Origin of the sequence: Actinomadura macrotermitis (genome assembly GCF_009604375.1) — a bacterium.
Taxonomy (GTDB): Bacteria; Actinomycetota; Actinomycetes; order Streptosporangiales; family Streptosporangiaceae; genus Spirillospora; species Spirillospora macrotermitis.
In genome coordinates, this window is sequence record NZ_WEGH01000001.1 from 1,798,762 (window position 1) to 2,022,699 (window position 223,938).

Annotated in this window: 220 protein-coding genes (2 of these 220 cut by a window edge); 108 read left to right on the forward strand and 112 right to left on the reverse strand. The window is 73.2% G+C overall.

Going from position 1 to position 223,938, the window contains the following annotated elements; translation table 11 throughout:
* A protein-coding gene (locus tag ACRB68_RS08195; RefSeq protein ID WP_153531488.1) for a tetratricopeptide repeat protein crosses the window boundary here: on the reverse strand, positions 1-167 show its start. It extends 1,276 nt beyond the left edge of the window; only the first 167 of its 1,443 coding nucleotides appear in the window; it begins with the start codon at positions 165-167; the stop codon falls past the left edge of the window.
* Positions 168-284: 117 nt separating this feature from the next.
* On the opposite strand from ACRB68_RS08195, the gene ACRB68_RS08200 reads away from it, so the two are divergent.
* Entirely contained in the window at positions 285-686 is a 402-nt protein-coding gene (locus tag ACRB68_RS08200) for an Imm10 family immunity protein (RefSeq protein WP_207709601.1), read from the forward strand.
* A gap of 100 nt (positions 687-786) precedes the next feature.
* Entirely contained in the window at positions 787-1,692 is a 906-nt protein-coding gene (locus ACRB68_RS08205) for an oxygenase MpaB family protein (RefSeq protein WP_153531489.1), read from the forward strand.
* Here ACRB68_RS08205 and ACRB68_RS08210 read toward each other — a convergent pair.
* From ACRB68_RS08210 to ACRB68_RS08230, 5 genes are read right to left on the reverse strand one after another with little or no spacing between them, the layout of a single operon-like run.
* On the reverse strand, positions 1,689-2,558 hold the full coding sequence (locus ACRB68_RS08210) for a RecB family exonuclease (RefSeq protein WP_328593921.1): 870 nt from the start codon (positions 2,556-2,558) through the stop codon (positions 1,689-1,691). The genes ACRB68_RS08205 and ACRB68_RS08210 overlap by 4 nt on opposite strands.
* A gap of 7 nt (positions 2,559-2,565) precedes the next feature.
* Complete coding sequence (locus ACRB68_RS08215; protein WP_328593922.1) at positions 2,566-3,279, reverse strand: MBL fold metallo-hydrolase; 714 nt, start codon at positions 3,277-3,279, stop codon at positions 2,566-2,568.
* A gap of 47 nt (positions 3,280-3,326) precedes the next feature.
* Positions 3,327-4,670 (reverse strand): serine/threonine-protein kinase, encoded by a 1,344-nt coding sequence (locus ACRB68_RS08220; protein WP_153531490.1) that lies wholly within the window; start codon positions 4,668-4,670, stop codon positions 3,327-3,329.
* A 38-nt stretch (positions 4,671-4,708) separates the two neighbouring features.
* Positions 4,709-5,563 carry a PHP domain-containing protein gene (locus tag ACRB68_RS08225; RefSeq protein ID WP_153531491.1) on the reverse strand — a complete coding sequence of 285 codons (855 nt, stop codon included), beginning with the start codon at positions 5,561-5,563 and terminating at the stop codon, positions 4,709-4,711.
* 10 nt (positions 5,564-5,573) lie between these two features.
* Positions 5,574-6,221 carry a DUF6758 family protein gene (locus ACRB68_RS08230; RefSeq protein WP_153531492.1) on the reverse strand — a complete coding sequence of 216 codons (648 nt, stop codon included), beginning with the start codon at positions 6,219-6,221 and terminating at the stop codon, positions 5,574-5,576.
* Positions 6,222-6,293: 72 nt separating this feature from the next.
* Here ACRB68_RS08230 and ACRB68_RS08235 point away from each other — a divergent pair, with 72 nt between their 5' ends.
* Positions 6,294-6,686, forward strand: coding sequence for an NUDIX hydrolase (locus tag ACRB68_RS08235; protein WP_153531493.1), 393 nt, complete (start codon positions 6,294-6,296; stop codon positions 6,684-6,686).
* Here the strand turns inward: ACRB68_RS08235 and ACRB68_RS08240 are convergent.
* Positions 6,637-7,683 (reverse strand): CPBP family intramembrane glutamic endopeptidase, encoded by a 1,047-nt coding sequence (locus ACRB68_RS08240; protein ID WP_153531494.1) that lies wholly within the window; start codon positions 7,681-7,683, stop codon positions 6,637-6,639. The genes ACRB68_RS08235 and ACRB68_RS08240 overlap by 50 nt on opposite strands.
* A 48-nt stretch (positions 7,684-7,731) precedes the next feature.
* Positions 7,732-8,673, reverse strand: a complete 942-nt coding sequence (locus ACRB68_RS08245) for an HpcH/HpaI aldolase/citrate lyase family protein (protein ID WP_153531495.1) — start codon at positions 8,671-8,673, stop codon at positions 7,732-7,734.
* A gap of 39 nt (positions 8,674-8,712) precedes the next feature.
* Here ACRB68_RS08245 and ACRB68_RS08250 point away from each other — a divergent pair, with 39 nt between their 5' ends.
* Positions 8,713-9,228, forward strand: a complete 516-nt coding sequence (locus ACRB68_RS08250) for a hypothetical protein (RefSeq protein WP_153531496.1) — start codon at positions 8,713-8,715, stop codon at positions 9,226-9,228.
* Here ACRB68_RS08250 and ACRB68_RS08255 read toward each other — a convergent pair.
* Positions 9,225-10,112 (reverse strand): RNA polymerase sigma-70 factor, encoded by an 888-nt coding sequence (locus ACRB68_RS08255; RefSeq protein WP_153531497.1) that lies wholly within the window; start codon positions 10,110-10,112, stop codon positions 9,225-9,227. The two genes, ACRB68_RS08250 and ACRB68_RS08255, sit on opposite strands and share 4 nt — an antisense overlap.
* Before the next feature lie 12 nt (positions 10,113-10,124).
* Positions 10,125-10,679 (reverse strand): carboxymuconolactone decarboxylase family protein, encoded by a 555-nt coding sequence (locus tag ACRB68_RS08260; RefSeq protein WP_153531498.1) that lies wholly within the window; start codon positions 10,677-10,679, stop codon positions 10,125-10,127.
* A 130-nt stretch (positions 10,680-10,809) separates the two neighbouring features.
* Here ACRB68_RS08260 and ACRB68_RS08265 point away from each other — a divergent pair, with 130 nt between their 5' ends.
* Together ACRB68_RS08265 and ACRB68_RS08270 are read left to right on the forward strand one after the other, a co-directional pair.
* Positions 10,810-12,087, forward strand: a complete 1,278-nt coding sequence (locus ACRB68_RS08265) for a magnesium transporter MgtE N-terminal domain-containing protein (RefSeq protein ID WP_153531499.1) — start codon at positions 10,810-10,812, stop codon at positions 12,085-12,087.
* Positions 12,084-12,572 carry a DUF1003 domain-containing protein gene (locus ACRB68_RS08270; RefSeq protein WP_328593923.1) on the forward strand — a complete coding sequence of 163 codons (489 nt, stop codon included), beginning with the start codon at positions 12,084-12,086 and terminating at the stop codon, positions 12,570-12,572. Before ACRB68_RS08265 ends, ACRB68_RS08270 begins: the two co-directional genes overlap by 4 nt.
* Here ACRB68_RS08270 and ACRB68_RS08275 read toward each other — a convergent pair.
* Positions 12,569-13,021 (reverse strand): MarR family winged helix-turn-helix transcriptional regulator, encoded by a 453-nt coding sequence (locus ACRB68_RS08275; RefSeq protein WP_328593924.1) that lies wholly within the window; start codon positions 13,019-13,021, stop codon positions 12,569-12,571. The two genes, ACRB68_RS08270 and ACRB68_RS08275, sit on opposite strands and share 4 nt — an antisense overlap.
* Before the next feature lie 93 nt (positions 13,022-13,114).
* Here ACRB68_RS08275 and ACRB68_RS08280 point away from each other — a divergent pair, with 93 nt between their 5' ends.
* Complete coding sequence (locus ACRB68_RS08280; protein ID WP_207709602.1) at positions 13,115-14,257, forward strand: Mrp/NBP35 family ATP-binding protein; 1,143 nt, start codon at positions 13,115-13,117, stop codon at positions 14,255-14,257.
* 61 nt (positions 14,258-14,318) lie between these two features.
* Here the strand turns inward: ACRB68_RS08280 and ACRB68_RS08285 are convergent, their stop codons facing one another.
* The 4 genes from ACRB68_RS08285 to sigE all read right to left on the reverse strand — a co-directional run bounded on the left by ACRB68_RS08285 (position 14,319) and on the right by sigE (position 17,882).
* On the reverse strand, positions 14,319-14,672 hold the full coding sequence (locus ACRB68_RS08285; protein ID WP_153531502.1) for a sec-independent translocase: 354 nt from the start codon (positions 14,670-14,672) through the stop codon (positions 14,319-14,321).
* A 91-nt stretch (positions 14,673-14,763) separates the two neighbouring features.
* Entirely contained in the window at positions 14,764-16,434 is a 1,671-nt protein-coding gene (locus ACRB68_RS08290) for a S1C family serine protease (RefSeq protein ID WP_153531503.1), read from the reverse strand.
* Positions 16,435-16,599: 165 nt separating this feature from the next.
* Positions 16,600-17,199 carry an anti-sigma factor family protein gene (locus ACRB68_RS40470; RefSeq protein ID WP_207709603.1) on the reverse strand — a complete coding sequence of 200 codons (600 nt, stop codon included), beginning with the start codon at positions 17,197-17,199 and terminating at the stop codon, positions 16,600-16,602.
* Positions 17,200-17,270: 71 nt separating this feature from the next.
* Positions 17,271-17,882, reverse strand: coding sequence for an RNA polymerase sigma factor SigE (gene sigE, locus ACRB68_RS08300; protein WP_153531504.1), 612 nt, complete (start codon positions 17,880-17,882; stop codon positions 17,271-17,273).
* 232 nt (positions 17,883-18,114) lie between these two features.
* On the opposite strand from sigE, the gene ACRB68_RS08305 reads away from it, so the two are divergent.
* Complete coding sequence (locus ACRB68_RS08305) at positions 18,115-18,720, forward strand: O-methyltransferase (protein WP_328593925.1); 606 nt, start codon at positions 18,115-18,117, stop codon at positions 18,718-18,720.
* Entirely contained in the window at positions 18,717-19,346 is a 630-nt protein-coding gene (locus ACRB68_RS08310; protein ID WP_328593926.1) for a hypothetical protein, read from the forward strand. Before ACRB68_RS08305 ends, ACRB68_RS08310 begins: the two co-directional genes overlap by 4 nt.
* A gap of 7 nt (positions 19,347-19,353) precedes the next feature.
* Here ACRB68_RS08310 and ACRB68_RS08315 read toward each other — a convergent pair whose 3' ends face one another.
* The 6 genes from ACRB68_RS08315 to ACRB68_RS08340 all read right to left on the reverse strand — a co-directional run bounded on the left by ACRB68_RS08315 (position 19,354) and on the right by ACRB68_RS08340 (position 24,736).
* Entirely contained in the window at positions 19,354-20,073 is a 720-nt protein-coding gene (locus ACRB68_RS08315) for an anti-sigma factor (RefSeq protein WP_328593927.1), read from the reverse strand.
* Positions 20,070-20,603, reverse strand: a complete 534-nt coding sequence (locus ACRB68_RS08320) for a sigma-70 family RNA polymerase sigma factor (RefSeq protein WP_235959190.1) — start codon at positions 20,601-20,603, stop codon at positions 20,070-20,072. Before ACRB68_RS08320 ends, ACRB68_RS08315 begins: the two co-directional genes overlap by 4 nt.
* A 124-nt stretch (positions 20,604-20,727) precedes the next feature.
* Complete coding sequence (locus ACRB68_RS08325; RefSeq protein WP_153531507.1) at positions 20,728-21,348, reverse strand: fasciclin domain-containing protein; 621 nt, start codon at positions 21,346-21,348, stop codon at positions 20,728-20,730.
* Positions 21,349-21,377: 29 nt separating this feature from the next.
* Positions 21,378-22,913, reverse strand: coding sequence for a molybdopterin-dependent oxidoreductase (locus ACRB68_RS08330; protein WP_153531508.1), 1,536 nt, complete (start codon positions 22,911-22,913; stop codon positions 21,378-21,380).
* Between the two features lie 87 nt (positions 22,914-23,000).
* Positions 23,001-24,473, reverse strand: a complete 1,473-nt coding sequence (locus ACRB68_RS08335; RefSeq protein WP_153531509.1) for a leucyl aminopeptidase — start codon at positions 24,471-24,473, stop codon at positions 23,001-23,003.
* A 95-nt stretch (positions 24,474-24,568) separates the two neighbouring features.
* On the reverse strand, positions 24,569-24,736 hold the full coding sequence (locus ACRB68_RS08340) for a DUF3117 domain-containing protein (RefSeq protein ID WP_153531510.1): 168 nt from the start codon (positions 24,734-24,736) through the stop codon (positions 24,569-24,571).
* Positions 24,737-25,009: 273 nt separating this feature from the next.
* Here ACRB68_RS08340 and ACRB68_RS08345 point away from each other — a divergent pair, with 273 nt between their 5' ends.
* Positions 25,010-25,795 carry an enoyl-CoA hydratase-related protein gene (locus ACRB68_RS08345; protein WP_328593928.1) on the forward strand — a complete coding sequence of 262 codons (786 nt, stop codon included), beginning with the start codon at positions 25,010-25,012 and terminating at the stop codon, positions 25,793-25,795.
* On the opposite strand, the gene ACRB68_RS08350 is transcribed toward ACRB68_RS08345, so the two are convergent.
* The 3 genes from ACRB68_RS08350 to ACRB68_RS08360 all read right to left on the reverse strand — a co-directional run bounded on the left by ACRB68_RS08350 (position 25,792) and on the right by ACRB68_RS08360 (position 28,288).
* Positions 25,792-26,754 carry a YbgA family protein gene (locus tag ACRB68_RS08350; RefSeq protein ID WP_153531511.1) on the reverse strand — a complete coding sequence of 321 codons (963 nt, stop codon included), beginning with the start codon at positions 26,752-26,754 and terminating at the stop codon, positions 25,792-25,794. The genes ACRB68_RS08345 and ACRB68_RS08350 overlap by 4 nt on opposite strands.
* A gap of 25 nt (positions 26,755-26,779) precedes the next feature.
* On the reverse strand, positions 26,780-27,310 hold the full coding sequence (locus ACRB68_RS08355; protein WP_153531512.1) for an RNA polymerase sigma factor: 531 nt from the start codon (positions 27,308-27,310) through the stop codon (positions 26,780-26,782).
* Between the two features lie 90 nt (positions 27,311-27,400).
* Positions 27,401-28,288 carry a MerR family transcriptional regulator gene (locus tag ACRB68_RS08360; RefSeq protein ID WP_153532447.1) on the reverse strand — a complete coding sequence of 296 codons (888 nt, stop codon included), beginning with the start codon at positions 28,286-28,288 and terminating at the stop codon, positions 27,401-27,403.
* Between the two features lie 113 nt (positions 28,289-28,401).
* Here ACRB68_RS08360 and ACRB68_RS08365 point away from each other — a divergent pair, with 113 nt between their 5' ends.
* Positions 28,402-29,724, forward strand: coding sequence for a cryptochrome/photolyase family protein (locus ACRB68_RS08365; RefSeq protein ID WP_153531513.1), 1,323 nt, complete (start codon positions 28,402-28,404; stop codon positions 29,722-29,724).
* Positions 29,725-29,732: 8 nt separating this feature from the next.
* Here ACRB68_RS08365 and ACRB68_RS08370 read toward each other — a convergent pair whose 3' ends face one another.
* The 8 genes from ACRB68_RS08370 to ACRB68_RS08405 form a co-directional block, all read right to left on the reverse strand.
* Entirely contained in the window at positions 29,733-30,308 is a 576-nt protein-coding gene (locus ACRB68_RS08370; RefSeq protein ID WP_328593929.1) for a DNA-3-methyladenine glycosylase I, read from the reverse strand.
* Between the two features lie 9 nt (positions 30,309-30,317).
* Complete coding sequence (locus tag ACRB68_RS08375) at positions 30,318-30,767, reverse strand: SRPBCC family protein (RefSeq protein ID WP_153531514.1); 450 nt, start codon at positions 30,765-30,767, stop codon at positions 30,318-30,320.
* A complete protein-coding gene (locus ACRB68_RS08380; RefSeq protein ID WP_153531515.1) occupies positions 30,764-31,135 on the reverse strand; it encodes a hypothetical protein in 372 nt (123 codons plus the stop codon). The genes ACRB68_RS08375 and ACRB68_RS08380 overlap by 4 nt, the downstream gene beginning before the upstream one ends.
* A 150-nt stretch (positions 31,136-31,285) precedes the next feature.
* Positions 31,286-32,602 carry an alkaline phosphatase PhoX gene (locus tag ACRB68_RS08385; protein ID WP_153531516.1) on the reverse strand — a complete coding sequence of 439 codons (1,317 nt, stop codon included), beginning with the start codon at positions 32,600-32,602 and terminating at the stop codon, positions 31,286-31,288.
* 127 nt (positions 32,603-32,729) lie between these two features.
* Positions 32,730-33,320: an LOG family protein gene (locus tag ACRB68_RS08390; protein WP_153531517.1), complete on the reverse strand. Its 591-nt coding sequence runs from the start codon at positions 33,318-33,320 to the stop codon at positions 32,730-32,732.
* A gap of 39 nt (positions 33,321-33,359) precedes the next feature.
* Positions 33,360-34,898, reverse strand: coding sequence for an FAD-dependent oxidoreductase (locus tag ACRB68_RS08395; RefSeq protein ID WP_153531518.1), 1,539 nt, complete (start codon positions 34,896-34,898; stop codon positions 33,360-33,362).
* 46 nt (positions 34,899-34,944) lie between these two features.
* A complete protein-coding gene (locus ACRB68_RS08400) occupies positions 34,945-35,934 on the reverse strand; it encodes an AurF N-oxygenase family protein (protein ID WP_153531519.1) in 990 nt (329 codons plus the stop codon).
* Between the two features lie 130 nt (positions 35,935-36,064).
* Positions 36,065-36,694: a TetR/AcrR family transcriptional regulator gene (locus ACRB68_RS08405; RefSeq protein WP_153531520.1), complete on the reverse strand. Its 630-nt coding sequence runs from the start codon at positions 36,692-36,694 to the stop codon at positions 36,065-36,067.
* 108 nt (positions 36,695-36,802) lie between these two features.
* Here ACRB68_RS08405 and ACRB68_RS08410 point away from each other — a divergent pair, with 108 nt between their 5' ends.
* The 8 genes from ACRB68_RS08410 to ACRB68_RS08445 all read left to right on the forward strand — a co-directional run bounded on the left by ACRB68_RS08410 (position 36,803) and on the right by ACRB68_RS08445 (position 45,144).
* Positions 36,803-38,773: a hypothetical protein gene (locus ACRB68_RS08410; RefSeq protein ID WP_153531521.1), complete on the forward strand. Its 1,971-nt coding sequence runs from the start codon at positions 36,803-36,805 to the stop codon at positions 38,771-38,773.
* A gap of 121 nt (positions 38,774-38,894) precedes the next feature.
* The gene (locus ACRB68_RS08415; RefSeq protein ID WP_153531522.1) at positions 38,895-40,073 is read left to right on the forward strand and encodes a GDSL-type esterase/lipase family protein; all 1,179 of its coding nucleotides are present in this window, start codon (positions 38,895-38,897) and stop codon (positions 40,071-40,073) included.
* 394 nt (positions 40,074-40,467) lie between these two features.
* Entirely contained in the window at positions 40,468-41,415 is a 948-nt protein-coding gene (locus ACRB68_RS08420) for a phenylalanine 4-monooxygenase (protein WP_153531523.1), read from the forward strand.
* Positions 41,416-41,498: 83 nt separating this feature from the next.
* On the forward strand, positions 41,499-41,966 hold the full coding sequence (locus ACRB68_RS08425) for a nitroreductase family deazaflavin-dependent oxidoreductase (protein ID WP_207709604.1): 468 nt from the start codon (positions 41,499-41,501) through the stop codon (positions 41,964-41,966).
* 151 nt (positions 41,967-42,117) lie between these two features.
* Positions 42,118-42,561, forward strand: coding sequence for a MarR family winged helix-turn-helix transcriptional regulator (locus ACRB68_RS08430; protein ID WP_328593930.1), 444 nt, complete (start codon positions 42,118-42,120; stop codon positions 42,559-42,561).
* Positions 42,561-43,019, forward strand: coding sequence for a hypothetical protein (locus ACRB68_RS08435; protein WP_153531525.1), 459 nt, complete (start codon positions 42,561-42,563; stop codon positions 43,017-43,019). The genes ACRB68_RS08430 and ACRB68_RS08435 overlap by 1 nt, the downstream gene beginning before the upstream one ends.
* A gap of 156 nt (positions 43,020-43,175) precedes the next feature.
* Positions 43,176-44,033, forward strand: coding sequence for a hypothetical protein (locus ACRB68_RS08440; RefSeq protein WP_153531526.1), 858 nt, complete (start codon positions 43,176-43,178; stop codon positions 44,031-44,033).
* A gap of 175 nt (positions 44,034-44,208) precedes the next feature.
* Positions 44,209-45,144, forward strand: coding sequence for an esterase/lipase family protein (locus ACRB68_RS08445; protein WP_153531527.1), 936 nt, complete (start codon positions 44,209-44,211; stop codon positions 45,142-45,144).
* Here ACRB68_RS08445 and ACRB68_RS08450 read toward each other — a convergent pair whose 3' ends face one another.
* From ACRB68_RS08450 to ACRB68_RS08475, 6 genes are all read right to left on the reverse strand, one after another.
* The gene (locus ACRB68_RS08450; RefSeq protein ID WP_153531528.1) at positions 45,145-46,341 is read right to left on the reverse strand and encodes an ABC transporter permease; all 1,197 of its coding nucleotides are present in this window, start codon (positions 46,339-46,341) and stop codon (positions 45,145-45,147) included.
* Complete coding sequence (locus ACRB68_RS08455) at positions 46,338-47,009, reverse strand: ABC transporter ATP-binding protein (RefSeq protein WP_153531529.1); 672 nt, start codon at positions 47,007-47,009, stop codon at positions 46,338-46,340. The genes ACRB68_RS08450 and ACRB68_RS08455 overlap by 4 nt, the downstream gene beginning before the upstream one ends.
* Positions 47,006-48,070: a peptidoglycan-binding protein gene (locus ACRB68_RS41070; protein ID WP_207709605.1), complete on the reverse strand. Its 1,065-nt coding sequence runs from the start codon at positions 48,068-48,070 to the stop codon at positions 47,006-47,008. The genes ACRB68_RS08455 and ACRB68_RS41070 overlap by 4 nt, the downstream gene beginning before the upstream one ends.
* On the reverse strand, positions 48,067-48,573 hold the full coding sequence (locus ACRB68_RS08465; protein WP_153531530.1) for a hypothetical protein: 507 nt from the start codon (positions 48,571-48,573) through the stop codon (positions 48,067-48,069). Before ACRB68_RS08465 ends, ACRB68_RS41070 begins: the two co-directional genes overlap by 4 nt.
* A 74-nt stretch (positions 48,574-48,647) precedes the next feature.
* Complete coding sequence (locus ACRB68_RS42400) at positions 48,648-50,066, reverse strand: sensor histidine kinase (protein WP_207709606.1); 1,419 nt, start codon at positions 50,064-50,066, stop codon at positions 48,648-48,650.
* Entirely contained in the window at positions 50,063-50,749 is a 687-nt protein-coding gene (locus ACRB68_RS08475) for a response regulator transcription factor (protein ID WP_153531531.1), read from the reverse strand. Before ACRB68_RS08475 ends, ACRB68_RS42400 begins: the two co-directional genes overlap by 4 nt.
* Before the next feature lie 105 nt (positions 50,750-50,854).
* Here ACRB68_RS08475 and ACRB68_RS08480 point away from each other — a divergent pair, with 105 nt between their 5' ends.
* Genes ACRB68_RS08480 through ACRB68_RS08490 form a run of 3 tightly spaced genes read left to right on the forward strand, consistent with a single transcriptional unit; the run spans position 50,855 to position 54,863 of the window.
* Complete coding sequence (locus ACRB68_RS08480) at positions 50,855-51,670, forward strand: SGNH/GDSL hydrolase family protein (RefSeq protein WP_153531532.1); 816 nt, start codon at positions 50,855-50,857, stop codon at positions 51,668-51,670.
* 10 nt (positions 51,671-51,680) lie between these two features.
* A complete protein-coding gene (locus tag ACRB68_RS08485) occupies positions 51,681-53,255 on the forward strand; it encodes a PA domain protein (protein WP_153531533.1) in 1,575 nt (524 codons plus the stop codon).
* Between the two features lie 33 nt (positions 53,256-53,288).
* A complete protein-coding gene (locus tag ACRB68_RS08490; RefSeq protein WP_153531534.1) occupies positions 53,289-54,863 on the forward strand; it encodes an ankyrin repeat domain-containing protein in 1,575 nt (524 codons plus the stop codon).
* On the opposite strand, the gene ACRB68_RS08495 is transcribed toward ACRB68_RS08490, so the two are convergent.
* Positions 54,815-56,089, reverse strand: coding sequence for a YibE/F family protein (locus ACRB68_RS08495; protein ID WP_153531535.1), 1,275 nt, complete (start codon positions 56,087-56,089; stop codon positions 54,815-54,817). The two genes, ACRB68_RS08490 and ACRB68_RS08495, sit on opposite strands and share 49 nt — an antisense overlap.
* A 117-nt stretch (positions 56,090-56,206) precedes the next feature.
* Here ACRB68_RS08495 and ACRB68_RS08500 point away from each other — a divergent pair, with 117 nt between their 5' ends.
* Together ACRB68_RS08500 and ACRB68_RS08505 are read left to right on the forward strand one after the other, a co-directional pair.
* Positions 56,207-56,761: a M15 family metallopeptidase gene (locus tag ACRB68_RS08500; protein ID WP_153531537.1), complete on the forward strand. Its 555-nt coding sequence runs from the start codon at positions 56,207-56,209 to the stop codon at positions 56,759-56,761.
* 72 nt (positions 56,762-56,833) lie between these two features.
* Positions 56,834-57,253, forward strand: coding sequence for a DUF4230 domain-containing protein (locus ACRB68_RS08505; RefSeq protein WP_153531538.1), 420 nt, complete (start codon positions 56,834-56,836; stop codon positions 57,251-57,253).
* A 37-nt stretch (positions 57,254-57,290) separates the two neighbouring features.
* On the opposite strand, the gene ACRB68_RS08510 is transcribed toward ACRB68_RS08505, so the two are convergent.
* From ACRB68_RS08510 to ACRB68_RS08520, 3 genes are all read right to left on the reverse strand, one after another.
* A complete protein-coding gene (locus tag ACRB68_RS08510) occupies positions 57,291-58,103 on the reverse strand; it encodes an LOG family protein (RefSeq protein ID WP_153531539.1) in 813 nt (270 codons plus the stop codon).
* Between the two features lie 108 nt (positions 58,104-58,211).
* On the reverse strand, positions 58,212-59,267 hold the full coding sequence (gene dapE, locus ACRB68_RS08515; RefSeq protein ID WP_153531540.1) for a succinyl-diaminopimelate desuccinylase: 1,056 nt from the start codon (positions 59,265-59,267) through the stop codon (positions 58,212-58,214).
* 49 nt (positions 59,268-59,316) lie between these two features.
* On the reverse strand, positions 59,317-60,153 hold the full coding sequence (locus ACRB68_RS08520; protein ID WP_153531542.1) for a 2,3,4,5-tetrahydropyridine-2,6-dicarboxylate N-succinyltransferase: 837 nt from the start codon (positions 60,151-60,153) through the stop codon (positions 59,317-59,319).
* Positions 60,154-60,197: 44 nt separating this feature from the next.
* Between ACRB68_RS08520 and ACRB68_RS08525 the strand changes: the two genes are divergently transcribed.
* The gene (locus tag ACRB68_RS08525) at positions 60,198-61,088 is read left to right on the forward strand and encodes a hypothetical protein (RefSeq protein ID WP_328593931.1); all 891 of its coding nucleotides are present in this window, start codon (positions 60,198-60,200) and stop codon (positions 61,086-61,088) included.
* Between the two features lie 70 nt (positions 61,089-61,158).
* On the opposite strand, the gene ACRB68_RS08530 is transcribed toward ACRB68_RS08525, so the two are convergent.
* Positions 61,159-61,530: a hypothetical protein gene (locus tag ACRB68_RS08530; RefSeq protein ID WP_153531543.1), complete on the reverse strand. Its 372-nt coding sequence runs from the start codon at positions 61,528-61,530 to the stop codon at positions 61,159-61,161.
* A 313-nt stretch (positions 61,531-61,843) separates the two neighbouring features.
* Complete coding sequence (locus ACRB68_RS08535) at positions 61,844-62,566, reverse strand: hypothetical protein (protein ID WP_153531545.1); 723 nt, start codon at positions 62,564-62,566, stop codon at positions 61,844-61,846.
* Positions 62,567-62,873: 307 nt separating this feature from the next.
* Between ACRB68_RS08535 and ACRB68_RS08540 the strand changes: the two genes are divergently transcribed.
* From ACRB68_RS08540 to ACRB68_RS08550, 3 genes are all read left to right on the forward strand, one after another.
* Positions 62,874-63,137, forward strand: coding sequence for a hypothetical protein (locus tag ACRB68_RS08540; protein WP_153531546.1), 264 nt, complete (start codon positions 62,874-62,876; stop codon positions 63,135-63,137).
* Between the two features lie 134 nt (positions 63,138-63,271).
* The gene (locus tag ACRB68_RS08545; protein WP_153531547.1) at positions 63,272-63,523 is read left to right on the forward strand and encodes a hypothetical protein; all 252 of its coding nucleotides are present in this window, start codon (positions 63,272-63,274) and stop codon (positions 63,521-63,523) included.
* A gap of 90 nt (positions 63,524-63,613) precedes the next feature.
* Positions 63,614-64,672, forward strand: coding sequence for a hypothetical protein (locus tag ACRB68_RS08550; RefSeq protein ID WP_153531548.1), 1,059 nt, complete (start codon positions 63,614-63,616; stop codon positions 64,670-64,672).
* 72 nt (positions 64,673-64,744) lie between these two features.
* On the opposite strand, the gene ACRB68_RS08555 is transcribed toward ACRB68_RS08550, so the two are convergent.
* From ACRB68_RS08555 to ACRB68_RS08565, 3 genes are all read right to left on the reverse strand, one after another.
* Positions 64,745-66,043 carry a DUF11 domain-containing protein gene (locus ACRB68_RS08555; RefSeq protein WP_194293212.1) on the reverse strand — a complete coding sequence of 433 codons (1,299 nt, stop codon included), beginning with the start codon at positions 66,041-66,043 and terminating at the stop codon, positions 64,745-64,747.
* Positions 66,044-67,991: 1,948 nt separating this feature from the next.
* Positions 67,992-68,912 (reverse strand): chaplin, encoded by a 921-nt coding sequence (locus ACRB68_RS08560; protein WP_153531550.1) that lies wholly within the window; start codon positions 68,910-68,912, stop codon positions 67,992-67,994.
* 284 nt (positions 68,913-69,196) lie between these two features.
* Complete coding sequence (locus tag ACRB68_RS08565; protein WP_153531552.1) at positions 69,197-70,138, reverse strand: hypothetical protein; 942 nt, start codon at positions 70,136-70,138, stop codon at positions 69,197-69,199.
* A 559-nt stretch (positions 70,139-70,697) separates the two neighbouring features.
* On the opposite strand from ACRB68_RS08565, the gene ACRB68_RS08570 reads away from it, so the two are divergent.
* Positions 70,698-70,961, forward strand: a complete 264-nt coding sequence (locus ACRB68_RS08570) for a hypothetical protein (protein ID WP_153531553.1) — start codon at positions 70,698-70,700, stop codon at positions 70,959-70,961.
* A 161-nt stretch (positions 70,962-71,122) separates the two neighbouring features.
* Here the strand turns inward: ACRB68_RS08570 and ACRB68_RS08575 are convergent, their stop codons facing one another.
* Both ACRB68_RS08575 and ACRB68_RS08580 read right to left on the reverse strand, forming a co-directional pair.
* Entirely contained in the window at positions 71,123-72,355 is a 1,233-nt protein-coding gene (locus tag ACRB68_RS08575) for an FAD-dependent oxidoreductase (protein ID WP_153531554.1), read from the reverse strand.
* The gene (locus tag ACRB68_RS08580) at positions 72,355-73,473 is read right to left on the reverse strand and encodes a carboxylate--amine ligase (protein WP_328593932.1); all 1,119 of its coding nucleotides are present in this window, start codon (positions 73,471-73,473) and stop codon (positions 72,355-72,357) included. Before ACRB68_RS08580 ends, ACRB68_RS08575 begins: the two co-directional genes overlap by 1 nt.
* A gap of 417 nt (positions 73,474-73,890) precedes the next feature.
* On the opposite strand from ACRB68_RS08580, the gene ACRB68_RS08585 reads away from it, so the two are divergent.
* Positions 73,891-75,222: a glycoside hydrolase family 26 protein gene (locus ACRB68_RS08585; protein ID WP_207709607.1), complete on the forward strand. Its 1,332-nt coding sequence runs from the start codon at positions 73,891-73,893 to the stop codon at positions 75,220-75,222.
* Between the two features lie 41 nt (positions 75,223-75,263).
* Here ACRB68_RS08585 and ACRB68_RS08590 read toward each other — a convergent pair whose 3' ends face one another.
* From ACRB68_RS08590 to ACRB68_RS08620, 7 genes are read right to left on the reverse strand one after another with little or no spacing between them, the layout of a single operon-like run.
* Entirely contained in the window at positions 75,264-76,424 is a 1,161-nt protein-coding gene (locus ACRB68_RS08590) for a glycosyltransferase (protein ID WP_153531556.1), read from the reverse strand.
* 25 nt (positions 76,425-76,449) lie between these two features.
* Complete coding sequence (locus ACRB68_RS08595; protein WP_153531558.1) at positions 76,450-77,127, reverse strand: Wzz/FepE/Etk N-terminal domain-containing protein; 678 nt, start codon at positions 77,125-77,127, stop codon at positions 76,450-76,452.
* A complete protein-coding gene (locus ACRB68_RS08600; protein WP_328593933.1) occupies positions 77,124-78,326 on the reverse strand; it encodes a glycosyltransferase in 1,203 nt (400 codons plus the stop codon). Before ACRB68_RS08600 ends, ACRB68_RS08595 begins: the two co-directional genes overlap by 4 nt.
* Complete coding sequence (locus ACRB68_RS08605) at positions 78,323-79,039, reverse strand: polysaccharide deacetylase family protein (protein ID WP_328593934.1); 717 nt, start codon at positions 79,037-79,039, stop codon at positions 78,323-78,325. Before ACRB68_RS08605 ends, ACRB68_RS08600 begins: the two co-directional genes overlap by 4 nt.
* Entirely contained in the window at positions 79,036-80,652 is a 1,617-nt protein-coding gene (locus ACRB68_RS08610; RefSeq protein ID WP_153531559.1) for a lipid II flippase MurJ, read from the reverse strand. Before ACRB68_RS08610 ends, ACRB68_RS08605 begins: the two co-directional genes overlap by 4 nt.
* On the reverse strand, positions 80,646-82,022 hold the full coding sequence (locus ACRB68_RS42405) for an O-antigen ligase family protein (RefSeq protein WP_207709608.1): 1,377 nt from the start codon (positions 82,020-82,022) through the stop codon (positions 80,646-80,648). The genes ACRB68_RS08610 and ACRB68_RS42405 overlap by 7 nt, the downstream gene beginning before the upstream one ends.
* The gene (locus tag ACRB68_RS08620) at positions 82,019-83,530 is read right to left on the reverse strand and encodes an exopolysaccharide biosynthesis polyprenyl glycosylphosphotransferase (RefSeq protein WP_328593935.1); all 1,512 of its coding nucleotides are present in this window, start codon (positions 83,528-83,530) and stop codon (positions 82,019-82,021) included. The genes ACRB68_RS42405 and ACRB68_RS08620 overlap by 4 nt, the downstream gene beginning before the upstream one ends.
* Positions 83,531-84,064: 534 nt before the next feature.
* Here ACRB68_RS08620 and ACRB68_RS08625 point away from each other — a divergent pair.
* Both ACRB68_RS08625 and ACRB68_RS08630 read left to right on the forward strand, forming a co-directional pair.
* Positions 84,065-84,649 carry a class E sortase gene (locus ACRB68_RS08625; protein WP_194293213.1) on the forward strand — a complete coding sequence of 195 codons (585 nt, stop codon included), beginning with the start codon at positions 84,065-84,067 and terminating at the stop codon, positions 84,647-84,649.
* A gap of 11 nt (positions 84,650-84,660) precedes the next feature.
* Positions 84,661-85,506 (forward strand): LamG domain-containing protein, encoded by an 846-nt coding sequence (locus ACRB68_RS08630; protein ID WP_328593936.1) that lies wholly within the window; start codon positions 84,661-84,663, stop codon positions 85,504-85,506.
* Between the two features lie 24 nt (positions 85,507-85,530).
* Here ACRB68_RS08630 and ACRB68_RS08635 read toward each other — a convergent pair whose 3' ends face one another.
* On the reverse strand, positions 85,531-86,127 hold the full coding sequence (locus tag ACRB68_RS08635) for a TetR/AcrR family transcriptional regulator (RefSeq protein WP_328593937.1): 597 nt from the start codon (positions 86,125-86,127) through the stop codon (positions 85,531-85,533).
* A gap of 169 nt (positions 86,128-86,296) precedes the next feature.
* Between ACRB68_RS08635 and ACRB68_RS08640 the strand changes: the two genes are divergently transcribed.
* Positions 86,297-88,219: a WD40 repeat domain-containing serine/threonine protein kinase gene (locus ACRB68_RS08640; protein WP_153531564.1), complete on the forward strand. Its 1,923-nt coding sequence runs from the start codon at positions 86,297-86,299 to the stop codon at positions 88,217-88,219.
* On the opposite strand, the gene ACRB68_RS08645 is transcribed toward ACRB68_RS08640, so the two are convergent.
* From ACRB68_RS08645 to ACRB68_RS08655, 3 genes are all read right to left on the reverse strand, one after another.
* A complete protein-coding gene (locus ACRB68_RS08645; protein ID WP_153531565.1) occupies positions 88,216-88,800 on the reverse strand; it encodes a TetR/AcrR family transcriptional regulator in 585 nt (194 codons plus the stop codon). The genes ACRB68_RS08640 and ACRB68_RS08645 overlap by 4 nt on opposite strands.
* 56 nt (positions 88,801-88,856) lie before the next feature.
* Positions 88,857-90,077, reverse strand: coding sequence for an ATP-binding protein (locus tag ACRB68_RS08650; protein WP_153532460.1), 1,221 nt, complete (start codon positions 90,075-90,077; stop codon positions 88,857-88,859).
* Positions 90,078-90,274: 197 nt separating this feature from the next.
* Positions 90,275-91,213: an AraC family transcriptional regulator gene (locus tag ACRB68_RS08655; protein ID WP_153531566.1), complete on the reverse strand. Its 939-nt coding sequence runs from the start codon at positions 91,211-91,213 to the stop codon at positions 90,275-90,277.
* Positions 91,214-91,351: 138 nt separating this feature from the next.
* Here ACRB68_RS08655 and ACRB68_RS08660 point away from each other — a divergent pair, with 138 nt between their 5' ends.
* Positions 91,352-92,065, forward strand: a complete 714-nt coding sequence (locus tag ACRB68_RS08660; RefSeq protein ID WP_153531568.1) for an SDR family NAD(P)-dependent oxidoreductase — start codon at positions 91,352-91,354, stop codon at positions 92,063-92,065.
* A gap of 13 nt (positions 92,066-92,078) precedes the next feature.
* On the opposite strand, the gene ACRB68_RS08665 is transcribed toward ACRB68_RS08660, so the two are convergent.
* From ACRB68_RS08665 to ACRB68_RS08685, 5 genes are all read right to left on the reverse strand, one after another.
* A complete protein-coding gene (locus ACRB68_RS08665; RefSeq protein WP_235958795.1) occupies positions 92,079-95,198 on the reverse strand; it encodes a helicase HerA domain-containing protein in 3,120 nt (1,039 codons plus the stop codon).
* On the reverse strand, positions 95,195-95,833 hold the full coding sequence (locus tag ACRB68_RS08670; RefSeq protein ID WP_153531569.1) for a hypothetical protein: 639 nt from the start codon (positions 95,831-95,833) through the stop codon (positions 95,195-95,197). Before ACRB68_RS08670 ends, ACRB68_RS08665 begins: the two co-directional genes overlap by 4 nt.
* Before the next feature lie 2 nt (positions 95,834-95,835).
* Entirely contained in the window at positions 95,836-96,918 is a 1,083-nt protein-coding gene (locus ACRB68_RS08675; RefSeq protein WP_328593939.1) for a hypothetical protein, read from the reverse strand.
* A complete protein-coding gene (locus ACRB68_RS08680) occupies positions 96,915-97,415 on the reverse strand; it encodes a DUF4365 domain-containing protein (protein WP_328593940.1) in 501 nt (166 codons plus the stop codon). The genes ACRB68_RS08675 and ACRB68_RS08680 overlap by 4 nt, the downstream gene beginning before the upstream one ends.
* Before the next feature lie 205 nt (positions 97,416-97,620).
* On the reverse strand, positions 97,621-98,763 hold the full coding sequence (locus tag ACRB68_RS08685; protein WP_153531573.1) for an acyl-CoA dehydrogenase family protein: 1,143 nt from the start codon (positions 98,761-98,763) through the stop codon (positions 97,621-97,623).
* Between the two features lie 89 nt (positions 98,764-98,852).
* On the opposite strand from ACRB68_RS08685, the gene ACRB68_RS08690 reads away from it, so the two are divergent.
* The gene (locus tag ACRB68_RS08690) at positions 98,853-99,557 is read left to right on the forward strand and encodes a MerR family transcriptional regulator (protein ID WP_153531574.1); all 705 of its coding nucleotides are present in this window, start codon (positions 98,853-98,855) and stop codon (positions 99,555-99,557) included.
* On the opposite strand, the gene dapC is transcribed toward ACRB68_RS08690, so the two are convergent.
* Together dapC and fdxA are read right to left on the reverse strand one after the other, a co-directional pair.
* On the reverse strand, positions 99,554-100,639 hold the full coding sequence (gene dapC / locus ACRB68_RS08695; RefSeq protein ID WP_328593941.1) for a succinyldiaminopimelate transaminase: 1,086 nt from the start codon (positions 100,637-100,639) through the stop codon (positions 99,554-99,556). The genes ACRB68_RS08690 and dapC overlap by 4 nt on opposite strands.
* 85 nt (positions 100,640-100,724) lie before the next feature.
* Positions 100,725-101,048: a ferredoxin gene (gene fdxA, locus ACRB68_RS08700; protein ID WP_328593942.1), complete on the reverse strand. Its 324-nt coding sequence runs from the start codon at positions 101,046-101,048 to the stop codon at positions 100,725-100,727.
* Positions 101,049-101,136: 88 nt separating this feature from the next.
* On the opposite strand from fdxA, the gene ACRB68_RS42945 reads away from it, so the two are divergent.
* Positions 101,137-101,385, forward strand: coding sequence for a putative acetyltransferase (locus ACRB68_RS42945; protein WP_153531576.1), 249 nt, complete (start codon positions 101,137-101,139; stop codon positions 101,383-101,385).
* A gap of 45 nt (positions 101,386-101,430) precedes the next feature.
* Here ACRB68_RS42945 and ACRB68_RS08710 read toward each other — a convergent pair whose 3' ends face one another.
* The 3 genes from ACRB68_RS08710 to ACRB68_RS08720 form a co-directional block, all read right to left on the reverse strand.
* Positions 101,431-102,207 carry a polysaccharide deacetylase family protein gene (locus ACRB68_RS08710; protein WP_328593943.1) on the reverse strand — a complete coding sequence of 259 codons (777 nt, stop codon included), beginning with the start codon at positions 102,205-102,207 and terminating at the stop codon, positions 101,431-101,433.
* 169 nt (positions 102,208-102,376) lie between these two features.
* Positions 102,377-103,249, reverse strand: a complete 873-nt coding sequence (locus ACRB68_RS08715; RefSeq protein ID WP_153531578.1) for a crotonase/enoyl-CoA hydratase family protein — start codon at positions 103,247-103,249, stop codon at positions 102,377-102,379.
* Positions 103,250-103,260: 11 nt separating this feature from the next.
* Positions 103,261-103,617 (reverse strand): hypothetical protein, encoded by a 357-nt coding sequence (locus tag ACRB68_RS08720; RefSeq protein WP_153531580.1) that lies wholly within the window; start codon positions 103,615-103,617, stop codon positions 103,261-103,263.
* Between the two features lie 149 nt (positions 103,618-103,766).
* Between ACRB68_RS08720 and ACRB68_RS08725 the strand changes: the two genes are divergently transcribed.
* The 6 genes from ACRB68_RS08725 (at position 103,767) to ACRB68_RS08750 (ending at position 109,492) form a co-directional block, all read left to right on the forward strand.
* Complete coding sequence (locus ACRB68_RS08725; RefSeq protein ID WP_328593944.1) at positions 103,767-104,546, forward strand: class I SAM-dependent methyltransferase; 780 nt, start codon at positions 103,767-103,769, stop codon at positions 104,544-104,546.
* 10 nt (positions 104,547-104,556) lie between these two features.
* A complete protein-coding gene (locus ACRB68_RS08730) occupies positions 104,557-105,276 on the forward strand; it encodes a hypothetical protein (RefSeq protein ID WP_153531581.1) in 720 nt (239 codons plus the stop codon).
* A 122-nt stretch (positions 105,277-105,398) separates the two neighbouring features.
* Positions 105,399-105,950 carry a hypothetical protein gene (locus ACRB68_RS08735; RefSeq protein WP_153531582.1) on the forward strand — a complete coding sequence of 184 codons (552 nt, stop codon included), beginning with the start codon at positions 105,399-105,401 and terminating at the stop codon, positions 105,948-105,950.
* Positions 105,944-106,630, forward strand: coding sequence for a hypothetical protein (locus ACRB68_RS08740; protein WP_153531584.1), 687 nt, complete (start codon positions 105,944-105,946; stop codon positions 106,628-106,630). The genes ACRB68_RS08735 and ACRB68_RS08740 overlap by 7 nt, the downstream gene beginning before the upstream one ends.
* Positions 106,631-106,821: 191 nt before the next feature.
* Positions 106,822-107,895, forward strand: a complete 1,074-nt coding sequence (locus ACRB68_RS08745; RefSeq protein WP_153531586.1) for a trypsin-like serine peptidase — start codon at positions 106,822-106,824, stop codon at positions 107,893-107,895.
* 112 nt (positions 107,896-108,007) lie between these two features.
* Positions 108,008-109,492, forward strand: coding sequence for an alpha/beta hydrolase (locus ACRB68_RS08750; protein ID WP_235959205.1), 1,485 nt, complete (start codon positions 108,008-108,010; stop codon positions 109,490-109,492).
* Here ACRB68_RS08750 and ACRB68_RS08755 read toward each other — a convergent pair.
* Complete coding sequence (locus ACRB68_RS08755) at positions 109,489-111,372, reverse strand: TNT domain-containing protein (protein WP_328593945.1); 1,884 nt, start codon at positions 111,370-111,372, stop codon at positions 109,489-109,491. The genes ACRB68_RS08750 and ACRB68_RS08755 overlap by 4 nt on opposite strands.
* A 92-nt stretch (positions 111,373-111,464) precedes the next feature.
* On the opposite strand from ACRB68_RS08755, the gene ACRB68_RS42410 reads away from it, so the two are divergent.
* The gene (locus ACRB68_RS42410) at positions 111,465-112,565 is read left to right on the forward strand and encodes an alpha/beta hydrolase family protein (protein ID WP_153531590.1); all 1,101 of its coding nucleotides are present in this window, start codon (positions 111,465-111,467) and stop codon (positions 112,563-112,565) included.
* 1 nt (position 112,566) lies between these two features.
* On the opposite strand, the gene ACRB68_RS08765 is transcribed toward ACRB68_RS42410, so the two are convergent.
* Entirely contained in the window at positions 112,567-113,622 is a 1,056-nt protein-coding gene (locus ACRB68_RS08765; protein WP_328593946.1) for an alpha/beta hydrolase, read from the reverse strand.
* Positions 113,623-113,891: 269 nt separating this feature from the next.
* Between ACRB68_RS08765 and ACRB68_RS08770 the strand changes: the two genes are divergently transcribed.
* The 4 genes from ACRB68_RS08770 to ACRB68_RS08785 are packed head-to-tail and all read left to right on the forward strand — an operon-like array spanning position 113,892 to position 117,508.
* Positions 113,892-114,731, forward strand: a complete 840-nt coding sequence (locus tag ACRB68_RS08770; protein WP_194293214.1) for an SDR family oxidoreductase — start codon at positions 113,892-113,894, stop codon at positions 114,729-114,731.
* Between the two features lie 8 nt (positions 114,732-114,739).
* On the forward strand, positions 114,740-115,825 hold the full coding sequence (locus ACRB68_RS08775; protein ID WP_153531591.1) for a class I mannose-6-phosphate isomerase: 1,086 nt from the start codon (positions 114,740-114,742) through the stop codon (positions 115,823-115,825).
* A 4-nt stretch (positions 115,826-115,829) separates the two neighbouring features.
* Positions 115,830-116,654, forward strand: coding sequence for an alpha/beta fold hydrolase (locus ACRB68_RS08780; protein WP_153531593.1), 825 nt, complete (start codon positions 115,830-115,832; stop codon positions 116,652-116,654).
* Positions 116,651-117,508 (forward strand): sugar phosphate isomerase/epimerase family protein, encoded by an 858-nt coding sequence (locus tag ACRB68_RS08785; protein ID WP_153531595.1) that lies wholly within the window; start codon positions 116,651-116,653, stop codon positions 117,506-117,508. Before ACRB68_RS08780 ends, ACRB68_RS08785 begins: the two co-directional genes overlap by 4 nt.
* A 2-nt stretch (positions 117,509-117,510) precedes the next feature.
* On the opposite strand, the gene ACRB68_RS08790 is transcribed toward ACRB68_RS08785, so the two are convergent.
* Both ACRB68_RS08790 and ACRB68_RS08795 read right to left on the reverse strand, forming a co-directional pair.
* Positions 117,511-118,443, reverse strand: coding sequence for a zinc-binding dehydrogenase (locus ACRB68_RS08790; protein ID WP_328593947.1), 933 nt, complete (start codon positions 118,441-118,443; stop codon positions 117,511-117,513).
* A gap of 72 nt (positions 118,444-118,515) precedes the next feature.
* Complete coding sequence (locus tag ACRB68_RS08795; protein WP_153531598.1) at positions 118,516-119,712, reverse strand: TetR/AcrR family transcriptional regulator; 1,197 nt, start codon at positions 119,710-119,712, stop codon at positions 118,516-118,518.
* Positions 119,713-119,818: 106 nt separating this feature from the next.
* Here ACRB68_RS08795 and ACRB68_RS08800 point away from each other — a divergent pair, with 106 nt between their 5' ends.
* The 22 genes from ACRB68_RS08800 to ACRB68_RS08905 all read left to right on the forward strand — a co-directional run bounded on the left by ACRB68_RS08800 (position 119,819) and on the right by ACRB68_RS08905 (position 143,095).
* Positions 119,819-120,955: an FAD-dependent oxidoreductase gene (locus tag ACRB68_RS08800; RefSeq protein ID WP_153531600.1), complete on the forward strand. Its 1,137-nt coding sequence runs from the start codon at positions 119,819-119,821 to the stop codon at positions 120,953-120,955.
* A 17-nt stretch (positions 120,956-120,972) separates the two neighbouring features.
* Positions 120,973-121,590 (forward strand): NADPH-dependent FMN reductase, encoded by a 618-nt coding sequence (locus tag ACRB68_RS08805; protein WP_153531602.1) that lies wholly within the window; start codon positions 120,973-120,975, stop codon positions 121,588-121,590.
* 776 nt (positions 121,591-122,366) lie between these two features.
* Positions 122,367-123,050, forward strand: a complete 684-nt coding sequence (locus ACRB68_RS08810; RefSeq protein ID WP_153531603.1) for a TenA family transcriptional regulator — start codon at positions 122,367-122,369, stop codon at positions 123,048-123,050.
* On the forward strand, positions 123,050-124,312 hold the full coding sequence (locus ACRB68_RS08815) for a 3-isopropylmalate dehydratase large subunit (RefSeq protein WP_153531605.1): 1,263 nt from the start codon (positions 123,050-123,052) through the stop codon (positions 124,310-124,312). The genes ACRB68_RS08810 and ACRB68_RS08815 overlap by 1 nt, the downstream gene beginning before the upstream one ends.
* Positions 124,309-124,815 carry a LeuD/DmdB family oxidoreductase small subunit gene (locus ACRB68_RS08820; RefSeq protein ID WP_153531607.1) on the forward strand — a complete coding sequence of 169 codons (507 nt, stop codon included), beginning with the start codon at positions 124,309-124,311 and terminating at the stop codon, positions 124,813-124,815. Before ACRB68_RS08815 ends, ACRB68_RS08820 begins: the two co-directional genes overlap by 4 nt.
* 72 nt (positions 124,816-124,887) lie before the next feature.
* Positions 124,888-126,132, forward strand: coding sequence for a cytochrome P450 (locus tag ACRB68_RS08825; RefSeq protein ID WP_153531608.1), 1,245 nt, complete (start codon positions 124,888-124,890; stop codon positions 126,130-126,132).
* 11 nt (positions 126,133-126,143) lie between these two features.
* Positions 126,144-127,907: an AMP-binding protein gene (locus ACRB68_RS08830; RefSeq protein WP_194293215.1), complete on the forward strand. Its 1,764-nt coding sequence runs from the start codon at positions 126,144-126,146 to the stop codon at positions 127,905-127,907.
* Positions 127,904-128,953, forward strand: coding sequence for a UbiA family prenyltransferase (locus tag ACRB68_RS08835; protein WP_153531612.1), 1,050 nt, complete (start codon positions 127,904-127,906; stop codon positions 128,951-128,953). The genes ACRB68_RS08830 and ACRB68_RS08835 overlap by 4 nt, the downstream gene beginning before the upstream one ends.
* A complete protein-coding gene (locus ACRB68_RS08840; RefSeq protein ID WP_153531614.1) occupies positions 128,950-130,197 on the forward strand; it encodes an acyl-CoA dehydrogenase family protein in 1,248 nt (415 codons plus the stop codon). The genes ACRB68_RS08835 and ACRB68_RS08840 overlap by 4 nt, the downstream gene beginning before the upstream one ends.
* The gene (locus tag ACRB68_RS08845) at positions 130,194-131,291 is read left to right on the forward strand and encodes an SDR family oxidoreductase (RefSeq protein WP_153531616.1); all 1,098 of its coding nucleotides are present in this window, start codon (positions 130,194-130,196) and stop codon (positions 131,289-131,291) included. Before ACRB68_RS08840 ends, ACRB68_RS08845 begins: the two co-directional genes overlap by 4 nt.
* A gap of 8 nt (positions 131,292-131,299) precedes the next feature.
* Positions 131,300-132,322 (forward strand): SDR family oxidoreductase, encoded by a 1,023-nt coding sequence (locus ACRB68_RS08850; RefSeq protein ID WP_194293216.1) that lies wholly within the window; start codon positions 131,300-131,302, stop codon positions 132,320-132,322.
* Positions 132,319-133,812 (forward strand): PEP-utilizing enzyme, encoded by a 1,494-nt coding sequence (locus ACRB68_RS08855; RefSeq protein ID WP_153531620.1) that lies wholly within the window; start codon positions 132,319-132,321, stop codon positions 133,810-133,812. Before ACRB68_RS08850 ends, ACRB68_RS08855 begins: the two co-directional genes overlap by 4 nt.
* Positions 133,799-134,068, forward strand: a complete 270-nt coding sequence (locus ACRB68_RS08860) for an acyl carrier protein (protein ID WP_153531622.1) — start codon at positions 133,799-133,801, stop codon at positions 134,066-134,068. Before ACRB68_RS08855 ends, ACRB68_RS08860 begins: the two co-directional genes overlap by 14 nt.
* A 5-nt stretch (positions 134,069-134,073) precedes the next feature.
* Entirely contained in the window at positions 134,074-135,102 is a 1,029-nt protein-coding gene (locus tag ACRB68_RS08865; protein ID WP_153531624.1) for an aldo/keto reductase, read from the forward strand.
* Positions 135,099-136,571, forward strand: coding sequence for a pyruvate, phosphate dikinase (locus ACRB68_RS08870; RefSeq protein ID WP_153531625.1), 1,473 nt, complete (start codon positions 135,099-135,101; stop codon positions 136,569-136,571). The genes ACRB68_RS08865 and ACRB68_RS08870 overlap by 4 nt, the downstream gene beginning before the upstream one ends.
* Positions 136,568-137,323: a maleylpyruvate isomerase family mycothiol-dependent enzyme gene (locus tag ACRB68_RS08875; protein WP_153531627.1), complete on the forward strand. Its 756-nt coding sequence runs from the start codon at positions 136,568-136,570 to the stop codon at positions 137,321-137,323. The genes ACRB68_RS08870 and ACRB68_RS08875 overlap by 4 nt, the downstream gene beginning before the upstream one ends.
* A 57-nt stretch (positions 137,324-137,380) precedes the next feature.
* Positions 137,381-137,998, forward strand: coding sequence for a MarR family transcriptional regulator (locus tag ACRB68_RS08880; RefSeq protein ID WP_153531629.1), 618 nt, complete (start codon positions 137,381-137,383; stop codon positions 137,996-137,998).
* A 12-nt stretch (positions 137,999-138,010) separates the two neighbouring features.
* Positions 138,011-139,120, forward strand: a complete 1,110-nt coding sequence (locus ACRB68_RS08885) for a DUF2332 domain-containing protein (RefSeq protein ID WP_153531631.1) — start codon at positions 138,011-138,013, stop codon at positions 139,118-139,120.
* A gap of 70 nt (positions 139,121-139,190) precedes the next feature.
* Positions 139,191-140,156 (forward strand): ABC transporter ATP-binding protein, encoded by a 966-nt coding sequence (locus ACRB68_RS08890; RefSeq protein ID WP_153531633.1) that lies wholly within the window; start codon positions 139,191-139,193, stop codon positions 140,154-140,156.
* Positions 140,153-141,250 (forward strand): ABC transporter permease, encoded by a 1,098-nt coding sequence (locus tag ACRB68_RS08895; RefSeq protein WP_153531635.1) that lies wholly within the window; start codon positions 140,153-140,155, stop codon positions 141,248-141,250. The genes ACRB68_RS08890 and ACRB68_RS08895 overlap by 4 nt, the downstream gene beginning before the upstream one ends.
* A 43-nt stretch (positions 141,251-141,293) precedes the next feature.
* A complete protein-coding gene (locus ACRB68_RS08900) occupies positions 141,294-141,854 on the forward strand; it encodes a carboxymuconolactone decarboxylase family protein (protein ID WP_153531637.1) in 561 nt (186 codons plus the stop codon).
* A gap of 35 nt (positions 141,855-141,889) precedes the next feature.
* Positions 141,890-143,095 carry a cytochrome P450 gene (locus ACRB68_RS08905; RefSeq protein WP_153531639.1) on the forward strand — a complete coding sequence of 402 codons (1,206 nt, stop codon included), beginning with the start codon at positions 141,890-141,892 and terminating at the stop codon, positions 143,093-143,095.
* Positions 143,096-143,188: 93 nt separating this feature from the next.
* Here the strand turns inward: ACRB68_RS08905 and ACRB68_RS08910 are convergent, their stop codons facing one another.
* Positions 143,189-144,091 (reverse strand): DUF6924 domain-containing protein, encoded by a 903-nt coding sequence (locus ACRB68_RS08910; RefSeq protein ID WP_153531641.1) that lies wholly within the window; start codon positions 144,089-144,091, stop codon positions 143,189-143,191.
* Positions 144,092-144,351: 260 nt separating this feature from the next.
* On the opposite strand from ACRB68_RS08910, the gene ACRB68_RS08915 reads away from it, so the two are divergent.
* Together ACRB68_RS08915 and ACRB68_RS08920 are read left to right on the forward strand one after the other, a co-directional pair.
* Complete coding sequence (locus ACRB68_RS08915) at positions 144,352-144,963, forward strand: hypothetical protein (protein WP_194293217.1); 612 nt, start codon at positions 144,352-144,354, stop codon at positions 144,961-144,963.
* Between the two features lie 504 nt (positions 144,964-145,467).
* Positions 145,468-145,935 carry a hypothetical protein gene (locus ACRB68_RS08920; protein ID WP_153531642.1) on the forward strand — a complete coding sequence of 156 codons (468 nt, stop codon included), beginning with the start codon at positions 145,468-145,470 and terminating at the stop codon, positions 145,933-145,935.
* Between the two features lie 262 nt (positions 145,936-146,197).
* On the opposite strand, the gene ACRB68_RS08925 is transcribed toward ACRB68_RS08920, so the two are convergent.
* Positions 146,198-146,722: a hypothetical protein gene (locus tag ACRB68_RS08925; RefSeq protein ID WP_153531644.1), complete on the reverse strand. Its 525-nt coding sequence runs from the start codon at positions 146,720-146,722 to the stop codon at positions 146,198-146,200.
* A gap of 6 nt (positions 146,723-146,728) precedes the next feature.
* Positions 146,729-147,316: an RNA polymerase sigma factor gene (locus ACRB68_RS08930; RefSeq protein WP_207709609.1), complete on the reverse strand. Its 588-nt coding sequence runs from the start codon at positions 147,314-147,316 to the stop codon at positions 146,729-146,731.
* Between the two features lie 460 nt (positions 147,317-147,776).
* Here ACRB68_RS08930 and ACRB68_RS08935 point away from each other — a divergent pair, with 460 nt between their 5' ends.
* The 5 genes from ACRB68_RS08935 to ACRB68_RS08955 all read left to right on the forward strand — a co-directional run bounded on the left by ACRB68_RS08935 (position 147,777) and on the right by ACRB68_RS08955 (position 153,898).
* Positions 147,777-148,604 carry an alpha/beta fold hydrolase gene (locus ACRB68_RS08935; protein WP_235958798.1) on the forward strand — a complete coding sequence of 276 codons (828 nt, stop codon included), beginning with the start codon at positions 147,777-147,779 and terminating at the stop codon, positions 148,602-148,604.
* Between the two features lie 228 nt (positions 148,605-148,832).
* Positions 148,833-149,165: a YnfA family protein gene (locus ACRB68_RS08940; RefSeq protein WP_153531646.1), complete on the forward strand. Its 333-nt coding sequence runs from the start codon at positions 148,833-148,835 to the stop codon at positions 149,163-149,165.
* Between the two features lie 155 nt (positions 149,166-149,320).
* Positions 149,321-149,950 carry a hypothetical protein gene (locus ACRB68_RS08945; RefSeq protein WP_153531647.1) on the forward strand — a complete coding sequence of 210 codons (630 nt, stop codon included), beginning with the start codon at positions 149,321-149,323 and terminating at the stop codon, positions 149,948-149,950.
* 1,330 nt (positions 149,951-151,280) lie between these two features.
* Complete coding sequence (locus ACRB68_RS08950) at positions 151,281-152,144, forward strand: hypothetical protein (protein WP_153531648.1); 864 nt, start codon at positions 151,281-151,283, stop codon at positions 152,142-152,144.
* Positions 152,141-153,898: a serine/threonine-protein kinase gene (locus tag ACRB68_RS08955; protein WP_207709610.1), complete on the forward strand. Its 1,758-nt coding sequence runs from the start codon at positions 152,141-152,143 to the stop codon at positions 153,896-153,898. The genes ACRB68_RS08950 and ACRB68_RS08955 overlap by 4 nt, the downstream gene beginning before the upstream one ends.
* 35 nt (positions 153,899-153,933) lie before the next feature.
* Here ACRB68_RS08955 and ACRB68_RS08960 read toward each other — a convergent pair whose 3' ends face one another.
* From ACRB68_RS08960 to ACRB68_RS08970, 3 genes are all read right to left on the reverse strand, one after another.
* On the reverse strand, positions 153,934-154,146 hold the full coding sequence (locus tag ACRB68_RS08960; protein WP_153531649.1) for a DUF397 domain-containing protein: 213 nt from the start codon (positions 154,144-154,146) through the stop codon (positions 153,934-153,936).
* Position 154,147: 1 nt separating this feature from the next.
* Positions 154,148-154,972, reverse strand: a complete 825-nt coding sequence (locus tag ACRB68_RS08965) for a helix-turn-helix domain-containing protein (RefSeq protein WP_194293218.1) — start codon at positions 154,970-154,972, stop codon at positions 154,148-154,150.
* A 493-nt stretch (positions 154,973-155,465) separates the two neighbouring features.
* Positions 155,466-156,029 (reverse strand): SMI1/KNR4 family protein, encoded by a 564-nt coding sequence (locus ACRB68_RS08970; protein ID WP_207709611.1) that lies wholly within the window; start codon positions 156,027-156,029, stop codon positions 155,466-155,468.
* Between the two features lie 475 nt (positions 156,030-156,504).
* Here ACRB68_RS08970 and ACRB68_RS08975 point away from each other — a divergent pair, with 475 nt between their 5' ends.
* The gene (locus ACRB68_RS08975; RefSeq protein ID WP_235958799.1) at positions 156,505-157,221 is read left to right on the forward strand and encodes a hypothetical protein; all 717 of its coding nucleotides are present in this window, start codon (positions 156,505-156,507) and stop codon (positions 157,219-157,221) included.
* 457 nt (positions 157,222-157,678) lie between these two features.
* Here ACRB68_RS08975 and ACRB68_RS08980 read toward each other — a convergent pair whose 3' ends face one another.
* The gene (locus ACRB68_RS08980; RefSeq protein WP_153531651.1) at positions 157,679-157,996 is read right to left on the reverse strand and encodes a thioredoxin domain-containing protein; all 318 of its coding nucleotides are present in this window, start codon (positions 157,994-157,996) and stop codon (positions 157,679-157,681) included.
* A 187-nt stretch (positions 157,997-158,183) separates the two neighbouring features.
* Between ACRB68_RS08980 and ACRB68_RS08985 the strand changes: the two genes are divergently transcribed.
* The gene (locus ACRB68_RS08985; protein ID WP_153531652.1) at positions 158,184-158,714 is read left to right on the forward strand and encodes a hypothetical protein; all 531 of its coding nucleotides are present in this window, start codon (positions 158,184-158,186) and stop codon (positions 158,712-158,714) included.
* 106 nt (positions 158,715-158,820) lie between these two features.
* Positions 158,821-159,165, forward strand: a complete 345-nt coding sequence (locus ACRB68_RS08990) for a hypothetical protein (protein ID WP_153531653.1) — start codon at positions 158,821-158,823, stop codon at positions 159,163-159,165.
* Positions 159,166-159,319: 154 nt separating this feature from the next.
* Here ACRB68_RS08990 and ACRB68_RS08995 read toward each other — a convergent pair whose 3' ends face one another.
* Positions 159,320-160,288, reverse strand: a complete 969-nt coding sequence (locus tag ACRB68_RS08995; RefSeq protein ID WP_153531654.1) for a helix-turn-helix transcriptional regulator — start codon at positions 160,286-160,288, stop codon at positions 159,320-159,322.
* Positions 160,289-160,377: 89 nt separating this feature from the next.
* Between ACRB68_RS08995 and ACRB68_RS09000 the strand changes: the two genes are divergently transcribed.
* A complete protein-coding gene (locus ACRB68_RS09000; RefSeq protein WP_153531655.1) occupies positions 160,378-160,776 on the forward strand; it encodes a VOC family protein in 399 nt (132 codons plus the stop codon).
* Between the two features lie 187 nt (positions 160,777-160,963).
* Here the strand turns inward: ACRB68_RS09000 and ACRB68_RS09005 are convergent, their stop codons facing one another.
* From ACRB68_RS09005 to ACRB68_RS09020, 4 genes are all read right to left on the reverse strand, one after another.
* Complete coding sequence (locus tag ACRB68_RS09005; protein WP_328593948.1) at positions 160,964-162,202, reverse strand: RNA polymerase sigma factor; 1,239 nt, start codon at positions 162,200-162,202, stop codon at positions 160,964-160,966.
* Positions 162,199-162,522, reverse strand: coding sequence for a YciI family protein (locus ACRB68_RS09010; protein WP_153531656.1), 324 nt, complete (start codon positions 162,520-162,522; stop codon positions 162,199-162,201). Before ACRB68_RS09010 ends, ACRB68_RS09005 begins: the two co-directional genes overlap by 4 nt.
* Before the next feature lie 18 nt (positions 162,523-162,540).
* On the reverse strand, positions 162,541-163,164 hold the full coding sequence (locus ACRB68_RS09015) for a dihydrofolate reductase family protein (protein ID WP_153531657.1): 624 nt from the start codon (positions 163,162-163,164) through the stop codon (positions 162,541-162,543).
* A 119-nt stretch (positions 163,165-163,283) separates the two neighbouring features.
* Positions 163,284-163,727 (reverse strand): winged helix-turn-helix transcriptional regulator, encoded by a 444-nt coding sequence (locus ACRB68_RS09020; protein ID WP_153531658.1) that lies wholly within the window; start codon positions 163,725-163,727, stop codon positions 163,284-163,286.
* An 86-nt stretch (positions 163,728-163,813) separates the two neighbouring features.
* Between ACRB68_RS09020 and ACRB68_RS09025 the strand changes: the two genes are divergently transcribed.
* The gene (locus ACRB68_RS09025; RefSeq protein WP_328593949.1) at positions 163,814-164,983 is read left to right on the forward strand and encodes an MFS transporter; all 1,170 of its coding nucleotides are present in this window, start codon (positions 163,814-163,816) and stop codon (positions 164,981-164,983) included.
* Here ACRB68_RS09025 and ACRB68_RS09030 read toward each other — a convergent pair.
* Together ACRB68_RS09030 and ACRB68_RS09035 are read right to left on the reverse strand one after the other, a co-directional pair.
* The gene (locus tag ACRB68_RS09030) at positions 164,944-166,872 is read right to left on the reverse strand and encodes a WD40 repeat domain-containing serine/threonine protein kinase (protein WP_153531659.1); all 1,929 of its coding nucleotides are present in this window, start codon (positions 166,870-166,872) and stop codon (positions 164,944-164,946) included. The genes ACRB68_RS09025 and ACRB68_RS09030 overlap by 40 nt on opposite strands.
* A gap of 5 nt (positions 166,873-166,877) precedes the next feature.
* Positions 166,878-168,884: a WD40 repeat domain-containing serine/threonine protein kinase gene (locus ACRB68_RS09035; protein ID WP_153531660.1), complete on the reverse strand. Its 2,007-nt coding sequence runs from the start codon at positions 168,882-168,884 to the stop codon at positions 166,878-166,880.
* Positions 168,885-169,022: 138 nt separating this feature from the next.
* Between ACRB68_RS09035 and ACRB68_RS09040 the strand changes: the two genes are divergently transcribed.
* The gene (locus ACRB68_RS09040) at positions 169,023-169,415 is read left to right on the forward strand and encodes a helix-turn-helix transcriptional regulator (protein ID WP_328593950.1); all 393 of its coding nucleotides are present in this window, start codon (positions 169,023-169,025) and stop codon (positions 169,413-169,415) included.
* A 10-nt stretch (positions 169,416-169,425) separates the two neighbouring features.
* Entirely contained in the window at positions 169,426-169,842 is a 417-nt protein-coding gene (locus ACRB68_RS09045) for a VOC family protein (RefSeq protein WP_153531661.1), read from the forward strand.
* A gap of 69 nt (positions 169,843-169,911) precedes the next feature.
* On the opposite strand, the gene ACRB68_RS09050 is transcribed toward ACRB68_RS09045, so the two are convergent.
* Both ACRB68_RS09050 and ACRB68_RS09055 read right to left on the reverse strand, forming a co-directional pair.
* Positions 169,912-170,382, reverse strand: coding sequence for a hypothetical protein (locus ACRB68_RS09050; RefSeq protein WP_153531662.1), 471 nt, complete (start codon positions 170,380-170,382; stop codon positions 169,912-169,914).
* Between the two features lie 41 nt (positions 170,383-170,423).
* Entirely contained in the window at positions 170,424-170,585 is a 162-nt protein-coding gene (locus ACRB68_RS09055; RefSeq protein WP_153531663.1) for a hypothetical protein, read from the reverse strand.
* A 108-nt stretch (positions 170,586-170,693) separates the two neighbouring features.
* On the opposite strand from ACRB68_RS09055, the gene ACRB68_RS09060 reads away from it, so the two are divergent.
* Positions 170,694-172,499, forward strand: coding sequence for a class I SAM-dependent methyltransferase (locus tag ACRB68_RS09060; RefSeq protein ID WP_153531664.1), 1,806 nt, complete (start codon positions 170,694-170,696; stop codon positions 172,497-172,499).
* 34 nt (positions 172,500-172,533) lie between these two features.
* Here the strand turns inward: ACRB68_RS09060 and ACRB68_RS09065 are convergent, their stop codons facing one another.
* Together ACRB68_RS09065 and ACRB68_RS40475 are read right to left on the reverse strand one after the other, a co-directional pair.
* Positions 172,534-172,857: a hypothetical protein gene (locus ACRB68_RS09065; protein ID WP_153531665.1), complete on the reverse strand. Its 324-nt coding sequence runs from the start codon at positions 172,855-172,857 to the stop codon at positions 172,534-172,536.
* A 45-nt stretch (positions 172,858-172,902) separates the two neighbouring features.
* A complete protein-coding gene (locus ACRB68_RS40475; RefSeq protein ID WP_207709613.1) occupies positions 172,903-173,406 on the reverse strand; it encodes a hypothetical protein in 504 nt (167 codons plus the stop codon).
* Positions 173,407-173,608: 202 nt separating this feature from the next.
* Here ACRB68_RS40475 and ACRB68_RS09075 point away from each other — a divergent pair, with 202 nt between their 5' ends.
* Together ACRB68_RS09075 and ACRB68_RS09080 are read left to right on the forward strand one after the other, a co-directional pair.
* On the forward strand, positions 173,609-174,106 hold the full coding sequence (locus tag ACRB68_RS09075; RefSeq protein WP_207709614.1) for a sigma-70 family RNA polymerase sigma factor: 498 nt from the start codon (positions 173,609-173,611) through the stop codon (positions 174,104-174,106).
* Positions 174,085-174,849, forward strand: a complete 765-nt coding sequence (locus ACRB68_RS09080) for a hypothetical protein (RefSeq protein WP_153531667.1) — start codon at positions 174,085-174,087, stop codon at positions 174,847-174,849. Before ACRB68_RS09075 ends, ACRB68_RS09080 begins: the two co-directional genes overlap by 22 nt.
* Before the next feature lie 86 nt (positions 174,850-174,935).
* Here the strand turns inward: ACRB68_RS09080 and ACRB68_RS09085 are convergent, their stop codons facing one another.
* Both ACRB68_RS09085 and ACRB68_RS09090 read right to left on the reverse strand, forming a co-directional pair.
* Positions 174,936-175,544 (reverse strand): TetR/AcrR family transcriptional regulator, encoded by a 609-nt coding sequence (locus tag ACRB68_RS09085; protein WP_328593951.1) that lies wholly within the window; start codon positions 175,542-175,544, stop codon positions 174,936-174,938.
* A gap of 37 nt (positions 175,545-175,581) precedes the next feature.
* Positions 175,582-176,277 (reverse strand): helix-turn-helix transcriptional regulator, encoded by a 696-nt coding sequence (locus tag ACRB68_RS09090; protein ID WP_207709615.1) that lies wholly within the window; start codon positions 176,275-176,277, stop codon positions 175,582-175,584.
* Between the two features lie 118 nt (positions 176,278-176,395).
* Here ACRB68_RS09090 and ACRB68_RS09095 point away from each other — a divergent pair, with 118 nt between their 5' ends.
* The 3 genes from ACRB68_RS09095 to ACRB68_RS09105 are packed head-to-tail and all read left to right on the forward strand — an operon-like array spanning position 176,396 to position 177,699.
* Positions 176,396-176,914, forward strand: coding sequence for a DUF2231 domain-containing protein (locus ACRB68_RS09095; protein ID WP_153531668.1), 519 nt, complete (start codon positions 176,396-176,398; stop codon positions 176,912-176,914).
* Between the two features lie 2 nt (positions 176,915-176,916).
* Positions 176,917-177,339: a hypothetical protein gene (locus tag ACRB68_RS09100; RefSeq protein WP_153531669.1), complete on the forward strand. Its 423-nt coding sequence runs from the start codon at positions 176,917-176,919 to the stop codon at positions 177,337-177,339.
* A gap of 9 nt (positions 177,340-177,348) precedes the next feature.
* Positions 177,349-177,699: an arsenate reductase family protein gene (locus ACRB68_RS09105; RefSeq protein WP_153531670.1), complete on the forward strand. Its 351-nt coding sequence runs from the start codon at positions 177,349-177,351 to the stop codon at positions 177,697-177,699.
* Positions 177,700-177,705: 6 nt separating this feature from the next.
* On the opposite strand, the gene ACRB68_RS09110 is transcribed toward ACRB68_RS09105, so the two are convergent.
* Positions 177,706-178,566, reverse strand: coding sequence for a LysR family transcriptional regulator (locus tag ACRB68_RS09110; RefSeq protein ID WP_153531671.1), 861 nt, complete (start codon positions 178,564-178,566; stop codon positions 177,706-177,708).
* A gap of 107 nt (positions 178,567-178,673) precedes the next feature.
* Between ACRB68_RS09110 and ACRB68_RS09115 the strand changes: the two genes are divergently transcribed.
* Complete coding sequence (locus ACRB68_RS09115; RefSeq protein ID WP_153531672.1) at positions 178,674-180,041, forward strand: dienelactone hydrolase family protein; 1,368 nt, start codon at positions 178,674-178,676, stop codon at positions 180,039-180,041.
* On the opposite strand, the gene ACRB68_RS09120 is transcribed toward ACRB68_RS09115, so the two are convergent.
* Positions 180,028-180,912 (reverse strand): hypothetical protein, encoded by an 885-nt coding sequence (locus tag ACRB68_RS09120; RefSeq protein ID WP_153531673.1) that lies wholly within the window; start codon positions 180,910-180,912, stop codon positions 180,028-180,030. The two genes, ACRB68_RS09115 and ACRB68_RS09120, sit on opposite strands and share 14 nt — an antisense overlap.
* An 84-nt stretch (positions 180,913-180,996) precedes the next feature.
* Here ACRB68_RS09120 and ACRB68_RS09125 point away from each other — a divergent pair, with 84 nt between their 5' ends.
* Positions 180,997-182,832 carry an endonuclease/exonuclease/phosphatase family protein gene (locus ACRB68_RS09125; protein WP_194293219.1) on the forward strand — a complete coding sequence of 612 codons (1,836 nt, stop codon included), beginning with the start codon at positions 180,997-180,999 and terminating at the stop codon, positions 182,830-182,832.
* Here ACRB68_RS09125 and ACRB68_RS09130 read toward each other — a convergent pair.
* Entirely contained in the window at positions 182,829-183,167 is a 339-nt protein-coding gene (locus ACRB68_RS09130; protein WP_328593952.1) for an MmcQ/YjbR family DNA-binding protein, read from the reverse strand. The two genes, ACRB68_RS09125 and ACRB68_RS09130, sit on opposite strands and share 4 nt — an antisense overlap.
* A gap of 63 nt (positions 183,168-183,230) precedes the next feature.
* Here ACRB68_RS09130 and ACRB68_RS09135 point away from each other — a divergent pair, with 63 nt between their 5' ends.
* The 5 genes from ACRB68_RS09135 (at position 183,231) to ACRB68_RS09155 (ending at position 191,927) form a co-directional block, all read left to right on the forward strand.
* The gene (locus ACRB68_RS09135) at positions 183,231-183,575 is read left to right on the forward strand and encodes a CU044_2847 family protein (protein WP_153531674.1); all 345 of its coding nucleotides are present in this window, start codon (positions 183,231-183,233) and stop codon (positions 183,573-183,575) included.
* A 6-nt stretch (positions 183,576-183,581) separates the two neighbouring features.
* Positions 183,582-185,201: a VMAP-C domain-containing protein gene (locus ACRB68_RS09140; protein WP_153531675.1), complete on the forward strand. Its 1,620-nt coding sequence runs from the start codon at positions 183,582-183,584 to the stop codon at positions 185,199-185,201.
* 1 nt (position 185,202) lies between these two features.
* Positions 185,203-186,171 carry an AAA family ATPase gene (locus ACRB68_RS09145; RefSeq protein ID WP_153531676.1) on the forward strand — a complete coding sequence of 323 codons (969 nt, stop codon included), beginning with the start codon at positions 185,203-185,205 and terminating at the stop codon, positions 186,169-186,171.
* Entirely contained in the window at positions 186,161-191,410 is a 5,250-nt protein-coding gene (locus ACRB68_RS09150) for an SAV_2336 N-terminal domain-related protein (protein WP_268890278.1), read from the forward strand. Before ACRB68_RS09145 ends, ACRB68_RS09150 begins: the two co-directional genes overlap by 11 nt.
* 100 nt (positions 191,411-191,510) lie before the next feature.
* A complete protein-coding gene (locus tag ACRB68_RS09155) occupies positions 191,511-191,927 on the forward strand; it encodes a nuclear transport factor 2 family protein (protein WP_153531678.1) in 417 nt (138 codons plus the stop codon).
* A 25-nt stretch (positions 191,928-191,952) separates the two neighbouring features.
* Here ACRB68_RS09155 and ACRB68_RS09160 read toward each other — a convergent pair whose 3' ends face one another.
* From ACRB68_RS09160 to ACRB68_RS09170, 3 genes are all read right to left on the reverse strand, one after another.
* Entirely contained in the window at positions 191,953-192,135 is a 183-nt protein-coding gene (locus ACRB68_RS09160) for an SMI1/KNR4 family protein (RefSeq protein ID WP_207709616.1), read from the reverse strand.
* Positions 192,136-192,254: 119 nt separating this feature from the next.
* Positions 192,255-192,941, reverse strand: a complete 687-nt coding sequence (locus ACRB68_RS09165; protein ID WP_153531679.1) for a TetR/AcrR family transcriptional regulator — start codon at positions 192,939-192,941, stop codon at positions 192,255-192,257.
* A gap of 7 nt (positions 192,942-192,948) precedes the next feature.
* Complete coding sequence (locus ACRB68_RS09170) at positions 192,949-194,391, reverse strand: FAD-dependent oxidoreductase (protein WP_153531680.1); 1,443 nt, start codon at positions 194,389-194,391, stop codon at positions 192,949-192,951.
* A 351-nt stretch (positions 194,392-194,742) separates the two neighbouring features.
* On the opposite strand from ACRB68_RS09170, the gene ACRB68_RS09175 reads away from it, so the two are divergent.
* Entirely contained in the window at positions 194,743-195,486 is a 744-nt protein-coding gene (locus tag ACRB68_RS09175) for an SDR family NAD(P)-dependent oxidoreductase (protein WP_153531681.1), read from the forward strand.
* A gap of 211 nt (positions 195,487-195,697) precedes the next feature.
* On the opposite strand, the gene ACRB68_RS09180 is transcribed toward ACRB68_RS09175, so the two are convergent.
* Both ACRB68_RS09180 and abc-f read right to left on the reverse strand, forming a co-directional pair.
* On the reverse strand, positions 195,698-196,939 hold the full coding sequence (locus tag ACRB68_RS09180) for an MFS transporter (protein ID WP_153531682.1): 1,242 nt from the start codon (positions 196,937-196,939) through the stop codon (positions 195,698-195,700).
* Positions 196,940-197,013: 74 nt separating this feature from the next.
* The gene (gene abc-f / locus ACRB68_RS09185) at positions 197,014-198,639 is read right to left on the reverse strand and encodes a ribosomal protection-like ABC-F family protein (protein WP_153531683.1); all 1,626 of its coding nucleotides are present in this window, start codon (positions 198,637-198,639) and stop codon (positions 197,014-197,016) included.
* Between the two features lie 275 nt (positions 198,640-198,914).
* Between abc-f and ACRB68_RS09190 the strand changes: the two genes are divergently transcribed.
* Positions 198,915-199,487, forward strand: a complete 573-nt coding sequence (locus ACRB68_RS09190) for a TetR/AcrR family transcriptional regulator (protein WP_153531684.1) — start codon at positions 198,915-198,917, stop codon at positions 199,485-199,487.
* A 76-nt stretch (positions 199,488-199,563) separates the two neighbouring features.
* Positions 199,564-200,745: a Cmx/CmrA family chloramphenicol efflux MFS transporter gene (locus tag ACRB68_RS09195; protein ID WP_153531685.1), complete on the forward strand. Its 1,182-nt coding sequence runs from the start codon at positions 199,564-199,566 to the stop codon at positions 200,743-200,745.
* A gap of 44 nt (positions 200,746-200,789) precedes the next feature.
* On the opposite strand, the gene ACRB68_RS09200 is transcribed toward ACRB68_RS09195, so the two are convergent.
* Positions 200,790-202,832, reverse strand: a complete 2,043-nt coding sequence (locus tag ACRB68_RS09200) for a M6 family metalloprotease domain-containing protein (RefSeq protein ID WP_328593953.1) — start codon at positions 202,830-202,832, stop codon at positions 200,790-200,792.
* A 137-nt stretch (positions 202,833-202,969) separates the two neighbouring features.
* Entirely contained in the window at positions 202,970-203,452 is a 483-nt protein-coding gene (rraA, locus tag ACRB68_RS09205) for a ribonuclease E activity regulator RraA (protein WP_153531687.1), read from the reverse strand.
* A 96-nt stretch (positions 203,453-203,548) separates the two neighbouring features.
* On the opposite strand from rraA, the gene ACRB68_RS41965 reads away from it, so the two are divergent.
* Positions 203,549-205,198, forward strand: a complete 1,650-nt coding sequence (locus tag ACRB68_RS41965; RefSeq protein WP_153531688.1) for a serine/threonine-protein kinase — start codon at positions 203,549-203,551, stop codon at positions 205,196-205,198.
* Here ACRB68_RS41965 and ACRB68_RS09215 read toward each other — a convergent pair whose 3' ends face one another.
* Complete coding sequence (locus ACRB68_RS09215; protein WP_153531689.1) at positions 205,199-205,681, reverse strand: Lrp/AsnC family transcriptional regulator; 483 nt, start codon at positions 205,679-205,681, stop codon at positions 205,199-205,201.
* 178 nt (positions 205,682-205,859) lie between these two features.
* Here ACRB68_RS09215 and rocD point away from each other — a divergent pair, with 178 nt between their 5' ends.
* The 4 genes from rocD (at position 205,860) to ACRB68_RS09235 (ending at position 210,583) form a co-directional block, all read left to right on the forward strand.
* Positions 205,860-207,053, forward strand: coding sequence for an ornithine--oxo-acid transaminase (rocD, locus tag ACRB68_RS09220; RefSeq protein WP_328593954.1), 1,194 nt, complete (start codon positions 205,860-205,862; stop codon positions 207,051-207,053).
* 238 nt (positions 207,054-207,291) lie between these two features.
* Positions 207,292-208,254: a glycosyltransferase family 2 protein gene (locus ACRB68_RS09225; protein ID WP_153531690.1), complete on the forward strand. Its 963-nt coding sequence runs from the start codon at positions 207,292-207,294 to the stop codon at positions 208,252-208,254.
* Between the two features lie 110 nt (positions 208,255-208,364).
* Entirely contained in the window at positions 208,365-208,973 is a 609-nt protein-coding gene (locus ACRB68_RS09230) for a PadR family transcriptional regulator (RefSeq protein ID WP_194293221.1), read from the forward strand.
* A complete protein-coding gene (locus tag ACRB68_RS09235) occupies positions 208,970-210,583 on the forward strand; it encodes an MFS transporter (RefSeq protein ID WP_328593955.1) in 1,614 nt (537 codons plus the stop codon). The genes ACRB68_RS09230 and ACRB68_RS09235 overlap by 4 nt, the downstream gene beginning before the upstream one ends.
* Here the strand turns inward: ACRB68_RS09235 and ACRB68_RS09240 are convergent.
* The 5 genes from ACRB68_RS09240 to ACRB68_RS09260 form a co-directional block, all read right to left on the reverse strand.
* The gene (locus ACRB68_RS09240; RefSeq protein WP_328593956.1) at positions 210,580-211,095 is read right to left on the reverse strand and encodes a flavin reductase family protein; all 516 of its coding nucleotides are present in this window, start codon (positions 211,093-211,095) and stop codon (positions 210,580-210,582) included. The two genes, ACRB68_RS09235 and ACRB68_RS09240, sit on opposite strands and share 4 nt — an antisense overlap.
* A 12-nt stretch (positions 211,096-211,107) precedes the next feature.
* Positions 211,108-211,608 (reverse strand): DUF6113 family protein, encoded by a 501-nt coding sequence (locus tag ACRB68_RS09245; RefSeq protein WP_153531692.1) that lies wholly within the window; start codon positions 211,606-211,608, stop codon positions 211,108-211,110.
* A 5-nt stretch (positions 211,609-211,613) separates the two neighbouring features.
* On the reverse strand, positions 211,614-212,498 hold the full coding sequence (gene mshB, locus ACRB68_RS09250; RefSeq protein WP_153531693.1) for an N-acetyl-1-D-myo-inositol-2-amino-2-deoxy-alpha-D-glucopyranoside deacetylase: 885 nt from the start codon (positions 212,496-212,498) through the stop codon (positions 211,614-211,616).
* 49 nt (positions 212,499-212,547) lie between these two features.
* Entirely contained in the window at positions 212,548-214,002 is a 1,455-nt protein-coding gene (locus ACRB68_RS09255; protein ID WP_153531694.1) for a serine/threonine-protein kinase, read from the reverse strand.
* A gap of 112 nt (positions 214,003-214,114) precedes the next feature.
* Complete coding sequence (locus ACRB68_RS09260; RefSeq protein ID WP_153531695.1) at positions 214,115-215,215, reverse strand: hypothetical protein; 1,101 nt, start codon at positions 215,213-215,215, stop codon at positions 214,115-214,117.
* A gap of 159 nt (positions 215,216-215,374) precedes the next feature.
* On the opposite strand from ACRB68_RS09260, the gene ACRB68_RS09265 reads away from it, so the two are divergent.
* Entirely contained in the window at positions 215,375-217,450 is a 2,076-nt protein-coding gene (locus tag ACRB68_RS09265) for a S9 family peptidase (RefSeq protein ID WP_153531696.1), read from the forward strand.
* Positions 217,451-217,471: 21 nt separating this feature from the next.
* Here ACRB68_RS09265 and ACRB68_RS09270 read toward each other — a convergent pair whose 3' ends face one another.
* Together ACRB68_RS09270 and ACRB68_RS09275 are read right to left on the reverse strand one after the other, a co-directional pair.
* Positions 217,472-219,208, reverse strand: a complete 1,737-nt coding sequence (locus ACRB68_RS09270) for an ABC transporter ATP-binding protein (RefSeq protein WP_153531697.1) — start codon at positions 219,206-219,208, stop codon at positions 217,472-217,474.
* Positions 219,209-219,308: 100 nt separating this feature from the next.
* Positions 219,309-220,985 carry an ABC transporter ATP-binding protein gene (locus tag ACRB68_RS09275; protein ID WP_328593957.1) on the reverse strand — a complete coding sequence of 559 codons (1,677 nt, stop codon included), beginning with the start codon at positions 220,983-220,985 and terminating at the stop codon, positions 219,309-219,311.
* A gap of 300 nt (positions 220,986-221,285) precedes the next feature.
* Here ACRB68_RS09275 and ACRB68_RS09280 point away from each other — a divergent pair, with 300 nt between their 5' ends.
* The 3 genes from ACRB68_RS09280 to ACRB68_RS09290 all read left to right on the forward strand — a co-directional run.
* Positions 221,286-222,500, forward strand: coding sequence for a PP2C family protein-serine/threonine phosphatase (locus ACRB68_RS09280; RefSeq protein WP_328593958.1), 1,215 nt, complete (start codon positions 221,286-221,288; stop codon positions 222,498-222,500).
* A 161-nt stretch (positions 222,501-222,661) separates the two neighbouring features.
* Complete coding sequence (locus ACRB68_RS09285; RefSeq protein ID WP_328593959.1) at positions 222,662-223,351, forward strand: succinate dehydrogenase cytochrome b subunit; 690 nt, start codon at positions 222,662-222,664, stop codon at positions 223,349-223,351.
* A gap of 2 nt (positions 223,352-223,353) precedes the next feature.
* Positions 223,354-223,938, forward strand: the 5' portion of a protein-coding gene (locus ACRB68_RS09290) for a fumarate reductase/succinate dehydrogenase flavoprotein subunit (protein ID WP_153532486.1). It continues 1,353 nt past the right edge of the window; 585 of the gene's 1,938 nt are visible here — the first part of the coding sequence; it begins with the start codon at positions 223,354-223,356; its stop codon lies beyond the right edge, outside the window.

Sequence of the window (223,938 nt, forward strand, 5' to 3'; positions counted from 1 at the left end):
ACCGAAGCGTTCATCACGCGTTTGGCGAGGCCGTCGAGCTCGTGGGCCTCCTCGACCAGCGGAGCCGCGTTCCGGTCGAGCCGCCGCCTGACGATCATCCTCTCGAGCGACGCCAGGGCACCACCCGCCCGGGACTGGGCGAGCACGGCGACCAACGTATCGACCATCACCTTTGTATGGTGCCACCGGACATTCGTCGGGGTCAACCATACAGATCCGTCAGGCGTAACCTAACGCCCGCGACCGCGCAGGGCCTGTCGGACCACATCGTTAGGCTCTCGCAGGTGACCATGACCTTCAAGGCGAGCGAAGTCGGCGTCGACGATGACGGCGAGGTCCTCACCGCCGGCGTCGCCGAGGACCAGGACGGCGGAGCCGTGCTCATGTTCATGTGCATGCTCGACGAGCCCGACGAACAGGACGTCCACACCGGCATGGACTCCTACTGCGTCGTCACCGCGGACCAGGGGACGGCGTACGGAGCGGTGACCGAGATCGGCATCCAGGCCGGCGTCCTCCGGGTGGTCTTCGCCCCCGAGGCACTCCCGGCCCTCGGACTGCCCGACCCGGAGGTCGAGGTCACCCTCGACGCCGACGCCGACGCCATCGCGGAGTTCACCGAGGCGCTCAAGCGGATCCTGGCCTACGGACGCCCCGAAGCGAGGCCTGCCCTCACCCGCCTCTGAGCAGCACGGTCCTTCAGCGTGCGCACCCCCCTTGCGCGAGCGATGCCATGTAATGACACACTTACTGGAGTTTGTCTCATCGCTACCCCCGGAGGCGCGCATGCCCGCGACCGTCCAGCCCCCCGAGAGCGTCACCTGGCGTGTGCACATCGACCGGTCCATGTGGGTCGGCGGTGTCCGCAGCCTCATGCTCCAGGCCCTGCACCCGATGGCCATGTGGGGCGTGTGGCAGAACTCCAACTTCCAGGAGGACCCCCTCGGCCGCCTCCAGCGCACCGCCGACTTCGTCGGCGTCGCGACCTTCGGCTCCCCCGCCGAGATCGACGCCCTCGCCGCCAAGGTCCGCGGCATCCACCGCAGCCTGCGCATCCTCAACCACGACACCGGCAAGAAGGAGCGCCTCGACCAGCCCGAGCTGCTCCGCTGGGTGCACTGCGCCGAGGTCTACTCCTATCTGGAGGTCGCGCGCCGGGCCGGGCTCCCCCTCACCGGCAAGATGGCCGACCGGTACCTGGACGAGCAGCGGCACACCGCCACCTATGTCGGGCTGCACGCCGAGGACGTCCCCGGCAGCGTCGCCGAGATGGAGGCGTACATGAACGACATGCGGCCGCAGCTGCGGGTCACCGAGGAGGCCGCCGCGACCGTCAGGTTCCTGCTGTGGCCGGCGCTGCCGGAGAACCTGCGGTTCCTCAGCGCGGGCAAGCCGGGCTACTTCCCCTTCGGGGCGCTCTGCTACTACTCGCTGCCCGACTGGGCCCGCAAGATGTACCGGACGCTGCCGGAGGTGCCCCAGCCCGCCGTCACCGCCGCGCTCCGCTCCTTCCGGACGGCGATGAACACCATCCCGGAGAAGGTGCACGACTACGCCTTCGCCAAGCCGACCCGCGACATGCTGGAGCGCGCCCGGCAGTCCCTGGCCGCCGAGGGCTACGACACCGGCCGCGGCCTGTACGGCCTGCGCGACCCCCGCCGCTGGCCCCAGCGCACCCTGCAACCGGCCTAGTCGGCGGGCATCGCCGCCCAGGGCTCCTTCTGCGGGGCCGCCTCCTGGCCTTCCGGGCAGTGGCGGCGGTGGTCGCACCAGCCGCACAGGCTGCCGGTGCGCGGCGGGAACACCCCGTCGAACGGCCGGTGGTCGATCTGGTCGGGGCGGTAGGCGGGCTTCAGGCGGGTCTTGTACGCCTCGTCGGCCGCCGCCGCCTCGGCGGCGATCTGCTCGGCGCGGCCCAGGTGCCGGGCGAGGGACTCGTCGGTGTGCTCCCACACCGCGATCTCGCCGGACGGCAGGTGGTGCAGTTCGACGCGGTGGCAGGGGCGGCGCAGCACCCGCGCCGCCGCCAGCGCGTAGAGCGCCATGGCCAGCGAGCCGCGCGCGTCGTCGGCGGTCAGGACGTGCCGGCCGGTCTTGTAGTCGACGACGACGAGTTCGGGGCCGCGTTCGTCGAGCCGGTCGATCCGGCCCGACACCGCGATCCGGTCGGTGCGGGTGGCTACGGTGCGCTCCACCCCGACCGGCTCGTCGGCCGGGTCGAGCCGCGCGGCGTACCGCTCGATCATCTCCCGGGCGCGCTCGCGCTGCGCCGCGGACTGCGCGGCGTCGCGGTAGCCCTCGGTGAGCCAGCCGCGTTCCAGCAGCCGGCCGGCCGTCTCCGGGGTCCGTTCCTCCAGCGGCAGCCGCCACCAGCCGGCCAGCGCGTTGTGGACGCTGGCACCGAAGCTGTTGTGCGCCCACGGCGGGCCCTTCGGCGGCGCCGGACGGTCCAGATAGGTCATCCGGTACCGCCGGGGGCAGTCCAGCCAGGTGTTCAGCCGTGACGGCGTGCACGGGTACAGCCGTTGCGGCATCCCGTCGAAGCCGAGCTGCTCCACCGGGCCGCTACTCGTCGTCGTCGCCCTCGCGGGCCAGCGCGCCCCAGCTCTCCCAGCGGGCGTCCTCTTCGCCGACGGTGGTCTCCTCGCCCTGGCCCGGCAGCACCCGCAGGTCCTTGGGCAGCGGGGTGATGAGCGCGCCGATCGAGTTGAGCTGCTTGCGCAGGTCCTCGTAGGCGCCGCCGATCGAGCCGGGACGGCCGCGGTGCAGGGTGTCGCCGGAGAACAGCGCGCCGAGCTGCTCGCTGATCACGCACACGCTGCCGGGGGTGTGGCCCGGGGTGTGCACGATCTCCAGCTGGGCGCCGCCGATCTCGAAGACGCCGCCGTCCTCCAGCCAGATGTCGGGCTCCAGCGAACGCAGCGCCTTGGCGTCGTCCTCGTCGGACTCCTCCTTGGCGAGCCGGCCGAAGTAGTCGCGCCACAGCAGCCGGTCGGCGCGGTGCAGGGCGACGGGCGCCCAGTCCTCCTCGTCCTCCTCGCCGGCGGCGGCGACCTCGAGCGCCTCGGCGAGGTGGTGCTCGTTGCCGTCGGTGAGGATGACGGCCATCACCTCGCGCTCGCCCACCTGCTTGAGAACGGCCTCGGCGCTGAACGCCGGGTCGATCACGATGACCTCGTCGTCGTCACCGACGATGTAGGCGTTGTTCTCGACGTCGTACTCGGTGTCGTCCAGGGTGAGCTTCCCCGACGTCACGACCTGTTCGATGCGCGCGTTCACGCCCGCACCCTACCGCGCCCCGCGCCCGCCGTGGGAGCCCGCGCGGATCATCCGCCGTTCAGCGACACCTGCTGCTCGGGCGTGCCCTCCGCCTTGAAGGAGACGAAGGCGATCCCGCTGAGCGCGGTCAGCGTGATCTGGACCGGCTGCCCGGGCCGGACGGTGCCGTAGGTCCGGCTCATCGTGACGTTCGTCTGGTTCGAGGTCCAGTCGACCGGGCCGCCCTCGGCGGTCAGCGTCACGACCGCCTGCTTCTTGGCGTCGACGGCGACCCTCCCGGCCGGCGAGACCACCAGCTGGGGCGTGGCGGGTTTGTCCGATGCCGTGGGCTGGGCGGACGTGCCCGTCCGAGGGGTGTTGCGGGCCTGGGGCTTGCCCGGGTCCTTGGTGAGCGCCCAGATGACGGCCCCGGCGGCGATCAGCAGCGCGACCACCGACACCGCGATCGGCGCGAGCCAGCGGTTCCCCTGCTTCACCGGCGGGGGCGGCGGCTGAACCGGCGGCGGCGGCATGACGCGCGTCTGCGGCGGGGCGTCCCAGCGGGTGGCGGCCAGGGTGCGCCCCTCGGCCAGGATCTCGGCGTCCCCGCCGCCGTGGCCGATCAGCCGCATCAGCAGCTCGGCCGCGGCCGGCCGCGCGGCGGGGTCCTTGGCCAGCGCGGCCCGCACGAGCGGCCGCAGCGGCTCGGGCACCGCGCTCAGGTCCGGCTCGGAGTGCAGGATGCGGCCCATGACCGCCGGGATGGTGTCGGCGCCGAACACCGGCCGCGCGGCCGAGGCGAACGCGATCGTCACGCCCCACGCCCACACGTCGGCGGGCGGCCCGACCGGCGCCGCGCCGACCTGCTCGGGCGCCATGTAGGAGGGGGTGCCGACCACGGCGCTGGAGCCGGTGGAGCCGGGGTCCAGGGCCTTGGCGACGCCGAAGTCGATGACGCGCGGGCCGTCCTCGCCGAGCAGCACGTTGCCGGGCTTGAAATCGCGGTGCACGATGCCGGCCTGGTGGATGGCGGCGAGCGCGGTGGCGGTGCCGATGGCCAGGCGCTCCAGCTGGGCGGGCGGCAGCGGCCCCCGCTCGGCGACGACCCGGGCGAGCGAGGGGCCCGGCACGTACTCGCTGACGATGTAGGGGCGGTCGCCGTCCACGTCGGCGTCCAGCACCTGGGCGGTGCAGAAGCGGGCCACCCGGCGGGCGACGGCGAGCTCGCGCACGAACCGCGCCCGGTCCTCCTCGCCGATCGAGGTGCGCAGCACCTTCACCGCGACCTGGACCCCGTCCGGGCCGGTGCCGAGGTAGACGATGCCCTGCCCGCCCGCGCCGAGCCGCCCCTGGAGCGCGAACGCCCCGACCCGGCGGGGATCATCAGGCCTGAGCGGTGCGATGTCCGGCATGGAAGACCCCTCGTCGACGACGCCGGAATCGTACTGGCTCAGCCCCCCGCCGCGACGAGGGCCTGATAGGCCTCCGGGGCCGTCGTCTCGCAGCCGATGCGGTCGCCGGTGAGGGCGCCGTGGTCGTCGCTGGAGCCGGTGGCGGCCAGGCCGAGGGAGGCGGCGAGGGCGCGCAGGGCGGCGCGGTCGGCCGGGTCGTGGTCGGGGTGGTCGACCTCGACGCCGGCGAGCCCGGCGGCGGCCAGTTCCTCGATCACCTCGTCGCCGAAGACGTAGCCGCGGCGGCGCGCGCGGGGGTGGGCGAGCACGCTGACGCCGCCCGCCGCCGTCACCAGCCGGACGGCGCGGACCGGGTCCAGCGCGTAGCGGTCGACGTGGGCGCGGCCGCCCGGCGCGATCCAGCGCGGGGTGAACGCCTCGTCGATGGTCGCCACGGCGCCGGCGGCGAGGAGCGCGCGGGCGATGTGCGGGCGGCCGACGGCATCGCCCTGGGCGAGCGCCCGGACGCCCTCCCAGGTGACGTCCGCGCCGAGGTCCTGGAGGCGCTCCACCATCAGCTTCGCGCGGATCACCCGGTCGTCGCGGATGCGGGCCAGCTCGGCGGCGAGATCGGGATGGGCTGGGTCGAACAGGTAGCCGAGCAGGTGCAGGCTGTCGCCGTCCTTCTGGCAGGACAGCTCGATGCCGGGGACGAGCGTCATCCCGTCGGGCAGCGCGGCGGCGGCCTCGTCCCAGCCGGCGGTGGTGTCGTGGTCGGTGAGGGCGAGCACGCCGACGCCGTTCGCGTGCGCCCGCCGGACGACCTCGGCGGGCGGCCGGGTGCCGTCGGACACGGCACTGTGGCAGTGCAGGTCAATACGGGGCAGGTCGATACGGGGCAGGTCGATGCGCATGCGCTCTTGTCTACTCGTCCAGGCGGCCGCAGTGCGCCCCGTAGGGCAGATGGGGCTCCATGCCCGGTTCGCGGAGGTCGAGCAGGGTCTGCGGTTCCAGCATCAGCACCCCGGCGGTGGCGGGCCACAGCACCGCCCACAGCCAGTTGCCCATCGCCTCGCCGACGTAGACGGCGCGGTCGGGCGCGGCCTGCACCGACCACATCGACACGGTGCCGCCCGGGGTGGCGCGCGGGCCGCTGATGTCGACCTTGACCTGGGGCGGGACGCTGTCGAAGCCGGCGCCGGGGTCGGGCCCGTCCAGGCCGGCGTGGTGTGCGCCGAGGCCGACGCCGGGCTCCTCGGCGATCAGCAGCATGTCGGCGGGCCCGCCCAAAAGGTTCGGCCCGGACAGGGCGACCGCGCAGCCGCGCACGCCGGTGCGCTCGTCGCCGGCGGTGCCGAAGCCGGTGATCAGCCAGCCGTGCGGCAGCGGCCACGGCGTCCAGACCGGGACGCGGGTGTCGCTCAGCACGGCCGCCAGGCTCTCGGCGCCGGGCCGTTTGGACGGCTGGCGCGGCAGCACCGCCCCGTGCACCGGGCACGTCCAGTCGCTCGACCAGACGCTGGGCGCGCGCAGCGGGCCGACGCATCGTGGACACGTGGGCTCGGCCCTCATGATTACCAAGGGTGCGTCGCGGACCCCGCTACGTCAAGGTTCACCTGCGGAAAGGCGCGGCAAAATGGGGTCATGCGAGTGCGCTGCGTCGGCGGGATCGTGCGTGACGGCGAGGGCCGGCTGCTGATGGTCCGGCGGGGCCGGCCGCCGGGCGCGGGCCTGTGGTCGATCCCCGGCGGGCGGGTCGAGCCGGGCGAGGACGACGCCGCCGCGGTCGTCCGCGAGCTGTTCGAGGAGACGGGCCTGCGGGTCGCCGCCGGGCCGCTCGTCGGGTCGGTGGAGCGGCCCGGCCCGGACGGCGCGGTCTACGAGATCCACGACTACGCCGCGACGGTGACCGGCGGCACGCTGCGGGCCGGGGACGACGCCGCCGACGCCCGCTGGGTCGGCGGCGCCGAGCTCGCCGCGCTGCCCGTCACCCCAGGGCTGCTGGAGGCGCTGCGGTCGTGGGGTGTTCTGGCGTGACGGCCGCGATCCGCCGCCGCCGCGCCAGCCAGGTGATCACGGCGGCGTAGAGCAGGATCGAGAGCACGTCGGCGACGACGTAGGGCCAGGGGATGTCGCCCTGCTCGATGTCCAATTGGCCGGCCGCCGCCATCGGCAGGAACGCCACCAGGTTGTTGAACACGTGCAGGGCGATGGACGCCTCCAGCCCGCCGGTGCGCACCGCCAGCCACGCCGCGATCGCGCCGAACGCGAAGATGTCGAGCAGCCCCCAGCCGCGATAGCCGTGCGCGAACATGAACAGGATGGAACCCGTCACGATCCCGGGCCACGGCGTGCGGAACACCTTGCTGAGCGCGCGGCCGAGGGGCCTGGTGCTGTCCTGCAGGGTGCAGGAGCCGACCGCCTGCAGGATCCAGCCGCGGAACACGAACTCCTCGGCCGCCGACTGGAACGGGACGAGCAGCACGATCACCAGCGCCGGGGCCAGAAAGGCGCTCCAGCCGACCCAGTGCCCGTACTCGGGAGGGTCCCCGGCGATCTCCCCCGCCAGGATCGAGCCGGCGTAGGACAGGGCCATGACCGGCAGCGTCACCCCGCAGCAGACCAGCAGCCAGCGGACGCGCAGCCGCCCGGTCACCGACGCCAGCGTGCCGGGGCGGCGCCGCTCCACACCCCAGGCGACCAGCAGCGCCACCGGCAGCAGCAGCGCCAGCATGAGCAGGTTGATGGCCATGTCCGCGGTCGGGTTCGCGAAGGTCTTGCCGCCCTCGCCGTGCGGCACCTTGCCGGTGGCGATCACGGTGATGATCATCGAGATGATCGTCAGCGTGATCGCCACCACCAGCCCGCCGCCGACCAGCGCCAGGGCGGCCAGCACCGGCCGCCACCAGCGGTGCGCGGCGGTCCGCGCCACCTGGTGGAAGGGGACGCCCGGCCGCGGCGGGACCGCCCACACCCGCGGCTGCGGCGGCGGCGCGTACCGGACCCAGCCGCCCACATCCGTCGGTTCCGTCATCCGTCCGCCTCCCGTATGCCGCCTGCCTGGGAGGAATCGTAGGGCCGGTCAGCCCTCCGGCGGCTCGAACGCCTTGGTGCGGGTCAGCCCGGCGGCCCGGCCCTTGGCCGCGATCACCAGTGCCATCTTGCGGGACGCCTCGTCGATCATCTCGTCGCCGAGCATCGCCGCGCCGCGCCCCTGCACGGCGGTGGCGTGCTCGTAGGCGTCCAGGATCAGCTCGGCGTGGTCGTAGTCGTCCTGCGCCGGGGAGAACACCTCGTTGCCCGCCTCGACCTGCGCGGGGTGCAGCACCCACTTGCCGTCGAAGCCGAGCGCCGCCGACCGCTGCGCGACGCGGCGGAAGGCGTCCACGTCCCGCACGTTGAAGTAGGGGCCGTCGATCGCCTGCAGGTCGTGTGCGCGCGCCGCCATCAGGATCCGCATGAGGATGTAGTGGTAGGCGTCGCCCTCGGTGTAGCCGGGCGGCTGCTCCCCCACCACGAGCGTCCTCATGTTGATGGACGCCATGAAGTCGCCGGGCCCGAACACCAGCGTCTCCAGCCGGGGCGACGACGCCGCGATCGCGTCGATGTTCACCATGCCGCGGGCGTCCTCGATCTGCGCCTCGATGCCGATCCGGCCGGCCTCGTAGCCCATGGCGCGCTCGATCTGGGTGAGCAGCCGGTCCAGCCACTGCACGTGCGAGGGGTCCTGCACCTTCGGCAGCATGACGCAGTCCAGGTTGGCGCCGGCGCCCTCCACGACCTCGATCACGTCGCGGTAGGCGTAGGGGGTCTCCAGGTCGTTGACCCGCACCACCCGCACCTTGCCGGTCCAGTCGCCCTCGTTCAGCGCCCGCACGACGGCGCCGCGCGCCTGCTCCTTGGCGGACGGCGCGACGGCGTCCTCCAGGTCCAGGAAGATCTCGTCCGCGGGCAGGCCCTGCGCCTTCTCGATGAAGCGCGGGTTGCTGCCCGGCACCGCCAGGGTCGTCCGTCGCGATCGCATGCGCCGGATGTTAGCCGGGTGATGTGAGACGCTGGCGGCATGGGTGAGCTGAACGCGGCACTGGTGGAGGAGGCGGCCAAGAAGTCCGGGCTGCTCTGGCTGGACCTGCCCGGCCTGCCGCAACCGCGCGCCGCCTGGCACGTGTGGCACGACGGGTCGGCGTACGTGCTGACCGGCGGCGACGGCGAGCAGCCGCTGCCGGGCCTGCCCGAGGCCGAGCGGGTGACGGTGATCGTGCGCAGCAAGGACAAGGGCGGCCGGCTGATCACGTTCGTGGCGGCCTGCGAGCGCGTCGAGCCCGGCACCGAGCGGTGGGACGAGGTGCTGCCCGCCCTCGCCAAGGAGCGGCTGAACGCCCCTACCCACGAGGGCCAGATCGAGCGCTGGGCCACCGAGTCCTACGTGGTGCGCCTCACCCCGACCGACGAGATCACCGAGTCGCCCGGCGCCTACACCGGCGGCTACGCCTCGGTGCGGCCGGTGCCGAGCCCCGCGACGACCGCGGCGCCGCCGCCGAAGATGTTCGGCGGCAAGCGCCGCAAGGTCGACCGCTAGACCGGCAGCACCCGGCCGGTGCGGACCGCGCGCAGCTTGTCGGGGTTGGAGACCAGGTGGATCGCGGCGATGCGGCCCGCGTCGTCCACGTCGACCGAGACGGTGATGATGGGGCCGTCCGGGCCGTCGACGACCAGGGCCGGCTCGCCGTTGACGACGGCGCGCCGGTAGCGCATGTCGGCAGGCTCGACCCCGGCGTAGGGCACCCCGGTGACGGCCGCGAGGAAGCGCCCGACCTTGTCCGCGCCGTGCACGGTGCGCAGCGCCGCCCGCACCTTGCCGCCGCCGTCGGTCCACAGCGTGACGTCGGGCGCCAGCACCTCCATCAGGCCGTTGATGTCGCCGCCGAGCGCCGCCTCCAGGAACCGCTCGGAGGCGGCCCGCCGCTCCGCCCGCCCGGTCTCGTACCGGGGGCGGCGTGCCTGCACGTGCTTGCGGGCGCGGGCGCCGAGCTGGCGGACCGACGCCTCCGACCGGTCCAGCGCCGCGGCGATCTCGGCGTGGGGGAAGCCGAAGACCTCCTTCAGCACGAACACCGCGCGCTCCAGCGGGCTGAGCGTCTCCAGCACCACCAGCAGCGCCATCGACACCGACTCGGCCAGCTCGGCGTCCTCGGCGACGTCGGGCGCGGTCAGGATCGGCTCGGGCAGCCACGGGCCCACGTAGGTCTCGCGGCGCACCTGCGCCGACCGCAGCCGGTCCAGCGCCAGGTTCGTGGCGATCCGCACCAGGTAGGCCTTCGGCTCGGCGACGTCCGCGCGGGCCGCCGCCGCCCAGCGCAGCCAGGTGTCCTGGACGACGTCCTCGGCGTCGGCCGCGGTGCCGAGGATGCGGTAGGCCACCGCGAACAGCAGCCCGCGGTGCTCCTCGAACGCCTCGCTCATGCCCGGAGCCTTTCACGCCCTGGCGGGGATCTCGCACCGCTCCTTGAAGCCCTGCCCGGTCAGCCCGGCGGCGGCGTTGAACCGCGACCGCAGGTTCTCGACGGCGACCATCATGGTCAGCTCGACGAGCTGCCTCTCGCTGAGGAACCCGCGCAGCCCCTCGGCCATCTCGTCGGTGACCTGCGGCGGGTCGGCGGTCATCGCCTCGGCGTACTCCATCACCAGCCGCTCCCGCTCGGTGAACAGCTCGCTGTCGCGCCAGTGCGGCACCGCTTCGAGCTTGGCCAGCGGGATGCCGTGGGTGGTCGCCTCCCAGGTGCCGAAGTCCACGCACCACGAGCACCCGATCTTGACGGAGGCGACCATCACCGCCAGGTCCTTCAGCCCGTCCGGGAGCGCCTTCCACCGCTTGACCTGCATCTCGAAGACGCTGTCGGCGGTGGCGACGCCCAGGTGGTGGCCCATCGCCCGCAGCGGGTCCACCTCCGTGCCGAACATGCGGCGGCTGACCAGCGCGTACAGGCGGTAGCGCAGGGTGCGGGGCGGGTCCAGGGAGATGCGGGCCATGCCGGCTCCTTCGTCTGGTCGGTTCGGCTGTCGACCGTGCAGACGAGACGGCGCCCGCGAATGTGACATCCCTGGCAAACGACCGGTCTCCCCCCGGATGACCTCCATGATCACGGGTACGCTCTGGCCCATGAGCGCATCTGCGACACGGGTGTTCATCGCCCGGCTCGCCGGGATCGCGGTGTTCGACCCGGCCGGCGACCAGGTCGGCCGGGTGCGCGACGTCGTGGTGGCGCTGCGGCTCGGCGGCCGGCCGCCGCGCGTGCTCGGGCTGGTGGTGGAGGTCGGGCCGCGCCGGCCGGTGTTCCTGCCCGTCACCCGGGTCACCGTGATCGAGTCCGACGCGGTGATCTTCGACGGCCGGCTGAACATGCGCCGGTTCCAGCAGCGCGAGTCCGAGACGCTCGTCATCGCCGAGATGCTCGACCGCACCGTCCGGCTCTGCGAGTCCGGCGACCCGGTCTCGGTGGTGGACGTGGCGATGGAGCCGACCCGCACCCGCGACTGGCTCATCGGCAAGGTCGCGGTGCGCCGGCACACCGGCCGCGGGCTGCGCCGCCGCGGCGGCGAGAGCATGATCGTCGACTGGAACGCGGTGGAGGGCTTCTCCGCCGTCGAGCACGGCCAGGGCGCCGCCGGGCTGATCGCCGCGTTCGAGCGGATGAAGCCCGCCGACCTGGCCGGCATCGTGCACGAGCTGCCCGCCAAGCGCCGCACCGAGGTCGCCGCCGCGCTCGACGACGAGCGCCTCGCCGACGTCCTGGAGGAGCTGCCCGAGGACGACCAGATCGAGATCCTCGGCAAGCTGGAGGCCGACCGCGCCGCCGACGTGCTGGAGGCGATGGGCCCCGACGACGCCGCCGACCTGCTCGGCGAGCTGCCCACCGAGCAGCGCGAGCGGCTGCTCACGCTGATGGAGCCGCACGAGGCCGCGCCGCTGCGCCGGCTGCTCACCTACGACGACGAGTCCGCCGGCGGCCTGATGACCACCGAGCCGGTCGTGGTGCCGCCCGACGCCACCGTCGCCGAGGCCCTGGCCCGCATCCGCACCCCCGACCTCAACCCCGCGCTCGCCGCGCAGGTGTACGTGTGCCGGGCGCCGACCGCGACCCCGACCGGCCGCTACCTCGGCACCGTGCACTTCCAGCGGCTGCTGCGCGAGCCGCCGCCGACGCTGGTCGCCGGGATCGTCGACACCGAGCTGGACCCGCTGCGCCCGACGATGACGCTGGAGGCCGTCGCGACGTTCCTGGCCACCTACAACCTGGTCGCGGGCGCGGTCGTCGACGAGAACGGGCACCTGCTCGGCGCCGTCACCATCGACGACGTGCTGGACCACCTGCTGCCCGAGGACTGGCGCGAGACGGTCATGGAGGCCACCGCCGACGAGGCCGGGGGGACGCGGTGAGCGACCGCCTGGACCAGCCGCGCGAGCTGCGCCGCACCCTGCTGCCCCGCCCGCACTACGACCCCGAGTCGTTCGGGCGGCTGTCGGAGCGCATCGCCCGCTTCCTCGGCACCGCCCGCTTCCTGGTCTACATGACCGTGTTCGTGGCGCTGTGGATCCTGTGGAACCTGGTGGCGCCCGCGCCGCTGCGCTTCGACCCCTACCCGTTCATCTTCCTGACGCTGATGCTGTCGCTGCAGGCGTCCTACGCCGCCCCGCTGATTCTGCTCGCGCAGAACCGGCAGGACGACCGCGACCGCGTCCAGTACGAGCAGGACCGGGCCCGCAACGAGCGCAGCATCGCCGACACCGAGTACCTGACCCGCGAGATCGCGGCCCTGCGCCTGGCGCTCAGCGAGGTCGCCACCCGCGACTTCCTGCGCTCGGAGCTCCAGCAGATGGCCAAGGAGCTGGACGGCAAGGACCAGCTCCGCGAGCAGATCTAGGGCACGCAGGCCGGCTCGTCGGCCAGCTTGTCCAAAATCACACCGAACTGCTCCAGGTCGTCCTGGTCCAGCCGGCTCAGCAGGTACTCGCGCACCGCCTGCTGGTAGGTGGGGGTCGCCGCGTCCAGCCGGGCCCGCCCCGCGGGCGTCAGCACCGCGAACAGACCGCGCGCGTCGCTGGCGCACGACGCCCGCGCCACCAGGCCCTCGCGCTGCATCCGGTCGACCAGGCGGGTGAGACCGCTGCGCGACAGCAGCACCCGGTCTGCCAGGTCGTTCATGCGCAGCTTGCCGTTCGGGGACTCGCCGAGATGCCGCAGCACCTCGTAGGAGCCGAGCGCGAGATCGTGCTCGGCCAGCAGCAGGGCCTGCAGACGGCGGGAGATCAGCACCTGGGCGCGCAGCAGGGTGCGCCAGACGGCCGGCTCGGCACTGGACGGCGTTGTCACGTCCCGATGGTACGCCCGCGCGCGCCCCTGCCCGGGCCGGGTTTGCGCTCCCCGGGTCACGGGTACTCCCCGGGAGTTCATACCATGGGGGGCATGGCCCACCAGTTGACGATCGAGCAGGTGTCCGCGGCGCTCGCCACGGTCAACGACCCTGAGATCCGCAAGCCCATCACCGAGCTCGACATGGTGAAGAACGTCGAGATCGCGCCGGACGGCGCGGTGCAGGTCGGCATCTACCTCACGGTGGCCGGCTGCCCGATGAAGGACACCCTGACCAGGAACGTCACCGAGGCCGTGCAGCGGCTGGAGGGCGTCACCTCCGTCCACGTCGAGCTCGACGTGATGAACGAGGAGCAGCGCAAGGCGCTGCAGACCAAGCTGCGCGGCGGCGAGGCCGTCAAGGAGATCCCCTTCGCCCGCCCCAACTCCCTCACCAAGGTCTACGCGGTGGCCAGCGGCAAGGGCGGCGTCGGCAAGTCCTCGGTCACGGTGAACCTGGCCGCCGCCCTGGCCGCCCAGGGCCGCAAGGTCGGCGTCGTGGACGCCGACATCTACGGCCACTCGGTGCCGCGCATGCTCGGCGTGGAGCACCCGCCCACCAAGGTCGAGGACATGATCTTGCCGCCGACCGCGCACGACGTGAAGGTCATCTCGGTCGGCATGTTCACCGCCGGGAACCAGCCGGTGGTGTGGCGCGGCCCGATGCTGCACCGCGCGCTGCAGCAGTTCCTCGCCGACGTCTACTGGGGCGACCTGGACATCCTGCTGATGGACCTGCCCCCGGGCACCGGCGACATCGCGATCTCGGTGGCGCAGCTGCTGCCGTCCGCGGAGATCCTGGTCGTCACCACCCCGCAGCAGGCCGCCGCCGAGGTCGCCGAGCGGGCCGGCGCCATCGCCGCCCAGACGCACCAGCAGGTCGTCGGCGTGATCGAGAACATGTCCTACCTGACCTGCGAGCACTGCGGCGAGCGCCAGGACATCTTCGGCGCGGGCGGCGGCCAGACCGTCGCCGACGCCCTCACCCAGACCCTCGGCACCCGCGTCCCGCTGCTCGGCCAGGTCCCGATCGACCCGCGCCTGCGCGAGGGCGGCGACAACGGCAGGCCCCTCGTCCTCGCCGACCCCGACGCCGAGGCCGCCAAGGAGCTCCGCACCATCGCCGACAAGATCGGCGGGCGTTCCCGCGGCCTGGCGGGCATGTCGCTGGGCATCGCCCCCAAGGCGAAGTTCTAAGCGGCCGGGCAAGCAGAAGGCCCCGCCGGACCGTGGTCCGGCGGGGCCTTCGGCGTTCGGCTCAGGTCGCCTCGTTGTCGAAGGGCGGGCGTTCGCCGTAGTCCAGGCCCGCCCCCGCCGTGGCGTAGGGCTCGTCGTCGAAGATCGCGGCGCCGTTGGCGGTGTGGCCCGGCTCGTCGGGGTCCTCGAACAGGTGCTTGCGGACGAAGGTCTTGGGGTTGAGGTCCGCGACGTCGAAGTCCTTGAACTCCGGGCCGAGGCCCTCCTGCAGGTCGGCCTTGGCGCTGTTGGCCATCTGGCGCAGCTGGCGCAGCGCGCGGCCGGCCTGGCCGGCGGCCTGCGGCAGCTTGTCACCGAAGATCACCAGGGCCAGCACGACGAGCACGGCCATCTCGCCGATTCCGACGTCGAACAACGCGTCCTCCACAAGACCTGCCGGGGGACCGGCCCCGTCACGGGTCCGGTCCCCCCAGCGTATCCCCAGGCCGGACGGGTCCGGCCCGGGCCTAGTTGGCGGCGCCGAGTGTGAGCTCGACCGTCGTCTCCTTGCCACCGCGCTGATAGGTGAGCTTCACCTTGTCGCCCGGTGCGTGGCTGCGCACCTGCGCGAGCAGGTCCGGGGACGACTCGATCGGCTGGTCGCCCATCTTGACGATGACGTCGCCGGGCTTCAGGCCCGCCTTGTCGGCCGGGCCGCCCTTGACGATCGGCGGGACGTTGCCGGTCGGCCGGTCGGTGATGCGCACGCCGGGGCCGGGGAAGCCGGTGTCGATGCCGATGCCCAGCTGCGCGCGGCGCGCCGAGCCGTGGTTGATGATCTCCTCGGCGACCCGCTTGGCCTGGTTGATCGGGATGGCGAAGCCGAGGCCGATGCTGCCGCTCTGCTGCTCGCCGCCGAGCTGCTGGCCGCCGAGCGTGGCGATCGCGGTGTTGACGCCGATGACCTGGCCCTTGGCGTCCACCAGCGGGCCGCCGGAGTTGCCGGGGTTGATCGCGGCGTCGGTCTGGATGGCGTTCAGCACCGAGCCGTCGCCGCCCTCGCCGCGGGTGGGCACCGCGCGGTTCATCGAGGAGATGATGCCGGTGGTGACCGAGCCCTGCAGGCCGAGCGGCGAGCCGATCGCGATGACCGGGTCGCCGACCGCCAGGGCGTCGGAGTCGCCGACGGCCAGGGCGGGCAGCGAGTGCTGGCCGGACGGCTTCAGCACCGCGATGTCCGAGCCGGGGTCGCGGCCCTTGATCGTGGCGGGCAGCGTCTTCTTGTCGTTGAACACCACCTGGATCTCGCCGCCCTGCTCGGCGCCGGACACCACGTGGTTGTTGGTGATGATGTAGCCGCCGTTGACGATGAACCCGGTGCCGGTGCCCTCGCCCTGACCGGACCGCACCCGGATCATGACGACGCTCGGCAGCACCTTCTGCGCCACGCCGGCGACCGAGTCCGGCGGCCGGTTCTTGGCGGCGGGGCCGGCGCCGGTGCTGCCGCCGAGGCTGACGGTGCGGCCGTTGTCGTCGCCGGAGGCCATGACGCCGATGCCGGCGCCGACGCCGCCCGCGACCAGCGCCACGATCAGCGCCATGACGGCGAGCACGCCGAGGCCGGGACCGCCCCGCGAGGACGAGGGCGGCGGCGGCACCGGCGACCAGTTCGGGCCGCCCGGCGGCTGCCCGTAGCCGGACGCCGGCCAGGGCCCGCGGTCGTAGGGCATGCCGCCGGGGCCCGGCGGCGCGGGCGGCGGCTGCTGGTGCCCCTGCGGCGGGCCGCCCCACCCGTAGGGGGCGCCGCCCTGCCGGGGCTGCTGCTGGTCGTGCGGGACGAATCCGGGCCGGGGGCGCGCGTCCGGAGGCGGCGGCTGCTGCGAGTACGCCTGCGACTGCGGCGGAAGCGGCTTGTCCAGCATCACCGGCGGCGGGTCGTCCTGCGGGGCCGGGGTCCGCTCGCGCTCGTCCGGGGCGTCCGGCGGCGCGAACCCGGCGACCAGCCGGTCGCCCTTGCCGGGCGGCTCGGGGGCCTCCTCGGGCAGGACGATCTCCTGGTCGACCACCGTCGGCTGGGGACCCTCCGCCTTGGGCTCGCCGGGCGACTTCTCCTCGTGCGGCTCCTCAGGCCCGAACCCGGGGACGAGGTCGTCGTCCTCCGACGACGCCTTGACCGGCCCGCGGTTCTGTTCCGTCATCCCCATCTCTCCTACCGAGCATGGATCCTCAACCGTCTGCCCCCATGCTGCCCAAACCGGCATGTGGCGAACGTAAGCCTCATCTGAGCCTAGCCTGAGGACCTGATCAACGATCGCGTGCGGGCGCCACCCGGCCCTTGACCGGGTGGCGCGGGACGAGTCCGGTTACGGCTGCGGCGCCGTGGTCTGCAGGTCGGTCAGCGGGTCCGTCACCGGGGTCTCGTCGGCGATGAGGGCGTGCTCGACGGCGAACCGGTCGAAGGCCGGGCTGACGGGGTGCTCGTCGTGGCGGCCGCCGGCCGCGTAGGAGGCCCCGCCGAGCCCGATGAACAAGGTGGCGGCGCCGACGGCCAGGGCGCGGCGGCGGTGCGGGCGGACCGGCGCGGCGGCGCGGGCGCCGGCGCGGGCGAGCGGCCGGGTGTCGCGCGGCCGGGTCGCGGCCGGGCGCGGCGGGCGGGTGTGGCGGGGCACCGGCGGGATCGCCATGCCGGCGGGCAGGCCGCCGGGCACGGCGTCGGGCCTGGTGGCGCCCGGGTCGCCCAGGGCGCGCAGCCGGGCCGTCAGGTCCCCTGACGGCAGGTCCCCCGCGGGGTCGTGCAGCGGCGCGCCCGCCAGGCCGCGCAGCCGGCTCTTCAGCGCGCGCTGCGCGTCGACCTCGGCCTTGCAGTCGGCGCAGCGGGTGAGGTGGGCGAGCACGCGGTCGCGCTCGTCATGATCCAGCTCACCGTCGACCAGAGCGGTCAGACGCTCCCCCAGACAACTCACGCGGCTCCCTCATCGGTCAGATCGTCACGCGTTGGGCGCGCGGCGGCGCCCCTTGCTCGTGCGGCCGGCGCTCAGACGGCCTCGGTGGCCCCGCGCCGTTGCGGCGCGCGGTGCGCCAGTGCGGCGCGCAGCTGCGCCCGCCCGCGGTGGATGCGGCTGCGCACGGTTCCCAGTTTGACACCGAGGGTCGCCGAGATCTCCTCGTAGGACAGGCCCTCGATGTCGCACAGGACGACGGCGGCCCGGTACTCGGGCGCGAGCGCGTCGAGCGCGGCCTGCACGTCGGCGTCGAAGTTGCGGTCGTCGAACGCCTGCGCCGGGGTCGGCTCGCGGCCCTGCAGCCGCTCGGCGGCGTCGTCGGCCAGCCCCTCGAAGCGGATGCGCTGCTTGCGGCGCGCGCCGTCCAGGAACAGGTTGGTGGTGATGCGGTGCAGCCAGCCCTCGAACGTGCCGGGCGTGTAGTTCGACAGCGAGCGGAACACCCGGACGAAGACCTCCTGGGTGAGGTCCTCGGCGTCGTGCTGGTTGCCGGTCAGCCGGTAGGCGAGCCGGTACACCCGGGCCGAGTGCTGCTCGACGACCTGCTCCCACGACGGCGGGGCCCATTCCGCCTCGGGAACGTTCTCACGTGCGGCCGCGCGGGCTCCCACAGCGCCCTTGAATGTCAGTGCTGCCACTCCCATGGTGCCGGGTTGTTCCTCTCTGATGACCATTGCTGTCGCTATGGAACGACACGGTCGCGCCTGGGCTGGGGCGTTGCCGTCCGTCCCTGGCAGGAGCGGACGCCATCGCTGGTTTGAACGCGCTGAACCGCCGGTTGGTTCCCGGTCAGCGATAGGGTCTTGTCCAGCATGAGCCAGGCGGGGGTCCCGCGAGGAGGCAACCATCGACGCCATTCAGGCCACCCGGGCCTACGTGGAGGAATTCCTCCCCGAAGACGAACCGCTCCTCACCGCGAGGCGCTGGGGCGAGGACGTCGGCGCGACGCCGATCGGCGCGGCCGGCGGTGCCGCGCTGCGGTTCCTGGCGACCATGCTGAACGCCCGCACGGTCGTGGAGATCGGCTCGGGGTGCGGGGTGTCGGGCATCTGGCTGCTGCGCGGCATGGCCCGGGACGCGGTGCTGACCAGCGTCGACGTCGACCACGAGAACCAGCGGCTGGCCAAGATGGCCTACCGCGAGGCCGGTCTCAGCGCGTCCCGCACCCGGATGATCGTCGGCCGGGCGCTGGAGGTGCTGCCGCGGCTCACCGACGGCGCCTACGACATGGTGTTCTGCGACGCGGCCAAGCACGAGTACCCCGAGTACCTGACGGCGGCGCTGCGGCTGCTGCGGCCGGGCGGCGTGGTGGCGTTCGACAACGCGCTGTTCGGCGACCGGGTCGCCGACCCCGGGCACCGCGACCCCGAGACCGAGGCGATCCGCGAGGTCGGCCGGATGATCCGCGACGACGAGCGGCTGGTGCCGATGCTGCTGCCGGTCGGCGACGGGCTGCTCTGCGCCGTCAAGCGCGACCGGTGAACCAGGCGCCGCCCGTCCAGGAGTTCGAGGTGCGGACGCGGCCGACGTGGCGCGCCGCCGGGCAGGTGCTGGCCTGCGCGATCCTGGCGCTGGCGTCGGCGGGGTTCGTCTCGGGCGGGGTGCTGCGCGGCTTCGGCCTCGGCAGCGCCGCGTTCGTGCTGCTCGGCGTGGTCGGGGTGGCGCTGTTCGGGACGGCGGCGCTGGTGTCGCTCGGCGGGATGGCGGCGCGCCGCCCGGTGCTGGTGCTGGACGCCGGCGGGGTGCGGCGCCCGGCGCGCTGGCCGCTGCCGCGCCGCGCCGACCGCGTCCTGCCGTGGGACGAGGTTGCGTCGCTGGCGGCGCTGCGGCGCGGCGTGCCGGGGCGGCGCAAGGGCGGCGAGCAGGACTACCTGGTGTTCCTGCGGTCGGACGAGCTGACCGAGCTGGCCCGCACCGCGGACCGGCCGCTGCTGATCGCGCTGACGCTGAGCGACGTGCCGCCGACGGCCGCACTGCCCGAGGGCGCGGCGCAGGCGTCGCGGTGGTGCTTCGCGGTGCGGCCCGGCTGGGACGTCACGCTGCCCGAGCTGGTCAAGCAGATCCGGCAGCGGCGCCCCGTCCCCGTCGTGGACCGCCGCAGCAAGTAATCCCAGGTCAAGCGGGCAACTCGACCGCGAAGACCGGTGCGCCGGTCGGCGCCGCCGACCCGCCCGCAGGCTCCACGGTGATCCCGATCTGGGTGGCCCGGCCGACGCGCTGGATCACCACCGGCGCGGACGCGGTCGTCATCGTCCCGGCCGGCTTCGGCTCGCCCTCCCCCATCAGCCACAGCTCGTAGGTCCGCGCGGACGGCGCCCGGGCGAGGCCCGCCATCACCACCACGGCCCTGTCGCGCTGCCGCGACACCACGACGGTGCCGCGCCCGCCCGTGCTGACGGGCCCGGTGGCGGCGCGGGCGTCGGGCGCGGCGAGCACCGAGTACACCTCGTCGCGCTGCGCCTGGACCCGGTCGGCGCGCTGGTCGGCGCGGTAGGCGGCCACGCCGAGCGCCAGCATGATCACCAGGCAGGCGGCCGCGGCGAGGCCGAGCAGCGCCGGGCCGGGGCGGCGGGCGGCGGGCCGCGCCTCCAGGCGGGGCGGCGCCTGGCGGGTGCGGGCGGCCTCGGCGAGCACCTTCGCGCGCAGGCCGTCGGGCGCCCGGCCCGCCGCGGCGGCGCCGAGCCGCGCCGTGGTCTCGCGCAGTTCCCGGACCTCCTGCGCGCAGGTGTCGCATTCGGCGAGATGCGCCTCGAACTCGCGGCGCTCCTCCGGGTCGAGCGCGTTCAGGGCATAGGTGCCCGAAAGGGTGTGCACGGTGTGCGAAGGCTGCGTCACCGGTTCACCCCCAGGCAGTCGCGCATCCGGATCAGCCCGTCGCGCATCCTCGTCTTCACGGTGCCCAGCGAGGCGCCGAGCAGTTCGGCCACCTCACGGTAGGTGTAACCACCGTAGTAGGCCAGCGTCACCGATTCCCGCTGCAGTTCCGTGAGGCCGCCGAGGCAGCGGCGGACCCGCTCGGCCTCCATCCGCGCCTCGGCCTGCTCGGTGACCTCGTCGAACGCCGGGACGTCCGCGCGGTAGGCGCGCTCCTCCCGGTCCGAGGCGGCCTGCGCCGAGCGGACCCGGTCCACCGCGCGGCGGTGCGCCATGGTCATCGTCCAGGCCAGCGCGCCGCCCCGGCCGGGGTCGAACCGCGACGCGGTGCGCCACACCTCGACCAGCACCTCCTGGGCGACCTCCTCGGCCTGCGCCGGGTCGCGCAGGACCCGCAGGACGAGCCCGTAGACCGGCCCCGAGACGTGCTCGTACAGTTCGGCGAAGGCGCTCTCGTCGCCCCGGGCGACCCGGCCGACGAGCCCGGCCAGATCGTCCTCGGGGCCGGTCCCGCGGCCGGGGCCGCGGAACCGGGTGTCGCGCGCGTGCGGTAGGTCCACAGGAGCCATTCGTAGCCGGGTGCCTGCACGGATTGGTGGCGAACCGCTCATCGGGTCACTTCGGCATCAGGACCGAGTCGATGATGTAGACGGTCGCGTTGCGCGTCGGCACGTTCCCGCAGACCACGTTGGCGGTGTCGTTGACCTTGTAGGACTCGCCGGAACCGGAGGTCATGACCTGCCCGCCCTGCAATGACTTGAAGTCGCCGTTGGCCAGGGCGCTCGGGGCCTGCTTCCCGGGCACCACGTGGTAGGTGAGGATGCTCGTCAGCTTCTTCTTGTCGGCGAGCACCGCGTCCAGGTCCTTCTTGGGGATCTTGGCGAACGCGTCGTTGGTCGGCGCGAACACGGTGATGCCGGCCGCCGAGTTCAGCGTGTCGGCCAGGCCCGCCTTCTTGACGGCGGTGACGAGCGTGGACAGCGCCGGGTTGTTGGACGCGGCGGTCGCCACCGGGTCCTGCGCCATGCCGGCGAAGCTGCCCTTGCCCGAGGCCGGCACCGAGGAGCAGGCCGGGCCGAACGGGCCGGTCGCCGCCGGGCCGCTCGCGGGCGCCGCCGCGGACGACGAGGCCGGCGGCGCCGCGGAATCGGACTTGTCGTCGCCGCCGCCGCAGGCGGCCAGGCCGAGGGCGAGGCCGGTGGCGAGGAGGCCGGAGCCGAGCGTGCGCATCTTCATGATCGTTTCCTTTGTTCCGTAGTGCCGGGTCACGTGATCGTGACCACGGTGGAGTGCCGGCCCGAGGCCCCGGAGGGGAAGGGCTCGGCACGTTGAGAGGTCTGGACCGCGCCGGTGCCGTCGATGGCACGCGCCTCGATCCGGTGGTTGCCGGGGGCGGCGTCCCATTCCAGGAACCACTGCCGCCAGGTGTCGGTATTGGGGACCGGTGCGAGCCGGGCGCGCCGCCAGGGGCCGTCGTCCACCCGCACCTCGACCGCGTCGATGCCCCGGTGCTGCGCCCAGGCGACCCCGGCGATCGGGACCCGGCCCGCCTTGATGTTCGCGAACGCCTTCGGCAGGTCGATCCGGGCCATCGTCTTGATCGGGGCGTGGTCGGCCCAGTCCCGCCGGGTCCAGTACGCCCGGTCGTCGGCGAAGCGGGAGACCTTGAGGTCGACGACCCACTTGGTCGCCGACACGTAGCCGTACAGGCCGGGCACGACGAGCCGGGCCGGGAAGCCGTGCGCGACGGGCAGCGGCTCGCCGTTCATGCCGACCGCGAGCAGCGCGTCCCGGCCGTCCAGGACGGCCGGCAGCGGGGTGCTGACGGTGAACCCGTCGGCGGACCGGCTGAAGACCTGGTCGGCGCCCGCGCGCACCCCCGCCTCGCGCAGCAGCCCGGCGAGCGGCACCCCCAGCCAGCGGGCCTGCCCGGCGTAGGGGCCGCCGACCTCGTTGGACACGCAGGTCAGCGTGATGTCGTGCTCCTCCAGCGGGCGCCGCAGCAACTCGGCGAAGGAGATCTCGAACGGCCGGTCGACCAGGCCGTGCACGCGCAGCGTCCACTGCTCCGGATCGACCTGCGGCAGCACCAGGTTGGTGTCGACGCGGTAGAAGTCCTTGTTCGGGGTGACGAACGGGGTGAGGCCCGGGACGCGCAGGTCGGCGCCCGCCGGCAGCGGCGGCGCGGGCTTGGCGGCGGCCGGCAGCCTGACGGCGCGGCGGGCGGCGGCGACGTCGCGCCGGGAGGTCAGCACCCGCCCGAGCGTCCCGGCCGACGCCGCCACCGCCGCCGCCCCGCCCGCGGCGGCCAGGAACACGCGACGGCCCGCGTCACTGTCCACGCCGCGTACCCCGGCCGCCGGGGCGAGGGAGAGCAGCAGGAACAGGGCCGCGATCCCGGCGATCATGCCGAGCAGCACCGGGACCGTGTCCGCCGGCCCGGCGACCGGCCTGGTCAGCGCCGCGACGGCGCCGAGCAGCCCGAAGGCGGCGAACCCCGCGGCGCCCGCGGCACGGCGGAACCGTCCCGCCACGCCGAACAGCGCCGCGAAGACGGCCGCGCCCGCGGCCAGGCCGCCGAGCAGCACCTGCTTGTCGTGGGTGCCGAAGGCGCGGATGGCGAAGTGCTTCAGCCACTCGGGCGTCAGGTCGATCCCGGCGCCGCCCACCGCGATGAGCGGCGCGGCCTGCGGCCGGACGAAGGCGGCGGCCAATTCGGCGACACCGAGCGCGACCGCGCCGGCGAGCACGCCGGCCAGCGCCGCGATCAGCAGGCCGGGCCGCTCTCCCTCGTTCCTCATGACCGCTATTCGGAGCGGCCGCCGGCGCGGATTGGTCGGGGAACGAAAAAAGCCCCCGCGATGGCGCGGGGGCCGTTTCCAGGCAGGTCAGGCGGTGCCGCTCAGCCAGTCCAGCAGGAGGCGGGCGCCGAAGCCGGTGGCGCCCTTGGTGATCTCGGCGTCGTCGCCGGTGGCGCGGCCGGGGCCGGCGATGTCCAGGTGCGCCCAGGCGCGATCGCCGACGAACTCGCGCAGGAACAGCGCGGCGGTGATCGCGCCACCGCCGTAGCCGCCGCGGCCGATGTTGTTGATGTCGGCCACGTCGGAGTCGATCGCGGCGCGGTAGTCCTCCACCAGCGGCAGCCGCCAGAGCGGCTCGCCCGCGGCGCGGCCGGCCTCGGTGAGCGCGTCGGCGAGGGCGTCGTCGTTGGCGAACAGCGCGCCGTGCCGCAGACCGAGCGCGACCTTGGCGGCGCCGGTCAGCGTCGCCACATCCACGATCACGTCGGGGTCCAGCTCGGCGTCGGCGTAGGCGAGCGCGTCGCCCAGCACCAGCCGGCCCTCGGCGTCGGTGTTGAGGACCTCGGAGGTGGTGCCGCCGAAGTGCGTGATCACGTCGCCGGGCCGCATCGACGAGCCCGACGGCATGTTCTCCGCCGCCGCGACCAGCCCGGTGACCTTCGCCCGGACGCCGAGGTCGCGCAACGCACCCATGACCGCGATGACGACGCCGCCGCCCGCCATGTCGGTCTTCATGAGCTTCATGTTGTCGTTGGGCTTCAGGGACAGGCCGCCGCTGTCGAAGGTGATGCCCTTGCCGACGAGCACGACGTGCCGGTCGGCGTCGCCCGGGTCATAGGAGATCTCGATCAGCCGGGGCGGGCGGGGCGAGCCGGCGCCGACCGCCAGCAGGCCGCCGAAGCCGCCCTCGGCGAGCTCCTTCTCGTCGCGCACCCGGACCGTCAGCCCGGCGCCGCCGGCGAGCCGCGAAGCCCGCTCGGCCAGCCAGGACGGGTCCTTCTCGCCCGACGGGGTGTTGGCGAGGTCGCGGGCCAGGGCGGTGGCGCCGGCGCGGGCGACGCCGCGCGCGAGGGCCTGCTCACCGGCGGCGGGGCCGGCCTCGGTCAGCACGATCAGCTCACCGAGCGGGCCCTTGTCGGGCGGAGAACCGCCAGCTCCGTGCCGGGAAGACACTGTGAAGGTGTAGGAGGCGAGCAACGCGCCTTCGACGAAGGCGGCCAGGTCGCCGTCCGGCACCCCGGCCGCGAGGGAGGCGCGGCCCTTGCCGCGCCTGGCGACCGCCGCGCCCGCCTTGCGCAGGTCCGCGGGTCCGGCGTCGCCGACGCCGTACAGCAGCAGCTCGCGGATCTCCCCGCCGACCCGGACGGGGGTGGAGACGATCTCGCCGGGCTCGCCCTTGGCCTTGTGCAGGCCGAGCAGCTCGTCCAGGGTGAACGGCAGCTCCGCGGCGATCTCGGCGGCGGGGGCCGCCGGGCCGGAGCGGACCGGTACCGCGTAGACCTCCGCGGGCACCTGCGAGAGGCGTCCGTCGGCGGCGCGCACCCGCGTCTCGATCGGCATGGTCGGTGGTCCCCCCGGTGGTGTTGCGGTTCAGCGTGGGCGGCGCGGGTCCCGGGCTCGCCGGGACCTGCACCGCGTCCTAGGGCACGAGGCCGTCAGCCCACGACCTGCTTGAGGGCGTCGCCGAGGTCCTTGGCCTCATCAGGGGTCAGCTCGACCACCAGACGGCCGCCGCCCTCCAGCGGGACCCGCATGACGATGCCGCGCCCCTCCTTGGTCACTTCGAGCGGACCGTCTCCCGTCCGCGGCTTCATCGCCGCCATGCGTGCATCCCCTTCCTGCCTAGGGCCGCGTGGGGCCTCCGGGCACCGTTGGCCGCGTGGCCGCCTGTCGCATCCGCGTCATCAGTAGTGGTCCATTATCTCGTGTTCCGGGCGCGAAGTGGTAACGATCAGCATCCAGATCGGGCGAACAGGGCCTGCACCGGCCTCCTGCCACGCCGTTCCCGGACGCGCGGGGGGTGCGGCACTTGCCCGGCGCACCCCGTTTCGCCGATCGTTGCCGGGGAGCGTCCCGAACAGATTGCGAGGACAACGGTGTCTGAGAGCGTGCGGTACGACCTGGCCGGCGATGTGGCGATCATCACATTGAACCGGCCGGAGGCGATGAACTCGCTGACCGACGAGATGAAGGTCGCGCTGCGGGCGGCGGTGGAGCGGGCGGCGGCCGACCAGGGCGCCCGCGCGGTGCTGCTGACCGGGGAGGGACGGGCGTTCTGCGCGGGCCAGGACCTGCGCACCCACGCCGACCACCTCGCGGCGGGCCGGGGCCTGAACGGCACGGTGCGCGAGCACTACAACCCGATCGTGGAGACCATCGCCACGATGGCCAAGCCGGTGGTGGCGGGCGTGAACGGCGTCGCGGCCGGGGCCGGGATGTCGCTGGCGCTCGCCTGCGACCTCGTGGTGGCCTCGGAGAAGGCCTCGTTCGCCACCGCCTTCACCAGGATCGGCCTGGCGCCCGACAGCGGCCTGTCGTGGACGCTGCAGCGCCTGGCCGGCCGCGCCAAGGCCGCCGAGCTGCTGCTGCTCGCCGAGCCCGTCAAGGCGCCGCGGGCGCTGGAGCTCGGGCTGATCACCGAGGTCGTGCCGGCGGACGAGCTGCCCGCGGCGGCGCTGCGGCTCGCCCAGCGGCTCGCGGCGGGCCCGACCGCCTCCTACGCCGCCGTCAAAGCCGCCCTGAACCACGCCGCGACGAGCGACCTGCCCGCCGCGCTGGAGCAGGAGGCCGTGCTGCAGGACGAGCTGGCCCGCACCGCCGACCACCGCAACGCCACCGAGGCGTTCCTGAAGAAGGAGCAGCCGGTCTTCGAGGGCCGCTAGCGGGGCGCGAGGGCCGCCGGGAAGGGCTCGAAGTAGGTCTGGGCGTCCAGGTAGGCGATGTCCTCGCCCCGGGCGTGGTGCCGCAGCAGGGCCATCGGGACCTCCAGCGGCACCTCGCCCCGCCCGTACGCCTCGATGACGCCGGTGATGTCGTGGCGGCGGGCGTCGTCCAGCACCCGGCTCATCGGGCTGTAGACGTGCATCAGCGCGTTCACGTGCCGGCCGCGCGGGGGCCGGTGCGCGAACGCGGCGGCGAAGACCTCGGTGTAGTCGGCCGCCAGCTCGGCCCGGGGCCGGTCGCCCGCCCGCGCCACGATCCGCCCCGCCGCCCGGTAGCCCTCCGGGTCGTGCGCCAGCATCTGCAGCTTGTGCGCGGAGTGGAAGGCGACCAGGTCGCGCGGCGCCCAGTCCCCCTCGAACAGCGCGCGCAGCCGGGCGTGGGCGAAGATCCGGGTGAGGAAGTGGGTGCGCAGCACCGGGTCGTTCAGCCGCCCGTCCTCCTCGATCGGCAGGGCCGGGCGCAGCTCGGCCAGGCGGGCCGCGAAGATCCCGGCGCCGCGCCGGTCGACCGGCATGTCCTTGCGGTAGCGCGACACCCCGCGCGGGCCGCAGCTCGGCGAGCGGGACTTCAGCACCCAGCCGTCCAGGTCCGGCAGCGCCGCCGCGCGCCGCTCGGCCAGCTCCGTCATGGCGGCGGTGTGGTCGTGCGCCCGGTCCTTGGTGGTGAGGCGGGGCTCGCCGGTGTCGGTGGTCAGCCGCAGCGTGGGCCGGGGCGCGCCGAGCCCGATCTCCATCTCCGGGCAGACCTGGACCCAGTCGACGTACCCGGCCAGTTCGTCGGTGAGGAAGCGGTGGCGGCTGTGGCCGCCGTTGTAGCGGACCGGTTCGCCGAGCAGGCAGCTGGACACCGCCACCTTCGGCCGCGGCACGGCCTGCCGCGGGATCGGCTGGATGAGCATGGTCTCCCCCTGTCGTGAAGGCGGCTCAGGCCCCGAGCAGGACGCCGAGGCGGCGCAGGCCGCGCGCCGTGCGCGCCTTGACGGTGCCGAGCGGGGCGCCGAGCCGCCGCGCGATCTCCCGCTGGCCGAGGTCCCCGTAGTAGGCGAGCACGAGCGCCTCGCGCTGCGCCGCGGGCAGCGCGGCGAGCGCCCGCCGCACGTCCTGGCGGCGGGCGATCCGGTCGGCGGCGTCCGGCGCGGGGCGCTCGGTCGCCGCGGTGAGCGGCAGCGCCGGCGGCGGCAGCGCGCGCAGGTGGTCGACGGCGCGGCGGCGGGCGATGGTGAGCGCCCACGCCTCCAGGCCGCGGTCCGGGTCGAACCGGTCCCGGCAGCGCCACAGTTCCAGCAGCACCGACTGGATCACGTCGTCGACCAGGTCGGGCGGCACCCGGTGGCGCAGGAAGCGGCGCAGCGCCGGGCCGAGCGCGGCCTGGCACTCGGCGAGCGCGTCCTCCTCGCCGCGCGCGAGCCGCCGCGCCGCGCCCGCTGTGGCCGTCGTGGCCGCCCGCCGCTCCATCGCGTTCCCCCCGCCGAAAACCTCTTCAAAACTTGTTCATAGTCCGGTTCGCGGGCGCGCGCAACCCACGCGGGGCAATGAGCAGGGAGATCAGTCCAGGCCGAGGGCGGCGCGGGCCGCGGCGACGGCGCCGGCGTAGGTGCGCACCCGGCGCGTCCCGGCGGGCAGGGCGCCGTCCGCCCAGCCGGGCCCGCCGACGATCAGCCGCAGCGCCGGGCGGGTGCCCGGCAGGTCCGCCAGCGGCCGGGGATCGCCGGTCTCCGCCGTCGACGACCAGACGAACACCGCCGCCGGGCCGGTGCGGCGGATCGCGCCCGCGAGCGCCGGATAGGGCACCCGGGCGCCGAGCACCCGCACCTCCAGGCCCTCCTGCGCGAGCCCGGCGCCGAGCGCCTGCACCGGCAGGCTGTGCTGCTCCTCGGGGGCGCAGGCGAGCAGCACCGGCCGGGTCGTCACCGGCGGCCCCGCCGCCGCGGCCACCGCGGCGAGCGCGCCCAGCACGCAGTCCGACAGCAGGTGCTCCACCTCGACCGGGACTCCGCCCGCGGCCTGCCGCGCGCCGATCTCGATCAGCGCCGGGGCGAGCAGCCCCGGCCAGGCGCCCGCGACGCCGTCGCGGTCCAGCGCGTCCCGGACGAGCCGCCGCATCGCGGCGGCGTCCATCGCCGCCGCGGCCCGCACCAGCGCCCGGACCGCGGGCGCCTCCCCCGCCGGGACGGCCGCGGCCGGCGGCGCGGGCGGCGCGGCCAGCTCGCCGGGTCCGGCGGCGCGCGCCGCGCGGGCGGCCTCCTCCGGCGGGACGCCGCCGAGGATGAGCCGCTGCATCAGCTCCAGGCGGGCCACGTCGGTCTCGTCGTAGCGGCGGTGGCCGCCGGCGGTGTGCCGGCTCGGCGCGATCCGGTAGCGGCGCTCCCAGGTGCGCAGCGTCGAGGGCGCGACGCCGAGCCGGCGCGCGACCGCGCCGACCCCGAGCCCCATACCGGTCACCGTGCCACCTCCCCGCCGGGCAAACCCTAGGCCCCTCAGGGAAATCGCGGGCGGATCGCGTGCCGGTTGCAACCGGAGGCGGGTCCGGCCGCGAATACCGGCCGATGGACACCTCGGTCATGCTGTTCACCCGCGACCTGCGGGTGCGCGACAACCCCGCCCTCGCCGCCGCGTGCCGCGCGCGCCGCGTCGTCCCGCTGTTCGTGTTCGACGACGCCCTGCTGGCCCGCTCGCCCAACCGCGCCCGCTTCCTGGTGGACGCGCTGGCCGACCTGCGCGCGACGCTGCGCGGCCTCGGCGGCGGGCTGCTGCTGCGGCACGGCGACCCGGCCGAGGAGGCGGTGCGCGCGGCCCGGGAGGCCGGCGCCGAGAAGATCTTCCTGGCCGGCGACGTCAGCCGGTACGCCGCCCGCCGCCTCGCCCGGCTGGAGCGGCTGGCGGCCGGGGAGCGCGTCGGGGTCGAGACGCATCCGGGCGTCACGGTCGTGCCGCCCGGCGCGGTCACCCCGGCGGGCGGCGACCACTACCGGGTGTTCTCGCCGTACTGGAAGGCGTGGAGCGCTGCCCCGTGGCGCTCCCCGGCCCCGGCGCCGCGCCGCCTCCAGCCGGTCGACCTGTCCGACGGCGCCGCGCTGGAGGCGATCGCGGAGCGGTTCGCCGCGGGCGCCTCCCCCGAACCGCCCGAGGGCGGCGAGACGGCGGGCCGCCGGCGGCTGCGCGCCTGGCTGCGCGACGGCCTGGCCCATTACGGCGACGACGACCTGGCGGCGGACCGCACCTCGCGGCTCGGCCCCTACCTGCGCTTCGGCTGCGTTTCGCCGCTGGAGGTGGCGGCGGCCGCGCGCCGCGACGACGGCGAGCCGTTCGCCCGCCAGCTCGCCTGGCGCGACTTCTTCTACCAGGCCACCGCCGCCTTCCCCGGCCTCGGGCACACCGACTACCGGCCGCGCCGCGCCCCCTGGCACGACGACGCCGACGCCCTGGCCGCCTGGCGCGAGGGCCGCACCGGCTTCCCGATCGTGGACGCCGGGATGCGCCGGCTCCTGCGCGAGGGCCGGATGCACAACCGGGCCCGGATGATCACCGCGTCGTTCCTGACCCGGAACCTGCTGATCGACTGGCGGGCCGGGCTGGCGCACTTCGACGCGCTGCTGGTGGACGGCGACCTGCCGAACGACGCGGGCAACTGGCAGTGGGTCGCCGGCACCGGGCACGACACCCGCCCGAACCGGGTGCTGAACCCGCTGCGGCAGGCCGCCCGGTTCGACCCGGACGGCGCCTACGTCCGCGCCTGCATCCCGGAGCTGGCGGGCGTGGCGGCCCCGCTCGTGCACCGCCCCTGGGAGCTGCCCGCCGAGAGGCGGCGCGGCTACCCCGCCCCCATCCTGGACGTCCGGGACGGCAAGGTGGTGAGCCCGGCGCCCTAGGGCGCCCCTCAGCGGCAGGCGCCGCGCCGGTGGCAGCCGGTGAGGTGGTCGTCGACCAGCCCGCACGCCTGCATCAGCGCGTAGGCGGTGGTCGGGCCGACGAACCGGAAACCGTGCCCCTTCAGCTCCTTGGCCAGCGCCGTGGAGGCGGGCGTGGACGCCGGGACGTCGGCCAGGCTCTCCGGCGCGGGCGCGCCGGGGTCGGCGTACTTCCAGATCGTCGCGGCGAGCCCGCCCGGCAGCTCCAGCGCCGCGCGGGCGTTGCCGATCGCCGCGGCGATCTTGGCGCGGTTGCGGACGATCGCGGCGTCGTCCATCAGCCGGGCCACGTCGTCAGGGCCGAACGCGGCGACCTTCGCCATGTCGAACCCGGCGAACGCGGCGCGGAACCCCTCGCGTTTGCGCAGGATCGTCAGCCACGACAGGCCCGACTGGAACGCCTCCAGGCAGAGCCGCTCGTACAGGCCCTGGTCGTCGCGGACCGGGCAGCCCCACTCCTCGTCGTGATAGGCCACGTATTCGGGGGCCGACAGCCCCCACGGGCAGCGGCCCAGCCCGTCCTCGCCGACGATCGCGATGCTCACCCGCCGTTCCTACCGCACGCCACCGACAGAACGCGCCGCGAGGCGGCTGAGGCGCCGCAGCCCGAGCCCCATGAAAGCCCGCACGACCGGCCCGGCGACCAGCCAGCCGGCCCGTCCGAGCGGCCCGAGCGGCAGCTCGACCAGCTCGGCCCACACGATGCGGCTGCCGCCGTCCGGCAGCGGCTCGACCCGGAACCACGCCTCGCCGCGCACCACGCGCCCGGTGTGGCGGACCGCGACCCGGCGGCCCGGCCGCCAGTCGGTGATGACCATGGTGTCGAGGAACCCCAGCGGGCCGACGCCGGTCCACCCCCGCACCTCCGCGCCGTGCCCCCGGCCGCCCTCGGCGCGGGTGAACGGCATCCACTCGTCGTGCCGGGGCCAGTCGGTCAGCACCGCGAACACCCGCTCGGCGGACGCCGGGCCGCTCGCCTCGGCGTGCACGGCCACCCGGCTCATTCGTCCTCCTCGCGTTCCACCTTGGTCAGCTCGACCGGCTCGTCCCACGGCAGCGGCGGCGGTTCCTCCCGCCCGCCGGCGCGCAGCTCGGCGAGCTGCCGCTCCAGCGCGGTCACCTGCGCGTCGCGCTCGGCGAGGGAGTACGCCATGCGCCGCATCGCCTCGTCGGTGAAGGCCGGGTTGTAGCCCCACAGCGAGTGCGGCGGCCGCAGCTCCGCCGCCTCCGCGCCGGTCAGCGGCCGCCCGCTGAACGGCGGCAGCGGCACGTGGTCGGGCTGGATGCCGGCCAGCTCGCCGCCCTTGCCCATGGCGAGGGCCACGACGGCGCCCAGCACGGCCAGCCCCGCCAGGACGAAGACCACGACCACGATCGGCTCCTTCTGCCTGCGTCTCCACCTGTATGCGTCTCCGCAAGACGATCGTGCCACGGCCAAGGTCATGAAGCCGCATCCGACCGGCCGCCCGGACGCGAACGAGCCCGTCCCCCGCGCCGGGGACGGGCTCGCGGGCGCCTCCGGTCAGCCGCGCAGGCGGTGCCAGGGGCCGGTGATCGCGAAGGTCACGCCGGGCCCCTCCTGCCGGTTGGCGAACAGGACGCGGCCGTCGGGCGAGAACGTCACGCCGGTGAACTCGCTGTCGTTGAAGGCGTTGCGCGCCATCGCGAACGGCTTGTTGGCCCGGGTGGTGCCGATCAGGTGCTGCTCGCCGTCGCCGTCCTCGGCCAGCATCACGCCGCCGCCGTAGGGCGAGACGGTGATGTTGTCGGGGCCGTCGAAGCGGCCGCCCGGCTTGAAGATCAGCTCCAGCTCGATGGTCTCGTGGCGCGGGTCGTACACCCAGACCTGGCCGGCGTGGTCGGCGGCGGCGCCGCTGGCGGTCTTGGAGAAGCTGGCGACGAAGTAGGCCTTGCCGTGGCCCCACCAGGCGCCCTCGAGCTTCTGGCTCCGGGTGATCTTGTCGAACTGCTTGCGGGTGGAGGTGGCGGCGGCCGACGGGTCGGGGACCGGCAGCCACTTCACCTTGAGCCGGGTGCCGGGCTCCTGGACCGTCGACAGGTCCGGGACGTCCGGGATGTACATGGCGTCGAGCTGGCCGCCCGCCTGGTAGGAGTGGTACTCGCCGCGGTGCGCGCGCGGGCGGAACCGGTAGAACAGCCCGAACGGCTTGGCGGCGTCCTCGGTCAGGTACGCGATGTGGGTGTGCGGGTCGATCGCGACGGCCTCGTGCGCGAACCGGCCGAGCGCCGTCAGCGGCTCGGGCCTGGTGCGGCGGCCCTTGGGGTCGACCTCGAAGACCCAGCCGTGCGACTTGGTCTGGCCGGTGAAGCCCTCGGTCTCCTCGCAGGTCAGCCAGGTCCCCCACGGGGTGCGGCCGCCGGCGCAGTTGACGGCGGTGCCCGCGAGGCTGACGTACTGCGACAGCAGCCGGCCCTCGTGGTCGACCTCCAGCGTCGTCGTCCCGCCGTTGGCGGCCGGGTCGTAGGTCAGCTCGGGGCCGGCGACGGCGCGGGTGCCGTTGTTGCTCTGCTCGTGGTTGCGCACCAGGCGGGTGCGGAACGGGCGGCTGCCGGGGAAGGTGGCGGTGCCGTCGTGGTGGCCCGGCACGACGACGCCGTTGCCGATCGGGTCCCCCTCCTTGGACAGCTCCCGGTAGGAGAAGCCCTTCGGCAGGTCCAGCACGCCCTTGGGGTCGGCGACGAGCGGCCCGTATCCGTAGGCCTCACCGACGTCGGCGCCGGCGGACGTCTGGAAGATCGAGTCGAGGCTGCCGGCCAGCGCGATCGACAGGGCGCCGGCGGCGCCGCCCTTCATCACTCCGCGTCGGGAGACGGACATGGGGGTACTCCTTCAAGGTCGGATCACGCCGGAGCCTGGTCCGTCTCCTTGAACCCCGTGTGAACGACCCCCGTCCCGCCGAAAAACCCCCAGGACACACTCGCTTTTTCCGGGAGGAATCGCCGATTTACGGCTTGGCTTCGGCGTAGTCCTCGGCCGTCGGCTCCAGCGGCGGCCGGGGGCGCTCCAGCAGATCGAACGCCTCGGGGACCGACGCCGTCCAGCCGATCGCATCGAAGATCTTCGCGCGGGCCAGGCCCTGCTCGACCAGGCCCGTCATCAGCTCGCGCAGCGGGTCGTACACCCCGGTCGGGTCCAAGACGACCAGCGGCTTGTCGTGCATGCCGAGCACCCGGGCCGTCCAGATCTCGAACAGCTCCTCCAGCGTGCCGATGCCGCCGGGCAGCACCAGGAAGGCGTCGCTGCGCCGGTCCATCTCGCCCTTGCGGCTGCGCATGTCGGGGGTGACGACCAGCTCGTCGCTGGCCTCGTCGGAGATCTCCACGCTGACCAGCGCCTGCGGGATCACCCCGACGGTGCGCGCGCCGCCCTCGCGCGCGGCCCGCGCGACCGCGCCCATGCACGACACCTGCGCGCCGCCGCTGACCAGGCTGTGCCCGCGCCGCGCCAGCTCGGCGCCGGCCTGCGCGGCCAGCTCCACGTGCGCCGGGTCGACCCGGCTGCTGGACGCGCAGAACACGCAGATGGCGATCCCCATGGGCGTTCCTCCCCCGTCGCGGTCGGTCCCCCGTTCCTATCAGACGGGTGCGGCGGCCGTGCGGCGGGAACCGACGAGCCGGGCCAGCTCCGCCGGGTCGGGCAGGGCGCGGCGGCCCTCCTTCAGGTCCTGCACCAGCAGCCGGACGGTCTCCTGCGCGCACGTCTTGTTCGTGCCGAGGAAGCCGGTCGGCCCGCGTTTGATCCAGCCGGTGGCGTAGACGCCGGGCAGCGGCGCGCCGCCGGGCGCGTCCAGGACGCGGCCGTCCCGGTTGGGGACGATCCCGGCGGACTCGTCGAACGGCACGCCCGGCACCGGGACGCCCCGGTAGCCGATCGACGACAGCACCAGGCCGGTCTCCAGCACCTCGGACTCGCCGGTGACCCGCACGCGCGTCTCGTCCCCGGGCACGGGCTCGGTGCGGGCCAGCTCGACGCCGCTCGCCCGCTCCTCGCCGGCGACGCCGACGGGCGCGGCGAAGTAGCGCAGCACGATCCGCTTGCGGCCGGGCGCGGGCGCGGGCCGCCCGGCGACCTCGCGCAGCAGCCGCAGCTTGTGCGCGGTGGCGTGGTCGTCCGGCTCGGGCCCGGCGGCGGCCAGGTCGGCGGGGTCGACGACCAGGTCGGCGTGCGGGTTGCCGATCAGGCCGATCAGCTCGGGCAGGGTGAACGCCGACTGCGCCGGGCCGCGCCGCGCCGCGATCACGACCTCCTCCACGCCGCCGGCGCGCAGCGCCTCCAGCGCGGGGCGGGCGATGTCGGTGCCGTCCAGCGCGTCGGGGTCGGTGGTGAGGACGCGCGCGACGTCCAGCGCCACGTTCCCGTTGCCGATGACCACCACGCGCGGGCCGGACAGGTCGAACCGGGCGCCGGCCTGGCCGGGGTGCCCGTTGTACCAGGCGACGAACTCGGTCGCGGTGGCGACGCCGGGCAGGTCGTGGCCGGGCACGGCGAGCCGCCGGTCCGACGACGCGCCGACCGCGTAGACCACCGCGTGGTGGTGGGCGAGCAGGTCCTCGTGCGTCAGGTCGCTGCCGACCTCGACGCCGGTGAACAGCCGGAAGCCGACCTGCTGGCGCATCCGGTCGAACAGCCCGGTCACCTGGCGGGTACGCCGGTGGTCGGGCGCGACGCCCGCCCACGCCAGCCCGTAGGGCACCGGCAGCCGCTCGAACATGTTGACCTGCGCGCCGGGGACGGTGAGCAGCTCGTCGGCGGCGTACATCGCGGCCGGGCCGGAGCCGACGATCGCGACCCGCAGCGGCTCGCGGCCGGCGGGCGCGGGCAGCGGCGGGGTGACCGGCGCGAGCAGCGGGCGCTCGCCGCGGTCCTTGTAGAAGTCGGCGTTGATCTGCACGAAGGGCAGCTCCGACGGGGCCAGCTTGGTGTGCGGGGTGATCGCCTCGACCGGGCACGCGGAGACGCAGGCGCCGCAGTCGACGCACGCCGCCGGATCGATGTAGAGCATGTCGGACGTGTGGAAGTCCGGCTCGTCCGGGGTGGGGTGGATGCAGTTGACCGGGCAGGCGTAGACGCAGGAGGCGTCACCGCAGCACGACTGCGTGACCACGTGAGGCATGGCGAGGGGGTGTCCTTGCGTTGCGGGAGAAGAGGGGAACCGAACCTTATGCGGCGGCGTGGACGCGCCGGTCGGGCTCGCCCCGGTACCGGGACGCCTCGCCGTCGATGCCGAAGGCGCGCCACACGGCCTTGGCGACCGGGTTCATCAGGTCCAGCTCCTCGGCGAGCATCCGCACGTCGCCGAAGAAGCCGCGCCTGATCTGCTTGGAGCGGGGGTTCTTCCAGAACGCCTCGCGCATCACCTTGCGCGGGATGCCCGTCTCCTTGGCCAGCCGGCGCGGCGGCGTCATGATCTCGTCGGCCAGCCAGCGCATGACGATCGGGAACACGATCGAGGTGGCGCCGCGGGCGATGGGCCCCTGCCGGGAGATGCGCTTCTGCAGGTACATGTGCGCGAAGGAGATGTGCCGCGCCTCCTCGGCGATGTGGATCTGCATGGTGCGCAGCACCGCGGTCGGGATGTTCGCGCCCTCGCGGATGAGGGACTTCTGGGTGTGGTCGATCGGCTCCTCACCGGCCAGGATGCCGATGAACAGCACCGTCGGCACGAGGCCGCCGAGGACGCCGAGCCACGGCGCGACCAGCCGGAGGCTGAACCGCATCCCGGGGGCGTCCACGCCGATCCGGTTGACCAGCTCCTGGAACATCTGGATGTGGTTGCACTCCTCGGCCATCTCGTGGAGGCAGTACCGGAACTCCTTGGAGCCGTTCGGCATCGTCATGGCGACGTGCATCATGCCGCGGATCAGGATGCTCTCGAAGGCGAGGCCGACCTTGCAGACGTTGGCCTGGCGCCACATGCCGATCTCCAGCTGCTTCTCCAGCGGCTGGCTCTGGTACCAGGGGTGCGCGCCGAGGGGGTCGCTCGTCTCCGACAGCTTCCACCTCGGGTCGGCGGGGTCGATGGCGAACTCGGGGCTGTCCCAGTCGATGTCCAGGTACGGGTCGAACCGCCGGGTGACCGAGCCCTCGGACAGCGTGCTCAGCTGCTCGGCGTACTCGCCGGCTCCCACCTTCTGCTTGGACTGCACCATGGACGCCTCCCAACGGTTTGTCGCGTCCGGCCTACCCGGCCATCGCGGCGTTACACTTGATGCAGTAACCGTAAACTTGCACTGACCGCCCGGTCAATGCCGGGAGCGCCCGATTCGCCCGTGTCAGTCATCACATGCTTACCGGGGCCTCGGCCGGCCGCCACCGCAGGAACTCGGCGAACCGCACGCCCTCGCGCACGTAGGAGGCCAGCGCCTCCTCGTCGTCCAGGTCCACCTCGGTCGTGGCGATGATCAGCGACACCACGATCCGGCACAGCAGGTCCAGGCAGACCCGGGTGTCCAGCGGCGGCAGCAGGCCGCGCTCGACCCGGTCGGCGACGACCGGCTCCAGCAGTTCCACGGCCCGCCCGACGGTCAGCTGCGCCCGCGTGGTGAACAGCGGCAGCACCTGCTCGGGGATGTCGCGAATGGCCGCTTCCAGCAGCGGATGCCGCCGCGCGTACCCCACCACGAACGTCAGCACCTCGGTGAACCACTCCGGCGTCCACCGCATCCGGTCGACCATCGGCAGGAGCAGCTCCACCAGCCGCGACACCTCCCGCTGGATCAGCGCGTCGCGCACCGCGTCGAACCCGTCGTAGTACCGGTACAGCGTCGGCCGCGACATCCCCGCCTGCCGCGCGATCGCCGACATCAGCCGCCCCGACCCGAACCCGCCCTCGACCAGGCACACCGCCGCAGCGTCCAGGATCTGCCCGCGGACCTGCTCCTCCCGGCTCACACTCACCGCCTCCGTCATGCCCGGATTCTCCCACGCCCGCCCGTTCAGGCGTCGTCACCGCTCCAGCCCGAACGCGGCCCGCCCGGAAAGGCGGTCCGGGCCGGGACGGTGGCCGAGGATGGGGCCGTGGCCAAGATCGATGTGGTGGATCTGGATCTGTGGGAGGGGGTGCGGCGCTATGCGGTGCCGCACCATGTGATCGAACGCGCCGCCCGGCGCCGGGCGGCCGGGGACTGGCGGGGCGCGTGCGAGGCGGCCGGGTTCACGGTGGACGTCGACCTGGCCAGAATGAAGGACGTCAACGGCCAGGAGGTCGCCGATGCGGTGGAGGAGGACCTGCGCCGGCTGGCGCCCGATCTGCTGCTCTGGCATGCCCCCAGGGACGAAACCGGCCGCCTCGTCCCTGGGGAGCGGCTGGTCCTGGCGGGGTACGGAGAGCGCTGGTTCGAGCGCGGCGGGATGGAGTACACACCGGCCCTGTGCGTGGAGCTCCCAGGTCGTTGGAACCGCTGGCGGTTGATCCTGGAGGCCGGGCCCGACGGCCGGTTCGATCAGGACTGGACCGGGCTGCGCTGTCTGTGGGACGCCGATCGTGCCGCGGAACTGCCGGCGCTGGAAGGCGCGGACAGGCGCCTGCCGTTCTTCGAGCCCGACGGCCGTGTCCGGGACCCCGGCCTGCTGCCCCGGCGGCATCCGGGCCCCGCCGCCCCTGTGGAACGGGCCGAGTGGATCACCCTGCTTCAGGAGAGCGACCGGTCAGCGGAGGCGTTCGCCGCCGCCGGGTACGGGTTGTTGAGCCTGCACGCGGCCGCTGGCCACTGGACAGGTCGGTGGTGGTGGGACTCCTGCGCGGTGCACAAGCTTCCCGGCTTGGTCCGGCTGCTCCAGGAACGGCCGCCCGGCCACCGCCGTCTCCGGCTGGGCGACTACGGCCCGGTGGTCACGCTCGCTGAGGACGGCACCTTGCGGGGCGAGATACGCGACCTCGGCGACAGCGCGCAGCGAGTGGCCGATCCTTGGTGGCGGCCGTCGCCCGACCTGGCGCTGGTGCGCGCCGGACGGCTGACGCCCGGCGAACTACATCCGCTGGTGGGCGCGGCCCTGTTCCCTGGCCAGGCCGGAGGACCGAGACCACCACGCGCGCCTATCCCCGCGACGGTGCGCTGCCAGGGCGAGGAGCACCAGGTGTGGTTCGAGAACGGAGAACTGCGCACCTGCCACACGGCGGCGGAGCGGCAGCGCGAGGAGGCGCTGGCGGCCATCGGCGGCCCGCGCGCCGGCTGTTTCGCCGTCCCGCGCACGTGGGGCGATCTGCAGCGCGGCCCGATGCCGCCGGAACTGGCCGATCAGCGCGACGAGTTGTTCGGCCGGATGGCGCATGGCGACGCCGAGGGCGTCCTGCGGATGCTGGAACTCGGCCACGACCCCAGCACGCGTGACCGGGAAGGGCGGTTCCTGGCCGATCTGCTCCCCGCCCGGCGGTCCCAGGCGGACCCTCGACTGGCTGCGCTCCTGGATGTCCCCGCTCCCTGGCATCGTGCGCCGCGTGCGGGCCTGCGCAGGATCTCCGGGCCACCCGCGGCCGATCCGTGGCCGCTGTTGCAGCAACTGGGCCAGGTCCGCTGGTCCAGGCTCTCCCAGAAGCTCAACGAGCAGAACCTGCCCGAGGTGCTGCGCGACACGCCGCGCATCGACCTGCTCATCCGCGTCGTGGACGGCTCCCGCCACTTCGACGCCGCCTACGCCCGCGCGTTCTGGGACCGGATCGGCGTGCGGCTGCGCGCCGCGCTGGGCACCGACCCGCAGGTCTGGTTCCTGGCCGCCGAACGGCTGCCGGTCCATCGCGGACGCCTCGACGACCTGCCCGGCCGTCTCTGGCGGCCGGCCCCGCGCATCGGTCCGGTCTACCCCGACATGCGGGTCCTGGCCCAGGCCCCGCCCGAGGTCCTCACCGAACTGGGCGCCCGTCTCGGCGTCGACGACTTCGAACGCGCCCTCGACCACACGCCGCACCGGGGCAGGCGGTACCCGAAGCCCTGGACCGAGCCGGCGGTCGACGACCTGAGGCGACGGGCCGGCCTCCCGCCGAAGCGCTGACCGCCCGGCCCATTTGCCTAAAGCATTTAGGAAAGTGCATATTGGCTATAAGAAGACCGGGTGAGCGTCCCGTCGAGCCGCGCGTGCTCACACCGGGACCACCGAACGACAGGCGGGGGAAATGAACGCCGAGCACCGCTGGACCACCACGCCCGTCACCGACGGCATCCTGCGCGGCCACCTGGACGCCGAGCCCACCGCACGCGGCCTGCTGCCGCACCGGCTGCCCGCGTGGGCGCGGCGGCAGATCCCCGACGACCAGCTGGCCGTGGCGGAGGCGCAGCCGTCCGGCGTGCGGCTGGCCTTCCGCACCCGGGCCACCGCGATCGAGCTGGACACCCTGCCCACCAAGCGCGCCTACCGGGGCTTCCCTCCCCCGCCGGACGGCGTGTACGACCTGCTGGTCGACGGCCGTCTCACCGCTCAGACCACGGTGCCCGGCGGCAACGTGCGCATGGTCACCGACATGGTGACCCAGGCCGCCGAGCTGCTGGAGGGGCCCGCCGGCACCGCCCGGTTCACCGGTCTGCCCGCGGGCGACAAGGACGTGCAGATCTGGCTCCCGCACAACGAGATCACCGAGCTGGTCGCCCTGCGCACCAATGCCCCCGTCGAGCCGGCGCCGGGCGACGGGCGCCCGGTGTGGCTGCACCACGGCAGCTCCATCAGCCACGGCTCGAACGCCGCCCATCCGACCGCGACCTGGCCCGCCATCGCCGCCCTCCAGAGCGGAGCGGAGCTGGTCAACCTGGGGTTCAGCGGCAGCGCGGTGCTGGACCCCTTCACCGCCCGGACGATGCGGGACACCCCGGCCGACCTGATCAGCCTCAAGATCGGCATCAACGTCGTCAACACCGACGCGATGCGCCTGCGCGCCTTCGGCCCCGCGGTCCACGGCTTCCTGGACACCGTCCGCGACGGGCACCCGGCCACGCCGCTGCTGGTCGTGTCGTCCATCCTGTGCCCTGCCCAAGAGGACACCCCCGGCCCGCTCATGCCCGACTTCACCGGTGGTGCGCTGCGCTTCAAGGCGACCGGCGACCCGGCCGAACGCGCCTCCGGGCGCCTGACGCTCAACGTCATCCGCGCCGAGCTCGCCCGGATCGTCGAGCAGCGGGCGGCCGACGACCCGAACCTGCACTACCTCGACGGGCGCGCCCTGTACGGCGAGAAGGACCACGCCGAGTTCCCGCTGCCCGACGCGGTCCACCCCGATCCCGCGGGTCACCGCCGCATCGGCGAGAACTTCGCCAGGCTCGCGTTCGGCCCCGGCGGCCCCCTGGCCACCAAGAGGGGCTGACCCCTGCATTCAGGCACCCGGCCGTGAGGTTTGCCCGACTATGCACACGCGGCAGGTCCGGTCCGTCAAACGCAAGGCGCGCAGATGGGCCCGGATCACCCGGCAGGGGTACACCTTGCCCGCGCGCACCCGTTGGGGCCGGGTACGCGGATGCCCACCGCCGATGCGGGTGACCGGATCCCGGCCATGACCGCCTCGGAACAGGCCCTAGGCGGAGCCGAGTGGGGCTGCTCGCTGGCGGCAGTACCCGAAAGCCTCTGTGGCTGTACTTCCATGGTTCTGGCCTGCGGTGTGTCTGGTATCGGCAAGCGTACGGCCACGCGTCTCCCGTCCAGTCCAGAGATCAAATCACTACCCTCGGGCATCGTTTGCTCGCGATGGGTAAGTGACGGACATGAGAGCCACACCGATCACATCTGATGGTCGGCTAGGACTGGCCGACCATCATCCCGGCATGAGCGATCCTCGTTACCTGCGGCGACGACGCGCCTTCGCGGCCCTCGCTCGTGGGCATCAAGTCGGGGAGGCCTCTCCCATCGTTCAGTACACCGAGGACGAGCACGCCACTTGGCGGAAGGTTCACAGCATCCTGGCTCAGGCACATCGTCGCCACGCGTGCCGTGAGGTTCTCGAAGCCCGCGAGCATGCCCCGATTCCCCTCGACCGGATTCCTCAGCATGAAGAGGTGGGAGCGGAACTCAAGCGACGGACGGGGTTCACCTTCACCTTGGCGGGTGGGGTGGTACCCAACAAGCGGTTCCTTGGGTCAATGGCACGGGGCTACTTCCACGCGGTGCAGTTCGTCCGGCACCCGGCCGTCCCTCTGTACACGCCTGAGCCGGACGTCATCCACGACATATTCGGCCACGGTATTCACCTGACGTCTCCCGCCATCGCGGATATCTACCGGTTGAGCGGCCAGGCCGCCGCACGGGTGAACAGCCCGGAAGCGCTGGAGGTGATCAGCCACGTGTACTGGTTCACCCTGGAATGCGGCCTGGTGGCCGAGCACGGCGTTCCGAAGGCGTTCGGTGCAGCGCTGCTCTCCTCGTATGGCGAGATCGGCCGGTCCGTGCGTCAGATCCGCGAGCTGGATGTCTCCGACGTGATGCGCACGGGATACGAGATCTCGGAGTATCAGCCCGTCCTCTTCTGCGCGCACTCGCTGGGCCACATGACCGACACGCTCGGCGGCTTTCTCGAAACTCTCGATGACGATGCGGTACCGCGTCCATGCCGGGAAGCCGGCCAGGCTTCCTCCGGGAATTCGGCAGGTCCGGGATGGCGCAGCAGGCGGTTCACCTACCCGCCACCCATCAAAGAAACACTTCCGTCTGCTTGACGGCCGGACCGATCGCCACGAAGATCGGCGTGAAGGGGCCACAGGCGGACGCCCCCTGCCGGCACCGCATCCCCGAAGGACCGATGGAGGCCGTTCAGGTGATGAAACGACTCGCCGTCGCGGTCGCGAGCGCGGCCGCCCGGATCACCTCACTGCTGGGCCCTGACGCGATGCGCACTATCGCGCGGTTCAACAAGTACGTCACCAACCCCGTCCAGCGGCTCTGGGCTCCCCACCTGCCCTATTACGCGGTCATCGAGCACACGGGCCGCAAGTCCGGCAAGGGCTATCGGACGCCGGTCATGGCCTTCATCGAAGACGGCGGGATCGCCGTCATGCTCAACTACGGCACCGAGTCGGACTGGGTCCGCAACGTCCAGGCCGCGGGCACGGCGACGGTGGTCCACCGAGGACGGCGCTATCACCTGACCGGCCCTCGGATCGTCAGTGCCGACTCCCCGGACCTCCCCTCGGCCGCGAGGACCGCGGGAACCGGAGCGCGAAGCGCCCTGCACGGAACCCTCTCCACGGCCCCGCCCGCAGAAAGCTGAGGCCGCGCCGGGTGACCGGCGCCGGTCACCTGCACCAACTCGGCGAACATCCTGGCCGACCTGCGCACCCATGACGCCGCCGACCCGTGACGGCGGGAATTCGTATGGCTTGCCATGTATATTACATGGCAAGCCATACGAAGGAGGGGCCGTGGACCGTCATCAGTCACTGGGCTACCAGGTCAACCATCTCGCCCGGCTGCTCGCGCAGGCGCTGCGCCTGCGCATCGCCCCGCTCGGCGTCGTGCCCGGCCAGTTCGCCCAGCTGCTGGCCCTCTACGACCGGGAAGGCGTCACCCAGAACCAGCTGTGCGAGGAGGTGCGGATCGACCAGTCGACGATGGCCCACACGCTGAAGCGGATGGAGCGCGACGGGCTCATCGAGCGCGCCGCGGACCCGGCGGACCGGCGGCGGGCGCTCATCAACCTCACCGACCGCGCCCGCGAGCTGCAGGGCCCGCTGCAGCGGGCCGCCGCCGAGGTGAACGACGTCGCGACCCGCGGTCTCAGCGAGCAGGAGGCCGCCGCCTGCATGCGGCTGGTCGGCCACCTGATCGCCAACCTGGAGGCCGATCTCGCCGGCGAGGAGACCTGATGCGCACCCGTGTCCACGCGATCGCCGCCGTGATCGCCTTCGCGACCATCGCCACGTTCTGGGTCTCGACCGTCCTGACCGAACTGCTGGGGTCCGAAGAGACCGTCGCGACGGTGAAGTCGGCCATCCCGTGGGGCTTCCTCCTGCTGGTCCCGGCCCTGGCCGCCACCGGCGCCACGGGCTTCGCCCTGGCCCGGGGTTCCCGCAGCGCCGTGATCAGGGCCAAACGCCGCCGGATGCCCTTCATCATCGGCAACGGGCTCCTCGTGCTCGTCCCCGCGGCGCTCTACCTGGACCAACTGGCCGCGCACGGGCGGTTCGGCCCGCGCTTCTACGGGATCCAGGCCCTGGAGCTGCTCGCCGGGGCCGCGAACCTCGCCCTGCTGGCCCTCAACGCCCGCGACGGACTGCGCCTCACCGGGCGTCTGAAAAAGCGACGCCGCGTCCCGCAGACATGATCGCCACCCGGTGAGACACCGGCCTTCCGGGTTCGCGCAATCAAAAGAACGTAAATGTCTGTATGGGATATGCCATACGCGCCGGGCCTGGACCGGGCCACGGCCGTCCGGTGGACTGGGCCTGTTGATCTTCCTCTAGAGCGACAGGGATCACGCATGCGCAAACGTCTGTGCGGGCTCGTCCTGAGCATCGCGGCCACCGCCACCGCGACCACCGGCATCGGCACCGCCCACGCCGAGGAGACCAAGCGGGTCTTCAACGGAATGCAGATCCTGTTCAACAAGGACTACCCCGACGTCTTCTGCACCATCGGCGCGGTCGGCAACGACGACTACGGCCGCAAGATCGCCATCTCGGCCGGCCACTGCATCACTCCCGGCGGCGGCTACGACGACCGCGAGATCCCCGAGGACATCGCCCCGATCTACGACCGCAACGACGTCGCCGCCGGCGTGATCGGCCACGTCCGCTACTTCAAGAACCCCGACGGCTCGCAGACGGGGCACGTGACCAAGGACTACATGGTCATCGAGCTGACCCCGAACACGAAGCTCTCCTCACAGGGCCCCTACCTGAAGCAGACCGGCGAGCTGGAGGTCCCCGGCGGGACGCCCAGCCCCAACGCCACGACCTCGCCCGTGCTCGACAAGGAGCGGCTGCTCGGCGTCGCCTGGAACGACAGCAACCACATCGTCACGTCGGGCCAGTTCGGCGTGTTCTACGGCCGCGTCACCGACAACAAGAACGGGATCTACCGGGCGTGGACCGGGCACTGGAGGGGCGACTCCGGCGGCCCGGTGATCTGGCACGTCCCCGACACCGCCTTCCCGTCGCAGGAGAACGGCTTCCAGGCCGCGGGCCCCTGGGCCGGCATCGTCAAGGGCGCCGACCTGTCGATCCCCCCGGCCATCTACACCAGCTCGGCGAACATCCTGGCCGACCTGCGCGCCCGTGACGCCGCCGACCCGCGCGACGTCTACGGCGCCGGCTTCGAGGTGACCGCCAACCCCTGACCCCGTCACCGGTGTGCGCGGAGGGGCGTCCGCGCACACCGGCGGCGGCCTTACCGCCGGGTTCGTCGTTGGGGACGAAAGCGGGGCCGGCCCGCTGTCACCGGGCGCCGTAGCGGGGCGGACTCTTAAATAGATACGTTCGTCTATAAGAGATGCCGACCCCCGGGAGCCACCGATGCCCCTCGTCCCCCTCCGCCGCGGGCTCGCCGCGGCGGCCCTGGCGGCCTGCGCGGCCGTGGCCGTGAACCCCGCGCCGGCGGCGGCGCAGACCACCTATCCGGTGGGCGACCTGGGCACCTCGGTGTGGAACTTCTTTTTCAGCCCGGACGCGGTCCCCGGGGCCAACGTCTGGTCCTGCAAGCCGTCCGCCGAGCACCCGAACCCGGTGGTGATCGTGCACGGCACGACGTCCAACTTCGGCGCGGGCGGCGCCATGATCGCGCCGACCCTCGCCAACGCCGGGTACTGCGTCTACGGCTTCAACTACGGCGAGACCCGCTCCACCCTCGGCCACATCTACGGGCTCGGCGACATCGCGCGGTCGGCGCGCACGATGAGCGCGTTCGTCGACAGGGTGCTGGCCGCCACCGGGGCCGCGAAGGTCGACGTGGTCGGCGGCTCCCAGGGCGGGATGATGCCGAACTACTACATCAAGCGGCTCGGCGGCGCGGCCAAGGTCCGCACGATGATCGGCCTCGGGCCGACCAACCACGGCACCACCCTGGGCGGGCTGGTCAGCCTCGGCCGGACGCTGAACGTGCTCGGGTTCGTCAACGGCGTCTACGAGTTCCTCGGGTCGCCCGCGCACGTCCAGCAGGAGGAGGGCTCGGACTTCCAGAACGCGCTGTTCGCCGACGGCGACACCGTGCCCGGCGTCCGCTACCTGACGATCGTCACCTCGCACGACACCACGGTCACCCCGCTGAGCAACGCCTACCTGCACGGCGGCGACTCCACCAACGTCCTGCTGCAGGACCTGTGCCCCGACGACCCGGTGAGCCATTCGGGGATGTCGTTCGACGGCCCGATCATGCAGCTCGTCCTGAACGAGATCGGCCCGAAGGTGCCCGGCTTCAAGCCCCGCTGCACCGGCTACGGGCCGAACGCCTGATCACGGCGACGCGGCCAGCGCCTCGGTCGGGGCCAGGCCGGCGGCGCGGACGGCCGGGTAGAGCCCCGCGACGCCGCCGATGAGCAGGGTGGAGGCCAGGCCCGCGCCCATGGCCCACGGGGGGACCACGGCGGGCCAGCCCTGCGTCGCGGCGTATCCGATGGTCACCGCCGCCCCGGCCAGGAGCCCGAAGGCGCCGCCGAGCAGCGACAGCAGCTGGGACTCCACGAGGAACTGCAGCCGGATCTGGCCCCGGGTCGCGCCGAGGGAGCGGCGCAGGCCGATCTCGGCGCGGCGCTCCAGCACCGAGATGACCATGGTGTTGGCCACGCCGATCCCGCCGACCAGCAGCGAGACCGCGCCGAGGCCGAGCAGCAGGGAGCCCAGGGTGTCGTCGGCGGCCTGCTTGGCGGCCAGCGCGTCGGACGGGCGGGAGACGTCCACCTCGCTCGGGTGCTCGGGGTCGGCCGTCGCGCCGAGCACGGCCTGGACGTCCTTGACGGCTCGCTCGTCGGCCCTGGCGTAGATGGTCGTGGGGTGGCCGTCGAAGTCCAGGTTCCGGCGCGCCTCCTCCCAGCCGACCAGCGCCGCGGTGTCCAGTTCCGGTGCCAGGGCGTTGGCGGCCGTGATGCCGGTGACGGTGAACCAGTGCCCGCCGAGCCAGATCTGGGCGCCGGGTTCGTGGACGCCGAGGAGCGCGGCGGCCGCCGGCCCGAGCACGGCCGCGGGGTAGCGGGCGTCGGCGCCGTTCAGCCACCGCCCCTCGACGACCCGGGTCCCGACGGTCGCCGGCAGGTCGGCGCGCGCCGCGTAGACGCCGATGCCGCCGGACCTCTCGGCGGGGACGCGGTCGTTGCGGTAGACGCGGGCGCCGGTCCGGCCGATCGCCGACACCGACTCGACGGGCCCGATCGCGCGGATCATGGCGATGGCCTCGGTGGGCAGGCGCGCCTCGTCCGCGCTGAACGACTGGCCGGTCCGCGCCGTCAGCAGGTTGGTGCCGAGGGCGTCCAGCCGCCGGTCCAGGCCGGCCCGGCTGGAGGTGGAGACGCCGACGACGCAGATCATCGCGGCGATGCCGATGGCGATGCCGAGCGCGGACAGCAGCACCCGCGCGGGCCGGGCGCGCAGGCCCGCCAGGCCGACGCGGAGCACGTCGGCGGCCGGGAGGCGGGGCGGGCGGGGGCGGGGCCTCATGACGCCACCAGGGTGTCGTGGGCGATCCGCCCGTCTTTGAGGTGCACCTCGCGCGGCACCGACGCGGCGATGCCGTGGTCATGGGTGATGATCACGACGGTGGTGCCGGCGGCGTTGAGCTCGCGCAGCACCCGCATGACGTTGGCGCCGGAACGCGAGTCGAGCGCGCCGGTGGGCTCGTCGGCCAGCAGCAGCGGCGGGTCGCCGAGCACCGCGCGGGCGATCGCGACGCGCTGCTTCTCGCCGCCCGACAGCTCGTGCGGCCGGTGGTGCAGCCGGTGGCCGAGGCCGACGCGCTCCATGGCCGCGCCGGCCAGGCGCAGCCGCTCGGCCCGCGGCCGGCCGCGGTAGAGCAGGCCGTCGGCGACGTTCTCCACGGCGGTGGTCCCGGCGGCGAGGTGGAAGTGCTGGAAGACGAAGCCGATCGTGCCGCCGCGCAGCGCCGACAGCTCGTCGTCGTCCAGTTCGGCGACGTCCCAGCCGTCGATGCGGACGGTGCCCGCGGTGGCCCGCGCCAGCGTCCCGATGACGTTGAGCAGCGTGGACTTGCCGGAGCCGGACGGCCCGGCGACCGCGACCAGCTCGCCGCGGCGGACGCGCAGGTCGGCGTCGCGGAGCGCGGTGACGTCGCCGAAGGACTTGGCGACGCCGGCCAGTTCTATGATCATTTCGGTACCCCCACGGTCAGGCCCGCGGCGAGGCCCGGCCCGCGCACCTCGACCAGGCCGCCGGCGAACATGCCGGTCTCGACCTTGACGTAGCCGGTGCCGGCGACCTCGACGGCGTAGCCGCCCTCGCGGAGCGCGGTCAGCGCGGTGATCGGGACGGCCAGCACGTCCTTGCGGCTCTCGGCCGCGAGGACGACGTCCACGGGCGCGGACTGGTAGCGGCCGAGCCGCTTCTGGTCCCTGATCTCCAGTTCGACGGGGAGGGTGGCCTCCGCGGTCTTGCCGCCGGAGGCGGGGGCCTTGGCCGCGGTGCCGACGGAGGCGACGACGGCGCCGACCCTGGTGCCGTCGGGCAGCTCCACGGTCGCCCGGGCGCCCTTGGCGGCGAGGTCGGCCTGCCCGGCCTTGAGGTCGGCGGTGACCTTGCGGCCGGTGCCGGTCCAGGTGAGGACGGCGCCCTGGGCCGGGTCGCCGACACCGCCCTTGACCTCGCCGATCCTGATCGCCCCGGGCGCGACGAGCACGTCGCCCTTGGCGACCGTGCCGGTCTCGGCGCGGCCGAGGTCGTCCTGCCATTCGGCGACGGCGGCGGCGGTGCCGGAGGTGTACTCGTCGTCGGCGGTGAAGCCGTCGTAGCCGAGGGCCCGCAGGTTGCGCTCCAGCATCGCCACGTCCTTGCCCGTGACGCCCTCCGCCAGCGTCCGGTAGACCGGGGTCGTGCCGTAGAGCAGCGGGATCTTCGCGCCGTCCACGCCGTACACCGGCTTCCCGCGCCCGATGGTGTCGCCGTCGGCGGGCAGCCAGGTGAGGGTGCCGGGGCGGCCGGCCAGCGTCCGCACGTCGCCGAACCCGAGCTCGCCGGGCACGGTCTCGGTGCGGGTGAGCGTGCGCTTCTCGACCTTCGCGGTGGCCGGCGGGGCGGTGGGCGCGGCCGGCTCCCCGCCGCCGTCGCCGCCGCCCGCCCCGATCGCGGCCCAGGCGACGGTCCCGGCGGCGGCCACCGCGCCGCCCGCCGCCAGCGCCACCCGCACGGGGCGGCGCTCCCTCCTGATCGCGGTCACTGCGCCCCGCTCCCCGCGAAGGGGTGCTTCTTCTGGCAGGTCTCGGCCGCCTTGGCGAAGGCGGGGTCGCCGCGGTCGAACTTGCTGAAGTCGAAGCCGCCGGGGCCCGGATCGGCGAAGTCCAGTCCCTGGTCGCGCATGCACTGCGCGAACCCGCGCATCAGCTCGAGCGTCTTGGCGTCGGGGTTCTTCAGCCGGTCGGTGATCGACCGGGGCATCTTGTCGCGGCACGCCTCCATCGCCTTGCGGATCACGGCCTCGTCGGCGTCGCGCAGCGAGTCGCGGTTCAGCCGGCCCGTCCGCGGGTCGGGGTCCTCGATCTTGAGGCCGTGGTCGCGCAGGCACTGCGTGAACACCTTCTTCTGCTGGACGTCGTTCTGCGACGCGGTGGCGCTCGGGGCGCCGGTGGTGAGCGAGGCGACCTTCTTCGCGTCACCCTCGCCGCAGGCGGACAGCAGGCCCAGGGTCAGCAGGCCCGCGCCCGCCAAGCCGGTCAACTTCATCGCGGTTCCCTTCGCTCGTGTTCCGGATGCGAGCGATCCTGGGCCGCCCGGCTCGGCGGACCCTCGGGCGAAGGTCAGCGCCGCCTGGGAATCGTCATCGTGAACGTGGCGCCGCCGCCGGGGGTCTCCGTCAGGACGAGCCGGCCGCCGTGCGCCTCGGTGATCGCCCGCGCGATGGCGAGGCCCAGCCCGGACCCGTCCGACGTCCGCGACCGGTCGGCGCGGTAGAGGCGGTCGAAGACGTGCGGGACGTCCGGCGCGGCGATCCCCGGCCCGGTGTCGGCGACCGCCACGACCGCGGCGCCGCCGTCCGAGCCGACGCGCACGGTGACCCTCGTGCCCTCGGGGGTGTGCCGGACGGCGTTGTCCAGCAGGTTGCGGACCACCTGGCGCAGCCGCAGCGCGTCCCCGGCGACGACGACCGGCTCGAACAGCTCCTCCCCCGGGTCCAGGCCGGTGAGCGTGACGCGGCGCCCCGGATGCCGCAGATGGACGTCGCGGACCAGGTCGGCCGCCAGCTCCAGCAGGTCGACCGGGGCCTGCCCGGCCGGGCGCTGCTCGTCCAGGCGGGCCAGCAGGAGCAGGTCGTCGACGAGGACGCCCATCCTGGCGGCCTCGTCCTCGATGCGCCGCAGGGCGTCTCCGGGCGAGCCGCCCCGGCGGGCCAGCTCGGCGAACCCGCGGATCGAGGTGAGCGGGGTGCGCAGCTCGTGGGAGGCGTCGGCCAGGAACCGCCGCATCCGCGCCTCGGACGCCTTGCGCGCGTTGATCTCGCGCTCGACCGTGCCGAGCATCGTGTTGACCGCCCGCCCGAGCCGCCCCGGCTCGGTGTGCGGGTCGGCGCCCGCGACCCGGCGCGTGTAGTCCCCCGCGGCGATCTCGCCCGCGGTGACCGCCATTCGCGACAGCGGGCGCAGCCCCACCCCGGCCAGGAACCGCGCGAGCAGGCTCAGCGTGGCCAGGACCACGGCCATGACGACGGCGTCGATCACCAGCAGGCCCTGGAAGGTGTCGTCCACCAGGGCCAGCGACGAGGCGGCGGCCACCAGCGCGCCCGCGTCGCCGCGCACGACCTGGACCCGCCAGCGGGCGCTGCCGCCCTTGCCCGGCACGGTGAAGGCGCCGCCGCCGGCGCGGCGGTCCAGGGCGGCCCGGCCCGGCAGGTCCGGGCCGGGGAGGTCCGCGCCCTCGGGGACCACCGGATCGGCGCGCCCGCCCTCCACGAGGTAGATGCGCAGGTTCTCCCCGTCCAGCCCCGGCACCTGCCTGGGAGCGGCGTTCCGCAAGACGCCCCGCAGCAGCCGGAGCCGGTCGACGTTCTGGCTCAGCGGCCCCTCGGTCATCTGGGACAGCCGCCGGTCGACCTGACCGACCAGGTAGTGCCGCAGCAGGAGCAGACCGGCGGTGTTGGCCGCCAGCAGGCCGGCCGCCGACAGCAGCGTGGCCATCAGGGCGAGGCGGGAGCGCAGCGACCAGTGGGCGGGCCGCCTCACCGCGCCGTCCTCAGGCTGTAGCCGACGCCGCGCAGCGTGTGGATGAGCGGCGGGCCCTGCGCGTCGATCTTCTTGCGCAGGTAGTAGACGTAGGTCTCCACGATCCGGCCGTCCCCGGCGAAGTCGTAGTTCCAGACCCGGTCGAGGATCTGGGCCTTGCTGACGACGCGGCCGGCGTTCTCCATCAGGTACCGCAGCAGCCTGAACTCGGTCGGCGCCAGCTCGATGCGCCGGCCGGCCCGCCTGACCTCGTGCGCGTCCTCGTCCAGCTCCAGGTCGGCGTAGCGCAGGCGGGCGGCGGGCCGCTCGCCGCCGGTCCGGCGCAGCACGGCCCGGATGCGCAGGACGACCTCCTCCAGGCTGAAGGGCTTGGCCACGTAGTCGTCGCCGCCTGCGGTCAGCCCCGCGATCCGGTCCTCGACGGCGTCGCGCGCGGTCAGGAACACGATCGGCATGTCCCGGCCGGCCGCGCGCAGCCGCCGCGCCACCTCGAACCCGTCGAGGTCGGGCAGCATCACGTCGAGGACGACCAGCGCGGGCGCCGTCTCGCGCGCGGCCGCCACGGCCGCGCCGCCCGACGCCGCCGTGGCCACCTCGTACCCGACCAGGCGCAGCGTCTGCGCCAGCAGGTCCCGGATGTTCGGTTCGTCGTCGACCACCAGGATCCGCGCCGTCTCGCCCATCCCACCAGGGATATCCCACGAACCTCGGAATCGGCTCAGAGCCGGCCCGGTTCGTTGTCACCGGGCGCGTAGAAGGCCGAACAGTAAATAGATACCTTTGTTTGTATGAGACGTGCCGCCGCCCTTCTCGCCCTGGCCACATCCCTCTTCGCGGCGCCCGCCGCCGTCGCCGAGCCGCCGCCCACCTACTACCTGGCGCTCGGCGACTCGGGCGCGGTCGGCGCCCAGGCCGGCCGCGGGCCCACCGACGAGGGCTACACCGACGTCCTGCACGCCGCGCTGAAGAAGCGCCACCCCGGGCTTCGACTGGTGAAACTCGGCTGCCCCGGCGAGACGACCGGCACGATGCTGCGCGGCGGCATCTGCCACTACACCGCCGGCTCCCAGATGAACGCCGCGCTCGCCTTCATCAAGGAGCATCCGGGCCAGGTCCGGTACGTCACCCTGAGCATCGGGGTCAACAACACCAACTGCTTCCTGAAGGGCGACGTCGTCTGCGGCCTGCTCGGCGCCGGCACTCTGCTCACCGAACTGCCGCAGATCACCGGCGGGCTGCGGAAGGCAGGCGGCGAGACCCCGCAGTACGCGTCGATGACCTACTACGACCCCGGCCTGGCCTCCTGGGCGACCGGCGGCGACGTCGGCAAGGCCGTCGCCGTCGCCTCGGTGCCGGTGGTGGACGCGTTCAACGCCGTGCAGCAGACCGCCGCCCTGGCCAACGGGTTCAAGGTCGCCGACGTCAACGCCGCCTTCGCCACGCACGACTTCTCGACCCAGGTGTCGGTGGCGCCCTACGGCACCGTCCCGCTGAACGTCGCGCGGATCTGCACCTGGACCTCCCAGTGCTCCCTCGGCGACGGCCACGCCAACACCGCCGGATACCGGCAGATGGCCGGCGCCTTCCGGCGCGTCCTGTCCTAGGAGGGACCCGATGCCTGCCCCGCTCACCCGCCGCACCGTCCTGGCCGGCGGAGCCGCCCTGGCCGCCGGGGCCCGGCTCACGCCGCCGGCCGCGGCGTCCGGCCCGGCCTGGCCGGACGCCGTGCTGACCGGCGACGCGACCGTCCGCGTCGACCCGGCCCGGTTCATGCCCTGGGAGCAGATCCACGCCTGGCAGGAGGCCGCCGACGACATCGGCCTGCGCGCCACCGCCACCCGGGCGCACCACGCCTACGTCGACGGTCTGGCCGAGCGCATGGAACGCGTCGGCATCCGCGGCGTCCAGGCCGACCAGGTCCCGCTGGCCCGCTGGGAGCCCTCCGAGTGGGGGCTCGACGTCGTCGGCGGGCCGGACGCGGGTCCCGCCGAGGTCGCCTGGTACGTGCCCTACTCCGGCGGCACCGGCCCCGGCGGCGTCACCGCCGCGCTGTCGGCCGAGCCCCGCAGCGGCACGATCGGCCTGGTCACCGTCAGGCCGCCGCAGATCCCCTACCTGCTGATGGACCTCATCGACTGGGACGCGCCCTGGCAGCCCCGGCACGCCGACGGCTACGACCCCACCGACGTCTACGACCGGCCCTGGTTCGGCGGCATCGCGGCCAAGAACGCCCTGGACGAGCACAAGAAGGCCGGCGCGCTCGGCCTGGTCATCGTCCTGGACCTGCCCCGCGAGGTGGCCCGCGGCCAGTACCTGCCCTACGACGGGATCGTCCACGGCATCCCCGCCGTGATCGTCGACCGCGCCACCGGGGCGCGGCTGGCGAAGGTCGCCGCGGCCGGCGGCCAGGTCCGGCTGCGGCTCCAGGCGGCGGTCCGGCAGGTGACGACGCCGAACCTGTACGGGATCATCCCCGGCGCGTCCGACGAGCTGGTGCTGCTGCACTCGCACACCGACGGCACCAACGGGCTGGAGGAGAACGGCCCCGAGGCCGTCCTGGCGATGGCGCAGTACCTGGCCAGGATCCCCGCGCGGCAGCTGCCGCGCTCGGTCCTGGTCGTGCTGGCCACCGGGCACATGGCCGGGACGATCGGCACCGACACGTTCCTGCGCCGGCACGCCGGCGACCTGGTCGCCCGCACCGCCGCCGCGGTCAGCCTGGAGCACCTGGGCGCCCGCCCCTGGCTGCCCGGCCCCGACGGCGACCACCGCATCGGCCCCGGCTACGAGACGGGCATCTGCTTCGCCTCCCCGCACCCCGCCATGATCGCCGCCGCGCGGCGGGCCCGGCTGCGCTCGCGGACCGGGGACGCCCGGGTCATGCGGCCCTTCATGCCCGACATCCGCGGCGAGTCCCCCAGCGGGTTCTGGTGGCCGGGCGACGGCGAGGGCCTGTGGCGGATCGCCGGGCTGCCCTCGGTCCAGTTCATCAGCGGCCCCGCCTACCTGCTGAACGCCGGGATGCCGGCGATGCGGTTCATCGACACCCACGCCGTGCGCCGCCAGGCCATCGCCTTCACCGACGCCGTCCTCGAACTGGCCCGCACCCCGACGATCGGGCTCCGCAGGCGCCGCCTCGACGATCCCTCGACCGTCCTGGACGTGCTGCGCCGCTTCGGCCTCCCCTAGCGCCGCTATTTTGTCCGGGTGCAGGGGACAGGGATGAACACGGCGGACCTGGACATGTGGGAGCGGGTCCGCCGGTACGCGGTGCCCCGCTCGATGATCGAGCGCGCCGCCGAGCGGCGCGCGGCCGGGGACTGGCGCGGCGCGTGCGAGGCGGCCGGGATCAGGGTGCACCTCCGGCTGGGCCGCATACGGCGGAACCACGGCCGGGAGATCGCGGAGGCGGTGGAGGAGGACCTGCTCCACCTGGTGCCCGACCTCGTGCGCTGGCACCTGCCCCGCCGGCGGACGGCGGGCAGGTACGGCGGGCGCGGCCTGGTCGACCCCTACCATCAGCTCGCCCTGGCGGCGTACCCGCAGGACGGGGCCAGGAAGAGTCTCTGGCTGAGCGCCCCCCGGCCGCCGCGGGAGTCCTGGCGGCTGACCCTCGCCTTCGGCGGCGGGGTCACGAACCGGGACTGGTCGGGCCTGCGCTGCCTGTGGGACGACCGCCGCACCGCCGGCCTGCTCGCCCTCGAAGGCGGCCGCGACCGCGCCCCGTTCTTCGAGCCCGACGGCCGCGTCCGGGACGCGGGCCTGCTGCCCCGCGGCGACCCGGGCCCGGCCGACCCGGCGGCGCGGGCCGAGTGGATCACCCTGCTCCAGGAGCAGGGCCGGCTGGACGAGGCCGCCACCGCCGTGGCCGGCCTGGCCGGCATCCTCGCGGCCGACGTCGCGACCGCGAAGGGCTGGTTCCGCGCGGTCCCCTGGGCGGCGCACAAGCTCGGCCCCGCCCTGGTCCGGCTGCTGGAGGCGGAGCCGTCCGGCCGGCTCAGGCTGGGTTACTCCACGGACCATCACGGCCCCACGGTCTCCCTCGCCGAGGACGGCGGCCTGCGGTTCGCCGAGTACGACCGGCGCACGCCGGAGGTGGCCACCGCCTGGTGGCACGCCTCGCCCGACCTCGCGCTCGTCCGGGCCGGCCGGCTCACCCCCGAGGACCTGCACCCCCTGGTGAGCCGGACCCTGTTCCCCGCGCGGGCCGTGCCCGAAGGCCCGACCGGGCCGCGCCCGCCGCGTCCGCCCGTCCCCGCCAAGATCCGCTGCCGGGGCGAAACGCACGAGGTCTGGTTCGAGAACGGCGAGCTGCGCACTCCCGGCCACACGGCGCAGGAGCGCCAGCGCGAGGACGCGCTGGCGGCCTTCGGCGGCACCGTCACCGGGTGCTTCGCCGTCCCGCGCGTCTGGGACGACGTGCGCAACCCCGTCCCGCGCGAGCTGCAGGAGCAGTGCGAGGAGCTGTTCTCCCGCATGGAGCACGGCGACGCCGAGGGCGTCCTGCGCATGCTGGAACTCGGCCACGACCCGGCCGCCCGCTACGCCCCGCCCCACGTCCCGCACGGTGAGGCCCCGTCCGGGATGTACCCCCGTCGGGCCAATCCCTTCCTGCCCGCTCCGGTCCCCTACCGCCACCTCGCCTTGGCCGACCTGCTCCCCATGCACCTCGCCCTGCACAAGTGGCCGCCGTCCTTCCGGCCGCTGGCCGCGGCCCTGGGCGTCCGGCCGCCCCTGGTCAGGGGGCCTCAGGGCGCGGGGGTGCGCGGCCAGGACGGCGGCGGCAGCTCCGGTTGAGGCGCGGGGCGCCGGGGCTCGCCCGGCTCGGCGTCCTCGTCGCGGCCGCGGCTGCGGGCCAGCGCGGCCAGCGCGGTGGTGATCGGCACCGCGGCGATCAGGCCGAGGGTGCCGACGGCGCTGCGGACGATCTCGGTGGCGACCGCCGGGCCGGTCAGCACCTCCCCGAGCGGCTGCCGGCCGATGCTGAGCAGGAGCAGCAGCGGCAGCGACGCGCCCGCGTACGCCAGGATCACCGTGTTGATCACCGAGGCGATGTGCGCCCGGCCGACCCGGGCCGCGGCCTTGTACAGGCGGCCGAACCCGTAGGCGGGGTTGGCGTTCGCCAGCTCGGTGACGGTGGCGGCCTGGGTGACGGTGACGTCGTCCAGCACGCCGAGCGCGCCGATGATGACGCTGGCCATCAGCAGGCCCTGGCCGTTGATGCCGCGGCTGAGGTCCAGGTTCAGCGACGCCTCGTCGGTGATGCCCGACAGGTGCGTCAGCCTGATCGCCAGCACCGCCAGCACCCCGGTCAGGGTGAGGCTGGCGACCGTCCCGATGACCGCGATCGACGTCGGCAGCGTGAACCCGTGCGTCAGGTACAGCACCGTCAGCATGATCGCCGACGCGCAGACGATCGCGACCGGCAGCGGCGGCTCCCCGGCCAGGATCGCCGGGATCAGGAACTTCAGCAGCAGCGCGAACGTGACCGCCAGCCCGAGCAGCGCGGTCAGCCCGCGCAGCCGCCCGAACGCCACGACCGCCAGCGCGAACGCCGCCGCGACCAGCCACAGCGGGTTCGACCGGTCGTGGTCGGACAGCTGGTAGGGACTGCCGCCCTCGAACGCCTGGTCGGTGTGCAGCATCACCACCTTCTCGCCGGCCTTGAACACCGCCGTGCCCGGCCCGCTCGGCAGCGGGGACGTCACCACCTGCCCGGCCATGCTCCCCGAGGTCAGCCGCACCCGGGCCGTGCCGCAGCGGCGCGGATCCGTGGGCCCGGCCTCGGCGGCACCGGGCACCTCCACCGGCTTGGGGCACGGCTTGAGGTCGACGCCGGCGATCGTGCCGGTCACCTTCGTATAGGGCGCCTGCGTCTCCGGCACGTCGGGCGCGTCCGGCCACAGCCACAGCACCGCCGCCAGCGTGGCCACCGCGACGGGGACGATGACCGCCAGCACCGCGCCCCGCACCCCCCGCGGCGCCCGCCCGCCCGCCGTGCCGTGCGCATGACCTGCACCCATGCCCTGCCTCTCTGCCCGCCTGCCGGTCCACCAGTGTCCCAGCCGCCGGCGGGGCTATCGAAAACGTACACAGAACGCGATACGCCCTCGGAACACCCATTTCGCTGCAGTGGAGGGATGGCACTCCACCGGACCATCGCACTGACCATCGCCGCACTGGGCCTGTCCGCCTGCGCCGCCGCACCGGACGCGGCCGCGCCCTCCCAGGCCGCCGCCGCCGTCCCGCCCCGCCCGCCGGCGCCCGAGGCCGACGGCCGCGTCCACGGGAAGATCACTCCGGCCGACGTCCACCCGGCGATCACGAACCTGGACCCACGCCTGCGCAAGGCCCTCCGCCAGGCAGCCGCCGCAGCCTCCGCGGACGGCGTCGAAATCCACGTGACTTCGGGTTGGCGCAGCGCGGCCTACCAGCGCCGCCTGCTGCAAGAGGCCGCAACGAAATACGGCAGCCTCGAAGAGGCACGGCGCTTCGTGCTCCCCCCGGAGAAGTCAGCGCACGTGAAGGGCCGCGCCGTCGACATCGGCCCGCCCGCCGCCGCCGACTGGCTCGGCCGCCACGGCGCGACCTTCGGCCTCTGCCAGATCTACGCCAACGAGAAATGGCACTTCGAGCGGGCAACGACGCCCGGCGGCCACTGCCCAGAGAAGCTCCCCGACGCCACCGCCGGCTAGACCGGGCCCGCCCGCGACCTCAGGAGCGCACGGGTATGCAGCCGCATCGCAAAGGGCTGAGAGACTCCCCGCATGAAGCGTCTGCTGGTGGCCACGGGCGCGCTCGCCTTGGTGGTGCTCGCCGTCCTCGGGTATCGCGCCATGACGCGTCCGGTGCACGAGTACCAGCCGCCCGGCCGCCTGGTGACCTACACGGTCGGCGGGATCGACCATCGCAGCATCGACGTCGACCGGGACGGCACGGTTCACAACGGCGCGGTGACGTTGCGCCTGCCCCCGCCGGAGCTGGCCGCCCTGCGCCACGACCTGGACCGGATCGGCACCTGGTGCCGCCCACCGGCCGAACCGTCACATCCGGACGAGATGTACTACTCCCTGACCTATCGCGGAAAGCTGGGCAGCTGCCGGTCCGTGCCCGGCGACTGGAAACCGGCGGTGGACCGCCTTGACCGGCTGATGCGCCGGTCCGCCGAGATCAAGCCGCGCTCCTGAGGCCGGGTCCGGAACGTTCCGGACCCGGCCTCGGGGGTCAGGAGCCGTCCGAGCCGGCGGCGCGGGCGGTGGCGTCGACGGCCTGCTGCTCCTCGGCCAGGCGGCGCGCCGCCTCCTCGTGGGCCTCGACGACCACGCGGACGGCCTCGTCGGGGTCGTCGGTGAGGTGGAACAGGTCCAGGTCCTCCGGGGAGATCTTGCCCGAGGTCAGCATCTGGTCCTTGACCCAGTCGACCAGGCCGCCCCAGAACTGCGTGCCGACCAGCACGATCGGGAAGCGGGTGATCTTCTTGGTCTGGACGAGGGTGATCGCCTCGAACAGCTCGTCCAGCGTGCCGAAGCCGCCCGGCAGCACGATGAACGCCTGCGAGTACTTCACGAACATCGTCTTGCGGACGAAGAAGTAGCGGAACTCAAGTCCGATATCGAGGAAGTCGTTCAGCTTCTGCTCGAACGGCAGCTCGATGCCGAGGCCGACCGACAGGCCGCCCGCCTCGTCGGCGCCCTTGTTGGCCGCCTCCATGATCCCCGGGCCGCCGCCGGTGATGACCGCGTAGCCCGCCTCGTGCAGCCTGGCGCCGATCTCCACGGCCAGCTTGTACTCGGCCGAGTCGGGCTTGGTGCGGGCGCTGCCGAACACGCTGACCGCCCGCGGCAGCTCCGCCAGCAGGCCGAAGCCCTCCACGAACTCGGCCTGGATGCGCAGCACCCGCCACGGATCGGCGTGCACCCAGTCCGCGGGGCCCCGGTCGTCCAGCAGCCGCTGGTCCGTCGTGGTCTGGGGCAGGGCGCGGCCGCGCAGCGTCGCGGGGCCCTGGCGGTGCGTCCGGGTGTCCTGATCGTCTGTCATCCCCTCACCGTAGCCCGGCGGCAGGGTACCGATCGGCTGATTTCGGCCAAGGCCGGAGACGTGTCACCAGGTGTTCAGCGGGGTCGATCGTCCCCGCTACGGCGCGCGTCAGGAGAGCCAGGCGAGCATGCGGCGTTCGCAGTCGGTGATCAGGGGGGTCTCGACGTACTCGTCCTTGGTGTGGGCCAGGGTCGGCTCGCCCGGGCCGTAGTTGACCGCCGGGACGCCGAGGACCGCGAAGCGCGCCACGTCGGTCCAGCCGAGCTTGGCGCGCACCTGCGCGCCGGTGGCGGCGACGAACGCGGCGGCGGCCGGGTGGTCCAGGCCCGGGCGGGCGGCCGGGGCGCTGTCGATGACGGTGACCGCGTGGCCGGGGAACAGCGAGCGCAGGTACGCCTCGGCCTCGGCCTCGGACTTGTCGGGCGCGAACCGGTAGTTGATCGTCACGACGCACTCGTCGGGGATGACGTTGCCCGCGACGCCGCCGCGGATGAACACCGCGTTGAGGCCCTCGTGGTACTCCAGGCCGTCCACGACGGGCTTGGACGGCTCGTAGGAGCGCAGGACGTCCAGGATGTCGCCGGCCGAGTGGATGGCGTTGGAGCCCATCCACGCGCGCGCGCTGTGCGCCCGCGCACCCGTGGCGGTGACCTCGATCCGCATGGTGCCCTGGCAGCCGCCCTCGATCAGCGCGCCGGTCGGCTCCATCAGTACCGCGAAGTCGCCCTCCAGCAGTTCGGGGCGGGTCTCGGCCAGGCGCTTCAGGCCGTTGCGCTCGGCCTCGACCTCTTCGCAGTCGTAGAAGACATAGGTGACGTCGCGGCTCGGCGCGGCCAGCTCGGCCGCCAGCCGCAGCTGCACCGCGACGCCGCTCTTCATGTCGGACGTGCCGCACCCGTAGAGGCGGTCGCCCTCGGCGTGGGAGGGCAGGTTGCCGTTCAGCGGGACGGTGTCCAGGTGCCCGGCGAGGATGACGCGCTCGGGCCGGCCGAGGTCGGTGCGGGCCACGATCGAGTGCCCCTCCCGGACGACCGTCAGGTGCGGCAGCGCGCGCAGCGCCTCCTCGACGGCGTCGGCGAGGGCCTGCTCGTCGCCGCTCACCGACTCGATGTCGACGATCGCCGCCGTCAGGGCCACCACGTCCGAGGAAAGGTCGAGTCGCATGCCGCAAACCCTAACGCGGGGCCCGCGCGCGGGCGGGCCCCGGCGGGCGTCAGGTGTTGATGCCGTGGTCGCGCAGGATGTCGTTCAGCTCGGCCTTGTTGTGCCGCTGGCCCTCTTCCAGGCGCTTGAGGATCAGCACCGCCGGCATGCCGAACGAGCCGCCCTTGAACTCCTTGATCCGGGTGCCGCCGACCGCGACGCACCAGTCGGGGATGCGGCCCCGGCTGATCTCCTCGCCGGTCTCCACGTCGATGACCGGCATGGACGCCGACAGGTTGGTGCCCGAGCCGACCACCGCGCCCTTGCCGACCCGCGCGCCCTCGACGATCATCGAGCGGCTGCCGATCATGGCCTCGTCCTCGACGATCACCGGGACGGCGTTCGGCGGCTCCAGCACGCCGCCGATGCCGACGCCGCCCGACAGGTGCACGTTCTTGCCGATCTGCGCGCACGAGCCGACGGTCGCCCAGGTGTCGACCATCGTGCCGGAATCGACATAGGCGCCGATGTTGGTGAACGAGGGCATCAGCACCACGCCGGGCGCCAGGTAGGAGCCCCAGCGGGCGATGGCGCCGGGCACGACGCGCACGCCGTCCAGCCGGCTCTTCAGCGGGATGCGGTCGTGGTACTGGAAGTCGCCGACCTGCGAGCGCACCATCCCGAGCACCTTGAAGCTCATCAGGATGGCGCGCTTGGCGCGCTCGTCCACGATGACCCGGTCGGTCGCCGGGTCGATGAGGGCGACGCGGGCCTGGCCCGCGTCGATCTGGTCGACGGCGGCGACGATCGCGGCGCGCGCGTCGGTGTCGTCGGGCGTGAGGTCGGCCCGCCGCTCCCACAGCTCGTCGATGACGCCGGAGATCGGGCTGGTGAACGTTTCGGTCATGGCCCTTGAGCTTACTGGTGGCCGTCTGCCGGTACGGTCATCGCGTGGCTGCATGGGCGGAACCGGACGAGGATCCGGCGGAGGGGACCAGGGAGGGCGGGCGCCGCCGGTGGCGCTGGCCCGCCGTCGCGCTGGTCATCGTGCTCGCGCTCGGCGCGGGCGGCTACGCGCTGTTCCAGAAGGTGCGGCCCTACCTGCACGGATCGGGCTGCGAGGTGCGCGCCGCCCGCGACAAGATGCCGCTGGACCTGGAGCAGGGCGCCAACGCCGCGACGATCGCCGCGGTCGCCTTCCGCAAGCAGCTCCCCGAGCGCGCCGCGGTGATCGCCTACGCGACCGCGATCCAGGAGTCGCACATCCGCAACCTGCCCGGCGGCGACCGCGACTCGGTCGGCATGTTCCAGCAGCGCCCCTCGCAGGGCTGGGGCACCCCCGACAAGCTGCGCGACCCCGTCCAGTCCACCAGCAAGTTCTTCGACGCGCTGGTCAAGGTCAAGGACTACCTGGACCGCGACCTGCACGACGCCGCGCAGCGGGTGCAGCGCAGCGCCGACGGCCGCGCCTACGCCCAGCACGAGTCCGACGGCCGGCTGCTCGCCCGCGGCTTCACCGGCCGCGACCCGGCGGCGGTGCGCTGCTGGTACCCGCCGGACAAGAAGACCGCGCCGCGCCGCGCCGAGGCGATCCGCGAGCTGCGCCGGGCGTTCGGCAGCCGGCTGCGGGTGGACCCGCCGCAGGGCCAGGCGGCGTCCGAGAGCGTCCGGGTGACGTCGGGCCGCGCGGGCTGGGCGGTGGCGTCCTGGGCCGTCACGCACGCCCAGGTCTACGGGCTCGCCGAGGTCCGCTACGGCGGGCGCCGCTGGAACGCCGACGAGGGCCACGACGGCTGGGCCAAGGACTCCGGGGCCCCTGCCGACCGCGTCATCATCCGCTGAGCGCGCCTGCCGGGAACAGCTGTGGGGACATCACCGGTGTGACGTCCCCACGTGGTGCGCGCCGGTTCCGCTAGCAGGCGTCCGTCGCCGGCGTGACGGCCCGGCAGGCGCCGTGGTGGTGGTGATGGTGCTTGTGCCTCTTGCGCTTCGGGCAGTCGCCCTGGGACTTGACGCTCCCGTCGAGCCCGTCGATGTAGTCACGGCGGCCGTGCTTCCAGCGCGCGGGGTTGTTGCGGTGCGCCAGGTGGCCGCGGAAGTCCGCGGAGTGGCGGTCGACCACGATGAAGACGTAGGGGTGCCTGTCGCTGGCCGTCCGGTGACAGACGCCGATCTTCTCCTTCACCTGCGGCTTCACGTCGGCGGACGCGGCCGGCGCGGCCAGGAGCCCGAACGCGAGCACTCCGGCCCCGCAGGCCTTCAGCACGCCGTTGACAACGTTCACATGCCCTCCTGAAATGCGAAGAGTGATGATCACATCACTCATGGTCATTTCCCCGTGGAGGTGGTGCCGACACGCGTTCGCCGCGGCCGTCGATCACCGGGGCCGCGGCCGGCCGCGCTGCAGGCGCCGGCCCGACCGGTACCAGTGCCAGCGCGCCAGCGCCGTCCAGCCCCACATGGCGGCACGCCTCCGCATGATCCGGCTCCGCTCTTTCATCCGCCCACCGTAGGACCCCCGCGCACCGCCGCGCGGCAGGTGGCGACATCTGCCCGGCGGCGGGCGGACGGCGTGGGCTTTGAACGGCGGGCGCCGCCTACGGGGCCGACGTCACCGTCCCGGCGGCGCCCGTCCGCTTGTTGGAGTAGGGCCTGGTCTGGCAGGCGTCGTGGCGCGGCGCGGCCTCCGTCCCGAAGACGTCGTACCCGGCGAAGGACGCCGGGTCGGCGTAGCCGGTGGGACAGGCGAGCCTGGCGCCGCCGATGGTCAGGAGCGTGCCCTTGCCCGGGATGAGGTGCTGGACGGCGATCACCTCGGGCGCGAACAGCGCCGCGCCCTCGGGCGCGGCCTTCCCGGCCTGGCCTTCCTGGCCCTCGGGGCGGCCCGTGACGGCGAGCGACGCCCCCTCCCCCATGATCATTGTTGACTTGTCCGGCGGCCCGGCCAGCCGGAGGTTCTCCAGCTCCAGCTGCACCTTCGGGCCGACCTCCATGAGCGCCTTGATCTCCTCCTTGCCGGCCCAGGAGATGGTCGAGTTGTGCCCGTGCACGGTGGTGTTCTTGGTGATCTTGGGCAGGGCGGTGTTCTCGCCGGCCTTGGTGGTGAACCGGTAGTCGCAGGCCTTGCCCAGGTGCATCTCCCCGCCCTCGCCGAGGGCGCGGGCGAGGTCGGCGACGTCCCCCTTGCCGCCGGTGCACTTCACCGTGGGGACCTCGGCGAGGGCGGCGGCCGAGACGGCCGGGACGGCGGCGCCCGACAGGCACGCGACCAGCGCGGCCCGGGCGAACACGCCGGAAATAGAGGAATTGATGATGATCATGTCGACTCCCGAGTGACGACGTATCTGGCGGCCCCGAGGTTAAGCATCATGATCACTGAAAACGGCCTTTCCAGCCCTTTCCTTTCCCGTGCTGGAGCGCAACGTGCACCCCGTGCCCTCTTTTTTCCAGCCATGCCCACGGCACCTTAAATTCACTATTACCTAGGGGGCGTGTTAGCCGTCGTCGCCCGGGTATCTTGCTCCAGTAAGTTCGCGACGGGCCTGCAAGAGCAGGCGCACGGGCACCGAGCGCATGCCGGTAATGCGCAAAGTCGCCGTACGTATCCAGGAAAGGAAAAACACGCAGATGAACATGCTGCAGCGCGCCACCGTTCTCGGCTTCTCCATGGGCGCCCTCGCCATCGCGGCCCCGGCCGCCATGGCCGACACCCACCACGAGCAGCACAAGAGCATCTCCAGCCCCTGGGGCGCGGCCAAGGCCGACCTGATCGCGCACACCAAGGACGGCAAGGACGGCAAGCACGGCGACGGTGTGTTCTACGGCAAGTTCTTCAAGGCCGCCGGTCCGAAGGGCGCCGTGTCCGCCAGCCTGATCAGCGCGGCCGACTAGCGGCAGGCAGCTCCAGAAAGGCGATGGTCCCACCCGTCTTTCGCGAGCGGGACCATCGCTCTTCCGTGCCCCTGGGCCGGCGCCGGTGCGCCGGCCCAGGGGCACGACCCGCCCGTAACCCCAGGGGAGAGAAAATGAGCAACCTGCTGCGCCGTTCCGCCGTCACCGCCGCTGTCGGCATCGGATTCCTGGGCCTGGCTCCCGCCATGGCCCACGCCGACACCTCCTACCGCCACGTGTGGTCCTCTTCCGGCCCGGACGGGGCCAAGCTGCACATCCGCGTCGCCGGTACCGACGACCGCGGGCACGTGTACTACAAGGACCTCTACTACACGGCCGGCCCGAACGGGGCGACCGTGCGCAAGACCGTCACCGAGGCGAGTTAACGCCATTCCACAAAAGCACGAAAGGCGATGCGGGCGTCCCGGGGAAACGGACGCCCGCATAGCCGTGCATTCACCTTGACAGGGGACACCGTGTCCAAGCATCCAGGGATTACCGCCGGGCGGTTCCGGCACCGGGCCGCACCCGCGGCCGTCGTCGCCGGCCTGATCCTGGCCGCCGCCGCGGCACCCGAGGCGGCGGCCGCCGCCTCCCGGGCGCCCTGGTGCGGGACCGGCCCCGTCCTGCAGGCGGACGCGATGCCGCGGCGGGTCACCCCCGCGCAGTGCCGGCTGGCCGGGCGGACGCTGCGCTCGGCCGCCGGGGCCTCGGCCGTGGCGCCGACCGACGGCACCACGGTCACCGCGCACCTGCTGCGCCCCGACGGCGCCGCCGAACTGCGGATCTCCCCCGATCCCGAGACCGGCGGCTACACCGTCAGCCACGACTTCGCCGGCCTCACCCCGCCCACCGGCGACCGGGCCGCCCCCCTCGATCCCTGCACCGACACCGAGCACAAGGTCTCCCCCACCGCCTGGCCGAAGGGCGCGACGATCAAGTGGCGCTACTACGCCGGCACCGCCAAGAACGGCGGCCTCGGGCTGCGGCACCCCTTCCGCGCGATCAGCCGGGGCATCGTCAACGCCGTGAACGCCCACACCGACTGCAACCAGCCCGACGGCCTCGGCCCGAAGCCGAACATCTTCGAGCACTTCGACGGCGACACCGACAAGGCCCCCAACATCGGGGACGAGGGGACGTGCCGGCAGCGCGACTCGGTCAACTCGTTCGGCTGGAAGCGCGCCGCGGGCCTGCAGACGTTCATCCTCGGCATGACCTGCACCTGGGAGATCGACCACCGCACGGTCGAGGGCGACACCGCCCTGCCCGACCAGCCGGGCATGTGGTGGGAGCCGGGCGACGACCGGCGCGGCGCCCGCGCGCCCCTGCCGGGCTGCCCGCCGAACCACTACATCCCGTCGGCGGTCGCCACGCACGAGGCCCTGCACGTGCTCGGCCTCGAGCACGTCGAGGGCGCCCGCCACGCCGCGCTGACGATGACCCCGGCCCTCGCCTCCTGCGACGACGGCGCCGCCACGCTCGGCAAGGGCGACTACGACGGCCTCATCGAGCTGTACGGCCCGCGCCCGTAACGCGGGACCACCTCGGAAAAGCAGAAGACCTCTCGCCGGTGGACTCCGGCGAGAGGTCTTCTGCTTCGTGGGTCAGCGCCGCACGCGGAGCGCGTTGCGCCGGAAGGCGAGGAACACCATCGCCGCGCCCAGCGCGATCGTGGCGAGGCTCAGCCCGACCATCCAGAGGACGGGACCGCCGGTCCGCGGCAGCCACCCGCCGTGCTGCGCCTTGGCGCAGTCGCGGCCGGACTTCATGCCCTGGCCGCCCTGGCCCGGAGCGCAGCAGTGGCCCTGGCTCTGGCCCGCGCTGCTGCTGCCCGCCGGGGCGCAGCACTTGTGCTGGCCCTGGCCGTTGTCACCGGGAGCGCAGCAGTGCGCCTGCCCCTGGCCCTGACCGTTGTAGCCGGGAGCGCAGCACTTGTTCTGCCCCTGGCCGTTGCTCCCCGGTGCACAGCAGTGCGCCTGGCCCTGACCATTGCTGCCCGGTGCACAGCAGTGCGCCTGGCCCTGACCATTGCTGCCCGGTGCACAGCAGTGCGCCTGGCCCTGGCCGTTGCCGCCCGGAGCGCAGCAGTGCGCCTGGCCGTTACCACTGCGGCCCGGGGCGCAGCACTTGTTCTGGCCCTGGCCCGTCGAGCCCGCCGTACCCGCGCAGTTGTCGTGGCGCGACGGCGTCGACTCGCTGTAGTGGTTCTTCGGCTCCTTGGGCTTGGCCTGGGTGTGGTGCTGCTTGGAGTGCAGCGGCTTGTGCTCGCACTCCTGCCCCTTCTTGCCCTGCTCGTCCTTGTCCTGCCCGGACGGGACGTAGCTGTGGCCGTCCTTCTCCTGCGGGCAGGAGTACCCCGGCCGGCCGGGGGTCTTCACCGTGTTGTGCGCTTCCTTCGGCTTCGGCTTCGGCGGAGGCGGCGGCTTGAGCACCTCGATCGCGGCCGACGCGGACGCGGTGTGGCCGGCATAGCTCAGCCGGGCCTTGTTGGTCAGCTTGCGCTGCGGCTTGGTGTCCGCCTTGACCTTCGCGGTGAGGTGCAGGGTGATCGACTTGCGGTACGCCACGGACCGCCAGTGGCAGGACACCTGGGCGGCCGACTTCGCGCAGCCGCGCGGCGCCGTGACGACCTCCAGCCCCGCGGGCAGCCGGTCCGTCAGCCGCACGTTGAACGCGGGGACCATCCCGACGTTGCGGACGGTGAGCGTGTAGCCGACCTTCTCGTTCGGCCGCACCTTCGCCTTGGACGCGTGCTTGGTCAGGGTCAGGCGCGGCGGCGTCGGCGGCCCGTCCGCCGGGACTGCGGCCCATGCGGGGACGCCGCCGAAGGTGAACACCGCGACCCCGGCCAGGGCGGCGGCACTTCGCCGGGCGGCTCTGCGCGCCGGGTCTTTGAAGAACATGATTGATCCCATCGGGTAACGCAGGAACTGACTGAAGGACACTTGACAGGCCGGGCGCTGAATCCAGCGACTACGCGGAACCTCCCACCACCTCGGCACCATCGATCCGGCCCCCAGCAGGGCCGGCCGCCCGCAACCGGACAGCTATTCAAAGCGTTATCGGGACACGTCTTTCACCACGAAAAGGACTCGGCGGGCCGGCGGCGCGCACGGGCCCGCGTTCGGCCGTGCGAACACATCCGCATGCCATTCGCAGGCAAAGCACGCCAAAAGAACCTTCGCCGTGATTGCGCACTCGGCGATGGCCGCGCAGATCCTTCTCCTTCACCCCGCGCGTTCTCCCTCCCCTTCTCACAAAAGCCTTCACTCCGCACTCGCCGACCAAGCTAAGGCACGCCGACACGCCGGTTCCGGCGGGACACCGGGCACCGGATGCTTGTTTTAACCCCCGCGCATGATCCCTGGACGGCCGGGACCCCAATGAAGATCAACTTGGACCGTTCACAGTGCGAACGCTGAAGAACGCGCGAAAAGGGACGACGCCTGGCACGCGCCGTCCCTTTTTCCCGTTTTAACTTGTTCACCCGCCGTGTGCACCGGGCGGGGAGCCCCTCCTCGGTTGAGACTCCGGACCCGGCCACCCCACACGGCCGGCTTTCAGTTTTCAGCCTCCCGCACGCACCGGACGAGAAGCCCCTCCTCGGTTGGAGCCCCCGACCCGGCCACCCCGCACAGCCGGCTTTCGTGCCTTGTTCTGTTCTTCGCTTGTCGTCCCGCTTCTTCGGTTGTGCCGTACTTATTCGGTTGTCGTCCCGCCGTGCGTGCCGGTCCGCGAGCCCCAACTCGGATAAGGCCCCGCCCCTGCCGCACCACACGGCCGAACTCTTCGGTCGTGCCATGCTTATTCTGTTGTGCCCTGCTTATTCGGTTGTGTGTACTTCTTCAATTTTCGTCCCGCCGTGCGTGCCGGTCCGCGGGCCCCAACTCGGATAGGGCCCCCGACCCGCCGCATCACACGGCCGGTCTCCAGTTGTCGTACTGCTGTTGTTCGTGCTGCCGTGCGCGCCGTACCAGAAGCCACTTCTCGGTTGAAGCCCCCAGAACCGCCGCGCCACACAGCCGAACTCTTCGGACGTACCGTGCTTATTCTGTTGTGCCGTGCTTATTCGGTTATGCATGCTTATTCGGTTGTCGTCCCGCCGTGAGCACTGGACCGCGAGCCTCAACTCGGATAAGGCCCCCGACCCCGCCGCACCACACGGCCGGTCTTCAGTTGTTCTTGTTGTCGTGCGCGCCGTACCAGAAGCCACTTCTTGGTCGAGGCCCCCAGAACCACCGCGCCACACGGCCGATCTCTCCGGTCGTGCCATGCTTATTCTGTTGTGTCCTGCTTATTCCGTTGTGTATACTCTTCGGTTTTCCTCTCGCCGTGGATGCCGGCCCGCGAGCCCCAACTCGGATAAGGCTCCCGATCCCGCTGCATCGCACGGCCGGTCTCTTCTGTTATGCGCGCTTCTTCGGTTGTCGTCCCGCCGTGGGCGCCGGTCCGCGAGCCCCAACTCGGATAGGGCCCCCGACCCGCCGCGTCCCACGGCCGGTCTTCAGTTGTCGTACTGCTGTTGTTCGTGCTGCCGTGCGCGCCGTACCAGAAGCCGCTTCTCGGTTGAGGCCCCCGGAGCCGCCGTGCCACACGGCCGATCTCTTCAGTTGTCGTCCCGCCGTAGGCGCCGGACCGCGAGCCTCAACTCGGATAAGGCCCCCGACCCGCCGCATCACACGGCCGGACATCGGTCATCGTTTCGCCGTGCGCGCCGCGCCACGGGCCACTTCTCGGTTGAGGCCCCGGCCACGCCGCGTCATACGGCCGGTGTTCAGTTGTCGTCCCACCGTGCGCGCCGCGCCGCGTGCCCCCACTCGGATGGGGCCCCGGCCCGGGCGCGTCGCACCGTCAACGCGGGTTGAGGCCGCCCTTGGTGTTGATCGGCAGGTCGTTGACGAGCGAGGGCAGTCCGCCCTGGGCCGCCTGCTCGAGGCTGTTGTCCTCCGTGGTGGTCGGGAGCTTGAAGCCGAGGTCGCGCACCAGGCTGTGCACCGCGGTCTGCGGCATCGGGTCCGCCTTGCGGCCGGCGGGCATCGCGTTGACGTTGGTGCCCCGGGTGCCGTAGACCACGCCGTTCAGCTTGGACACCAGGCCCGTGCCGACGCCCTGGACCGGCGAGTCGGTGCGCGCGCGCCGGTCGTTGCGCATCCGCTTGGTGGACGGCAGCGACGGCTCGTCCCCGCCGACGTTGGTGACGGTCGCGGCGCACTTGGACTTGGTCTTGGCCAGGCCGGCCACCGCGACGGAGTTGCCGCAGACGTTGACCGGCGCGCTGACCGGCGCGTTCACCTGGTTGCCGCCGAGGATCGAGAACTTGCCCGAGGTGTGCATGTGCGACGGGCCCTCGTTCAGCACGTGCGCGCCGCCCTTGCACTTGGCCTTGGCCAGGCCGAGGACGGCCACCGCGTTGCCGCAGGCGTTGATCGGCACCGAGATCGGCGCGTTCACCTGGTTGCCGCCGAGGATCGAGAACTTCCCGGAGGTGTCCATGCCGCCGTCGCCGCCGCTCCGCCGGTAGCCGTTGACGTTGGCGGCGGTCGCGCTGCCCTTGGCCTTGGCCTTCGCGACGCCGAGCACGGAGACGGCGTTGCCGACCACGTTGACCGGCACCGAGATCGGGAGGTTCACCTGGTTGCCGCCGAGGATGGAGAACTTCCCGGAGGTGTCCATGTCGGCGCCGGCCACGCCCGGCCCGAAGGCCGAGCTGATGGTGAGGGCGCCGGCGGCGAGGAGGGCCGCACGGCTGGTGTTCTTCGCCCACTTGCGCATGTGTAGCTCCTGTCGTGTTGCGTTGGTTTGTGATCAGTGGGACAGGCCGGGCTCCGGCGAGAGAGCGTGCGGAGCCAGGCCGCCGCGAAACTGGACGCGGCGTGGAAGGCCCGTTCCGGGCCTGGTCTGGTGGTGGTGTGTCCGGGGACGGCCTCAGGCCGTGCCGGGACGGGGCCGCCTGCGGGCCTCACGCGGAGGCGGGGCGGCGGTGTGGCCGGCCGCCCGCCGCGCCGGCACGGGACGTGCGTCGGCGCGGGGCCTGGCGGGCCGGACGTGCGGGGTGACTAGTCGGGGACGGCGGCCAGGTCGCTGGCCTTGATCCGGTCCCGAAGGTCGCGGTGGAAGAACGCGACGTCGCCGGAGGGGAGCGGGGTCGTCAGCACCGACCGGTGCGGCAGGCCGACGAGCGCACCCGCACCGTGGTCGGCGGAAGAACCGCCGCTGCGGTTGGAGTCGGACCGCTCGGGGCCCGACGGCGCGAACGGGGAGCGCGAGGACCCGGCGTGGCCGTGATGCCGCGCCGCGCACGGGTGGGCGGTGCGCTGGTGCAGGCAGAGCGCCCGCTGCTGGAGGTCGATCGACCGGCGGAGGGCGTGGACCGCCCCGGCGTCCCGGCCCGCGTGCTCGTCGGAGCGCGCGGCCCGGTCATCCGGCGCGAGCGCCGGGCCCGACACCGGGCTCGACGGCGCCGCGGCGAGGTCCCGCCCGGCGCCCGCCGTGGCCGGCCCGCCCGCGCGAGGACTCACGGCCTCGGCGATGTGGCGGGTCTGCTCGGTGAGCGGGTCGCCGACGTCGGTGCCCAGCAGCGCCTTGGCGGCGCGCCGGGGCGCGAGCCGGCCGACCACGTGCGAGGCCGCCTGGGGCAGGGCCTCGGCCGAGCGCCGGACGAGGGCGCCGGCGCGGGGCGACAGCCGCCCGACCGCCGTGCCGGCCTCGTCCACCGGCCGCCGGACGACCGGTGCCTCCAGTACGGGCGCCTCCAGCACGGGACGGCGCGTGTCCTCCTGGACCAGGCGCCGCACGAGTCCCTGGGAACCGCCCGCGGCGGCGGTGTCGCCGCCGGGCGAGGGAGTGGCCGCCGAGCAGGCGGAGGCCAGGGCCGCGCCGAACAGCCAGCCGGTGAGGGCGATCCCGATGACGGCCAGCGCCCGAACGGCCAAACGCCCGGCCGGCGGGACGCGGTGCTCCGCCGGGACCACCGGCGCAGAACCCAATTCCGCTCTCATCGAAACCTCCTCTCCCGGTGCGCGCGACCACTCCATGACGGCGATTCAGATATCGCCGTGCGCCGGAGACGCTAGCAGTAAACATCTCCGCGGCGACGACTTCTGTGTTTTCCCGGCGCGTCACCCGCCGCCTGCCGAAGATCAGGTCATCCGTCTCCCGTGTCATTGGCCCTTCGCTTCCCCGAAGGGCGCGCCGTTTCGCGTCCTTGCTGGAGCGTGGCGCACCCGGCCGGGCCGCGCCGGGCGATCGCCGTGGTTTTTACCTGCGCCATGGCTGCGCTTTGCCGACACCCTGACCTGGGGTGATGATCCCTTTGTCGAATCGTCCCGCGGTCGCATGGCATATGGGGACACCAATGCCGTCAATGCACCGACAGGGGCCCCGAAGACCCTTAATAAAGCCTCTGCGCAGGTCGATGCACAAGAGATAGTCAAGATCATCAAAATCGGGTTTCGGGTGGTTGCGCACAGGCAAGACCTGCGGTGCAATTCATTTTGCGCGTGAAGCGTCCCATGCTTCATGGGCGTCAGTCGAACACATCACGATTGGGAGACCACCATGTTCAAGCGAGCGGTCGCCACGGGGCTCATCGCCGGTACCGCCTTCATGGCCTTCGGTCCCGCGGCCATGGCCGGTGGGGGTCCGAAGGGCCACCACCACGGTCACGGGGACGAGAACGGCGACACCGTGCAGATCCTGAACATCCAGACCTGCCGTGAGGTCAGCGTTCTCGACCTGCTGCACCTGCAGGGTGTCCTGGGCGTGACCAAGGACAGCGGCGCCTGCATCAACGCCTCGAACGTCAAGGGTCACACCCACTGACGTTCCAAGAACGCATCAGACCCTCATCCAGTGGGTCTGGCGGTGTCGCCCAAGACTCGGCTTGGGCGGCACCGTTTTTTCATGCCGCGGCGGCGGCGCCCCAGGACGAGCGGAAGGCCCGCACCCGGATGCCGGGTGCGGGCCTCGCGCTGTCCGTCCGGTCAGACCTCGGCGGCCGCCGGGGCGCGGGTGGCGCCGTCCAGCCGGCGGCCGACGGCGTGCCGGCCGACGTGGCAGGCGACGCGTCCCGCCGCGAAGTTCGCGCCGTGCACGAACCGCATGACCGGCCCGAAGGACGGCGCGGCGGCCAGGCCGACGAAGTACAGGCCGGGCAGCGACGCCTCGAAGTGCTTGCTGAGCACGGGCGCGCCGTGCCGGGTGACGATCCGGCCGCGCAGCTCGGGCCCGAGGAAGGCGAGCCGGTCCAGGTCGCAGGCGAAGCCCGTCGCCGCGATCACGTGGTCGGCGACGACCTCCTCGCCGCCGGCCGGGTGGCGGGTGGTGAGGACGGCCTGGCCGTCCCGCTCGGCCGCGGCGGTGACCCGCCGCCCGAGCATGACCTGGACCCGCTCGTCGAGCCGGTCGCGCAGCCACCACGACCCGGCCGGGCCGAGGGTGTTGCGCACGATGTGCTGCCGGCTGCGGTCGGGCAGCAGCCGGGTCGCCCACGGCTGCTCGGACCAGACCCAGGTGCGAAAGCCGCGGCCGAGCCCCGACTGCGGGGCGCGCGGCAGCGGCCGCCGGCCCCCGGCGACCTCGTCGGGCACCGCGTTCCAGGCGAGCCGGCGGGTGCGCGCGACCAGGACGGGCTCGGCGCCGTTGTCGGCCAGCAGCACCGCGGTCTCCAGCGCCGACTGCCCGGCGCCGATGACGGCGACGCGGCGGCCCGCGAACACGCCGAGGTCGCGGTGGTCGCTGCTGTGCGAGGCCAGGCCCGCGGGCAGCGCGCCGAGCTCGGCGGGGCTGCGGGCGAAGGCGCCGACGCCGACCGCGACCACCACGCCGCGCGCGTGCACCGTCTCGCCGGTGGCGAGCGTGGCGGTGTAGCCGAGGCCGCCGCGCTCGAGCCGGACGACCTCGGTGGGCTCGGGCCGCAGCCCCGCCTGCCGGGCGAACCAGCGGCCGTAGGCGACGAAGTCGGGCAGCGCGACCGGCTGCCCGGTGCGGGCGCCCGGCACGTGGTCGGTGAAGCGCAGGCCCGGGACGGGCGAGCCGAGCGACGAGGCGAACGGTTCGGACTTCAGCAGCATGCCGGCGGGCATGTTGTTCTCCCAGAAGTCCATCGGGGTGCCGATGATGCGGTAGTCGACCCCGAGGTTCTCCAGGTACGCGCCCACCGATAGGCCGTACGGTCCGGCACCGACCACGAGCACGTCGAGGGCCGAGTCATACATCAGTTTCCTCCACTGGTCTTGGCGGCCCTGGCGCGCTGGGCCAGGGCCGAGGACGAGCGCACCGCCCTGCCGATCGCCTTGGACGCGGCCCGGCGGCCGAGCGCCACGAACGGCGCCAGGTCGTCGGGTGCGTACCAGGCGAACTCGTGTGCGTCGCGGAACCGCCGGACGTGCGCGAGCGCGTCCGGCGAGCGCAGCGAGCTCTGCAGGTACTGCTGCTCGACCACGATGGTGCGGCCGTAGGCAGGCCGCGGCTCCGGCACGGCGCGGCCCGACGCGGCCAGGTGCACGACCCGGGCCAGGTCCAGCCCGCCACGGTCGCTGAACAGCCGGAACTGCGCCCCGAGACGGGGATTGCAGTCCAGCAGGGCGTAGTCGCCGTTCTCGCCGTCGCGCCGGAAGTCCATGTCGACGACGCCCCGGATGCCGAGCCGGGCGGCGACGGCGTGCGCGTGCGCCTCCAGCTCGGGGTTGCACACCCACTCCCCCGCCACGGTGTGGCCGGTGTGCGCCGGGTACGACACGTGCTTGCGGCCCGCACCGCCGAACAGGCAGCGGCCGCCGTCGTCGAAGTATCCGTGGAAGAACCAGTCGCCTGCGCCGGGGGCGATGTAGCGCTGGAGGATCAGCGGGCCGGCCGGCCCGGCGGTGCCGGCGAGCAGCCGGTGCGCCTGCGCCCGGCCGGTGACCAGCATGGTGCTGCGCTGCCCGCTCGGCAGCAGCCAGGGCCGCGCCCACTTGGCGACGCAGGGGAAGCCGAGCCGGCCGAGGACCGCGTCGGCCTCCTCTGGGATGTCGGGGAAGTGGCTCTCGGCGGTGGGGATGCCGAGGGCCCGGCACCGCCGGTGCAGCTCGGACTTGTCGGCGACCGAGCGCGGTGTCCAGGGGGTCGGCGGGGACAGCACGAACTCCTTGGCCAGCGCCGCCGAGTGCTCGGCGGCGAAGACCGCGCCCGCGTCGTCGAGCGGCACGAGCAGCGCGCGGCGGCCGATGCGCCGGGCGATGATGTTCAGCCGCAGGAGCAGGTCGCGCTCGTCCTTCGGCTCCACCGGGTGCTGCCGGCACAGGTAGCGGGACGCGGTGCAGGGCTCGGCCCGCCCGCCCAGCCCGGCATGCACCGAAACGCCCAAGCGGCCCAGGGAGCGAATGGCTCCCAGGGTGCCGTGGTGAAAGGGGTTAGGGTCGGTGCGCAGCAGCAGGACCGGCAATTCCCGATCGAGGTCCGGGGCCGCGGTGACGGCGGAGTCGAGTACCACGAGGCAAATGTCCTATCTGTACGCGATCACGCAGTAAAGGGATTCGCTCAACGTGGCATCGTCGTTGAAGCGAGGGAAAGATCACCGTTCAACGGGTGAGGCACCGGGAACAGGTTACGCATGATGAGAGTGGTTATCCAACACCGGCGGCGGGCGTCTTCGCAGGTAGCCGGACCACTCTTTCCCCGCGGCCGCCTCGGCGCGCTCACCCTCGCCGTCACCGTCGCCCTGATCACCGCGCTCATCATGCCGGTACTTCTTTTTCCCACCATGTTCACCATGTCGCCCCGAAACGCCATTTCCCTGCGCGAGGAGAAGAATGCCCCTCTTGGCGCGTTTCTGGGGTCGGACGGCGCGGGCGTCGACCGCATCGCGCCCTTCGAGAAATGGCTCGGCAGCACGGTGACCGTGGGCCACACCTATCTGCCCGGCGAGCGGTGGCCGGCGATCGAGGGCGGGAACGGCTTCCTGGACCCGTGGGCGCGCTGGCGCACCGCCGACCGCAACCGGATGTTCGTCCTCAACGTCCCGATGATCACGCCCAACGAGGACGGGCTGAACGACGAGGTCGTCTCGTCCCTGCTGCGCGGCGGCGCCGCCGGGGCCTTCGACCGGCATTTCGCGGCACTGGCCGCGAACCTGGTCAAGGCCGGGCTGAACGACACGATCATCGTGCCGGGCTGGGAGATGAACGGGGCCACCTACAACAGCCGGTGCCGCCCGAACCCGGAGGCGTGGAAGCTCTACTGGCGCCGGATCGTCACGCTGATGCGGGCCGTCCCCGGCGCGCGCTTCCGGTTCGACTACACCGCGAACCGGGGCCGCGACGCCGTCGCGTGGCCGGACTGCTATCCCGGCGACGACGTCGTCGACATCATCGGCCTGGACAGCTACGACCAGCCCGCGGGCGCCGATTTCGCCACGTTCATCAGCGAACCGAACGGGCTCCAGGCCCAGGCCGACTTCGCCAAGGAGCACGGCAAGCCGATCTCCTTCCCCGAATGGGGCCTTTTCCGCAACGGGGACAACCCCGCGTTCATCCAGGGCATGCACGACTGGATCGTGACCCACGACGTCGTCTACCAGACGATCACCGACTACTGCCCGCACGGCGTGTGGCGCTGCTCGGGCAACCCCGACTCCAGCAGCCTCTACCGCCGCCTGTTCAGCGGCGTGGTGATCCCGCCCGCCCCGCCCGTCACCCAGACCCCGGCCCCGAGCCCCGAGACGCCCACCACGCCGCCGCCCGCCTCCACAGCGCCGAGCCCCGGTGCGCCGAACCCCGGCATGCCGAACCCCGGAACGCCGGGCCCCGCGGCACCGGGCCCCGGCGCACCGGCACCGGCCTCGTCCGGCCCGCCGGCGGCGGGTCCCGTCTCGCCCAGCCCGGCCCCGGCGGGCCCGTCGAGCCCGCCCCCGGCCGAACCGCCCGCGCCGGCTCCCAGCCCGAGCCCGTCGCCCGCGCCGCAGCCCGCGTCGCCCGCGCCTTCGCCGGGAGCCGGGGCCGGCAGCCCGTCCCCCGGCCCGGCGGAGCAGAAAACGCCCTTGGCGCCCGGGTCCGGCACGCCCCCGCCGGGCGCCCGCGTCCTGGCACGCGCCACCCGCCTGTGACCGGCGGCCGTGCACGACGGCGGACATACCGGCGGTCCTGCTCAGGCGTGACCGGCCTGCACCAGTGAGGCGGCGAACGCGGTCGCGGCGGTGATCGACTGCGTGGCCTCGGCCAGGCGGTCCAGGGTCACCCCGGCGTCGAAGCGCGTCGCGGCCTCCGCCGCCGCCATGCCTTCGCGTTCGGCCCGTTCGGGGCTGAGGAGGCGGTGCGCCAGGGCGTCGGCCAGCGCCTCGGGGTCCTCGGGCGGGACCAGGCCGCCGGTGGCCGGGCCGACCACCTCGGCCAGGCCCGGAATGTCGCTGGCCACCAGGGGGCGGCCGGTGGCCATGGCCTCCAGCGCCGCCAGCGGCAGCCCCTCCCAGCGGGAGGGCATGGTGACGACGTCGGCCGCGGCCAGCCAGGGCCGGGTGTCGGCGACCGCCGGCACGAACAGCACACCGTCCCCGCCGTCCGGTCCAGGGCGGCGGTCGCGCAGCGGGCCGAGCCGGTCGCCGTCGCCGACCAGCGCCAGGCGCGCGTCCGGGCAGCGGCGCCGGACCAGCGGCCACGCCGCGAGCAGGACGTCCTGGCCTTTCTGGCGGGTCACCCGGCCGACGCACACCGCCAGCGGGCCGTCCGGGGGCAGGGCGAGCTCCTCGCGTGCCCGCCGGCGCGCGGTGACGGGCACGTAGCGGAACCGCGTCAGGTCGACGCCGTTGCGGATCACGGTGAGCGGCCCGCGCACCCCGTGGCGGACGCCCAGCTCGCGCTCCCCCTCGCCGACGCAGACCAGCAGGTCGGTGCGGCGGGCGGCCCACCGCTCCCACCGCACGCTGGCGGCGGCGTGCGCGGGCGAGGCCGCCAGCCACGACCAGCCGTGCGGCTGGAAGACGATCCGGGCGGGCGTGCGGGGCGGCAGCAGCCGGCCGGCGAGCCCGGCCTTGGCCGAGTGCAGGTGCACCACGTCGGGCGCGACGCGCTGGACGATCCGGCCGAGCGCGGCCGCCTCGCCGAGCGCCGCCGGCGACGGCGCGCGCGTCGCCTCCCACGGCAGGTGCGCGATGCCGTGCCCGGCGAGCCGCCGCGGCAGGCCGCCCGCCGCCGGGCACGCCACCGCCACCTCCCAGCCGCGGCGCTGCTGGTCCAGCGCGGCCTGCGCGAGGTAGACCGCGACGCCGCCCTCGACGGGCTGGCTGACGTGCAGGATCCGCAGCGGCCTCATGCGCCGCTCGCGGCGGGCGGGCGGCTCACTCGCCCTCCCCCGGCGCGGCGGCCGGGGCCTGGACCGGAGCCGGGGCGGGTGCGGGTGCCGGGGCCGGGGAGGGCGCCGGCACCGGCGAGCGGTGCCGGGCGGTCTTCTCCTCGCGGCGGGTGCGCGGCAGCGCCGGGCGAAGTCCCGCCGCGGCCGCCAGCACCGCCAGCAGCAGCCCGGCGGCGGCGCCGACGGCGACGTCCAGCGGACCGTTCGGGGCGGCCGGGCGCAGCGGCGGCACGGCCTGGTTCATCAGGGCCAGCCGGACGCCGGTGTCCTCCTCGCGCTCGGCGCCGAAACGGATCAGCGCCTGCGCGGCGGCGTTGGCGCGCTGCACCGCGCGGGCCGGGGTCTCGCCCGAGCCGGTGAGGCGGATGAGCGGCGCGTCCGGCGACGTGGTCGCCTTGACGTTGTCGGCCAGCTTGGGGTCGTAGGTGCCGGTGTCATAGGCCAGCGTCTCGGGCAGCACCGCCAGCCGGCCGTAGACCTGGGCGAAGTTGACGGCCGGGTTCTGGTCCTGCTTGCCCACCACGATGATGTGCGCCGTCGCGGCGTAGACGGGGGGACGGACCAGCGCGTACACCAGCCCGCAGAGCGCGCCCAGCAGCAGCAGCGCAGCGGCGGGCCCGAAGCGCCCGAGCAGGTTCTTCGCAGGTTCCTGGAGCTTGCTCATCGCATGCCTCTCGTTGGGAGCCCGCCGGTCCGCTCCCGGTCCGGGGTGTCGTCGAGCCCGTGCTGATCCAGCCCGTACCGGTAGAGCCGCATGAGCCGGTCGACGTGGCCGGCGATGTCGTAGCGGGCGACCGCGGCGGGGACGTCGCGGCGGGCGGGCGGCCCGGCGCAGTGGCCGGCCAGCGCCGCCTGCCAGTCGGCGAGCCGGCCGGGCAGCCGGGTCGCGTCCGGTGCCTCGGCGGCGGGCAGGTCCTCCAGCGCCGGGCACGCGGTGTACAGGACCGGCAGCCCGGCGGCCAGCGCCTCCAGCACGCCGAGCCCGAACGTCTCCTGGTCGGAGGGCGCGGCGAACAGGTCCATGGCCGCCAGGACCCCGGCCACGTCGCCGGTCCGGCCGAGGAAGGTGACCCGCGACGCCACGCCGAGCCGGCGCGCCTGCTCCTCCAGCGGGCGGCGCAGCGGCCCGTCGCCGGCCAGCAGCAGCCGGCCGGACGGCGTCGCGGCGAACGCCTCGATCAGCAGGTCGAAGCGCTTGGTGGCGACCAGCCGCCCGACGGCGCCGACGACGAACTCGGTCTCGCCGATGCCGAGCCGGCGGCGCAGCGCGGCGCGCCGGTCCGGGCGGTGCGCGAAGGCCGCCGGGTCGATGCCGTTCGGGATGACGGTGAGGCGCCGCTCGGGCACGCCCCACGCGCGCAGCCGGCCGTGGACGGTCGGCGACACCGCGACGGTCGCGGACCCGAACCGCTCGGTGACGCGGTAGAGCGCGCGGACGCCCGCGCCGGTGGGCCGCCCCTCCAGCTGCCCGTCGCCGAGGGAGTGCTCGGTGGCGACCACCCGCGGCACCCCGGCCAGCCACGCGGCGGTGCGGCCGAAGACGCACGCCCGGTACAGGTGGGTGTGCACCACGTCGTAGCGGCCGCGGCGCATCAGCCGGACCAGCCGGGGCAGCGCGCGCAGGTCGTGGTTGGAGCGCATCGGGACCTGGTGGACCGGGACGCCGCGCGCGGCCAGCTCGGCGCCGAGCGCGCCGGGGCCGGTGAGCGTGACGACCTCGCACGGCCACGGCAGGTGCCGCAGCAGCGCCACCAGCTGCCGCTCGGCGCCGCCGTGCTCCAGGCCGGTGATGACGTGCAGGATCCGCGGCGGCGGCTTCGCCGGCCCCGCGGCCGGATCCGCGGCCGTTCCCGCCGCCGTCACACCCGCACCTTCCACTCCCACTGATGGCGGGCGACCTTGGCGCGCAGCCGGAGCCGGTGGTCGCGGTCGCCGACGTAGGTGCGGGCCAGGGCGTGCGCGCCGGCGCGTTCGGGGCGGATCGCGCAGGCGTACCCGTACCCGGCGTCGCGGACGGCGGCGATCTCGCGCTCGCCGGCGTGGCCGTAGGGGTAGGCGAAGCCGGTGACGGGCCGCTGCAGCAGGTTCTGCAGGGTGTCGCGGCTGGTGTTCAGCTCGTCGTCCAGGGCGGCGGCGTCGGTGCCGGGCAGCGACAGGTGCCGGTCGCCGTGGCAGCCGACCTCCATCCCGGCGGCGGCGACCGCGCGCAGCTGCGCGGTGGTCATCAGCGCCTTGCGGGGGCCGGTGTCCCAGCGGTTGGTCGCGCCGATCTCGCCCGCGACGACGAACACCGTGCCGGTGAACCCGACGCGCTGCAGCGTCGGCACGACGTGCTCGGCGAAGTCGGCGTAGCCGTCGTCGAAGGTCAGCCCGACCAGCCCGCGGGCGGCGCCGCGCTCCTGCGCCTCCAGCAGCTCGCCGACGCTCACGCCGCGCCATCCGCGCGCGCGCAGCCAGTCCATCTGGCGCTGGAAACGCTGGGGCGTCACCGTCACCAGGTGCGGGTCCTCGGTGTAGTGGTCCACCGAGTGGTACATCAGGATCAGCGGCATGGGTGCCGTGCCGGCGTGGCTCACGGGCCTTCTCCTCGGTCTTCTTCCCGGCGGCCGTCTTCTCGGCAGCCGGCCAGCGTGGGGAGGGCGCGGAAGCGGGGGCGGGGGCGCAGGCTCACGAACGTCACCAGCGCGAACACCGCGGGGACGACGACGGCGCCGGCGAGCAGCGTCACCAGGACGGGGGCCCCCGTGGTGGAAAGCGCTGCGAGGGTGTGCGCGGTGAGCCAGCCGGCCAGGCAGGCCGCGGCCGCCGCGAGCGCGAGCCTGGCCAGGTCGCGGCCGAGCGGGTCCCAGCGCAGCGGCGCGACGTCCCGGCGCACGCCGGCGAGCAGCAGCACGGCCGCGATGGTGATGCCGGCGGCGTTGGCGACGGCGAGGGCGGGCGCCCCGGCGGCGCCGACCAGCGCGACGGCGACGACGGTCGTGGCGGCCAGGCCGGCGCCGACCATCCGGAACGGCACCCACACCGGCCGGCCCCCGGCGAAGTACACCCGCGAGCACACCCCGACCATCGACTGCCCCCACAGCCCGAGCACGTACAGCCGCAGGATGTGCGCGGTGAGGCCGGCGTCGGCGGCGCTGAACCGGCCGTGCCGGAACAGCAGCGTGATCACCTCGGGCGCGAACGCGGCCAGGTAGGCGGCCGCGGCGAGCACCACCGTGCTGACCAGCACCGCGTCGCCCTCGATGCGGCGGCGCAGCGCGCGCCGGTCGCCGCCGGCGATCCGCGCCAGCCGCGGGAACGTCACCGTGACGATGAGCAGCGACAGGACCATCGGGACCTGCCCGACCTTCTGCGCGTAGTTCAGGTGGGAGATCGAGCCCGGCGCCAGGTGCGAGCCGAGGAAGCGCTCGACGAAGACCTGCGCCTGGCGGGTGACGGTGAACGCCACGATCGGCACGACCGCCATCAGCCCGAGCGGCATGGCGGCGGCCGCGGCGGTGCTCGGCCCGGTGCTCCGCAGGCGGCGCGCGAACGACGGCGCCTGCACCGCGACCATCAGCACGCTGCCGACGGCGACGCCGAGCGCCGCGCTGCTGATCCCGAGCGTCCCGTGCAGCAGCAGGATCGTGCCGACGATGCCGACGTTGTAGGCCAGGTAGATGGCGGCGGGCGGGGTGAAGCTGCCGTGCGCGCGCAGCGTGGCCGCCATGAACCCGGCGACGCCGAACGACAGCACGGTCAGCGCCGTCAGCCGCACGCACGTCACCGCGCCCGCCGGGGCGGTGAGGCCGGGCGCCAGCACGTGCACCAGCAGCGGCGCGCCGAGCATGATCAGCGCGACGGCCGCGGCGAGGCCGAGGACCAGGCGCGGCAGCAGCCGCCGCACGACGGCGCGGGCGGTGCCCTGGTCGCGCAGCGCGCGGGTCATCAGCGGCACCATCAGCAGCGCCATCGCGTCCTCGATGAGCAGCGGCGAGGCGGTCTCGGGGATGGTCCAGCCGACCAGGAACGCGTCGGTGCCGTTGCCGGCCCCGAACGCGTGCGCCATGATCAGGTCGCGGGCGAAGCCGAGCGCGGTGCCGGCGCCGATGAACACGAACGACAGCGCGGTGGCGCGGCGCACCGACGGTTGCGCGGCGGCGGCGGGTGCGTCGTGTCCGGGCCGGACTGCGGGGGGCGCGGTCACCATTCGCTCCTTTCAAGGGTGGGTGGCAGCGCGCGCGCTGCGATCAGGCCGAACAGCACCGCGATGAGGACGCTCGTCGGCCCGCCCATGTCGGCGTAACAGAAGTTGACGGTGAGCCAGCACAGCGTTCCGGCGCACGCCTGCCACACCGGGTCGGCGGGGTCGCGGCGGCGCCACAGCCCGCGGCCGAGCGCGGCGAGCAGCGCGGCGAACGCGGCGAGCCCGAGCAGGCCCTGCTCCGACAGCCACAGCAGGTACTGGTTGTGCGGGGACAGCAGCGGCTCGCGGGAGTAGCCGTGCGCGGCGTCGGCGGTCTCGCTGCCCGACGACAGCTCCAGCGGCGCGTGGCTGTCGCGGAAGCCGGCGAAGTTGCGGACGCCGATCCCGGTGACGGGGTGGTCGCGCCAGATGCCCTCGGCGGTGCTCCACAGGCTGTAGCGGTCGACGACGGACTGGTCGGGGTCGCCGACCACCCCGGTGATCGACTGCAGCCGGTCGGCGATGGTCTGCGAGCCGAGGCCGAGGCCGCCGACGAGCACCACCGCGAGAGCGGCGACACCGGCGGCGGCCAGCAGCGCGCGGCGCCAGTTGGCCAGCGTCAGCATGACGGCGGCGGCGACGGTCAGCGAGATCCAGCTGCCCCGGCTGAGCGCCAGCACGAGCGCGGCGGCCTGCACCGCGAGCGCCGCCGCCGGCAGCGCGCGCATCCGGCCGCGCGCCGCGAGGAACCAGGTGAGGGTGATCAGGAGGCCGAAGCTGACGACGGTGGCCAGCGCCATGACGTCGGCCGCGCCGAACGTGCCGACGGCCCGCACGTTCTCGCCCTGGTAGGACGCGCCGTTGCGGGTGAGCGCCTGCCACACCCCGTACCCCGACTCCAGCAGGGAGACCGCGACGACGGCGCCGCACACCACCCGCGCGTCGCGGCGGTCGCGCACGCAGCAGGCGACCGCGAGCGGCACCACCACGAAGACCTGCACCACCCGCACGAAGCCCGGCAGGCTCGCGGCGACGTCCTGCGAGGTCACGGTGGTGACGCCGAGGGCGAGCACCAGCGGGCCGAAGGCGCGCAGCGGGGCGATCTCGCAGCGGCGGCGGGTGACCGCGCACGACAGTGCGACGGTCAGCACCGCCACGGCGCTCATGACGTCGCCCGCGGTGATGTTCACCCGGTCCGCGCCGGGCGGCCCGGCGGGCGCGCACACCGCGAGCAGGGCCGGGACGACGGCCCAGACGGGCCGCCGCATCAGGTACGCGAAGGCGACCGCGGCGGGCGGCCGGGCGCGGTCGCTCCGGGCGGGGGGCGGGCCCGGCGGCGGGCCGGCGGGGGCGGGGACGCGGGGGGCGCCGTCGAGCAGGGCGGTGCGGGTCACAGTTTGTCCCGCACGAAGACCGCTCGCAGGGTCAGCAGGAGGATCGTCATGTCGGTCCTGAAGGACCAGGTGTCGATGTAGTGGTTGTCGAACCTGGTCCGCATCTCGATGGAGGTGTCGCCGCGCAGGCCGTGCACCTGCGACCAGCCGGTGATGCCGACCGGGACGCGGTGGCGCAGCGGGTAGTCGGGGTGGTCCTCGGTGAAGCGGCGCACGAAGTGGGGGCGTTCGGGGCGCGGGCCGACCAGGCTCATGTCGCCGCGGACGACGTTCCACAGCTGCGGCAGCTCGTCCAGCGACATCCGGCGCAGGAAGCGGCCGACCGGGCCCATCCGCTCGTCGCCGTCGACCGACCAGCGCAGGTCGGCCTCGTGCTCGTCGGCGGGCTTGAGGGTGCGGAACTTCAGCAGCACGAACTCGCGGCCGCCCTCGCCGACGCGCCGCTGCCGGAACAGCACGCCCGGGCCGCCCTCCAGCCGCACCGCCGCCGCGCACAGCGCGAGCACCGGCCACAGCGCGGCGAGCAGCGCCAGCGCGGCGCCGAGGTCGAAGGCGCGCTTGGCGAGCCGGGCCAGGCCGGCGTGGCGGGCGCCGTCCAGGCTGAGGCAGGGCAGGCCCGCCAGGTAGCGCACGGACGCCGCCGGGTCGGCGGCGTGGTGGCCGGCCGGGGGGACGACCAGCGTCTCGCGGGCCAGCCCCCGGGAGATGCGGGTGAGCGCGCCGACCATCGGGGCGTCGACGTCGTCGGCGACGATGAAGACGGTGTCGACCTGGTGGGCCTGGGCGACGCGGCGCAGGTCCAGCACGTCGCCGAGGACCGGCACGCCGGGCTCGCCCGTGCCGTGGCCCGTGGTGTGGCCCGGGCCGCCGGCGGGGGCGGTGGCGAGCCGGCCGAGCGGCTGGAAGCCCAGCTCCCGGTGGTGGCGCAGCACCCGCAGCAGGTGGTCGCTGGTCGCGCCGTCCCCGACGACGAGGGCGACGTGCCGGGCCGGGCGGTGCCGGCGGTAGGCGCGCGCCGCGGTGTGCAGGGCGAGCCGGCCGCCGACCGCCAGGCCGCAGGCCAGCGCGGTGCTGCGCGGCCAGACCGCGGCGAGCGCGGCCAGGCCGGCCGCGTCGGGGTCGGCGGCCTGCAGCCGGGCGATCACCACGCTCACCGAGGCCAGCAGGGTGACCAGGCCGCACCGCGCGACCAGCCCGAACAGGCCCGCGGTGACCGGCCAGGACGGGCGGGGCCGGTAGGCGCCCGCGATCGTGCCGAGCCCGGCCAGGCTGAGCCCGGCCGCGCCGGCGAGCAGGACGGGGTGGCCGATGCCGGCCCGGACGGTGGCGTCCAGCACCGCGGCGGCGGTGCCGGACGCGTCCAGCACCGCCAGGGCCAGCGGGCGCAGGACGGCGCGCACGGGGAGGGCGATGCGCGGCGCGGCGCCCGCCGGGCGCCCCGCCCGGGCCAGGCGGACGAGATCGGGTTCTTTCAGTGCTCGGTCGGCACCCAGGTCCTGAGCGCTCACTGCGCTTCCCTCCGCTGAAAGACTTCATCTCCGATGGCCGCCGTGCCGCACCTGGCTCCGGGCGCGCCTGGTCTCCGGCGCTCCACGCATTGGACCGAATGTCGCGAAATCGAGTATTGGCCGAAGCCGGATCGCGTGAACGGCTCACCAGCATGCCAGGACGCCCGCGCGAGGACGTGCCGTTTTAACAGAAGCCGGTGAGATCTTGGATTGATCACCCGGCCGCGAATGGCCACCATTACCGAATAACCGGCGCCAATGCCCACAGCACCGACCGTGCACGGAATGTCCGGACTGCAGGAGCCTTTCCCCAAGGCGGCCGCCCGGTCGGTTCAAAGGAACGCCAAGGAGCCCCGCCGCTTTCCGCGTCTCGCTAGGGTTCCCTGCGTTCACCCCTGCGGTGACGCGCACCGCGGTTTGGAGCGGTGTGGTGCGACAAGGCGGCCGGTCAGGCTTCTGAGGGGTTCCCGGGCCGGCCGCCGATCATCTTCGACGGCCCTGCCGATCAAGCACAGAAAGCGAGTGATGGAGGAAATGGCACCGTTCACTCGCCGGGCGGGCGCGGCGCTCGTCGCGGCGCTGGCCTTCACCGTGGCCCCCGCTCCCACCGCCGGCGCCGACATCGTCAGCGACACCACCGGCGACCTGGCCACCGCCTTCGCGCCCGCCCCGGCGCCCGCCGCCGTCCCGGCCAAGCCGGCGCCGCTGCCGGCCAGGATGGGCACGCTGACCCTGAAGCGGTTCCACCAGCGGGAGCCGATCCGGGAGGGCATCGCGCCGCAGAACCTCGGCTCGGGCGCCGGGCACTACCCCGGCACGGCCGTTCCCGGCGAGCCCGGGAACGCCGTCCTGCTCGGGCACCGCACCACCGACCAGGCCCCGTTCCGCAACGTGCCCGCGCTGCGCCCCGGCGACGTCGTCACCGTCCAGATCGGCAAGGCCCGCTACGACTACCGGGTCGTCCAGAAAAGGATCACGGATCCGCGGAACCGGACCGTGCTGTCCCCCACCCCCTTCCGTTCCGATGAAAGGCGCACCGGGAACTACCTGACACTGATCACCTGTCACCCCAAGGGATCGGACCGTCAGCGGGTCGTCGTGGTGGCGAAAATGCAGTGACAGAAAAAGCGGTGCAGAAACTCACCTACGCCATGATGGCGACGGTTCTCGCGGTCACGGCGGCGTCCTGCAGCGACGACCGGGAGGCCCCGGGCCGGCCCCGGATCACCGTCCAGCCGAAGATCGTGGAGAAGGTCCCCCTTCCCGCCATCGTGCGGCACCGGAAAGCCGTTTTCGCGGAGGAGTTCGACCGTTTGGACCTAGGGCGCGGCCGCCCCTGGGGATGGCAGTCGGGCGCCTACTCGCACTGCCGGACGAACCGGGAGAATTTCAAGCTCGACCTGCTGAAGCGGCGCGCGATGCGGGCCCGGTCGGGCGCGCTGACGATCACCGCGACGCCCACGCCGGCACCGGACCGGTGGCGCACCGGCCTGATCGCCACGGGCGAGTCCTGCGGGACCGGCGGGAGCGACTTCCTGGTGCGCACCGGCGACGTGCTGCTGGCCCACGTCCGGCTGCCGACCGCCCGCACCGGCGCCTGGCCGGGCATCTGGACCTGGCGGGACGGCCGCAACGAGATCGACCTGTTCGAGTGGCACGCCGACGCCCCCGGCACCCTGGAGCTGGTCAACCACGTCACCGACAGCGCCCGCTACTGGTCGTCCCCGATCGTGCGGCGCGGCGCCTGGCTCTATGTGGCCGCGCACTTCGGCGCCAGGCACATGCACTGGTACGTCGGCGAGAGCCTGAACGCCATGCGGCGCGCGCACTCCGACGACAAGGGCGCCGGCAAGGACTTCCGGGCGCACCTGGTGGCGAACCTGTCGGTCGACGACGGCCGCCTGCACGCGCGCCCCGACCGCGCGGAGCCGTTCTCCTTCACGATCGACTTCATCAGGGTCTACCGCCGCCCCTGAGGGGCCCGGCGGCGCGGGAACGGCTCAGCCGTCGAAGACGCCGGCGTCCCAGAGGCGGCGGACGTGGGCGATCAGCGGCGGCCCGGCGGCCCGCAGCGCCTCGGCGTCGTTGGCGGCCACCAGCGGCGTCACCATGGCGCTCATCGCCGAGACGACGATCTGGCAGGTGTAGCGGCCCGCCTCGCCGGTGACGCCGAGCACCTCCGCGAGCGTGCCGGCCAGCGACCCCTGCAGCGCGCTGCGCCGTTTGACCGCCTCGGGCCCGGCGGCGTACACCTCCACCAGGAACAGCCGCGCGTAGGGCAGCTCGGTGGACAGCGCGTCGAGGTAGGAGGTGACCGCCTGCTCGAACCGCTCCATCGGGCCCGCGCCGCTCTCGGTCCCGCCGCCGCCGGCGGCGGCGGCGCCGAGGGACTGCATCACCCGGTCGAGCAGCAGCCTGCCGGCGCCGTCGAAGGCGGCCATGAAGCAGTCGATCTTGGAGTCGAACAGCTGGTAGAACGTCTGCCGCGACACCGCCGCGCGGCGCAGGACGTCCTGCACGGAGGTGGCCACGTAGCCCTTCTCGGCCATCGCCTCGGCCATCGCCATGCACAGCCGCTCGCGCTGGATGCGGTCCACTTCCTCGCGGGCCAGTGCGTGCCGCCCCCGAGGCAGCCGTCGCGTAGCAGGCGTAGCAGACTGTGGCATCCGCCCACGATAGAGCATCGCCGGACCAGCGCAGAGTCCACGGCGCGCGAAGATCGCCCGCCCAGTATCGTTCGGACGTCCACCGACGAGGAGGCAGGCGATGATCCCGCTGCGGCCCGGCGACCCCGACCGGATCGGCCCGTACCGGATCACCGGCCGGCTCGGCGAGGGCGGGATGGGCGAGGTCCTGCTCGGCGAGTCGCCGGGCGGCCGCAAGGTCGCGGTGAAGCTGATCCGCGCCGAGTACGCCGCCGACGCCCGGTTCCGGGCCCGGTTCGCCCGGGAGGTCGAGGCGGCGCGGCGGGTCAACGGCTTCTACACCGCGCCGGTGGTGGACGCCGACGCCGACGCCGACCCGCCGTGGATGGTCACCGCCTACGTCCCCGGGCCGTCGCTGGCCGCGACCGTGCGCGCGGGCGGGCCGCTCCCGCCGCACGGCGTGCGCGCGCTCGGCGCCGGGCTCGCCGAGGGCCTGGCCGCGATCCACGCGTGCGGCCTGGTGCACCGCGACCTCAAGCCGGGCAACATCATCATGGCGGCGGACGGGCCGCGCATCATCGACTTCGGCATCGCCCGCGCGCTGGACGCCAGCGGGATGACCGCCACCGGCGCGGTCCTCGGGACGCTGCCGTACATGTCGCCCGAGCAGCTGCACGAGGGCCGGGTGGGACCGGCCAGCGACCTGTTCTCCCTCGGCAGCGTGCTGGCGTTCGCCGCGACGGGCCGCGGGCCGTTCGACGCCTCCAGCCCGGGCGCGGTCGTGCACCGGATCAGCAGCCTGCGGCCCGATCTGGACGGCGTCCCGGACGACCTGCGGGAGATCATCGAGGGCTGCCTGGCCAAGGACCCGGCCGGCCGTCCGTCGCCGGCCGAGCTGATCGCCTCCCTCACCGCCGCCCCGCCGGCTCCGGCTCCGGTTCCAGAGCCGGCCCCGGCCCCACTCCCGCCACCGCCGCCGACCGAGGCGGAGCCGGAGAAGTTCTCCGCCGACCGCCGCACCTTCCTGATCGGAGGCGCCGGGGTCCTCACGCTCGCCGGGACGGGCCTGCTCGTCACGCTGGCGCACGGCGACATAGAGAACCCCAACCCACAGAGCGCTCCCGCATCGTCAGCGGGCAGCCCGCACCGCAAGCTGAGCGGCCTGAACGTCAAGCTGCGCTCGCTGGCGTTCGCCCCGGACGGCCGGGTCATCATCGCCGGCGGACGGCAGTACGCCGCCGACGGCCACGACAATGCCATCGGCCAGTGGAACGTCTCCACCGGCACCACCATCCGCACCCTCCCCGGCCCGCCCGGCGGCGTGGGCTCGCTGGTGTTCGCCCCCGACGGCATGACGTTCGCGGGCGGCGGCGAGGACGGCACCGTCCGGATCTGGCGGACCCTCCACGGCGAGGAGGTCGCCGTCCTGCGCGGCGGCCACACCGGGAAGGTGCTCTCGGTCGCGTACTCGCGGAGCGGCCGGATGGCCAGCGCCGGCCTGGACGGCCGGACCGTGCTCTGGGACTTCGGCAACAGCGGGAGGTTCCGCGTCCTGGAGCGCGTCAAGGGCAGCATGTCCGCCGTGGCGTTCTCGCCGCACGGCGACCTTCTCGCCGCCGCCGGGCATCGGGGCTCCGTCCAGGTGTGGGACACCATCACCGGCCGTCTGCTCCGCGCCCTCGACGCGATGCCCGCCAACGCGGTGGCGTTCTCCCCCGACGGGAGGACCCTGGCGGTCGGCGAGTACGGGAACCCCGGGGTGAACGGCGTCCGGCTGTGGGACACCGGGACCTGGCGGCGCAAGGGCATGCTGTCGGGGCCGCCTGACGTCCAGGCGGTGGCGTTCTCACCGGACGGCACCGCGCTGGCCGCCGCCTCCGCGTCCGGGTCGGCCATCTGGGTGTGGAACCTGGCCGACCAGCGGGTCACGGCGAAGCTGAGCACCCCTGCGGGCGTGGCGGCGCTGGCCTACTCCCCCGACTCCGGCCTCCTCGCCGCCGCCGGGGACCGGTACCTCGGGCTCTGGCGGACGGACCGCTTCTAAGGAGCGGGCCGCAGCACCGACAGCAGGGTGCTCTCCAGATAGCCGCCCGCGTCCTCGGCGGCCAGGCGGCCCCCGGCGACATCGTCGGCGGCGGTGTGCAGCAGCGCGTAGACGGTGGCGACGAGCCAGCCGACCGGCAGGTCGGTGCGGAACTCCCCGTCGGCCCGGCCGCGTTCGATGAGCCGTTCGACGTGCTCCATCGGCGAGTCGTGCAGGCGCCGCACCTCCCCGGCAGGCAGCGCCCGCCGCGCGGCCTGGTGGAGGCGGCCGAACCGGCTGAGCATCGGCCAGCACGTGCGCACCAGCCGGGCGAACGCCTCGCCCGGCGGGCCCGTCTCGGGCTCGGCGGCGGCGATGGCGGCCATGCTCTGCGCGATCGCGTCGGCGAGCACCCGGCGCAGCAGGTCCTCGCGGGAGGAGAAGTGCGCGTACAGGGTGACGCGGCCGACGCCGGCGGCCTTGGCGACGTCGGTCATGCTCGCGTCCGCGTCGCCGGCGAACAGCCCGGTCGCGGCGGCGACGATCGCGGCGATGCTGCGCTCGGCGTCGGCCCGCCGGCGCCCCTCGGTGGCCTGCCCCATGGCGCCGACCCTACAAGAACCCGAACACCCCTGTCGGACCTGTGCCCGTGCCGTACTCACGCAGGCCGCAGGCTCCAGAGGGCCGCCATCGGCAGGGCGCTGAGCTTCTCGCCGAAGGCCAGCTGCTGCTCACCGGCGTAGAGAACGATTCCGGCGAGAAAGCGCGCCCCGAGGCGGTCGGCCAGGTGCCGCAGGCCGCGGAAGTCGTCACGACGCACCGTTTCCGCGGCCTTGACCTCGATGCCGATCACGTCGCCCGAAGCGTGTTCGAGCACCATGTCGACCTCGACCTTGTCACGGTCGCGGTAATGGAACAGCTGGACGGGTTCCTCGGTCCAGGTGAGTTGACGGGCGACCTCGCCGATCGCGAAGTTCTCCAGCAACGGCCCGATCGGCGCGGTGGGATCCAGCGCGCGTTCCGCGGACAGGCCGATGAGTCTGGCGCCCAGCCCGGAATCGGTGACGATCAGTTTGGGGGTGGAGATCGCCCGGGTGGTCAGGTTCGACGACCATGCGGGCACCCGCTTGATCACGAAGACCAGCTCCAGCAGATCCAGGTAGCGCGAGAGCGTCATTCTGGGCAGGCCCACGTCGCCGGCCATCGACTGGACCACCGCCAGGGTGCCCATGCGCGCTGCCACGACACCGAGCAGGCGCCGCATCTCCGCCGGCCGCTCGATGTCGGAGATCTGGCGCACGTCCCGGGTGATCAGGTCGGTGACGTAGGAGTCGAAGAACCGCGCCCGGCGGCGGCCCGGATCACGGCGCACCGCTTCGGGGTAGCCGCCCCGCAGTGCCCGGGCCACGTAGTCGCGTTTGGTCAGTGCGCAGGGCCGCATCGCCACCTGCCCGCCGTGCTGGAAGAGGGCGTCGACGAATCCGTCGGGAGCGGAGTCGATCTCTCCCTGGGACAGCGGCCACAGCTCGATCGTCTCGGTCCGGCCCGGCAGGGCGTCGGGCAGGTCCCGCAGACCCAGCAGCCGGGCGGAACCCGTCAGCAGGTACCGCCCCGGCCGGGTGTCGCGGTCGACTTCGCGTTTGATCGGCAGCAGCAGTTCGGGCACCCGCTGTATCTCGTCGATCAGCAGGAGGCCGTCGTGCCGGACGAATGCGCTGGGGTCGGCCTCGGCGGCGGCCCGCACCGCCGGATCATCCAGGTAGAGCTCCCGCGCGCCCGCGGAACGCTCGATGAGCATCCTGGCCAGCGTGCTCTTGCCGACCTGCCGGGCGCCGTTCACCACCACGACCCTGGTGTCGGCCAGGGCTTCGAGCGCCATCCGTTCGGCATGACGTGTGTAGAGCCGGGGTCCTTCCACGCCGGTGACCCTAGCGCGCGGAACACGGTCATGTGGGCGTTCTGCCGACACTTGGGTGGGCGTTCTGCCGCTACTGCTGTGGGCATTCTGCCGATAACGGAATCAAAGCCATGAACGATTGCCGATCATGCCGGCCATGGGCACGTGAACCGGCGCGGTCATTCTCCTGGTGGGTGGTCGTCCCCTGGAGGAGCGTGGCGGGCGCGGTAGCGGCCGGGGGTGGTGCCGCATACGCGGGTGAAGGCGCGGTTGAAGGCGTATTCGCTGGTGTAGCCGACGGAGCGGGCGATGGGACCGATCGGCTCCGCGGTGGTGCGCAGGCGCCGGGCCGCCAGTTCCATGCGCCAGCGGGTCAGGTAGGCCAGCGGGGTCTCGCCGACCAGGGCGGGGAAGCGGCGGGCCAGGGTGGCGCGGGAGACGGCGACGTGGCGGGCCAGCACGTCCAGGCTCCAGGGCCGGGCCGGGTCGGCGTGCAGGGCCGACAGCGCCGCGGCGATGACGGGGTCGCGCAGCGCCGTCAGCCAGGACGCCGACGGCTCGGCGGTCTCCGCCCAGGCGCGGAAGATGTGGATGAGCAGCACGTCCAGCAGCCGGTCGAGGGCGGTGTCCGCGCCGGCCCGGGGGGCCTCGATCTCGTGGGCCAGCAGACGGACCAGGTGCTCGGTGGGCCGGTCGGGGTCGGGCGGCAGGTGCAGCAGCGGCGGCAGCAGCCCGAACGGCGGGGTGGCGAGCATGGTGTCGTGGCGGTAGGAGGCGCACAGGATCCGGGTGCGCGCCGGCCCCGCGCCGACGGTGATCCGCCCGCCGGCGGCCATGGCCTGGCGGGCGGCCACGTGGTCGAACGGCTCGCACGGCAGCCCGGGGGCGGCGGCGAGCCGGTGCCGGGAGCCCGCGGGCAGCAGCACCAGATCGCCCGGCATGAGCCGGCGGGAGTCGTGGCCGTCCAAGTGCAGCCAGGCGGTCCCGGCGGTGATGACGTGGAATGCGGCGCCGGGGATGTCGGCGATGTCGAGACCCCAGCCGTCCCCGGCGTGCACGGTCGCGGCGACCGTGCCGCGCACTTGGGCGAGGGCCAGCACATCGGTCAGCGGATCCATGGCCTCAACGTACCGGGCGCCTCAGCCCGGCCGCCGCCGTGAGACTGACGGGCAAAGGAGTGAGCTTTTCGGGCATCGCTGGTGTCAGGGCCGTCCTCCTACGGTGAAGACGTCAACGACTCACGTAGGAGAAGTGCCATGAAGGTCTCTGGTTCCACTGTTCTGGTCACCGGCGCCAACCGCGGGCTGGGCGCCTCCCTCGTCGCCGAGCTGCTGCGCCAGGGGGCGGCGAAGGTGTACGCGGCCGCCCGCCGGCCCGAGAGCGTCACCGCCGGCGACCCGCGGGTCACCGCCCTGGCGCTGGACGTGACCGACCAGGCGAGCATCGACGCGGCGGCCGAGGCCGCGCCGGACGTCACCCTGCTGGTCAACAATGCCGGGGTGCTCGGCTTCGGGGACGTGCTGGACGGCGACCTGGAGCTGTTCGAGCGCGACATGCGGACCAACTACTTCGGCGCGCTGCGGACCGCGCGGGCGTTCGTCCCCGCGCTGCGCGCCGCCCCGGACGGGGCGGCGATCGTCAACGTGCTCACCCTCATCGCCCTCGCCCCGGTGCCGCCGATGGCCGGCTACTCGGCGTCCAAGGCCGCGGCGCACTCCATGACGCAGGCGCTGCGGGCCGGCCTCAAGGGCGACGGGATCGAGGTGATCGGCGCCTACCCGGGCGGCATCGACACCGGCATGCTGGCCGGCGTCGACGCCGACAAGGCCGACCCGGAGGTGGTCGCCGCCCGCATCGTCGCCGGGATCGACGCGGGCGACCAGGTGATCTGGCCCGACGACGCCTCGGCCGGGGCCGGGTCCGTCTACCTGGACGACCCGATCCGGCTGGAGCGGATGCTCGCGGGCTGAGCGCGGGCTTCGGTCAGGGCCGGGCGCGGCGCAGGATCTCCTCCTCGGTGAGCGGTGCGGAAGGATGATGGCTGAGGCACTGCGGGGCGCGCATGAGGACCGAGGAGAGGTCCGTCGAACTGGCGTAGAACTCCCCGGCGTTCAGGCGCCCGACCCGGTCGGCGCTGCCGCCGCGGGCCTTGGCCATCTCCTTGACGACCTCCTGCTGGGTGGCGTTGTTGATGCGGCCGATGAACACCGTGGTGGCGTTCCCCGAGACCTTGTTGTCGACGCCCTTGGGCGCCTGGGTGGCGAACACGAGGGAGAGGCCGTACTTGCGGGCCTGGGAGATGAGGGTCTGGGTGCTGGCCAGCGCCGCGGTCCGCTTCCCCGACGGCGCGAAGGCCTGGGCCTCGTCCATGACGAACAGGCCGCTCAGCGGCCTGTCCCGTACCGGGTTGCGTTTGATCCAGGTGAACAGGGCCGTCTGGAGCCTGCTGACGAACCCGGGGCGGGCGTCGTCGGTCAGGCCGGCGAGGCTGATGACCGACACCCGGGCCTGCTTGCCGGGCGAGGGGGTGAGCAGGAGGCCCGGGTCCACCGGCTCCCCCGCTCCCGCGAAGAGCGGGTCGTTGACCGTTTCGGCCCGCAGGCGCTGGCCGATGTCGGCGGCGAGCTCGTCGGCCTTGCTGAGGTGGCTCGCGGCGAACGGCAGGTCCGCCAGCATGTCCAGGAGCGCGGGGAACCCCGAGCGCTTGGAACCGGCGAAATACTCCAGCGCCTGGCGGAGCACCGCCCTTTCCTTCCGTGCCTTGGGGGTGGCGCGGTCGAGCTGCGCGCGCGGGGCGAGCGTCTCCACCGCGAGGTTCAGCGCGGACGCCAGTTCGTCGGGTTCGTCCAGGAGCGCGGCGAAGTCGGGCAGCGGCTGGAAGCTCAGCGGGCGGCCGCGGCTCCACCCCGGCGTCCAGACCACGACCTCGGTGCCGGCGAAGTAGCGGTCCGCGCGGTCGGCGTCGCCGGGCAGCCAGCCCGCGGGCGGCTCCGGCCAGGGGTCGCCGAGCCGGGCGAGGTCGTTGTTCGGGTCGAGCACGATGGAGGACACGCCGCGCAGCGCGCACTCCTCGACGAGCCTGCGCAGCAGGACCGTCTTGCCCGAGCCCGACCCGGCGAACACCGCGACGTGCCGGGCCAGCACGGGCAGGTCCAGCGACACCTGCGACCCGTCGTCCAGCCGGTGGCCGATCACCAGCTGCGGGCCCGGTGCCGGAGTGGCGGGCACGGGCACGGGCTCGGGCACGGGTGGTGCGGTGGCCTTCTCTTCGGGCGCGAGCAGCCGGCCGAGGAGGTCGGTCGTGCTCGCCGGCCTGCGCGAGCGCAGCCACGCCTCCAGGTCGGGGTCGGCCTCCTCCAGCATGGTCCGCAGCGCGGCGAACACGCGCAGGTCGCCGCCCTGGACGGGCAGGCTGACCCCGCCCCACTCCTGCAGCTCCGCGAGTCTGGTGCGGGTCACCCCTCCGTCCGCCCAGTCGTGGTTGCGCAGGACGACGAAGGTCCGGTCGGGGACGTCGGGGCCGAGGCCCGACGCCTCCATCCCGGCGGCCAGCCGTGGGAGGTAGGCCTTGTGATGGGTCGCGCCGATCATCCGGAACGTCCAGTGGCGTTCCGCCTCGGTCTGCGGGTCCAGCGTCTGCCGGAGCTTGGCGTGCAGGGGAGGGCGCCTGTCCGACGGCGGCGGATCGGTCCGGAACGCGCGGCCGGCCGGACCCTGCTCCAGGATCCAGGCGTTCAGCCCGGCCAGGAGCAGCGGCGGGACCACCTCGTCCTCGCGCGCGGCGTCATAGGCGGCGTCGATCCGCGCGCCCGCCCGCAGCCCCTGGAACCGCGCGTCCAGCCGGCCGAGGTCGGGGGGCGGCGGCGCCGTGACCACGGCCTCGGCCGGCGCCGTGACCGCGGCCGGGACCGGCACCGGGTCGAACCGCTCCAGGAGCCGCACCACGCCCTCGTCGCGGCACCGCCCGACGTGGTCGCCGACCCGCCGCAGCAGGGTGCGGGGCGTCATTCCGACGGACGTGCCGAAGGCGGCGGGCGCGATCGGCCACACCGGGTCGGGCGGGTCGAACCCCGCGCGGGCGAAGGCTGTGGCGAAGCGCCGCTCGATCATCGTGCGGGCGGCCCGGGGGTCGCCGAAGGTCGACAGGGTGAGCGAGGTCCGGAACCTGTCGCGCGCGGTGCCGACCGCGTCCTTCTCGATGAGCTGCCAGGACGAGGGCAGGCACGCCACCAGGCACAGGGTCCGCCGGGTGATGTGGCGCAGGTCCATCAGGCCGCCCGCGATCCCCTCGATCGCGTCGGGCGCCCGGTCGTCGGCCTCCGCGCCGGCGGCGCGGGACCGGCGCGAGCCCTCCAGCACCGCGTCGATCTGGTCCACCGCGATCGTGAGGGGGCCGGTCAGCGCCAGCAGGGCCGACAGCTCCGCCACGATCTCGCGGTGCCCTTTCACGCCGCGGCCGAGGCCCCAGGCGGCGCGGTCCCCCTCCTGCGTCTCCGGGACCGACGACAGGTGGTCGTGGCCGACCTCCAGGGCCTGCCCCCCGCCGACCGCGTACAGCGCCAGGGCGCGGAGCGTGTCGCGGCACTTCAGCAGCCGCCTGTCGCGGGCGAGGAGGCCGTCGACGAGCGCGTCCAGGTCCTCGCGCGTGCAGGGCCGGTCCCCGGCGAACCGGCCGGCGACCCCGGCCAGCCCGGCCAGGCGCCGCAGGGCCACCACCGCCTGGATGCCCTCCTGCGACGTGCTGCGCCCGAGGTCCTCCACCATGGAGGCCGCCACGAGGCGCCAGAAGTCGCCGCCCGAGCTGAGGTCCACCAGGAAGAAGTAGCCGTCCGCCTCGGCGATCCGCTCCTTGACCCAGCCGAGCAGATGGGTCTTGCCCGCCCCCGCCTCGCCCACGATCACGACGCCGAGCGGGCTGGTGCCCGAAGCCGCCACGGCCTCGGCGATCCCGTCGGCGATCAGCCGCTCGGCCTTCGGCTGCAGGCCCGGCACGTGGAAGGGCGGCCGGTCCCAGGCGTGCTCGGCGGCCGCCGCCCAGTCCAGGACCCGGGACACCTCGCGCAGCGCCCGCTCCTGCACCCCGTCCATCTGGGCCCCGCTCATCGCGCCTCGATCGACAGCAGGTGCTTGCTCACTCCGCCCACGCTCACCGCCGCCTCCCGGTCCTGCTCCCGCAGGGTCTTCTGGTCCGCCTCGGGCGCCAGGTGGACGTCGGGTTCCTGTTCCATCCGGCGCAGCGCCTCGTCGACGGCCTGCCGGGGAGCACCGCCGAGCAGGGGGCGCACCTTCGTGAGCAGCACCCATTCCTGGGGCCGGGTGGCAACGCGCCGGTAGGCGTCCCTGATCAGAGCGGGCAGGTCTGTCTCCGCGGTCTCCGCCGCCGGTTCCCTGGCCGTCAGGACCAGCTCGCCGAGGCTGAGGTCGGCCGCGTCGAGGTAGTCGCCGAGCAGGCCGAGAACGGCGTAGAGGGTCCTGCCGAGGGAGCCGCCGCGCGCCGGGGCGGTCCCCGACAGCTCCGCGACGCACCAGGCCCACCCCTCCTCGGTCAGCTCGTTGCGGAAGGCCCGGCCCTCCCGCTCGCTGTCCACCAGGCCGAGGGCGTTGAACCGGCGGCGGGGCGCCCCGTCGATGGCGTCGCCGATGTGGTCGCGCAGTTCGGGGTTGGTGGCCGCCCCGCCCAGCGTCATCAGGCCGAGCAGCAGCGCCCGCTCCCGCGTTCCGAAGCCGGGTTCGTCCATGGTCAGCTCTCCTCGTCGGTCGGACCGAACCGGTCGGCCACGAGTTCGTGGCCGCCGTTCACGTCGCGCAGCGTTCCCTCGGCCACGACGGCGCGGCCGTCGCGGTGCGCCGAGATCGCCATGTCGTAGGCCGCCTCGTCCGGGAGCCTCACCCAGACCGACCGGTGGGCCGCCGTCCCCTCGACGGTCATCAGGCCTCGCACCTTCACCCGGAAGCGGTTGCCGCCGAGGTCGTCGGAGAGCACGCGGACGAGCCCGGTCACCGAACCGCTGCGCAGCCGCAGCCGCCGCAGCCGGTGCCGGACCCGGCGCAGCACCTGCCCGGAGCCGGCGGCGAACTCCACGGCGCCCCCGGGCACGGCCGCCGGCGCGGCGCGCGCCCAGCGGACCCCGATCTCGAAGCCGGAGCCGGCGCCCGGGCCGCTCAGCCGCGCGAGCGCGCCGCACAGGTCCGCCGACACCCCCTCGGCGACCAGGCCGTCGAAGATCTCGTAGTCGTTGTCCCGCAGCGCGGTCCGCGTGGCCTCGCTCAGCAGCGGCAGCGTCCGCTGGAGCAGCTCCAGCGCGCGGCGCCCGAGCGGCGGGTCGCCCGGGCCGCCCAGGGGGACGCGGACCAGCACCGTCTCCGCCGACTCGATGATCGGCCCGACGCGGATGCCGTGGAGCATGGCGCGGACCTCGGCGGGGGCCGGGCCCTCCGCGACGGCGCGCGGCCCCGCGTGCGCGGCCCGTGCCGCCGCGGTCAGCACCTCCTGCGCGCCGGTCAGGGCGGTGACCGTCTCCACGAGGCCGATCCGCCCGTCGAGCGCGACGGCCGGCGCCCGGTACCACTGCAGGTCGGCCAGCGGCGTCCCGATGTCGGCCGCCACCAGCTCGGGCGGGCGCCCTTCGAGGCGGGCGAGCAGCCCGACGATCTCGCGCAGCCGCCGCGGCCCGTCGGCGAACCGGTCGTCGTCGGGCACGATCACCTCGTGCTCGCCCGCGTACACCCACACCGACGCCTGCCGCCAGCGCTCCGGCTGCCGCGTCCAGCCCGCGGCGTCGAGATAGCGGCCGACATCGGCGGCCGTCAGCTCCGTCCTCACGCCGCGGGTGCCCCGACCAGCTCGCGGAGCGCCCGCACGGTGAGGACGTTCCCGAGCGGCATCCGCAGCTCCGGGTGCCGTTTCGCGTCGGGCTCGGCGATCGGCTCGTCCCCGTCGAACCCGCGGTAGTAGCAGAGCTTGCTGAGCAGGAGCCCCTCGGTGTCGACCCGGACGTACCGCTCCCGGTCCGCCGGGACGACCACGACGAACAGGTAGCGCGGAACCAGGAAGGGCCCGTCGACGAGCTTGTTGTACTGCGTCTCGCTCAGGCCGCGGAAGACCAGCTCGCTGCCGCGGACCACCGGCCGCGACCACGACTTGACCTGGACCTCGATCGCGGGAGAGGCGACGAGGCCGCCGCGCCCGGGGTACTTGAACCCCAGGTCCACCCCGTCGTGGTCGAGGTCGTCCTTGAAGATCAGCAGTCCGGCGGCCGACGCGAGCGCGCGCACGTAGTCCTCGGCGAACTTCCCTTGATGGTTCCTGCGCTCCAGCACCGCGTCCCTCCCCCGAGCCCCACCGCTATGTCCCCGACTCCATCCAGTCAGGCATGGCGCTGCATTTTCTCGGAAGTAACGGGATCATCCCCACCAAGTCACCCGGCGTGACCAGACCTGGCCAACCCCGTACAAACGGAACGCCCGGCCGGGAGACCCCGGCCGGGCGCCTGCGCTCTGCCGTCCGCGTGCTCCGCGCGCGGTCCTAGATGCCGAGGTGGCGGCCGATGATCTCCTTCATGATCTCGGTGGTGCCGCCGAAGATGGTCTGGATGCGCACGTCCTGGTAGGCCTTGGCGATCGGGTACTCGTTCATGTAGCCGTAGCCGCCGTGCAGCTGGACGCAGCGGTCCACCACCGTCTTCAGCATCTCGGTGGTCCAGTACTTGACCATGGAGGCCTCCTCGGCGTCGAGCTCGCCGCGGCCCTCCTTGTCGATGCACTGGTCGAGGAAGGCCCGGGACACGGTGATCTCGGTCTTCATCTCGGCCAGGGTGAACCGGTTGTGCTGGAACTTGCCGATCGGGCGGCCGAAGGCCTCGCGCGTCTTGCAGTACTCCAGCGTCTGGTCGAACGCGGCCTGCGCGCCCGCGACGGCGGAGACGGCGATGCACAGGCGCTCGCGGGCCAGGTTCTGCATGAGGTAGATGAAGCCCATGCCCTCCTCGCCGAGGAGGTTCTCCTTGGGCACCCGCACGTCGGTGAAGAACAGCTCGGCGGTGTCCTGGGCGTGCATGCCGACCTTGTCCAGGTTGCGGCCGCGCTCGAAGCCGGGCATGCCGCGCTCGACCATGAACAGGCTGACGCCGTGCGCGCCGGCCGCGGCGTCGGTCTTGGCGGCCACGATCACCAGGTCGGACAGGATGCCGTTGGTGATGAAGGTCTTGGAGCCGTTGATGACGTAGTCGTCGCCGTCGCGGACCGCGGTGGTCTTCATGCCCTGCAGGTCCGAGCCGGCCGCGGGCTCGGTCATCGCGATGGCGGTGATCAGCTCGCCGGAGCAGTAGCCGGGCAGCCAGCGGGCCTTCTGCTCGTCGTTCAGCAGCTGCACCAGGTAGCCGCCGACGACGTCGTTGTGCACGGCGAAGCCGGGCCCGCTCGCCATGGCCTTGGCGAGCTCCTCGTTGAAGACGGCGTAGTAGCGGTAGTCGCCGTTGCCGCCGCCGCCGTACTCCTCGGGCATCTCGATGCCGAGCAGGCCCTGGCGGCCCGCGGCCAGCCACACGTCGCGGGAGACGATCTCGTCCTTCTCCCACTGCGCGTGGTAGGGCGCGATCTCCTTCTCGATGAAGGACCGCACCATGTCGCGGAAGGCCTCGTGCTCCTCGGTGAAGATCGCTCGTGCCATACGGCGTGGCTCCTTGTACGTAAGCGCTCGCTGATACAGGATCAATGTAACACTAGTGGTGTCACATAGCTTCGAGGCGGGGGTGTCCCATGGCCGAGTTCACGGTCGACGAGCTGGCCGCACGGGCCGGCGTCACCGTCCGCACCGTGCGCTTCTACGCGGGCCGCGGCCTCCTCCCGCCGCCTCGCCTGCGCGGCCGGACGGGCGTGTACGGCGACGACCACCTGGCCCGGCTGGAACTGGTGCGCGAACTGCAGTCGCTCGGCCTCACCCTCGGCGCGATCGACCAGCACCTGGCGCGCATCCCGCCAGACGCGCCGCCCGAGGACGTGGCGCTGCAGCGCGCGCTGCTGTCGCCGTGGGCGCCCGAGCGCGCGGAGGTGATGGACCGGCACGAGCTGGACCGCCGCGCCGGCCGGCATCTGGACGACGACGCGATCCGGCGCCTGGCGGCGCTCGGGATCGTGGAGGCCCCGGAAGGGGACACGGTGCGCGTCCTCAGCCCGGCGCTGCTCGGCGTCAGCGCCGAACTCGCCGACCTGCCGATCCCGCTGGAGACGCTGCTGGCCTCGCACGAGGCCGTCGAGCGGCACACCACCGCGCTCGCCGAGGAACTGCAGCGCGCGTTCCAGGAGACGGTGGTGCGCCCCTACCGCGAGCGCGGCCGCACCCCGCAGGAGCGCGACCGGCTGCTGGAGCTGGCGGGCAAGCTGAAGCCGCTGATGATCCAGTCGCTGGTGACCTCGTTCCAGCGCGCGGTCGACGAGGCCATCCGCCGCTCGGTGCCGCGCTAGAGGCGCGCGGCGCCTTCGTCGACGCGCTCGTCGGTCGCGGTGAACGCGATCCGCACGTGCTGCGCGCCGGCCGGCCCGTAGAAGTCGCCGGGGCCGACCAGGATGCCGAGGCCCGCCAGGTGCTCGACGGTGTCCCAGCACGGCTCGTCGCGGGTCGCCCACAGGTACAGCGACGCCTCGGAGTGGTCGATGCGGAACCCGTGGCGCTCGAACGCGGCGCGCAGCGTCGCGCGGCGGCGCTGGTAGCGCGCGCGCTGCTCGCGCACGTGCTCCTCGTCCTCGAACGCGGCGACCATGGCGGCCTGCACCGGCGCCGGGACGATCATCCCGGCGTGCTTGCGCACCTCCAGCAGCCGCTTGACCAGCGCCAGGTCGCCGGTGACGATCCCGGCCCGGTAGCCGGCGAGATTGGAGCGCTTGGACAGCGAGTTGACCGCGAGCAGCCCCTCGTGCGAGCCCTCGCACACCTCCGGGTGCAGGATCGAGACCGGCTCGTGGGCGGGGTCCCAGCCGAAGTCCAGGTAGCACTCGTCGCTGACGACGACCGCGCCGCGCTCGCGCGCCCAGGAGACGACCTTGCGCAGGTGCTCGGCCGGCAGCACCTTGCCGGTCGGGTTCGACGGCGAGTTCACCCACACCAGCTTCGGCGTGGCGGGCCCAAGCGAGAGCAGCCCGTCGGTGGCGACCGACGAGGCCCCCGCCAGCCGCGCGCCCACGTCGTAGGTGGGGTAGGCCAGCTGCGGGAAGACGACCTGGTCACCGGGGCCGAGGCCGAGCAGCGTCGGCAGCCACGCCACCAGCTCCTTGGTGCCGATGACCGGCAGCACCGCGTCGGGGTCGGCGCCGGCCACGCCGTGCCGGCGGCGCAGCCAGGACGCGACGGCCTCGCGCAGCCGGGGCGTCCCGTAGGTGGCGGGGTAGCCGGGCGCGTCGGCGGCGGCGGCGAGCGCCGCGCGGATCGGCTCGGGGGTGGGGTCCACCGGGGTGCCGACCGACAGGTCGACGACGCCGCCGGGATGGGCCGCGGCCCGCTCCCGGTACGGCTGGAGACGGTCCCACGGGAAATCCGGCAGCGTGAACACGCCAACACTCCTCAGGCTACGACCAGCAAGGCCGTGACCTCCCGGAACGGGAGACCACGGCCTCAAAGGGTACTGATTCCGAGCGTCAGTCCTGCGTCTGCGGGGGCAACGCCGCGACGATCGGGTGGTCCTTCTCGATCTTGCCGACCTTGGACGCGCCGCCAGGGGAGCCCAGGTCGTCGAAGAACTCCACGTTGACCTTGTAGAAGTCCTTCCACTGCTCGGGGACGTCGTCCTCGTAGTAGATGGCCTCCACCGGGCAGACCGGCTCGCACGCTCCACAGTCGACGCACTCGTCGGGGTGGATGTAGAGCTGGCGCTTCCCCTCGTAGATGCAGTCGACCGGGCACTCCTCGATACATGCCTTGTCGAGCAGGTCCACGCAGGGCTGCGCAATGACGTAGGTCACCTTAGTGACTCCTCTCCCGGCTCACCGCAAGCTCGCTGTGAATAGTATTGCCACCACGGTTACGTCGATTCGACACGGGGGTCCTCACATGCCGGGTCGTCTCGCCGCGAGGCTGGTGGTGTCCATCGGTGCGGCGGACGTAGGCCAGCGGGTCTCGCTGCGCCGCCGTCTGCCAACGGGAGAGTACAGCGACGTGGTGGGCGTACTCGAATCCTGGTCCGGCGGAAGGCTTCAGGTGCGCCGCCGCACCGGTGAGCTCGCCGAGGTCGACGAGGCGTCGCTGGTGGCGGGCAAGGTCGTCCCGCCCGCGCCGCCCCGCCGCCGTCCGCGCGCCTGACCTGCGGATACCGCCGTCATCGCGGCTGTCGTCGCGGTAGGTCCGTCATCTCCACGAGGCGGGGTAGGAGTGGCCCGGCAGCAACGGCTGCCCCTGGCCCAGGTACATCTCCGTCACGGTGACGAAGGTGAAGCCCTTCTGCTTCAGCCCGGCCAGCACCTGCGGCATCGCGTCGATGGTGGTCTTGTGGATCTCGTGGAAGAGCACGATGTCGCCCGCCTTGGGCTGGTTCACCCCGACCTTGATGTCGCGGGCGGTGTCCTGGTGCTGCCAGTCCAGGGTGTCCACGCTCCACATGATGTCGGGCATCCCGATCACCTTGTTGACGCGCGCGTTGACGGCGCCGAAGGGCGGCCGGAACAGCATCGGCGTGACGCCGGAGGCCTGCTTGATGACCTGCTGGGTGCGCTGGATCTCCGACTGCACCGCGCCGTCGGGCAGCGAGGTGAGCTGCTTGTGCGACCAGGTGTGGTTGCCGATCTCGTGGCCCTCCAGGGCCATCCGCTTCACCGCGTCGGGGTGCAGCTCGACGCTCTGGCCGAGCAGGAAGAAGGTGGCGCGCGCGCCCTGCTGCTTCAGCATGTCCAGCAGCCGGTTGCTGTAGTCGCCGGGCCCGTCGTCGAAGGTGAGCGCGACGCACTTGACCTGGCCGGCCGCCTCACCGCAGTTGATCTTCCGCGGCGGTGGCGGGGAGGGCGACGCGGGCGCCGACGGCCGCTGGACGGCCACCTGCCGCGCGTTCTTGGACGGCGCCGAGCCGCAGCCGGCCGCCGCGGTGACGGCCGCCGCGACGAGCACGGCCCCCCAGTACACAGTTCGCACCACTAACCCCCGAAAGTGTTGCCCGGGGCACTTCTTACCCGGCGCCCCGAATGACCACACGCCTCGCCTGATCACTTCCCGGCGCGGCGGCCGATCGAGTCAGCGAACCGCAAAACCCCCGGAAACACCTGGCCTCCGGGGGCCCTGTCGGCTGGTCGGCGGGGTGCCGCTACCGCAACGGCCAGTCCGGCACCTGCGGCGGCAGGTCCGTGCTGACGCGCATCGAGAACTTCGCCGCGCGCTTCTCCAGGAAGGAGGAGACGCCCTCGGCGGCGTCCGGGGCACCGCCGAGCGCGGCCATCAACCGGGAGTCGGCGGCGTGCGCGTCCCACGGGGACGGCGCCGACAATCCCGACCACATCAGCCGGCGGATCGCGGCGACCGAGACGGCCGAGGTGTTGTCGGCGATCTCCCGCGCCAGCGCGTAGGCGGCGGGCAGCAGCTCGTCGGGCGCGTACACGCGCGAGACCAGGCCGCCGTGCAGCGCCTCGGCGGCGTCGAAGACCCGGCCGGTCGCGGCCCACTCCATCGCCTGCGCGATGCCGACCAGCCGCGGCAGGAACCACGAGGACGCGGCCTCGGTGACGATGCCGCGCCGCGCGAACACGAACCCGAACTTGGCCTTCTCGCTGGCCAGCCGGACGTCCATCGGCAGCGTCATGGTGACGCCGACGCCGACCGCCGCGCCGTTGAACGCGCCGATCACCGGCTTCAGGCAGTTCGCGATGCGCAGCGCGACGGTGCCGCCGCCGTCGCGCGGGGTGCCGTCCTCCAGGACGTCGTCCTCCCCGGCGAACATGTCCTGCGACTTGTCCTTGTTGAAGGTGTCCCCGCCGCCGCCGAGGTCGGCGCCCGCGCAGAACGCCCGGCCGGCCCCGGTGACGACGACGACGCGCACCTGGTCGTCGGCGTCGACGCGGTCGAAGGCGTCGAGCATCTCCGCCCGCATCGTGTAGGTGTAGGCGTTCATGCGCTGCGGTCGGTTCAGCGTGATCGTGGCGATCCCGTCCTGAACCCCGTAGTCGATCTCGGTATACGACATAGAACGAGATTCTAGGACTGCGCCTCCGGGAAGAGCCGCTCGACCAGCTCCCGGCGCCACCGCTGGACGTCCCCGCCCTGCCCGGCCGGGGGCAGCACGGCCAGGCCGCCCTTGGCGGCGGCGAGCAGCACCGCCACCCCGTCCGCCACCTCGACCTCGGCGGGCCCGTTCAGGCCGGTTGCGGCCATCCGCTGCGCGACGGCGCCGAGCACCCGCGCCCAGCCCTGCCCGAGATAGGGCGGCAGTCCGGTGGCGCGCAGCTCCGGCAGCCCGCGCTCGGCGAGCCCGAGCGTGCGCAGTTCCAACCCGTCCGGCCGTTCGGCCCCCACGATCCTGACCTCGCCGCGCACGCCGCTCTCCTCGCTCATGTCAGCACTCATAGCCCATGTCCGCCCTCATCACGGCCCCGCCCCGGCGACGGTACGCGGTGACGCGGGTCACCCGCCGCAGGTCACGGATCGACCTACCCGCACCACCAGCCTCGCTGTACGGATAAATTACGACAGTGAATTGGGCCGTGACGACGTACGACACCGCGTTCGGGTACGTCTCCGCGCATGGCGCGCCCCTGGTCGACCTGCTCGACCCGCAGCCGGGCGAGAAGGTCATCGACCTCGGCTGCGGTGCCGGCGCCTTCACCGCGGAGATCGCCGAGCGCGGCGCCGAGGTGCTGGGCATCGACGGCTCGCCGGAGATGATCGCCCAGGCGACCGCGCTGCACCCGGGGCTGTCCTTCGCCATCGGGGACGCGCACTGCTTCACCACCAGCGAGTCCTTCGACGCGGTCGCCTCCAACGCGGCGCTGCACTGGATGACCCGCGACCCCGACGCGGTGATCGCCCGGGTGCACGAGGCGCTGCGGCCGGGCGGCCGGTTCGTCGGCGAGCTCGGCGGCGCGGGCAACTGCGCCGAGCTGATCGCGGCGATGCAGACCGCGTGGCGGGTGTTCGGGCTCGGCGAGCCCGAGCTGCCCTGGTACTTCCCGAGCCCGGCCGAGTACGCGACCCGGCTGGAGGACGGCGGGTTCACCGTGCGGCTGCTGGAGCACGCCGAGCGGCCGACCCGGATGGTGGAGGGGCCCGACGGCGCCGCGGACTGGGTGCGGGTGTACGCGCGCTCCGCGCTCGCCGACGTGCCGCCCGAGATGGTCGGCCCGCTGCTGGCGCGGGTGAACGAGCTGGCCGCGCCGGCGCTGCGCCGCGAGTCGGGGTGGGTCGCCGACTACGTGCGGCTGCGGTTCGCCGCCGTCCGCAAGCCCGACGGCTCCGCCCCGATGCCGGAGGGCCCCCAGCTCTAAGGTTGTGGACATGCTGCGACTGCACGACCACCGCACCGGCGAGCTCGTCCCTCTGCCGCCCGGCCCGGCGCTGCGGATCGAGGTGCTGGAGCGGGCCGGGTTCCGCGCGCTGGTCACCGCCGACCTGCTGCGGCGGGTGGCCGAGCGGCAGGGGCGGCGGGTGCGGTTGAACTCCAGCCCTTACTTCGCCGCGCAGGACCAGGAGTGGCACGAGCTCGGCATCGTCCCTTTCCACACCTATGAGTGGGAGGAGGTCCCCGACGGCCTGCCGGACGCCGACGTCTACGTCCAGAGCGGCCCGTCCTTCCGCATGCCCGAGGCGCCCGACGCGCTCTGCCTGCGGATCCCCTACGAGACGGGCGAGTGGTACTCGACGATGGCCAACACCAGCTGGAGCGCGATCTACGCGCGTCTGGGCTTCCTGGAGGGCCATTACCGCGAGCCCATGGCGCTGACTAGTGAGAAGTACGTCGCGGCCTTGAACCGGCTGGACCGCTGGCGCAAGCTGGTCGCCCGGTGGGCGGGCAGCCCGGGCCGCCCGATGAACCGCGAGTACGTCGCCGAGGCCGAGGCGGCGCTCGCGAACGACCTGGACTCGGCGACGGCGCTGGACGTCCTGGACCGCCTCGCGGACGATCCGCGCGTGGAGCCGGGCGCGAAGGTGGAGACGTTCATCCGCATCGATCTGCTGCTCGGCCTGAACGTCGTCGCCGACATCGGCCGCGCCTGACCCGAAACCCCCATCTGCCCCCGAAAACCCTCGTTGACCTGGCACATCGGGACGTTACCCGAACCGCCCGCGCGGGCCGGGGCGTCGCCGCTACCGTGCTGGAGCGACCTGAGGGGAGAACGATGGTCCGGGGCTGGATCGGTGCGCCGCTGGGGGCGGCGCTGCTGGCCGGCGGCTGCGCGCCGTCGCCGGCGGCGCCGGGCGCACCGCGTCCAGGCACCCTGCGTCCGGGCGGCACGCCGGCCGCGGCCGCCGCGGCCGTCCCGGACGCGGGCGCGGACGGCCCCGCCCTTCAGGTCCTCGGCCAGTACCGGCGGTTCCACCAGGTGTTCGAGTACACCCTGGAGACCGGCGACCCGGGCCGCGTGCCCGAGGTCGCCACGGGTACGGCGGCGGCGCGGCTGCTCGCGGCGGTGCGGGCCAACCGCCGCGCCGGGGTGGTCCAGCGCGGCCACGCGGTGCCGCACCCGCGGCTGCTGGCCCGGCGGGCGGCGACGGCGGACGTGCTGGACTGCGCGACCGCCTCGGGTCTGTGGACCTTCCGGATCCGCTCCGGCGCCCAGGTGGGGAGGGCGCCGGAGCCCGGCCGTTATCTGCTGTACGCGCGGCTCGTCCGGTCCGGCGGCGTGTGGCGGGTCGACTCGGTCACCTATCCGCGGGACCACCGGTGCTGAGCGCGGCCCTGCTCCTCGCGCCGGCCGCCGCGGCGGTGCCCGCGGACGCCGGCTGCACGGGCGGCTCGCCGTGGCTGTGCACCGTCGCGGTGGCGGGCCACCACGCGCCGGCCGCGGCCGGTGCGGCCCCGCGGGCCGAGGCCGAGCCGATGTGCGCGGAGGGCGGCGGCGCCGACCACTGCGCCATGCACTTCGTGACGCCGCGCGTCGCGACCGCCGACGTCGTCCAGATGGCGCGGGCCGGGTTCGCCCTGCCGGCGCCGCGCCCGCACACCAGCCCCGCGCGGCGCACCTGGGTGGGGCTGCCGACGTTCCTGTGGGTCGACGCCGGCGCCTGGCGCGAGCGGCGGGCGTCGGTGACGGTCGACGGCCAGACCGTCACCATGACCGGGCGCCCGGTGCGCGTCGACTGGGACCTCGGCGAGGCGTCGCTGTCCTGCGACGGCCCGGGGACGCCGTACCGGCGCGGCGCGGTGCCGTCCTGCGCGCACACCTTCGGGCGGGCGGCGGCGCGGCCGTATCCGGTCACCGCGACCGTCCGGTACGCGGTGGCCTGGACGTGCACGGGCGCGTGCGACGCGCCGGGCGGCACGGTGGGGATGCTGCCGGCGCGGGCGGGCCTGCGGGTCGCGGTGGGCGAGATCCAGACAGCCGCCGTGCAGACCGGTTCCGGTCGCTGACCCACCCCCCTGAATATTCGGGCATCGCCCCACAAACCTCTCAGGGCGACATATCCCACTAAATCCTCATCTTGACGCTCGTGCACCGGAGCTGTTTGCCTGCTTCCCGACCGGATCGACCCGATCTGCTTGGTCCGGGTCCCCCACCCACGAAAGGCTGCAGCAGGGTGCGCCTCTCCTCCCCTCGCCTCATGCTCGCGGGCGCCGCTGTCGGCGCCGTCGCGGTGGCGTCCGGCGTCGCCGTCGCCGCCACCTCCGGCCCGTCCACGCCCGCCCGGCCCGCCTCGGCCCGGCTCGCGGCCGACCCGGCGGGCGACGGGCTGGAGGTCGGCCGGCCCGGCGAGGCCCCCGCCGACGTCGAGAAGTTCTGGACGCCGGCCCGCATCAAGGCCGCCAAGCCGCTCACCCCGCAGGCCGCCAAGGCCGGCCGCGCGTCCGCGCCGCAACTGGCCGCGCTCGCCGCCGAGCCGGGCGCCAAGGGCGACCCGACGCTGCCCGAGGACTCCCCCGACGCCCTGTCGTCGCGGGTCTCCGCCGCGTCGGTGAAGACGGTGAAGACGGCCCGGCAGTGGACCCGGCACAAGAAGCCGCCGGCGCGCACGATCGGCAAGCTGTTCGGCGTGGACAGCCAGAACCGCCTCTACACCTGCAGCGCGACCGTCATCAGCTCGCGCAACAAGCGGACGGTGTGGACGGCCGGGCACTGCGTGCACTCCGGTCACGGCGGCACCGCGGGCTTCTCCAGGAAGCTGACGTTCCGCCCGGACTACATCAACGGCAAGTCCTACGGAACCTGGACCGCCGACTACATGGTGGTCGACAAGCGCTGGGCCAACGGCGCCGACCCGTCCTACGACGTCGCGGCGTTCACCGTCCGCAAGTACCGGGGCAAGGGCATCCAGTACTACACCGGCAGCCAGGGCTACAACTTCGGCTACAAGAAGCGGTCGTACCCGATGTACGCGTTCGGGTACCCGGCGCGCGCGCTGCCTTCCAAGAAGCCGATGAACTCCAACCGGCTCTGGTACTGCTCGGGCAAGACCTACGGCATCCGCTACACCGCGGGCGGGCCCGTCCACCTGGGCATGGACTGCACGATGGGCAACGGCGCGTCCGGCGGGCCGTGGCTCTACGGGCTGAAGTCCAACGGCCTCGGCCGGATCGTCGGCGTCAACAGCATGCACTCCGACCGCAAGGCCGAGATGTACTCGCCGTACCACGGCTCGGCCGCGGCGGCCGTCTACCGGAAAGCCGCCGCGTTGTAGAAGCAGTTGTAAAACCACGGGTGTCCGATGACCCAAATGTGATCTAGCTCTATCAGGATCTTCCTGTCCCCGTACGCCCCGCAAGGACAGGGAGCCCCACTACGTGACTGGCATGGGCCGGATGGCCGGGATCCTCGCAGGCGGCGCCGTCATGGTGGCCGCCTGCCTGGTTCCCGGAACCGCACAGGCCGCACCCCCGAAGATCACGTGGCACCAGTGCGCCGACGACAGGTCGGTGCAGTGCGGCACGCTCGGCGTGCCGATCGACCGGAGCCGGCCGCAGGCCGGCAGTATCAAGATCGCGGTGGCCCGGCTGCGGGCCGCCGACCCCAAGCGCCGCCTCGGCACGCTGCTGGTGAACCCCGGCGGGCCGGGCGGCTCGGGCGTGGACATGGTCCTGGACCGGGCGGGCCTGTCCAAGCAGGTCCGCCAGCGCTACGACATCGTGGGCTTCGACCCCCGCGGCGTCGGCGCCAGCAACCCCGTCAGCTGCGGCAAGGTCGGGAAGGCGCCCCGCGACTTCCCGCGCAACCAGGCCGAGTTCGCCGCGCGCAAGGCGTTCGGCGCGAAGCTGTACCAGGCCTGCCGCGCCAGGACGGGCCCGCTGTACGACCACCTCGGCCAGACCGACGTCGCGCTCGACATGGACGCCATCCGTGACGCGCTCGGCGAGCAGAAGATCTCGTTCTACGGCATCTCCTACGGGACCTGGCTCGGGCAGCGCTACGCCGAGCTGTTCCCGTGGCGGCTGTCGCGGCTGACGCTCGACAGCACGATGGACCACAGCGTCGCCGGCGCCGGGCGGTTCTCCGCCGACGAGGCGCGCGGCCTGGAGGAGGGCTACCGGCAGTTCGCCAAGTGGTGCCCCACCTCCAAGTACTGCGCGCTGCGCGGCAAGAACCCGGTGAAGGTGCTGGACGCGCTGATGGTCCGCGCCGAGCGCGGCACCCTGCACGAGATCGACGACCCCAAGGTCCGCCTTGAGGTCTTCGGCCTCGCCCGCATGGTGCAGACGACCATGTACGACCCGCTCGCCTGGGCCGAGCTCAGCGAGGAGCTGCGCGAGCTGTCGCGGCAGAAGGTCCGCAAGGTCGCCAAGGTCGACACCACCGGCGACCACGACGGCATGTTCAGCGGCATCCTGTGCGCGGACTGGGCGTTTCCCGTCCGCGACTACAAGGAGCTGGCGGCGGTCCGTGCCGAGTCCCGGCGCGCGGCCCCGCACGTGCGGCTGAACCCGCTGGCCGACGACGCCTTCATCGCCTGCCTCGGCCGTCCGGCGAAGCCGCTGGACCCGCAGCGGCCGTCGTTCGTCAAGTTCGCCCCGCCGAGCCTCATCGTGAGCGGGACGGGCGACCCGGCGACGGTGCGTCCGTGGGCGGTCAACGTCAACCGGCAGACCAGCCGGTCGGCGCTGCTGACCTACCAGGGCACCGGTCACGGCGTGTACGCGCTCAGCCCGTGCGCGCGCACCGCCGTCGACGCCTACCTGCTGACCGGCAGGCAGCCGAAGGCGGGCGCGACCTGCCCGGCGGTCCGGCCGGACTTCTCGCAGGCGTACGCCAGGCGCGCGCCGCAGGGACCGAAGCGCTTCTAGCCGGCCTCGGTGGCGGAGCCGTCCTCGACCAGGTCCGCCATGGACCTGGCGAAGACGTAGGCGGTGCCGCCGCCGGGCTGGTCGAACCAGGGGACCGCGATGCCGGTCAGCGCCCGCACCGGGCGCTGCAGCCGGTAGGCGCGGTAGGGCCGGTTCGCCCAGTCCGGCGGCAGCGACCGCCGCTCGAACGGCGTCCCCTCGGCGTAGGCGACGTTGCCGGCGGGGTCGCCGTACCGGTCGACGACGGTCCCGGCGGGCACCTCGATCTCCCGCTGGTCCCGGAACAGGTTGAGCGGCGGCTCGCCGTCCAGCGGCTCGATGGGACGGCGCCGGAACGGCACCAGCAGCGTGCGGCCGAGCAGGTGCGCGGCGGCGTCGTCGGAGGAGTCGAAGGCGACCTCCTTCAGCCGCTCGCCGCCGACGTACTTGAACACCCTCCAGCGGCCGCCCTCCTCCAGCAGGCACCAGGCGCCCTCGCGGGTGCCGCCGATCCGGTAGGCGTCGGGTTCGACGCCGAGCTCGGCGAGGCGGCGGGCGGCCCGCGCGGGCCAGTCGGTGCGCAGCCGCGGCGGCTCGTCGCGGCCGGTCACCGCCGCGATCGCCGCGCCCATCGTCTCCTCGCCGACGGCCGGCGGCACGAACCCGCGCGCGCGGGCGTGCGCGACCAGCTCCGGCTCGGGCGGGACGCCGTGCTCGGCCAGGTAGTAGGCGACGGCGCCCGGCCACGTCCAGTGCCCGTCGGTGTGGAAGGTCAGCGGCACCCGGTCGCCGCGCGAGGCGTCGATCTGGTCCGGGCCGGACGACCGCGCGGCCATCACGACCGGCGCGGCCCGCAGGTACTCCAGCAGCGGGCCGGCCTCGTCGGCCGGCACCTCCGGCCGCGACACCGACGGGTTCTCCCCGTTCGGGCCGATCTGGTCGAACACCCGGGCCTGCCGCATCCCGGCCGGCTCGGCGGGCTGCGCGGGCTCGGGGTGCGGCGCATCCGCCGCGTGGGGAGCCGTCTCCAGGATGCGCGTCATCCAGTCGGGGACCTCGCCGCCGGGGAACCGCTCCAGCTCGCGGCGGACGTCCCCGGCGCCCGGCGCCCGGTTCCACGGCGGCTCGCGGTCGTAGGTGTAGGAGGCGCGGCAGCGCACGCCGCCCTCTTCGTACAGCAGCTCGAAGTCCATCCGCCACCACGTGCGGCCCTGGAAGCCGTGCGTGCCCGCGCGCAGCCGGTCCAGCAGCACCGCGACGGCCGGCGACGGCGTCCACGCGCCCATCGTCCCGTCCGCCAGGTAGGCCATCGGCGGCGGGAACTCCACATGGTCGCCGCACGCCTGGTAGTACCCGAAGATCTTCCGCCAGAGCGGCGGGCCCTGGTCGGCGGCCAGCAGCGTGAACCGGTTCGACAGCAGCTCCATCTGCTCGACCGGGTTCAGCGGCTCGGCGTGCTCGCCGGCCCGGTAGACCGGCTCGCGGCCCTCCAGCCGGTCGCGCAGCCACTCGGGCACGTGCGCGCCGTCGCGCGGCAGCACGATCTGGTCGCGCGTCCAGGCGTCCCGCTCCAGCGGCGGGTCCCACATCGGGTCGAAGTCGTAGTTGTAGTAGGGCTGGGCGGCGTCCGGCTCGACCAGGAACGTCACCGAGAACCAGGTGCCCTGCTCCGACAGGTAGTGCGCGCGGCGCAGCCGGGCCAGCAGGTCGGCCAGGCCGCCGGGCGGCTGCTCGGCGGTGATGATCTGCCCGTCGGCGGTCAGCGCGGTCAGCGTCAGCCGGTCGGCGGCGACGGTCGCCTGGCAGCGCAGGCCGAGCCGCTGCCAGCCGGGCGGGGCGCCGTCGCGCACCAGGCGCACGATCCGCCGCTCCAGCTCCGTGATCTCGTCCTGGTCCGCCACCGGCCTATGCCCCTCCTCGCGCACCACACAGTATCCGGGCGCACGGGAAGGCGCGCGCCGCCGAACTCCCGCATCCCCTACGGTCGTGGGCTGTGACCCGCCTTCGCCGCCTCCTGCTCATCGCCCTGCCGGCGGTCCTGGTCCTGCTCGCCTCGGCCGTCGCCGGCATCGGCTGGTACTTCTCCGGCGCCGCGACCGAGGTCGAGCACGGCCGCGCGTTCCGGTTCCGCATCGTGGACGCCCGCGACGGCACCGTCACCCTGCCGCGCGACCACACCACCGACCGGCCCGGCACGTGGGGGCTGGTGTGGCAGGGCGGCCGGGGCGTCCTCGGCGAGATCACCGCCGGGACCCGCGGCACCGTCACCCGCCGCGTCGTCGCGGGCGCGCCGGTGAAGGGCGCGCGGGCCGTCATCGACCACTGGGTGTGGGCGGGCGACCCGCGCTCGGCCCTCGGGCTGGAGTACCGGGACGTCCGCTACCCCTCCCGGCTCGGGCCGATGCCCGCCTGGTTCCTGCCCGCGCCCGGCCGGACGTGGGTGATCGCCGTGCACGGCCGCAACGCCGACCGCGCCGAGACGTTCCGCGGGATGCGCGCCGTCCACGCGGCGGGCCTGCCGATGCTGTCGATCGCCTACCGCAACGACGAGGGCGCGCCGCCCTCCCCCGACCGGCGCAATCACCTCGGCGACACCGAGCGGCAGGACCTCGCCTCGGCGATCGGCTACGCCCGCGCGCAGGGCGCCGAGGGCGTCGTGCTGTACGGGTGGTCGATGGGCGGCGCGATGGCGATGCGGACGCTGCGCGACGACCGGTCGTTCGTGCGGGGCGTCGTCCTGGATTCGCCCGTCATGGACTGGACGGCCACGCTGGACAAGCAGGGCGCGCAGCGGAACCTGCCGCAGCCCGTCACCTCCGTCGCCGAGCGCATCCTGCAGTGGCGGATCGGCATCGACCTGGCGGACTACGACCAGCGCCGTTATGCCGCCGGGCTGAAGGTCCCGGTGCTGCTGTTCACCGCCGACGAGGACTGGACCGTCGCGAACGGGCCCGCCCTGCAGTACGCCCGCAGGGCGCCGGCCGGGCTGGTCACGCACGTCTCCGCGCCCGAGGCCGGCCACACCGACGCGTGGAACGTCGCCCCGGCCGCCTACGAGCGGACCGTGACGACGTTCCTGCGCGGGCTGCGCTAGCTCACGCCGCGGCGAAGTTGCTCTCGAGGATCGGGATGTAGTCGGCGTAGGACGGGATCCAGCAGCCGTAGCTGTGGTTGCCGTCGCAGGTCGTGCCCCAGTTCGCGCCGTTGCCGTAGGCGACGAACCGCTGGATGGGGATGCCCAGGTTGGTGAGGTAGTTCCGGACGTTGCCGGTCGCGGTGGCCGTCGCCATGTCGAGGCCCTGGTTGCCCGTGTAGAGCGCGATGCTGGTGTTCGCGAGCTTCTTCAGGTTGGCCGTGGAGGCGGGGTTGACCGCGTTCCAGATCTGGTCGCCCCAGAAGTAGGGCGTCCCGAAGATGGCGTCGCTGTCGACGGTGGGGCCGTAGTCGGCGCAGCCGGCGGCGCTGCCCGCGGCGCAGGGCCAGTTCGGCAGGTTCAGCTCGGTGGCCAGGACCGCGCCGCGCATGTCGGCGAGCCCGAAGTCGATCGCACCCGACATCGAGGCGACGTGGCCGAACAGCTCGGGGTAGGCCTCGGCGTAGTGCATGGCGCCGAAGCCGCCCATGGACAGGCCCGCGACGGCCCGGTGCTTGCGGTCGGTCAGCGTGCGCAGGTTGGCGTCGATGAAGGGGACGACCTGCTTGATGTGGAAGGACTCCCACTTCGCCGCGCCCAGCGCGGTGTTCTGCATCTTCCAGTCGGCGTACCACCCCTTCTGGCCGCCGTCCGGGATCACGGTGATCATCTTGTTGGAGCGCAGCGCGGGGATCACCGCCGGGTCCGCCTGCTGGCTGGGCCCGCCGGTCAGGGAGTACAGCACCGGCCACCGCTTGGCGGGGTCGGCCGCGTAGCCCTCGGGCAGGAAGATCCGGATCCAGTGCTTGCCGGACAGGTTGGGGGTGGTCACGGTCAGCGTGAGGTCGGCCCCGTCGCCCTTGACGGGCTCGACCTGGGTCAGCCCGAAGCCGTCGGTGAAGGACGGTGCCGGGCCCGGCTCGGCGGCCTGCGCCGGCGCCGCGCCGAGCACGCTCACGGCCGTCGCCACCGCGGCGGCGCCCGCGCACACCCGGGCCCACATCTTGCTCGATCTCACTGAAGCGTTCCTCTTCCTTCGGGGGGTTCCGGCCTCGTCCCTGCCGGAATCCTCATAAGAACATGATCGACTGTTTGAGGCTAGGTGACGGATCCCACAGCGGCTCGCCGGCCGGGCCCGCCGACAAGGCCCGCCGACCTCGGCAAACGTTGATCAATATGGGCGCCCATTTCCTGTTAAGCGCCGTTTCGCTCGCGTCCGGCGCGGGGTACCAGCCCATCGCCACATCCGCGCGCGCCGCCCCACACGCCGATCCGCAGGAGACGACGATGTCCCAGCCCGCCCAGCAGCAGACCCCGCCCGGCGTCACGAGCAAGATGGACCCCAAGCCCGACCACGGCGAGGACAGCTACCGCGGCTGCGGCCGGCTGGACGGCAAGGCGGCGGTGATCACCGGGGCGGACAGCGGCATCGGGCGCGCGGTGGCGATCGCCTTCGCTCGCGAGGGCGCCGACGTCCTGGTCTCCTACCTCGACGAGCACGACGACGCCGCCGAGACCCGGCGCTGGGTCGAGGAGGCCGGCCGCACGTGCGTGCTGGTGCCGGGCGACCTGGCCGACCCGGCGCACTGCCGGGCGGTCATCGAGCGGGCCGTGCAGGAGTTCGGCCGGGTGGACGTGCTGGTCAACAACGCCGCCTACCAGATGACGCGCGAGTCCATCGAGGACATCCCGGACCAGGAGTGGGACCACACGCTGGCGGTCAACATCAGCGCGTTCTTCCATCTGGCCAAGGCCGCCGTCCCGCACATGCGGCCCGGCTCGTCGATCATCGGGAGCACGTCGGTGAACTCCGACTCGCCGCCGCCGGCGCTGCTCCCCTACAACGTCACCAAGGCCGGCATCGCGAACATGGTCGGCTCGCTGTCCCAGATGCTGGCGTCCAAGGGCATCCGCGCCAACAGCGTCGCGCCCGGCCCGATCTGGACGCCGCTGATCCCCTCGACCATGCCCGAGGAGCAGGTGAAGAGCTTCGGCTCGCAGGTCCCGCTCGGGCGGGCGGGCCAGCCGGCCGAGCTGGCGCCGGTCTACGTGATGCTCGCCTCGGACGAGGCCAGCTACGTCTCCGGGGCCCGGATCGCGGTCACCGGCGGCCAGCCGATCCTGTGAGCGGGGGAATGGAACCGTATCCGCTGCGGCTCACCGCCACCGCCCGGCCGCTGGTGTTCGGCGGCCACGCCATCGCCCGCCGCCTCGGCAAGACCGGCGTCCCGGACTGGTGCGTCGCCGAGACGTGGGAGTGCAGCGACGTCGACGGCTCCAGCGGGACGGTGACCAACGGCCCGCTGGCCGGCCGGACGCTGCGCGAGGTCGTCGCCGACCACCCCGAGGAGCTGATGGGTCCGGGCTGGTCGGGGGACTTCTTCCCGGTGCTGACCAAGTTCATCGACGCCGCCGGCGCCCTGCCGGTGCACCTGCACGCCGACGACGAGGACGCCCGGCGGCTGGAAGGCCAGCGCAACGGCAAGACCGAGGCCTGGCACATCCTGGACGCCGCGCCCGGCGCCACCGCCCTCTGCGGCGTCAAGGAGGGCGTGTCGAAGGAGGAGCTGCGCGCGGCGCTGGAGAAGCAGGACTTCGACCGGGTGCTGCGCCGCCTGCCGGTGCGGGCCGGGCAGACGATCTACGTGCCCGGCGGCACCCCGCACAGCTTCGGCCCCGACACGCTGATCTACGAGATCGAGCAGACTTCCGACATCCAGCAGCACGCGATGCGCTGGCAGATGGAGGACGGCTCCCACGTCGGCGACGAGGAGTTCGCCGCCAACCTCGACATGTTCCTGAAAGAGGTGAAGACCGGGACGCGCCCCGACTTCGTCCCCGGCCTGCGGATACCCGTCGCGGACGGAGTGGACCGGACGTTCCTGTGCGCCGGCCCGTACTTCGCGCTGGAGCGCTGGAGCGCCGGGACGGCCGCACCGCTGCGGCGCTCCTTCGCCACCGCGCAGATCCTGACCAACATCGGCGCGCCGGTGCGGGTGCGCGCCAAGGACTTCCGGGAGGAGCTCGGGCGGGCCGCGACGCTGCTGCTGCCCGCCGCCCTCGGCGAGGTCGAGATCGAGGGGCCGGCCGACGTCCTGTTCGGCTACCTGCCCGACCTGTGGCGCGACGTCGTCTCCCCGCTCGCGGAGGCCGGCTACGACGCGGGGGCCATCGCCTCCCTCGGCAGTGTCCGCGGCCCCGCCCACACGGACGGGAGCTGATCCGATGGGTCACGTCGAAGCCAGTGACGGCACCCGGCTGCACTACCGGGAGACCGGCTCGGGAACGCCGCTGGTCATGATCCACGGCTGGACGTTCAGCGGCCGGTTCTTCGACCGCAACGCCGCCGCGCTCGCCGAGCACGCCCGGGTCGTCACCATCGACCTGCGCGGGCACGGCGACTCGGGCAAACCGCGCCACGGCTACCGCGTCTCCCGGCTGGCCAAGGATCTGTGGGACCTGATGGAGGCCCTGGACCTGCGCGACGCCACGCTGCTCGGCTGGTCGCTCGGCTGCCCGGTCGTGTGGAGCTACCTGGAGCTGTTCGGCGCCCACCGCACCGGCCGGGCGGTGTTCGTCGAGCAGACGCCCCGCCAGTACTACGCGGTGGACTGGAAGTACGCGCACGCGGCGTGCTTCGACGACGCCGCCCTGGCCGCGCTGCAGGTCCAGCAGAGCGCCGACCCGTACGGCCAGGACGAACAGCAGCTCCAGACGATCATGGACACCGAGCCGGACGAGGCGCGGAAGAAGCTGTTCCTGGCCGAGATGGCCAAGTGCCCGCCGCGGGTGCGCAACGCCGTCATGGCCGCGCACACCCGGGAGGACTGGCGGGACGTGCTGCCCACCTTCGACCTGCCCGTCCTCGTCCTGGTCGCCCGCCAGGACCGGGTGTTCGACTGGCGCGGCCCGGCCTGGGCCGGCGAGCACGTCCCGGACGCCGAGACGGTGTTCTTCGAGAAGAGCGGCCACGCGCTCTTCCTGGACGAGCCCGAGAAGTTCGACCACGTCGTGGCCCGGTTCCATACCGAGAAGCGAGGCGAGGCATGAGCCGCCCGTCGGAACTGCCCTTCGCGTACGGGGTCAACCAGTACACCACCCTGCCGTGGTCCTTCGAGGAGGACGTCGAGCACTACGCCGGAGCCGGCATCGGGGTCATCGAGGTCTGCCAGGACAAACTGCACCCGGACCGGGCGAAGGCCCAGCTGGACCTGATCGCCCAGGCCGGCCTGACGATCCGCTCGGTGCAGCCGTCGGTGCGCGCGATGGTCCCGAGCGCCGGGCAGCCGGAGCCGAAGGGGCGCGAGGAACGGCTGGAGGCGTTCCGCCGCTGCGTCGAACTCGTCGCGCCCTACGCGCCCGGGGCGGTGTTCGTCACCAACACCGGCCCGGCCCCGAAGGGCGACATGGCCGAGGCGCTGCGGCAGACCGTCGTCGACCACCGCGAACTGTCCGCCGTGGCCGAGGCGCACGGGGTGCGCATCGCCCTCGAACCGCTGAACCCGGTCTCGCTGAACCAGGAGACCGCGATCTGGACGCTGCGCCAGGGCCTGGACCTCGTCGCCGACATCGGCCGGGCCGACGTGGGGATCTGCGTCGACACCTGGAACCTGTGGCAGGACGACCGCCTGGTCGCCGGCCTCCAGGACGCCGGCGACCGCGTCTTCCTGCTGCAGGTCAGCGACTGGCGCACCCCGCGCTCGGGCGCCGACCGCCGCAGTGTCGGCACCGGCCCGATCCCGACCGGGCGGCTGCTGCACGCCGTGTACGACGCCGGCTACCGCGGCCCCTGCGTCCTGGAGATCTTCTCCAGCGGTGTGCCCGACTCCCTCTACGACACCGACCTGGACCGGCTCATCCGCGACAACCGCACCGCCGTGGAGCAGGCCTGGGCGACCGGCTGACCTCAGACCTCCAGCAGCGTCTTGCCGACGGTGCCGCGCGTTTCGATGGCCGCGTGCGCGTCGGCGGCCCGCTCCAGCGGGAACCGCTGGCCGATGACGGGACGGAGCCGTCCCGCCGCCGCCTCGGCCAGGACGTGCTCGGTGCCCTCCCGCATGAACCGCGGGGTGTACTGCGGCTGGACGAGCGACACGCCCCGCGCCTTCGCGTCCTCCTCCGGCACCCCGGCCGCCTCGCCGCTGGCCAGTCCGTAGCTGAGCATCCGGCCGCCTTCACCGAGCAGCCCGAACGCCTCCCGCCCGACCGCGCCGCCGACCCCGTCGAAGACGACGTCGACCGGCCCGGCGGCCTTGCTCCAGCCGGGCTCGCGGTAGTCGACGGCGGCGTCGGCGCCCAGCTCGCGGGCCAGCTCCAGCTTCCGTTCGCCGCCCGCCGCCGCGACGACGCTCGCGCCAGCCGCCTTGGCCAGCTGGACCAGCAGCGACCCGACCCCGCCGGCCGCCGCCTCCACCAGCACCCGCTCCCCCGCCCGGACGCCTGCGGTACGGAGCAGCACGGCCGCCGTCCGCCCGTCGGCGAGCAGCGCGACGGCCACGTCCAGCTCCACCCCGCCGGGCACCTCGTAAAGTCCTTCGGCGGCCGCCACGGCCAGCTCGGCGTAACCCCCCGAACCGCCCACCGAGGTGATGACCCGCTTCCCGAGCCACGCCTGGTCGACGCCCGCCCCGACCGCCCGGACCACGCCCCCGACGCCGTTCCCGGGGATGGCCGGCGGCTCGAGCTTGAACATGTCCATCGTCCCGGCCCGGACCTGGGTCTCCACGAACGTGATGTTCGCGTAGGCGACCTGGATCAGGACCTGCCCGTCACCGGGGACGGGATCGGGCGCGTCCCCCGCGACCAGAACCTCCGGACCACCGAACTCCGTCAACCACACAGCACGCATAACGTCCCCCGCTCTCTCGAACCTCGGTCTCCGGCAAGCCTGCAACCTCGACCAAGGAAGAGGTCAACTCCGGAGACAGGCGGGCCAGCCTCGCTCAAGGAGTTCGGTGATGACGTCCAGCGCATGGCGGGCGTCATCGGCCGCCGTCGCGAGATCGGGGATCTGCAGGACATAGCGGGCCAGCAGCCGGGCAGTGGTGTCGTCGGCGGGGAGCGCGGCCTCCTCGGTGATGGCGGTGGTGAGGGCGTCCTGGGCCGTGGTCCAGGAGCGGAGCGCATAGTCGCTCAGTTCCGGGGTGGCGCGGACGAGGTCGAGCACGCGCCGCTCGCCGGGCGTGGGGTCCTGCTTGAACGGGCCCCGCTCGGCCATGTGGTCGTGGATCGCCCGCAGGACGCTCTGACCTGCACGCCGGTGGTGGACGGCGCGCGCCAGCGCGGCGGCGTTGTCGGCCCGGTCGCCGGGAAAGACGAGACTGGCCTTGCCGTCGGGGAAGTAGGCGAACAGCGTCGCCGGCGAGGTGCCCGCCACGTCGGCGATCTGGCGGACCCCGACGTCGTCGTAGCCGTGTTCGGCGAACAGCTCCAGCGCGGCGCGGGTGATGGCCTGCCTGGTCTGGGCCTTCTTGCGCTCGCGCAGGCCCGGCGGGCGGGCCGGGGCCGACGGCGGCTCGGCCGGAGCGTGCGGCGGGATGTCCAGTTCGGGCGCGGGCCAGCCGCCGGCCAGCAGCGCGAAGGCGGCGTCGAGTTCGCCGCGGTGCCAGAACTGGGCCCGGTCCAGGACGAACCGGGCCAACGCGCGGGCGGCGATGCCGGCGCCGGGAGCGTCCGGCCCCGCCTGCTCGATCGCCTTGGCCAGCTCCCGCTCGTACCGCAGCCACATGCGGCGGGCGTGGTCGGCGAGCGCCGGGGTGCCGGTGACCAGGTCGCGGAACGCGGCCGTGCGCGGTTCCGCGTCCGCCGCGTCGGCGCGGTCCAGCTGCCAGGCCCGCAGGGCCTGCAGCACCGGCGTCCCCCGCGGGCGGTCGCGGACGGCCGCGACGAGACCGGCCCGGATGTCGCCCTCCAGGTCGAAGACCAGCGACTCCTTGGTCGGGAAGTGCTTGAACAGCCCGCTCATCGACACGTCGGCGGCCTCGGCGACGTCCTTGACCGTGACCTGGTCGAAGCCGCGCTCCAGGAACAGCTCCAGCGCGGCGTCGGCGATCGCCTGCCTGGTGCGGGCCTTCTTGCGCTCCCTGCGTCCCACCGCGACCTCGGCCATGCCGCCAGTCTACCGACCCGGCCCGGAACAACCACATCAGTAGAGTCGTTATAGTTTTCGAACAACCCCACCAATGCACTCGTTCCGCACTCACCGGGAGACCACCATGACCACCGCCCACCACCCCATCGCGATCATCGGCGCCGGCCTCGGCGGCCTGACCCTGGCGCGCGTCCTGCACACCCGCGGCATCCAGGCGACCGTGTTCGACCTGGAGGCCGGCCGGCACGTCCGCACCCAGGGCGGCATGCTCGACATCCACCAGGACTCCGGGCAGGCCGCGCTGCACGCCGCCGGCCTGTACGAGCCGTTCCGCGAGCTCGTCCATCCGGGCGGGGAGGCGCTGCGGCTGCTGGACCACAACGCCGTCGTCGCCCTGCAAGAGGACGACGACGGCACCGGCGACCGCCCCGAGGTGGACCGCGGGCAGCTGCGCGACCTGCTCCTGGACTCCCTCCCCGAAGGCACCGTCCGCTGGGGCGCCAAGGTCACCGGCGCCCGCCCGCTGGGCGAGGGCCGCCACGAGGTCGCCTTCGCGGGCGGCGGCACCATCACCACCGGCCTGCTGGTCGGCGCCGACGGCGCCTGGTCCAGGATCCGGCCGCTGCTCTCGCCCGCGCGCCCCGCCTACACCGGCATCTCCTTCGTCGAACTCGACCTGCTGGACGCCGCCGTCCGCCACCCCGGCAGCGCCGACCTGATCGGCGGCGGCTCCTTCTTCGCCCTGGACGGCCGGCGCGCGGTCCTCGCCCACCACGAGACCGACGGCAGCCTGCACGTCTACCTCGCCCGGCGCGCCGACGAGGACTGGCTGGACGGCATCGACTTCACCGACACGGCCGCCGCCAAGACCGCGCTCCTGGCGGAGTTCGCCGGCTGGGACGAGCGCTTCCACACCCTGATCGCCGACGCCGACGGCGCCCTGGTGCCGCGCCGCATCCACGCGCTGCCCGTCGGCCACCGCTGGGACCCCGTGCCGGGCGTGACCCTGCTCGGCGACGCCGCGCACCTGATGTCGCCCTTCGCCGGCGAGGGCGCCAACCTCGCCATGCTCGACGGCGCCGAGCTCGGCCAGGCCGTCGCCGGCCACCCCGGCGACACCGGCGCCGCCCTGGCCGCCTACGAGAAGGCGCTCTTCCCGCGCGGCGAGGCGTCGGCCGCCGAATCGGCCGCCTCCCTGGAGATGCTCTTCGGCCCCGACCCGGTCACCCGCCTGGCCGCCCAGTTCACCGCGTACCGGTAACCCTGAAAGGACCCTTCATGATCACCATCGCCGTCGTCCTGGCCAGCACCCGCCCCGGCCGCCGCGGCCGGGCCGTCGCCGAGTGGGCCCTCGGGCACGCCGCCGCGCGCGCCGACGCCCGCTTCGAGCTCGTCGACCTCGCCGAGATCGACCTGCCGCCCCTGGACGAACCCCTGCCGCCCGCCACCGGCCGCTACACCCACGAGCACACCCGGTCATGGGCGCGGACCGTCGCCGCCTACGACGGATTCCTGTTCGTCACCCCCGAGTACAACCACTCCGCCCCCGGCACGCTCAAGAACGCCCTCGACCGGGTCCACGCCGAGTGGAACAACAAGGCGGCCGGCTTCGTCTCCTACGGCTTCGACGGCGGCGTCCGCGCCGTCGAAGCGCTCCGCCCCGTCCTGGGCGCCCTGCAGATCGCCGACGTCTCCGCCCAGGTCGCCCTCAGCCTCCACCACGACTTCACGGACTTCACCGACTTCACCCCCGCCGAGCACCAGACGGCGGCCCTGACCTCCACCCTGGACCAGCTCGTCGCCTGGTCCACCGCCCTGGCCACCCTGCGCCCCGCGGCCCGGCCCGCCACGGCGGACGGCGCCGCGCTTTCACCGGCCGCCCGGGAAGCGCCCTGACCCTTCGCCCACGTCGGCCCCTGCGCACGGACGCCACGTCCACGCGCAGGGGCCGACGTGCTGGGCCTGCGCCTCGTCCTGGACGGGGACCCGGCCTTCCCGGCCGGCAGATCCACGGTGCGGCCGTGCGCCGTCACCGGGCACACGCGAAAGCCGGCGACCGGGTCAACCCTTTGTAATAAAGGTCTCATCCGGCGCCGTTTCATGATCTTTTAGCCCCCGCATCCGATCTTGCACCCTCCGTGTCGATCTTGTCGGCCGGCCGGATCGCCGCCGTCCGAATCCAAAGCGGCGGCCTCACTTCACCGGGCGAGCGCGTGTGAGACCCCGAGGATGGCGCACCGATGGGTCTTTTTGGAACATTCCAAGCCGCGCGCCGCCGGCCAGTAAGGCTTTTCCTTACCGGGGATGACAAAGTCATTCGTGTCCCGAACTTCCGTCCACATGACTGCTCGCAACAACCCGGTCGTCCCATCGGATCACCACTGTCCGAATCGAAGTGACCGGGCCGGCGCGCCCTTCTGGCGTCTCATATGGCGAGAAAGAGGCTGGCATCTCGGCCTGCCGCATGGTTACAGTCACCCTGCTCCAAGGTCATGCGATCAAGGATCGGCCTCTGTCGGGGTTCTCAGCATTCGAGATAGGCATATGTAACTCAGGCGAAACACATGACCCATTGGAGTCAGGTCGCCGGGGGCATAACCGTCCGATGCGCCGGGAATTGAACAGCGGCCCTTGACGCAATGCGTCATCGAAGCGAAGAGGGGTAATGTTTCATGCATTCTGACCTGATCGCGAAGTTAGACGAGCTCATCGACGAGCAGGCCTATGTCCGGCATTCGTTCACCGAAACCCTGGTGTCCGGCGGCGTGTCCCGTGAGCGCCTGAAGGACTGGGCCATCCAGAAATACCACCAGACCTTTCTGCAGAACGTCGGCTTCAGCGCGATCCACGCCCGCGCGATGCACCACGAGGACGTCCGGCAGTGGGAGATGGAACAGCTCATCGCCGAAGAGACCGCGATCCGGGACGGCAGTGACAGCCACTACAACCTGATGAAGCGGTTCGCGGTCGCCATGGGCGCGGGCGAGGACCTCGACGGCGTGCCGCCGGCCCCCGAGGTGATGGAGTTCATCGACTACCTCACGGGAACGTGCCTGAACGAGCACTTCGTCTACGGCCTGCTCGCCTTCTACGTGAACGAGCGCCAGACGCCCGCGGCCGTGCAGCGGATGTACGACCACCTCACCACCGAGATGGGCGTGTCCAAGCACGACGCGGAATGGTTCCTCGTGCACGGCGAAGTGGACGTCTACCACGCCCGCGAGGCCCGGGAGCTCATCGTGAAGTACGCCGGCGAGGCCCCCGGCTTCGAAACGCGCGCCGAGGAGCTGGTCCGGGCGTCCTGCGCCCAGTGGGTGAAGCTCCAGGACTTCTACTACTCGAAGATCGCGGCCTGATGCCCGCGCAGACCCTTGCCGAGCGCATTCTCAGCGAGAAGGCGGGCCACCCGGTACGGCCGGGCGAGGTGGTGGACGTCGAGGTCGACGTCGCGCTCACCCACGAGGTGCTCGGGCCGCCCACCTTCAAGATGTTCGAGGAGCTGGGCGTCCCGCTCTGGGACCCGGCGAAGGTGTTCGTCACCATCGACCACTTCGTGCCGGCGGCCACCGCCGACCAGGCCAACAACAACCGCGCCACCATCGAGGCGGTGGAGCGGCACGGCATCACCGGGACGGCCTTCTACGACGGCCCGAGCCACCAGACGCTCGCCGAGTCCGGCATGGTGCGGCCCGGCATGGTCGTCGTCGGCACCGACTCCCACACCTGCACGGCGGGCGCGCTCGGCGCGTTCGGCACCGGCATCGGCTCGACCGAGATGGCCGGGGTGTTCGCCACCGGCCGGATCTGGTTCCGGGTCCCGGCGGCGACCGCGGTGGCCCTGACGGGAACGCTCCCGCGCGGCGTCTACGCCAAGGACGTCGTGCTGCACCTGCTCGGCCGGGTGGGCGTCGCGGGGTTCCGGTACGAGTCCCTGGAATTCGGCGGCCCGGGCCTGCGCGGCCTGCCGATGGACGAGCGGATCGTGCTGGCCAACATGGCGGTGGAGCTGGGCGCCAAGGTCGGCCTGCTGGAGACCGACGCCGCGACCGCCGCGTTCCTCGATCCGGCCGGCGCCCCCGCCGGCCCGGCCGCCGAGCGCCGCATCGACCCCGCCGCGGACTACGGCCGGCGCTTCGACATCGACCTCGGCGACCTCGGCCCGATGGTGGCCCGGCCGCACAGCGTCGACAACGTCGTGCCCGTCGCGGAGGCCGCCGGGTCGGTCCGGCTCCAGCAGGCGTTCCTCGGCTCCTGCACCGGCGGGCGCCTCACCGACTACCGCAACGCGCTGGAGGTCCTGGACGGGCACACCGTCCACCCGGACGTGCGCCTGATCGTGACCCCCGCGTCGAAGCGGATCTACCGGCAGATGCTCGTCGAGGGCATGGTCGCGCGGTTCGCCGAGCTCGGCGCGATGGTGATGGCGCCCAGCTGCGGCGCGTGCGCGGGCCTGCAGGGCGGCGTGCTGGGCGACGGCGAGAACGTCGTCAGCTCCAGCAACCGCAACTTCGTGGGGCGGATGGGCAATCCGGGGGCGAACGTCTTCCTCGCCTCCCCCGCCACCGTCGCCGCGAGCGCCATCACCGGCACCATCACCGACCCGAGGACGTTCCTATGAAGGTCGAGATCCCCGGCCGATGCTGGAAGCTCGGCACCAACATCGACACCGACACCCTGTTCCCCGGCAGGTTCATGACGCTCGGCGGGGCCACCGCGCAGGGCGCCCTGCGCGGCCTGGCCGCGACCTACCCGGAGATGGCGGAGCGGTTCACCGCCGGGGACGCCTTCGTCGCCGGCGAGAACTTCGGCTGCGGCTCCAGCCGGGAGTACGCGGCCACGGCGGTGCGCGACATCGGCGTCCCGGTGGTCATCGCCCACAGCTTCGCGCGCATCTTCTACCGCAACTCCTTCAACGTGGGGCTCCCGCTCCTGGAGTACCGCGGCGGCACGCCGATCCCCGAGGAGGGGCCGCTGATCGCCGACCTCGCCACCGGGCAGATCACGCACATGCCGTCCGGGCAGGTCTACGCCGGCGTCCCCGTCGACCCCTACCTGCTGGACCTGCTCGCCGACGGCGGCCTGATGGCGCGGCTGCGCGAGCGCCTGCAGGTCCGGCGCTGACCCGCCCCTTCCGCACCGGCGGCGCCCACCGCGGCCCCGCATCCCATCGCCTTCACTCACCGGCAGGTACCGATGTCCACTGACACGCCTGAGCTGTCCGACATGCCCGAGCTGATCGAGCCGCTCGAGCTCAACATCTTCCGGCCCGAGTTCCTCGACGACCCCCGCCCCATCTACACCAGGCTGCGCGAACGCGCGCCGATCCAGTGGAGCGACGCGTTCCCGCCCGGCTTCTGGCTGGTCACCGCGCACGCCCCGGCGGCCGAGATCCTGCGCGACCCCCGCTTCGGCAAGTCGGAGTTCTGGGCGTCGGTGGGCGGGCGCGGCGAGCACGACGCCGCCGCGTTCCAGGTGGTGCGGCGCTGGATGTCGCAGCTGGACCCGCCGGACCACACCCAGGTGCGCAAGGTGTTCGGCCGGACGTTCATGCCGCGCATGGTGGAGCTGCTGCGCCCGCGCGTCGAGGAGATCGTGGCCGAGCTGCTGGACGGCATCGAGGGCCCGGAGGTCGACTTCGTCGAGGCGTTCGCGTTCCCGCTGCCGATCATCGTGATCTGCGAGATCCTGGGCGTCCCCGCGCAGGACCGCGACGACTTCAAGAAGTGGTCGGCGGACCTGGCGCGGTTGTTCGACCTCGACCTGACGCCGGAGTCGCTGGAGCGCAGCCAAAGCGCCGTGCTGAACTTCTCCGAGTACCTGCTGCGGCTGGTGCGCGCCCGGCGCGCCGACCCCCGCGACGACGTCCTCACCATGCTGGTCAAGGCGCACGACGAGCAGCAGATCAGCGAGGACGACATGGTCGCCAACGCGATCCTGCTGGTCTGGGCGGGCCATGAGACGACCATGAACCTGCTCGCCAACGGCGTGCTCACGCTGCTGCGCCACCCCGCGCAGGCCGCCGAGTTCACCGCCCGCCCGGCGGAGCTGGCCGAGCGGCTCACCGAGGAGGTCCTGCGTTTCGAGGGGCCGCTGCGCACGACCGCGCGGGTGGCGCAGGAGGACCTGGAGATCGCCGGCGTCCCGATCTCCAAGGGCCAGACCGTCATCATCCTGCCGCAGGCCGCCAACTCCGACCCCGCCGTCTTCCCCGACCCGCACGCGTTCCGGCTGGACCGCGAGCAGCCGCGCGCGCACCACACCTTCGGCGGCGGCATCCACTTCTGCCTCGGCGCCCCGCTGGCCCGGCTGGAGGGCGAGATCGCCTTCCGGCGGTTCTTCGAGCGCTTCCCGAACGCCCGCCTCACCGGCGAGGCCCCGCAGTGGAGCCCCAACCTGTTCCTGCGCGGCCTGTCCCGCCTTCCGATCGTCTTGTCTTGAAGGGGAATCGCGTGCACGTCAACGGACTGCTGGACTGGGTGCACGACCCGGTCCCCGGACGTCTCCTGCGCTTCCTGCAGGACGACGGGAGCTGGACCGAGTACTCCTACACCGGGCTGGCCGGCCGGGTGCGGGGGCTGGCCGCGCGGCTGACGGACGCCGGGCTGGACCGCGACGACACCGTGGTGATCGCGCACCGGACCGGCCCGGACTTCGTGGTCTCGTTCTTCGGGGTCCTGCTGGCCGGCGGCACCGTGTCGCCGCTCGCGCCGCCGGTCGCGCTCGGCACGGCGGCGAGCTGGCGGGCGCACGCCGCCCACGTCATCGGCACGGCCGGGGCCCGGTTCGCGCTGGCGGACGCCGACCTGGCCGACGAGACCGCCGCGGCCGCCGCAGACGCCGCGAACGCCGCGGACGCCGCCGGCACCGCCTGCCAGGTGCTCGTCCCGGACGACCGCGAGGAGGGTCCCGCACAGGCCCTCCCGCCCGCCCGGACCGCGCTGCTGCAGTTCACCTCCGGCTCGCGCGGGCCGACCCGGGGCGTGCGGGTGAGCTGGGCGAACCTCGAGGCGAACCTGGCGATGATCCACGAGTGGATCGGCGGCGGGTCCGAGTCCGGCGCCTCCTGGCTGCCGCTCTACCACGACATGGGGCTGGTCGGCGGGCTGCTGGTGCCCGTCGTCTACCAGATGAACCAGGGCCTGACCCGGCCCGAGCAGTTCATCATGACGCCGCTGCGCTGGCTGGAGCGGTTCGGCCGGCACGGCGGCGAGATCATGGTGATGCCCAACTTCGGGTTCGACTTCGTGGTCCGCCGCGTGCGTCCCGAAGCCCTGGAGGGCATGGACTTCTCCTCGGTCCGGGTGGTCATCACCGGCGCCGAGCGGATCCGCCCGGCGAGCCTGCAGGCGTTCGCCGCCCTGCTCCGGCCGCACGGCTTCGACCCGCGGACGCTCCAGCCCGCCTACGGCCTGGCGGAGGCGACGCTCGCGGTCAGCGGGAACGGGCTCGGCGAGGCGCCCCGCGTGGTGGCGGTCGCGCCGGGGCCGCTGCGCATCGGCGACACCGTCGTGCCGGTCCATACCGGCACGCTCGACGACTTCGCCGCCCACCCCGGCCAGGCGGACGGCGCGGACGGCGGCGGGCTGCTGTGGCATGTCGGCTGCGGGCGTCCCCTCTCCGGCACCACCGTGGAGATCGTGGACGACCTCGGCCAGGCGCTGCCGGAAGGCCGGGTCGGCGAGATCGCGGTGGCCGGCCCCGCGATCGCGCAGGGCTACGCCCGCGAGGACCGCGACGCCAGCACCCGCTTCGAGGACGGGCGGCTGCTGACCAGCGACGCCGGCTTCTTCCTGGACGGCGAGCTGTACGTGCTGGGCCGGATCGGCGACAGCCTCCAGGTGCGCGGCCGCAACATCTACGTGGAGGACCTGGAGCAGGCGCTGGCCGAAGAGGGGCTGTTCTCCTGGCATCGGATGGCGGTGCTGGCGGGCTTCGCCGGTGATGTGCCGACGGTGTGCGTGGTGTCGGAGGTGGCGGCGGACAGCGCCGCCGTCCTCGCCGTGCTCCAGCCGATCGTCGGCGCGGAGGTGGACGTCCGGGTCGTCCGGGTGCCGAAGCGCGGCATCGAGATGACCTCCTCGGGCAAGCCGCGCCGGCGGCTCATGTGGCAGCGGCTCCTCGCGGGCGAACTGGGCGGCGAGCCGGCCGTGGAGGCCGGGCCGGGCGGCGAGGCCGAGCCGGAGGCGGCGCTGGCCGCGGGGGAAGGGCGGTGAGCGGGCTGCGCCGGGCGGCGCTCACCTTCGAGGCGCTCTGGTGGATGACCCGCATCCACCTGTCGAACATCAACATGTGGCCCGCGGTGATGGGCGGGGTCGCCGCCGCGCACCCGCTCGGGGTGTGGCGGATCGTCGGGCTCGTGGTGTTCACCGCCGCCGCCGGGGGCGCGTTGTTCATCGTCAACGACATCCTCGACGCCGACGGGGACCGGGTGACCGCGCCCTACCTGCCGCTGCCGTCCGGGCTCGTCACGGTCGGGCAGGCCTGGGCGGCCACCGGCGCCTACTTCGCCGCGGGCATCGCCGCGCTCTACCTGGCCTGCGGGACGCCCGGCCGGTTCGGCGTCGCGGCCGGGCTGACCGCCGCGACCGTGGTGCTGTCCATGGCGTACTCCAAGGTCAAGGACGGCGGCGTCGTCGCCTCCGTGGTGATCAGCATCCCGCAGACCATCCCGGCGGTCATCGCCTGGTACCTCGCGGGCGGCGGCCGGCCGTGGGCGCTGGCGCTCGTGGTCGTGTACCACCTGACCGCCTGCGTCTCCAACAACATCCTCGCCGCGCTGCGCGACGTGGACCTCGACCCGCAGGTGGGCAACCGGACGCTGCCGGTACGGCTCGGCGCGGCCCGCGCGTTCCGGCTCGCCGCCGTCGTCGCCTACCTCGCGCTGGTACCGGTCGCGGCGCTGTCGGCGCTGCTGCCGAGCTGGACCGGGCTGCCGGTGGCGGCCGTGGCGCTCGTCCTCATGGCGGGCAGCCACCGGCGCACGCTGGCGACCTTCGGCGAGCCCGGGCGGGGCCGGATCCAGCGCATGGCCGACATGAAGGTCTTCAAGAGCGGTGAGTTCGTGCGGCACATGGCGGTCGTGGCGTGCTTCTCGGTGCCGGCCGCGGCGGTCACCGGGGCCGCCCTCTACCTCATGTTGTGGGGCGGTGGCCGCGTCTACCGCGCCCGGATGATCAACGGCGGCATCCGCCGGTCGCTCGGGATCGTTCCGACCGCCGGGCCGGCCGACCGGCCCAGAGAGAGCGAGGGCGTGGCATGACGGTGACCGAGCAGACGGCAGCCGGGCCGGCGGTGCCGGAAGAGGCACGGGCCGAGACGACGCTGTTCGCGGGCGGCCTGACCGGCCCCGCGGTGGACGCCTTCCGTGCCCGGACCCGCGACGCGATCGCGCAGACCGTGCTGCCGCACGTCGAGGACGCCGAGGCGGCCGGGCTGTTCCCCCGCGAGGCCTACCGCGGGTTCGCCGGGACCGGCCTGGTCCGGGAGCGCTGGGCGGGCGCCGGCGACACCGGCAAGGGCATGATCATCGCCGAGGAGATGGGGCGGGCGGGCTGCGGCGGCGTCGCCGTCGGCATCAGCCTCACCATGGAGACGGTCGCCGCGGCGCTGCGGCGCTACGGCGGCGCGGCGCACGGCACGACGCTGCAGGACGTGCTGGACGGCCGGTCCGTCGGCTGCTTCGGCGCCTCCGAGCCGGCCGGCGGGTCCGACCTCAACGGCCTGCGGACCACCGCGACCCGCGTCCCCGAAGGCTGGCACGTGCGGGGCGAGAAGAAGTACCTGTCGCTCGGGCGGGTCGCCGACTTCGCGCTGCTGCTCTGCCGCATGGAGGAGGAGAACCAGGGCTCGCTGGCGCCGCTCGGCCTGTTCCTGGTGCCCGGTACGGCGCTGCGGACCGTCAAGCCGCTCACCAAGGTCGGGACCAGCTCCCTCGACACCACCTGGATGTCGGTCGACACCGTCGTCCCGCACGAGGCGATCGTCGGGCGGCCCGGCCTGGGGCTGGCGGTCGCCTCGTGGGCGCTCAGCCACGAACGGCTCGCGGTCGCCGCGCAGGTCGCCGGGGTCGCCGGCCGGGCCATCGGCCTGGCCACCGCGCACCTGCACCGCCGCGAGCAGTTCGGGGTGCGGCTCATCGAGCACCAGGCGCTGCGGCTGCGGCTGGCCGAGCTCGCCTCCGAGCTGGCCGTGCTGCGCTTCGCGGTGTACGGCGCGGCGGCGGCCGGGCCCGGCGGGTGCGGGATCCGCGAGACCGCCGCGATCAAGGTGACGGCGGTCCGGTTCGCCGAACGGGTCACCAGCGAGTGCATGCACCTGTTCGGCGGACCCGGCTACCTGGAGGACGAGACGCCCATGGCCCGGATGTGGCGCGACGTGCGGCTGGGCCGCCTCGGCGGCGGCAGCGACGAGATGATGTGGGAGCTGGTCGCGGGCGGGCTGGTCCCCGACATCGCCGAGTACGACCGGACCGTGGACACCTCGTGCGGCGAGGTGACCGCGTGAGGCTCCTCGTCGCCGGGATGACCGGGCAGCTCGGCGCGGGCATCGCCGAGGTGCTGCCGCCGGACGTCACCGTCGTGCCCGTGCTGCGGGACCGGTCGGCGGCCCGCCACCCGGTCCCGCCGGAGCTGCGCGAGACCGCCGTGCGCGGCGACGTGCTGCGGCCCGGCTGGGGCCTGGCCGAGGACGATCTGGCCGCGCTGGCCCGGGACGGCGTGGACGCCGTGGTGAACCTGGCGGGAGAGACCAACTGGGCGGGCCGCTCCGCCGACCTCATCCGCACCAACGTGCTGGGCGCCGAGCACGGCTACGGGCTGGCCCGCCGGTTCGGCGTGCCGTACGTGTACGCGAGCTCGATCTATGTCGCGGGGGCCATGCTGGGCACCGTGCCCGAGGCCCCGCTGCCGAGCGGCGGGGACCGGACCGCCTACGAGCAGTCCAAGTGGCTGGCCGAGCAGCGGCTGTGGCAGCTCGCCGCCGAGCCGGGCGCGGTCCCGCTGCTGGTCACGCGGGTGTGCGCGCTGGTCGGCAACAGCGTCACGGGCAAGACGCTGAAGCGCAGCTCCCTGTACCTGCTGGCGGACCGCTGGAACGACCTGCCCGCCGGGATCCTGCCGGTGATGCGCGGGGCCCTCGTCGACGCGCTGCCCCGCGACCAGGCCGCCGAGGTGCTGCTGCGCGCGGTCCGCGCGATGGCGGACCGGCGCCCGGACCGGCCGCTGGTCTGCCACCTCGGGACGGGCGGCACCGCGCCGAGCGTGCGCGGCCTGCTGGACGCCGCGCACGCGCTGGACCCGGACCGGTTCCGCCGGGAGCCGCGCACCCTGCCCATCGCGGGCCGGCCGATGGCGTGGCTCACCCAGAACGCCGACCGGTTCGCCGCGCTCGATCCGTCCTGGCACAACGCCCTGATCGGGCTGCGCTACGTGGCCTGCGAGCGGGTGTTCCCGCGGGCCGTGCTGGCCGGTCTGGTCGGGTCCGACCTGCCGGACGGCGACGCCGAACTGCTGGCCCGGCTGGTGTTCGGAGTCGACCGGCGGTCCTACGACGAGCCGAGAGAGCTGACCGCTTCGAGGATGGCGAGGTTCCCCGGATGAGCGGTGACATGAGAACAGAGGACAAGGAAGCGGTGGCCGAAGGAACGGTGCTGGTGCTCGGCGGGTCGGGCTATCTCGGCCGCGCCGTCAGCCTGGCGCTGGACGCGGCCGGCTGGGACGTCGTCGCGCTGTCGCGGTCGGGCACCGCCGCCGCCGGGCGCGGTGTGCGCGGCGACGTGACGCGGCACAACCTGGGGCTGTCCGGCGACGAGGCCGCCGCGCTGCGCGGTTCGGTCACCCGGATCGTGAGCTGCTTCGGCAGCGTCGACTGGTCGGCCGGTCCCGCCACCGCGCTGGACCTGCACGCGGCGGGTGTCCGCACCATGCTCAGGTTCGCCCGCGACTGCCCCGGCCTCGGCGGCCTGGTGCACGTGTCGTCGCTGCTGGCCTTCGGCCGCGCCGAGGGCGTCGTCGGCAACCGCGAGCTGTACGTCGGCCAGACCTTCCGCAACTGGTACGAGTACGGCAAATACCATGCGGAGGCGCTGGTCCGGGAGGCCCGCGACCTGCCGATCACGACCATCCGGTTCGGGCCGCTGCTCGGGCCCGACCCGTCGGGGGCCCCGCTGAACGCGGCGGACGGGCTGCCGGCCGTGCTGCCCTACCTCGTGCAGGGCTACCCCGTGCACCTGCGCGACGGCGGGCGGTTCCCCAGCTACGCGGGCGACGTGGCGTGCGCCGCCGAGCTCGTCGGGCGCGCCGTCGCGCGGCCCGCGGCCGGCGCCACCTGGACCTGGTACGACCCGGACCTGCCGACGGTCTCGGAGGTGCTGCACCGATTGTGCCGCCCCTGGGGCGTGGTGCCCAAGATCGTGGACTGGCCGGCCGTGGGCCGGCTGCAGCGCCTGGTGGCCGGCCGGATCGGCCTGCCCAAGGCGCTCCTGGACTACGCCGAACCCTGGTTCCAGATCGACCCGGCCGTGCTCTCGGCGCTGCCGGGCGGGATCCCGCGGTGCCGGCCCGGATACCTCGACGCGACCGGGGCCGCGCTGCGCGCCCCGGACGCAGACCTGCAGGGAAGTTTCGTATGACCGGGCGATTCCCCGAGATCGACATCGACGCACATCCGCGCTTCAGCGTCTACTCCGCCGGAAACCTGGGGGAGGTCGCGCCGCAGCGGCTGTCGCCCATGTCGTGGTCGCTGGTCGGCACGCCCATGGAGCGCGGGACCCGCCGGCTGGTCCGCCGCATATGGGGCGACCGGCCGTGGGGCCAGGGCGACCACTACGTGTTCCTCGGCTACTTCGGCTGCAAGCCGTACCACAACCTCTCGGCGTACGCCCATCTGGCGCGGCAGCTCCCCAGGGTCGCGCCCGAGGACGTCGCCGACGCCTACTTCGAGGGGGTGGCGGCGCCGCAGACCGCGGCGCGGCGCGAGAGCGGCTACAACCGGATGGCCGCCGTCCCCCGGCTGGTCCGCGAACTCGGGCGGCTCGGCCCCACCCTGCGCCGGCTGGAGGAGGACGTCTTCCTCGTCGAGCAGCACGCCCGCACCGCCATCGGGCTGCGCTCGGAGGCGGGGCTGGCCGAGACGCTGCTGCGCGCCGCGGACCTGCTGGACGACGCCTGGGCCACGCACATCATCACCACGACCGGGCTGGTCCCGCTGACGGTCGTGCAGCGCGCGGTCAACAAGCGCCTGCTCGGCTCGTACGGCGAGGTGGAGCCGTGGCTGAACCGCCCCCGCGAGCTGGTGTGGAGCCGGCTGCACGACTTCGCCGGCGACGAAGGGGCGCTCCTGCCCGGCGAGTTCCTCAACTCCTCGTTCTACGAGGTGGCCGACGACCAGATGCCGTGGCGGCAGTTCGCCGTACGGCACAAGGCGGTCACCGAGGGCAACGCGAACGCGCGCGGGCTGGTCGACCCGGCGGAGGCGCAGTGGGGGATGCTCGGCGGCGTGCGCGGCCGGGTCGTCCAGTCGATCGCGCGGGTGATCGGCGAGACCATGTCGTCCCGCGAGCACTCCAAGTCGCTGGTCATGCGGCTGCTGCACGTCCACCGCCGGACGCTGCCGGTCCTGGCGGAACTGTGGTCGGTGGACGCCGGCGTCTGGCCGTACCTCACCATCGAGGAGTTCCGCCGGCTCTACCGCGAGCCGGGCCTGGCCGACCAGGTCCCGGCGCGGCGCGCGGCGTGCGAACGCGCCATCGTGACGCCGATGCCCGAGCACCTCGACCTCGGCGGCGCCGCCCCGCGCAGCTGGGCCGACGACGCCCCCAAGCAGGCCCGGGGCGTGTCGCCGGGCCGCGTCACCGGCGTCGTGGTGCACGCCGAGGACGACCTGCCCGAGGACGTCCCGTGCATCCTCGTCTGCGAGTCCGCCGACGCCGACGTGGCGCCGCTGCTCGGCTTCGTGGACGGGGTGCTGACGCAGCGCGGCAGCGACATGTCGCACATCGCGATCCTGTCCCGCGAGTACCACCTTCCGGCGGTCGTGGGATGCGCGCTGGTGAAGGACCTGAAACCCGGTGACACGGTCACCATCGACGGCACGACAGGAGAGGTCTATGTCGAACGCTGAACTCGGTACCGCCGATGAGTTCCTCACCGAGATGGAGGACATCTACGCCGACCTCAAGCAGGTCAGGCGCAGCATCCGGCTCGGCGACGTCATCGCCAAGGACCTCGGGGTGGACTCCCTGGACGCCCTGGAGATGCTGGTGGTGCTGGAGAACACCTACGGCGTGACGCTGGTGGGGAACCCGCAGGTCGCCGCGGTGGAGACCGTCGGCGACCTGCACACCCTGCTCGGCGCCCTCACCGGCGCGAGGGCGTGATGGGCATGGAGTACCGCCGGCTCGGCGGGTCCGGCGCGCGGGTCAGCGCCTACGGCCTCGGCACGATGATGTTCGGCGCGTCCGGGGGGCAGGGGCCCGAGGAGGCCGACCGGATGGTCGGCCTCGCCCTGGACCGCGGGATCAACCTGATCGACACGGCCGACGCCTACGCGGGCGGCGAGTCCGAGCGCATCCTCGGGCAGGTCCTGAAGGGCCGCCGCGACCAGGTGTTCCTCGCGACGAAGTTCCACATGCCGACCGGGCCCGGCCCCAACGACCGCGGCAACTCGCGCCTGCACATCATGCGCGCCGTCGAGGCCAGCCTGTCCCGCCTGGACACCGACCACATCGACCTGTACCAGGTGCACCGGCCCGACCCCGACTGCGACATCGACGAGACCCTGGGCGCGCTCACCGACCTGGTCCGCCAGGGCAAGGTCCGCTACATCGGCACGTCGGCGTTCCCGCCGGAGCTCCTCGTGGAGTCGGCGTGGACCGCCGAGAAGCGGCTGCGGGAGCGGTTCGTGGCCGAGCAGGCGCAGTACTCGGTGCTGAACCGGGCGGTCGAGTCCGGGGTGCTGCCGACGTGCCGGCGGCTCGGCATGGGCGTGCTGGTGTGGAGCCCGCTGGCGGGCGGCTGGCTGACCGGCAAGTACCGGCGCGGCCAGGAGTTCCCGGCGGGTTCGCGGGCGGCCGAGCAGAAGGTCACCGTCCGCTTCTTCAGCGACAGCCCCGAGAACGCCCGCAAGTACGACATCGTGGAGCAGCTGGAGCAGCTCGCCGAATCGCGCGGCCTCAGCCTGCTGCAGCTCGCGCTCGCCTGGGTGGACACCCACCCGGCGATCACCTCGACGCTGCTCGGGCCGCGCACCGCCGCCCAGCTCGGCGGCCTGCTGGACGCGGCCGGCGCCACCCTGGACGCCGAGGCGCTGGACCTGATCGACCTGCTGCTGCCGCCGGGCGCCGACACCAACCCCGCCGATCTCGGCTACACCCCGCCGTGGATCTCCGACGCCTCCCGGCGGCGCCGGTGAGCGGAACCCGCACCCGCACCACCACCTACGCGCACGCCTTCGAGGACGCCGCCCGGATCCCGCCCGCCGAGCGGGCCGCCCTGCTCGGCGGGAAGGGCGCCGGGCTGGTCCGGATGACCGAGGCGGGCCTGCCGGTCCCGCCCGGGTTCGTCCTGTCCACCGCGGCCGGGCTGGCGTTCCTGGAGAACGGCGAGCCGCCGCCGGGCCTGCGCGCGGAGGTCCGCGCCCAGATGGACCGGCTGGCCCGCCGCCTGGGCCGGGTCTTCGGCGGCGGGCCGTCCCCGCTGCTGGTGTCGGTGCGCTCCGGCGCGGCGGTGTCCATGCCGGGAATGATGGACACCTTGCTGAACATCGGGCTCGTCCCGGCGGCGGCGGCCGCGCTGGACGCCCGCACCGGGGATTCCGGATACGCCCGGCGTTCGGCCCGCGCCCTGGCCGAGGCCCACGCCGGCCTCGGCCTCGGCCCGGTGTCCGGCGACCCCTACGAGCAGTTGTTCACCGCGATCGACGCGGTCTTCTCCTCGTGGCGGACCGAGCGGGCGACGGAGTACCGGCGGCTGCACGGGCTGCCGGACGAGGGCGGCACCGCCGTCACCGTCCAGGCCATGGTGCTCGGCGACCTGCCCGGACCGGGCGTCTCGGGCACCGGCGTGCTGTTCACCCGCGACCCGGTGACCGGCGAGCCCGGCGCCGTCGGGGAGTTCCTGCCGGACGGGCAGGGCAGCGGCCTGGTCGACGGCACCCGCACCCCGGGCCCGCTGGCCGACCTGGCGGCGCGGGCGCCCGGGGTGCACGCCGACCTGCTGCGCCACGCGGCGGCGCTGGAGGCGATGTACGCCGACATGTGCGACATCGAGTTCACCGTCGAGGACGGCACGCTGTGGCTGCTCCAGGTCCGGCCCGGCAAACGGACGGACGCCGCGGCGGCCCGCATCGCGCTGGACCTCGTGGCGGAGGGCACGATCGACCGGGCCGAGGCGGTCCGGCGGGCCGGGGACCGCACCGGCGCGGTCGCGTCGGCCGCGCCGGGCACCGACCTCGGCCCGGTCCTGTGCACCGGGCTGCCCGCCTCCCCCGGGATCGCCACCGGGCGGGTGGTCTTCGACGCCGACGCCGCGCTGGACATGGCCGACAGCGGGGAGACCGCCGTCCTCGTCCGGGAGTTCACCGAGCCGTCCGACATCCACGGGATGGCCGCCGCCGGCGCGATCCTCACCGCGACCGGCGGCCGGATGAGCCATGCCGCCGTGGTCGCCCGCGAACTGGGCGTGCCGTGCGTGTGCGGCGCCGCCGCGCTGGCCTTCGAGGCCGGCACGGTCCGGATCGGCGGGCGGCCGCTCGCCGCCGGGGACGTCGTGACGGTGGACGGCACCGGCGGCCGCGTGCACGGGCCGGCCGCCGCGGCCGTCACCACCACGCCGGCCCGGACGGCCTACCAGGAGCGGCTCGCCGAGTGGGCCGGGGCATGACGCCCGAGGTGGCCGGGCTGGTGCTGCTGCTCGGCCAGGTCCAGGACGAGCTGGCCGGGCTGCTGGCGGACCGCCCGGACGCCGACTGGCTCCGGGACACGCCGGCGCCGCGCTGGACCGTCCGCGACCAGGTCGCGCACCTGGCCGACACCGAGGAGGTCGCGCTCGCCACGCTGACCGGCGGAGACCGGGCGTTCGCCCGCGCCCTGTCGGGCCACGCCGACGCCGACGCGTTCACCGAGGCGGGCTGCGAGCGGGGCCGCGCCATGACGCCCGGGCAGGTGCTGCGGTGGTGGCGGACGGCCGCCGCCGCGACCCGGGCCGCGTTCACCACGGCCCCCGAAGACCTGCGGGTCCCGTGGGGCCTCGGCATGAGCGTGGCCGACTTCGCCCGGGCCCGTCTCATGGAGCACTGGGCGCACGGCCTGGACATCCGGGCCGCGCTCGGCGCCGGCCCCGCCCACGACGCCGCACTGCCGCAGGTGGCCCGGCTGGCCCTGGCGAGCGTGCCGTACGCGGTGGCGCGCGCCGGGCTGCGCCGCCCGCCGGGCCGCACGCTGCGGCTCGCGCTGACCTCGGGCGCCGGCCAGCACGAGTTCGGGCCTGCCGACGCCACCGACACGGTGACCGGGCCGCTGGACGCCTGGTGCCGGATCGCGGTGCGGCGGCCCCGCGCCGGGGACACCGCCGCGCTCACCGCCACCGGCCCGCTCGCCGAACTGGCCGTCCGGCACGCCCGCGCCTACCTATGACCACGGGCTTATGACCTCGGGCTATGACCACGGGCCCATGACGCCGAAGGAGACACGATGCCGAACACACCGAGCACCCTGAGCACCCCGGACACGCTCAACACACTGAACTCCTTGACGATCAAGGGGCTGGCGCAGGCGGCGGAGCTGTCCCGGGCCACCGGCACGCCGGAGCCGGAGCTGGCCGCCCGGCTGGAGGAGCTGGCGGCCGCCGGGCTGGTCCGGCAGCGCACCGGCCGGATCAGCGGCTGGTCGGTCACCCCGGAAGGCCGCGCGCACCGCGACGAGCTGCTGCGCGCCGAACTCGCCGAGCACGGCGCGCACGCCGCCGTGGAGGCCGCCTACACCGCGTTCCTGCCGCTGAACGACGAGGTCAAGGCGCTCTGCACCCGCTGGCAGGCCGACCGGGACGAAACCGCGGCGCGCACCGCGCTCGACGGGATCGACGCGGCCCTGCCCTCCGTCCTGGCCCCCGTCCTGGCCGGGCCCGCCGCCGCGCTGCCGCGGTACGGCCGGTACGTGGCGCGCCTGGCCGCGGCCGCCGAGCGGTTCCGCTCCGGCGAGCCCACCGCGCTCACCGCCCCCCGGACGGAGAGCTTCCACGACATCTGGATGGAGCTGCATGCCGACCTGCTGGCCACGCTCGGCCGGACCCGTACCTCCGCCGACGGTTGAGGAGGACGTCCGATGACCACCGACCCCACAGGAGAACTGGCCGCCCTGCGCGTCGAGTTCCAGAGCTTCGTGGCCCGCGAGGGCAAGGACTACTCGCCGCTGTACGAGCGGCTGTCGGCCATCGCGGCGGACGAACCCGACGTGCTGCGGCTGCTCCTGCCCGCGCCGCCGGAGTTCCGCCGCTACACCCTGTTCTTCGCGTCCCTGCACAGCGTGCTGGCCGAGAACCCCGACGACCCGCTGGCCGCCTGGTTCCCCACGGTGAGCGGGCGGCCGCCGAGGGCGGACGACCCGGCCGAGGCGTTCACGGCCTTCTGCCGCCGCCACGCCGGCGCGATCGCCGAGCGCGTCGCGGTGAACCGGACCCAGACCAACGAGGTCGGCCGGTCGGCGGCGCTGCTGCTCGGGCTCGCCCGCGCCGCGGCCCGGGCCGGGGACGCGCCGCTCGGCCTCATCGAGCTCGGCTGCAGCGCGGGCCTCAACCTCGGCGCCGACCGGTTCGGCTACGCGTACGAGAACGGGCCGGTGCTCGAGGCCCCCGACTCCGACGTGGTGATCCGCTCCCGGCTGGAGGGCGACTGGACCGGCCTGCTGCCCGCCGCCCGGCCGGCGGTGGCCTGGCGGGCGGGCCTGGACGCCGCGCCGATCGACGTGACCGACGACCGCGCGGTCGGCTGGCTGGCCGCCTGCGTGTTCGGCGACCACGCCGAGCGGGCCGTCCGGCTGCGCGCCGCCGTCGCGGCGGCCCGCAAGGACCCGCCCCGGCTGCTGCGCCGGACCCTCCCCGACGGCGTCGCCGAGCTGCTCGCCGAGGTGCCGGACGGGGTGTACCCGTGCCTGATGAACTCCTGGGTCCTGTCCTATGTGGACCCCGGCGCGGTCGCGCGGGTGCTGGAGGCGGTGCGGGAGTACTCGCGGCTGCGGCCGGTGAGCTGGGTGACGCTGGAGCCGTCCGGGTCGGTCCCGGGGTTCGGCGTGCCGATCCCCGCGGGAGCGCAGCCGCCCACCCTGCTCGGGGTGTCGCACTTCGCCGGCGGCGAGCGCACCGACGAGTTCCTCGCGGTGACCCATCCGCACGGCGCGTGGATCCGGCGCCGCTCTCCCGACCACGACCCCGCCTGATGGCCCCGGCCCCGCCGGAGCCTCTCCCACCGACCGACTCCATGAACGACCAGCGCGTAAGGGGTTCTGCATGCCTCAGCTCGACCTGCCGGTGGCCAGGACCGAAGGAACCGGCACTCCGATCACGCTGAGCCGGATAGCGATGAGCTTCGGCGACGTGCGCGCCCTGGCCGGGGTCGACCTCACGGTCAAGGCCGGGAGCGTCCTCGGCCTGCTCGGCCAGAACGGCGCCGGGAAGACCACGCTGATGTCGATCGCGGCGGGGCTGCTGCGCCCCGACGAAGGCGACGTCAGGGTGGACCCCGGCACCCGGATCGGGCTCATGCCGCAGGAGCACGCCCTCTACCCGATGCTGACGGCGGAGGAGAACCTGCGGTTCATCGCCCGCGCGGTCGGGCTGCCGAAGGCCTCCGTCGACGCCGAGGTCGCCCGCGTCCTCGGCGCGGTGAACCTCGCCGACCGCAAGGACCAGCGGGTGGGCGGGTTCTCCGGCGGCATGAAGCGCCGCATCGGGTTCGCCGCCGCCATCCTCGGCGGCCCCGGCGTGCTGCTGCTCGACGAGCCGACCGTCGGCGTCGACCCCCAGTCGCGGCTCCTGCTGCTGGAGCTCATCGAGCAGGAGGCGGCGCGCGGCGCGGGCGTCGTCTACTCCACCCACTACATGGAGGAGGTCGGGCGGCTCGCCCGCGACGTCGTGATCCTGCACGAGGGCCGGGCCCGCTTCGCCGGCACCCTGGAGTCGCTGCTGGCCGCGCAGGGCACCGCGCACCTCGAACTGCGCCTCACCGGCCCGGGCACCGAGGCGCTGCGCGCCGCGCTCGACGCCGACCCGCGCGTCGAGGGCAAGGCCGAGGCCGCCACCGCCGCGGACGGCACCTGCGTGCTGCGGCTGCCCGCGCCCGACCGCCTCGCCGCCGTACAGGTCGTGTCCGACCTCGGCCGCACCTTCGACGTGCACATCGACGACCTGCGGTTCGACGCGCCGAGCCTCGAATCGGCCTTCATCGCGCTGACCGGAAGCGAGACCGACTCATGACCGACACCGCGGCCCCCCGCGCCGTGCCCACCCCCACGCCGGCCCCGGTCCCGCCCGCGGCGCGGATCGCCAAGGGGGCGGCCTTCGCGGCCCTGTTCCGCAAGGAACTCACCATCTACCGCCGCGACCCGCTGCTGCTCATCATGCTGTTCGCCGTCCCGACCGTGCTGACGCTGTTCCTCGCGCCCGCGCTCGGCGGCGCGTTCGCGCTGTCGCACGAGCCGCCCGCGTACGTCCTCGTCGGGACGCCCGGGCCGGGCGACGCCAAGAACCTCGGGCGGCCCGAGGCCACGGTGACGCTCGCCGAGGCCAAGGACCGCGTGGCCCGGGGCACCACGCCGTTCGCGCTGGTCCGCGAACCCGGCGCGGCCCCCTACGTCATCGCCGACCCGACCCTGCCGGTGCTGGTGCCCGTGTTCCTGGAGCACCTGTCCGGCGGTGCCGACGCGGCCGTCGTCTCACCGACCGGCAAGCCCTACCGGGACGCCGCCAACCCCTACCAGCAGAGCCTGTTCGGGTTCGCGCTGCTCAACGTCTTCTTCGCGGGCGCGCACGCCGCGCAGGCGCTGCACCGCGAACGCAACTGGGGGACCTGGAACCGGGTGCTGTCGCTCGGCCTCGGCAAGGGCGCCATCCTGCTCGCCAAGATGCTGCCCATCGCGCTCATCGCCGCCGCCCAGGAGATCCTGCTCATCGGCGGCGGCAGCCTGCTGGTCGGCATCCCCATCCAGAACCCGCTGTTCCTGCTGCTCGGCGCGCTGGCCACCGGCGGCGTCGTCGCCGCGGCGGCCTGCCTGCTCGCGGCCGTCTCGGCGAACGACGCGCAGGTCCCCCAGTTCAACAACCTGCTCACGCTGCTCGGCGGGGCGCTCGCCGGGGCGCTGGTGCCCGTCGCGCTCATGCCGTCGTGGGCGCAGCTGGTGGCCCCCGTCTTCCCGCAGTACTGGGTGATCGACCTGCTGAAGGGCGCGACCAGCCGGGGCGCGTCGGTCCCGGCGATGACGGCCGACCTGCTCGTCCTGCTCGGCTACACCGCCCTGTTCGGGCTCATCGGCCGGTACGGCATGCGCTGGGAACGGCTCCGGCACGCCTGACCCTTCGCCGTCCCGACCAGAAACCACAGAAAGGACCGGACCCATGCCGCCGAGGATCGAACCGGCCGACCCGCAGGCCGACGAGAAGGCCGCCGGCGTGCTCGCCGCGATGACCAAGGCCATCGGGCTCGCCGAGCCGCTGCAGCTGTTCACGGTGGTCGCCCGGCACCCCGAGCTGGCCGCGGCGCTCACCGAGCCCACCACGCTGCTCATCCAGGGCGCGCGCACCGACCGGGCCGAGCGCGAACTGGTCATCCTGCGGACCTGCGCGCTCGCGGACTGCCGGACCGAGTGGGGCATCCACGCCACCGCGCTGCTCACCGCCGGCCTGCTCACCGAGGACCGCCTGGACGCCACCTGGTCCGGCGCCGACCCCGGCTGGACCGACCGGGAACGGCTCGCCCTGGACCTGGCGGAGTCCCTGCACCGCACCGCCGATCTCGACGACGACCTGTGGCGGCGCTGCCGCGCCGTCTGGAGCGACGAGGAGGCCCTGGAACTCATCGCCGCCGCCGGCCACTACCGCCTGGTGTCGCTGCTCGCGAACGCCACGCGGGTGCCCGCCGAGCCCTGGGCCCGCCGCGTCCCCGGCTCCGCCGCCTGATCCCCCCGGCCCGCCCGAGAACCCTGGAGGACCGAATGCTGTTCGACCCTTTCGCCGAGGGCTTCCTCGACGACCCCTACCGGCACTACGCCAAGGTCCGCGAGCAGGAGCGGGTCCACTTCAGCCCGCTGCTGAACCAATGGATGATCACCGGCTACGCCGAGATCCAGACGATGCTGCGCGACCCCAGGATCGGCCGCGGCGACACCACCCGCTTCTTCGGCGCCTTCGAGCCGGAGTCGCCGGTGGACCTGTTCTCCCGTGAATGGATCTTCGGCATGGACCCGCCGGACCACCAGCGGCTGCGCCGCCTGCTCGGCCAGTCCTTCACCCCCCGCGTCATCGACTCGCTGCGGCCGTTCGTGCAGAGCCGGGTCGACGAGCTGCTGGACGAGGCCGTCGCGGACGGCGGCATGGACGTCATCAGCGACTTCGCCTACGGCCTGCCCGCCGCCGTGATCTGCCGGATGCTCGACATCCCCATGGACGCCTGGGAGGACTGCAAGCGCTACTCGGCGCAGGCGCTCCCCCTGGTGGACCCGGGCATCACCCCCGAGCAGCTCGCCCTGGCCAACGAGTCGGCCGTCTGGTTCACCGACTTCTTCGGCGCCCTGGTGCGGGAGCGCCAGAAGAACCCGGGCGACGACCTGCTCAGCGCGTTCTGCCAGGCCGAGTACAAGGGCGACCGGCTGTCGGACGAGGAGCTGGTGCAGAACGCGATCTTCCTGTTCGTCGCCGGGCACGAGACGACCACCAACCTCATCGGCAACGGCCTGTACGCGCTGCTGCGGCACCCCGAGCAGTACGCGGCGCTGACCGCCCGGCCCGACCTGGTGCCGAACGCGGTGGAGGAGATGCTGCGGTACGACTCGCCGGTGCAGTACGTCGGGCGGGTCGCGCTGGAGGACACCGAGGTCGGCGGGGTCGCGATCGCCAAGGGCACCGGCATCCTCGGCGTGGTCGGCGCGGGCAACCGCGACGCCGACCGGTTCCCCGACCCCGACGCGTTCGACATCGACCGGCCCGACTGCCAGCCGCTGTCGTTCGGCCACGGCATCCACTTCTGCATCGGGTCGGCGCTGGCCCGGATGGAGGCCCACACCGCCTTCGCCGCCCTGCTCGAGCGCACGCGGCTGCGGCTGGTGAAGGCCGAACGCCGCCCGCTGTTCGCGATGCGGGGCCTGGCCGAGCTCACGGTCGAGGTCACCGGCCCGGACGAGGGCGTCACCGCCTCGAACTGAGACCGCCCAGGGCCCGGCCGGCTCCCCGCCGGCCGGGCACGTCCCCCGCCGGCGCGCAATGCCGAGGCCGATGACGCGGGGACCGTCGGCCGGTTATTCGCTGAAGTCCATGCCGTCGAACTCGGCGAAGTCCATGTTGGCGAGCTCCAGATTGACCGCCACCGAGCCGGCCTCGGCGAGAGGGATGCGGATGGCATGGCCCGGGGTGTCGTACAGGTCCACCAGCAGCAACGGGTGGCCGGGCTCGGCCAGGGCCGTGGCGTCCGCGAGCGCGACCATGGTGGTGTTCCTGCCCGGCGGCACCAGGGCGGGGGCCTGCCCCGGCTGGAGGTCCTCGAACGCGCGGTCGTCCACCACGAGGACACAGAACTCCACCTCCTCGTAGTACTGCCCCTCATCGGATTCTTCGTCGTCCGCCGGCTCCCCAAGGGCGGACATAAGGGCGCGCCATCCCTGCTCGTCGGCGAAGCCGGTGCGGACCAGCAGCGTCACCTCGGGGGCGGCGGGCAGCTGCGGAAACGAGGTCCGGACCACTTCCGTCGGTGCGGGGACCGACGGAGCGCCGCCGTCGCCGCGGTAGTGGCCGAAGCGGTCCATGCCGCGCACGAGCTCGCCGAAGGCCAGGGAGCCTTCCGCCAGCTCGGTGAGAATGCGGCCGAGCTCGTCCGACGGGACCCGGACCCCGCGGCCCGGTATCCCCTTCAGATCCACGAGCAGCACGTCGTCGCCGCCGAATACCGCGGAACTGTCCGCAACGGCGATGACCGGCGCATCCCCACCCTCGACAAGGGCGGGGAGGTTGCCGCCCTGGAGGTAGTCCCACCGGGGATCCGCCACGGCCCGAAGGCGCATGCCGCCGCTCAACACCACCACGTCGCCGTCCCGCCCACCGAGGTCGTCGAAGACCTCGCCCCACTCGGCTTGGCCCTTGCAGTAACAGGTGCAGACGAGCAGCACTTCGCCGGGCGCGGGCGCGGGAAGCCTCGGATAGGACATGGGCCCCTCCATCTCATCGGGCCCCGAACGGCCCACCCGCCGATTCTGCGGCCCCCCACCGACAGAACACCGGCACCCGTTCGGACCCCTGTCGCAGGAGGAGCGCACCGCGCCGCCGTCGCGTCCACCGAGGTCGTCGAAGACCTCGCCCCACTCGGCCTGGCCCTCGTGGTAACAGGTACAGACGAGCAGCACCTCGCCGGACGCGGACGCAGGAAGCCTGCGGATACCCCATGGGCCCCCTGCCCTACCGTGGCGAAATGACAGGCTTCGGAGCACTTCTGGCGCGGCTGCCGGCCTACCAGCAGACCGACCTCGGCGCCCTGACCACAGCAACCGGAATCACCGAGTCCGATGTCCGCGCCGTGCTGAACGGCATGACGCCGTCTCCGTCACTGCTGCGGGACGCCATGCCCCTGACAGCGGAACAGCGACACCGATTACGCCAGTTCGCCCGGGCACTGCCGCAAGAAGAGCGCACCACGCCAACGCCACCGCCGCGTCCCTGGCAGCACTACCCACCGGGCCCCGGCGCCGTGATCGTCGGTCTGCTCCACAACCGCAATCTGGACTGGCTGAGTGCGGCCAGGACCTTGGGCACCCTGACCGACCGGTACCTGTCCGCGGCCACGATCGGAATGGTGGGCAGAGGCCGCGTGGAACCGACCCCGGATCTGCTGGCGGACTTCGCCACGATGCTGGACATCCCGGCCGGCATCCTGACCGCCCTGACCGGCATCGGCCTCCCCGAGCCCACCCCAGCGGAGGCCGGAATGGCCGAACTGATCTGGGAAGCCCGGCGCCTGCCCCTCGCCCAACTGGACCAGGTCCGCGCCCAGGCGGCCCGCCTGCGGCAGTCACATCTGCCGTGATTCCCGTGCCGGTAGAGCCCGCCGCCGACACAAGGTCCTCAGCGCTGGGTTCACGCTCAGGGTGAAGCCGCGATAACGCCGGTCATGTCTGGCCGATCCTGGCCATGATGGAGACCTCCGCAGAATCCTCCAGGACTCCCCCTTTGGCGTCACCGCGGCCCTTACATCTCTTCTGAACAGCAGGTCATGAGGCAGTTGCTATTGACGGCCGAATTCATGGATCGCTCCAGAACAGAGCCTCGACCAGGCCGCAGCCTGGCGCGATGGACATTTTCGATCTGGACGATCACGCTTGGCGCAATGTAACTTCTGCCCCGCGGGGAAAATGATCGCTTCGGGGAGGCTGTCATGAAAACAACGGGGTTCAGAACGCGCTCCATGCTTCGATCCAGCGCGACCGCCGTGACACTGGGGATCGTCGCGATCACCGCGATCCCAGCGAACGCCCAGACAGCCCCAACGCCCTCCCGGACCCCGGCAGCCGGACCCGACCGCCATTGCGTAGTGCATCCGGACAACGCACAGACCTGCTATTCGAGCTTCCGGCGGGCCATGGCGGATGCCACCGGCGGTCAGATCACCAACGCACCCGACAGCGGGCGGGCCGCCGCCACGGACGCGGCCCTGGATGCCAGGATCAACGATCTCGCGAAGCACGCCTCCAAAGCCGGGACGGCCGCGCGAAGGCCGGTCGTCGTCGGCATTGAATGGTCCAACCGGGACGCCAGGGGAAGTAGCTGGATCATCGAGTTCTTCGACAGGTGCCGACGCGGCTATTACTTCGTCCGCAACCTCGGGGGAAACTGGTGGAATGACCGCATCAGCTCTTACAAGTCCTATGCCGGCTGCCGCGTGAACCATTACGAGAACCAGAACGCCAGGGGATCCTCAACAGGCTGGCACTATGGCTACGTCTCCTACATCGGGAACGCGATGAACGACCAGACCAGCTCGGTCATGTGGAGCAGCTGAGCTCGCAGTACACCTGGCGAGCGGCGCGCTTCTCTCACTACGCCGAAACCCCCAGTGAGGTCTTCTCAGCGAAGTTGATCCGCTGGGGCGGGGTGATGCCACGTCATGGCGCCGGCACTGTGACCGCGCCGGGATCGGGCCTGCATGCCCGACCCGGTGCAGGCGCTGGAACAACGATGTTCGTAGGGCTGGACGTGCACCGGCCCGTCCGGAACAGCGGTGGAGAGCACTCCAGCACATCCCCCTCAGAGCGTCGGCAAGTTCAGCGGGCCGACAAAGCGGGGAGATTGAACTGGCGGCATTCGGTGCCGGGGAGGACGGCGATCTGTCCGTTCTTCAAAACGCAGGCCACAAGCGTCTTGGGCACGGGATGGCCCACATTGGGATCGGTGTCCTTGTCCACTCCGGATCGGCCCAGGCGCAGAAACCCTTGCCGGAAGAGCGAGGCGCACGAGGGGACCGGATCGTAGATCTGGGCCGGTCCGGGGTCCTCGGGAAGGCTTGCGCGGCTGAGTTCCGTGTAAGCGCGGCCGTCAGGATCACCAATGCTGTAGCAGCGGATCATGTCATGCTGCTTGGCCGGCCGCGGTTCACGCGTGGTGAGAACCAGTGCTCCGGTGGTGACCGCGACGGCCGTGACCGCACCAGCGCAGGCGAAGACGACCTGCCGTCGCCGGCGCGGCCGCGCGACCGCCAGCAGCAGCCGCTTGCGCTCGGCCAGCCGGGGAACCGGCATCGACCTGGCCGGAGTCGGCTCGGCCTGCATCGCGGACATCTCATCGTTCATCGCTGCTCATTCCTCCAGGACGGCGGGTTCGGGGGTCTCCATGAGCCGGCGCAGCCTGCCGCGTGCGCGGGCCAGCCTGGACTTCACCGTTCCCACCGGAACATCCAGCGCGGCAGCGGCTTCGACATAGCTGAGCCCGGCCCACACGCACAGTGAGATGACCTCCTGGTCGTCGACGGCCAACTTTTGGAAGGTCTCGTTCAGCCGCTGGACGGTACGGACGTCGTCCATCCGCTCGGCGGCTTCATCGGCGAAGTCCGGGGCCGCTTCCTCCGGGCGCAGTTTGGCGATCAGACGGCGATGCCGGCGAACCGATCGGGTGGTGTTGCGCAGCATGTTGTTGGCCACGGCCAATAACCAGGGCAACGCCGACCCCTCGACCAGCTGGATCCGCCGGCGGTTCCGCCATGCCTGCAGGAAAACGACCGAGGTGAGGTCCTCGGCGAGGCTCCAGTCCCCGGTACGGCGGAAACAGTGGTTGTACACCGCGTCGGCATGCTGCTCGAACAGCGTCCCGAAGGCATCGGTGCCGTCCTCCAGCATCGCGGTGACGAGACTGACGTCGCTCGGCTCACGGATATCGATGGCGCCCACACCTCCCTATGTCCGGCACGGCAGCCAGGTTCCCCGAATCCGCGCGGCATTTCACCGGACATGCCTTTCGGGCCTCAGCACGGTTCTCGGTACGTCACCTGCAGAGCCCCGGCCGCCGGAAGTATCGACCCGATTGTCCGATTCCAACGCTGGGATCTTCGGATGGAGACGCGTACAGGCACGACCTTCTTGATCACGAAGGCGTCAAAGCCCTCTGAATCACTGGAGAAGAACGCGCCCGGGTCGTGCGGGTTCATGGCAATGCTCCAGCCCGACGCACACTTCGGGCGGATCCTGGCGGCGTGCCCGGGACCTGCCCGCGGCAGCCGGGGTCTTCTGTCCCAACGGGCGGACGGATCGCCCACCCGTCGGGCGGCGGCGCGCACCGCGGCCGTCAGCGGCCGGTGCGTGCCTGGTCAGCGGCCACGGACAGAGTGCCGTTCATCGAGACGGACACCTGATGACCGGCACTGACGGAGGCACGATCATGAACGGCACCAGCACCACCGAGATCCGCGGCGAGTTCTTCATCGACGGCCGCCGGCTTTCCTACCTGGACTTCGGCGGTCCCGGCCGACCGCTGCTGGCCCTGCACGGCCACCTCTACGAGGGGCGGACCTGGGAGCGGCTCGCCGAGGCGCTGGCGCCGCGGTGGCGGGTCATCGCGCCCGACCAGCGCGGGCACGGCGACTCCGACCGGGCCGCCTCCTACACCCGCGACGACTACGTGGACGACGCGATCGCCCTGCTGGACCACCTCGGGATCGAGCAGGCCGTGACGCTCGGCCACTCCGGCGGCGGCATCACCGCCTTCCAGATCGCCGCCCGGCACCCGCGGCGCGTGACGGCCGTCGTCAACGTCGAAGGCCCGGTCTGCGACCTCGACGACGGCCCCAGCGCGCTGTCGTTCGTGCTGTCGATGCCCTACACCGCTCCCACCCGCCAGGCGCTGCTGGACGCCATCGGCCCGCTGGCGCCGATGCTCGGCGACAAGCTGCGCCCCACCCCGGACGGCGGCCGGCGCCTGCCGTTCCACCCGCAGGACACCATCGTCTCCGAGCAGGGAACGCACGGCGACCACTGGGCCGACTGGACCGCCACCACCTGCCCCGCCCTGTTCGTGCTGGCCCGCGGCAGCCAGGTCATCACGCCCGAGGAGGGCCGCCTGATCGTCGCCCGCCGGCCGGGCACCCGCCTCGCCGAACTCGACGGTGACCACTTCGTCCACACCAACGACCCCCAGGGCTTCGCCACCGCCGTCGGGGACTTTCTCGCCACCCTCGGCTGAACCGCCCCGGTGGGTGGCGCGGCCGCTGTCCACCGGACTGTCGGGCATGTCATGAACGCCCGACCGGCGTCTCCGGCCGAACTGGTCCCCCTGGCGGTTGTGCCGCCACGCCGTTGCGCCGCGCCTGGGATAACCGTCGCACCGGTTCAGCCGACGAGGGGCCAAGGTGGCAGAGGCGATGCCCGGCCGGTGCGGGCGGGCCTGCTCCGGTCGCTAATCTCGCTGGTCATGACCGTCGTGCGCTCGTTGCTGTTGTTCGTGCTGGCCGCTGTCGCTGAGATCGGCGGGGCTTGGCTGGTGTGGCAGGGGGTGCGGGAGCAGCGGGGGCTGGTGTGGATCGGGGCGGGGATCGTCGCGCTCGGGCTGTACGGGTTCGTGGCGACGCTGCAGCCGGACGCGCACTTCGGGCGGATCCTGGCAGCGTACGGCGGGGTGTTCGTCGCGGGGTCGCTGGCATGGGGCATGGTCTTCGACGGGTACCGGCCGGACCGCTTTGACATGATCGGCGCGCTCATCTGCCTGGCGGGGGTCGCCGTCATCATGTACGCGCCACGCGGCTGACCTGGAACGTCGGCTACGTCGGCAATCGAGCGGCGTCCGGCGGTTCGGGAGGGTGGAAACCTTTCCGCAACGAACGTCTTTTCCCTCAACATCCACCTCTGTAAGCTTTCGCGCGTACTCCGTCCCGTTGTCGGCTGAACGAGTCAGGGATAGCGATGCGTGTCCGGTTGGTGCGGCCCTCCTCCTACGGCGGACGCCCCAGCCCTCGAACACTCCGCGCCCCGGTTGCTTTCGTAGGGGCTTTACTGCTGGTCAGCGGGCTTGCCGCGTGTGGACAGGAGCGGTCGGGCAACGGAGCGTTCAAGCCGAGCGGCGGGGACGAGGACACAGCGGCGGCGGCCCCCGCCGGCACCGCCCCCTCCCAGGCCGGAGCCCCCAGCGCGCAGCCCACCGCCCAGGTCAACGAGACGGTCCTGGAGCGCTACCGGGCCTACCAGGCGATGTACAAGCGGGTCTACGAGATCAACGACGCGTCCGAGCTGGCGACGGTCGCCGCGGACCCGCTGCTGTCCGAGGTGACCAAGGACGTCGAGCGGACGAAGGCCAAGGGCGAGATCTGGCGCTTCACGAACGTCTCGAACCCCCGCATCTACGCCCGCGCCAAGGACGGCCAGACGGTGTTCATCGTCGACTGCCTGCGCACCCTCGCCGGCTACCGCTTCTCGGCCAAGACGGGCAAGCGCACGGGCGGGGGCAGCGGGGACGCCTACCTCTACCGGGTGGCGGTCAAGTACGACGCCGGCGCCTGGAAGGTCTCCGACGCGGTCAGGGACAAGAAATGTTGAGCGCCCGGCCTTGGCCTTGGCCTTGGTCCCAGCCCCGCTCTTGGCTCCGGCCCGGGCTTCGCCCTCGCCTCCGGCTTCGTCCTGGTGACTTCCGGCTGGCGCGCTGCGCCGATACACGGGACGTGCGCTCCCCCGCCGGGTTGGCCCCTGGGGCCGAGCACTCGTCTGCTTTGGCTTGCCTTGCCGAGTGTGCTGATGCTTCGGGCCCCTCCGGCGAGCAGGCCGCTGCTTTGGCTCACTCTGCCGAGCATGCCGCCGCTTCGGGTCATCCCGCTGAGGACGCTGTTACTTTGGCTCGCCTCGCCGTGCGTACCGCTGCTCCGGTTCATCTCGCCGAACACGTAGCCGCGCCGACTTACTCCGCTGAGCACGCCGCTGCTTCGGCTTACCCCGGTGAGCGCACCTCTGCCGCTTTGGCCTGTTCCGGTGGGTGCGCCGCCTCTGACGCCTTTGCCGCCTCTGCCGCTCCAAGCCATCTCGCCAAGCATGCCTCTCCTGCTTTGGCCCACCCCGCCGCGTGCTCCCCTGCCGCTCAGTCGCCCGCCACTCAGTTGCCCGCTGCTTCGGCCCATCCGGTTGCGCGCATCTCTGGTGCTTCGGTTCACCTCGCTGAGCGCGCCTCTACTTCTTCGGCCCGCCCCTCGGCGGTACGCAGGGAAGGACACTTCATGCCCATCACGCCCCCCATGGCGCCTGCGGCCCCCACGGCCCGGCTCTCCAGCCCACGCCGCCGGACGGCATACGGCGCGGCCCTTCTCACGGCCGCCGCCGCACTGCCTATGGCCGTCTCCTCTCCGGCCTATGCCGCTCCCTGCAGCAACCCCTCTTCTCCTACTTGCTTCCTTGGTGTCGGTGGTGGGGGCAACGGAGGCGGCGGAGGCACAGGCGGCGGTGGAGGTGGGGGTGGTACCGGACAGATCCCCACTCTGGATGGAGTTGGACAAGGTGGGCGCGGGACGCAGACGGCACCGCCTGCAGCGGCACCACCCGCAACCGTTGACCTTGCCGAGGAAGCGCGTACAACAGCAACCCTTCCTACACCCACCGCACATACATCCCCCAGCGGGAAGACATACGTACGAGTAAATACCAGACTCTGGGTCGACGGCTTCGTAACGGTAAAGACAGAACCAATTACCGTGGGAGCCCAAACCGTTCAAGCCATAGCAACACCCAAGTCCGTTACATGGAATTTGGGAGAAACCACCCTCACTTGCAACGAACCCGGCAGCAAGAACACCCAAGAGTGCAGTTACACCTACAGGCGATCTTCAGCAAAGCAGCAAGGCGGCACTTATAAGATCACAGCGACAATCACCTGGGGCGTCACATGGACCTGCACCGGTGCAGAATGCGACGCACCGGGTGGTACTCTCACCGACGCAACAATGCCGTCGCTCCAAACTCCTCTGACCGTTGGCGAAATCCAGAGCAATACCAAATGACAAAAAGTCCAAAGAACAGCCGCACTCACTTTGCCACAACAACGACACTGGCAGTCACGCTCATCGCCGCGCCCGCTTGCAGTGACTCGGAACCAAAGAAGCCGGCGCTACCGATAAAGACTTGGTCGCCTGCACCATCCGCTCCCGAACCCACCTATAAAGCCGAACAAATAAAGGCGGCATTGATCTCCCCTAAAGAGGTGGGCGGAGACGTTCAGGAAGTTCAGGTCGCTCTAGAGAGCATGGCTCGTTCACGTGCACCGATGTGCTCTCTAACGGATGCCAAGATCGCCAATAATCCCAAAATAGCCGCACGTCAATTTCAGAACCCTCAAAACGGCAAAGGTGAAATTAAGTACGCTCAACTATTCGCCCTATTCAAGAGCTCAACCGAAGCGGCATCGACCTACAAGGAACTTCTAGATAAAGCTCGATCCTGTCCCGCCAAGCAACATGTAGATGCCAGGAAGATAAAGAAAAATTTTATCCTACTGTCCCATAATGACTCCTGGAGGGTCACAGAGACTCCCGTAGCCGGATGGACCCATTTCCGGGGCGTCGAAGAGCACGTCGAGCCGCCATCGGAAACGAAGTACAACGTATATCACTTCATGTACGACTATGCCCGGCGCGGAAACGTTATAATTTCCACACTCTACTGGGAGCCAACCGAACCAAAGGGGTCTGCCGATCCGATCATCAAACGTGCAGATGAAGTGCTAAGCAAGCAGCTTCAGAAGATCGGGTGAACCGGACGCACTGGAGTCTTCCGGGATACGTCGAAGAACAGGAACTCGGAAGCGGGGCACAGGGCAGGGTCGTACTTGCGCGCCATGAGTCGTCCGGCCACCCAGTAGCGGTCAAATACCTCGCGCCAGCGCTGCTGGGCAATCCCAGGGCCCGTGAGACGTTCCGCAGTGAAGCCGAGTTACTGAAGCGGGTGACCGACCCGCACGTGACGAGGCTGTTCGACTACATCGAGACCGCCGAAGGCGCGGCAATCGTGATGGAGGCCGTGCCGGGCAGCTCTCTCCGCCGGGCGCTCGATGAACGCGACGAGCCTCTCGCGCCGGAAGCTGCGTTGACGCTGCTTAAGGGTTCCTTGCTCGGCTTGGCGGCTGCCCATGCGGTCGGTGTAGTCCATCGCGACTACAAGCCCGCGAACGTCCTGGTCCTCCCAGATGGGCAGAGCAAGCTCATCGATTTCGGCATCGCCGTCTTCACGGGGCAGGGTGATGGCAACGGTACGCCTTTCTACATGGCTCCAGAGCAGTGGGCCGGCCGCCCTGCATCACCGGCGACCGACCTCTACGCAGCAACATGCGTGTTCTTCGAGTGCATCACCGGCACGAGGCCCTACAGCGGACCGACCATTGACGCGCTGCGCAGCCAACATCTACAAATGCCTCCACCGACCGGCCGGGCTCCCGAGCCCCTTCGGCCTCTCATTGCTTGGGGGCTGGCGAAGGACCCTGTTCAACGAGCCTGGAGCGCGACTGACTTCGTGGCTCGGCTTGAGGCGGTCGCCGTCCAGAGCTACGGCTCAGACTGGGAGCGACGCGGGCTCCTCGCTCTCGGCGGCCTGGCAGCCGCACTCGGTACCGTAGTCCCGTTAGCGGTCCTTGGAAGCGCCATGCTGGCCCCGGGGATCGCAACAACAAGCGTGGCAGCAGGCGGCGCCACATCGACTGCCGGACAGAGCGCGGCAGCGGCCGGGTCTCAGGCTGGAGCAGCCAGCGGCAAGGGAATCCTCGCCAAGATCGGCGGTGGCAAGGCAGCCGCCGCGATAGGCGGAACCGGTGCGGCCGCTGTGGCCGCAACCGTCTTCCTGTGGCCCACGCCCGAGAGGATGGGCGGCCAGGCAGGCGCGTCCTACCGCATGTATTTCACGCGTCCCGGGGTTGTTCTCGACAACGCGTCGATTCCAGATGGTGCCGTCAAAGCTGGCCCCATGATCGACTTGGCCATCGTGGTGTCACCGGCCAGGGCGAAGCTGGGCACAAAAATCAAGTTGACCACCCACGAGAATGCAACCTCACCGTGGGGACTTGAATACAGGGGCCCTAGCGACTTCCGCTGCCATGCCCCGAATTCAACCAAGGGTGATGCTTACCACCAGTCATACTCCATTGCGTTCAGCAACGACTCTCAGCAAGACGAGAAGCTCGGCCACGCCTGGTTGTATCGATTCAGAAAGGACAAGCCACCTTCCTTCCCTCCGAACAACCCGATTCACTTCACTGGACCGAAGCAACGCAATCAGAAAGACTCCGTATACGACAACGCGCTATGCGCTTGGCGGCACGTCAGCGACACGGTTACCGAGATCATCCTGCCACACAAAGGACCAAAGCCCGGCAGGTACCAGATATCGCCAAATAACCCTGTGGGTATCTTTTCAGTACAGGCGCAGATCGGCAGAGACTTTAAGTACGTTTCCCCGTCGTCAGTCGGAGCCCGGGTCGAGGGTTCTTTACCAGTAATCGAGATCTTGGCAAGCTAGTGATCTTGCAGCGGGTTGTCGCGCAGATAACTTTCTTAGTCGACCTGGTCGAAACTGCCCGACTTCACCTGGCCAATGAAGCCCGCCCAGGAGACCCGGTCGAAGATCAGCCGAGGCCCGGCCGGGTTCTTTGAGTCACGGGCAAGGATCACTCCATCCCAGGTAGCGATCTCGACACATTGGTTCCCTCCCCCACCGCTGTGGCTACTCTTGACCCAGTGGATGGTTTCCAGCCCAAGAGTCTCCATGTCATCCCCTTGCAATACTCAGGTCGGCAATGGCCTGTTCGATCATCGTCAGCGACTCGCTTTCCTCGAGCGCAGATGAACACAGGCGGTCAAACAGCAGCGTACACACCCGAACGGCCTTGTCATCATCGAAATACGCCGTGCCCAGCAAGTGCGTGGTGACACATACAGTGAGGTCCGGATCGATCTCGATGAGTGTCACCGCACCGTCCACGGTGGCGTGCGCGCCATTGCAGTAAGGCATGACCTGCAGCCGCACGTAGGGAAGCTGAGCCAGCTCGGCGAGTAGCTCGAGCTGGTCGAGCATCACTTCTCGGCCGCCGACCAACATCCTGAGCACACCCTCGCCGATCACGACATGCATATCCGGCGGCGAGCCTCCCGTCATGATCCTCTGCCGGTTCATGCGGAGTTCGATGTACGGCTCCTTGTCCTGCTCCTCGTCTCCCAGAGGCACCTCTTCGATCACACAGCGCGCGTACTCCTCCGTCTGGAACAGCCCGGGGATGATGTCCGGCTCGAAGATGCGCACCGTCCTGGCCTCGGCCTCCAATCCGATGTAGTCCAGGGTGGCGGGGTCGATGTTCTTGTACTGCTGCCACCAGCCCTTGGTGCGGCCGGCGTCGTTGAGGGCGTGCAGGCGCTCGCGGAAGGCAGGGGCACCGACCCGGTACCGGTCCAAGGTCATGTCGAGGTCGCGCCGGTAGAACTTGGTGTAGCCGTTCTCGATCTTGCTGATGGAGGCCGGCGAGCGGTCCAGCAGCTTGGCAGCCTGAACCAGCGTCAGGCCCCGCGCCTCGCGGATGCGGCGAAGCTCGATGCCCATGCGGCGGAGGCGGATCGTGGGGGGCGGGTCACTACTGGCCATGTCACCACATGAACACACTCGAACACTGAGCGCTATCTATTCGCTCAAGCTCGAAATATTCACTCCTGCACGCTTCCCCCTGCCGTCCTGACGCGCCGGTGAGGCTTGTGTCACCGGATTCATGCGTCGGCGTTCGTCCAGGTCAGTGGGGCATTGGGAGGCGCATGCGGGAGTTCTGGTCGTGGCAGGCGGTGCCGGGCCTGTCCGTGGTGCGAACTCGACGCGCTGAGCTGGGGCTATGCGCGTCGGGGATCGGCGCAGGGCTCGGCCTTCCGCTTGTCCGTATCCTGGGTGGGCGGGGTGGCGCCGGCCTTGTGGCGGCCCGCGACGTCCCGGAGTTCGGGCGAGCCGAAAGGGCGTCAGGACGAGCCGATCTGGCTTCGTGTTCGGGGGCGGTTCTGGTTCTTGGGATTGACGGGGCGGGGTTTTCGGGCTGGGTCGTCTGGTGGGGTCACCAGCCCGGAGGTAGCAGCTTCCAGGAGTCCCGGGTCAACCACTCGTTGAACGTCACCGGCCGGGCACCGTTGGTGTGGTCGAGGGAGAGCGGCACGATGAGGTCACAGGTCGCCCGGCCGTCCCACCAGAGGGTTCCAGCCAGTGGTCCGGTGAGCACCAGGAGCGTCGCGAAGCCGCATCCGTGTTCCTGGGCGATGATGGCGCCGGCCGTCTTCCGGTCCTGGAACACCTCGTACTCGGCGTCCCATGCCTGCCAGGCCTGAGCGTATGCCTGTTCGTCGGGGAAGGCGCCGGGCTGGGGCTCGGCGGCGTCCAGGAGGGCTTCGGCCTCGACGTAGGTGTCCGGGTGCGGAAACGGGAGCCTCAGCAGCGGGCGTTGGAGCGCTTCGTTGCCTTCCCAGCCCCAGCCGTCCTCGTTCCGGACGAGCCGATTGACCGCGCCGTTCGCGCTGACCTCTCGCAGGTAGGTGCGGTATTCGCCGGGGATGGTGATGCCGAGGTCGCTCTCCGCTTGGGCGACCTCGTCTTCGCTCAGCGGTGGTGACCACGGGTGGCGCATTTGCCGATGTTAGGGCTCAGGGTGCGGGGAAGCCTGCTGCGGGGCGGGTGGGCGTGCGGGTCGGCGTCGCCGCAGGCCCGGCCGGTGGCGATCGGGATCATTCGGATGTGAAGCGGGGTGGGACGGGGACGAGAGGGAAGGCGGGCTCTGGACTGGCGGGAGGGTGGGCCGGAGAGTTCGTCCTCGGCCTTCGGACAGGGAGAAGCCGCGATCTTCGGGGCGACGCGGGTCCCGCGGGGGCGGCTGCGCTTGACGACGCTGAGGGTGTTGCCGCCGGGCGGGTTCTCGATGGGGGCGAGAGCGCCGGTTTCGGTTCTCTCGTGTCCGCTGCCGGTGAGGGTGGGGAGACCGTCGGCTGCGGCCTTACCGAAAGCGCCGGGGGCTGTGTGGAGATGCGGCAAGGACGGGAGCGGGTCTGGTCGACACCAGTATCCACCTCCTGGGCAGCCGCCTGGCCGCTCTCCGAGCCCTCGTCATGGAAATGCCGCCCGCGGTCGCCGCCCAAGCCATCGGCCACACCGCCGGCTGCGCCGAAGATCACGCCGCCGCAGCCGGCATCACCTGGCCACCTATGCCTCTCACCACAGAGCGCACTCATAAGGCCGGCCAGCGGATACTTGGGTTCATGGTGATCGTTGAAGCTGTCATAGAAACCGAACGTGCGACCGGTTTCACGGACTGGCCTGTCGAGGATCCGCACAGTTCAGGTTTCTTGACGCTCACCGGCACCATGACCTCGGTCCAGGTAGGTACGGCCATGGCGGTGCTCTTCACCTACAACGCCCTTTCAACCGGGCCGGTGGCTGCTGAACTGACCTCAGAGATCCTTCGGCAGCATCTGGCAGAAGCGGAAGCCCTTATCGCGCACGGGGATGATCTCTGGCTGGGACACGACCCGTCGTTCCGGCTGGAACACGGTGAAGGAGCCGTCGGCATATGGAGCGAGGTGGGGCATCAAGGATGCTCCCAGGTGCTCGTCATTGAACTGGCCGAACTGAACCACCTGCTGGCCGATGCCCGACAGCAGCTCATCGGCTTCTTGACCCTGGCTGAGCCATGGGCGACCGATCATGTTCCGCAACTCGCGGAGTCCCTCATCGCCGCACTCGACGAGCACCTCCGGATCACCCAACCGCTCACGAGCAGCCAGCCCTTCAACGATCCACCCGCGATCCCCGATTCGCGAGGGTGACAGTGGATCTTGATTGGGCGGGCTCGGTGATCCGGGCGGGTCGGGGCGCCGTCTGGACAGGTGAGAACGTCCGCGACTACGAACGCCTCCCCCAATACTTCGAAGCCCACCTGACCTGGGCCGCGATCAACGTCATGACACGCCGCCTGGCCCGAGCCACCCACTCATGACCCGAGCCCTCCGGAACGCCGGCTTCCCAGACAGGCACCCACCGCTTCGACCGGCGCAAGGCCAGGTCGGGCAGATGTATCGGGGCGGCCGCGCTCGCAGGCCAGGTTCGCGCACCGGTCGGCCTTGATGCGCCGACGGCAGCGCTCGCACGCGTAGCCGAAGCCGGCCGGTGTCGGGAAGTCGAGCGTGGCCCCGGCATGCCCGGTGCCCGGTGGCCTCCTGCGCGAGCCGGGCCAGGGGCGAGCAGGCGTGGGCGCGCCAACGCCTGCTCGGCGGTGCCGAACCGTCAGTCGGCTTCCGCTTTCGTCACGAGGGTCTTCAGTCCATTCTCGTTGGCCCCGACCAGCTCATCGACCTTCACGCCCTGCCGGAAGAGGATGAAGGTGGGCATCGCTCTGATGCCGGCTTCTTGTGCGAGCTCGGCCGCATCGTCGACATCGACCTTGATGAAGTGGATGTCCTGGTGTTCCTTCGCCAGCTTCTCGACGACCGGTGCAATCTGCCTGCTCGGCCCGACCCAGGCAGCGTCGAACATAGCCAATGTGTACTTATCGCCGTTGATCAGCTTGGCGAACTCGTCCTTCTTGGAGACCTCTGCGATCACTGGCCACTCCTTTCATCACGTTTTGTAGTCAAGGTACTACTGAGAGTCTGCGGCGTGGTCGGCGACCCCGGCTCTGCCGTACTCTCCACGGCGCACCGGGCCACGTCCGCCAGAGCTGACGTTCCGTCCGGGCTGCGTGAGGAGCCGACCGAGATCGACTGCGGATCTCGAACAGGCACTCAACTGGATGGCGATCATCCACTCGCCGGTGCCGCCGGAAGCCGAGCACCGCGCGTTGCAGGCCGCGCTCGCGGCCGGTGTCACCGGTGGGCCGGCGGCCTGCGCGCGCCGCTCGCCGATGCGCTGGTCGCATGCGCGGACCCACTACTACGACGAGACCCTTAAGGCGCCGGAAGGGCCGCGCACCTATGGCGAGCCGCTCGCGCACCGCGACGGCGCCCGTATCTTCATGCGCCAACTGCGGGACGGGCTGCGTCCGGCGGCGTTTGCCGTCACCGTCGAACGGCTGCGCTGCCGCCCCTCCGTTCCCAGTGCCGCTCCTGACCATTTACAGCCGGGAGGGCGATCCGATGCCCCGCCCCGCGACAGGTACCGGCCGAGCCCATGCCCTCGGCCTGTGGCCTGCCTCATCGGGCTTGAGGCAGCCGAAGTCTCGACGCGCGCGCCTCACGCCCGGCTCCCGGGGAGGATCGAAGCGGCCACTGGCGGCAGAGAGGCAGCGGCCGACGGCCAGCAGGGCGGCCGGCCTCGGTGGTGACACGGACGAGGATCCATCGCGTCATGGCACCCGGGGTCGTTTATTGATGGCTTCGCACGGATACTGTCACCTTGTGTAGTTAATTACCTACCTACAGTAAGGGATAATGGTGAAACTCGTGCGCCGGGCTCTGCTCGCCCTCGCCACCGCCGCCCTGGCCGGGGCACCGACCACGGCGCTGACCGCCGCTCCGGCGCTCGCCGACGCCGCTGTCGCCCGAACCGCCGCCGATTACTGGGTGCGTGCCCTCAACTCCGGTTCTGGCCGGGTCACCGCGGACGCACGCTGCAAACCCGGCGACCATGTGATCGGCGGGCACACCGTCCACGACGCCGAACATGGCCAGGTCATCCACCAGGGCCCTGATTCCGACGGTGCCGGCTGGTCGAGCACGGTCGCCGGAGACGGCGAGTTCCATGTCGTCGCCCATGCGCATTGCGCAGGTCAGTGACGTCACTATTCGTGGCTGTATGCGCCCATATAGCGAGGAGCGTCGAACGTACCTCGCCGTGCGGTGGCGGGCATGGCCTGGGGCGATGGGGATGTTCCGGTCGTCGGAGCGACGCTGCGGCCGCAGCGCCTGAGCCGCTGTTGCGGGCCCGGTGTCAGGACTGGCGGGCGCGGGTCGCGAGGCGGTCGGCGAAGGCGAGGACGAGGGTGCGCAGCTCGTCGGGGCGCTCGATGACGAAGGGCCGGTCGAGTGCGGCGAGCACCGGCGGCAGCCAGTCGAGCCTTTCCGCCCGTAGCTCGACGCGCAGCCAGCCTCCGGCCGCGGGCTCTTCCGACAGGGTCGCGACACCGGCCGGAAGGTGAGCGCGGATCTGCTCGGCCGTGCCGCGGATCCGCAGGGTCACCTCGTGCCGGTACCCGGCCGTGGCGAATCCCGACAGCACGCGCTGTGCCGGGTCCAGTCCTGCGGGGACCTCGAAGGTGCCGGGCAGGGTCCTGGCGCCGGCGATGCGGTCGAGCCGGAAAGTGCGGTCCTCGCCGATCTCGGGGTCGGTGCCCGTGACGTACCAGCGGCCCGCGTGGGAGACGATCCCGTAGGCGTGCAGCGGGCGTTCGCTGCGCCGACCGGCGCGGTCGGTGTACCGGATCGCGACGGGCCGCCGGTGGCGGACCGCGTCGGCGACGGTGAGCAGGACGTCCGCGTCGGGCGCTGCGGGCTCACCGGGCGGGCCGGTGAACGCCAGGGCATCCAGGACGGTGCCCAGGCGGCGGGCCACGCGTTCGGGCAGCACCCGGCGGATCTTGGCCGCCGCCGTCTCGCCCGCCGTGCCCGCCGCCGTCGTCAGCCCCGTGCGGCGGCCGGCGATCAGGCCGAGCAGCACGGCGAGCGCCTCGTCGTCGCTGAGCATGAGCGGCGGCACACGGTATCCGGGAGCGAGCCGGTAGCCGCCGTAGCGGCCCCGGACCGCCTCGACCGGCACGTCGAGGTCGACCAGCTGGTCCACGTACCGGCGCACGGTCCGGCCGTCGACGTCCAGGCGGTCCGCGAGCTCGGCGATCGTCCGGACGCCGCCCGACTGCAGCAGTTCCAGAAGGGTCAGCACCCGGCCGGTGGGACGCGTCATGCGCGGAGCCTAACGAATAGTGGACAGGTTCTGACCAGTATTGGTTCTAGCGTGCGGAGGACAGCGGTTCCTTCTGGTTGGAGAGCACCATGGACTTTGTTTCGATCCGCATCATCACGGGCGACGTCGCGCGTCTCGTCGAGTTCTACGAGAAGGCCACCGGGGTGGCCGCGGTCTGGGGCAATGAGGATTTCGCCGAGATCCGGACCTCGGGCGGCGCTCTCGCTATTGCCGGTACCCGCACGGTTCCGCTGTTCGCGCCGGGGTCCTGCCGGCCGGCGGACAACCACAGCGTGATCCTCGAGTTCCTCGTCGACGACGTGGACCGCGTGCATGGGAACCTGACCGGGTTCGTCGCCGACTTCGTCAACGAGCCCACCACGATGCCCTGGGGGAACCGGTCGCTGCTCTTCCGCGACCCCGATGGCAACCTCGTCAACTTCTTCACGCCGGTCACCCCGGCCGCCATGGAGAAGTTCGCTCGGTGAGGGCGGGCGTCGCTGCGCGGCGGCGCAGGCCGATCGGCTCGCCCGCCGGGTGCACCGATCGCGCTTCGTCGAGCATGCCGCCGCAGAGGGGCAACGGGGTGGCCGGGCGGATGGGCCGGGTCCAGGTGATCGCCGTTCCCGTCGCCGAGGTCATGCGTGCCGCGGTGGCTTCGGCCGGCGGCAGGCGTTAGCGCAGCTGGTCGCGGCGGCGGGTCAGGTAGGCGGTCTCGGCGGCGTTGCCCGCCAGCTCGATGGCCTTGTCGTAGGCCGCGCGTGACTGCCTGCTGCGGCCCAGCCGGCGCAGCAGGTCGGCGCGGGTGGCGTGGTAGGCGTGGTAGCCCGACAGGGCGTCCTCGAGCCGGTCGACGGCTGCCAGCGCCACCTCGGGGCCGTCGAGTTCGGCGACGGCGATGGCCCGGTTGAGGGCGACGATCGGTGAGGGGTCGACGCGGACGAGCCGGTCGTAGAGGGCGAGGATCTGCGTCCAGTCGGTGTCGCGCATGTCGCGGGCGCTGGTGTGCACGGCGTTGATCGCGGCGAGGATCTGGTAGCGGCCCGGGGCGTCTCCGGCGGCGGCCGCGGCGAGGCGTTCGCGCACCAGCCGGTGCCCTTCGGCGATCAGCGCCTGGTCCCAGGCGCCGCGGTCCTGCTCGGCCAGGGTGACCAGTTCGCCGCCGGCCGAGACGCGGGCGGCGCGGCGGGCCTCGGTGAGCAGCATCAGCGCCAGCAGCCCGGTCGCCTCGCCGTCGCCCGGCAGGAGGGCGCGGGTCAGGCGGGTGAGGCGGATCGCCTCGGCGGTCAGGTCGTGCCGCAGGGGGCCGGTGCCGGGGCCGGTCGCCAGGTAGCCCTCGTTGAAGATCAGGTACAGGACGGCGAGCACGCCGGACACGCGGGCCGGCAGGTCTTCGGCGGACGGTACGCGGCAGGGGATGCGGGCCGCCTTGATCTTGGCCTTCGCGCGGGTGATCCGCTGCTCCATGGCGGTCTCCCGCACCAGGTGGGCGCGGGCGATCTCGGGCACGGTCAGGCCGCCGACCAGGCGCAGCGTCAGCGCCACGCGGGTCTGCACGGCCAGCGCCGGATGGCAGCAGGTGAAGATCAGCCGGAGCCGGTCGTCGTCGATGGCGCCGGCCGGCTCGGGCGGGTCGTCGTCGTGGACCATCAGCGCCTCCTGGTGCTTGCCGTCGCGTTTGCCCTCGCGGCGGATCCGGTCGATGGCCTTGCGGTTGGCGGTGGTGGTCAGCCAGGCACCGGGGTTGGGCGGCACGCCGTCGGCGGGCCAGCGCCGCACGGCGGTCGCGAACGCCTCGGCGGCGGCCTCCTCAGCGATGTCGAGGTCGCCGAAGCGCCTGGTCAGGGAGGCGACGACCCGGGCCCACTCCGCGCGGTGGGCCCGGGCGACGGCGTCGCGGGCGTCGTCGTTCACTGGAACGGCCGTACCTCGATCTTGCGGTCGCAGATCCGCGACGCCTCGGCGGCCAGCCGGAGCGCCACGTCCAGGTCGGGGGCCTCCCACACCCAGACGCCGGCGAGGTACTCCTTGGACTCCACGAAGGGCCCGTCGCTGAACAGCGTCCGCTCGCCCCGGCTGTCGACGACCGTGGCGGTGTCGGTGTCGGCGAGCCCGCCCGCGAAGACCCAGTGGCCCTCGGCGATGAGGCGTTCGTTGAACGCGCTGACGGCGGGCTGCCTGTCGGTGCTGCCGGGGTCGTCCTTGTCGTCGATGACGGAGATCAGGTAGCGCATCGGGAAGTCCTTCGGGTGTCAGGCCGCGGGCGCGTACTGGGGGCGCCCGGCGGGGCGGTAGGTCTGGATCGTCACACCTTTGGAGTCGGTGCGGGACCCGATCAGGTCGAGTGCGAGGTCGGGGCCGGTGGCGGGGAACAGCCGCGCGCCCTGGCCGACGACCACCGGGACGATGATCAGGGTCATCTCGTCGACCAGGTCGTGCTCCAGCAGCCACCGGACCAGGGTGCCGCTGCCGTGCACCTGCAGCTCGCCGCCGGGCTCGGCCTTCAGCTTCCGGACGGCGGCCGCGATGTCGCCGGTCAGGACGGTCGTGCCCGGCCACGCTGCGTCGGTGAGCGTGGCCGACGCCACGTACTTGGGCCGGGTGTTCAGCGATTCCACAACGCCCGCCATGCCGGGGGCGTCCTGGACCGTCATCTTTCCCCAGGAGCCTGCGAACAGCTCGTAGGTGCGCCGGCCGAACAGGAACGCGTCGGCGCGCCGGTAGGTGCGGTCGATGAACGCGCGGGTCTCTTCGTCGCCCTTCCCCAGGGCCCATCCCCCGCGCTCGAACCCGTTCCTGCGGTCCTCCTCCGAGGCGCCGCCGTTGCCCTGCACCACGCCGTCGAGGGTGATCTGGGTGATGGTCGTCAGCTTCATGGTCGCGGTTCCTTCGCCTCGGCGCCGCCCCGTGCGGGCGGCCTCACCTCTGCTACGAACGCCTCTGCTCCGATCCGACACCGCTGCTCGAACTTTTTCCGGATTGCCGGGGGCGCGGGTCAGGCGGGGCGTTGTACCGAGGTCGTGTCGCTGGTCAGCGGAGAGCCGTCGGCTGCCGTGGGCCGCAGGTCGGGAACGGGGGCGCCGGCGGCGTCGACCAGGACCGAGTGCGGCTCGCCCGGCTCGAAGGCGTGGCGCTCGCCCCACTGCCGCAGCGTGACGATCACGGGGAAGAGGTCCTTGCCCGCCTCGGTGAGCGTGTAGAGCTTGCGCCTGCCCGAGGGGGCGTCGATCTGGGCGAGCAGGCCGTGGCCGGTGAGCTTGCGGAGGCGGTCGGCGAGGATGTTGCGGGCGATGCCGGTGCGCTGCTGGAAGTCGGTGAAGGAGCGGGCGCCGTCCATCGCGTCGCGGACGATGAGCAGGCTCCAGCGGTCGCCGACCACGTCGATCGTGCGGGCGACCGGGCAGCCCGGGTCCGTCCAGGCGGTGTCGTCGCGTGCCATCACCCCTCCGATGGGTTGCGGATTGAAACCATTCTGGCCTAGCGTGCGATTGGTTGCAATTCGAAACCAAACGGGGGGTGGACGGAGTGAGGCTGCTTTTGGCGGTGGTCTGCGGGGTCGCGGTGGCGAGCGTCTACGCCGGGCAGCCGATGCTGGGCCCGATGGGGCACGACCTGGGCGTCCCGGCCGGCTCGCTCGGCCGCTTCGTGGCCGCCGGGCAGCTCGGCTACCTGGCCGGGCTGGTGCTGCTGGTGCCGCTCGGCGACGTGCTCGACCGCCGGCGGCTGATCGCGGTGCACCTCGTTCTGGTGGCCGTGGGGGCGGCGGTCACCGCGGCGGCGCCGGGCGCCTGGGCGGCGTATTGCGGGCTGGCCGTGGCGGGGGTGTTCGCGGTGGTGGTGCAGACGGCCGTCGCGTACACGGCGGCGCATGCCGCGCCTGCCGAGCGGGGCCGCGACCTGGGGATCGTGACCTCGGGGGTGGTGATCGGGATTCTCGGGGGGCGTGTTCTTGCGGGGGTTCTTGCTGGCGTGTGGGGGTGGCGGAGCGTTTACGTGGTGCTGGCGGTGCTGGCCGTTGTCCTGGCGGTGCTCGTTCTCGTGGTGCTGCCTGCGGACGTCCGGTCCGGCAGCGCGCGGTACGGGCAGGTCCTGCGGTCCTTCGGCGGGCTGTTCACCCAGCCGGTGTTCCTCGGCCGCGGGCTGATCGCGTTCTTCCTGTTCGCCTCGTTCGGCACGCTGTGGAGCGGCATGGCCCTGCCGCTGGCCGATGCGCCGTGGCACCTCGGCGAGGCGCAGATCGGGCTCTTCGGCGTCGCCGGGCTCGCCGGGGCCCTCGGCGCCGCCCGGTCCGGGCGCTGGGGCGACGCCGGGCACGCGCGCCGGGTCACCGGCATCGCCCTCGCGCTCCTGATCGCCTCCTGGGCGGCGATCGGGCAGCTTCCCTGGTCGTTGCTGTGGCTGGGGCTCGGTGTGGTGCTGCTCGACTTCGCCGTTCAGGTGGTGCATGTGAGCAACCAGCACGTTCTTACGGCTGCTTATCCGGAGCGCACCAGCACCGCCATCGGCGGGTACATGGTGTTCTACTCGCTCGGGTCGGCTTTGGGGGCCACTGCTACGACCGCTTTGTTCGAATCCTTTGGGTGGGGTGGTTCTGTGGTGCTGGGGGCGGGGCTCGCGGGGTGTGCGGTGGTCGTCTGGGGTGTGGCGGCCGCGCGTCAGCGGCCGAGCTGCCAGATCCGGGCGGTGTCGTCGTAGGAGCCGGTCGCCAGCAGCCTGCCGTCCGGGCTGAAGGCCAGGCTCGTGATGCCGCTGGTGTGGCCGGTGAGGGCCGGTCCGGACTGCTGGTAGTTCGCTGTGGTCAGCAGCCGGGCCGTTCCTCCGTCGGAGTAGGCGAGCAGTTTGCCGTCCGGGCTGAAGGCGACGGCCCGGCAGCGTCCCTGGCAGTGGATCGGCGTGCCGGCCGGCCGGTGGCCGGGCAGGTCCCACAGCCGCACCAGGTCACCGCCGGCGGCGGCGAGCGTGCGGCCGTCGGGGCTGAACGCCACGCCCTCGATCCAGCCGTTGTAGCCCCTGAGGTCCGCGTGCCGTTTCGCGGTGAGGTCCCATACCTCCACCACGCCCTTGGTGTTGTGGGTGTCCAGGTCCCGCTCCATGCCGGTGGTGCCGACGGCCAGCGTCCGGCCGTCCGGGGCGAAGGCCAGCGCGGTGACGTTGCCGGACCGCACCCGGCCCGCCTGGGTCGGCTTGCCCTTGCCGCCCAGCGGGAGGAGCTGGAGAAGGCCGGACACCTCCATGGCCAGGAGGTTCCCGTGAGGGGTGATCGCCATCGCCCCGACCGGGCCGTTGTCCAGGTTCAGGCCGGTGCTCTCCCCCTTTCCCGACATCGGGAAGATGCGCAGGTATCCGTCGTCGCCGCCGGTGAAGAGCGTGCTGCCGCCCGGCGAGACCACCAGCGAGTTCACGCCGTCGGGATGCCGGTCCGGCGCACCGCGCTGGGTGTGCGTGGCCACGTCCCACAGGCGGGCCGTCGCGTCGTCGGCCCCGGTGGCCAGCGTCTTGCCGTCCGGGCTGAACGCCACCGCCATGACCCAGGACGTGTGCCCGCGCAGCGTCCAGCTGGGCGGCGGGGGCGGCGCGGACGAGGCGGACGGGTGCGGTGCGGGCGGGCGCGCCGCCGTCCCCGGCCAGGGCGCCCAGATCAGGGAGCCGAGCAGCGCGGCGGCGGTCAGTGCCGCACCGGCGGCCAGGAGGCGGCCGCGCCGCGGTGTCCGGGCCGGGGGCGAGAGCAGGCCGGTGAGCTCGGCCTGCCGGTCGTCGATCAGCCGGTGGACGGCCGGCGGCCAGGGCCGGGCGGCCGGCGCGACCCCGCCGGCGAGATCCAGCAGCCGGTCCGGCGTGGGCCGGTCGCCGGGCGCCTTGGCCAGGCAGGCGGCCACCAGCGGGCGGAGCGCGACCGGCACGCCGCCGAGCTCCGGCTCGGCGTGGACCACGTTGTAGAGCGTCCGCATGGCGTTCGGGCCGTCGAACGGGCCGCGGCCGGTGCAGGCCAGCGTCAGCACCGACCCGAGCGCGAAGACGTCGCCCGCCGCCGTCGGCGGCCCGCCCTCGGCCTGCTCGGGCGACATGAACGCCGGCGTGCCGGTCGCGTCGCCGTCCGCCCCGGCGGCCGAGGCGATCCCGAAGTCGATGACCCGCGGGCCGTCGGCCGCCAGCAGCACGTTGCGCGGCGTGAGGTCGCGGTGCACCAGCCCCGCGCCGTGGATGTCGCGCAGCGCGGCGGCCAGCCCGGCCGCCAGCCGCCGCACCGCGGGCTCGGGCAGCGGCCCGGCGGCCCGCACCGCCTCGCTCAGCGACGGCGCCGGGACGTGGACCGAGGCGAGCCAGGGCACCGGCGCGTCCGGGTCGGCGTCGATCACCGCCGCGGTGTAGGCGCCGGAGACCGACCCGGTCGCCGCCACCTCGGCGCGGAATCGGTCCCGGTGGCCGGGTGCGCCGAGGAGCCGCGCGTGGACGAGCTTGACCGCGACGAGGCGGCCGTCCGGGCCCGCGCAGAGCAGGACCCGGCCCATCCCGCCGCGGCCGAGCTCGGCCAGCGTCCGGTACGGGCCTATTCGAGGTGGGTCGGCGGGGTCCAGGGGGCGCATCGGGCTCATGCCTTGGTGAGGGCGGCGAGATCCCAGAGCTGGATCGTCCGCTTGGTCACGGTGGCCAGCGTGCGGCCCCCGCTGTCGAAGGCGACGCCGGTGACCTCGCCGCCGAGGCCGACGGGCTTGCCGACCGGGCGCTGGGCGGCCACGTCCCACAGGTGCACGGCGCCGCCGGTGCCGCCGCCGGCCAGGGTGCGGCCGTCCGGGCTGAAGGCGAGGAACTCCACCATCGTCGAGGAGTCGACGGTGAGCGGCGAGCCGACCGCGCGGCCGGTCGTCACGTCCCAGAGCCGGACGGTGGAGTCGTAGGCCGCCGACGCGAGCGTGCGGCCGTCCGGGCTGACCAGCACGGCGATGACGGCCCCGGTGTGGCCGAGCAGCGACGGCCCGGACTGGCGGCCGGAGGCGACGTCGTAGACCTTCACGGCGTTGTGGTCGGGGGTGACCAGGAGCCTGCCGTCGCCGGTGAAGGCCACCTTGGACCCGATGTTGGCGCCGCCGAGGTCGATCCGGCCGGCCGGCGCGCGGGTGTGGGCGTCCCAGATCTGGATCAGGTCCGTGCCGGCGCCGCCCAGCAGCCGGCCGTCGGGGCTGTAGCCGACGGCGTGCGCGGGGCCCGGGGCGTTCACGTTCCTGGTGATCGGGACCGTCAGGGCGGCGGTCTGGCGGCGGGTCTTGACGTCCCAGAGCTTGACGCCGTCGCCCGCGGTGGCCAGCGTGCCGCCGGTCTGGTCGAAGGCGATGCCGGCGATCCGGGCCCGGTAGCCGGTGCCGCCCTTGATCGGGTCTCCGGAGGGCTGCCGCGCGGCGACGTCGAACAGCCGCACCGTCTCGTCGCCGCCGATCGCCGCCAGCAGGCCGCCGTCGGGGCTGAAGCGCAGGTCGCTGAGGGGGACGTCGCTGGCCAGGGTGGCCAGCGGGCGCATCGCCGGCTTGGCGGGGGCGGACTTGTGGGCCTTGGCCTCGCCGCCGGATGTGGCCCAGGCCGCGGCGCCCGCGACCGCCGCCACGCCCAGGGCCGCCCCGCCCGCCGCCAGGAAGCGGCGGCGGCTCGGGCCGGCGGGCGGGGCCTGCCCCACCGCGGTGGGGGCCACGGGATACGGCATGCCGGGCGGCGGGGCGCCGTGCAGCAGCCGGTCGACCTCGCCCTGCTGGGCGGCGATCATGGCGTGCACCGCCGGCGGCCACGGGCGGGCGGCCGGCACCACGCCGCCGATCCGGTCCAGCAACTGCCCGGGTGTCGGCCGGGCCGCCGGGTCCTTGGCCAGGCATGCTCGCGCCAGCTCCCGGACCGGCTCCGGCAGCCCGCCGAGCTCGGGAGCGGCGGTGAGCACGTTGTGCAGGATCACCGGCGTGCTGCCCACCGCGAACGGGCCGTGCCCGGTGCAGGCGTACACCAGCACCGAGCCGAGCGAGAACACGTCACTGGCCGGGCCCGGCCGCTCGCCGCGCGCCTGCTCGGGCGACATGTAGCCGGCGGTGCCGACCAGGGCCCCGGTCCGGGTGACCTGGGTGCCGTCGCCCTCGGCGGCCCGGGCGATGCCGAAGTCGATGACGCGCAGGCCGTCGTCCGTGAGCAGCACGTTCGAGGGCTTGAGGTCGCGGTGCACCAGCCCGGAGCGGTGCACCTCCACCAGCGCGGCGGCCAGCCCCGCGGCGAGCCGCAGCGCCGCCTCGGCGCCCAGCGCGCCCGCCCGCGCGACGGCGGTGTGCAGCGCGGGGCCGGGCACGTACACCGAGGCCAGCCAGGGGGTCGGCGCCTCCGGATCGGCGTCGATCACCGCCGCGGTGTAGGCCCCGGCGACCTGCCGCGACGCCCGGACCTCGCGGCGGAACCGGGCGCGGAAGCCGTCGTCGTCGACGTAGTGCTCGGCCACGAGCTTGACCGCGACCAGCCGCCCGTCCGGGCCGCTGCCCAGCAGCACCCGGCCCATCCCGCCCCGGCCGAGCTCGGCGAGCGTCCGGTAGGGCCCGACCTGCCGTGGGTCGGACGCGCCCAAAGGCCTCAAACCACACCCTCCTCGCAAAAGGACACGCTTGTCTGCCGCATCAGAAGGACAAGATTGTCTTACTGGGAGGGGTGCGGCAACAGCCCGATCCGGCTGCGCGTTCCGCGGACTGTCGGAGGCCTGTGGGAGGGTGCAGGAGTGACGTTGGACGACCTCGTCCGGCTGCGCCGGGCCCGTGACCTGATCGACCGCGAGTACGCCGAACCACTCGACGTCCCCGCGCTCGCGCGCGCCGCCCTCATGTCGCCCGGCCACTTCTCCCGCAGCTTCCGCGCCGCCTTCGGGGAGACCCCCTACAGCTACCTGATGACGCGCCGGATCGAGCGGGCCAAGGCGCTGCTGCGGCGCGGCGACCTGTCGGTGACGGAGGTCTGCTTCGCGGTCGGCTGCACCTCGCTCGGGTCGTTCAGCACCCGGTTCACCGAACTGGTCGGCGAGAGCCCGAGCGCGTACCGGGCGCGCCGCCACGACGAGGGCGCCGCCATCCCCGCCTGCATCGCCAAGCTCCGCACCCGCCCGGTCCGGGCGTAGCGTGAGCGGTATGGCCATCAGCTTCGCGCAGTGCTTCCTCGCCGTCGACGACCATGACAAGGCGCTCGCCTTCTACCGGGACGCCCTCGGCCTGGAGGTGCGCAACGACGTCGAGTTCGAGGGGATGCGCTGGGTGGCCGTCGGCGCGCCGTCGCAGCCCGACGTGGAGATCGTCCTGGAGCCGCCCGGCGCCGGCCCGGGCGCCTCGCCCGCCGACCGGCGGGCCATGGCGGAACTGCTGGCCAAGGGCCTGCTGCACGGCGTCAACTTCTGGACCGACGACTGCGACGCCGACTTCGAGCGGGTCCGCGCCCGGGGCGGCGAGGTGCTGCAGGAGCCGGTCGACCAGCCCTACGGTGTCCGCGACTGCGCCTTCCGCGACCCGTCGGGCAACATGGTGCGCTTCGTCCAGCCGCGCGGGCGGTGAGCCGCGGGCCGTCGCCGGGCACCGTCAGGGTGGCCGAGCCGGGGCGCCGGCCGCCGACCGGGCGCGGTGTCAGCGCGGGTTCTCGTCCTTGCACTTGATCGTTCCGGACACGTGGACGACGTACCGCTTCTTGTCGATGTCGGTCCAGGTCATGTCGCTGTCCAGCGTGCCCTTGCGGTTCTTGGTGTCGAGGCGGACGCCCTGCATGCCGGTGTAGGTGCGGCCGCCGGTCTCCAGTTCCACGCGGACGGGATCCGTTTTCTTGTTCTGGAGCACCTGCAGCTTCGTCACCGGCTTGCCGGCGGCCCATTCCGTGGTGACCAGCTCGATGCCGCCGCGCTGGACGTAGCCCTCCTTGGTCCAGCAGTTCTGCTCCGCCTTGGTGATCGTCCGCTGCACCGCGCCGGTGAGCCTCAGATCCGCCGGGTAGATCTTCGTGCCGACGGGGGCGCCCTCGTGGGAGGTGGTGGAGCACGCCGCCATCGTGACCGCCGCGCCGGCCAGGAGCACCAGGCCCGGCCGGGCCCATCGCGTTTCCATGCCCGGTGAGACAGCCGTGCGCCCGGCGCGGTTCGAAAGGATCATGCGGTTCCGGGGCGCCGGGCCGTTCGGCCGGCGGCCCGGGTCGTCCGGCCGTCGCTGACCAGCGCGAAATGCGCGCCGTGCACCTTCTCCTCGGCCACCCAGCTGCCGCCGGGGAGGGGGCCGTCGCCGAACCGCTGCGGGATCTTCGGGTACCACACGGGGCCAGCCTCGTCGGCGCGCCCTCGGCGGGACAACCCCTTGCCAGGGCCGTGATTCATGCCACCAACTACTGGCATAATCACAGCGACCACTGGCACTATCAGTCTATGATCATCTTCGTCTGCGGGCTGGTCGCCTGCGGCATGGCGGCGGGGGCGCTCCGGCTCCGCCGGCGGCTGGCGGCCCTCACCGTCCTGACCACCCCGCAGGACGGTCCGCCCCCGGCCGGCGACGACTACACGCTGATCCTCGCCGCCGGCGTGCGGGTCCCCGGGCCCGTCCGGGACGCCGCCGCCGCGCACGCCCGCGCGCACGGCCTGGCCGTCCTGGACCTGGTCCCCGCCGACCTGCGGACCGAGGAGGCCCTCGACCTGGCCCGCGCCGTGGACCCCCGCGCCTACCGGCGGCAGCGCACCGGCCTCGGGCGCGGCGCGGGCCACGCGCTGCTCGTCCACCGCGACGTCCGGCGCCGCCTCGACCTGCCCGCGACCACCGGCCTCGGCCCGGGCGAGTTCGCCGAGGCGACGGTCCGCGCCCGCCAGTACACCGCGCGGGCCGACCTCGCGGTGGCCGGCGTCCCGGCACGGCGCGACCTCACCGGCCGCCGCACCTGGCTCACCGCCTCCAGCCTGATGGTGCCGCCGGAGCTCACCGTCCCGAAGACGATCACGGTCTCGGTCGCCGGGTACGCGCTGGTGGCCCTCTGCCTGGTGCTCGACCCGCTCTGGGGCCTGCTGCCCCTGGCCGCCTACAGCGCCGCGCCCCGCGTCGCCACGGCGAAGATCAGGCCCTACGACCGGCACCGCGCCGCGTGGCTGCGCGCGCTGGACACCCCGCTGACCTGGTGGCGGACGCTGCGCGCCCCGCGCACCTCATGGGAGCGGCACCGCGACGAGCTCAGGCGCAAGTCGCGGCGCTGGCACCTGGACCGGATGAACGGCGACCTCTTCGAGGAGCGCCGCGAGACCTGCCCGTGGTGCGGCTCGAGCGACCTGCGCAGGCACCTGGTCACCCGCGACACGGTGATGGCCAAGCCCGGCCGGTTCGTCCTGGAGCGGTGCGGGGGCTGCGGCCACGTCTTCCAGAACCCCCGCCTGAACCCGCAGGGCCTCGCCTTCTACTACAAGGACGTCTACGACGGCCTGGCCGCCGGCGGCACCGAGCACATCTTCAGCGCCCAGACCCGCTGGTACCGGGACCGCGCCGAGCTCGTCCAGCGCCACTGCGAGCCGCGGACCTGGCTGGACGTCGGCGCCGGGCACGGCCACTTCTGCGCGACCGCCGCCGAGGTGCTGCCCCGCACCCGCTTCGACGGGCTCGACCTGTCGGCGGGCATCGAGGAGGCCGCCCGGCGCGGCTGGGTGCGGCGCGCCGTCCGCGGCGAGTTCCAGGCGATCGCCGCGGACGTGGCGGGCGGCTACGACGTCGTCTCGATGAACCACTACCTGGAGCACACCGCCGACCCCCTCGGCGAACTGGACGCGGCCGTCACCGCGCTCGCCCCCGGCGGCCACCTGCTGATCGAGCTGCCCGACCCCGAGTGCGCGCTCGGCCGCCTGCTGCGCGGGTTCTGGATCGCCTGGCTGCCGCCGCAGCACCTCAGCATGATCCCGATGGGCAACCTCACCGAGGCCCTGCGGCGGCGCGGCCTGGAGATCGTCGAGGCCGGGCGGCGCGGCGTCCGCGACGAGCCGGACCTCACCACCGGCGCGGTGCTGCTCGCCAACGCCCTCGGCCCGGACCCGCGCCGCCCGTGGGCCACCGCCCGCCCCGGCCCGGCGGCCGCCCGCCGCGCCCTCGCCTATGCCGCGGTCGCCCCGCTGCTGGTCCTGGCCGTCCTGGCGGACCTGCTGCGCCCGAACACCAGCAACGCCTACCGCGTCCTGGCGAAACTCCCGGACGACCCGGCGTAGCCGGCTCTGACGACGAGTTCGGCTCGAGCCCCGCCTACCTCGCCCGAGCCTCCTCCTGGTCGCGGGCCAGGAGGCGGTGCAGGATCTGCTCCAGCAGGTCCTGCCGGCGGCGGGCCGCGCTCCAGTAGAAGCAGGCGAGCGCGGCGAAGAAGGCCGCGCCCGCCAGGACGCCCAAGGCCACGCCCCGCAGGAGGACGGCCGGGTCGATGGTCGTCTGGGTCCGGTCGAGCCTCACCAGGGACTCCACGACAGGCGTGACGCTGATCGAGGCGAAGGCCTGCTGCATCGCGACGGCGGCCAGCACCGCCGCGGCGGCCAGCAGGCCCCACCCCAGGGCGGCCCAGCGTTTCGGGGACATGGACCGATCATGCTTCCCCGCGCGGCCGGAAGGAACCCCGGCCGGTCAGCCCAGGGTGAGGCGGATGGAGCCGATGTCGGCGCGCTGCACGGTGACCTTGCCCCGGTGGGACACCTCGATCTGGTAGAAGGGCAGGTCGGGGACGCCGGTGATGGTCAGCGGCCAGGAGCAGGTGGTGCCGGCGTCCACGCCCGCGCCCAGGTTCCCGACGGCGATGACCTTGCTGGACGGGTCGTAGACGGTGACCGCCGTCCCCTCGGCCATGTCGTCGAAGCCGCCGATCCCCACGCAGCCGTCCACGGGGACACGCACCCAGTTCTCGCCGGTGGGCTCGCTGTACTCGGGCATGGTGACGGTGCCCCGCAGCGACACCTTCGCGGCGAACGGCCGGACGCCGAGGCCGGCGCCGATGTCGTAGCCGTTGGCGAGGGTGATGATCGCGGCCGAGAGGGCGACGACGGTCGCCACCGCGATCACGATGGCGGTGCGGACGCCGATGCTCCGCCGGCCCGGAGCCGGAGGCTGCGCAGGGGCTTCGTTGTCGCTCATAGAGCATCACCGGCGCGGTGGTGACGACGCATGGGTACTCACGGCATTTTACCGCTCGGGCCGCGCCGGAAAAAGGCATCGTCCCTGGTAGCGGGCCTGGCGGCCGTCCATGCGCGAAAGCACCACAACGTTTCGCGGGGGGACGTGCGTTTCTGTAGTGAGACGGCGGAGCGGAGACTGCATGGGCGGGTGGGCGCAGACGGTGGCCGTGTTGGCCGGCGAGCGCGGTGCCGCGTTGAAGCGGTACGCGTTCCTGCTGTGCGGCGACGACGCCGAAGCCGACGACCTGGTGCAGGAGGCCCTCGTCCGTGCCTTCGCCAAGCCGGGCCGGCGGTCGGCCGAAGAGGCCGAGGCGTACGTGCGCCGCATCATGCTCAACCGCTTCCTGGACACCGCGCGGCGGCGCCGGGCCTGGTCGCGGATCAGGCCGCTGCTCCGGCACGACGACCTGGCGCCGGACCAGGCCGGGGCCGTCGCGGCCACCGCCGACGTGCGGGCGGCGCTGGCGCGGCTGTCGCCCCGGCAGCGGGCCGCCACCGTCCTGCGCTACTACGAGGACCTGACGGTCCCGCAGATCGCGGCGGCGCTCGGCTGCCGGCCCGGCACGGTGAAGCGGTACCTGAGCGAGGCGCACGGCCGACTGGCCGAGCTGCTCGCCGATCCGACCGAGGAGGCACGGTGGAATCCCACGAGGACCTGATCTCCCGCCGCCTGGCCGAGCTGGCGGGCGAGACCGGGCCGCTGCGCGTCGACGGCGCGCAGGTGGCCCGGCGGGTCCGGCGCCGCAGGCGTTCCGGCGCCGCCGTGGCCGCGGGCGCGCTGGCCACGGCCGGAGCGATCGGGGCGGCGTGGCTGTGGCCGGGCGCGCCGCCCGTGGACCGGAGCCCGGCGGTGGTGGCGGCGCCCAGCACCGCCCGGCCCTCGAAATACTGCGGCGCGCCGCGCCGGACGTCGCCCGTCGTGGCCGCCCCGCAGGCGTCGGAGCCTCCGGACCAGAGCGTGCTCGACCGGGCCGCCCGCACGATCGACCGGGTCGCCGGCGGGGGCAAGGAGGTCTACAAGGGCGGACGCCGGCCCGGGGAGTTCGCCCGGTGGTACGCCGGCGTCGAGATCAGCAACGAGTGGCGCCAGGTGACCGTCTACCGCCTCCCCAACGCCCGGCTCGACGCGGCCATCTGCGCGGCGGCCAAGGACGTGACCGTCGAGATACGCGATGCCGTCCGATCCCACCAGGAGGCGGAACGCCTTGTGGATCGGCTCCTCCGTTTCCAGAAGGGGGCAGGTTTTCTCATCTTCACGATCGGCCCTGAGGAGGACGGCAGCATCCACATCACCACCGACCATCCCGACATCGCCCGGAAAGTACTGGGCGGCTACGCCACGCACCTGACCATCGAACAAGGAGACCCGCTTCAGGCACTGGTCGGAGGCCCGGGGCAGTGACGTGCGCCGGATCGCGACCCCATCGTTGTGCCGGGAGGCGCGCCCCGCGGTCCAGGCGAGGCGCACATCTCCCTACGACTCCACTTTCACCGGCTCATCTCGAGCCGGTCTTCCTCCAGGGTGTCGAGCCAGCGGGTGAGGCGCTCCCCCTCGCGGGTCATGATGCCGGGGTCGCGCAGGGCGCTGGCCAGCAGGGACATGCCCTGGTAGGCGCCGACGAAGGTGACGGCCTGGTCCGCGGCGTCGGGGAGGCCGAGTTCGCGGAACTGGCCTTCGGTCCAGTCCAGCAGCAGCCGGAGGACCTTGCCCGCCTCCACGTCGAGGCCGCCCTCGTCGCGCTTGTCGAGTTCGACGGCAAGGGTGCCGGTGGGGCAGCCGTAGCGGGCCGCGATGTCGCGCTGGCTGATCCAGGCGGCGACGAGGGCCTTGAGGCGCTCGCGGGGGTCAGGGATCTGCTCCAGCTCGGCCACGAGCCGCGCCAGGTGGCCGGCGTGCTCGGACAGAGCGGCCTGGACCAGCTCGTCCTTGGTCTTGAAGTAGTAGTACACGTTCCCGACGGGGACGTCGGCGGCCTTGGCGATGTCGGCGATGGTGGTGCGTTCCACGCCCTGCCGGTGCAGGACCTCGGCGGCGGCGGCCGTCAGCCGTTCCCGCTTGCCGGCGCCGCGCGCCCGGGAACCCGTTGAGTCAGTCACCCCACTTACTATAGCCGCGCGCCGGGGCGGCCGGCGGTCAGGACCGCTCGGACAGTTCGACGCAGCACTCCCCCGGCCGGGGCGCCAGGGTCGCGGTGACGGTGGTGGCGCCGAGGCCCTCGCAGAACGCGGACAGGAAGGCGTGGTTGATCCCGCACACCAGGGCCGGGTCCTTCGCCGCGAGCGGGTGGAAGGGGCAGTTGTTCAGCCGCACCCGGGTCGGGGTGAGCCGGACGGGCTCGAAGCCGTGCCGCTCCAGCATCTCCCCGGTGCAGGTCAAGGCCCGTTCGGTGCCGAGGCGGCCGGGCCGCAGCCGGTCGCGTTCGGCCTCGCCGGCGGCGCGGCCGCGGTCGGCGGCCACGCGCAGCGCCGCCTGCGGCCCGGTCTCGGCCGGCTCCTGCAGGCGGACGGCGTCCAGCAGGATGTCGGCCAGCAGGCCGTGCTCGCGCTGGGGGATGCTGATCTGCACGTCCAGTTCGGCGGGCCGGTAGACCTTGGGCGCGCGCCCCACGCGGCGCACCCCGCCCGGCTGGGCGTAGCCGGCCGCGAGCAGGCCCACGTCGACGAGCTTGTCCAGGTGGAAGGCCGCGAGCTTGCGGGAGATGCCCACGCTGAGCGCGGCCTCGTCGCGGGTCACCGGCGCGGGCGCCTGGCGGATGAACTCGTACATGCGGCGCCGCAGCTCGTCGCTGAGTGCGGCGACGGCCTGCAGGGCGGACGCGTCGTGGGTCACCGCATCAGGCTAACACCCACGGTAAAGGTCTAAATAGATCTCCATGCCTTGCCCGTGCCGGTTGTTGACGCCTCCGGGGAATAACACTAAGACTTGCTAGTGAAATAGGAGGTGGGCGATGAGCGATCCGCTGCATCAGGCCAAGCGTCCCGTCACGGCGCTGGCCGGCCCCTACGGGCATCCGCTGCACCCGATCCTGGTGACCGTGCCGATCGGCGCCTGGACGGCGAGCCTGCTGTTCGACCTCGCCTCGCATGTGGTGGACGGCCCGGCCTTCCTCGCCCGCGCCTCGCTCTGGCTGGTCGCGATCGGGGTGATCGGCGCGCTGGCCGCGGCCATGTTCGGGTTCCTGGACTTCCTGGCCATCCGGCCGGGCACCGCCGCGTACCGCACCGCGCTGGTCCACCTCGGGCTGAACCTGGCGATCACCGCCGCCTACGGGGCGTCCTGGGCATGGCGGGCGGCCGGCACGCCGGACGGGCCGGTGCCGATCGGCCAGATCATCCTGTCGGTGATCGCCATGGCCGCGCTGGGGGCCTCGGGCTTCCTCGGCGGGAAGCTCGCCTACCGCTACGGCGTCCGGGTTGCGGGCGAATCCACCCAGGCCGAAGGCTTCACACTCCAACGAAAGGGCTGACCATGGCCATCGCCGCACTCATCACCTGGATCCTCACCGCGCTCGGCGGCTTCTACATGCTGAGCGTGTGGATCGCCCGCGGCGGGCTCCGCCGCGAGGAGGCCGGCTCCACCCGCTTCCCGCCGCCGGTGATCTTCGGGCACATGCTGCTCGCCGCCGCCGGGCTGATCGTCTGGATCATCTACGTGGCCGCCGACAAGCAGGCCCTGGCCTGGACGGCCTTCGTGATCCTGCTGCCGGTCGCGCTGCTCGGCTTCGTCATGCTCGCGCGCTGGATACCGACCTACCGCGCCCGCGCCGCCGCCGGACCGGGGGCGGGGTCGGTGCCCGCCGAGCGCGCCATCCCGGTCGCCGTCGTCGCAGGGCACGGCCTGCTCGCCGTCGTCACCCTTGTCCTGGTCCTGTTGACCGCCGCGACCGGCTGAAAGGAAAGCATGGAAATCTGGATCAACCCCGACTGCTCCAAGTGCGGCTCCGCGCTGGAGATCCTGAACGCCGCGGACGCGTCCTACACCGTGCGCCGCTACCTGGACGATCCGCCCACCGAGGCCGAGATCCGCCAGGTCCTCGGCCGCCTCGGCCTGGAGCCCTGGGACATCACCCGCACCGGCGAGGCCGTCGCCGCCGAGCTCGGCATCGGCGATTGGCCGCACGAGCGCGACCGCTGGATCGCGGCCCTGGCCGAGCATCCCGTGCTGATCCAGCGGCCGATCATCACCGCCGACGACGGGCGCGCGGTGGTCGGCCGGTCCGAGGAGGCCGTCCGTTCCGCCCTCGCCGGCTGACGGCGGTCACGACCAGGAGCGGCCGAGCAGCAGCAGGTGGCCGCGCACCGCGTCGGCCGCCGGATGCCGGCCGCCGGGACGGAACGCCAGGAACAGCGTGTTGACGGGCGGCAGCTCCGGCTCCAGCAGGGTGCGCAGCCGCCCGTCGGCCAGCTCGGCCCGGCACAGGTAGCGCGGCAGGACGGTGACGCCGGCGCCCGCGACCACCGCCGCCAGCACCCCGCGCAGGTCGGGGACGACCACGGCGGGCTCCCGGGTGAGGCGGGTGTCGAAGACCGTCCGCCAGTAGCGGCGCAGGATCGGCAGGTTCTCGGCGTAGGCGACCAGCGGCGCCCGGTCCGGGTCGGCGCCGGCCCAGGCGGGCGCACCGACCAGGGCGAACTCCTCGTCGCAGAGGGGTTCGGCGCGGATGCCGCGCTGCCGGGGCCGCTGGGTGGTGATCGCCAGATCGAGGCGCCCGCCCGCCAGGCCCGCCAGCAGGTCGCCCGGCAGGCCGAGGGTGACGCGCAGCCGCAGGCCCTCGCCGACCATCGGGGCGAGGGCCGGCAGGACGCGGACGCAGGTCAGCTCGGCCGGGCCGCCCAGATGGACGGCATGGGCGAACACCTCGCCGGGGTCGTCGAGGGTCAGATCCTCCAGCGCGTCGAGCGGCGCCGCGACGCGGCGGGCCAGCTCGTCGGCGGCGGGCGTCGGCGCCATCCCGCGCGGCAGCCGGTCGAACAGGGGGCGGCCCAGGTGCTGTTCCAGGGACTTGACCTGCGCGGTGACGGCGGGCTGGGACAGGCCGAGCAGCTCGGCGGCACGGGTCGCCGACCCGGACCGGTGGACGGCCAGGAAGGTGCGCAGCAGGTCATAAGAGACGGCCATGACCCGCAGACCTATCAGAAATCTGATGGTAGATCTCGGCTATCGCTATTGGCGGCTGATGGCGTCGGGCGGGCAGTGTGGGGCCCTCACCTCCGAAGGGCTCTGACATGACCAAGCGGGTACTGATCGCGCTGACCAGCCACTCCGACCTCGGCGGCACCGGCCGCAGGACCGGTTTCTACGTGCCGGAGGCCGCCGAACCGTGGGCGGTCTTCACCGATGCCGGGTACGAGGTCGACCTGGTCAGCGTCGCCGGCGGCCGCCCGCCCCGGGACGGCGAGGATCCTGCCGACCCCCTTCAGGACCGGTTCCTGAACGATCCCCGCGTCGCCGCGCAGCTTGCGGGCACTCCGGCACCCGGCGACGTCGACTCTGGCCGCTATGACGCCGTCCTCTTCGCCGGCGGGCACGGCACGATGTGGGACTTCCCCGACAACAAGGGCCTCGCGGCACTCGCCCGCGACGTCTACGAGCGCGGCGGGATCGTCGCCGCCGTCTGCCACGGCCCGGCCGCGCTGGTCGGCCTGACGCTGTCGGACGGCTCGTACCTGGTCGACGGCAGGCGCGTCGCGGCCTTCACCAACGGCGAGGAGGAGGCCGTCGGGCTGGCCGGCGTCGTGCCGTTCCTGCTCGCCGACCGCCTCGCCGCGCAGGGCGCCCGCCACCTGCCCGCGCCGAACTTCGCCCCGCACGTGGTGGAGGACGGCCGGCTGGTCACCGGGCAGAACCCCGCGTCGGCGCGGGGCGTCGCCGAGGCCGTCGTCACCGCGCTGGACGCCGCCTGGGTCGCGGTCCCGGTCGCGGACGGCACCACGATGGACCTCTACGCCGCCGGGCGGCCCGGCGCGCCCGGCGTGATCGTCGCGCCCGAGCTGTTCGGCGCCGACGACCACCTCCAGGAGGTCACCCGCCGCATCGCCCGGCTCGGCTACCGCGCCGTCCTGCCCGACTTCCACCACCGCACGCGCCCGCGCGCCGCGCTCCCCTACGGCGAGGAGGGCCGCGCCCAGGGCTTCGCGCTGCTGGACCACCTCACCCGCGACGGCGTCCTCGCCGACGTCGCCGCGGCGATCGGCCACCTCGGCGGCGGCCGGATCGGGATGGTCGGGTTCAGCGCGGGCGGGCACCTGGCGGTGCTGGCCGCCGCGCGGCTGGACATCGCGGTCGCCGCCGCCTTCTACCCGGGCTGGCTGACGAACACCGGCATCCCGGTGAGCCGCCCCGAGCCGACGATCACGCTGGCGGACGGCATCAAGGGCCGGCTGCTCATCGAGGTCGGCGAGGACGACCACGCGGTGCCGCGCGAGGACCGCGAGCTGATCGCGCGACGGCTGACGGCCGCCGGGGTGAAGCACGAGATCGCCGTGCACCCGGGCACGCCGCACGGGTTCTTCTGCGACCGCCGCGACACCTACCGGCCCGAGGCCGCCGCTGCCGCGTGGGAGCGGGTGTCCGCGCTGCTCAGCGAGCTGTGAACGCGACGGCGGTGACCGGCATCGCCGGATTCCGCAGCCCGCTGAGCTGCAGGGTGAAGCCGTGCTCGGGGACGCGGGCGCCGAGCTCGAACGGCTCGACGGCCACGCCCCGCGCCGTCAGGTCGGCGACGACGTCGGCCATGGGGCGGTCGAGGCGCACCCCGTCGAACCAGGCCGGGCCGGTGACGACGAGGGTGGTCAGCCGGCCGGCCTCGTCGAAGGTCAGGGTGAGGCCGTGCTCGAAGTACCAGTCCTCCGCGGCGCCCCCGTAGGACGGCACGCTCTGCATCGCGGGCCCGAGCAGGCGGCGCAGCTCGTGCCGGTCCTGGCCGAGCCGGACCCGGTCGGTGCCGGCGCCGGACACCAGGTGGTGCTCGGTGATGTCGGCGACGGGTTCTTCGTCCGACATGCCGAGGACGCTGCCGGACGGGCCGGTGCGGAAGACCCCGACCAGTTGCACCGGCTCCGCCCGCTCCTCGGCGTCGGGGACATAGAGGTTGAAGCCGGCGTCGGGGGCCTCGCAGCCGGTGCCGTCCTCGGTCAGGCGGACACCGGCGGCGCGCAGGTCGCGGACGACGTCGCCGTAGGGGCGGCCGAGCAGCGCGACGTTCTCGTGGAAGACCGGGGCGGGCTCGTACAGCTCGATGTAGAACAGCCGGTCCCGGTCGTCGAACCACAGGATGAGGCCGCCGTCCACGTACTGGTCGCACACGCCGGTGCCGGAGGCGGACTTGCGGAACGGTCGCCGCTCGCCGAGGTGCTCGCCGAACGCGTCGGCGAGGCGGGCGGTGATCGCGGCGCGGTCCTCGCCGAGGGAGATGCCGCCGGGCAGCATGCCGGACAGTCCTGCACGGGGGCGGATGGTCCACATGGGCGAATGATCCCAGAAGCTCTTGCATGACCAGGGTCACATAAGTGAGAATCCTTCACATTCTGCTCCGGAAGGACCCCCGTCATGGCCGCTCCGCGGATGAGGTTCGACGTCCTGTTCGGCGTCCTGGTCCTGGTCGACGTGCTGTGCGTCTTCCTCCCCTCGCTGATCACCCTGGTCGGCAGCGCGGGCGAGACGCCCGCCGAGGTGATGGGCGCCTACGCGCTGTCGTGGTTCGTGGCGGCGTTCCTCGCCGTCCCGCTGGCGCGGCTCGTCCCCGCCCGGCGGCTCGCGCTCGGCGCCGGGATCGCGCTGGCCGCGGCGCGGGCCGCGCTGCAGTTCACCGACGGCGGCGATCCGCAGCTCTACGCGGCGAGCCTCGGGCTGCTGGCCGGGCTGGTGTGGCTGGTCGCGACCGCGATGGCGGGGGCGTCGGCGCCCGCGATGACCGGTTTGGTCGCGGGCCTGGCGCTGGCGACCACGCTGCACGCGGCGCTGGAGGGCATCGACCTGGTGTGGCGGACAGGTCCGCTGCCCTGGCTGCTCCTCGCCGTCTACCTGGCGCTGTTCGTCGCGGCGCTGCTGCGGGCACCGCAGGACGAGCCGGGCAAGCCGCGCATGTGGCTCGCCGCCGGGCCCGCCGTCCTGCTCTGGGGCCTGTACACCGGGAACGCCGCGCACGCGCAGGCCAGCTCCGCCTCGGCACTGTGGGTCGTCGCGGGCGCGGTGCTGTCGGTGGCGGTCGCCGCGCACCCCCGCTTCTGGACGCGGCACCCGGCCGTGCCGGGCGTGCTGCTCGTCGCGTCGGCGCTCGGGTTCGCGTTCGGGCGCGCGACGGTGGACGGCGTCCACGGCGTCTCCCCCGGCTGGACCGTCGCCGCGCAGGTGCTCGGGCAGCTCGCGCTGGCGGGCTGCCTCGGCTGGGCGTCGGCCGCGCCCGGCGAAGACCGGCCCACGCGGCGCGGCCTGGCGATGGCGGGCGGCTGGCTGCTGTTCGTGCTGCTGATCTTCGCCTACTACTCGGCCTATGACCTGGGCGTCCCCAACCGGTGGGTGCCGGTCGCCGCGGCGCTCGGGGTCGGCGTGCTCGCCTTCGCCCGCGCCGTGGCGCCGGAGACGGGCCGCCCCGGCCTCGCGGTGGCGATCGCCGCTGTGGTCGCCGTCGCGGCGGTCGCCGCCGTGCCGCTGTGGCGGGCCGGCGCCCCGCGCTGGACGCCCGCGTCCGGCGGCCTGCGCCTCGCCGCCTACAACGTGCGCATGGGCTACGGCCTCGACGGGACGATGGCGACCGAGCGGCAGGCCGCCGCGCTGCGCGCGCTCCGCCCGCACATCGTCGTGCTCGGCGAGGTCGACCGCGCCTGGATGCTGAACGGCGGCCGCGACAACCTGCGTCTGTTCGCCGATCGGCTCGGACTGCGCCCGGTCTGGGCGCCGGCGGGCGACGAGGTGTGGGGCGACGCGCTGCTCACCGACCTGCCCGTCACCGGTGTGCGCAACGTGCCGCTGGTCAAGGGCGGCCCGACCGGCGCGCAGGCGCTGCGCGTCGACCTGCGCTGGCAGGGCCGCGACATCACCGTCATCGCCACCCACACCCAGCCGCCCACCGACTGGACGTCGCTCGGGCAGGCCGAGCAGCTCGCCGGGATCGCCCGCGACGCCGCCAAGGACGGCCGCCAGGTCGTGCTCGCCGGCGACCTCAACCTCGAACCCGGCCAGCGGCCCTGGCAGGTGCTGCTGGACGCCGGGCTCGTCGACGCGCTCGCCGCCGCGCGCCCGCTGCGCACCTTCCCCGCCGACCGGCCGGACCAGCAGCTCGACCACGTCCTCGTCACGCCCGGGCTGATGAGCGGGGACGTGGCGTCCCCGGCGGTGACCGCCTCCGACCACCGCCCGGTCGCGGTGACGCTCGTGCCGCGCTAACCCAGGTGGGCGGCGGCGACGCGCTTCGGGACGACCATGCGCCAGGCGTCCTGGACCAGCTCGCGGGCCTCGTCCGGCTCCAGCGCCGCCGTCCACGCGTGCACCCAGTTGAACCGCTGGTCGGCGACCGACGGCAGGTGGAACCGGGCGGGCTCGGCGGCGATGAGCGCGGCCCGCTCCTCGCGCGGGAACGCGAAGCCGAGCACGGTCTCGTCCTGCGAGAACGCCGCGTAGACGATGGCGCCGACGCGGAACTTCACCCGGTCGCGGATCAGGTGCTCGGTGGTGCGCGGCAGCGGCAGCGCGATCTGCCGCACGTCCTCGACGGTGACCACCGGCCTGTCCCCCTTCGCATCGTTTTCTCCCCCACCCTACGGCGGTCTTGTTAGGTTGCCGGGATGGAAGAACTGGTGCGGTGGGAAACGGCCGATGGCCCGGTGCTCGTGGAAGTCGACGACACCGATCCCGGATTCGAGTCGGTGTCGATCCCCGGCGAGTTCGTCCAGAACGCCGCCGAGCGGATGGAGGAGGCCCTCGGCAACGTGCGCGGCGCCGCCGAGGCCGCGCTGCGGAGCCTGCGCGACGGCAAGCTGAACCCCGACGGGATCGAGCTGGAGTTCGGGGTGAAGCTGAACGCCGCCGCCGGCGCCGTCATCGCCAAGACCTCCGCCGAGGCCCACTTCAAGGTGAAGCTGACCTGGGGGCAGCCGTCCCCGAGCGGGGCCCCGGCCGGCGAGGGCTGACGCGGCGTGCAGGGCTGGGAGTGGCGGGCCTGGGTCGGCGGGCCGAACGGCGGCAAGATCGGCTCGGCGTTCCTGGTCTCCCCCCGCCTGCTGCTCACCGCCGCGCACGTGGTGGCGGGCATGGACGAGGTCCGGGTCGGGTTCCCCGGCGTCGCCGAGGACCTGCCGGTGCAGGTCCGGCCGTGCACGGGGTGGCGGGTCGCCGGCGACCCCGGTGACGTGGCGGTGCTGGAGCTGGCCGAGCCCGTGGGGATCACGCCCGCCCGGTTCGCCGCGCCCGGCCGGCCCGCCCCCGACGCGCGGCCCGACCTCGGCACCTACGGGTTCCCGCGCCGCAAGGACGGCAAGGCCCGCTACGCCGCCGTCACCACCGGCCCCGACCTGGTGCAGAACCAGGAATGGTGGCAGCTTGCGACCGTCGGGCCCGGCGAATGGCTGGAGCACGGCTACAGCGGCGCGGCCGTCTACGACCTGCGCACCGGCGACGTCGTCGGCATGGTCACCGACGCCGAACTGCGCGAGGGCAAGCGCGGCAGCACCGGCCTGATGCTGCCCGTCGCGTCGCTGCGCCGCCACTGGGAGCCCCTCGACGACCTGCTGCCGCTCACCTGGCTGACCCCGGCGGCCCGGCGGGAGCTGCGCGAGCTGCTCGACGGCGTCCCCGCCGACGAAGCCGCGGTCATGCGCGAGATCGGCCGGCGCCCGCTGCGGCCGTTCACCTCGATGTGGGACACGGTGCGCTACGTCGCCGAAGGCTGGCCCGAGGAGCGGCTCGCCCGCTACCTGCGGGCGCTGCGGCGGCCCGGGCTCGGCGACTGGGCGCGGCGGCACCTGCCCGGCCCGGCGGACCCGGCCGGCGGCATGGCGTCGATCATCGTGCGGCTGGAGCGCGTCACCCACGACGGCGCCTTCGACCTCACCGTGCACACCTGGCTCGACGGCGCCGAAGGCCCCGCGCAGAAGACCGTGCGGGTGCCGGAGAAGAAGGTGCGGGCCGCCGTGGAGGAGCAGGTCCAGCACGCCACCGCCTTCGTCGCCGGCCGCCGCGACTGGATGATCGAGTTCGCGGTGCCCGAAGGCTGGCTCGGCAAGCCCTTCGAGACCTGGTACATCGACCGCGCGCAGCGGCTGCCGATGCGCCTCTACCCGATCGTGGTGCGCGACGTGAAACGGCTGCGCCCCCACTCGATCCTGTGGGACCAGGCCAAACGCCGCTGGGAGCTGCTCCTGGAACGCGGCCGCAGCGACCCCGAGCCGATCGGCTGCAAACCGCGCCCCAGCGCCGCGTTCCGGGACTGGCTGGAGGCCAACACCGGGCACTGCGTCCTGGTCTACGGGGCCCGGCCCGCCAAGGGCGCGCTGTCCGCCGCGCTGAAGACCGGCGTCCCGGTGATGCTGTGGCCGCGCGCCGCCTGCGACCCCGGCCACGACGACTGCGCCGGGCGGCGCGACGCCCTCGTCGCGCGCGTCGCCGCCGCCCACCCCGCCGACCTGCCCGCGGTCGCGCTCGCGCTGCGCCGCGAGGCGCTCGTCGCCCCCGATGCCGCGCACTGCGGCCGCGACCTGACCCTGCTGTGGGACGACCCGTCCCGGCTGCCCGACCCGCCGCTCGCCATGGAGGTGTGAGATGGCCGCTGACTGGCTGATCTACCGCGGGGACCGCACCCCGCACGACGGCGTCACGCGGCTGCCCGAGCCGCCGAAGTGGCGGCGCTTCGACGGCGGGCCGGTGCTGCCCGACGTCACCGGCGACTCCGGCGAACCCCACCAGGCGCGGACGTACCTGCCGTCCGACGACGCCGTCCAGCAGGTCAACGCCGCCCTGTACCTGCGGCGACCGCTGCTGGTCACCGGCCCGCCCGGCGCGGGCAAGTCGACGCTCGCCTACGCCGTCGCGCACGAGCTGAAGCTCGGGCCGGTGCTGCACTGGCCCATCACCAGCCGCGTCACCCTGCGCGACGGCCTCTACCAGTACGACCCGCTGACCCGGCTGTACGCGGCCCGGCAGGAGGCCGCCGCGGCCGAGGACATCGGCCGCTACATCCGGCTCGGTCCGCTCGGCACCGCGCTGCTCCCCTACGCCCGCCCCCGGGTGCTGCTCATCGACGAGATCGACAAGAGCGACATCGACCTGCCCAACGACCTGCTCACCGTCTTCGAGAAGGGCGAGTACGAGATCCCCGAGCTGGCCCGGCGCGCCGAGGCGTCCGCCGAGGTGTTCACCGCCGACGGGCGGACCCGGGTCACCGTCCGCGAGGGCGCCGTCCGCTGCCACGCGTTCCCGCTGGTGGTGATGACCAGCAACGGCGAACGCGACTTCCCGCCCGCGTTCCTGCGCCGGTGCGTGACGCTGGAGCTGCGGCAGCCCGCCGGGGAGGCCGAGCTCGCCGCGATCGTCCGCGAGCACCTCGGCGAACTGGCCGACCGCAGCGACGACCTGGTGCGGCACTTCTTCGCCCGCTCGGCCGCCGGGACCCTCGCCACCGACCAGCTGCTCAACGCCGTCTACCTGTGCCGGCACGCCGGCGACGCCGACCGGCTCGCGCTCGCCGACCGGATCATGCCGTACCTGTCCGGGGCCGCCGATGACGATTGAGCGGCTGCGCGCCGTCCTCGGGGCGGTGGGGGGCGCCGAGCCGGACGCGGTGGAACTGAGCGAGGTGCTGTGGCTCGCGGCGCACATGGGGGGTGGGGCGCCGCCTGATGACGAGCCGGCGGCGCCTGTTCCAGCGCCCCAGGTGGAAGCACCGCAGCCTCCGCCTTCCCGTCCGGCTCCGCCGGCGCCTGCCCCGCTGCACTCCCCGCCGCCGCCGCGGCCTGTCGGCGGGGACGCGGCGACGGCCGTCATGGTGCCGACCGCGCCGATGCTCGCCGACCCGCTCGGGGTGCAGCGGGCGCTGCGGCCGCTCAAACGCCGCGTCCCCGCGCGCGGGCGCCGCGAGCTGGACGAGGAGGCGACGGCCGAGCGCATCGCCGAGACCCGGCAGTGGGCGCCGGTCCTGGTGCCCGCGCCGGAACGGTGGCTGAGCCTCAGCCTGGTCGTGGACACCGGGCCGACGATGCGGCTGTGGCGGCCGCTGGCGCGGGAACTGGCCGAGGTGCTGGTACGGCAGGGGGCGTTCCGGGACGTTCGGATGACGTTCCTGGACGAGGGCGGGCGCGTCGGTTCGCCGCCCCGGCCGCCTTCGTCGCTGCTCGACCCGTCCGGACGCCATGCGGTGCTGCTGCTGAGCGACTGCTCCGGACCGCACTGGTGGCGGGGGCGCGCGGGGCGCGCCGTGCGGCAGTGGGCGCAGGCCGGGCCGACCGCGATTCTGCAGCCGCTGCCGGAACGGCTGTGGCGGCGCACGGCTGCGCCTGCCGTTCCGGGACTTGCGTCGTTGGCGCGGCCTGGCAGCCCGAACACCGAACTCGACTTCCTGCCGTATGACGGGGAGGCAGCGGCGGGGACGCCCGTTCCGGTGCTGGGGTTCGAGCCGCGCTGGTTCGCGGGGTGGGCGAGGCTCGTCGCCGGTTCGGGGCCGGAACCGACCGCGATGGCGTCCTTCACCGCCTTCTCCGGCAGCCCGGAGCCGGTGCGGCGGGAGCAGGCGCTGCCGGTGGAAGAACGGGTACGGCGGTTCCTCGCGACGGCCTCGCCGGAAGCCGCCGAACTCGCGGCGCACGTGGCGGTGTCGGTGCCGTCGCTGCCGGTCATGCGGCTCATCCAGCACCGCGTCCTCGGTCTCTCGGGGCCCTCCCACCTCGCGGAGGTGCTGCTGAGCGGGCTGCTGCGGCCGCTGGAGGGGGCGCCGGGGCAGTACGAGTTCGCGGCGGGGGCGCAGGAGGCGCTGCTGGACACGCTGCCGCGCCCCGAGGCGGAACACACCCGGTATGTGCTGGAGGCGGTGTCGGCGGAGATCGCCCGGCGGGCCGGAACAGCCGCGGAGACCTTTCCGGCCTTGCTGAGGTCGCCGGATGGGGACCGGGTGGTGCCGTCGCTGGCGCCGGAATTCGCGCGGCTGGGGGCGGAGGCGCGGCGGCTGCTCGCGCCTGATCGGGGGGACGAACTGCTCGAGCTGCTGGGGCTGCCTTCGCCGGAGGAGCCCGGCGAGTTCGCCGAGCGGATCGGCGCTCTTCGTGGCGGTTCCCCGGCCCGTGTCCCCATCGGGGTGCGGGAGGACGGGCAGGCGGCATGGCTGGATTTCGGACACGACCTGCCGAGGGATCCCCATGTCGGTGTGGTCATCGGAACGAGCCGGATCGAGGTGCTGCGGACACTGATCCTCGGCGTGGCGCTCACCGCCTCGCCCGAGCAGGTCTCCATCGCGCTGCTCGGCGACGGCCTGGCCGATCTGGCCGGGCTTCCGTCCGTCCTGCGGCCCGTCGGCACCGACGGACCCGTCTCGCCGCAGTGGCTGGCCAAGTACCTGGACGCCTGGATGGACGGCGACCGGCCGGCGGATGCGGCACAGCGGCTGGTCGTCGTGCTCGACGACGGCCCGGACCTGCTGGAGGGACAACCCCGGCTGCGGGCGGTGCTCCGCCGGATCGCGGCGGCGCCGTCCGAGATCGCGCTGATCCTCGGCTCCCGACCGGAGGGGACGTTCTGGGTGCCCGAGCTGGCACCGACCTTCTACTGGCTGGCCACGACCGAGTCCACGCAGCAGGACGCCCTGCGCTTCACCGCCGACCAGGCGACCGCGCTGCTGCGCAAGGTCCGGCCTTCCCCGAACGTCCCGGCACTGATCGACCGGCTGCGGGCACTGGACCGCACCGAGAACTCCGACCTGCTGCGACTTCTGGGACTGCCCGCCGAAGAGGTGGACTTCGGCCCGGCGCTCCGGGCACTGCGCGCCGCGCCGCCCCGCACCGTCACGATCGGCTTGGACCGCGCGACCGGCCTGCCGTCCGGCCCCCTGTTCCCCGACTTCCCGGACGAACCGGGATTCGGGATCATCAGCGGCCCGCCGGGCAGCGGCAAGACGGCGGCGCTGTGCGCCTACGCGCTCTCCCTCGCCCTCTCCCACCCACCGCAGGACATCGACCTCGTCCTGATCGACCACGGCTCCGGCCGCCTGGCGGAACTGGCGGAACTGCCCCATGTGAGCAGGGTGGTCGGCGCGGGCGACCGGGCCGGCCTGGACGCACTGGTCCGGGACCTTCGCAGCGCCTCCCTCAACGGCCGGAGCGGCAAGGCGACCTTCATCCTGATCGACGGGCTGTCCGGCGTCCCGGCCGAAGAGATCATCAACCGCTCCGGCGACCTCGGCGTCCACGTGGCCATGGCGACCGGCTGGGAGTACGTCGGCGGCCTTGCGATCCCCGTGCGCGGGCTGGCCTGGACCCTCGCGCTGCGCGAGGACCAAGGCGGCCGGGGCGGGCTGGACAACCCCGCGCGGCGGACCGGTCACCTCGGCGACCTCCAGGTCGCCGCCCCTGCTCCGGCCCGGACCATCGTTCGATGGCTGATCAAGGCCGAAACCCCGCGCGTGGTGATCGGCACCGACCCGCAGGGGGCGGCGGTCGAACTGAACCCGCTCGACCACGACAGGTTCGGGCAGCACGGACTGGTCGTCGGTGAGCCTGCCCGGCGACAGGCCGTAATGCGTGCACTCGTCCGCGCACTGATCGACAAGTATCCGATGCAGGAATTCCAGCTAATGTGCTTCGGACTTGGCCCGCATCCGCTCGGCGGTAATATAGGACTCCCTCACCCCGTTGTTGGTCTTGAAGAACTGCTAGGCAACAGTACCGGGCTCCAGAACGCGCTAACCTACCTGAATAATTGGCTCATCAAACTGGAAGAAGAGCGACCATTTTCGCTGGTGGTAATTTTTGACCTTTCGCTGACCCTGCCGTCCAACCAGCCTGAACTCCTGGCGACGCTGCTGCGGCTGGCGCAGCGTGGCCGCGCGCTCGGTATCCACCTGCTGCTCGCGGCCACGGAACTGGATCGCAGGAGCACCGCCTGGAGCCGGCTGATGCCGCTCATGGACTGGCGTGTCTCGGCAGGCCGGCTGACGGCGGCGCAGTCACAGGCGCTGTTCGGGCGCGCGGTCGTCTCCGACCGGCCGCATCTGGCGGTCGACAACGGAGCGCCGACGCCCTTCCGGCTGATCTCGGATCCGCCCGAAGTGGTGGTGCCCGGCGAGATCACCGAGCTGTGGACGAGGCCCGTCACGGAACTTCCCATCGGAACCCTGCCAGACGGCGAGGTGCTCACACTCTCCGCAGAGGATCCCGGCGACGGCGTCATCGTGGACCCCGACCTCGATGGCAACCACATCCTCCGGGCGATCGCCTGGGGTCTGGCCGCCCGGCGGCACCCGTCCGAGCTCCAGATGGTGCTGGCCTCCGAATGGGCGCACACGCTCCAGGACATCGTGCAACTCCCCCACACGGTGGCCTTCTGGAAAGGTGAGACGTACCTGCGACCGTTCCGGCAGGACCTGGAGGCGCGCCTGCGGACGCATGACGAGAACTCTCCGCGCCTGCTGATCATCGTCCACGTGCGCCGCCTCAACGACCTCCTCCGCGTACTGCTGGCCCGCGCCCAGGCGAACGGCCACCGGCTGCTGGTCTGCGTGGGCTCCATCTCGGACGCGGAATTGCCCGGCGCACGCTTCTGGCGCATCACGACAGAGGCCGGCGAAGCCCTGTGGGAATCCCCTGGAGAGGACGCGATCCGCTTCCATCCGTCCGCACCACCAGAAAGAGAGTCTCATTCCCTCCTCCTCCAGGAAATGGCCGCGCTGCTCCCGCCCCACCGGATACCGGAGCTGCCCGCACTGAACCCCCGAGGCGGGACGCCGCAGATCGGCGTCCTGTCCACCGGGAAACCGGTCGCCCTTCCCCCGGGTCCAGGCCTGATCACCGGCAACACCACCGAACTGCGGCTCATGCTGAACACGATCACCTGGGCCTGGGCGCACACCCAGGACCCCACGGAAGGAAGCCTGGCCTTCATGGGCGTCGCCCCAGGGGACGGCTTCCCGCCGCACACCATCGGCGTGTTCAACGCGTTGCTCGAAGAGGCCGCCGCGGCCGTGCTGTCCATGAAGACCGATCTCCGCCGGCTGCTCATCATGGTCAACGTCGCGGACTGGGACACGTCCGCCCGCTCGCTCTCCTTCCTCTTCGACCGAGCCCGTGACACCGACGTCCAGGTACTGGTGTTCGCCGAATCCAGCGGACCAGCGGATCTGTTCCCCGCCGCCACATGGCACCTCACCGCGTCACGCAACGAAAGCCCGGACCGGGTGCTCTGGCAGTGGTCGAGGGACGACGAGCACTATGAATTCTGGAACGCCGTCACAGCAGGAGAGCTCAACCTCGCAGCAGCGGTCACTCCCCCATCCGTGCTGCTCGGCAGCGATCCCGAGACCTCGCTGCCCGTCGAGTTCGACTTCGCCGACGAACCGCATCTCCTCGTCACCGGCCTGCCGTCGGTCGCCGTCCAGGGACTGCTCGAACGGATCGTCCAACGAGCCGCCGAGCGGCAGGAGGCCGTCGCCATCGTCGGCCAGGACGACGCGCCGCCGGTGCCCGGCCTGCCCTGTCTGCGCACCGACGACGAGGTGCGCGAACTCGCCGACCGGGTCGTGCGCGGCGCGCAGCCGTTCGTGATCGTGGCCGGCGTGCCCGGCTCCCGGATGCTCGACATGGTGACCGACAGGCTGGCGCCCGTCCTGAACATCGTGCTGCTCCGCGACTCCGCCCAGTCCGGCAGCCTGCCGAACCAGCTGGAGGAGCTGATGAAGTCGCGGAACGCGCCGGTCCTGCTGCTCTCCCACGCGTCCAGGGACGCGATGCTCATCAAGGGCGACCAGCAGAAGCGCATCGTCCTGCACTGACCGCCGATTCCGCCACGAGGTGAGGTGGGTCGGGGCGTGTTCGAGATCGACCCGATGGAACAATGGGCCTTTGACCAGGCTCAACTTTGAGTGAGAGGGCATGTCTGCTGCTGAGCTGGTGTCGGCGTACCTGGCGGGGTTGGAACGAGCCGACACCGAGGCCGTGCTGAAGTTGTTCGCCCCCGGCGCGGTGGTGCACTCGCCGCTCTACGGCCCCAAGCCGGCCACGGAGTTCTATCCCGAACTCTTCGCCGGCACGGGCAGCTCGCGTCTCACGCTGCGCAGCGTGACGGAGGGCCGTACCCGGCAGGGCACCGCACTGATCTCCTTCTGGTTCCATTTCGACTGGCGTCTACCGTCGGGAGCGGCCGCCCCCTTCGACGTGGTGGACCTCGCCGAACTCGCCGAGGACGGCCGAATCGCCACTCTCCGCATCGTGTACGACACCGTCGACGTGCGTCCGACGTTCGAACGCGAGACCGGCGCTTCCTGGCGGCCTACCGCGGATCAGAACTGATGGGCGGCAACAGCGACTGAAGCCGCTACAGCTCGATCTGCCCTGTCAGGCGCCATTCGAGGTACTTGGTCAGGCTCGGGGCGGCCCAGGTGCGGCTGTCGTCTTCGTGGTTCCAGACGAAGACATCAGGGCGGTCGATCTCGGAGAGGAGCGCGAACAGGTCCCCGTTCCCCGCGTCCGCGAAGAAGAGCAGTGGTTCGAACGGCATGTCCGGCATCACCAGCCCACGTCGACGCCGAGCTTTTCGATCATGAACCGCTGGAACAGCGGCCCCGCTCTCGGATTGCAATGGTGCACGTTGTCCTGGAAGTCCGCGACGCCGGGCGGTCAGGACTCGCCCTCGGGGGCGGGGTGGGCGGCGAGTCCGCGCAGCAGGGTGCGGACGAGCGCGGCGTAGTGGGCGTCGTGGTCGGAGATGAACGCGATACCGCGCAGCTCCAGGCTGGTCGCGCCGTGGCAGGCCGCCCAGATCCGCTGGGCGATCTCTTCGGGGGCACCGGGCCGCAGGTGCCCGGTCGCGATGCCCAGCTGAACCGCGTCGATCAGCCGCTCGAACGTCGCGAGCGCCATCATGCGGGCCTCCGGAGACGGCTCGAACCCCGCGTTCGGCTGATCGAACATCAACCGGTACATCGCCGGGTTGGCCAGCGCGAACGCGCGGTAGTTGCCCATTCCGGTGGTGATCGCGCCGAGGGGGTCGGCGGCGTCGGGGCGGACGGTGACCACGGCCGCGAGCTCGGCGAACCCCTGTTCGAGCAGCGCGTTGAGGATGCCGTCCTTGGAGCCGAACCGGTTGTACACCCCCATCGGGGCCACCCCGGCGCGTGCGGCGATGTCGCGGATCGCCAGTCCGGTGGGGCCGCGCTCGTCGAGCAGCTCGCGGGCCGCCCGCAGCAGCGCCTCGCGGACCACCAGCGCCGACGTCCGCCCCCGGCTCATCTCCGCCCCCGGCGGCGGGTCGATGTCGGGAACGGGGCAGGCGACGGCGGTGAGGGCATGCGGCCATGCAACCACGCCGCCGTCAGCCGGCGCGCGCGGACATGTCGCCGGCGTCGGGAAAGGCGCGGACGGCGGCCAGCGCGGCGTCCGTCAGGCCGAATTCCCGGCCGGGGACGCCGAGCCTTCCCGTGATCGCGGCCCGGGCGACGTGCGTCAGCACCCGGGGGCCGAGCATCGTGGCCGGCGGCGCCATCATCATGATCAGGTCGAAGTACCTCCCGGAGAGGTACGGGTCGGCCACGGCCGCGCGCAGCACCAGGTCGATCCAGCGCCGCACGGCCTTCCCGCCGCGCCGCGGCCGCGCCCCGTGCAGGGCGATCCCCGGCCAGCGCAGGTCCTCGCCGCCGGCCACCGTCCACGCGGCCGCGACGTTCTTGGCCAGCCGGCGCTGGAACTCCCGCTCGAAGCCGGGCCGGACGCCGCCGCGCGGCGGGTCGGCGTGGTCGCGCAGGCACTCGTCCAGGACCAGCGCGTCGGTGGCGGCGACGGTCATGCCCTGGCCGTAGATCGGGTTGAACGCGCACACCGCGTCGGCGGTGGCCACGAAACCGGCCGGCCACCTGGTCTGCCGCTCGAAGTGGCGCAGCCGGTTGACCGGTGTGCGATAGCCCCGGATCGGGGTCAGCGGGCGGGCGATCCGGATGCACTCGTAGACCGTCGGGTCGGGCAGGTCGCGGGCCCACTGCAGGAACCCCGCCTCGTCGGTGGGCGGCGCGGCGCCGGCGAACCCGCCGAGGGTGACGTGCCACTGGTCCTTCTCGATGCCCAGCACCAGCCCGCTCCGGGGGTTGCCGGGGGCCCGGCCGTTGACCACGATCCCGGACCACTCGCCGGGGAACCCGTCGGGTTTGGCGTAGAAACGCGACGCGTAGCCGATGCCGGAGGTGATGGTCTCCTCGGCCACCTCGCCGTAGCCCAGTTCGCGCAGCCAGTCCGGCGTCTTGGAGCGGCGTCCGCTCGCGTCGACCACCAGGTCGGCGGCGAGCACGGAGACGGCGTCGATGTCGGCGCCGCGATGACGCACCCGCACACCGGTGACCCGCTCGGAGCCGGGCCGGGCCGCCAGGCCCACCACCTCCGTTCCCTCCAGCAGCCGCAGCCGGGGGTGCGCGGCCAGCCGTTCGCGGATCTGCCACTCCAGGAGGAACCGGCTGTAGACGCTGAACTCGGCATCGAGGGGCGGGAGCGGGAGCGGCCCGAACGGCGACACCACCTGGAACGGCACGCGGTCGCGTTCGACGGTCGCCCCGGCCGCCCTCAGGTCCTCCTCGATCCCCGGGAACAGCCCCTCGATGATCTCCCGGCCGCGCAGCAGCAGGCCGTGCGCGTGATGCGACTGCGGCACCCCGGACCGGTGCGCCGGCGTCTCGGGGAAACGGTCCCGGTCGAGCAGGCCGACCCGGTCGAAGTGATCGAGCAGGACCCGGGCGGCGAGCAGGCCGCCGATGCCGCTTCCGATCACCACCGCGTCCCCGCGCGCCCACGGCGGCGCAGGGTGCGGATCCCGGCGGGTTCCAGCCGTCGTCCTGGTCATCATCATCTCCAGTGGAACGATGTGCGCGAGTTATAGATCAACGTAATTTGACTGTAGAACGCTGTTACATAACTGGCAAGCCCCGTTCGACGGCGGTCGCTACCGGTGAGCGGGAGAAAGCCCGGCTCGCCTATGTCGGGGTCGGCGAGACGTTCGTTCTCCCGCACCCGCATCGCACACCGATCGATCTTTTTCGGCGCGGATGTCGAGACCGGGCCTGTCGCTACGACCTTGTGCTGTGAGGCGCCCCGATCAGGGGGTCGTCGATGATGAGGAGTCGGCATGGGGACGCTGGAGAACAAGTCGGCACTGGTGACCGGCGGGTCGCGAGGGATCGGGCGCGCGATCGTGGTGAGGCTGGCCCGTGAGGGCGCGGCAGTGGTCTTCAGTTTCGTTCGCGACCAGGCGGCGGCGGAGGACGTGGTGGCCGAGGTGGCGGCCTTCGGCGGCCGGGCGATCGCCGTCCGGGCCGATCAGGGACGCCTGGAGGACCTGACGCACCTGTTCGGCGAGGTCGACCGGAACCTCGCCGGTCTGGACGTGGTGGTCAACAACGCCGCGATCAATCCGATGGGGAACATCTGCGACGCCACCGAGAGCGACTTCGACGAGGTGATGGCCGTCAACACCAAGGGGCCGTTCTTCGTCGTCCAGGCCGCCGCCGAGCGGCTCGGCGCGGGGGGACGGATCATCAACATCTCCTCTTCCGGCGCGGTGCCGGGTCTGGCCCTGTACTTCGCCAGCAAGGCGGCGCTGGAGTCGATCACCGCCGTCGCCGCCCACGAGTTCGGTCCCAGGGGCATCACCGTCAACAGCGTGACCCCTGGCGCCACCGAGACGGACATGATGCGCGCCGCGGCCGGAGAGCATCTGGAGCAGGCCATCGAGCACACCGTCTCCCTGACACCACTGCAGCGGCTGGGACGTCCGGAGGACATCGCCAACGTCGTCGCGTTCCTGGCCGGGCCCGACGCGCAATGGATCACGGGCCAGAACCTGCGTGTCTCCGGTGGCCTGACGATCTGACGGCCTCGAACTCCCGAGGCTGCGGCGAGCGGCAAAGCAGCGGGGAACCACAGGTCAATGCGCTGACCTGTGGTGGAGCCGCAACAGAGTCCCGCCGGAATTCGGGGGACGGTGCTCACCGCGCTGGATCTGTCCGGACGGGTTCCCTGGCAGCGGGAGTTCGAGGGTCACCCCGGCCCGCCGCAGGTCAGCACCACCAAGACCGTCTGGATCACTGGCGAACGGCAGGACGGGACGTGGTCTGTGAGGACGGCGCCAGGGTGGTGCGGCGCAGCACGGTCACGGCGGCGATCACGATGGCGGCCAGGAAGGTGACCGTGAAGGCGAGGGCCGGTCCGTGGGAGTCGAGGAGGAGGCCGGCGAGTGCGCTTCCGGCGGCGGTTCCGCCGTTGTTGGCCGTGGACACCCACGTGTTGGCCTCGGTGGGCGAGGAGTTCGATGCGGCGGCCAGGTCGTTCATCAGCAGGTAGGCCGTGGTGAAGAGGGGGGCGAGGGTCAGTCCCGCGACGAAGACGGCCGCGGCGGCCCTGCTCGGGGTGGCGGTCAGGCACAGCGGCAGCAATGTCAGGGCGAAGGCGATGACCAGCAGCACGAACCGGCTGGACGCGGCGCTGCGCCACCGTGTGCGGCCGTACCAGACGCCGCCGAGCGCGCTGCCCGCCGAGAGCAGCGCCAGCAGGACCCCGCCCGCGCTGGGAGAACCGGCCCGGTCCGCGATGTAGGGGAGGCCGACGTCCAGGGCCCCGACGGCCAGGCCGACCCCGGCGAACGACAGCACGATGGTCCGGATGCCCGGGAACGAGAGAGGGCGGCTGCGAGCGCGGTGCTCTTCGGAGTCGGCCGGGGTGGTGTCGCGAGTGGCCGGCGACAGGACGAAGCAGGTGCTGCCGAGTCCTATCAGCGCCATGACCGTGAGCATCGCCGTCAGTGGGGAGGCGACGGCGATCAGGCCGCCGGCCAGCAGCGGGCCTGTGGTGAACACGACCTCCTCGGTGACCGAGTCGAGGGCGTAGGCGGTCTGCAGCAACGGCCGCCGCTCGTGCAGGATCTTCGCCCACAGGACCCGCATCGTCGGGCCGAGGGGCGGGGCGAAGGCGCCGGCGAGCGCGGCGGCGGCGATGAGCACCGCGCTGTCCGCGCCTGTTTCGGCCAGCGCGACCAGCGCCGCCAGCCCGAGCAGGTACAGGGCCGTGAGCCGCCGCAGCGCGTACCGGGCGCCCCGGCGGTCGATCAGCCGCGCGCGGGCGGGCGCGAGCAGCGTCAGGGTGCACGACAGCGCGCCGCAGGTGAAGCCGGCGACGGCGAACGACCCGGTGGCGTCGCGGATCAGCAGGATCAGGGCCAGCGGCAGGGCGGCGAACGACAGCCGTGCCACGCAACTGGCCAGGAACGGCCGGCGCGCCTCACGGACGGCCAGCACGGCACGGTAGGTCGCGGGAGTGTCTTCTCCCATGTGTCTTGGTCGCCTCACGTGGTCAAGGAGTGGGCCGGGCGGGCGGGCGGGGCGGTCCGCCCGCCCGGCGGAGGTCAGGCGGCCTGGTGGTGCACCGCGGCTGCGGGGAGGGTCAGGTGCGTGCCCTCGAAGGCCGCGCGGAGGCCGCGGTCGTGGGTGACGATGACGACGGTGCCGGTGTAGGCGTGCAGGGCCTCCTCCAGTTCCTCGACCAGGGCGGGGGCGAGGTGGTTGGTCGGTTCGTCCAGGAGCAGCAGGTCGGCCGGGGCCGTGACGAGCCGGGCCAGCGCGATCCTGCGCCGCTGGCCGGTGGACAGCGTTCCGACCGGCTTGGTGAGGTCCGACGGGTGGAAGAGGCCGAGGGCGAGCAGGGTTTCGGCGTGTTCCTCCTGTTCGCCGGGGCGGCCTTCGGCGAAGGCGCGTAGCACCGGGCGGTCCGGGTGGAGCAGGGGTTCCTCCTGGCGCAGGTAGCCGATGGCGGCCGGGCGCACGACCGTTCCGTGGTCGGGGCGGAGGGTGCCGGCGATGATGTCCAGGAGCGTCGTCTTCCCTGCTCCGTTCGGGCCGGTCACCAGCAGCCGCTCGCCGTGCGCGAGCCGCAGCGACGGCACGTGCACGCGGTCGCCGAGGCGCACGCCGGTGAGTTCGAGGGCGACGGGGCTCTCGGACGCGGTGTCCATGTCGGCCATGAAGCGGAGCGGGTCCGGGGGGCGGAGCGCGGGGTCGTCGGTGAGCCGGCGGACGTTCTCGCGGGCGTTGCGGATGCGGCTCATGGCGCCGTGGGCGCGGGAGCGGGCGCGGAAGGCGCCCGCGCCGCTGAAGCCGCGCGGCAGTTTGCGCGGGATCGCGGTCAGGCGGACGGAGTTGGTGGCGGCGAGCCGTTCCTGTCGGGCCAGGTCGGCCTTCCAGGCCTCGTGCTCCTGGAGCCGGCGGGCGCGGTCGGCGGCCTTGGCCGCCAGGTACCCGGCGTAGCCGTTGCCGTACCGGGCGACCTTGCGCCGGTCGTGGTCCACCTCCAGGACGGTCGAGGTGACGCGGTCCAGGAACACCCGGTCGTGGGTGGTCATGACGACGGTGCCGGGGTGGGTGCGCAGGTGCTCTTCCAGCCAGGCGATGGCGTCGTCGTCGAGGTCGTTGCCGGGTTCGTCCAGCAGGAGCAGTTCGGGGGCGGACGCCAGCGTCGCGGCGAGCGCGAGGCGGGAGCGTTCGCCGCCCGACAGGGTGGCGAGGGGGCGGGCGCGGTCGAGCGCGGGCAGGCCGAGGCCGTGCAGGGCGAGGTCGACGCGGGTGTCGGCGGTGTAGCCGCCGCGCGCCTCGAACTCGGCCAGCAGGTCGCCGTAGGCGGCCAGGTCCGCGGGGGACGCGCCGGCCAGCGCGGCCTCGGCCCGGTGGATGCGGGCCTCCAGGTCGCGCAGGCCGGCCAGGACGTGGTCGATGGCGTCGGCGACGGTGGCGCCGGCGGGCAGGTCCAGCGTCTGGGCGAGATGGCCGACGCCGCCGGGCGCGGTGACGGCGACCGTCCCGTTGTCCGGGGACTCCAGCCCGGCCATCAGCCGCAGCAGCGTGGTCTTCCCCGCGCCGTTCTCGCCGATGACGCCGACCTTCTCGCCGGCCTTGACGGTGAAGGAGACCTGGTCGAGCACGACATGGTCGCCGTAGTGCTTGGTGACGTCGGAGAGCTGGATATGGGCGGTACGCATGGGCGCGTGACTCCTGGTTCCCGGCAGAGCCGATCGCAAGCGATGGGTGGGGAACGCGCACGCCAGGGCGTCAGCAGGAAAGGAAGGGGGCCCTGGGCGCGCGACGGGCGTGACCGGCGGAGCGGAGCTCGAACGCCTGGAGGGTCACGCCGTCAGGAATCACAGAAAGATCAGTGCCACGCCGGGGAACCTACTGCGGCTTCGCGGGCCCGTCAAGGATGATCTTCCGCCGACTGTATTGGATCGTTCAGTTCAAAACATGTTACGGTCGCCCCATGGCGCGACCGCGGAAGTTCGACGAGACGCAGGCCGTCGAGGCGGCCATGCGCGCCTTCTGGGCGCACGGCTACGAGGCGACCTCGACCGAGGAGCTGTGCGCGGCCACCGGCATCGGCCGCAGCAGCATCTACAACACCTTCAAGAGCAAGCACGACCTGTTCCAGAAGGCGCTGCGGCACTACATGGACGCCGCCAACGCGCGGACGGCCGAGCTCTTCGAGAGCGGCCTCCCCGTCCAGGAGAAGGTCGCGACCCTGTTCGCGCGGATCGTCGCGGAGGAGGCCGAGGACGGCATCGGCTGCCTGGTGGTCAACACCGGCGTCGAGCTGGCCCCGCGCGACCCCGAGGTCGCCGAGATCCTCCGGCGCGACTACCGGTGGCGGCTGGAGACGCTGCGGGCCGCGTTCGACAAGGGCCGGCGGGACGGGGACATCGCCGCGGAACGAGACCCCGTGGAGCTCGCGCACTTCGTCATCGCGACCGTCAGCGGGATGCGGGTCGCGGCGCGGTCCGGGGCCGGGCGGCCGGCGCTGGAGGCGATCGCGGCGGGCGCGCTGCACGCGCTCTGACGGCGCCGGCCGGCGGCCGTCCTCTTTTGCACGCCCTCATTTTGTACTGTCCCATCCAAAACAAGGGAGGCCACCGATGCCCCTCGCCGTCTACATGCTCGGCTTCGCGATCTTCGCCCAGGGCACCTCGGAGTTCATGCTGGCCGGCCTGCTCCCCGACATGGCCGCCGAGCTGCACGTGTCCGTCCCGACGGCGGGCCTGCTGATCGCGGCGTACGCGCTCGGCATGGTCGTCGGCGCGCCCGCGCTCGCCCTCGCCACGCTGCGCTGGTCCCGGCGCAGCGCGCTGCTGCTCTTCCTGGCGGTGATCGTGCTCGCGCACGTCGCGGGCGCGCTCACCCCCGGCTACGGCCCGCTGCTGGCGACCCGGCTGATCGGCGCGGTCGCCAGCGCCGGGTTCTTCGGCGTCGCGGCCGTCGCCGCGGTGGACCTGGTCCCGGCGGACGCGCGGGGCCGGGCCCTGGCGATCGTCATCGGCGGCATCACCGTCGCGACCGTGTTCGGGGTGCCGGCGGGCACCTTCCTCGGCCAGTACCTCGGCTGGCGGGCCGCGTTCTGGACGGTCGCCGCGCTGTCGGCCCTCGCCGCCGCCGGGGTCGCGCGGACGCTGCCGGGCGGCCGTCCCGACGCCGCGGCCCCCGGGCTGCGCGCGGAGTTCCGCAGCATGGCGAGCCCGGGCCTGTGGGCCGCCTACGGCACCTCGGCGCTGTCGTTCAGCTCGATGATGGCGACGTTCAGCTACCTCGGCGCGCTGCTCACCGGCACCACCGGCCTCGCCGAGAAGTGGGTCCCGGCGGTGCTGGCGCTGTTCGGCGTCGGCTCGCTGGCGGGGATCGCGATCGGCGGCCGGGTCGCCGACGCCCACCCCGTCCGCACCCTGACCGCCGGGATGACGGGCGTGGCGGTGACGTCGGCGGCGCTCGCGCTCACCGCCGGGCACGCGGCGGCCGTCGTGCCGCTGGTGTTCCTGCTCGGCGCGTTCGGCCTCGCCACCAACCCGGCGGTGAGCGTGCGGGTCTACGCCAACGTCGGCGAGGTGCGGACGCTGGCGGGCGCGACGGTGACGTCGGCGTTCAACGTCGGCAACACGCTCGCGCCGTGGTTCGGCGGGCTGGTCATCGGCGCCGGGTTCGGATACCCGGCGGTCGCGTGGGTCGGCGCCGCGATGGCGGCGGGCGCCCTCGGGACGGTCGCGCTCGGTGTCGCGCTGGACCGCCGCCAGGCCGCCGCGCCCGAGCGGGTGCTGGTCGACGCCTGAGGCGGCGGGGCGGCCCGGTCGTCCCGGGCCGCCCCGCCGGGGTCCTACCCGAGGTGGCAGTTCGCGGTGGACGTCTTGGCGGCGTCGCTCTCCGACGTCGCCGTCAGCGCCAGCCGCGCCTTGCGGTCGGCGCCCGCGCCCGGCTTCGCCCACACCTGGACGGCCGTCACCCCGCCCGCCTTCGCCGTGGCCAGCTCGTTCGGCACCCACGTCGTCCAGCCCTTGCCGGGCACCGCCGCCTTCAGCCGGTACACGTCCGAGGCGGTGCGGCCCTCGCCGCCGCTGCCGGTGTTGCGCAGCAGCATCGTGCACTTCGCCCAGCCCGACCCGGCCGGGCGGGCCGCGCCCGGGGTGAGCCGCACACCGCGCCGCTGCGGCCCGGCGCCGTCCAGCGAGCGGATCGCGACGGTGTAGGACAGCACGCCGCGGCGATCGCGCTTGAGGTCCAGCACGTAGAAGTGCAGCCGGTTGGCCTCGTCGACGTACTCGTACTGGCTGCCGGAATTGGTGCCCGCGTGGAAGAGGGCGTCCGACAGCTGCCGGTAGTCGCCGATCGTCATCTTCTGCGGGGTCCCGTCCGGGCGGACGAAGTCGACCTTGTCGATGTCCTGCGGGTTCGCGTCCTTGATCCAGATGAAGGGGGCGCTGTCGCGGTCCTTGGTCTTGGCCAGCAGCACCCCCGAGTCGGGCGTGAAGGAGTCGAAGCCCATCCGGTCCACGACCTCGATGGTGTAGTTGTCGTACTTGCCGCCGTCACAGCGCGGGTCGGTGGCGGTGTCGCAGGCCGGGCTCTTGTCGCCGCCCTCGCCGAGCTTGAGGTTGATGCCCGCCAGGTCCCTGGCGCCCGGCCGCACCGAGCGCGCGGTGACCCTGGCGACGACCATCCCCGACGAGGCCAGCCCGGCGCGGTCGAGCTGCAGGACCTTGGCCGGGTCGACGATGCCGAGCTTCAGCTTGTTGCGCAGCATGTGCTGGGCGCCCATGGACGCGCCGCCGGTCGCCGGGATCGTCCAGCGGCTGTGCGGGCCGCCCGGCCCGTTGAAGCTGCCCCGGCTGAGCATCTCCCACGGCCCCGAGTAGGAGCGGCGCGGCGGGACGCCGTAGGGGTTGTTGTAGTTGTCGCCGATGCCGAGGATGTGGCTGAACTCGTGGGCGAAGACGCCCATGCCGGAGCTCTCGGCCTGGGTGGAGCTGCCCGTCACCGCGTTCGGCCAGAGCGTCGAGCCGGCCTGCCACGACGTCCAGTCCACGTACCGGGTCTTGACCCAGTTCGGCAGGGCCGGGTCGCCGGAGCCCCACTCGGGCGGGACGTCCTCCTTGTTCTGGAACTTCATCTGCCCGAACTCCTGCCAGGTGGAGCTTTCGTCCTGGCCGGCCGAGAGGAAGAAGACGAAGTCGAACTTCTTGGCGGTCTCCTCGCCGACGTCGGCGATCCACGCGGCCCGCGCGTCCTTGCGGATGTCGCGGTGGCAGGTGTCGCCGGCCGGGCAGCCGGTGCCTTGCTGGAAGTCGTCGACGCCGTACTCGTGGTCCTTGGCGGGCATCCGGTAGGCGCCGAACGCGGTGAGGTCCACGCCGTAGCGGCCGGCGGAGTCCTCCATCCAGTACTCGTGCAGGGTGTGGCCGTGGTTCAGCTGCTGCGGCTTGTTGAGGAAGTCCTGGTAGAACCCGGCGACCTTGTCGCGGGGCACGCCGCCGACCAGGGAGGGGTTGCCGAAGATGGTGGAGTTCTTCGGCTTGGTCACCACGAAGTCCTGGTTGGGGTAGTCCACCAGCACGACGGCGCCCTTGAAGTTCTTCACCGACCCCTTGACTGCGGGATCGGCCCACGAGGTGCCCGGGATCTTTTTGTAGTCGTCCCAGGTCATGGTGTCGGGCAGCTCGTAGTTCTGCGGGTCGATCGGCCGCGGCCCGCCGGCGGCGAAGGTGCGGACCTGCTGGCCGCGCTGCCAGGGCTGCGTCTGCGGCCAGTGCCGCATCTGCCAGGGATTGGAGGTGGGCTCGGGAATGGGGGGCTTGGGCTGGGCGGCGGCCGGGAGGCCCGCCAGGCCCACGGTCAGCGTGATCGCCGCCGCGGTGGCCAGCACTCGCTTTCCAAGGCGCATGGTTCCCCTGTCTCGGTGGTTACCGAGACGGTAGGAAGGGCGCGCTCACAAGATCAACGGCTGAACTGGACGAGGCTCGCCGCAGGACGCTGGCAAGCCCCGCCCGGTTGGCCGGCCGGCTAGCCGAGCAGGTCGCGCTCGGCGACGACGATGCCGTCCTCGTCGCTGTAGAGCCGGTCGCCGGGGCGGAACTCCACGCCGCCGAAGGTCACCGGCACGTCCACCTCGCCCGCGCCGTCCTTGGCGCTCTTGCGCGGGTTGGAGCCGAGCGCCTTGACGCCGAGGTCCAGGGTGCGCAGCACCGCCACGTCGCGCACCGCGCCGTTGATGACGACGCCGGCCCAGCCGCCCGCCACCGCCGCCGCCGCGATCATGTCGCCCATCAGCGCCGACGCCAGCGACCCGGCGCCGTCCACGACCAGCACCCGGCCCTCGCCGGGGGTGTTCAGCAGCTTCTTGACCAGGCCGTTGTCGCGGAAGCAGCGCACGGTCACGACGGGCCCGGCGAACGCGGCGCGGCCCCCGTACTGGCGGAACTGCGTCTCGCAGGAGCGCAGCTCGTCGCCGAAGTCGTCGATCAGGTCAGCGGTGGCGAAGTCCATGCGCCAAGCCTACCGAGCGGTAACTCTTGATCGAGTACCTGACAGCCGGTCGCGATCTTCGATAGAAAGCAGTGCGCCCGCCCCCTGGAGGTCCCCATGTCCGCCGTCCCCGTCTTCGAGCCCCTGCAGCAGGGCGATCCGCCGCTCATCGGCGGCTACCGGGTGCTGGCCCGGATCGGCGCCGGCGGGATGGGCCGCGTCTACCTGGCCACCACGCAGAGCGGCCGCCGCCTCGCCATCAAGGTGGTGCGGCCCGAGTTCGCCGACGACCCCGAGTTCCGGCGCCGCTTCCAGCAGGAGATCCTCGCCGCGCAGCGGGTGCAGAGCCTGTACACCGCGCCGGTGATCGACGCCCATCCCGACGGCCCCGCGCCGTGGCTGGCGACCGCGCACGTGCCCGGCCCGTCGCTGGCCCAGGCCGTCGCCGACCTCGGCCCGCTGCCGGCGGAGACGGTGCGGGTGCTGTGCGCCGGGATCGCCGAGGCGCTGCAGGCCGTGCACGCCGCCGGGGTGATCCACCGCGACCTGAAGCCGTCCAACGTGCTGCTCGCCGCGGACGGCCCGCGCGTCATCGACTTCGGCATCGCGCGCGCCGCCGAGACCACCCCGCTCACCCGCACCGGGATGCGGATCGGCTCGCCCCAGTTCATGGCGCCCGAGCAGGCCCTCGGCCGCCCCTCCACACCGGCGCTCGACGTGTTCGCGCTCGGCTGCGTGGCGTTCTTCGCCGCCACCGGCCGCACCCCGTTCGGCGACGGGCCCGACACCGCGGTGCTGTTCCGCATCGCGCACGAGGAGCCCGTCCTGGACGGCTGCCCCGAGGACCTGCTCCCCCTGATCACGCGCTGCCTGGACAAGGACCCCGAGGCCCAGCCGACGCCGCGCGAGATCCTGGACGAGCTGGTACCGCTGGACGCCGCCCCGGCCCCGGCCGACTGGCTGCCCGCCGACATCACCCGGCGGCTGCCCGCCTACGCGGCCGAGGCCCCCGCCGGCCCGCCGCCGGGCCCGCCCACCGGACCGCAGGGCGTGCCGGCCGGACCGCAGGGGGCGCCCGCCGGGCCGCCCGGACCGCCGCCGAGGGCGCACGGCGCGCCGATGCCGCCCGGCCCGCCGATGATCTCCAGCTCGGCACCGCCGCCCGGCGGGCCGCCGCGCTACCTGCCGCCGCCGCATCCGTCCGCGCGGCCGGCCGGCAACAAGGGGCTGCTGATCGGCGGCGGTGTGGTCGCGGCCGTCATGCTCCTGCTGCTGGTCGTGATCGTCATGGTGAACGCGTCGGGCCCGTCCGAGCCCGCCGGCGCCGCCAAGGGACCGCAGGCGCACACCACCGCCACCGGAGGACCATCCGGCGACACCAAGTCGACTGGCCGGCGGCTCGGCCACTACACCGGCATCAACCTGAGTAACCGATATTCGATCAGCTTCACCGACGACCCGAAACACCCCCGCCTCGCCTCCGACTCCGAGGGGGACCTGCGCTACGACAGCTCCTACCTGTGGGGGGACCGGCTCGCGGTCCTTCCCCCGGGGCAGCCGGGCAACTACGAGGCGTGCCGCGACAACACCCGCTACACCGCCTACCTCGGCCCGGAGTACCTGATCAAGGGCAAGCTGATCTGCGTCACCACCGAGAGCGGCTTAACCGGCCTCGTCAGGCTCACCGGGCGCGATGACTCGCCCAGCCTCTATCTGACCTTCGACCTCACCGTCTGGCAGGGCGTGCCGCCCACGCCCGGCAACTGATCACGTCGTCACCGGCGCCGACGGCGACGTCCCCGACGGGGTGTCGATCGGCCGGCCGATCAGCCGGGACAGCACGATCGCGGTCTTGGTCGCGGTGATGTTGTCCTCGCGCCGCAGCCGCTCCAGCACCTGCTCCAGGTGCTGGATGTCGCGGGTGCGCACGTGCACGAGCGCGCTCGCGTCGCCGCTGACGGTGTAGGCGGCGATCACCTCCGGGTGCTTGCGGATGCTGGAGTAGATCTCCTCCGGGGACGTGGCCCCGGTGCAGAAGATCTCGATGAACGCCTCGGTCGTCCAGCCGAGCGCGGCCGGGTCGACGATCGCGGCGAAGCCGGTGATCACGCCGTCCGCGCGCAGCCGGTCGACGCGCCGTTTGACCGCCGGGGCCGACAGCCCGACCACGTCGCCGATCTGCGCGAAAGAGGCCCGCCCGTTCTCCAGCAGCTGCGCAACGATTCGACGGTCAAGTTCGTCAAGACGCAACAAATAACACCCCCAAAGTCGTCTTTCGTCATTGGTCGCCGATAGAACCCGAACATACGCTGTGTTGTGGATCGCCGCCCACCAGTTGCGCGCGGTCCGTCTCCCCCCTCGGCACCGGCCGACCGCCGGTGTTGCCAGCGATCCCGGCTCCGGCCGGGCCGTCGTCCGAAGGAGCGCCGTGTCCCGAACCGAGCAGCTGCGGGCCCTGTCCGAAGCGCACAGCGCGCACAACTACCACCCGCTGCCGATCGTGGTCGCCGAGGCCGAGGGAGCCTGGCTCACCGACGTCGAGGGCCGGCGCTACCTGGACATGCTGGCCGCCTACTCGGCCGTCAACTTCGGGCACCGCAACCCCCGCCTCACCGAGGCCGCCCGGCGGCAGCTGGACCGGGTCACCCTGGTCAGCCGCGCCTTCGACCACGACCAGTTCGGGCCGTTCACGACCGAGCTCGCCGAGCTGTGCGGCAAGGACATGGTGCTGCCGATGAACAGCGGCGCCGAGGCGGTCGAGTCGGCGCTGAAGACCGCGCGCAAGTGGGGCTACGAGGTGAAGGGCGTGCCCGCCGGGCAGGCCAACATCATCACCTTCGAGGGCAACTTCCACGGCCGCACCACCACGATCGTCAGCTTCTCCACCGACGCCGAGGCCAAGGACTCCTACGGCCCGTACACGCCGGGGTTCCGCACCGTTCCCTACGGCGACGCCGCGGCGCTGCGCGCGGCCATGGACGACGACACCGTCGGCGTGCTGGTCGAGCCGATCCAGGGCGAGGCGGGCGTCAACGTGCCGCCGAGCGGGTTCCTGCGCACCGTCCGCGAGCTGTGCACCGAGTTCGGCGCGCTGATGATGGCCGACGAGATCCAGTCGGGCCTCGGCCGGACCGGCACCACGTTCGCGGTCGAGCACGAGGGCGTCGTCCCCGACGTCTACATCCTCGGCAAGGCCCTCGGCGGCGGCATCATGCCGGTGTCGGCGGTGGTCGCGGACGCCGATGTGCTCGGGGTGTTCAAGCCCGGCCAGCACGGCTCGACCTTCGGCGGCAACCCGCTGGCCTGCGCGATCGGCCGCGAGGTGATCGCGATGCTGCGGACCGGCGAGTTCCAGGAGCGCTCCCGCGAGCTCGGCGCGCACATGCACCGGCGCCTCGGCGCGCTGCCCGCCGACCTGGTGCGCGAGGTGCGCGGCCGCGGCCTGTGGGCCGGCGTGGAGCTGCCCGGCCGGGCCCGCCCGGTCAGCGAGCGGCTGATGGAGCTCGGCGTGCTGGCCAAGGAGACCCACGAGACCACGCTCCGCCTCGCCCCGCCGCTGACGATCAGCCGCGCGGACCTGGACTGGGCGCTGGACCAGCTGGAAATCGCTCTCAAAGGGTGAAGCCCGGCCCAAGTGACTCGCCTGGCGGCTCGCCCCTTGACCGTGCTCGGGGCGAGTGCGGCATCGCACTCGCGTGATCCCTGAGGTCACTGCGGGATCGCCCCCATAGACCGGGGGCCGCCGATCAACGGCGCTCGGCGGCTCCCCTTTTGTTGCGTTCAGGTTCGGGCGGTTGCGGGACGACACGCGCGTTCCGCCCTGCGGCCGGTGGGCGGCCCGGGCTTTCACAATGATCAACATGTCGTCCGCCTCCTCTGCCGGGCCGCGGATCGCGGTCGTCGCCACCGCCGCCGGCGGGCCCGGCCCGCTGGACCGCCTGCTGCTGTCGCTGGCCGCGCAGACGCTGCCGCCCGCCGGGGTGCTGGTGGTCGACCAGGACGGCGATCCCGCCGTCGCGGCCCTGGTCGCGGAACGCGCGCGGACGCTGCCGGTGCGGCGCGTCGCCGCGCCGCCGGGGATCCCGGCCGGGCGCAACGCCGGGCTGCGCGAGCTCGGGCTGGTCGATCCGGCCGCGGGCACGCCGGCGTCCGGGCTCGGCGTGCTGGAGGCGATCCTGGCGGCCGAGGACGTCCGGCCCCGCCCGGCCGCCCCCTTACCGCCGGACGCGCCGGACGCCGTGGTGTTCCCCGGCCCGGCCGCCTGGTATCCGCCCGAGGCGTTCGCCCGCGCCGCCGAAGCCCTCGCGCAAGGCGCCGACGTCGTGTCGGGGCGGCTGCTGAACGCCGGCGAGGCGCCCGCGCTGCGCGCCCTCGGCGCCGGCCCCGTCGACCGGCGCACCGTGTGGACGCGGACGGCCGCCGGGACCTGCTTCTTCACGGCGGGGTTCCTGCGCGCGGCCGGCGGGTTCGACGAGGAGCTCGGCACCGGCCGGCAGCCGGTGGCCGAGGCCGATCTGCTGCTGCGGGGCCTGCGGGCCGGGCGGACGCTGGTGTTCGATCCGCGGGTCCGCGCCTGGCAGGACGCCGCCGCGGCCGGCGCCCCCTCCCCCGCCGAGGCGCGGCTGGCCGGGCGCGGCACCGGCCGCGTCTACGTGCGCCACTACAACGGCTACCACTGCATGTGGCTGGTCCTCCGGCCGCTCGCCGCGGCGGCGCTGGCGGCGGCCCGGGGCCGCCGGCCGGACGCCGTCCGGCATCTGCACAAGGCCGCCGGCCGGGTGGAGGGCCTCTACGGGGTGCTGCTCCCCGGCGCCCCGGCTTAGGGTCCTGCGCCTTTCGTGATTCAGGTCACCCCGAAAGGGGAACGCCTGAAAAATGTCATCGGTCCGGAATAGTCTGCATGGACCAATCCGAACCGACCATGAGATGTGCGATGTCCAGACCCCTCACGCCGCTGGCGCTGACCGTGCTGCGGATGCTCTGCGACCAGCCGATGCATCCCTACGAGATGCAGCAGCGGATCCGGGACCACTGCTACGACCTGGCCGTGAAGATCACGCACGGCGCGCTGTACCACTCGGTGGAGCGGCTCGCCGCCACCGGGCTGATCGAGCCCGTGGAGACCAGCCGGGAGGGCCGCCGGCCCGAGCGGACCGTCTACGCGGTCACCGACGCGGGCCGCGACGCCGCGCACCTGCGCCTGGCCGACCTGCTCGGCAGGCCCGCCGAGGAGTACCCCCTCTACGGCACCGCGCTGGCGTTCGTGAACCTGCTGCCCGAGCAGGAGGCCGCCCGTGAGCTGCACCGCCGCGCCCTGGCGCTGGAGGCCAGGCTCGCCGGGCAGCTCACCGCGTGGGAGTCGCTGCGCGAACGCGGCATCGAACGCTACAAACTGCTCGACCTGGAACTGGCGATCGCCCAGGTGCGCACCGAGCTGGAATTCACCCAAGGCCTGGGGGCCGACCTGCGCACCGGCCGGCTGACCTGGAAAGACGACGAGGACATGACCTCCTGCCGCTCATACCCCGAGGAGACCCCGTGACCAAGTGGCGCGGAAACCCGTGGGCGATCCTGATAACGCTCTCCCTCGGGTTCTTCATGACCCTGCTCGACCTGACGATCGTCAACATCGCCATCCCGAGCATGGTCGACAAGCTGCACGCCTCGCTGGACGAGGTGCTGTGGATCACCAACGCCTACATCCTGGTGCTGGCGGTCCTGCTCATCACCGCCGGCCGCCTGGGCGACCTGTGGGGCAAGAAGAACCTGTTCATCGCCGGCGTCACGCTGTTCACGCTGGCCAGCCTCGCCTGCGGCATCTCCCAGGACCCCGCGCAGCTCATCGCCGCCCGCGCGGTGCAGGGCCTCGGCGCGGCGCTGCTGATGCCGCAGACCATGTCGATCATCATCGGCACCTTCCCGCCGGAGCGGCGCGGCGCCGCGCTCGGGGTGTGGGGCGCGGTCGCGGGCGTGTCCACGATCGCCGGCCCGACCATCGGCGGCCTGCTGGTCAGCTGGCTGGACTGGCGGTGGATCTTCTTCGTGAATCTGCCGATCGGCATCCTGGTGCTGGCCATGGCGGTGCCGATCCTGCCGGCGGTGCAGCGCGGCGTGCGGCACCGCTTCGACATCCTCGGCGTGCTGATCGCCTCGGCGTCGCTGTTCTGCCTGGTCTTCGCGCTCACCGAGGGCCAGAAGTTCGACTGGAACGCCTGGATCTGGGGCCTGTTCGCCGCCGCCGCCGTACTGTTCGCGATCTTCCTGGCCTACCAGCGCACCCAGCAGGACAGCGAGCCGCTGGTGCCGTTCTCGCTGTTTCGCGACCGCAACTTCGCGGTGCTGAACTTCGTCGGCGCGGCCGTGTCCGTCGGCATGATCGGCATGTTCCTGCCGATGTCGTTCTACCTGCAGTCGGTGCTGCACTTCAGCGCGCTGAAGGCGGGCCTGGTCATGGCGCCCTCGTCGGTGGTGTCGATGTTCCTGGCGCCGATCGCGGGCAAGCTGTCGGACCGCTTCGGCGGCCGGTTCATCCTGATGGGCGGCCTGGTCCTGTACGGGATCGGCATGGTGTGGGTGATCGCGATCGCGGACGTCGGCACCTCCTGGGTGAGCTTCCTGCCCGCGTTCATCGTGACCGGGATCGGCATCGGCGGCGTGTTCGCGCCGATGGCGACCGAGGCCACCCGCAACGTGCCGCCGCAGCTCGCCGGCGCCGCGTCGGGCGTCAACAACACCGTCCGGCAGGTCGGCTCGGTGCTGGGCAGCGCGATCGTCGGCGCCGTCCTGCAGAACCAGCTCGCGTCCGCGCTGCGCGACCAGGCCACCGAGCGGGCCGCGGCGCTGCCGCCGCAGGCCCGTGAGGGGTTCGTCGCGGGGATCGCCAAGGCCGCCGAGGGCGGGCTGGAGGTCGGCGCGGGCCAGCACGGCGCGCAGTCCGTTCCGCCGGGCACCCCGCCCGACCTGGCGCACCAGCTGCAGCAGCTCGCCGGGCAGGTGTTCGCGCACGGGTTCGTGGACGCCATGAAGCCCACGATGATCGCCCCCATCGTGATCATCTTCCTGGGGGCGGCGGCCTGCCTGGCCGTCAAGGGCTACCGCACCCCCGCCCGGGCCGACAAGGGCGCGGCCACGTCGGTGGACGTGGCCGGCTAGCCGCCCAGCGCCCGGTAGCCGCCGGTGTAGAAGATCAGCGGCTTGCCGCCGGGGTCGGGGAGGTCCAGCGACAGGACCTCCCCGACCACGATGCTGTGGTCGCCGGCCGCGTGCACCGCGTGCGTCCGGCACTCCAGCGCCGCGACCGCGCGGGTGAACACCGCCGTGCCCGTCGCCGGCCCGCGGTGGTAGGACCAGCCGTCCAGCTGCCCCTCCAGCGGCCGGCCCCGGGTCGCGAACCACTGCGACTCCTCGCGCATCCCCTCGCCGAGCACCGACACGCCCCAAAAGCCGCTCCGCAGCACCATGTCGTGGAACCGGGCGATCTTCTCCACGCAGATCATCACCAGCAGCGGCTCCAGCGACACCGAGGTGAAGGCGTTCACCGTCATCGCGTGGTCGACGCCGTCCACGACGGTGGTGACGACCGCGACACCGGTCGCGAACCGGCCGGTGACCTGGCGGAACAGCGCGGGATCCACGGAACCGGGGATCAGGGAGTCATCGTTCACGGCGCGCCGAGCCTACCCACCGGTGCGGCCGCCGCCCGCGGTCAGCCCCCGGGTCAGCCACTCCCCGGCCGGCCGCCGGGACGGCACCAGCGCCGCGCCGGCCACCGCGGCCACCATCCCGCCGACGATGAACACATAGCCCGCCGTGGTGCCCGGCACCACCAGGTCGCCCTCGGCGCGCTTGGTGGACATGACGAACACCACCGCCATCCACGCCGCCGCCGGGATCACCGCGCCCAGCCGCCCGCCCATGCCGCGGCCCGCCAGCCACACCAGCGCGAGGTTCAGCACGATGAGCGCGACCGACGCCACCGGCAGCCCCGCGGGCTGCCAGTCCTGCGCGAACGAGCCGAGCACGCCGACGACGCCGCCGAGCAGGGCCAGCGCCGCGTACGCCGCGCCCGTCACGAACGCCTCCACCGGCCCCTCCCCGGCCGGGGCGGTGCCCGCCGCCGTCAGCCCGGGCGGATCGTCTGCCTCCGGCGCCGGGGGCGCCTCGCCGTCCTTGTCCACGGAGGTCAGGTTAGCCGGGCGAACAGGTCGGTCTCGCGCCCGCCGGGGCCGGGCGGCCCCGCCTCCCCGGCCAGCAGCGTGAAGTACTCGGTGCCGAACGCCTGCTGCCCGAGGTTGTTCGACAGCGCGAAGTAGGGGCCGACGGCCTCGGGCGCCACCGTCACCTGCGTGCGGTGCGCGCGCAGCGCCGCCAGCTTGGCCGGCAGGTACGCGCGCGCGTCGACCGCCGTGGTGATCTGCCCGTCCGGCACCCCCGAGCCGAGCTCGTCCAGGCCCGCGACGCGGTCGAACGGCAGCTTGGCCTCGCGCATCACCGCGATCGCGCGGGCCAGCACGGTGCGGGGCGTGGCGTAGGCGTAGAGCTTGGCGACCCGCCACGGCTCGCCGCCCGCCCACCGCGGGTCGGCGGCCAGCTCCACGGCCCGCAGCGTCACCCGGTGCGCCTGGATGTGGTCGGGATGCCCGTAGTTGCCGTTGTCGTCGTAGGTGACGACCACCTGCGGCCGCACCTCGCGGACCACCTCGGCGAGGGCGCCGGCGGCCTCGTCCAGGTCGGCCCGCCAGAAACAGCGCGGGTCGTCGTTGGACGGGGCGCCCATCATGCCCGAGTCGCGCCAGCGGCCCGCGCCGCCGAGGAACCGGTGGTCGGCGACGCCGAGCGCCGCGCACGCCCGCGCCAGCTCCCCGATCCGGTGCTCGCCGAGCCGGTCCTCCTTGTCGGCGGCCAGATGGCGCAGCTCGGGAGGGATGACCTCGCCCTCCTCGCCCAGCGTGCAGGTGACCAGGGTGACGTGCGCGCCCTCGGCCGCGTACTTGGCCATGGTCGCCCCGGTCCCGATGGTCTCGTCGTCCGGGTGGGCGTGGACGAACAGGATGCGCGGCTCGGTCATGGACCAACCGTACTCAGCACGCGGACCGCCCGGGGCGACCGCCCTCCCGCTACTGGCGGGCGCCGGTCCCGGTGTCGTGGCCCTGCCCGCCGGCGCCCGGATCGGTGCCGCCCGGGCCGCCGGTCTTCGGCGGCTTCTTGGTCGGCTCGGTGGGCGCCTTGGTCGGGACCGTCGGCTCGGTGGCCGGCGTGGTCGGCTCCTCGGTCGGGACCGTGGGCCGCTCGGTCGGCGTCGTCGGCGCCTCGGTCGTCGGCTCGACGGTGCGCGGGCGGCGGGTGCGGGTCGGCTGCTCGGACGGGGTGTCGTCCTCCGACTGCGACCCCGAGGCGCTGGTGCTCGGCGCCGGGGAACCGGAGTCCGACGGCTTGCCGTCGCCGCCCATCTTGGCCATCGCGATCCCGACGACCAGCGCCAGCACCGCGATCGCGACGACCGCCGCGACGATCGGCATCTTGGACCTGCGCTCGGGCTCGTACCCGCCGCCGTACCCGCCGCCGCCGTAGCCGCCGTCGCGGGTGTCGTCGAAGCCGGGCGCGGGCGGGAGCGTGCCGGCGTACGCGGCCGGGGACACCCGCTGGGTGCCGCCGCCGGCGGCCGGCATCGTGGTGTGCGGCGGCGGCAGCGGCGCGCCCGCCGCCATGTGCTCGCCCTCGGCCAGGAACGTGGTCGCCTGCGCCGCGTCCTCCGCCCGGGTCTGGCCCACCGGGCCCGCCCCGATCAGGTTCATCATCAGCTGCTGCGCGGTCGGCCGCCGCTCGGGCTCCTTGACCAGGCAGGCCGCGATCAGCGGCGCGATGTCGGCCGGCACGCCCTGCAGCGAGGGGGGCTCGTTCATCACCCGGTTGATCACCGCGACCACGGTGTCGTCGCCGAACGGCGGGCGGGCGGTCGCGGCGAACACCAGCGTCGCCGCCCACGCCCACACGTCCACCGCCTCGGTCAGCTGCGCCCCGGCGACCTGCTCGGGCGCCATGTAGGAGGGGGTGCCGATCGCCTTGGTCGCCGCGGTCTGCCCGACGTCCAGGGCCCGCGCGATACCGAAGTCGATCACCCGCGGCCCGTCCGGCGCCATGATCACGTTGTGCGGCTTGAAGTCGCGGTGCACGATCCCGGCCTGGTGGATCGCCACCAGCGCGGTCGCCATGCCGATCGCCAGGCGCTCCAGCGCGGCGCCGGTGATCGGCCCCTCCTGGGTGATCTGCCGGTACAGCGACGGCCCGGGCACGTACTCGCTGGCGATGTAGGGGCGGTCCCCGGCCATGTCGGCCTCCAGGACCTGCGCGGTGCAGAACCGCGCGACCTGCTTGGCCGCCTGCGCCTCCCGGACGAACCGGTTGCGCGCCGAGGCGTCCTCGGTCAGGTCGGCCCGCAGCAGCTTGATCGCCGCCTTGGCCCCGTTCCCGTCCACGCCCAGGTAGACGACCCCCTGGCCGCCCTCACCCAGGCGCTCCAGGATCTCGTACGACCCCAGCCGCCGGGGATCTCCCGGCTGCAGCTCCGGCATGGACACTCCTTATAACCCTCGGGGCGAAGTCTTGAGCTTACGCGAGCCCGCCCGCGATCACCGGTCGTTCCCCACCGGCGTGGTTCAACCCTGTGATCGCGGGCGGATCGCCCTACGCGCCGTACTTCCAGATGACGCCCTGGCGGCCCAGGGTCCCCGCGGCCCACAGGGACCTGGTGCCCGGGATCAGCGCCAGGTCGCCGTAGTCGCCGTCACGCCCGCCCCAGCTGGGCACCGCGACGGCCGAGACCTTGGCATCGGCGATGTGGAAGAGGTCGGAGCCGCTGGAGGAGGCCATCCAGAAGCCCTTCTTCCCGTCGTGGGCCAGGGACACCAGCCGCTTGGCCTTGACGGGGTACTGCTTCCACTTCTTGCCGTTCCAGTGGACGAGCGCGCTCTTATTGAGGTAGCCGCCCCCGGCGGAGTTCTGGAACGACACGGTGGCCCACACGTCCTTGGGACCGACGGCGTGGATGTCACTGAAGATGGCTTCGTACGCCTTGGGCACCGAGAACTTGGGTGCGGCGACGGCCTGCCACTTCTTGCCGGTCCACCGCGTGAGGCTCTGCCGGCTCTCCCGGGTGTTGTGCTTGGTGAGGTCGGCCGACGCCCACACGCCGGTGCCCTTGCGGGCGCCGAGGCGGTAGGCCCCGTCGTTGGGGACCGGCACCGCGCGCCAGGTCTTGCCGTCGAAGCGCTGGATCCACTGCTTGCACGACCACGCCTTGCACGGGGCGCCGCCGCCCGAGACCCAGACCTCGCCGGGGGCGCCGGTGGTGGTGACGTCGTTGAGCCAGGCGTTCTTGGCGAACGTGCGGCCGGTCCAGCGTGTGCCGTCCCAGTGCACGCCGAAGATGGTCAGACCGTCGACGCCGTCCTTGCGGGCCGCGCCGATGGCCCACACGTCCTTGGCCGAGGTCGCCACGACCCGTTCGAGCACGGCGTTCTTCTCGGGGGCGAGGGCGGCGGGGACGGGCATCTCCCGCCAGGCCCGGCCGTCCCAGCGCTCGACCAGCATGATCGAGTCCTGCCTGGACCCGACCGCCCAGGCGGTCGTGGCGTTCAGCGCGGTGACGTCGTGCAGCTCCCGGTAGTCGGCGGCGGTCCGGTGCGTGATGCGCCAGCCGGGGGCGGCCTGGGCGGGAACGGCGAGGCCGAGGACCGCGGCGCCCAGCGCGGTTCCGGCGAGCACGGGGCGAAGAAGTCGGGACATACAGGCATCCCTTCGGAGGGGCGGGGAGGGGGCCGCTCGCATGATCGCGAACGGCGTCGCCGGGACATTACCGGCAAAGACTGACAATGTCGCTGACAATGCGCCGATCCCCGGGTGGGCGGCCGTTCAGGCGGCGGACCCGGCTGGCAGACTCGGTCCATGAGCATCAGCTATCCGCGGCAGAGTGCCCGCACCCGGCGGTTCACCCTCGGCGTCCCGCGCTCCTTCCAGATCGCGCCGGACGGGTCGTTCGTGATCTTCCTGCGCACCCAGGGCGGCGACGACCCGGTCACCTGCCTGTGGACGCTGGACACCGCCACCGGCGAGGAGCGCCTCGTCGCCGACCCGGCCGCGCTGAACGTCCCGGGCGAGGAGAACCTGCCCGCGGAGGAACGCGCCCGCCGCGAGCGCGCGCGCGAGCAGGCCGGCGGGATCGTCGGGTACGCCACCGACCGCGATGCCAAGCAGGCCGTGTTCACCCTCGGCGGGCAGCTGTACGTCGCCGACCTCGCCTCCGGCCAGGTCCGCGTCCTGCCCGCGCAGACGCCGGTGTTCGACCCGCGCCCCGACCCGGCCGGCCGCCGCGTCGCCTACGTGTCGGGCCGCACCCTGCGCGTCATCGAGATGGACGGCACCGATGACCGCGCCCTCGTCCAGCCCGAGAGCGACCAGATCTCCTACGGCCTCGCCGAGTTCATCGCGGCCGAGGAGATGAACCGGATGCGCGGCTACTGGTGGTCGCCCGACGGCGGGACGCTGCTGGTCGCGCGGGTCGACGAGACCCCGGTGCACCGCTGGACGATCGCCGACCCGGCCAACCCCGACCGGCCCGCGACCGAGATCGCCTACCCGGCGGCCGGCACCCCCAACGCCATCGTCGGCCTGGTGCTGCTGAACGTGGACGGCGGCCGCACCGGCGTCGCCTGGGACCGCGGCGAGTTCCCCTACGTCGTCACCGCCGGCTGGGACCGGCACGGGCTGCTGATCGTCGTGCAGTCCCGGGACCAGCGCTCCCAGCGGGTGCTGAAGGTCGACCCGCTCGGCGGCGAGACCACGCTGCTGCTGAACGCGCACGACCCGGTCTGGTCGGAGATCGTGCCGGGCATCCCGGCGCGGACCGGCGGCGGCGAGCTGGTGTGGATCGCCGAGGACCGCGAGACCGGCACCCGCCGCATCACCGTCGCGGGCGAGCCGGTCACCCCGGGCGGGCTGCAGGTGCGGGCCGTGCTGGGGGTGGAGGGCGAGGAGATCCTGTTCACCGCCTCCGAGGAGCCCACCGAGATCCACCTGTGGCTCTACCGGCCGGACGGACCGACCCGGCTCACCGAGGGGCAGGGCGTGTTCAGCGGCGTCCGCTCCGGCGAGGTCACCGTCGTCGCGGGCGCCCGGCTGGACGCGCCGGGCTCGGAGGCCGAGGTGCGCGGGCCCGGCGGCGTCCACCCCGTCGCGTCGTACGCCGAGACGCCGTCGATCACGCCGAAGGTCGAGCTGCTGCGCGCCGGTGACCGCGAGATCCGCACCGCGGTGCTGCTGCCGACCGGCTGGGAGCCCGGCCAGGGCAAACTGCCGGTGTTGATGGACCCCTACGGCGGCCCGCACGCGCAGCGCGTCCTCGCCGTCCAGCGCGCCTACTGCGAGGCGCAGTGGCTCGCCGACCAGGGCTTCGCCGTCGTCATCGCCGACGGCCGCGGCACCCCGGGCCGCGGCCCGGACTGGGAGCGCGCGGTGCACGGCGACTTCACCGGGCCGGTGCTGGAGGACCAGATCACCGCGCTGATCGAGGCGGCCCGGCAGCACCCCGACGCGCTGGACCTGGACCGGGTCGGCATCCGCGGCTGGTCGTTCGGCGGCTGGCTCGCCGCGCTGGCGGTGCTGGCGCGGCCCGACGTGTTCCACGCGGGCATCGCGGGCGCGCCGGTGACCGACTGGCGCCTCTACGACACCCACTACACCGAGCGCTACCTCGGCCACCCCGACGAGGAGCCGGAGAACTACGCCGCGAACTCGCTGATCGAGATGGCCGGGAAACTCACCCGCCCGCTCATGCTCATCCACGGCCTGGCCGACGACAACGTGGTCGCCGCACACACACTGCGGCTCTCCTCAGAACTCGTCGCCGCCGGCCGCCCGCACACCGTGCTGCCCCTGTCGGGTGTCACCCACATGACGCCGCAGGAAGAGGTCGCCGAGAACCTGCTGCTGCTGCAGGTCGACTACCTCAAGAAGAACCTGTGACGGCGGGGCCCGCCGCCGGGACTACCGGTCGGCGGCGGGCTCCTGCTCACCGTGCCAGCTGCGCCACAGGGCGGCGTAGGAGCCGTCCGCGGCGATCAGCTCGTCGTGGGTGCCGAGCTCGCTGATCCGGCCGTCCTCCACCACCGCGACGCGGTCGGCGTCGTGCGCGGTGTGCAGCCGGTGCGCGATCGCCACGACCGTCCGGCCGTCCAGGACGGCGGCCAGCGACCGCTCCAGGCGGCGGGCGGCGCGCGGGTCCAGCAGCGAGGTCGCCTCGTCCAGCACCAGGGTGTGCGGGTCGGCGAGCACCAGCCGGGCCAGCGCGAGCTGCTGCGCCTGCGCCGGGGACAGCGCCGCGCCGCCCGCGCCGACGGCGGCGTCCAGGCCGGGCCCGTCCCAGGCGACGGCCTCCAGCGCGGCGGCGATCCGCTCCTCCGGCGCGTCCGGGCGCGCCATCACCAGGTTGTCGCGCAGCGTGCCGCGGAACACGTGGTGCTCCTGGGTGACCAGCGCGACGTGGCCGCGCAGCGCGGCGAGCGGCAGGTCCGCCAGCGGCGCCCCGCCGACGGTGACCGACCCGGCGCGCGGGGCGTCCACCCCGGCCAGCAGGCGGCCGAGGGTGGACTTGCCGGCGCCGCTCGGCCCGACCACCGCCAGGCGCTCGCCGGGCCGCAGGTCCAGGTCCACGCCGTGCAGGACGTCGTGGCCGGGCCGGTAGGCATAGCGGACGCCGCGCGCGGTCAGCCGTTCCCCCGCCGGGCGCGCGCGGTCCGGAACACGGGCCGGCGCGGCGTCGCCGACGCCGAGCAGCCGGGCCAGCGACGAGCCGCCGAGCTGCAGCTCGTCCAGCCAGGTGAGCAGCGCCTCGATCGGCGCCATCAGCTGCTGCGCGTACAGGGCGGCGGCGGTGACCTGGCCGAGGGTGGCCATCCCGCGCAGATGGAACCAGCCGCCGACCAGCAGGCACGCCGCGACCGGCAGCACGAACCCGATCTCGATCACCGGGTACAGCACGGTGCGCAGCCCGAGGGTGTAGCGCTCGGCGGCGAAGCTGCGGGCGATGTCGTCGTCGCCGCGCCGGCGCCGCCGCCCGGCCAGCCCGAACGCCTCGACCGTGCGCGCGCCCTGCACGGTCTCGGCGAGGCCGTCGGTGAGCTCGGCCCACGCCGCGCCCTCGCGCAGGTAGCCGCCGATGGCGCGGCGCAGGTACCAGCGCATCACGCCCCACAGCAGCGGGACCGCGACCAGGCACGGCAGCATCAGCAGCGGGCCGGTGAGCGCGAGCGCGCCGAGGGTGAACCCGGTGACGATCACCGCGATGACCGTCTCGGGCACCGCGTACCGGACGCTCGTGCCGAGCTGCTCGACGTCCCGCGAGGAGCGGCTGACCAGGTCGCCGGTGCCGGCCCGCTCCACGACGGGCAGCGGCAGCGCCAGCACCCGCGTCACGAACTCCTCGCGCAGCCCGGCCAGCACCCGCTCGCCGAGCCGGGCCGAGGCCAGGTAGGCGTACCGGGTGAGCACGCCCTGCGCGACCACGAACGCGGCGATAGCGAGGGCGACCCGGTCGATGTGGGCGGTGCCGCGGGTCACGCCGTCGACCAGGTCGCCGAGCAGGCGCGGCGCGACCAGGCCGGTGACGGCGGCGAGGATGTGCAGCACCAGCGCGGCCGCCAGCGGGCGCGGATGGCGCAGCACGAGCCGCCGCGCGTAGGCCCGCACCCGCGCCGTATCGGCGACGGGCAGAACCGTGCTCATTGCCTCGCCTCCGCTCGGCGGCTCGCCGCCGTCTCACGCGACGGCTTCCCTCGTCGTAGGCTCCTCGGTCCAGCCGCCGCGCGGCGGCTCGCAGTACTCATCACATTCCCCTGGTGACGCACGCGGCGTAGCGCGGCGCGCTGCCCAGCAGGTCGCGGTGGGCGCCTTCGGCGGCCACCCGGCCGTGCTCGACGTAGACGACATGGTCGGCGCGGTCCAGCACCAGCGGGCTGGTGGTGCACACGACCGTGGTGCGGCCCGCGCGCGCCTCGCCGAGCCGGGCGGCGATGCGGGACTCGGTGTGGGCGTCGACGGCGCTGGTCGGCTCGACCAGCACCAGCACCTCGGGGTCGGCGGCGAGGGCGCGGGCGAGCCGGAGCCGCTGCTGCTGCCCGCCGGAGAACTCCCGGCCGGCCTCGGCGACGCGGGCGTCCGGCCCGGCCGCGGCGACCACGTCCGCGGCGCAGGCCGCCTCGACCGCCATGGCGAGGTCGCCGCCGCCGCGGGCGGGGCGCAGGCCCTCCCACAGCGGCCCGGCGAACAGCCGGTCCTCGTTGACCGCGACCAGCACCCGTTCCCGCAGGCCGGCGACGTCGCGCAGCGGCACGCCGCCGTAGGTGACGTCGCCGCCGGCGTACCGGCCGAGGCGGTCGGCGATGGCCTGCGCGTCGCGCGGGTCGGACGCAGCGATCGCGGTGAACACGCCGGGCCGCGCCACGAAGCCCGACGCCGTGTCCACCAGCTCCGCCGGTCCGGCCGGGCGGACGGTGCCGGTGTCGGGCAGCTCGGGCTCCAGCGCGAGCAGCCGCACGACGCGGCCCGCCGCGACACGGCCCTTGGTCAGCTTGCCCGCCGCCTCGCCCAGCGTCTTCAGCGGCTGGATCAGGAACACCGCGTAGCCGTAGAACGCCACCAGCTGCCCGACGCTGATCGTCCCGGCCGCGGCGTACCGCGCGCCGAGCCAGGTGACCAGCGCGACCAGCAGGCCGGGCAGCAGGATCTCGGCGCCGCTCAGCATCGACTCGGCGCGCGCGACGTCCACGCCGGCCCGCCGCACCCGCTGCGAGTCGTCCCGGTAGCGGCCCGCGAACAGCTCCTCGCCGCCGACGCCGCGCAGCACCCGCAGCCCCGCGACCAGGTCGGTGGCGCGCGAGTTCAGCTCACCGACCAGCTCGCGGTGCCGCTCCTCGCGCGCCTGCAGCGGGCGCAGCAGCGGCGCGGCCGCCGCCAGGATCACCGGGACCCCGATCAGCACGACCAGCCCGAGCCGCGGCGAGGTGCCGAGCAGCATCCCCGCCACGACGACGATCCCCACGACCGCGCCCGTGCCGCGGCCGAGGATGTCGACCGCGTCGCCGAGGTGCGCGACGTCGGAGACGCCGACGCTGACGACCTCGCCCGCGCTCATCCGCCTCGGCAGCGTCGCGCCGAGCCGGGACGCCTGCCGGGTGACCACCTGGACGGTCCGGTAGGCGGTGCCGAGCCAGACGAAGACCGACAGCCGGTGCCGGAACACGCCGGCCATGGCCTGCAGGGCGCCGAGGCCGAGCAGCGCCGCCGACCAGGCCAGCAGCGCGTCCCCGTCGCGGGCGGCCACGCCCCGGTCGATCGCGCGGCCGACCACGGCCGGCATCAGCGCCTGGCTGAGCATCCAGACCACGGCGAACAGCACGGACCCCGCCACGCCGCGCCGCTGTACGCGCACCAGCCAGCGCAGGTAGCGCCCCGGCGTCCGATGGACGGGCGTACCTGGATCTTGGACCGGTAAGCGCTTCACCCGTCGACGGTAAGCGGCGGCCCCGCTCCGGCACGAACGGTTTTCCGGCGGTGCCCGGCGCCCGTTCCGGCCCCCTCGGGGGGTGCGTGCCCGCGAGGGAAGGCGCTAAAGTCGGACAGGTACGGGAGCGATGTTCCTCCGCTCCTCGCGCCGGGACCTTGGCGGCTGGGCAGATGCCGCTGCCCGGCACGGTCCGTCCCGCCGGACCGGCCCCGGCCTCGTCCGCGAGGCGGCGCCGGAACCCCCGGGGCGGCCCGGCCGTTGCCAGTGCGCCAGCCCGCCGACAGTCCGGAACCCTTTGTGAGCACCCTCAGCCATCAGCAGCACCCCGTCTCCCCGGCCGCCGAGGAGACCGTCGAGCTGCTCCTCATCGACGACGACCCCTCCGACGTCTTCCTGGTCGAGCGGATGCTCCAGGGCAGCGGCCTGGACGCCCGGATGACCGTCGCCGGCGACCTGGACTCGGCCCGCCGCAAGCTCACCCGCCGCATCCAGTGCATCGTGGTCGACCTGTCGGCGCCCGGCGTCGACCGCATCGACGGGCTGCGCGAGGTGCTGGCGCTGTCGGGCACCGCCGCCGTGGTGGTGCTGACCGGGCTGGACGACGCGCACCTGGGCGTCCAGGCCGTCGCCGCCGGCGCCGAGGACTACCTGGTCAAGCAGCAGGTCGACGGGCCGCTGCTGGCCCGCGCCATCCGCTACGCGATCGAGCGCAAGCGCGCCGAGGAGACCGAGCGGCGCCTGGTCGAGGCGCGCATCCTCGGCCGCGAGAACGCCCGGCTGGAGCGCGGCCTGCTGCCGGTCCCGCTGATCGACGACCCGGCGCTGCGGCACCACACCCGGTACCGGCCCGGCCGCCGCCGGGCGCTGCTCGGCGGCGACTTCTACGACACCGTGCAGACCGAGGGCGGCGCCGTCCACCTGATGATCGGCGACGTGTGCGGGCACGGCCCCGACGAGGCCGCGCTCGGCGTCCAGCTGCGCATGGCGTGGCGGACCCTGGTGCTGGCCGGGCACACCGGCGAGCAGCTGCTGGGCACCCTGGACACCGTGCTCGGGCACGAGCGGCGCAGCGAGGAGATCTTCACGACGCTGTGCATGGTGACGATCGCGCCGTCGCGGCGCACCGCCCGGATGCACCTGGCGGGCCACCCGGCGCCGCTGCTGTTCCGCGACGTGCCCGGCGGCCCGCCGCAGGTCGCGCCGCTGCCCGACTACGGGCACGGCCCCGCCCTCGGCCTGGTGCCCGGCGCCGAGTGGCCGACCACCGAGATCGACCTCGGCGAGTCCTGGGGCCTGATGCTCTACACCGACGGCATCATCGAGGGCCGCGTCGGCCCCGGCTCGGCCGACCGGCTCGGCACCGACGGCCTCACCCGGCTGGCCGCCGCGGCGCAGCGGCGGGGCGCGGCGGGACGGGCGCTGATCGACGCGCTCGTCACCGAGGTGGAGCGGCTGAACGGCGACTCACTCGCCGACGACCTCGCCGTGCTGCTGTTGTCACATCGCCCCTGAACCGGCCCGCGAGTTCCCGCACCCCCTGTGAGGTCCCTCACTAAGCGGGCCTGACGCGGTGTAGGAAAACCCCGCTCCCACACTGTTCATAGCCTCAGGCTATCGAAACAAGTGCGGTGATGACTTGGAAGTCTTTACCGAGGCAGGCATACCTTGCGGGCGTGGCTATAGCGATACCTGCGATCTATCGATCGACCGTCGGCAAGAAGGCCGTGATGGCGGTGACCGGCGGCATCCTGGTGATGTTCCTGGTCCTGCACATGGTGGGCAACCTGAAGATCTTCCTCGGGGCGGAGGACTTCAACCATTACGCGCACTGGCTGCGCACCGTGGGCGAGCCCGCCGTGCCGCACCGCACCGTGCTGACGCTCACCGAGGTCGTCCTCGGCCTCGCGGTCGTCCTGCACATCTGGTCGGCGACATCGCTGGCGCGCCGCGCGCGCGCAGCCCGCCCGGTGAAGTACCACTCGAAGAAGAAGTCGCACGCGCACGGCTATGCCACCCACACGATGCGGTACGGCGGCGTCATCGTGCTGCTGTTCATCATCTGGCACCTGCTGGACCTCACCTTCTTCGTGGTGAACCCCAAGGGCTCCGACGCCACCCCCTACGAGCGGGTCGTCGCCGACTTCGACCCCTCCCGCTGGTACATCACCATCTGGTACGTCCTCGCCGTCCTGCTGGTCGGACTGCACCTGTGGCACGGCGTCTGGAGCGCCTTCAACTCCCTCGGCCTGCGCTCCCGCCGCAACGAGAAGAGCCTGCGCCTGCTGGCCGGCGCCCTCTCCGTCGTGATCGCCCTCGGCTTCATCGCCGCCCCGGTTTCCATCACCTTCGGATGGGTGAGCTGAACATGACCGACAGCTTCTACAAGTCCGGCGAGCCGATCGCCGACGCCAAGGCCCCCCAGGGCCCGATCGAGAACCGCTGGACCACGCGCAAGTTCGAGGCCAAGCTCGTCAACCCGGCCAACAAGCGCAAGAAGAAGATCATCATCATCGGCACCGGCCTGGCCGGCGGCTCGGCCGGCGCCACCCTCGCCGAGGCCGGCTACCACGTCGTGCAGTTCTGCTTCCAGGACAGCCCGCGCCGCGCCCACTCCATCGCCGCGCAGGGCGGCATCAACGCCGCCAAGAACTACCGCAACGACGGCGACAGCGTGCACCGGCTGTTCTACGACACCGTCAAGGGCGGCGACTTCCGCGCCCGCGAGTCCAACGTGCACCGCCTCGCCGAGATCTCCACCCAGATCATCGACCAGTGCGTCGCGCAGGGCGTGCCCTTCGCCCGCGAGTACGGCGGCCTGCTGGACAACCGCTCCTTCGGCGGCACCCAGGTCTCGCGCACCTTCTACGCCCGCGGCCAGACGGGGCAGCAGCTGCTCCTCGGCGCCTACCAGGCCCTCATGCGCCAGGTCGACGCCGGCAACGTCGAGCTG

Bases quoted from the DNA above. Each gene is read 5' to 3' on its own strand.
- ACRB68_RS08205 (WP_153531489.1), top strand. From the start codon at position 787: ATGCCCGCGACCGTCCAGCCCCCCGAGAGCGTCACCTGGCGTGTGCAC.
- ACRB68_RS08220 (WP_153531490.1), bottom strand. From the start codon at position 4,670: ATGCCGGACATCGCACCGCTCAGGCCTGATGATCCCCGCCGGGTCGGG.
- ACRB68_RS08225 (WP_153531491.1), bottom strand. From the start codon at position 5,563: ATGCGCATCGACCTGCCCCGTATCGACCTGCCCCGTATTGACCTGCAC.
- ACRB68_RS08230 (WP_153531492.1), bottom strand. From the start codon at position 6,221: ATGAGGGCCGAGCCCACGTGTCCACGATGCGTCGGCCCGCTGCGCGCG.
- ACRB68_RS08235 (WP_153531493.1), top strand. From the start codon at position 6,294: ATGCGAGTGCGCTGCGTCGGCGGGATCGTGCGTGACGGCGAGGGCCGG.
- ACRB68_RS08240 (WP_153531494.1), bottom strand. From the start codon at position 7,683: ATGACGGAACCGACGGATGTGGGCGGCTGGGTCCGGTACGCGCCGCCG.
- ACRB68_RS08245 (WP_153531495.1), bottom strand. From the start codon at position 8,673: ATGCGATCGCGACGGACGACCCTGGCGGTGCCGGGCAGCAACCCGCGC.
- ACRB68_RS08250 (WP_153531496.1), top strand. From the start codon at position 8,713: ATGGGTGAGCTGAACGCGGCACTGGTGGAGGAGGCGGCCAAGAAGTCC.
- ACRB68_RS08255 (WP_153531497.1), bottom strand. From the start codon at position 10,112: ATGAGCGAGGCGTTCGAGGAGCACCGCGGGCTGCTGTTCGCGGTGGCC.
- ACRB68_RS08260 (WP_153531498.1), bottom strand. From the start codon at position 10,679: ATGGCCCGCATCTCCCTGGACCCGCCCCGCACCCTGCGCTACCGCCTG.
- ACRB68_RS08265 (WP_153531499.1), top strand. From the start codon at position 10,810: ATGAGCGCATCTGCGACACGGGTGTTCATCGCCCGGCTCGCCGGGATC.
- ACRB68_RS08280 (WP_207709602.1), top strand. From the start codon at position 13,115: ATGGCCCACCAGTTGACGATCGAGCAGGTGTCCGCGGCGCTCGCCACG.
- ACRB68_RS08290 (WP_153531503.1), bottom strand. From the start codon at position 16,434: ATGACGGAACAGAACCGCGGGCCGGTCAAGGCGTCGTCGGAGGACGAC.
- sigE (WP_153531504.1), bottom strand. From the start codon at position 17,882: ATGGGAGTGGCAGCACTGACATTCAAGGGCGCTGTGGGAGCCCGCGCG.
- ACRB68_RS08325 (WP_153531507.1), bottom strand. From the start codon at position 21,348: ATGAAGATGCGCACGCTCGGCTCCGGCCTCCTCGCCACCGGCCTCGCC.
- ACRB68_RS08330 (WP_153531508.1), bottom strand. From the start codon at position 22,913: ATGAGGAACGAGGGAGAGCGGCCCGGCCTGCTGATCGCGGCGCTGGCC.
- ACRB68_RS08335 (WP_153531509.1), bottom strand. From the start codon at position 24,473: ATGCCGATCGAGACGCGGGTGCGCGCCGCCGACGGACGCCTCTCGCAG.
- ACRB68_RS08340 (WP_153531510.1), bottom strand. From the start codon at position 24,736: ATGGCGGCGATGAAGCCGCGGACGGGAGACGGTCCGCTCGAAGTGACC.
- ACRB68_RS08350 (WP_153531511.1), bottom strand. From the start codon at position 26,754: ATGCTCATCCAGCCGATCCCGCGGCAGGCCGTGCCGCGGCCGAAGGTG.
- ACRB68_RS08355 (WP_153531512.1), bottom strand. From the start codon at position 27,310: ATGGAGCGGCGGGCGGCCACGACGGCCACAGCGGGCGCGGCGCGGCGG.
- ACRB68_RS08360 (WP_153532447.1), bottom strand. From the start codon at position 28,288: ATGGGGCTCGGGGTCGGCGCGGTCGCGCGCCGGCTCGGCGTCGCGCCC.
- ACRB68_RS08365 (WP_153531513.1), top strand. From the start codon at position 28,402: ATGGACACCTCGGTCATGCTGTTCACCCGCGACCTGCGGGTGCGCGAC.
- ACRB68_RS08375 (WP_153531514.1), bottom strand. From the start codon at position 30,767: ATGAGCCGGGTGGCCGTGCACGCCGAGGCGAGCGGCCCGGCGTCCGCC.
- ACRB68_RS08385 (WP_153531516.1), bottom strand. From the start codon at position 32,602: ATGTCCGTCTCCCGACGCGGAGTGATGAAGGGCGGCGCCGCCGGCGCC.
- ACRB68_RS08390 (WP_153531517.1), bottom strand. From the start codon at position 33,320: ATGGGGATCGCCATCTGCGTGTTCTGCGCGTCCAGCAGCCGGGTCGAC.
- ACRB68_RS08395 (WP_153531518.1), bottom strand. From the start codon at position 34,898: ATGCCTCACGTGGTCACGCAGTCGTGCTGCGGTGACGCCTCCTGCGTC.
- ACRB68_RS08400 (WP_153531519.1), bottom strand. From the start codon at position 35,934: ATGGTGCAGTCCAAGCAGAAGGTGGGAGCCGGCGAGTACGCCGAGCAG.
- ACRB68_RS08405 (WP_153531520.1), bottom strand. From the start codon at position 36,694: ATGACGGAGGCGGTGAGTGTGAGCCGGGAGGAGCAGGTCCGCGGGCAG.
- ACRB68_RS08415 (WP_153531522.1), top strand. From the start codon at position 38,895: ATGAACGCCGAGCACCGCTGGACCACCACGCCCGTCACCGACGGCATC.
- ACRB68_RS08420 (WP_153531523.1), top strand. From the start codon at position 40,468: ATGAGAGCCACACCGATCACATCTGATGGTCGGCTAGGACTGGCCGAC.
- ACRB68_RS08425 (WP_207709604.1), top strand. From the start codon at position 41,499: ATGGAGGCCGTTCAGGTGATGAAACGACTCGCCGTCGCGGTCGCGAGC.
- ACRB68_RS08435 (WP_153531525.1), top strand. From the start codon at position 42,561: ATGCGCACCCGTGTCCACGCGATCGCCGCCGTGATCGCCTTCGCGACC.
- ACRB68_RS08440 (WP_153531526.1), top strand. From the start codon at position 43,176: ATGCGCAAACGTCTGTGCGGGCTCGTCCTGAGCATCGCGGCCACCGCC.
- ACRB68_RS08445 (WP_153531527.1), top strand. From the start codon at position 44,209: ATGCCCCTCGTCCCCCTCCGCCGCGGGCTCGCCGCGGCGGCCCTGGCG.
- ACRB68_RS08450 (WP_153531528.1), bottom strand. From the start codon at position 46,341: ATGAGGCCCCGCCCCCGCCCGCCCCGCCTCCCGGCCGCCGACGTGCTC.
- ACRB68_RS08455 (WP_153531529.1), bottom strand. From the start codon at position 47,009: ATGATCATAGAACTGGCCGGCGTCGCCAAGTCCTTCGGCGACGTCACC.
- ACRB68_RS08465 (WP_153531530.1), bottom strand. From the start codon at position 48,573: ATGAAGTTGACCGGCTTGGCGGGCGCGGGCCTGCTGACCCTGGGCCTG.
- ACRB68_RS08475 (WP_153531531.1), bottom strand. From the start codon at position 50,749: ATGGGCGAGACGGCGCGGATCCTGGTGGTCGACGACGAACCGAACATC.
- ACRB68_RS08480 (WP_153531532.1), top strand. From the start codon at position 50,855: ATGAGACGTGCCGCCGCCCTTCTCGCCCTGGCCACATCCCTCTTCGCG.
- ACRB68_RS08485 (WP_153531533.1), top strand. From the start codon at position 51,681: ATGCCTGCCCCGCTCACCCGCCGCACCGTCCTGGCCGGCGGAGCCGCC.
- ACRB68_RS08490 (WP_153531534.1), top strand. From the start codon at position 53,289: ATGAACACGGCGGACCTGGACATGTGGGAGCGGGTCCGCCGGTACGCG.
- ACRB68_RS08495 (WP_153531535.1), bottom strand. From the start codon at position 56,089: ATGGGTGCAGGTCATGCGCACGGCACGGCGGGCGGGCGGGCGCCGCGG.
- ACRB68_RS08500 (WP_153531537.1), top strand. From the start codon at position 56,207: ATGGCACTCCACCGGACCATCGCACTGACCATCGCCGCACTGGGCCTG.
- ACRB68_RS08505 (WP_153531538.1), top strand. From the start codon at position 56,834: ATGAAGCGTCTGCTGGTGGCCACGGGCGCGCTCGCCTTGGTGGTGCTC.
- ACRB68_RS08510 (WP_153531539.1), bottom strand. From the start codon at position 58,103: ATGACAGACGATCAGGACACCCGGACGCACCGCCAGGGCCCCGCGACG.
- dapE (WP_153531540.1), bottom strand. From the start codon at position 59,267: ATGCGACTCGACCTTTCCTCGGACGTGGTGGCCCTGACGGCGGCGATC.
- ACRB68_RS08520 (WP_153531542.1), bottom strand. From the start codon at position 60,153: ATGACCGAAACGTTCACCAGCCCGATCTCCGGCGTCATCGACGAGCTG.
- ACRB68_RS08535 (WP_153531545.1), bottom strand. From the start codon at position 62,566: ATGATCATCATCAATTCCTCTATTTCCGGCGTGTTCGCCCGGGCCGCG.
- ACRB68_RS08540 (WP_153531546.1), top strand. From the start codon at position 62,874: ATGAACATGCTGCAGCGCGCCACCGTTCTCGGCTTCTCCATGGGCGCC.
- ACRB68_RS08545 (WP_153531547.1), top strand. From the start codon at position 63,272: ATGAGCAACCTGCTGCGCCGTTCCGCCGTCACCGCCGCTGTCGGCATC.
- ACRB68_RS08555 (WP_194293212.1), bottom strand. From the start codon at position 66,043: ATGTTCTTCAAAGACCCGGCGCGCAGAGCCGCCCGGCGAAGTGCCGCC.
- ACRB68_RS08560 (WP_153531550.1), bottom strand. From the start codon at position 68,912: ATGCGCAAGTGGGCGAAGAACACCAGCCGTGCGGCCCTCCTCGCCGCC.
- ACRB68_RS08565 (WP_153531552.1), bottom strand. From the start codon at position 70,138: ATGAGAGCGGAATTGGGTTCTGCGCCGGTGGTCCCGGCGGAGCACCGC.
- ACRB68_RS08570 (WP_153531553.1), top strand. From the start codon at position 70,698: ATGTTCAAGCGAGCGGTCGCCACGGGGCTCATCGCCGGTACCGCCTTC.
- ACRB68_RS08575 (WP_153531554.1), bottom strand. From the start codon at position 72,355: ATGTATGACTCGGCCCTCGACGTGCTCGTGGTCGGTGCCGGACCGTAC.
- ACRB68_RS08585 (WP_207709607.1), top strand. From the start codon at position 73,891: ATGTCGCCCCGAAACGCCATTTCCCTGCGCGAGGAGAAGAATGCCCCT.
- ACRB68_RS08590 (WP_153531556.1), bottom strand. From the start codon at position 76,424: ATGAGGCCGCTGCGGATCCTGCACGTCAGCCAGCCCGTCGAGGGCGGC.
- ACRB68_RS08595 (WP_153531558.1), bottom strand. From the start codon at position 77,127: ATGAGCAAGCTCCAGGAACCTGCGAAGAACCTGCTCGGGCGCTTCGGG.
- ACRB68_RS08610 (WP_153531559.1), bottom strand. From the start codon at position 80,652: ATGGTGACCGCGCCCCCCGCAGTCCGGCCCGGACACGACGCACCCGCC.
- ACRB68_RS08625 (WP_194293213.1), top strand. From the start codon at position 84,065: ATGGCACCGTTCACTCGCCGGGCGGGCGCGGCGCTCGTCGCGGCGCTG.
- ACRB68_RS08640 (WP_153531564.1), top strand. From the start codon at position 86,297: ATGATCCCGCTGCGGCCCGGCGACCCCGACCGGATCGGCCCGTACCGG.
- ACRB68_RS08645 (WP_153531565.1), bottom strand. From the start codon at position 88,800: ATGGGGCAGGCCACCGAGGGGCGCCGGCGGGCCGACGCCGAGCGCAGC.
- ACRB68_RS08650 (WP_153532460.1), bottom strand. From the start codon at position 90,077: ATGGCGCTCGAAGCCCTGGCCGACACCAGGGTCGTGGTGGTGAACGGC.
- ACRB68_RS08655 (WP_153531566.1), bottom strand. From the start codon at position 91,213: ATGGATCCGCTGACCGATGTGCTGGCCCTCGCCCAAGTGCGCGGCACG.
- ACRB68_RS08660 (WP_153531568.1), top strand. From the start codon at position 91,352: ATGAAGGTCTCTGGTTCCACTGTTCTGGTCACCGGCGCCAACCGCGGG.
- ACRB68_RS08665 (WP_235958795.1), bottom strand. From the start codon at position 95,198: ATGAGCGGGGCCCAGATGGACGGGGTGCAGGAGCGGGCGCTGCGCGAG.
- ACRB68_RS08670 (WP_153531569.1), bottom strand. From the start codon at position 95,833: ATGGACGAACCCGGCTTCGGAACGCGGGAGCGGGCGCTGCTGCTCGGC.
- ACRB68_RS08685 (WP_153531573.1), bottom strand. From the start codon at position 98,763: ATGGCACGAGCGATCTTCACCGAGGAGCACGAGGCCTTCCGCGACATG.
- ACRB68_RS08690 (WP_153531574.1), top strand. From the start codon at position 98,853: ATGGCCGAGTTCACGGTCGACGAGCTGGCCGCACGGGCCGGCGTCACC.
- ACRB68_RS42945 (WP_153531576.1), top strand. From the start codon at position 101,137: ATGCCGGGTCGTCTCGCCGCGAGGCTGGTGGTGTCCATCGGTGCGGCG.
- ACRB68_RS08715 (WP_153531578.1), bottom strand. From the start codon at position 103,249: ATGTCGTATACCGAGATCGACTACGGGGTTCAGGACGGGATCGCCACG.
- ACRB68_RS08720 (WP_153531580.1), bottom strand. From the start codon at position 103,617: ATGAGCGAGGAGAGCGGCGTGCGCGGCGAGGTCAGGATCGTGGGGGCC.
- ACRB68_RS08730 (WP_153531581.1), top strand. From the start codon at position 104,557: ATGCTGCGACTGCACGACCACCGCACCGGCGAGCTCGTCCCTCTGCCG.
- ACRB68_RS08735 (WP_153531582.1), top strand. From the start codon at position 105,399: ATGGTCCGGGGCTGGATCGGTGCGCCGCTGGGGGCGGCGCTGCTGGCC.
- ACRB68_RS08745 (WP_153531586.1), top strand. From the start codon at position 106,822: ATGCTCGCGGGCGCCGCTGTCGGCGCCGTCGCGGTGGCGTCCGGCGTC.
- ACRB68_RS08750 (WP_235959205.1), top strand. From the start codon at position 108,008: ATGGGCCGGATGGCCGGGATCCTCGCAGGCGGCGCCGTCATGGTGGCC.
- ACRB68_RS08770 (WP_194293214.1), top strand. From the start codon at position 113,892: ATGTCCCAGCCCGCCCAGCAGCAGACCCCGCCCGGCGTCACGAGCAAG.
- ACRB68_RS08775 (WP_153531591.1), top strand. From the start codon at position 114,740: ATGGAACCGTATCCGCTGCGGCTCACCGCCACCGCCCGGCCGCTGGTG.
- ACRB68_RS08780 (WP_153531593.1), top strand. From the start codon at position 115,830: ATGGGTCACGTCGAAGCCAGTGACGGCACCCGGCTGCACTACCGGGAG.
- ACRB68_RS08785 (WP_153531595.1), top strand. From the start codon at position 116,651: ATGAGCCGCCCGTCGGAACTGCCCTTCGCGTACGGGGTCAACCAGTAC.
- ACRB68_RS08795 (WP_153531598.1), bottom strand. From the start codon at position 119,712: ATGGCCGAGGTCGCGGTGGGACGCAGGGAGCGCAAGAAGGCCCGCACC.
- ACRB68_RS08800 (WP_153531600.1), top strand. From the start codon at position 119,819: ATGACCACCGCCCACCACCCCATCGCGATCATCGGCGCCGGCCTCGGC.
- ACRB68_RS08805 (WP_153531602.1), top strand. From the start codon at position 120,973: ATGATCACCATCGCCGTCGTCCTGGCCAGCACCCGCCCCGGCCGCCGC.
- ACRB68_RS08810 (WP_153531603.1), top strand. From the start codon at position 122,367: ATGCATTCTGACCTGATCGCGAAGTTAGACGAGCTCATCGACGAGCAG.
- ACRB68_RS08815 (WP_153531605.1), top strand. From the start codon at position 123,050: ATGCCCGCGCAGACCCTTGCCGAGCGCATTCTCAGCGAGAAGGCGGGC.
- ACRB68_RS08820 (WP_153531607.1), top strand. From the start codon at position 124,309: ATGAAGGTCGAGATCCCCGGCCGATGCTGGAAGCTCGGCACCAACATC.
- ACRB68_RS08825 (WP_153531608.1), top strand. From the start codon at position 124,888: ATGTCCACTGACACGCCTGAGCTGTCCGACATGCCCGAGCTGATCGAG.
- ACRB68_RS08840 (WP_153531614.1), top strand. From the start codon at position 128,950: ATGACGGTGACCGAGCAGACGGCAGCCGGGCCGGCGGTGCCGGAAGAG.
- ACRB68_RS08850 (WP_194293216.1), top strand. From the start codon at position 131,300: ATGAGAACAGAGGACAAGGAAGCGGTGGCCGAAGGAACGGTGCTGGTG.
- ACRB68_RS08855 (WP_153531620.1), top strand. From the start codon at position 132,319: ATGACCGGGCGATTCCCCGAGATCGACATCGACGCACATCCGCGCTTC.
- ACRB68_RS08860 (WP_153531622.1), top strand. From the start codon at position 133,799: ATGTCGAACGCTGAACTCGGTACCGCCGATGAGTTCCTCACCGAGATG.
- ACRB68_RS08865 (WP_153531624.1), top strand. From the start codon at position 134,074: ATGGAGTACCGCCGGCTCGGCGGGTCCGGCGCGCGGGTCAGCGCCTAC.
- ACRB68_RS08875 (WP_153531627.1), top strand. From the start codon at position 136,568: ATGACGCCCGAGGTGGCCGGGCTGGTGCTGCTGCTCGGCCAGGTCCAG.
- ACRB68_RS08880 (WP_153531629.1), top strand. From the start codon at position 137,381: ATGCCGAACACACCGAGCACCCTGAGCACCCCGGACACGCTCAACACA.
- ACRB68_RS08885 (WP_153531631.1), top strand. From the start codon at position 138,011: ATGACCACCGACCCCACAGGAGAACTGGCCGCCCTGCGCGTCGAGTTC.
- ACRB68_RS08890 (WP_153531633.1), top strand. From the start codon at position 139,191: ATGCCTCAGCTCGACCTGCCGGTGGCCAGGACCGAAGGAACCGGCACT.
- ACRB68_RS08895 (WP_153531635.1), top strand. From the start codon at position 140,153: ATGACCGACACCGCGGCCCCCCGCGCCGTGCCCACCCCCACGCCGGCC.
- ACRB68_RS08900 (WP_153531637.1), top strand. From the start codon at position 141,294: ATGCCGCCGAGGATCGAACCGGCCGACCCGCAGGCCGACGAGAAGGCC.
- ACRB68_RS08905 (WP_153531639.1), top strand. From the start codon at position 141,890: ATGCTGTTCGACCCTTTCGCCGAGGGCTTCCTCGACGACCCCTACCGG.
- ACRB68_RS08910 (WP_153531641.1), bottom strand. From the start codon at position 144,091: ATGTCCTATCCGAGGCTTCCCGCGCCCGCGCCCGGCGAAGTGCTGCTC.
- ACRB68_RS08915 (WP_194293217.1), top strand. From the start codon at position 144,352: ATGACAGGCTTCGGAGCACTTCTGGCGCGGCTGCCGGCCTACCAGCAG.
- ACRB68_RS08925 (WP_153531644.1), bottom strand. From the start codon at position 146,722: ATGAACGATGAGATGTCCGCGATGCAGGCCGAGCCGACTCCGGCCAGG.
- ACRB68_RS08935 (WP_235958798.1), top strand. From the start codon at position 147,777: ATGACCGGCACTGACGGAGGCACGATCATGAACGGCACCAGCACCACC.
- ACRB68_RS08940 (WP_153531646.1), top strand. From the start codon at position 148,833: ATGACCGTCGTGCGCTCGTTGCTGTTGTTCGTGCTGGCCGCTGTCGCT.
- ACRB68_RS08945 (WP_153531647.1), top strand. From the start codon at position 149,321: ATGCGTGTCCGGTTGGTGCGGCCCTCCTCCTACGGCGGACGCCCCAGC.
- ACRB68_RS08950 (WP_153531648.1), top strand. From the start codon at position 151,281: ATGGACCTGCACCGGTGCAGAATGCGACGCACCGGGTGGTACTCTCAC.
- ACRB68_RS08960 (WP_153531649.1), bottom strand. From the start codon at position 154,146: ATGGAGACTCTTGGGCTGGAAACCATCCACTGGGTCAAGAGTAGCCAC.
- ACRB68_RS08965 (WP_194293218.1), bottom strand. From the start codon at position 154,972: ATGGGCATCGAGCTTCGCCGCATCCGCGAGGCGCGGGGCCTGACGCTG.
- ACRB68_RS08970 (WP_207709611.1), bottom strand. From the start codon at position 156,029: ATGCGCCACCCGTGGTCACCACCGCTGAGCGAAGACGAGGTCGCCCAA.
- ACRB68_RS08975 (WP_235958799.1), top strand. From the start codon at position 156,505: ATGGAAATGCCGCCCGCGGTCGCCGCCCAAGCCATCGGCCACACCGCC.
- ACRB68_RS08985 (WP_153531652.1), top strand. From the start codon at position 158,184: ATGGCGATCATCCACTCGCCGGTGCCGCCGGAAGCCGAGCACCGCGCG.
- ACRB68_RS08990 (WP_153531653.1), top strand. From the start codon at position 158,821: ATGGTGAAACTCGTGCGCCGGGCTCTGCTCGCCCTCGCCACCGCCGCC.
- ACRB68_RS08995 (WP_153531654.1), bottom strand. From the start codon at position 160,288: ATGACGCGTCCCACCGGCCGGGTGCTGACCCTTCTGGAACTGCTGCAG.
- ACRB68_RS09000 (WP_153531655.1), top strand. From the start codon at position 160,378: ATGGACTTTGTTTCGATCCGCATCATCACGGGCGACGTCGCGCGTCTC.
- ACRB68_RS09010 (WP_153531656.1), bottom strand. From the start codon at position 162,522: ATGCGCTACCTGATCTCCGTCATCGACGACAAGGACGACCCCGGCAGC.
- ACRB68_RS09015 (WP_153531657.1), bottom strand. From the start codon at position 163,164: ATGAAGCTGACGACCATCACCCAGATCACCCTCGACGGCGTGGTGCAG.
- ACRB68_RS09020 (WP_153531658.1), bottom strand. From the start codon at position 163,727: ATGGCACGCGACGACACCGCCTGGACGGACCCGGGCTGCCCGGTCGCC.
- ACRB68_RS09030 (WP_153531659.1), bottom strand. From the start codon at position 166,872: ATGCGCCCCCTGGACCCCGCCGACCCACCTCGAATAGGCCCGTACCGG.
- ACRB68_RS09045 (WP_153531661.1), top strand. From the start codon at position 169,426: ATGGCCATCAGCTTCGCGCAGTGCTTCCTCGCCGTCGACGACCATGAC.
- ACRB68_RS09050 (WP_153531662.1), bottom strand. From the start codon at position 170,382: ATGGAAACGCGATGGGCCCGGCCGGGCCTGGTGCTCCTGGCCGGCGCG.
- ACRB68_RS09060 (WP_153531664.1), top strand. From the start codon at position 170,694: ATGATCATCTTCGTCTGCGGGCTGGTCGCCTGCGGCATGGCGGCGGGG.
- ACRB68_RS09065 (WP_153531665.1), bottom strand. From the start codon at position 172,857: ATGTCCCCGAAACGCTGGGCCGCCCTGGGGTGGGGCCTGCTGGCCGCC.
- ACRB68_RS40475 (WP_207709613.1), bottom strand. From the start codon at position 173,406: ATGAGCGACAACGAAGCCCCTGCGCAGCCTCCGGCTCCGGGCCGGCGG.
- ACRB68_RS09095 (WP_153531668.1), top strand. From the start codon at position 176,396: ATGAGCGATCCGCTGCATCAGGCCAAGCGTCCCGTCACGGCGCTGGCC.
- ACRB68_RS09100 (WP_153531669.1), top strand. From the start codon at position 176,917: ATGGCCATCGCCGCACTCATCACCTGGATCCTCACCGCGCTCGGCGGC.
- ACRB68_RS09105 (WP_153531670.1), top strand. From the start codon at position 177,349: ATGGAAATCTGGATCAACCCCGACTGCTCCAAGTGCGGCTCCGCGCTG.
- ACRB68_RS09110 (WP_153531671.1), bottom strand. From the start codon at position 178,566: ATGGCCGTCTCTTATGACCTGCTGCGCACCTTCCTGGCCGTCCACCGG.
- ACRB68_RS09115 (WP_153531672.1), top strand. From the start codon at position 178,674: ATGACCAAGCGGGTACTGATCGCGCTGACCAGCCACTCCGACCTCGGC.
- ACRB68_RS09120 (WP_153531673.1), bottom strand. From the start codon at position 180,912: ATGTGGACCATCCGCCCCCGTGCAGGACTGTCCGGCATGCTGCCCGGC.
- ACRB68_RS09125 (WP_194293219.1), top strand. From the start codon at position 180,997: ATGGCCGCTCCGCGGATGAGGTTCGACGTCCTGTTCGGCGTCCTGGTC.
- ACRB68_RS09135 (WP_153531674.1), top strand. From the start codon at position 183,231: ATGGAAGAACTGGTGCGGTGGGAAACGGCCGATGGCCCGGTGCTCGTG.
- ACRB68_RS09145 (WP_153531676.1), top strand. From the start codon at position 185,203: ATGGCCGCTGACTGGCTGATCTACCGCGGGGACCGCACCCCGCACGAC.
- ACRB68_RS09150 (WP_268890278.1), top strand. From the start codon at position 186,161: ATGACGATTGAGCGGCTGCGCGCCGTCCTCGGGGCGGTGGGGGGCGCC.
- ACRB68_RS09155 (WP_153531678.1), top strand. From the start codon at position 191,511: ATGTCTGCTGCTGAGCTGGTGTCGGCGTACCTGGCGGGGTTGGAACGA.
- ACRB68_RS09160 (WP_207709616.1), bottom strand. From the start codon at position 192,135: ATGCCGTTCGAACCACTGCTCTTCTTCGCGGACGCGGGGAACGGGGAC.
- ACRB68_RS09175 (WP_153531681.1), top strand. From the start codon at position 194,743: ATGGGGACGCTGGAGAACAAGTCGGCACTGGTGACCGGCGGGTCGCGA.
- ACRB68_RS09180 (WP_153531682.1), bottom strand. From the start codon at position 196,939: ATGGGAGAAGACACTCCCGCGACCTACCGTGCCGTGCTGGCCGTCCGT.
- abc-f (WP_153531683.1), bottom strand. From the start codon at position 198,639: ATGCGTACCGCCCATATCCAGCTCTCCGACGTCACCAAGCACTACGGC.
- ACRB68_RS09190 (WP_153531684.1), top strand. From the start codon at position 198,915: ATGGCGCGACCGCGGAAGTTCGACGAGACGCAGGCCGTCGAGGCGGCC.
- ACRB68_RS09195 (WP_153531685.1), top strand. From the start codon at position 199,564: ATGCCCCTCGCCGTCTACATGCTCGGCTTCGCGATCTTCGCCCAGGGC.
- rraA (WP_153531687.1), bottom strand. From the start codon at position 203,452: ATGGACTTCGCCACCGCTGACCTGATCGACGACTTCGGCGACGAGCTG.
- ACRB68_RS41965 (WP_153531688.1), top strand. From the start codon at position 203,549: ATGTCCGCCGTCCCCGTCTTCGAGCCCCTGCAGCAGGGCGATCCGCCG.
- ACRB68_RS09225 (WP_153531690.1), top strand. From the start codon at position 207,292: ATGTCGTCCGCCTCCTCTGCCGGGCCGCGGATCGCGGTCGTCGCCACC.
- ACRB68_RS09230 (WP_194293221.1), top strand. From the start codon at position 208,365: ATGTCCAGACCCCTCACGCCGCTGGCGCTGACCGTGCTGCGGATGCTC.
- mshB (WP_153531693.1), bottom strand. From the start codon at position 212,498: ATGACCGAGCCGCGCATCCTGTTCGTCCACGCCCACCCGGACGACGAG.
- ACRB68_RS09255 (WP_153531694.1), bottom strand. From the start codon at position 214,002: ATGCCGGAGCTGCAGCCGGGAGATCCCCGGCGGCTGGGGTCGTACGAG.
- ACRB68_RS09260 (WP_153531695.1), bottom strand. From the start codon at position 215,215: ATGTCCCGACTTCTTCGCCCCGTGCTCGCCGGAACCGCGCTGGGCGCC.
- ACRB68_RS09265 (WP_153531696.1), top strand. From the start codon at position 215,375: ATGAGCATCAGCTATCCGCGGCAGAGTGCCCGCACCCGGCGGTTCACC.
- ACRB68_RS09270 (WP_153531697.1), bottom strand. From the start codon at position 219,208: ATGAGCACGGTTCTGCCCGTCGCCGATACGGCGCGGGTGCGGGCCTAC.